Below are 220,820 nucleotides of genomic sequence, written 5' to 3'. Positions count from 1 at the left end.
CTGGTCGCGCGGGCCGTGCATTTCCCGGTCACCCAAGCACTGGCCCGCCGCGACATCGGCCAGATCGAGTCCAGCCTCGCATCGGTGTTCGGCATGAGCGAGGTGTACGGCGCCTATCTGTTCGATGGCGAGGGCAATCGCATCCTCAGCTTCGGCACCGGCCAGCCGACGCGCGCCCAGGCCGGTGATGCGCTCAAGCTCTCGCGCGAAGGGCAGTTCGAGCAGTACGAGACCATTCGCGGCCAGAACGTCTATTCCTTCTTCCTGCCCTTGTTCGACGCCGGAGGTCAGCCCGACGGGCTGCTGCAGGTGACGCGACTGCGCAGCGACATCGAAGCCGAGCTGCGCAAGCTGCACCTGCGAACCTGGGGTGGCTTTGGACTGGCGGCGCTGCTCGTCTTCGGCATGCTCGGCTTCACCCATCGGCGCGCCATTGGCCGGCCGCTCGAAGAGCTGTTGCAGAGCGTGCAGCGCGTCGCCGCCGGTGAGCGCGAACACCGCGTAAGCCCCAGCGGCCCGCTTGAGTTGCGACAGTTGTCGCGGCGCTTCAACGTCATGCTCGACGCCATTGATGATGCCGAGGCGCGCGAGGCGGCCGAGCGCGAGGAACGCAACCGCATCGAGGCGCAGTTGCGGCGCAGTGAGACGCTGGCCGCATTGGGCCAACTCTCGGCCGGCGTGGCCCATGAGTTGGGGGCGCCGCTGTCGGTTGTCGATGGACGCGCGCGACGGTTGCAGCGCGTTGCGCGCAGTGACGAGGATGCGCGCGAACTCGGTGAAATCCGCGATCAGGTCGCACGCATGACCTCCATCGTGCAGCAACTGCTGGCCTACGCGCGTGGCGCCCGCAGCGGGCACGACCGCCTGGCGGTCGCAGAACTGGTCGCGCGCGTGCATGCGCTGGCCGCCAGCGAGGGCGTGACCTCAAGCTTGAGTGAAGCGGAGCCGGCAACCGTGCGCGGTGACGCACTGGGCCTCGAGCTGGCGCTGGTCAATCTCTTGCGCAACGCGCGCCAGGCCTGCCCGGAGGGCGCTGTCGAGCTGGGTTGGCGGGTCGACGACGGACGTGTGGCGATCTACGTGGATGACGCTGGCCCAGGGGTGCCGGAGGCGGAGCGCAGGCGCGTGTTCGAGCCTTTCCACACCACACGCCTGCCGGGCGAAGGCACGGGGCTGGGGCTGGCGATCGTCGAGCGGATTGCACGCGAGCACGGCGGGGAGGCGCGGGTCAGCACTTCGCCACTGGGCGGTGCGCGCTTTGAGCTGGTGTTGAAGATGTTGGAGGACAAGCATGACTGAGCGCGCAAACATCCTGGTGGTCGAGGACGATCCGGCGCTGTCGCGGCTGGTGGTCGATGAACTGGAAGCCTCGGGGCGCCGCGTGGTGGCCTGTGCGACGCTGGCGGAGGCTCGCGCGGCACTGGGCCACAAGCAGCCGGACATGGTGGTAACCGACCTGCGCCTGCCTGACGGCCACGGTATGGAACTGGTGGGCGAACTGGTGGCGCGCGAGGACCGTCCGGCCATCATCGTGGTCACGGCCTTCGGCAGCGTGCGCCAGGCGGTCGAGGCCTTGCAGGCCGGGGCCGACGATTTCCTGACCAAGCCGCTGGACCTGGATCACTTCCTGATCTGCGTCGACCGCGTGCTCGAAACCCGCCAGTTGCGCGACGAGGTGACGCGCTTCCGGCGCATCAGCAGCGCGGGTGAGTCGTTTCATGGTCTGTTCGGGCGCAGCGCCGCCATGCGCGCGCTGTTCGATCAGCTGCGCGTCGTCGCGCGGGCGCAGGGGCCGGTGCTGGTCAATGGCGAGAGCGGCACCGGCAAAGAGCTGGTGGCGCGCGCCATTCACGTCGAGAGCGAGCGCTCCGATGGCCCCTTTTTGGCCGTGAACTGTGCCGGCGTGCCGCAGGAGTTGATGGAGAGCGAGTTCTTCGGCCATGCGGCCGGCGCCTTCACCGGCGCGCGCACCGCCCGGCGGGGCCTGCTGCAGCAGGCTCACGGCGGAACCCTGTTGCTCGACGAAATCGGCGAAATGCCGCTGGCGCTTCAGGCCAAGATGCTGCGCGCGCTGCAGGACGGCTCGATCCGCCCTGTGGGGCAGGACACCGAGGAACAGGTGGATGTACGCATCGTCGCCGCCACCCACCGCGATCTGGCACAGCGCGTGGCCGACGGCGAGTTCCGCGAGGATCTGTACTACCGGTTGGAGACGTTTGCGCTGAGCGTGCCGGCTCTGCGCGAACGCGACGACGACGTCGAACTGCTGGCGCAACGCTTTCTGGCGGGCTTTGCCGCCGCGCAGAGTCGTCCGGCACGCGGCTTTTCGCCGGACGCGCTGGCGGCGCTGCGTGCCTACCCGTTTCCCGGCAACGTGCGCGAATTGCAGAACGCGGTCGAGCGGGCGGTGGCCTTTTGCCCGGCCGAGACAGTGGAACTGGAACACCTGCCTGAGCGCGTGCTCAAGCCGGCAGAGCTGGCCACGCCAAGCGCACCGCGCGGAGACGGCGGCTTGCTCGACGGTTCCGTGTTGCCGACGCTGGATGAAGTGCAGAAGCGCTACGTGCGCCGCGTGCTCGACGAGGTTGGCGGCAACCGCCGCCGCGCCGCCGCGCTGCTGGGCATCGGGCGGCGCACCTTGTATCGCTGGCTCGACGACGAAGCCGCCGCCGACTGAAGCCGCTTACTGCGGCGGCAGCAGCGGGGCGATGCCCTGCAGATAGGCATTGCCGTACTGGATGACCTCGTCGCGGTTCAGGCCTTCGCTGTAGAAGTGCATGGATTCGACATCGCCCTGCAGGTTTTCGATTTCCTTGCGCAGCTTGGCCAGCGACTCTTCCAGCGTGTAGGACAGGCTGTGGATGTCGTGGATGTCGTACTCGCCGACCTCGCCGCCCAGCAATTCGGCGAGTTTGGCGTTGGCTTCGCGCAGGTTGGCCACGGCTTCGGCCAGGCCAGCGGCCTGCTTGCCCTGGTAGTGCGCCACGCGCTCGGGCGCTTTCTCGTCGGCGAAGGCGGTGGTGGAGAAGGTGAGCGCCACGGCGAGGGCGATCAGGCTGAGGGTCTTCTGCATGGAAGGCTCCTTGGTGAGAAATCGGTCAGTAGAGGTCGCGACGGTAGCGGCCGTCGCGAGCGAGTTGGGCGAGGTCTTCATCGCCGAGGATCACGCGCAGCGTGTCATGCACGGCAGGCCCCATGCCCACGGCGTTGCCGCAGACATAGATGGCCGCTCCGTCGCGTACCCACTGGCGCAGGGTGTTGGCGGACTGCGCCAGACGCTGCTGGACATACTCGCCGGGCTCGTCGCGGGAGTACGTACGGTCGCAACGCGCCAGCAGGCGTTGTTGCTTGAGTTGCTCGATCTCGACAGCGTGGAAGGCGTCGTGCGCCGCATTGCGTTCGCCGAACAGCAGCCAGTTGCAGCCCATTCCCTGGCGCGCGCGCCAGCGCAACAGCGCCAGCAGCCCCGCCAGGCCGGTGCCGCTGCCGATCAGGATCAGCGGGCGCGAAGCATTGTCGCCAAGGCGGAAATTGTGATGCGGACGCATGCGCCCGCGCAGCGTGGTGCCGACCGGCGCTTCGCCGCACAGCAGTGCCGACATCAGGCCGGGCAGCCCGTCGGCGTCGAACACCGCGCGTACCAGCAGGTGCACCGCGCCGTCTTCCGGCAGCGACGCCACCGAGTAGGTGCGCGGGCGATGGTCGCCGCCGGGGGGCAGCAGCTGCAACAGGTCGCCGGCTTCCCAGGTGGGTAGCGGCAGCGAAGCCGCGTTTGCCTCGGTTCCGCCGACAGCTTCGAGCTCCACATGAAAAGCCGCGGCGCCTGCACTGCCCGGGTTGAGGTGGCGACGCGCACGGATGCGCCACCAGCCCGTAGCCGCCTCCTCTGCAGGTTCAGCGGCGTTGGCGAATTCGGCCAGGCGGTGACGCCAGGTCTGCAGGCCGGCGGGTTCGGCGCCGTCCAGATCGATGCGCGGGAACAGCGCCTCGGCACCGCAGTCGCCCAGCCAGGCATCGAGCTCGCGGCCGAAGCCGCAGAAGCGCTGGTAATGGCGGTCGCCCAGCGCCAGCACGGCATGGCGTACTCCGCGCAGATCGGGATGGGCGTTCATGACCCGCTCGACGAAAGTGGCGGCGTTGTCGGGCGCATCGCCCTCACGGCAGGTGCTGGCGATGAACACCGCGAGCCCGGCACGCCGCAGGCGCGCTGCGTCGACATCCCCCAACGCCGCGACTTCGCATTCCACCCCGCTCGTACGCAGCGCGAGCGCCGCCTCTTCAGCGAGTTCGTGGGCAAAGCCGGTCTGGCTGGCGAAGGCAATCAGCACCGGCGCGCCCGCAGGGGCGGCGGTGACAGGCCGCGTCACAGGGGCGGTCGCGCGGGCCGCCCACCACGCGCGCAGGCACAGGCCAACCCAGCCGGCGAGCAGGCCGGCGGCGCCGGCCAGACGCGGCAGTTGGTCGGTGATCAAGCGCGCAGCCTCACTGCGGCAGCACTTCCAGCGTGGCGATGTAGGACGCGCGACGTTCGATATTGCCTTCTGCTGCGCCGCTGATCGAGGCGCTGAGGTAGTACATGCCGGCCTGCGGCCACTTCACCGTGATGCGGCCGTCGGCGTCGGCCTCCAGCTTGATCTCGTCGGGTGCGTTGCGATAGCGCATCGCGCCGGGAATGATGTGCACTTCGACGCCGACTGCGGGTTGGCCGTTGTAGTGGAACGCGAAGGTCGCCGCCTCTCCGGCGTAGAGGTCGTTGGGGTGGGTCACCGGCACCAGTTCCAGCCCTTCGCCGGTGAGCTGCGGAGCGGCCGGGCTACCGACCGTGACGAAGGTTTCGACCCGGCTGGCGACTTCACGCACGCTCAGTTCGGCGGCGTCTGCCGGCACCTTGCTTGCCAGTTCGGCACGCGTGCCACGCCAGCGTTTGGTCTCGGCGCCTTCCTTCCAGCTCGCCATGACGCCGGAACTGACCATCGCGATGCTGTAGGTGCCGGCAGCATTCAGGTTCACGTCGAACACCGAGCGCAGCTTGCCGGTCTGCACGTTCTCCGGCGTGACCTGGCTGCCGTCCGGCGTGGTGATCACCAGACTGTCGTTGATCTGCAGCGGACGATGGTTGAAGTAGAAGACTTCGTTCGACGAGGCTGCGTCGACGGTGATGTAACCGGCCTTCGACAGCACGGTGGAGGACGGCAGCAGCCAGCGCTCATGGGCGCCGGCCAGTGGCACGACGAGGGCCGAGGCGAGCGCGGCGAGGGCGATACGGGTGCGGAGTTTCATGGTGGGTGCTCCTTCAGGTTGAATCAGGGGATGAGCTCGATTGCGACGCGGCCGAGCTCGCGCTCGCCTTTGGCCGACTCGCGCTTCTGCGCGGTGGGCGGCCACTGCAGCGGCAGGGTGATGACCTCGCGACCGCCGTGTTCGCGCGAGGCTTCGACGACGAGCTGGTATTCGCCCTTGGCGAGCGTGCCCAACGGGGCCTGCCCGGCGCTGAAGGACAGCGTGTGCACGCCGGCGCCGCGCGTGGCCGAGGTCACACCGTCGATCGGCACCGGTGTGTCGCGGCCGATGCGCCGCCACCACTGGCGCAGATCCTTCAGCCAGGTCTTGCCTTCGTCGTTGCGCATGCGTCCGTCGTACCAGACGGCCAGATTGGCGGCGACGCTGTTGTCGGGGCGCTCCAGCCACACCGCGACATACGGGCGCGGCGACAGATCGGGCAGTTCGACCTCCACACGCAGGTCGGCGGCACTTACCAGACCAGGGACTGCGACGCACAGGGCGCACAGCAGGCTTCGTTTCATCGGGCGATTCCTTTTCAATGGATGAACAGCAGGATGAGCAGGGCGGGCAGCACTGCGCCCAAGGCCACCAGCGGCCACACGCTGGCGCGCTGACGGGCGTGCAGCGCAAGAATGAACAGGCCGGTCAGCGAGAACACCAGACAGGCCGCCGCGAAGATGTCGATGAACCAGCTCCAGACGGTGCCGGTGTTGCGGCCCTTGTGCAGGTCGTTCAGGTAAGCCACGGCGCCTCGGCTGGAGTGCTCGTACTCCACCTCACCGCTGTTGCGGTCGATGGCCAGCCAGGCATCGCCACCGGGGCGCGGCAGTGCCAGATAGACCTCGTCGGACGACCACTCGGCCGGCAGGGCCGGCACGTGGCGACCTAGTTCGGAGCCGAGCCAGCGCCGCACTTCGCGGGGCAATGGTGTTTCGTCGGCGTCGGCGCTTTCGAGCTGCACGAGCAGTTCGGCCGGCAGGGCGCGCGTCACGTTGCTGCGCTGCGGCGCGGATTCCAGACTGCCGGAGTGATTGAGCGTGAAGCCCGTAACGGCGAACAGCACCATGCCGACCAGACAGATGGCCGAGCTGATCCAGTGCCACTGCATGAGGTGGCGCATCCACCAGGCGCGGCGAGCCTGCTGGGACGGCGCGGCAGCGGAGGCACCTTGCATGGTTGTGGCCTGGCGTTTGGTTGTGATCATTCAGAAAACGGGAGCCGCCCGGAGGCGGCTCCCGTGAGGCTTCAGAAGCGGTAGTTGGCGGAAACCCAGAGGTTGCGGCGCGCGTCGACGTTGTTGTAGTCGTACTGCGTGGACCACGTTTCGCCGCCGCAACGGGAGGTGCATGGCACGACCTTGTAAGTCGTGAAATCCTCGTCGAGCAGGTTGTTGATGCGACCACTGAGGGTGAGGTTCTTGGTCAGCTGATAGACCGCACCGAGGTGGAAGATCTCGTAGCTCTTGTAGTACGCCGCCTTGTCGTTGATCTTGCCGCGGTAGCGTTTGGTGCGCGCTTCCATCGTCAGATACACGTTGAGGTCGGTACGCGGCTGCCAGTCGAGCGTGGCGTTGAGCATGTGCTTGGCGGTCTGGGTCAGCGGCATGCCCTTGTCCTCGCCGCTCTTCTGCTTGCTGTCGGTGTAGGTGTAATTGCCGCGCATCGCCCAGCGCTCGGCAATCTGCCAGCGGCCAGCCACTTCGATGCCCTTGATCACCGCCTTGTCGACGTTGATCTTCTGGTCGTAGCTGCTGTACCCCAGGTCGGAATAGTCGCCAAGGTTTACGCACGGGCGCACACCGCCGGTGGCCTCGCAGCTCTGCGTGGCTTCACCGGACATGATCTTGTCCTTGAAGTCGTTGTGGAACAGCGTGATGTTGAAGTTGTGGCGTGCCGGGTGGTCCCAGTACACGGCGACTTCCGTGTTGCGGCTCTTCTCGGGCTTGAGGTCGGGGTTGCCGGCGAAGGGCGAGGTGCCCTGGCCGCCGAAGCCGGTGATGCCGTCGTACAGGTCGGTGGTCTTGGGCGTCTTGTAGCCGGTGCTGATGCCGCCCTTGACCGTCCATTGCGGGTTCACGCGGTAGGTGCCGTAAAGGCGCGGCGAAACGTTGCTGCCGAACAGGTCGTGCTCGTCGTGGCGCACGCCGGCGGTGAGCGTGAAGTTGTCGGTCGGCATCCAGTTGTCTTCGATGAACAGCGACCACATCTTGTGTTCCTGCAGATCGCCGGGCGAGCCATCTTCCATGCCGAACACGTCGTCCTTCAATTCGCCGCGGATGATCTGTCCGCCGACCACCAGCAGGTGATCGCCGGCCAGGCCGCTGAGCGGAATGTCGAGGCGACCATCGAGGGTGTACTGGTTGCTCTGCAGCGTGCGTTTGCCGCGCGGCAGGAAAGTGCTCTCCGCGAGGGCGCGGCGCTCTGCCTCGTCCAGACCGGCATAGGCGCCGGTGCCGTCGTACATCTGCTGCAGCAATTGCCGCTCGGCCACAGTGAACGGCAGGGTGCGGCCCTTGTTGTCGGTCTCAATGTAGGACAGGGCGACGAAGCTGGTGCCGAAATCCCAATCGCCCTCATGGCTGAGCGACCACGCATTGCGCGTGAACTCCTGCTCGTCGGCGTACCCGGCGCGCGGCTGGACGATGCCGCCGGTATCCCGCCAGATGGTATCGATGCTGTCGACCGTGCCAAGCGGGAAGCTGTTGGTGTCGTAGGGCTTGTTGTCGTACTCCTGCTTGGAGGCGTCGTAGTCAAACGTGATGCGCTGGTTGTCGGTGGGCGTCAGGTGCAGGCTGAAGCCCAGCGCCTTGTTGGTGTTGTCGACCGTCCGACCGCCGCCGCCGAAGCCCAGCGAGGGCGAGTAGGGCGTGCCGTCCGGCGCGCGCGTGGCCTTGAGGTCGGGGCTGGAGGCTTCGCGGTCATACAGGCTGCCGCGTACGCTCATGGACAGCAGGCCGGGCTTGATCGGGCCGCGCAGGCTGAAGTCGGTGGTCGTGGCGTCGCCGAAGTCGCTTTCCTGCTGGAAGGTTCGTCCGTAGGTCACGGAGCCGGTCCATTCCTTGGCGTCCTTCTTGGTGATGATGTTGATGACACCGCCCAGCGCGTCAGCGCCGTACAGCGTGGAGCCCGGGCCGCGGATGACCTCGATGCGCTCGATGGCGTCGAGCGGCGGGACGTGGTTGAACTGGTTGCCACCGAAGTTGTTCGGGTAGATGTCGCCGTGGTTGTTCTGACGCTTGCCGTCGATCAGTACCAGCGTGTAGTCCGAACCCATGCCGCGCATGCTGATGGTGCGCTGACCGGTCTTGTCCGTGGTCTCGCCGACGTCCACACCTTCCAGTTCACGTACCGCGTCGACGAGCGAGGTGTAGGGCTTGCGCGCGAGTTCTTCCTTGCTGACGACCGAGATGCTCGCCGGCGCGTCGGTGATCTTCTGCTCGAAGCCGGTGGCGGTGACGACGACGTCGTCCAGGCGGGTGTCGGTGTCTTGCGCAAAGGCCAGCGGCGCCGCGAAGGCCAGGGCGAGCGCGCAGTGCAGAGGGCGCAGGGAAGCGGCGAAGCAAGCGCTCCGCAGGGGACGAGCCATGGTGGAACTCCAGTCAGGGATGGGGCGATGGCTGGCTGACTGGATTGCGCCACGGTGGCACGTACAGGTGGCTGGCTACGAATCACGTAATGATAATGACTCGCATTAAAGTTTGCAACAATTGTGGCGGATTTGACTCACTGAGCGGCGGCGCCCGGGCGCCAGCCGCCGCCCAGCGCCTTGTAAAGATCGGTGGTGGCGGTCAGGCGCGCGAGGCGCTGTTGAGCCAACTGGTCCTGCGCCTGGAATAGCGTGCGCTGGGCGTCGAGTACGGCGGCGAGGTCGTCCGCACCTTCGCGGTAGCGCAACTCGGACAGGCGCAGGCTGCGTTGCGCCTCATCGAGAATGGCGCGCTGCGACTGCTCCAGCTCGTTGGCGCGGGCGACGTTGCCGAGTGCATCCTCGACTTCCTTGAGGGCGGTCAGCACGTTCTCTCGATAGCTTTCGATCAGTTCGCGCTGACGCGAGCGCGCGGTGTCGACCTGTGCGCGCAGACGCCCGCCGTCGAACAAGGTCTGCGCCAGGGCAGCGGCGATGGAGGTGCTGCGTGTGGGATCGGCCAGCGACAGCAGGGCGGCGCTGGCGAGTCCGCCCGAGCCGGTCAGCTGTACGCTCGGCAGCAAAGCCGCGCGCGCTGCCGCGACGTTGGCGTCGGCCGCGGCCAGGCGTGCTTCGGCAGCGGCAATGTCGGGGCGGCGTACCAGCAGATCGGACGGCAGTCCGGCCGCCACGGCCGGTACCGACAGCGCTGCCAGCGCGCCCTCGGGCGATTCGAACTCCTGCGGGAAGCGTCCGGCGAGCAGCGCCAGGGCCGAGCGCGCCTGGCGCAGCTGCACTTCGAGCGGCGTGATGGTGGCACGCTGCGACAGCACCGTGGTGCGCTGGCGCGATACATCCAGCGCCGAGGCCGCGCCGTTGCGGTAGCGCGCCTCGACCAGCGAGAGCAGGCGTTCGGCGATGGCGAGGTTTTCACGCGCAATGGCCAGGCGTTCGGCCAGGGCGAGGGTCTGGAACCACGTGGATGCGACGTTGGCGTCCAGGCTCAGGCGCACGCCGTCGAGGTCGAAGCGGCTCGCCGCGAGGCTGGCCGAGGCCGCATCCACGCCGGCGGCGAGACGCCCCCACAGATCCACTTCCCACGAGATCGACAGGCTGGCCGAGGTGGCCTCGGTGGAGCTTGTAGATGCGCCGTCGGGCCGGCTGCTGCGCTCGCTGGTGTTGGCGCCCAGACTCACGCCGGGCAGGCGCGAGGCGCCGGTTGTGCGCAAGGCCAGCTCGGCCTGCACGACGCGTTCGGTGGCGATCGCGAGGCCCGGATTGTTGCTGCGTGCATCGCGCACCAAAGTATCGAGTGCGGTGGCGTCGAAGGCCTGCCACCACTGGGCGTCGACAGCGGCCATGCTTGGGTCGGCGGCTTCGTTCCAGTTCGTCGGCAGCGCGTAGTCGGGGCGTGACGAAGGTTCGGTGATGGCGCAGCCGGCCAGTACCAGCGCGGCAAGGGTCGGCAGCAGAAGTCGGGCGGATAGGGTGTTTTTCATTCGGAAGCGAGCGCGGTGACAGGGTCCAGGCGCGCGGCCTTGCGCGCCGGCAGGAAGCCGAAGATCAGGCCGGTGGCGAAAGCGCAGCCGAAGGCCAGCACTACCGGGGCGACGGAATACACCACCGGCGTACCGAGCCATTCGATCAGCGCCGTGGTGCCCAGCCCGGCACCGACGCCGATCAGGCCGCCAAGCGCGGACACGGTCAGCGCTTCGATCAGGAACTGCTGGAGGATGTTGCGCGTGCGCGCGCCGGTGGCCATGCGGATGCCGATCTCACGCGTGCGCTCGGTGACCGACACCAGCATGATGTTCATCACGCCGATGCCGCCGACCAGCAGCGAGATGGCGGCAATCGAGCCGAGCAGGATGGTCATGGTGTTCTGCGTGGCCGACACGCTCTCGATGATCGAGGCCATGTTGCGGATGTTGAAGTCTTCCAGGCCGTGGCGTGCCAGTAACTCTTCCTGCACGCGCTGTTGCACGGTGTCGACGTCATGGCCGCTTTCGACGGCGACGGTGATCGAACGCAGATAACGCTGGCCGAACAGGCGCAGGCTGCCGGTGGTCCAGGGTACGAAGATGATGTCGTCCTGGTCGCGGCCCCAGCCGGTCGCCCCCATCGGCGCCATGACGCCGACGATCTGGAACATGACGTTGTTGATCACCACGTATTCGCCGACTGGTGAGCGCGTGCCGAACAGCGCGTTGGCCACGGTCTTTCCCAGCACGGCAACGGTGGCGTAGCGGGCGTCGTCCTCGGCGCTGAAGAAGCTGCCTTCGGCCACCTCCCAGGTGCGCGCGACCACGAAGTCGGCCGAGGTGGCGCTGGCGGTGGTGCGATGGTCGGCATTGCCGTAGCGGATGGTGACGCTGCCTTCTTGCTCTGGAACTGAGGCGAGCACGCCGGGCAGTTCGCCGACGGCGCGCATGTCTTCCAGCGTAAGCGTGGCGGTGACGTCGCGGCCGCGCTGGTTGGGGGTGCCCGGGCGCACCGTGAGCAGGTTCGAGCCCATTGCGCTGATGCGGTCGATGACTTCCTGCTTGGCGCCGTCGCCGATGGCCAGCATGGTGATCACCGAGGCTACGCCGATGACGATGCCGAGCAGCGTCAGGATGGTGCGGAAGACGTTGGCGCGCAGCGCCCGCACGGCGGTCAGTGTGGCTTCAAGCAATTCACCGAGCGGCGAGCTGCGGTCGACATGGGGTTCAAAGGCCACCGGCACGGCAGGCCGCTGCGGGCCCGGATCGGACACGATGCGGCCGTCGCTGATCTCGATGATGCGGTCGGCGTGTGCCGCCACCTCGCGATCGTGCGTGATCAGGATGACCGTGTGACCCTTGGCCGAGAGCTCGCGGATGAGCTGCATCACGTCGGCGCTGCTGCGCGTGTCGAGCGCGCCGGTGGGTTCGTCGGCGAGGATGATGCGGCCGCCGTTCATCAGCGCGCGGGCGATCGACACGCGTTGCTGCTGGCCGCCGGAGAGCTGGCTGGGGCGGTGATGGCTGCGCTCGGCCAGACCGAGGTCGCCCAACAAGGTGGAGGCGCGGGCGTGGCGCTCGGCCGGCGGCGTGCCGGCGTAGATGGCCGGCACTTCGACGTTCTCGGTGGCGGTGGCCGAGCCGATCAGGTTGTAGCTCTGAAACACGAAGCCGAAGTCTTCGCGCCGCAGGCGGGCCAGTTCGTCGCGATCGAGCTGCGATACGTCCTGCCCCATGAAGCGGTATTCGCCGCTGCTCGGGCGATCGAGGCAGCCGAGGATGTTCATCAGCGTCGACTTGCCCGAGCCCGAGGCGCCGATGATGGCGACAAACTCGCCGGCGTGGATGGCCAGATCGATGCCGTGCAGCACGCGCGTCTCGATCTCGCCGTTGTAGTAGGTGCGCGTGATGCCACGCAGGTCGATCAACGGCGTGCCGTCGGTGCCGCTGGCGGCGTGCGTGTCCAGATGGGCTTCGGCCTTCATCGCGGCGGCATGGCGGGGTTGCGCGCGCCGGCGGTGCGGGCGCTGACCACCACGCGTTCGCCGGCTTCAAGGCCGGAGACGATCTGTGCCGCGATGCGGCTGGTGAGGCCGACCTGCACCTCGCGTTCGCTGATCGTGCCGTTGTCGCCGACCACACGTACCGTGGCCTTGCGCGCCGGCGGGCCGCGGCGCTCACCGCCGTCGGCCGGGGCGTCGGCTGTGTGCGCAGGCCGATCAGCACGCGGCGTGCCGTCACCGTTGCCGCGCGCAGGGCGCTGGCCAGTCGGGCGCGAGCTCAGGCCCGAGATGGCGGCGAGAGGCACGCTCAGTGTGTCCTCGGCGCGTGCGACGACGAAGAACACCTGCGCAGTCATTTGCGTCATCAGCCGGCGGTCGGCGTTGGGGACGTCGAACAGCGCGTTGTAGAGCACGACGTTGTTGGTCACCGTCGGCGTCGGGTCGATACGGCGCAGCTTGCCTTCCCAGCGTTGGCCGTTGGCACCCAGCGTGGTGAACCACACGTCCATGCCCAGGCGCAGGCGTCCCACGTCGGCTTCGGAAACCTGCGTCTCGACGGTCATCGTCGACAGGTCGGCGATGCGCAGGATGGTCGGGGCGGACTGGTTGGCGTTGAGCGTCTGCCCCTGGCGTGCGCTGATCGACACGACGGTGCCGTCCATCGGGGCGGCAATGCGGGTGTACTCGAGGTTGGCTTCGTCGGCACGCAGACTGGCCTCGGTCTGGTCGATCTGCGCTTCAAGCGCTTCGATCTGCGCCCGGGCTGCGAGCAGGCCGGCTTCGGCCGTCTGCAGGGCATCGCGTGTGGTGGCGTCCTCGGCCATCAGGTTGCGCTGGCGACGGGTCTGCAATTCGGACAGCTGCAGGTTGGCCTGGCGTTCGAGCAGCTGGGCGCGCTGGCTGCGCAGTTGCGCGCGGGTGGCGTCTACCCGGCTGGCCAGCACGCGCGCGTCGATCTGCGCCAGCAGATCGCCGTCCGAGACTTCACTGCCGACTTCGACGTGGATGTGATTGAGCAGGCCGGAAACCTGCGCGCCGACGTCGACATAGTCGCGTGGCTGCAAGGTGCCGGTGGCGGTGACGATGTCTTCCAGCGTGCCGCGCTGAACGGTTGTCACCACCAGCCCCGGGTTTGCGTCGCCGCTGCTGAAGAGTGCGCCGCGGGCAAACCACAGGCCGGCGGCAAGCGCGATGGCCAGCGTACAGACAGCGGCGATGAGTCGGGGCGAGCGCGAGCGGGGCGGGGTGGCGGTCATGTCGTCGATGCTTGTGAATGGGCGGAGAGGTGGCTACAGAGACAAGCTTACGACGCTGTGCGTTCGCGCTTTGTATCGTAGTGAAGCATGCCGCGTGCAATGCGCTGCGGACGAAAGGAAACGGCGCTCCGATCGGGAGCGCCGTGCTTGCAGTTCGCCATCGTGGAAACGGGCGTGCCTAGCGTTGCGGCACAGTGATGAAGCCCATCTTGGCGATGCCGGCGTTGCGCGCTTCGGCCATGATCGTGGCCAGCACTTCGTAACGCGTGTCGCGGTCGGCACGCAGGTGCAGCTCGGGCTGGGGATCCTGCTTTGCGGCTTCGTCCAGCCGTGCGGGGATCTCGCTGCGCTCCACCGGCTGATCGTTCCAGTACAGCTTGCCGTCGCCGTCCATGGCCAGCGTGACCGTTTCGGGCTTCTGGTTCGTCGCCTGGCTGGACGCCTTCGGCAGGTCGATCTTGACCGAGTGCGTCAGCAGCGGGGCGGTGATCATGAACACGATGAGCAGGACCAGCATCACGTCGATGAGCGGGACCATGTTGATTTCGCTCATCTGCGGCGTGCCGCCCTGCTGATTGAATCCACCGAAAGCCATTACGCCGCTCCCTGATTGGCCGCGCGCAGTTCGGCCGCCGCAGGTTTGCGGGCGCGGGCGTTCTGCGCGCCGCTGGCCAGTCGCGAACCGGTGCAGAACCAGGCGTGCAGGTCGTGCGCGAAAGCGTCGAGCTCGTTCAGCTCAAGCCGGTTGGCGCGGTTGAAGGCGTTGTAGGCGAGCACCGCCGGAATCGCGACGAAGAGGCCGAAGGCGGTCATGATCAGCGCCTCGCCCACCGGGCCGGCAACGGCGTCGAGGGTGGCGACACCGGAAGTGCTGATGCCGATCAGCGCGCCATAAATGCCCCACACCGTGCCGAACAGGCCGACGAAGGGCGCGGTGGAGCCGATCGAGGCCAGCACTGTCAGGCCGGATTCAAGTTTGGCCGTGGAAATGGCGATGGACTTGCGCAGCGCGCGCGTCACGAACTCGTCGGCATCCAGCCGGCCGCCGAGGGTTTCGGAGGCAGAGTGATTGCGCAGATGCTCGGTTGCCGCCATGCCCTGACGGGCCAGCGCCTCGAAGGGCGAATCGGGCGCGGCGTGCGACAGTCGCTCCAGCCCCTCGCCGAGGCTGGCTGCCTTCCAGAACGATTCGACCGCGCCTTCGTGACTGCGCGCCCGCAGCTGGCGCATCGAGCGCAGCACGATGAGATACCAGCTCGCCACCGACATCACGACCAGCGTGAAGGCGACCAGCTTGATGACGATGTCGGACTGCGCCCACAAATGGGCCAGGCCGAAGGTTTCATTCGGGGTCATGAACGTTATCCCTCTAGTTTGAATACGACGGGTACGAGTACCCAGGAAGCGACGTTGCGCTCACCTTGTTTGGCCGGCACGAAGCGCCAGCGTGCCACGGAACTGCTGGCGGCACGATCGAGGCGCGGCGAGCCCGAGCTTTCCGAGATCTCGACCTTGTCTGCCCGCCCATCGGGGCTGACGAAGACGCGCAGCATGACCTTTCCTTCTTCGCGCATGCGCTTGGAAAGCGAGGGGTAGCTTACCTGCGGGTTGTTCAGGTAAGCCGCATCAAAGCGTGGCTCGATAACCGGCTGACTCGAGACCGCCGGCTGGCTGCGCGGCGCGGCGCTGACCGAAGCAACGGGCGCTGGCGGTGCAGGTGGGCTGGCCGGCGGCGGAGGCAGCGGCCGAGCTTCGGGCTTGGCTCGCGGCGCGGGCTCCGGCGGGGGCGGCGGCTTGGGTTTTGGTTCGGGCTTTGGCTCGGGTTTCGGCTCGGGTTTCGGCTCGGGTTTCGGCTCGGGTTTCGGCTCGGGTTTCGGCTCGGGTTTCGGCTCGGGTTTCGGCTCAGGCTTCGGCTCAGGCTTCGGCTCAGGCTTCGGCTCAGGCTTCGGCTCGGGTTCCGGGAGAGGCTCAGGTTCGGGGAGAGGCTCCGGGACCGGCTCAGGTTCCGGTTCCGGCTCAGGTTCCGGTTCGGGGAGAGGGTCTGGGACCGGTTCGGGTTCAGGGGTTGGTTCCGGCGGGGGCGGCTCGGGCACGGGCTCGGGCTCAGGCGGCGGAGGTTCCGGCTGTGGCTGCGGTGCGGGTTGCGGCTCCGGTTGCTGAACGGGTTCAGCCGGAGCGGGCTGGGGCGTCGGCTCGGATTGTTCGACGGTGACGACGTCGTCCACCAGCGATACGACAAACACGGGTTCGGGGAGCAGCTCCGGGCGCTGCTGGACGTGCGTGAGCGCGAACAGCCCGCTGGCGTGAGCAATGATCACGGCAGTCAGCAACACGCGGCGCTCGCCGTTGGAGCCCGCAAAGCGGGAAATCGGCCCCGAGTTCATCGCAGCATCAGATCAAGCAGTACGGCCAGCAGCGCCACGAAGACGAGGGTGCGCAAGGGCGCAAAAGCCCGTCGGCGGACGTTGTGCTGCGGAGGGGAATCCGAGGCCGATGATTGGTACATGTTTCCAGTTCGCGTTGGGGACTCGCTGGCTGGCTCGTTCCGTGCGAGAACTGGCTGGCTGGAGTTTCGGAAGACGGCGCCGCGCCCGGCGCGACGCCGGGGACAGAATCAGCTGCCAGCTTCCATCTGTGATTGCAGGTAGTTCTGCAGGCCGACCTGTTCGACCAGGCTGATCTGCGTTTCGAGGTAGTCGATGTGTTCCTCGGTGTCCTCGAGAATGTGTTCAAACAGTTCCCGCGACACGTAGTCCTTACAGGACTCACAGTAGGCAACGGCGTCGATCAGGTGGGTCCGACCGCCGGTTTCGAGCTTCAGATCGCCGGCCAGACACTCAGGCACATTCTCGCCGATCAGCAGCTTGTCGAGGTTCTGCAGGTTGGGCAGGCCGTCGAGGAACAGGATGCGTTCGATGAGCATGTCGGCATGCTTCATTTCCTCGATGGATTCGTCGTACTCGTGCTTGCCGAGCTTGGCGAGCCCCCAGTTCTTGTACATGCGGGCATGCAGAAAGTACTGGTTGATTGCAGTCAGCTCAATGGTGAGTTGACGGTTCAGATGCTGAATGACTTTCTTGTCGCCTTTCATGATGCCTCCAGGGCAAAAGCGACGCTGCCGGCGCAGGCCGGCACGGGGTTCCATGAGCGGTCTGCGCGATTTTCGAGCGCGGTGGCGAGGCAGCGCCGCGCGGATTCCGCGCAGCATGCACAATCGGCGGCCACCCCAAGCTGTTGACGCAGGTCGCGCATGCGGCAAGCGCCTTGCTCGACTGCGTGCTCAATTTGCTTCTCGGTAACCGCGTTGCAGATGCAAATGTACATCCCGGAGGCTCTCAATGAAACCGCGTGTCCGGCTGGACCCGCTTATTTGGTGAGGATCAGTTTTCCGGCACGCGTCGCGCGCAGGACGTAGCGTGTGCCAAGGTGGTCGATGGCGATGCATGAGCTGCCCTGCAGCAGTGCCGCGCTCGACAGTGCTTCGGCCTGCAGCGCCGCGTCGGTCGGCGGCAGTGCGGCGTGGGCAGTGCGATCAGGGCAGTCGGTGGAGGGGCTGTTATGCATGATGAAACTAACGCAAATGAAAACAATTCGTATTTAACAGCCAAAGCGGGGTTCGGGTCAAGCAGGAATCGTTCGGACAGGTTGGAAACTCAGTGCTTGCGGCGGGTGCTCAGCAGCCAGATGCCGATGGCGATCATGGGAATGCACAACCATTGCGCCGTGGACAGCCCCAACGACAAGGTGCCGAAGATGCCCGGATCGGGCGTGCGGAAGAACTCCGCGAGAAAACGCAGGCTGCCGTAACCGATCAGGAAGACTGCAGACACTGCGCCCAGCGCGCGCGGCTTGGCAGCGTACAGCCACAGCAGGACAAACAGCACTACGCCCTCGCCAGCCGCCTGATACAGCTGAGAGGGGTGACGCGGCAGATCGTCGACCCACGGAAAGATCATCGCCCAAGGCAGATCAGACGAGGCTACGCGGCCCCAAAGCTCGCCGTTGATGAAGTTGCCGATGCGCCCGAGCGCGAGGCCGAGCGGCACCAGTGGGGCGATGAAGTCGGTGACCTGCCAGAAGCCGCGGCCTTGCGCGCGGCCGTACCACCACATCGCCACCAGCACGCCGAGGAAGCCGCCGTGGAAACTCATGCCGCCCTTCCAGATCATGAAGATCTCGAGCGGGTTGGCCAGGTAGTACGCCGGCTGGAAGAACAGCACCTCGCCCAGGCGGCCGCCGGCAATCACGCCGAGCATGCCGTAGAACAGCAGGTCGTCGATCTGCTTGCCATCCCAGCCCAGCTCGGGCCGACGCCGCGCGTGTACCCGCCCCAGCATCATGAACAGCGCAAAGGCCAGCAGATACATCACGCCGTACCAGTGGATGGACAGAGGGCCGAGCGACAGTGCGACGGGGTCGGGCTGAGGATGGACGAGCATCTGGCTGGTTCCGAAAGGCGTGTGGTCGCTCGTGCGGGCGGTCTGCTGCGTCCAACAGGGCGCGCTTCGAGCTCGGCATGTGCGGCGAAGAGACAGCTTGGACGGGCGGCGAGCGGCAATCCATCGGCATTCTTGACCGTGCCGAGGGCGGACACTACCATGCCGCGCATGGATGCCGAAATCGCCCGTCTTGAAGAGCAACTCGACAAGCTCATAACGCTGTACGAAGCGGGGCGTTCGGATCTTCGCACGGAGCGTTCCCGCGGCGTCGAACTGGAAGCCGAGAACAAGGCCTTGCGAGACCGCCTGCGTGGCGCGACGGAGCGGCTGGAAGCCATCCTCGGACGCTTGCCGCAGACGGAGGCCGACGATGCCTGACAACGCCATCGACATCAATCTGAATGGCCGCGAGTACCACGTGGCCTGCCCCCCGGAAGAGCGCCAGGCGCTGATCGATGCTGCTGCTTATCTCGACGAGCAGTTGCGCAAGCTGGCCGCAAAAACCGGAGCCGCGGGTGAAAAGCTGGCGGTCATGACGGCCCTCAATATCACCCACGAATTCCTCGCGTTTCAGCGCTCCGGCGGGTTTGACATGCCCGACTTGAAGCGTAGAATCGGGGCCATCACAGCCCGCCTCGACGAGGCGATCGACAGCCAGGAACGACTGTTCTGACGCACTGTCGAGGCGTGTAACCGGTTCAATCCCCTGCCGTGTTCGTTGAAGTCGTAGTTCCTTGAACCAATGCTTGCGAGCATGGTTGCCGAATACTTAACCGCTGGTGTGCAAGCCCCCTTGAGGGGAAGCCTGATGCGGAAGTCAGGCGACCGCCCTGAACCCCCGGTTCAGGATATCGATGGAGACGGCACAGGCGGGGGGCCAGATGCTTGAAAGGCGCGCAGAATCTGCGCGCCTTTTTGCATTTTGACGCGAGGCTCGGGGCGCTGGAAGGGCGGTGCTTTGCCCCTATAATGGCCGGACAACCTGACGTCACAAGGAAGAGCGCAACGTGAGTGAAAAGTCATCCGCGGCATCGACCGAGCCGCGCATCACCGTACTTGAGGCGCTCAAGTCGCCGGCAACGCTGCTCACCACGCTCAAGTCGTATTTCGGGCTGTCGCGTCGCAGTATCGAGCCGGTGCATGACCGTGCCGCGCTGCAGCGCTTTCTCGAAACCCGCGCCAGCTTTGTTGCCCAGACTTCCCTGTATGGCTACCTGCGGACCCGCGCCGGTACGCGTTACCCCGAGCTTTTCGATGACGATCATTTCGTCATCAGCATCAACGTCGCGAAATGGCAGATCTGGCTGGATTGCCTCGGCGATCTGGCCTGCTTTGCCGGCGGCGCACTCGTGCGAGCGGGGCATGAGCCCGCGCAGGTCGGGGCGTTGATCGAGCAGCTGGTCGGCGAGATCCTCGACTCCACCGGGGTGCCAGCTGATTGCGGTGAAGAGTTCAGCGCGCACGCGCAAGGCGTGCGCGAGCGCCTCGCGGCGTGCGATTGGGCGCAGATGACGGATGACGAAGGCCCGTTCTCGGCGAGCCCCGATTCCCTCGTGAAATGGGCCCCGGTCGTGCAGGAGTTCAAGGATCTCGACGCGGAAATCGTGCAGAACTCGGTGCGTTTCCGCTGGCAGGAAATCCGCCGCGATCTGCGCGCAAACCTCGACCCGGCCGGCGTCATGGCCGGCGCAGTCGAAGCCTGAAACTGGTCTGTACCCACCCGCTATTTGGGCTCAGCCTTTCGGGTGGCCCCGCCGCGTAGCGTCTAGCAGTGCGCGCAGCCACTGACGCCGCCGGCGTCGTGCCGTCACTGCCTGCAGACCCGCGTGAACCGCCAGCGCAAGCGGGCGCACGCCCTAGTTGAAGATCAGGCCGAACAGGTGGTTGATGCCGCGGGCGATTTCGCCCTCAAGCGGGAACGACAGCATGCCCAGCACGGAATAACCGAGCAGCCAGGGCATCACATAGAAACGCGCCATGTAGAAAAACCACGCTACATACAGCGGGATCATGGCCGGCACCAAAAAGCTTGGTGTGATTGGCGCAAAGAGCTTCAGCAGCGGGTCGGTGACCCGGATGAAGAAGCGGCTGAAGAAGAACTTGCTGTCTTCCGGCAGAAACAGACGCATGCCGAAACGGCCGATCAGCGTCCACATGATCATGCCCAGGACGTAGTCCAGGGCGATTGCCCAGCCGGGAATTCCTTCGATCATTCAAGCACTCCGAAACGGGCGCGGTGGCCCATGTTCTTGCGGGGGCAGAGCCCAAACAAAAGCCGGGGCGAGTTACCTCGTCCCGGCTTGATTACATCACCACATACTCATCAGGAGCTGGAGATGATGGTCGCGCCTTTCGGGATGCGAACCTCATCGACCATGCGCTGGATTTCCTCGTCCGGCGCGGGCGTGAGCAAGCTTACCACGACCATTGCGACGAGGCTGGCGCTGATACCGACGATGCCGAAACGCAGGTGGTCGAGGCCGAGCCACGGGTCCATGCCGCTACGTACAGCGATCAGGTACCACCAGCCAGTGCCCAGACCAACGATCATGCCGGCCAGTGCGCCTGCACGGTTGGCACGCTTCCACCACACGCCAAGCACCAGCGGGAAGAACAGACCGGACATCGCGAAGCAGAAGGCCCAGGCCACTGCGCCCAGAATGCCGGTCAGCTTCATCGAGGCCACCAACGCGCCACCTGCACCGATGATCAGCAGCAGGATACGTGCGGTCAGCAGACGCTTCTTGGTCTCCGCCTTCGGGTCGATGATCTTGTAGTACAGGTCATGCGACAGGGCGTTGGCCATGGCCAGCAGCAAGCCGTCAGCGGTGGACATTGCGGCAGCCATACCACCGGCAGCAACGAGGCCCGAGATCACGTACGGCAGGCCGGCGATTTCCGGCGTTGCCAGCACGATGATGTCCGGGTTCAGGAAGAACTCGTTGATCTGCAGGATGCCGTCCATGTTGCTGTCCTTGATCGCGATCATGCCGATCGCGCCCCACTTCTGGATCCATTCCAGCGCCATGACCGATTCGATCCGGTCACCGATGATGGAGGTGGCCAGGTTCGGGTCGATCAGCTGCAGCTTGCTGAAGGTCGCCAGGGCCGGAGCCGAGAAGTACAGCAGGAAGATGAAGAACAGCGACCAGGCCACCGAGTTGCGCGCAGCACGCACCGACGGGGTGGTGAAGTAGCGCATCAGGATGTGCGGCAGCGAAGCGGTACCGATCATCATGCACGCGACCAGGGTCACGAACTTCCATGCGGCCATGCCGCTTTCGGCCGGCGTGGCATGCAGTGCGGTCAGCACCGACAGGCCCGGAACGGCTTCTGCAGCCTTGGTGCCGACGCCGATCATCGGCTCCAGTTCCATGATGCGCTCAACCGCACCACCGTAGGCCAGCTGCGGGAACCAGCCAAAGCCCTGCGCACCGGACATCCAGAAGATCGGGATGAGGTAGGCGAAGATCAGCACGATGTACTGCGCAACCTGGGTCCAGGTCACCGCACGCATGCCACCGAGCATCGAGCACACCAGGATGCCGGCCAGACCGAACCACACACCGGCCTCGAACGGAATCTGGAAGGCGCGTGCTGCGATCGTGCCGGTAGCGGTGATCTGCGCGGTCACGTAGGTGAAGGATGCAACCACCAGTACAACGATGGCCATGAAGCGTGTGGCCTTGCCGCCGTAACGCGTACCGATGAAGTCAGGCACCGTGTAGCAGCCGAACTTGCGCAGGTACGGCGCCATCAGCGTCGCGACGAGGATGTAGCCGCCCGTCCAGCCGACGATGAACGCCATGTAGGCATGGCCGGACATGAAGATGCCGCCCGCCATGGCCACGAAGGACGCGCCGGACATCCAGTCCGCCGCAGTTGCCATGCCGTTGAACACCGGCGGTACGGAGCGGCCGGCGACGTAGTAGGCGCCGACCTCCATCGTTCGTGAAAGGATGCCGATGAAGGCGTAGATCACGATCGTGAAGGCCACGAACAGGATGCCGATGGTGTCGGCACCCACGCCCATGGTCTCCAGCCATGCCATCAGCGCGAAGAATGCGAAGAATCCACCCGTGTAGATACCGTAGATCTTCGGGAGATTATCGATGAAGGACTTTCCTTCCCATTGCATACCCATGATCTGTCCCCCTTATTCTTCTTCGTCCACGCCGAATTCGACGTCGATCGCGTGCTGTTGCTTGTTGAACAGGAACAGCTGCACCACGAACACGATCAACGAGCCCTGCGCGGCGAAGTAGTAGCCGAGCGGCCAACCGAAGAAGTTGATGCTGTTGAGCTGATAGGCAAACAGATGTACGCCGTAGGCGAAGACGAACCAGACACTGAGGTGTCCGATCATCAGGTTTCGCGTGCGCCGCCAGTGCGCAATGCGATTCTCTGCGGTGAGTTCAGTCACGGGTGATCCTCCTTTGGTGGTTTGTTGCGCGCACGTGTATTCCGGCGCTGCTCAAACATCAGCAAGGCGCATGCCAAAACAAGGAAGCTTGCAGGTCTTGGGATGCAGGGCCGTGAGCAGAAAATCGGGCGTTACCTTGGGTAACACCTGTTACCGCGGGTAACGCCCGATTTATGCAATGTAAGAAGTCTGAAAGGCGCAGTCAGCAAGCTGAAAGCCGCCTTGGGCGAGGCTCAGCGCGACTCCGCCCGCGGACGCGGAATGCCCATGCGGGCACGGCGCTCCCACAGCGCCTTGCGGCTGATGCCGAGGCGGCGGGCCAGCTCGGTTTCGGTCAGCGAGCCCTGGTGCTCGATGACAAAGCGCTGAAAGTAATCATCCAGACTCAGCTCGCGCGTCTCGCCGCGTGCGTCGGTGGGCGGCTGCAGCGCCAGCAGCTCGGCCGTGATGCGATCATCGGCCAGAATCACCGCGCGTTCGATGGCGTTGCGCAGCTCGCGTACGTTGCCCGGCCAGGTGTGGCGCTGCAGTGCCTGCATGGCCTCGGGCGTGAAGCGCAGCTTCTGGCGTTTGACGCGGTTGCAGGCCTCGTCGAGCAGGAATTCGGCCAGCAGCGGAATGTCGTCGCCGCGTTCGCGCAATGGCGGCAGGTGAATCTGCACGACCTCCAACCGGTAATACAGGTCTTCCCGGAAGCGGCCGTCGCGCACCATCTGTTCCAGATCGCGGTGGGTCGCCGCGACCAGTCGCACGTCCACGCGTCGGCTGGTGGTGGCGCCGACGCGGCGGATCTCGCCGTCCTGCAGCACGCGCAACAGGCGCGATTGCGCAGCGCTGGTCAGCTCGCCGATTTCGTCCAGAAACAGCGTGCCGCTGTCGGCCGCCTCGATCAGGCCGCGATGGCTGGCGGTGGCGCCGGTAAAGGCGCCTTTCTCATGGCCGAACAGCTCTGATTCGAGCAGGGTTTCGGGGATGCTCGCGCAGTTCACCGACACCAGCGGCACGTCGGCGCGCGGGCTCTTGGCGTGCAGCGCACGCGCCACCAGTTCCTTGCCGGTGCCGGACTCGCCGCGAATGAGCACGGTGGTGTCGGTCGGCGCGACGCGCGCCAGCGTCTCGCACACCTTGGCCATGGCGGACGAGCGCCCGACCATGCCTTCGATGGGATAGACCTGTGCGAGATCCTTGCGCAGATGGGCGTTGTCGCGTTCGAGCACGCGCTGCTTTAGCAGGCGCGCGACGATCACCAGCATTTCGTCGTGATCGAAGGGCTTGGCGATGTAGTCGGCCGCGCCCTGGCGCATGGCCTCTACCGCCGAGCGCACGCTCGCGAAGCTGGTCATGATCAGCACCGGCGTGTCGCTGCAGTCTGGCAGGAGTTCCATGCCGTCGCCGTCGGGCAGGCGCAAGTCGCAGATGACCAGATCGAAGCTGTCGGCAGTGCACATGCTGCGGGCTTCGTCGAGACGCCCGGCCTCGGCCGTGGCATAGCCTTCGCGTTCGAGCAGGCGCCGCAGCGCGCTGCGGATCACGGCCTCGTCATCGACGATGAGAATACGGTTCATGCGGTGGGTTCCTCCCGGTCTTGCGTGGTGCCGGCCGCGACGGGCAGGCTCAGTTCAAAGCGCGTGCCGCGTGTTGGCCGGTTGCTGGCGGTCACCGTGCCGCCATGCTCCTCGATGATGCTGTAGACCACCGACAAGCCAAGGCCGGTGCCCTGGCCGGGTGGCTTGGTGGTGAAGAAGGGCTCGAAGATGCGTTCGAGCAGTGCCGGCGGAATGCCGTGGCCCTCGTCCTCGACCGCAACCTCGATGCAGGCGTTGTTCTGACGCGCGTCGATGCGCACCCGGCTGCCGGCTTCGGACGCCTGAATGGCGTTCGACAGCAGGTTGACGAAGACCTGCAGCAGGCGTTGCGAATTGCCATGTACGGCCAGCCCGGCGGAGACCTCGTTGCAGCATTCAATGCCGCGTCCTTCGCGACCGAGTTGCACGAGGTGGATGGCTTCATCCACGCATTCGCGCAGGTCCACTGCCTGACGCGCAGCCGCAGGGTCGTTGCCGGCGTGGCTGAAGGTGACCAGCGACTGCACGATCTCGTTGATGCGCCGGGTCTGCACCAGGATCTGCCGGATGGCCGTTTCCTGCTCTGTCGGGTCGGTCTCGAAGTGCAGGTTCTGCGCCAGCGACGCGATGCCGGTCAGCGGATTGCCGATTTCGTGGGCCACGCCGGCCGCCAGTCGCCCGATCGAGGCCAGCCGGTCGTTGTGGGTGACTTCGCTTTCGAGCACGTGCAGTTCGGTCAGGTCTTCGACCAGCAGCACCGTGCCATCGGAACTGGCCGCGTCGAATTCGCCCGAGTCGATCGCCGCCTTGTGCAGATTGATCCAGCGGTTCAGCCCGCGCACGCTGCACTGTTGCTTGTACAAGTGGCTGTCCTCGCCGCGCACGAAGGCGCCCAGCACGCCTTCCCACGGCGCGTCGAGCTGATCGATGCGCCGCCCCAGCGCATTCAGCCCGGCGATGCCCGAGATGCGCGCCATGGCGGTGTTCCAGATCAGGATCTCGCCTTCCGGGGTGAGTGAGCACACGCCCAGCGGCAGCTCGTTGAGCACTTCGCGGTGGTAGCGGCGCAACGTATCCAGCTCCGCCGCCAGACCCTGCAGGCGCACGTTGGAGTGCTCCAGTCGTGCCTCGACAAAACGCAGGCTGTCGGCCAGCGCGCGCCGCGCGGGCGGCGCGACTTGCAGGCGGTTGTCCACGATCATGCGCGAGAGCTGGGCGCCGATCAGGCCCGACAGGTTGCGTTCCAGTCGTTCGCGCAGGCGCCCGAGCTCGTCGGGCCGGGAAGCCTCGCGGTCCATGCCCAGATCGAGCAGTGCGCGCTCCATCTCCAGGCGAGCCGTCTGCGGGCCGACGGCCTGTGCCAGACGTGCCTCGAACTCACCCACGCTGCGTGCCTCGGGCACGATCGGTGGCGCATCGCTGATGTTGTCGCGCGGGCGGGCTGCAGCCGCGGCGGCCGTCTCGCGCACCGACGGGCGGGTCAGCAGCGAGGCTGCGACAAACAGCGCGCCGTTGATCGAAAGTGACCAGAAGGTGGCAAAGGTCCAGCGGTCCTGATCACCGGCGCCGACCCAATCCTGCAGGTTGAAACCGGTCACTGGCAGGCCGGACTGGTGCAGCAGCGGGATGATCAGCGACAGGCTCCACACCGCGATGCCGCCGGTCAGGCCGGCGATGAAGCCGATGGTGGTGGCGCGCGGCCACAGCAGCATGCCGGCCAGCCCGGGCAGGAATTGCGTCACCGCCACGAACGAGATCAGCCCGATCTGCACCAACCCCTGGTGCACTTCAAGCAGCCGGTAGAAGCCGTAGCCGAGCGCGATGATCACCACAATGAGCGTGCGCCGGCCCCACAGCAGCCAGTTGTAGAGGTCGTCCTGCGGGAAAGTCTGCTGGCGGAAATGCGCCGGCAGAATGAGGTGGTTCATGACCATGCCGGCCAGCGCCAGCGTGGTCACGATCATCATCGCGCTGGCCGCCGACACCCCGCCGACGAAGGTCGACAGCGTCAGCAGGCGCGATCCGTGCTCGGCCGCCAGGCCCAGCACGTAATAGTCCGGCGGCGTGTCCAGCACGCTGATGGAGCCCGCCCACAAAATCAGCGGAATCGGCAGATTGAGCAGCAACAGAAAGGCCGGAAACGCCCAGGTCGCGGTCTTCAGGGCGCGCGGCTCGATGTTCTCGACAAACAGCATATGGAACTGGCGCGGCAACAGAAAGCCGGCCGCGAAGGCCAGCAGAATGAAGGTGAACCACGGCCCCTCGCGCACCGGCGCATACAGCGCTTCGACCGCCTCCGGGTTGTGTTCCAGCCAACGGCTCAATCCGCCGAAGCCGTCGAACACCCCGAACAGCGCCAGCGCGCCGACGGCCAGCAGCGCCAGCAGCTTGATTACCGATTCAAAGGCAATCGCCACCACCAGCCCCTCGTGTTTCTCGCGCGGCGTGACGTGGCGCGCGCCGAACAGAATCGCGAACAGACTCAGCGTGGCGCAGAAGCCCAGCGCCAGCAGATGCGGCGGCGCCTCCTGCGTGATGATCGCCACCGACTCCGCCACCGCCTTGATTTGCAGCGCGATGTACGGCAGCACGCCGACCAGCATGAACAGCGTCACCAGCGTGCCGGTCCACGGGCTCGGGTAACGGAAGGCAAACAGGTCGGCAATCGACGTGAGCTGGTGCTCCCGCACCAGCCGCAACAACGGCGCCAGCATCAGCGGTGCAAGCACAAAGGCCAGCGTCACACCCAGATAGATGGTCAGGAAGTTGTAGCCCTGCGACTGCGCAAAACCCACGCTGCCGTAGAAGCTCCACGACGTCGCATACACCCCCAGCGCCAGCGCATACACCAGCGGATGCCGCACCAGCTTGTCCGGCAGCCAGCGGTTATCGGTGGCGTGGGCGATGAAAAACAGCAGCGCCAGATACGCCACGCCCACCGCATAGAGCGTGCCGATCTCAGAGATCACGACGCTGCACCACCGCGATCAAGGCGATCACTAGCCCCCACAGCACATAGGGCACGTACCAAGGCAGCGAGCCGGACGCCCACCAATGCACCCAGGGCGACGCAAACAGCAGGGCGCCGAACAGGAACAGGATGACGATCTTGTCCAAGCCGAGGTCTCCGGTGCGGGGTAGAGAGTGTTACGAACTGTAGCACTGGCTGGCGGTTTTGGATCAGGGCTTTTGGAGTGGCTGAGAAGGGCGCGCGGCGCCTCTGCAGCGCTGCTTGCGGGTGAGACAGGGCTTCCGGCGCTCCCGATGCGCTGCGCGTGCGGGAACGCCTGCTTGGCGAATCGGGGCTCAAATCCAGGTTCTGCCCGTTTGCCGGCGCCGCGGCGCCTTGGCTATGCTGGGTTCAGCCGAGTAGACGCCCGTCGGGCGTCTCGAATGGTTTGGAGCGCAAGCAGTAGGAGGCGATGTGACGGTGGGCAAGTAAGTGCTGTGCCGCCGTGATCGGGGCCGCCCCCTCAAGCAGAACCTCAAGGTGTATTCATGCAGGCACTGGATAGGCCTGCTTCAGGAACGCAGTGCTCCAACTTCTCATTCAGCTGGCGCCGTTTCAAGCGTCGCTCCACGCTGCGCGAAACGGCCGCTTGCTGCAATCGCTGACCGTATCAAGGAGCCGCCGAAAATGGATCAGAACAAACAAATGATGGGTACGAGCTGGGTTCGGTTCGCGGCAATGATCGCGACCTCGATCGTCGTCATGTTTTTCCTCATGTACCAGCTCGTCTACTCACTTGACCACGCCCTGTTCAGCTGGAACCGCCTGATCGCCTCGTTGGCGATGGGCTGCGTCATGACCATCGTGATGCTCGGCTCCATGTGGTCGATGTACAAAGGAACCAAAACCAAGATCGCGGTGCTCGCAGCGGCCGCGCTGCTTGGCGTCGCTCTGCTGTCAGCAAACAGAAGCCAGGCCGTGATCAACGACGTCGATTTCATGCAGTCGATGATTCCGCATCACTCCATCGCCATCAACAACGCGCGAAAGGCGAGCATCAGCGACCCGCGGGTCCGGGAACTGGCAGACGAGATCATCGCGGCTCAGGTCCGTGAAATTGAAATGATGAAGCTCCTCATTGAGGACATTTCACGCAACGGCGAGAGGGGGGCGACCGCTCTTCCCCCGCGCACCGCTGAGGTGACCCCGGAGATGGAACCCAAGATCCGGGATGCAGTGAAGTGATGACTGGGAAGCCGCGCTTCGCGGTGATCCGACGACGATGCGTATGAGTTGGGACCGGTTGGTGTAACGCGGGGGTGCGTCAGGTCCTCATGTGCTACTGATCTAAAGCATTGGCGGTCACGAAATGGCTGGCTGGTTTTGGGGGAATGGGCCGCTTTCGCAGCAACTGATCAATTGAAGGGCCGCCGATTTGTGTCGTGTTTGCAAGAGACTGTCGGAGGGATAAGCAGGCAAGGGTGACTGCCTTGCCTATGTCATGCCCTGTTGGTTATGCTGCTTGCAAATATTCACACGCCGCCCGCCGTGCCTGCACGACGGCTTGGTGCGGACAACGGAGTTAGAGCGCCTCATGATCATCGCCCATGCTCCGGCAGGCTATATTTTGGCAACCTCATTGGTCAGGCGCATGGCGAATTCCCCGGTCTCGGCAGGGGCATTGATTGTCGCGGGGATCATCGGTGCTTTGGCGCCGGACTTCGACATGCTGTACTTCCACCTGATCGACAACAGGCAGACGCACCATCACAAGTACCTTTCTCACTGGCCAATCCTCTGGCTGAGCCTGACTGCGCTTTCGGCTATTTGGCTCTGTTGCGCCCGACAATCCAAAGCGGCTGCGCTGTCGCTGGTGTTTTGCCTGGGTGGTGTCTTGCACGTGATGCTCGACTCCTTCGTCGGCGATGTCTGGTGGTTCGCTCCATTCATTGATCAGCCGTACGCCATGTTCACCGTACCGGCCAGATTCAAGCCGTGGTGGCTGAGCTTTATCCTGCACTGGTCGTTCGCTGTGGAGCTCGCCATTTGTGCGTGGGCGATTTTCGTTTATCGGAGCCGCTCAGTGGCTAATCTCCGAGGACGGGCCCCTTGACGGTGTAAGGCTGACTTCAAGCTTCTCCTTCACGCACAAGTTCGCCATGGAACGCCGCCCAAGCGATGCAGTGAGAGTCGAATTGCTGGACGCCGGGTAATTGCGAACATGGGCGTGAGAGAAGCGCCTGGTTCTCGAGTTCTTCGCGCGCTTGTTAATCTCGGTAGGTTTCCATGAAGAAATTTTCAAGATGCTGGTGGTTTTTCGCTTTTGGTATGTCTGCCGGGAGTGCAAGCGCTGACACGTTGGAAACGAGTTTCTTGAATATCACGTATTTCGACGGCGTTGCTGTGATGGCAGAGCAGTGTGAGTCGCGCGGCTTTCCTTCGCGCCCGATTTACGTTCATTGGCTGCGAACCAATCAGCCAATTTACGACGGCATCATTGAAGCGTTGATGCGTGACTTGGCTAAAGATGGTTTGTCGCGGCAGGATGCGGCAGCGCTTCTGGCTTCCGTGCGTGAGCGCAACCGACAGCAGTTCCTCAAAGAGCGGCTGTCCGGCGATGCTTTTTGTCGTAATTTCCGTCGGGCTCTTCGCTCCCTGGATTCACTGCCGAATTCACTCTTCAAAGCTCCGCCATCGGTTTTGCCTCAGTAGGTGCGGCGTGCGTGTGCTGAATTCAGAACTCGCTTGTCTGCAGCAGTGCGTCCGTGATCTGTGGGGTAGGCAACTCCAGCGCGCAGTACTCGAGAAGCCGGTATGAACAGTCGCGTAAGTAATGGCCGCGGCGCACGAACAGCTTGTCACCTATTCCGTTCCATTCCTTGATCCTCTTCGGGTTGCCCTTGCGCACCAGCACCACGGTGGTCGAGGTGTATGGCGAACTGTTGTTGAGCGCGAGCGTTCAGGGGACGTGCCTACGAGCCGGCGCCGCCATGCGACTGGCGGATGGTCGCGTCCTTGCCGTCGTGCGCCCTCCAGGCCTGGAAGGCAGCGTTGTAACCACGGTAGAACTCGCTGGTGGGGTCGTAGGTGAAGATCCCATGGTCTGTGCTGCAGGCGGTGCCGAGCGCGGCGACGGTCAGGGTCGTGGCGGCGACAACTGTCGTTGCGGGCCATTGAGCCCGGAACCGATCAAATTTTGCTTGCTTCGCTGAAAGAACGATTTGCCACTGGGGTGCCGTCAGCATGGGATCATCGCAAGGCTTGTATGGGGTGCAGAAGACGGAGAGGACAGGAATGCGCTACTGGCTGATGAAATCCGAACCCGACGAATGCTCCATCGACATGCTCGCAGAGCTGCCCGGCCAGCGCGTGCCGTGGTTCGGGGTGCGCAACTACCAGGCGCGCAACTTCATGCGCGACGCGATGCAGATCGGCGATCTGGCTTTTTTCTACCATTCGAGCTGCGCCGAGCCGGGGATTGCCGGCATCGTGCGGGTGGCGAGCGGGCCGTATCCGGACGAGACGCAGTTCTATCCGGCGAGTCCGTATTACGATGCGAAGGCGCAGCCTGAAGAGCCGCGCTGGGTGCTGGTCGACGTCGAGTTGGTGACCAAGACGCCGCTGATCGGTCTGCCCGCACTGCGGGCGGCGCCGCAGCTGGAAGACATGCGTGTGCTGGCTCGTGGCAACCGGCTGTCGATCACCCCGGTCGAGCCTGCAGAGTGGCGCTTCATCACGCGCGAGATGATGGGAATGGATGCATGAGCTTCGACGTGTGGTGGATGGCCTATCTGGCGCTCGGTGCGGTGGCAGGGTTTCTGGCCGGGCTGCTGGGGATTGGCGGGGGCGGCATGATGGTGCCGATCCTGACCTCGATCTTCGTCGCGCAGGGGGTGCCGCTGGCCAACGTGGTGCATCTGGCGTTGGGTACTTCGATGGCGGTGATGGTGATTACCGCCATCTCCAGCCTGCGCGCACATCACCGCCTGGGTTCGGTGCGCTGGGATATTTTCCGCAGCATTACGCCGGGCATCATGATTGGGGCGTTCGCCACCACCTTCTTTGCCGCGGCCGTGCCGTCCAAGCCGTTGGCGCTGTTCTTTGCGATCTTCATGGCGTTCATGTCGGCGCAGATGATGATTGACGTCAAACCCAAACCCACGCGCGAACTGCCCGGCAAGTTGGGCGTGTCGGCGGTGGGTTTCGGCATCGGCGGCGTTTCGTCGCTGGTGGCGATTGGCGGCGCAGCGATGTCGATTCCGTTCATGGTGGCGTGCAACGTGCGGCTGCAGCACGCCATCGGCACCTCGTCGGCCATCGGCTGGCCGATTGCGGTGGCCGGTGCCATCGGTTATCTGGTCAATGGGCTGGATACGCCGGGCATGCCGGAATACAGCGCCGGCTTCATCTACCTGCCGGCGCTGGCGACCATCGCGGTGGCCGGCGTGCTGACGGCGCCGTTCGGCGCGAAGCTGGCGCACCGCATGCCCGTGAAGCGGCTGAAGAAGGTGTTTGCGGTGTTCTTCCTGCTGCTGTCGGCGAAGATGGTGCACACCGTCTTCTTCTGAGCAGGCCTACGGCTGGATGCCGGCGAGGATGGTGTCGGCGTTGTGGCGCATCATCGCCAGGTAGCTGGCGGCGGGGCCGGTCGGGCCGGACAGTGCGTCGGAATACAGCGTGCCGCCAACCCGGGCGCCGCCCTCGGCGCCGATGCGCGCGATCAGGCGCGCGTCATTCACGTTTTCGATGAACACCACCGGCACCTTTTCCTTGCGCAACTGGCGAATCAGGCGCGCCATGGCCGCGGCGGAAACCTCGCTGCGGTTGCCGACGCCGGCCGCCGACATGAAGCGTATGCCGTAGGTGGCGCCGAAGTAGGCGAAGGCATCGTGCGAGGTGACCACCTTGCGTGCTTCTTCCGGCAGCGCGGCGAAGCGTTGGCGGATGTCGGCGTCCAGCGCCGCCAGTTCGGCGTCGTAGCGCGCCAGTCGCTGATGGTAATGGGCCGCTCCCGCCGCGTCGGCGGCGATCAGTGCGGTGGCGATGTTGCGGGCGTAGATGCGCGCATTGGCTACGCTCTGCCAGGCATGCGGGTCGATCGGGCCGTGGTCGTGGCCGGCATGGTTATGGTCGTCGTGCTGTTCGAGCGGCTTTACGCCGTCTGCCGCGAGGACCACGCTGCGCTTGCCGGCAGAGGCCGCGAGCCGTTCCATCCAGGTGTCGAAGCCCAGCCCGTTCGCAACCACCACGTCGGCCTCCAGTACCGTGCGCGCGTCGGACGGGCGCGGCTGCCAGGCGTGGGCGTCAGCATCGTGGCCGACCAGTGCGGTGACCTCGACCCGTTCGCCACCGATCTCGCGGGCGAAGTCGGCAAGGATGCTGAAGCTGGTGACGACCTTGAGCGGTGCAGCCGACAGCGTTGAACTCAAGGCAAGCAGGAGGCAGGCAAGAACGTATTTCATGGCATTTACGCTTCGAGGTGGCGGCGACGGTACAGCCGCGGGCCGAAGGCGCCGCCCGGTGCGAGCAGGATGGAGGCAACGTGCGCCAGGCCGGCAGTCAGCACGATGGCCGGGCCGGCCGGCACGTCGAGGTGAAACGACGCCAGCAGCCCGATCACGCCGCTGACAAAGGCCAGCCCTGCAGCGCAGGCCAGCATGGCGGGGAGGGTCTTGGCCCACAGCCGCGCGGCAGCGGCCGGCAGGATCATGATGCCGACCGCCATCAGCGTGCCGAGTGCGTGAAAGCCGCTGACCAGGTTCAGCACCACCAGCGTGAGAAAGCCGTAGTGCGCTATCGGGCTCCAGCGCCCGATGCTGCGCAGGAAGCTGGGGTCGAAACATTCCAGCACCAGCGGACGGTAGAGCAGAGAGAGTGCGAACAGCGTGACGCTGGTGATGGCCGCGATCAGCAGCAGCGAGCCGTCATCAAGCGACAGCACCGAGCCGAACAGCACATGCAGCAGGTCGAGGTTGCGCCCGCGCAGCGAAACGATCAGCACGCCGGCAGCCAGCGACATCAGGTAGAAGGCGGCGAGGCTGGCGTCTTCCTTGAGGATGGACGAGCGCGCCACCAGCCCGGCGGCCAGCACCACCACCAGCCCGGCGACGATGCCGCCGACCGTCATCGCGCCCAGCGACAGGCCGAAGGCCAGGTAGCCCAGTGCCGCACCGGGCAGGATGGCGTGGCTCATCGCGTCGCCCATCAAGCTCATGCGGCGCAGCAACAGAAACACGCCGACCGGTGTGGCGCCCAGGGCGAGCGCCAGGCAGCCGGCCAGCGCGCGGCGCATGAACTCGAAGTCCACAAACGGCGATACGAACAGGTCGATCACTGCGCGGCCTCCGCGTGGCGGTGGCAAACCTGCGCGTCTTCGTCGAAGGATTCGGCCAGCGCGCGTGCACGGCCGAGCAGTTCGGGTGTCAGCACCTCGGCCGTCGGACCGAAGCCGAGTTGCTCGCGGGCGAGCAGCAGGCAGTGCGGGAAGATGCGCCGCACCAACTCGAAATCGTGCAATACCGCGACGATGCTGCGCCCCTCGGCGTGCCATTCCTGAATGATGGCGGCCAGATCTTCGGTGGTGCGGCTGTCGATGGCGTTGAAGGGTTCGTCGAGCAACAGCAGGTCTGCGTTCTGCAGCATCAGGCGGGCGAAGCGCGCGCGCTGCAGCTGGCCGCCCGACAGCGTGCCGATCGGGCGCTGTTCCTGCCCGCTCAGGCCGACGCGCGCCAGCGTGTTGCGCACCTGCTCGGCCTGCGCCGGGCGTAGCCGGCCAAAGGCGCCGATCTCGCGCCACAGGCCCATGGCCACCATGTCGAAAACCGACACGGGGAAGGCCAGATCCAGCTCACCGCTCTGGGGCAGATAGGCAATGCGTCCGCGCGGCACGCCAAGCCGGTAGGCGCCCTCGATCGGAGCGAGTTCGCCGGCAATGGCCTTGAGTAGCGTGGATTTCCCGGCGCCGTTGGGGCCGACGACGGCCACCAGCGTGCCGCGCGGAAAGCAGCAGTCGAGGTGGTGCACGGCCGGATGACGGTCGTAACCCAGCGTCAGGTTGTCGCAGGCGAGTGCGAAGGCTTCCGGCGCGTTCATGCCAGCGCCCACCAGATGGTCAGCCACAGACCCAGACCGGCAATGCCGGCCACGATCAGGCGCAAGGTGATGCCCGACGACAACACCGACAGGGCAGGAGCGGCATGCGCGTGATCGCGGGGGTGTGAATGATCGTGGGGCATGGTCGGCAAGGCTTGTGGCGGAGAATGCAACATTGTAGCATTTTGGCGGTCGCAAGCACGGGTCGGCGTCGCTGCCCGTGAACAACTTCAGGAGATTGCAGTGAAGCTCACCGTTTCTTCCCTTGCCGCCGCATTGGCGCTGGGCTTGGCCTCCGGGGCGTCGGCCCAGCAACATGCCCACGAACACGGCGTTGCGGAATTCAGGGTCGCGCTTGAGGGCTCGACTGTACTCGTCGAGTTCGATTCGCCGCTCGCCAACCTGGTCGGCTTCGAGCATGCTGCGCGTTCCGACGCTGACAAAGCCGCCATGGCCGATCTGGAGAAAGCACTGCGCGCGCCCGACCGTCTGTTCGCTCTGCCGGCTGCCTCGGGCTGCGAGCTCAAGGACGTTGAGCTTGAATTGCCCGGCGTCGATGAGCATGACCACCACGACCACAAACACGACCATGACCATAAGCACGAACACAAGCATGAGCACGCGAGTGAGCATGCGGATGCCTACGCGGCATGGGAGTTCGTCTGCAAGCTCGCGCCGCAGGCGATCGAGGTGACCGTGATGGAGGCCTTCCCGGCGATCCGTGTGCTGCGCAGCGAAACTGCCGGCCCGCGTGGCCAGTCGGCGACGCGCATTGAATCGCCCAAGGCGCAGCTCGCGCTGTGAGCGAGCCCACGACGTCGGCCGCGGCCGTCACGCTCGCCGGCGTCGTGTTCGCCTGGCCCGGTGCGAGCGCGCCTTGCCTCGATATTCCGCAGTTGGCCATCGCGGCCGGCGAGCGCGTGTTCCTGCATGGCCCCAGCGGTAGCGGGAAGTCCACGCTGCTGTCACTGATTGGCGGCGTTGTGTTGCCGCAAGCCGGGCGTGTTGCAGTTCAGGGGCAGGATCTGGCGGCGCTGTCTGCGCCGGCGCGCGACGGCTTTCGCGCGGCACACATCGGTTTCGTGTTCCAGCTCTTCAACCTGCTGCCGTATCTGTCGGCACTCGACAACATCGTGCTGCCCTGCCGTTTCTCACGCGAGCGCGCGGCCCGTGTCGGCGGGTCGCCGGGTGACGAGGCGCGGCGGCTGGCTGCGCGTCTCGACCTTGACCCAGTGTTATTGGCGCGGCCGGCGGCACAGTTGTCAGTGGGGCAGCAACAGCGGGTAGCCGCCGCACGCGCATTGATCGGCCGGCCCGGCCTGATCGTGGCCGACGAGCCGACCTCGGCGCTCGACGCAGATCGGCAGTGCGCCTTTGTCGATCTGCTGCTGACCGAATGCGAGGCTTCCGGCGCGAGCCTGTTGTTCGTCAGCCACGACCTGCGCCTGGCCACCCGCTTTTCGCGCCAGATCGCGCTGGCCGAACTCAACCGGGCCGGCGCCGCGCCGGAGCTCGCATGACCCCGCTGTGGTATCTGACCCGTCGCAGCATCGCCAACCGCGGCTTGACGGTGGTGTTGACCATCGTCTCGGTGGCGCTGTCGGTGGCCTTGCTGCTGGGCGTCGAGCGGCTGCGCTCGGACGCGCGCGAGGGCTTTGCGCAGACCATTTCAGGCACCGATCTGGTGGTCGGAGCGCGCAGCGGCGCGGTGCAGTTGCTGCTGTATTCGGTGTTCCATATCGGAGACGCCACCAATAACGTGTCATGGCAGAGCCTGCAGCGCATCGCCGAACATCCGCAGGTGGAGTGGTTGGTGCCGCTGTCGCTGGGCGATTCGCATCGCGGTTTCCGTGTGGTCGGCACCACGGCGGAATTCTTCGAGCGCTATCGCCACGGTGAGGATCGCGCGCTGCGGCTGGCGGACGGTAAAGCCTTTGACGGCGTGTTCGAGGCGGTGATTGGCGCCGAAGTGGCCGCGCGGCTGGGTTATGCGGTGGGTGAATCCATTGTCGTCGCGCATGGCGCAGGCGACGTGAGCTTCGCGCAGCACGACGACAAACCCTTTACCGTGGTTGGCGTGCTCGCGCGCACCGGCACGCCGGTAGATCGCTCGGTGCTGGTCAGCCTGCAGGGCATCGAAGCCATCCATCTGGACTGGTCCGGCGGCGCGCGCATGCCGGGCCTCAATATTCCCGCCGAACAGGTGCGGCGCTTTGATCTTTCGCCCAAGGAAGTCACAGCGGCGCTGGTCGGGCTCAAGTCGCGCGTGGCAGTGTTTCGCGTGCAACGCTACATCAACACCTTTCCTGACGAGCCGCTCACTGCCGCCTTGCCGGGTGCGACCCTGCAGCAGTTGTGGGGCATCATCGCGATCGCCGAACGCGCCTTGTTGGCGGTTTCGGCGCTGGTCGTGCTGGTCGGCCTGGCGGGGCTGGTGGCGGTGGTTACTGCGAGCCTTGGGGAACGAAGGCGCGAACTGGCGATCCTTCGCTCCATGGGCGCCGGGCCGCGTCATGTGTTTGCGCTGCTGGCGCTGGAGAGCCTGGTGATCGGTCTGGCCGGTTGCCTGCTCGGCGTGCTGACGGTGCAGGCTGCAGCTTTCTTTGTGGGGCCATGGCTGCAGGCGCAGTATGGTTTGCTGCTGTCGGCGCGTTGGCTTTCAGCGACAGAATGGATGTTGCTCGGGGGTGTGCTGGTCGCGACGCTGGTTGCCAGTCTGGTGCCAGGTGTGCGCGGCTATCGCCAGTCGCTGTCGGATGGAATGACGATACGGGTCTGAAGATGAAGAAACTGCTGGCGATACTTTTTGCCCTGAATCTGTTGGCCGCTCCGGTGGCGGCCCAGCAGGGCGATTATCAGGTGGGCGACCGCGTCGGCGCGGCAGCCGGCAAGATGGTCGACGGCTACCTCGAGATCGAGTGGGATGACCTTATTCCGAAGGACTGGATGCCCGAGAAACTGTTCGAGGATCTGTTCAACGACGTGAACCTCGACAAGCTCGACGACACCGACCCGCGTGCCGCCGAACTCATGCAGAAGGTGCGTGAGGCCTGGGACAACGCGCCGCTGGTGTCCGATTTCAATGGCAAGCGTGTGCGCATTCCGGGCTTTGTCGTGCCGCTGGAAGGCGACGCGAAGACCATCCGCGAATTTCTGCTGGTGCCGTATTTTGGCGCCTGCATCCACGTACCGCCGCCGCCGGCCAATCAGCTGATTCTGGTCAAGCCCGACAAGCCGATCAAGGCCGACTGGAACATGGTGCCGGTGTGGGTCAGCGGCGTGATGACGGTGGATCGCAAGACCTCGGAGCTCGGAACCTCGGGCTATCGTATGACCGGCATGCGCGTCGTCGAGTACGAGTGAGCCGAAGCTGCGCGCAGCTCAGTCGACGATCAACGCCGCCAGTTCGCGTTCGAGCAGGGCGGGGTCGCCGAGATTGAGTTCGAGCAGGCGGCGCAGGTGGGTGATGCTGTCGAGGTCGATGTCCTCGCAGTGGATGCCGATGCGTGCGCCTTCGGTGTGTGCGACGTGGCCACGCATGCGCACGACGGCGTCTTCGCCCAGATCGAGTCGCAGTTCGCAGGGTTGGCCGCCGCGATCGACTGCGGCGGGCAATTTCACCAGCGCGCCCTTGAGCGACAGATCAAGCAGCTGACACGGCTGTGTGGTGCCGTTGCAGGTGAAGCTGGCCTCGCACTCAAAGGCAATGCGCGAGAAATGTCGGCGTTGGCTATCCATCGGTATGGGCTCCCTGCAGACGGATGGCCGAGCCGGTCATGCCGTCGAAATCCAGTGTGCGAATGACTTCCAGGTCGTCCTGATGGTCCACGCCTTCGGCAATCACCTGCAGACCGATGGCCCGCGCGAGCTCGCAGATGCGGGCAAGAAAACCCTGCTTGTCCTGATTGGTGGCGATGTTGCGCACCAGGCCGGCGTCGATCTTGACGTAGTCCAGCCCGACATCATGTAGCCCGCCCAGCTGCCCGAATTCGCGCCCGGCGTGTTCGATGCCGAGTCGGCAGCCAAAGGGGCGGGCCACGCGGCACATCGCGCGAAAGGCCGCCAGGTCGGCCACGACGCCTTGTTCCGGCAGTTCGATCCACAGCAGAGACGCGGCTTCCGGGCGTTCCTGCAGCGCATCGCGAAAGGCATCCAGAAAGCCCGGATCACGCAGCGAACTGGCCGAAACGTTGATGCCGACCGGACGACCTTCGGCTGCGATGCGTTCGAGTGCCAGATGCTGCGCGGCGAGGTCGATGCGCGCGGTCAGGCCGAGCCGCTCGGCCCAGGCCAGAAAGGCTTCGGCCGAATACCACAGGTCGTCGACCAGGATGCGTGACGGCGCTTCGTAGTGCAGCAGCGCGCCGCGCTGGTCGAGCACCGGGAATGCGTCGATGCGTACATGGCCATGATCGAGCGCGGATTCAAGCGCTTCACGCCAACCGGCAAGGTCGGTGCGCGCCGGCATCACGGTTTCGGGATCGCCAATGTGCGCCGCGCCGCGGCGGGCGTATTCGGCGGAAGCCAGGGCGCTGTCGAGCCGCGACAGCAGCCGCTCGCGCGGCTCGCCGCCGGCGTAGCCGACCACGCCGATCGGCAAGCGCTTCATCAGCCCCTCGCCATGCATTTTCTCGAGCGGGGTGAGGGCGCTCGACAGTTCGCTGGCCAGCAAAGAGGGGCGTTCGACGTCCGGTGCAATCAGTGCGAAATCACAACCGTTGAGTCGCGCCACGCTGCGGCCCGGGCGAGCCGAGGCGATGGCGCGGAGCCGCGCTGCCACGTCGACCAGCAGCTTGTCGGTGGCGCTGCGGCCGAAGCTGCGGTTGAGCCCGTGCAGATTGGCCACGCGCAGCACGGCCATCGAGCCGCGCAGATCGGGGTTGGCGGTGGCCAGGTCGAGCGTGGTGTCGAGCAGCGCCAGAAAGCGGCTGCGGTTGGGCAGGCCGGTGAGTTCGTCGTGCCCGGCCAGATGGTCGAGTTGGTCGATGCGCACCGAGTGTTCCTCGCTATCGGCCTCCAGTCTGGCGGCCAGGGCGTTGGTGGCGTCTGCAAGCGGACGCAACTCGGTTGCGGTCGGCTCGGCGACGCGGCTGAAACGGCGTTCGGCGAAGCCGCGCGTTTGGGCCTCCAGCGCCGAAAGCGGGGCAAGCAGGCGGCGGATCAGCGCACTCATGGTCACGCCGATCAGGAGCGCGGCCAGTGCCAGCCACAGCATCAACCCCTGCAGCGTGCGCCACAGCGCGGTGTGGGCGTCGGCGCGCGCGCTGGCGACGGTAACGACTGCGATGGGGAGGCCGTCGGCGGCCAGTTCGACACTCGCCGGCACGATCTCCAGCGGGCGCAGCGACGCAAACCAGTACGGCACCTGCGGGGTCGGTTCGGCGGTGCGTTGCACGATGATCTCGCCGCTGGGATGCTCGATGCGCACCAAGGCGTAGTCACCGCTGTCGGATAGCGCCTCGACCAGCGGGGAGAGGGCTTCGCGCTCGGTTCCGGCTTGTGATGCGAGCAGGCCGAGCAGGGTTGCAGCGTCGCGGTCGCGCGCCTGCAGCTGGCGCTCAAGTTCTCCGCCTGCCACCGACAGGCAGATCAGCGCGCCTCCCACGAACACCACAATGGCGCCCAGAGCGGCTCCGAGCCACGCCAACGTATTCAGCGAGACCGCCGCGCCGCGAGGGGCTGGGTCGGCCGTTGGCGCGGCGCCGGGAGGCGCGTTGCGGACCGGATCGGTCAGCGGCGTTTCGTGCTTGTGCGACAGCGTATCGGGCATGCGCGTGTGCTCATCCTGGCGGTCTGTCCGGGCAGCGGCGGGACTGCCGCCCGCCTTTGGTGCAACTTACACCATATCCCTGACAAGCTCTGTCGAAAGGGGGTGTACGGGTGGGCGTCCGCGTGTGGGTTGTTGCGCCTGACGTACAATCTGGGCATGAATTCGATCGCTTCCCACGGTGCAGAAGACTCTCCGCTTGGTCGGCCGGTGGCCTACTGCGACCGCTATGCACCCGAGTTGTTGTTTCCCATCGAGCGCCAGAGCAAGCGTGATGAGCTCGGGGTGCGGGCGGATGCACTGCCCTTTGCCGGCGAGGACGTTTGGAATGCCTACGAAGTGTCGTGGCTCAATCCACGCGGCAAGCCCATTGTGGCGCTCGGACGCTTTACGGTGCCGGCGGCTTCGCCGCGGCTGATCGAATCGAAGTCGCTCAAGCTCTATCTCAACTCCTTCAACCAGACGCACTTCGACTCGCTGGATGCCGTGCGGCAGACGCTCGTGGCGGATCTCTCGGCGGCCGCCGGAGCCGGCGTGGCGGTCGAACTGACGTCGCTGTCGGATGCGCCCGAGCGCCTTTTCGGCGTGCCATCGGGGACGCTCATCGACGACCTGGACGTGGACATCGATGTCTACGCGCCGCAGCCCGGCGTGTTGCGCGTCGAGGCGGGGGACGAAGTCGAAGAAACGCTGTACTCGCACCTGCTCAAGTCCAACTGCCTCGTCACCGGCCAACCCGACTGGGCGACGATTGCCGTGCGCTATGCCGGCCCGCGTATCGATCGCGAATCGCTGCTGCGCTACGTCGTGTCTTTCCGCACGCACAACGAATTTCACGAGCAGTGCGTGGAACGCGTGTTCTGCGATGTGCTGGCGGCCTGCAGCCCACGCCGCTTGGCCGTGTGGGCGCGCTACACACGCCGCGGCGGGCTCGACATCAACCCCTTCCGTGCCACGCCCGGCGAACCTTGCGTCGGCAACCTGTTCGAAGTCAGACAATGAAGTCGTGACGCCTCGGCAGAGGCGCAGCGCTTGAAGCCCTCCTGTTCGATTCCTCGCTCATGACCAATAGACTCGCCTCCGAAACTTCTCCCTATCTGCTCCAGCATGCCGACAACCCGGTCGACTGGTGGCCGTGGTGCGAAGAGGCGCTGGCGCAGGCGCGCGCCCAGGACAAGCCGATTCTGCTGTCGATCGGCTATTCCGCCTGTCACTGGTGTCACGTCATGGCGCACGAGTGCTTCGAGGATGCCGATGTGGCGGCGGTGATGAACCGCGATTTCGTCAACATCAAGGTTGATCGCGAAGAGCGACCTGACCTCGACCACATTTATCAGACGGCCCACCAGTTGCTCAAGGGACGCCCCGGCGGTTGGCCGCTGACCATGTTCCTGACGCCCGACGGGCTGCCGTTTTTCGGCGGCACCTATTTCCCGAAGATGCCGCGCTTCCGCCTGCCCGGCTTCATCGATCTGATGCGCGATGTCGCTCAGGCCTTTGTGACCGAGCGGGCCGAACTGGAGGCTGGAGGTGTGCGCCTGCGCTCTGAGCTGGCCCGGCTCTCAGCACCGACAGCTGTTGCCCACCATTCAGAACTTAACGAACGCCCGTTCGGCATGCTGCGCGACGGCCTGAAGGCCGCTTTCGACCGGCGTCACGGCGGCTTCGGTGAGGCGCCGAAGTTTCCGCGGGCAAGCGATTTGGAATTCCTGCTCCAGCGTGCCGCCACCGAGGGGGACGAAGCCGCCGGAAGCATGGCCCTGACCACCCTTGAGCGCATGGCCGAAGGGGGTCTGTTCGATCATCTGGGCGGAGGCTTCTTCCGCTACAGCACCGACGATAAATGGCGCATTCCGCACTTTGAGAAGATGTTGTGCGACAACGCGGCGTTGCTGCGGCTGTATGCGGACGCCTTCGCGTATGGCGGCACGGCCAGTTTCCGCACGGCGGCCGAGCGCACGGCTGAATGGGTGATGCGTGACATGCAATCGCCCGAGGGCGGCTACTACACTGCGCTGGATGCTGATTCCGAGGGGCGGGAGGGCTGCTTTTACGCGTGGGATCGCAAGCACGCGCAGCGGGTCGTGCCGCCCGAAGCGTGGAAAGCGTTTGAGCGACACTACGGGCTGGACGGCCGTGCCAACTTCGAAGGCGCATGGCATCTGTATGTCGCCGAACCGTTGGAGCGCACTGCCAAAAAAGCCAAGGTGGACGAGGGTGAACTTGCGCGGCTGCTTGAATGTGGTCGCCATGCCTTGTTCGTCGAGCGCGAGAAGCGCATGCGGCCGGGTTGCGACAGCAAACGTCTGGCCGGCTGGAACGGCATGATGATCGGCGGTATGGCCCACGCCGGCAGGGTGTTGGGCCGCAGCGACTGGCAGGCGTCGGCACGCCGCGCGTTCGACTTCGTACGCAGCCAGCTGTGGCGCGATGGCCGACTGCTGGCCACCAGCGATGGTGGACCGGGGCGGCTCAATGCCTATCTGGATGATCACGCGTGGCTGATCGATGGCGCACTTGAGCTGCTCCAGTGTGAGTTCGACGCGGAGGTGCTGACCTTCGCCGAGGACCTCGCCGAGGCCTTGCTCGACGACTTCGAAGACCGCCAGAACGGTGGCTTCCACTTCACCCGACACGACCACGAGGCGCTGATCCTGAGGCCCCGGCCGCTGCACGACAACGCTACCGCGTCTGGCAACGGCGTGGCTGCCCGTGCGTTGGCGCGGCTGGCACAGCTGACCGGCGAGGTGCGCTATCTCGACTCGGCCGAGCGGACGCTGCGCTCGGCGTGGTCGCTGCTGGAACGCAACCCGCAGGGCTGCGCGAGTTTGCTGCTGGCCTTGCAGGATGTGCTGCAGCCGCCGACGCTGGTCGTGATGAGCGGCGAGGCACAAGCACTGGCGCCATTGCGGGACTGCGTCAATGATCGCTATCTGCCGCGAGTAACCGGGGTCGTGGTGCCTGATGATGCGGTGGGAGTGCCGCCGTTGCTGCTCAGACGTGCGCCCGCAGGTGGGGCTGCCGCCTGGGTGTGCAACGGCACAACGTGTCTGCCGCCTGTTTCGGATGTCACGGAACTGTCACGAATGCTGACAATGCAGGGTTTTCCCGGCTAGGCAAGCCGCGCGGGACTCGGGTAGTATCGGACCACCCTGAAAAGGTCTGCTTTTTATATCACTAGAGGGAAGAGGGAAACATGAAGGCAATCCTGTCCATCGTCGCAGCAGCCAGTCTCCTCTGCGCCGCTCCCGCCTTCGCCGATGCGGCTCTGGCGAAGTCCAAGAACTGTATGGCCTGTCATGCCGTCGACAAGAAGCTTGTCGGCCCGGCATACAAGGATGTCGCAGCCAAGTACGCCGGCAACGCTGGTGCGGCGGCGATGCTTGCAGGCAAGATCAAGAACGGTAGTTCCGGCGTGTGGGGCCCGGTCCCGATGCCGCCCAATGCCGTGAGTGAGGATGAAGCCAAGAAACTGGCTACCTGGGTGCTGAGCACCAAGTAAGCTTCTTCCAGACACAAATGAAAAGCCGGCAATGCCGGCTTTTTTGTTGTCTGCGTGCGAACGGCTTCAGTTCGAAACGGCGCGTGGTGGCATCGAGAACAGTGCTTCGGCATCGTCGGCGCGAACCGGACGTGCGAAATAGTAACCCTGCATCACGTCGCAACCGAGCGCGCGCAGCATGGCCGCTTGCTGAGGATGTTCGACACCTTCGGCGATGAGTTCGAGGTCGAAGCCGCGAGCGATGCCGATGATGGCGGAGATGATCGGGTTGGTCATCAGTCCGCCCAGGTCCTTGACGAAGCTGCGGTCGATCTTCAGCGCGCTGATCGGCAGCTTCTGCAGATAAGCCAGCGCAGAGTAGCCGGTGCCGAAGTCGTCGATGGCGATGCCCACGCCGGCTTCGCGCAGGCGACGCACCTTGTCGGTTACGCCGGGCGTGTCCTGCATCATCATGTGTTCGGTGATTTCCAGCGTGACCTGCCCAGGAGGAAGCGCGTGGCGGGTGATGCACTCGGTGACGCTGGTAACGATGTCACCGCGCTCGAAATCCTGAGCGGCGAGGTTGAGCGACATCTTGATGTCTTCGTGACCACGGCTGCGCCAGTGCGCCAATTGGGCGCAGCTATGTTCCAGCACCCACTGGCTGATGTCCCCGATCATGCCCAGCTCTTCGGCCAGCGGTATGAAGGTCGACGGGCTGATCAGACCGTTCTCGGGATGGTTCCAGCGCAGCAGCGCCTCTACGCCAATCACCCTCCGTCGCGACAGGCTGACTTGCGGCTGGAAGTGCAGTTCGAACTGGCTGCGCTCGAGTGCCACGCGCAGATCGTTCTCCAGCGCGAGCCGGCCCTGGTGAGTGGTGTTGAGCTCGGGGGCGAAGAAGCGGAAACCGTTCTTGCCCGAACGCTTGACCTGGGCCATCGCGATGTCGGCGTGTTGCAGCAAGGTCTCGCAGGTTTCTCCGTCGGCCGGATACATGGCGATGCCGATGCTGACCGTTGCGCGAAAGTCGCCATGGTTCAGCGCCAGCGGAGCATCCATCGCGGCCAGGATCTTGTGGGCGATGGCATCGGTGTCCTCGGCGCCGCGGACGTCGGGCAGCAGGATGGTGAATTCGTCGCCGCCTACCCGCGCAAGCGTGTCGCTACGCCGCAGCGCGCCGGACAGGCGGGCCGCCACGCCGCGGATGAGGGCGTCCCCTTCGCTGTGGCCATAGGTGTCGTTAACCAGCTTGAAACGATCGATGTCGACGAACAGCACGGCGAGCGCCCGGCTGTGCCGACGCGCGTGCGTCAGGGCGAGTTCCAGCCGGTTGCGGAACAGGCTGCGATTGGGCAGGCGGGTGAGCTGATCGTGATAGGTCTGGAAGCTGATGATCTCTTCGGCCCGCTTCTGGTCCGAGACGTCTCGCGCAATGCCGTACAGCCCGGCGTAGCCGTTCTCGGCGTTGTCGCCGCGGCCGAGCATCGGAATGCCCTGCAGCACGACGCTGACGTACGGTTCCCCCATGGGATGGGCGCGCCGCAAGCGCAGTTCGAGCGTGAAACTGGCCTCCGGCCGTTGCTGTTGGGCGTCGAGCAGGTCGGCGACGCGGTCGGCGTCTTCATCGACCACCAGTTCGGCGAACGGCGTGTCGAGCAGGTGATTGCGCTGAAACCCGAGCAACTCCTCGATGCGCGGATTGACGAAGCTGAAGCGTCCGTGGGCGTCGAGGGTGAAGATCAGGTCGGGCGAGTGTTCGACCAGAAAGCGGTGAAGACGCTCTGAAGCGCGCAGACGCTCGCTCATCGCGCGGTTGGCGCGTTCGAGTACGGTCTTGTGCAGAGCGTTCTGGACGGCGCGTTGCAATTGCGCCACATGGTAGGGCTTGCGCACGAAGTCATCGGCTCCGCGACGCAATGCGCCGATGACGGCGTCAATGGCGTCTTCGCCGCTGATCATGACAACGGCTTCTTCGCGTTGATGTTCCGACAGCCAGTCGAGCACCATCAGCCCGGTGCCGTCCGGCAGGCGGTAATCGAGCACGACAAGGTCATATTTGCGGGCGCCCAGGAGGGTCAGCGCTTCGCCCACATTGCAGGCCAGTTCAAAGTTGCGGCCCGGATTGGCAAGTATCTGCGGCAGGGTGCGGCGCAGCGACGCGTCGTCGTCGACGATCAGGATGCGCGTAGTGGTCTCGGCGCCGCTTGGGGACTCAGAGAACTGATTCTGGAAGAAAGCGTCACCAGGTATGACCATAAGCCCCGTGCTGCGTTGCGAAATGACGTCTTAATCTATTCGGAAACGACCGGCACAAGCAACTGAAAGCTTGTGCCAACGCCATTCTGACTGCGACACAGGATGCGGGCATGCCAGCGTTCCAGGATGTCACGCGTGATCGAAAGTCCCAGACCCTGATGCTGGCCGCCCTTGCGGCTGGGCTGTGGCGAAAAGAGATCGCCGAGGCGTTCGGGTGGCAGTCCGGGGCCATTGTCGATGACGCGGATCTCGATGCAGCGTCGGCCATCGGCAATCAGTTCGCCCGCCAGGGCGACCGTGCAGCGGCCCCCGGGATGCAGGATGTCGGCTGCATTGTGCAGCAGATTGAGCATCACCTGACGCAGCGCCGAAGCGGGCATCGCCGCTGCAGGCAATGCCGACAGCGGGCGCAGTTCAAGGTGGATGCCGCGGCTGCCGAACAGGGATTCATCGAGCATGGTCTGCATGTCGCGCAACAGCGTGACGACGTCGCAGAACGGAGCCTCGACGGGTTCGTCGGGCGGCAGGGTGGCGGCGTCGATCAAGCTGCCGAGGCGTTCGATCTCGTCGTGCACGATGCGCAGATCGTCGCTCAGCCCGGCTACATCGGCGTGGCGCTGCGGAATCAGGTGAAGGTAGCTGCGAATCACCGACAGCGGGTTGCGCGCTTCATGCGCGATGCGTCGCGCGTGTTCGCGATGGCGCTGCTCGATCTGCGCGCGCAGGCGCTGCTCTAGCGCTTCGCGGGCGTGCTGTTCGACTGCGACGCTGGCGGCAGCCGAGGTCAGCGACACGAGCATGCGCGCCACGTCGGTGGCGGGCAGCGGCGAACGTTCGGGTGCAACCACGATCGCGCCAGGTGTGGCGCCGGCGGTGAAAGGGATGCAGACGAACCCGGTACGCCCGATCCAGCGGGCGAGCTGCCAGTCGCGGACCGAGCGGCCCGGGCCGTCATCGTCGCGATGCCAGGACGTGGGCGTCTGGCTGCGCACGGCCAGTGCCAGAACGCTGGCTTCATCATCGAGCGGGTGTGACGACTCGCGGTACAGTTCCGCCACTGTTTGCTCGCCGGTCAGGGGCAGTACGTTCAGCCGCTCGTCCTGCGCCACAACCACGATGAATGGGTGCTGGTCGCACAGCAGCCGCGCTGCGGCCTCGTAGCGAAGGCGCAACGCGTCGGGTTCGAGTCCGGCAAAGGCCTTGTGAGCGAAGCCGGCCAGTGCAGCCTCGACGAGCCCCGGCGGCGTCGTAGCCAGCGGCGCTGGCAGCGCCAGGTCGGCCTCGGCAGCTTCTTCCGGCGCCGGCAACGGAGCGGCGATCTGACTGGCGACAATGCCCATGAGCTCATCGCGGGGCAGCCCGCTCACGCGCGAGCAGGCGTCGAGCCAGTGGTCGGGATTGGCGGCCAGACGGTTGGCGCACCAGGCAATGACGATCAGCGGGTGCGCCTGGGCGACCTGCTCTTCGGCGCCGTCGGCCAGCATCAGCGCGTCGCAGATGAGCGGAGTGCAGCCGCATTCCTCGGCCAGGCGGGCATTGAGTTGGCGCGAGGGCGCCTGCTGGCCTCCGCCGGGCAGGGGGCCTACGCGCAGCAGCTGGGCCAGCCGGGACCACAGCGCAGCAAGTGCTACATCGTCAGCAAAGTGGTGGCCGGCGGCGTGCGTGATGCTGCGCGCCAGGCTGGCTGCGTGCTGGGACTGACTGCGCAGTGCGATGTCGGTGCGCGAAGCCCGCGTGGGGCCGGAGCGCGACAGCAGCCAGGCGGTAAGCAGATCGGGCCCGAGTTCGCGAATGCGCGTTTCGATCGCGTCGGGCAGGCGGTTGTGCAGGCGCTCGCCGTCAAGCGGCATGGCGCGTAGCAGGGCGTGAAGCAGCACCGGGTCGTCGAGAAAACACTGCGCGACCGAATCGAGGTCAGGCGGGGTCGCGCCGAGCAGGCCGAGCAGCGCATCGCGTTGCGCGGGGGAGGCTGCATCGTGCAGGAGAACCTGCGGATGGAGCATGCTCGATCCCATGGGTGTCATGCCGGGCGGATTTGGAATCCCAGATTGTACCCAAGGGCCGACGGGATCAGCCGGAAAGTTTGGCTGGCGCGCGGATCAGGCCGTGAGATTGTCGGCGAAGCTGAGCGCGGACAGCAGTGCGGCGTTGACCTGTTCCGGGCGCAGTTGCAGCTCTTCGACCTGCTTGGCGAGCGCGGCGCCGTCAAAGCCTTCGGTGAGGTAGGCCAGGCGCAGCAGCGGGGCGTACTCGCCCATGTTGTGCACCAGCGCATCGACGATGCCTTCGGGCAGGGTCATGGCCTCGACGATTTCCTCGATGCTCGACCCGGTCAGCAGCGGCAGCAGCGAGAAGGCGCCGGTGATGAAGAGGTTGTCGTGATGACTGTTGTCGAGCCATGAGGCGCCGAGAATTTCCATGAAGCGGCCGCGCACGATGGCGGTCTGCATCAGCGCCGGGGCGGACGGATCACGGCTGGCGGTGACCAGCAGCAGCGACAGCCATTTGTTGAGCGCGTCGTAGCCGAGGATGCTCACCGCGTGACGGAAGGACTGGATCTCGACCATCAGCCCGAAGCCGGCCGAGTTGATGTAGCGCAGCAGCTTGTACGAGATGGCTACGTCTTGCTTGAGCAGCTGCTCGATCTTGCCGATGTCGGCGTTGTTGCGGACCAGATTGAGCAGCTGGACGATCTGGCCGTGGGCGGGTGCGAGCGCCTTGGGCGCCGGGTGGCCGCGCAGGAAGAACCAGCCGGATGCCCCTTCGTAACCCTGCTGCACGGCGCCTTGAAATGCCGCGAGATCGTTCAGGCCCCACGCCAGCGGCACGCCAGGCGGGCTTCCCGGTGCGGGGTGCTTGCGGGCGTCGGAAATCGCAAAGCGCCAGTCGGTGTTGGGCGGTACGACCGTATCCGGAGCATGCCAGGCCAGACAGGTCTGCACATTGGCCGAGCGCAATTGCTCAAGCAGTTCCAGCGTGCGTGGGTGGTTGATGGCCTGCGCGGGGATCTCGACCATGGCATTGGGCGGAGCCTGCCAGTCCATCAGATCGGGTGTGGGCACCAGCCGCGCCAGCGAGACGAACACTGGGTAATGGCTTGGCCACACGTCCTGCAGCGCGTTGAGCGTCTCGACCACGGACGCGACGTCGGGCCCGTGTGCGATCAATCGGTTGGCTGTGATGGCCCGCTTGCGGTTAACGACGGGCTCACGGGTGAAGATGGTCGTTTGTGGCATGGCTCAGGCGCTGGCGAAGGTGAATGCGTCGGCGAAGAAGGCGTCCGACGGCAGGGCGCAGCGGCTCACCAGATCAGCGCGAGCGGCGTCGATCATCGCGGGAGAGCCACAAGCATAGGCTTCAAAGCTGGAGAGATCGGGCAGGTCGGCCATGACGGCATGATGTACGAGGCCAGTGCGCCCTGTCCAGCCATCTGCGGGCGAAGGCTCCGAGAGCACCGGAACGTAGCGGAAACCGGGCAGTGCTTGTTCCCAGCTGCGGGCTAGCGCGTCCATGTACAGGCCTTCGCGGTTGCGCGAGCCCCAGTACAGCGTGAGCTGGCGTTGCCGGCCGGACGCGATGAGATCCTCGACCATGCTCTTGATCGGTGCGAAGCCGGTGCCGCCGGCGATCAATACCGCGGGGCCGTTGCCCGTGCCGAGGCCAAAACTGCCCAGTGGTCCCTCGAAGCGCAGGATGTCGCGCGGCTTCATATGCTCGAACACGTGGCCGGTGAAGCTGCCGCCTTCGATGCGCCTGATGTGCAATTCCAGTTGATCGCTCACCGCAGGTGCATTGGCGATCGAGAAGCTGCGTCGGCGGCCGCCTTCGAGCACAAAGTCGATGTACTGCCCGGCGCGAAAGCGGAAAGGCTCCGAGGCGGGCAGCTTGACCTTCAGCACCGCCACGTCTGCCGCTGCGAAGTCGATGCCCTGGACGCGGCATGGCAGCTTTTTGATGGGCAGGTCGCCAGCGCGCGTGAGGCTGCGCACGGTGACATCGAGGTCGCTCAACGCGTGCGCCTTGCACAGCAGCGCCATGCCTTCGGCGCGTTCGGACGAAGTCAGAGCAGTGGCCGAAACGGCACCTTGTTCGATCGTGCCGCGGTCAACGCGGGCCTTGCAGGCGCCGCAGGCGCCGTCGCGACAACCGTAAGGGACCACGAAGCCCGCGGCGAGCGCGGCTTCGAGCACGGTCTGGTCGGAAGTGATGGGGAACTGCTGCCCGCCGGGCTGGAGTGAAATCGTGAAGGGCATCGGACGTGGGATAATCCTGCGATGAAAAGAATCCTGATCGTCGGCGCCGGCGACGTGGCCGGTCGCGCGATCCCGTGGCTTGCGCGGCGCTTTCGCGTGTTCGCGCTAACGCGCCGGCCCGAAGGCCGAGAGCGCCTGCGCCGCCTGGGCGCAATACCGCTGCTGGCAGATCTCGACGACCGCGCCAGCCTGACGCGGCTTGCCGGCATCGCCGACGCGGTGTTGCACTTCGCACCGCCGTCGCCCGAGGGGTCGGGAGATGTGCGCACGCAGCGTTTGCTGGCGGCGCTGGCGGGCGGCCGGAGTCTACCACAGCGCCTGATATACATAAGTACGACAGGGGTTTACGGCGATTGCGCCGGCGCTCGCATTGACGAGACGCGGCCGTGCCGGCCGACGACGGCAAGAGCTCGCCGGCGCGTGGACGCCGAGCGCCGGCTGCGTGCTTTCGGAGCTGGCAATGCCGTTGCGGTGTCGATACTGCGTGCGCCGGGCATCTATGCGGCTGACCGCCTGCCGCTCGATCGTCTGCGCCGTGGCGATCCGGTGTTGCAGCCGGACGAAGATGTGTTCACCAATCACATCCACGCCGAAGACCTGGCCCGCATGGCTTGTCTGGCGTTGTTCCGGGGTTGCGCGGGGCGCGTCTACAATGCTGTCGATCAGTCCGACATGAAGATGGGTGAGTACTTCGAGTTGGCGGCAAAAGTGTTCGATGTGTCGCCGCCGCCACGAGTCAGTCGCGCCGAACTGGCGCAGAGGCTGTCGCCGATGGCCTTGTCTTTCATGTCGGAGTCGCGCCGCATCAATGGTTCGCGCGTGCTGCGCGAGTTGCGCATGCGGCTGGTTCATCCCACGGTCGCGGACGGCTTTGCCGCGGCCCTCGCCCAACAAGGAAGCGACGCGTGCTGATCGTAAAATCGCTGCATCTGATATTCGTCATTTCGTGGTTTGCCGGCTTGTTCTATCTGCCGCGCCTGTTCGTCAACCACGCCATGGTCGAGGACGCCGCAACGCGCGAGCGATTGGCGCTGATGGAGTCCAAGCTCTACCGTTTCATGACGCCGCTGGGCACCTTGGCGCTGGGTTTCGGCCTGTGGCTGTGGCAGGGCTACGGTTTTTCCGGCGGCTGGCTGCACGCCAAGATGACGCTGGTGCTCGTGCTGGTGTTCTATCACCTGTATTGCGGCAAGCTGATGCGCGACTTTGCGGCGGGCCGCAACACGCGCAGCCACGTGTGGTATCGCTGGTTCAACGAAGTGCCGGTACTGGTGCTGTTCGCAATCGTATTTCTGACGGTGTTCAAGCCGTTCTGATCCGGAGGGCCTGATGGCCGAAGCGTTTTTCTCCCCCTGTCCACGCGGTCTTGAAGCCGCGCTGGCCGAAGAACTCAAGGCGCTGGGAGCGCAGTCGATCGAGCCGACGCATGGTGGTGTCGGCTTCAAGGGCGACTGGATGACCTGCTATCGCGTGAACCTCGAGTCGCGCATCGCCACGCGGGTGTTGTGGCGCATCACCGAGGGGCGTTATCGCGGCGAGGAGGACATCTACCGTATCGCCTACGCACCGACCTGGGCGCGCTGGTTTACGTCCGACGAGACCATCCGCGTGTATGTCACGGCGCAGCGTTCGCCGCTCAAGAGCCTGGAGTTCGTCACGCTGCGTATCAAGGATGCGGTGTGCGATCACTTCCGAACGGTCTCGGGCAAGCGGCCGAGCGTGGATACGGCCAGCCCCGACGTGCGTATCCACGCCTTCCTGACCAAGGACGCGGTGACGCTGTACATCGACACCTCGGGTGAGCCGCTGTACAAGCGCGGCTTCAAGCGCGCCGCGGTCGAGGCGCCGCTCAAGGAGAACCTCGCCGCCGGCATCCTGCGCCTGACGGGCTGGACGCCGGACGAGACGCTGATTGATCCGATGTGCGGCAGCGGCACCTTCCTCATCGAGGCGGCGCAGATCGCGCTGGATGTGGCGCCGGGCCTGGGCCGCAATTTCGCTTTCGAGAAGATGCGCAATTTCGACCGCGCCGCCTGGGCGGCAATGCGCAAGGCGGCCGAACAGCGCCGCAAACCGGCGCGCCAGCTTGCCCTGTACGGGTCCGATCTGGTGTCCGAGCAGGTGCGGCGCGCTCGCGTGAACCTCGAAGCGGCGGGTGTGGCCGATTGCGTCCGGCTGATGAGCGCGGACATTCTGGAAGTCGATCCGCCGGCCGAGGGCGGTGTGATGGTCACCAACCCGCCGTATGGCGTACGCCTTGGTGAAGAGAGCGAACTGGCAGCGTTCTACCCCGAGATGGGCGACGCATTGAAGGGGCATTGGGCAGGCTGGCGCTGCTACTTCCTGAGTGCCGACCCGGCATTGCCGAAAGGAATGCGGCTTAAGGCCAGCCGCCGCACGCCGTTGTTCAACGGAGCGCTGGAATGCCGGCTGTACGAGTACCGCATGTTCGAAGGCAGTGGCCGAGAGAAGCCTCCGGCCTGAGCAGGTTGACGCCGTTGGCGTAGCCGCCGGCGCAAACGCTTCCTAGACGATGTCCAGGTTCTGCGTGCCGGCGAGGAAATCCTGGTCGCCGTGGCGGCTGTTGAGTTTGATCTGCAGACGCAGGTCGTTGACCGAGTCGGCGTTGCGCAGCGCATCTTCGTAGCTGATGAAATCATCTTCGTACAGATCGAACAGCGCCTGGTCGAAGGTCTGCATGCCGAGCTCACGCGAGCGCTTCATGACCTCCTTGATGCCCGGTACGTCGCCCTTGAAGATCAGGTCGGCGATCAGCGGCGAGTTGAGCATTACCTCGATGGCCGGAACGCGGCCCTTGCGATCCTTGAGCGGCAGCAGGCGCTGAGAGATCAGCGCACGCAGGTTCAGCGAAAGGTCCATCAGCAACTGCTGGCGACGCTCTTCCGGGAAGAAGTTGATGATGCGGTCGAGTGCCTGGTTGGTGCTGTTGGCGTGCAGCGTGGCCATGCACAGGTGGCCGGTCTCGGCGAAGGCCACTGCGTAATCCATGGTTTCGCGGTCGCGGATTTCGCCCATCAGGATTACATCCGGGGCCTGGCGCAGGGTGTTCTTCAGCGCGGACTCCCAGCCATCCGTGTCGATTCCGATCTCGCGCTGCGTGATGATGCAGTTCTTGTGCTGATGCACGAACTCGATCGGGTCTTCGACGGTGATGATATGGCCGTAGGAATGCTCGTTGCGGAAATCCACCATCGAAGCCAATGAGGTGGTCTTGCCGGTACCGGTGCCGCCGACAAAGATCACCAGGCCGCGCTTGGTCATCGCGACTTCCTTGAGGATGGTCGGCAGGCCGAGGTCCTCGAAGGTCGGAATGGTTTGCGAGATGGTGCGCAGTACGAGCCCGACGCGGCTCTGCTGCAGATAGGCATTGGCGCGGAAACGGCCGATGCCCGGCGGCGCAACCGCAAAGTTGCACTCTTTGGTGGCCTCGAACTCGGCGGCCTGACGGTCGTTCATGATCGATCGAGCCAGCTCGGCGGTGTGCTGCGAAGTCAGAACCTGATTGGACTGCGGCAGGATCTTGCCGTCGACCTTGATGGCCGGCGGGAAGCCTGCAGTGATGAAAAGGTCCGAGCCGTTCTTCTGCGCCATCAGCTTGAGCAGATCGTGCATGAATTTGAGGGCCTGATCGCGTTCCATCTACTCGCTCCGTTGGCAGTCTTCGACGGCCTTAGCCGGCGAAGGCATCCTTGTTCTGTGCGCGCGTGCGCGCTTCGCTGACCGACACCACGTTGCGGCGCACCAGCTCCTGCAGACACTGGTCGAGCGTTTGCATGCCCATGGACTGCCCGGTCTGGATGGAGGAGTACATCTGAGCGATCTTGCCTTCGCGGATCAAGTTACGGATCGCGGGTGTGCCGAGCATGATCTCGTGCGCCGCGACTCGGCCACTGCCATCTTTGGTCTTGAGCAGGGTTTGCGAGATGACGGCGCGCAAGGACTCAGACAGCATGGCGCGCACCATTTCTTTCTCTTCGGCCGGAAAGACGTCGATGATACGGTCGATGGTCTTGGCCGCCGATGAGGTGTGCAGCGTGCCGAACACCAGGTGGCCGGTTTCGGCGCCGGTGAGGGCCAGGCGGATGGTCTCGAGGTCGCGCATTTCGCCGACCAGGATCACGTCCGGGTCTTCACGCAGTGCAGAGCGCAGAGCATTGTTGAACGAGAGGGTGTCGCGGTGCACTTCGCGCTGGTTGATCAGGCAGCGCTTCGAGGTATGCACGAATTCGATCGGGTCCTCGATGGTGAGGAGGTGCGAATACTGATTTTCGTTGATGTAATCGACCATCGCCGCCAGCGTGGTCGACTTGCCCGAGCCGGTAGGGCCGGTGACCAGCACGATGCCGCGCGGCTGCTCGGAGATATCCTTGAAGATCTTTGGCGCGTTGAGGTCTTCGAGCGTCAGGACCTTGGACGGAATGGTCCGGAACACGGCTGAGGCGCCGCGGTTCTGGTTGAAGGCGTTGACGCGAAAGCGCGACAGGTTGGGGATCTCGAACGAAAAGTCGCATTCGAGTTCGTCCTCGTATTGCTTGCGCTGCGAGTCGTTCATGATGTCGTACACCATGGCGTGTACGTCTTTGTGCTCCATCGGCGGCAGGTTGATGCGCCGGATGTCACCGTGCACCCGGATCATCGGGGGCAGACCAGCCGACATGTGGAGATCCGAGGCCTTGTTCTTGACCGCAAACGCGAGCAGTTCAGTAATGTCCATGAGTGGTATGGGCTTGGTTGGGTCGGAAGGAGGCCTGAGGCGCGGTGCTATACTCGGCGCCTGCTGGAATGACGGGCCGGACGCAGGTATATGACATCAATCGCTGCCAACTTGCAAGCCGTGCGCGCCCGCATTGCCGCCGCCGCTGCGGCAGCAGGACGCGATCCCGACGGGATAAGGCTGCTCGCGGTCAGCAAGACTTGGCCTGCGGAGTCCGTTCGTGGGGCTTCAGTCGCCGGGCAGACCGCCTTCGGTGAGAACTATGTCCAGGAGGGCGTGGGCAAGCTCGCAGAGCTGTCCGGGTTGGGGCTCGAATGGCACTTCATTGGCCCGCTGCAATCCAATAAGACCCGGCAGGTTGCCGAGACTTTTGACTGGGTCCATTCGATCGAGCGCGAGAAGATCGCTCGTCGCCTTTCCGAGCAGCGCGGCAGCGATCAGCCGCCGCTGCAGGTATGCATCCAGGTCAATGTCAGCGGTGAAGCCAGCAAGAGCGGCGTCGCCCCAGACGAGGTTTCGGCGCTCGCTAAAGTCGTTGCTAATTTGCCACGGCTGACCTTGCGCGGACTGATGTGCATTCCCGAACCGACTGCCGACATGGCCTTGCTGCACGCGAGTTTCGCGCGCCTGCGCGCGTTGCGCGACCAGCTCGCTGCTGAAGGCATCGAGCTCGACACGCTGTCGATGGGCATGTCCGATGACCTGGAGGCCGCCATTGCCGAGGGCAGCACGCTGGTGCGTGTCGGCAGTGCGATCTTCGGCGCGCGCGATTACACACGATCTCCGACGGAGTGAAAGGCAGTATGAAAATCGTATTTCTAGGCGGTGGCAACATGGCGACCGCGCTCATCGGCGGCATGCTGGAGCGCGGCTTTGACGCGCAGGATGTGCTGGTTGTCGAGCTTTCAGAGGAACGACAGCGTTGGCTCGCGCAGTCTTTCGGTATCGGTGTGACTGCCGATGTCAGCGATGCCTCGGGGGCCGACGTGCTCGTGCTGGCGGTCAAGCCCCAACAGATGCGCGAGGCCCTGACGCCACTCACCGGGCACCTCGGCAAGACGCTCGTGATCAGTGTCGCGGCCGGTTTGCGTATTGCGGATCTGTCGCGCTGGCTGGGTGGGCATGAGCGCGTGGCGCGTGCGATGCCCAATACCCCGGCGTTGATCGGGGCAGGGGTTACCGGCATGTATGCGCCAGCGGCCGTCGATGATGCCGGCCGTGAAGTTGCAGAGCGCATTCTGTCGGCGGTCGGCAGTGTGGTGTGGGTCGACGACGAAGCACGCATGGATGCCGTGACGGCAGTGTCGGGCAGTGGTCCGGCCTACGTCTTTCATTTCATCGAGGCACTGGAAGCGGCTGCTGTATCGCGTGGCTTTGACGGTGTCACCGCGCGCCGTCTGGCACTCGACACGGTGTTGGGGGCGGCCAGGCTCGCTGCCGACTCGGGAGATTCTCCGGCGGTGCTGCGCGAAAAGGTAACGTCCAAGGGGGGTACGACTGCAGCCGCGTTGGCCGTATTGGGCGACGGTGGATTCGTCGATCTGGTCGGTCGCGCGGTCGCCGCAGCCGAGGCGCGCGGTCGCCAACTCGGCGACGAACTGGGAGGGCGCTGAGATGCTCGGGCAGATTGTGTTCTTGCTGATCAATTTCGTGTTCGGGGCGTTCACCCTGCTGCTGCTCGCACGCTTCTTCATGCAGTGGCAGCGCGTGCCGTTCCGCAACCAGTTAGGTCAGTTCGTGTTGAAAACCACCGACTGGATCGTGCGCCCGCTGCGGCGTGTGGTGCCAGGGCTGTGGGGGCTGGATATGGCCAGCCTGCTACCAGCCTGGTTGGCCCAGGTCGCGTTTGTTGCGATCGAGCTGGCGCTACGCGGCGTTCCATTCGGCGGCGCCGGGGGCGTTGCGCTGGGGCTGGCCGGCATGGGCCTGATCGAGCTCACGCGGATGGCGGTTTATCTGGTGTTTGCGCTGGTGCTGGTGTCCGCCGTACTGTCGTGGGTGGCGCCGCACGCACCGGCCGCTCCGGTGGTGCGTCACCTTTCCGACCCATTCCTGCGGCCATTTCGTCGCCTCATCCCGTTGGTTGCGGGAGTCGACCTGTCGCCGCTGGTCTTGCTGCTGTTGCTGCAGATTTTGCTGGTCGTGCTGGCCGGTCTGCGGGGCACCTTCATGCCGCTGATCGTTGGCGGTCTTTGAGCCTGCTCAGCCCTCGAACATCACCTGTCCCTCGACCAGGGTATAGCGCACCGCTCCGGGTAGTTCATGGCCGAGGAAGGGCGTGTTCTTGCCTTGGCTGCGCAGACGGTCACGAGTGACGACGTGACGTGCAACGGGGTCAAAGATGCACACGTCGGCGCGTGTGCCCGGCGCCAGATGGCCGGCCTTGGTGATGCCGATCAGCTGTGCGGCATCGCAGGTCACGCGCGAGAGCGCGGTTGGCAGGCTCAGGCCGCAGTCCTCACCCCACTTCAAGGTCAATGACAGCAGCAGTTCCAGGCCAGTGGCGCCGGCTTCGGACTCGCTGAACGGTGCGAGCTTGCCGTCATCGTCCACCGGTGTGTGGTCCGAACACAATGCGTTGATGCAACCGTCGGCGAGGCCGGCGCGCAGTGCGTCGCGGTCTGCCGAGGCGCGCAGCGGCGGCACGAGATGGCAGTTGGCGTCGAAATAGCCGATGTCCTGATCGCACAGGTGCAGGTGGTTGATCGATACGTCGCAAGTGACGTCCATGCCGTCTGCGCGGGCTTGCTCGATCAGTGCCAGCCCTTCGGCGCTCGACAGGCGTGTGATGTGCAGTCGTGCGCCGGTGACGCGGGCCAGCCGCAGATACGTGAACAACGCGACGGTTTCGGCCTCCACAGGAATCCCGGTCAGCCCCAGACGCGCGGCAAACTCACCGTCGTGCGCATAGCCGCCGCGCGACAGGAAAGGCGCGAGCGGCTGCAGCCAGACCCGGAAGCCGAAGGTCGCGGCGTACTGCATGGCGCGCATCAGCACGGAGTTGTCGACGATTGGCACATTGGCCTGGCTGAAGGCAAAGCAGCCGGCTTCGACCAGTTGTGCCATCTCGGACAGGCGCTCACCCTTCAGCCCGATGGTCAGCGAGCCCACCGGATAGACATGGGCGCGGTTCAGCTGCTTGGCGCGGTAGCACAGCATTTCGACCAGACCGGGCTCGTCGAGCGCGGGGTCGGTGTCGGGTGGGATGGCGAGGCTGGTAACGCCGCCGGCCATGGCCGCGTCCATCTCGGATTCGAGCGTGGCGCGGTACTCATAGCCCGGCTCGCGCAGGCGCGCGGCTACGTCGATGAGGCCTGGGCACACCACCAGCCCGTTGGCATCGATGACGCGTTGCGGCTCGAAGCCTTCCGGCGCGTCGCCCAGCGCGACCACGCGGCCGGCGGCGATGTAGAGGTCCTGTACCGCATCGATGCCGTGGGCGGGGTCGATGACGCGGCCGTTGCTGATCTTGATTTTCATGTTTGAGGTGGGCTCCGGTCGGTCAGGCGGCGAGCATGCTCATCACAGCCATGCGCACGGCAATGCCGAAGGTGACCTGGTTGAGGATGACGGCCTGGGCGCCGTCGGCCACGGCGGAGTCAATCTCCACGCCGCGGTTCATCGGCCCAGGGTGCATCACGATGGCGTCGGGTCGCGCGCGCGCGAGTTTCTCGGCAGTCAGTCCCCACACCTTGTAGAACTCCTGCGGCGTTGGCAGCAGCGCGCCGTTCATGCGCTCGTTTTGCAGTCGCAGCATCATCACCACGTCGACGTCCTTGAGGCCTTCGTTCATGTCGTGGAAGACGCGCACGCCCCAGGCTTCGATGCCGGTCGGCAGCAGGGTCTTCGGGCCGATGACGCGGATTTCGGGCACCCCCAGCGTTTTCAACGCGGCAATCTGCGAGCGCGCCACGCGCGAGTGCAGCACGTCGCCAACGATAGCCACCACCAGGCGCGTGAAGTCGCCCTTGAAGTGGCGGATGGTGTACATGTCGAGCAGGCCCTGCGTCGGATGCGCGTGACGCCCGTCGCCGGCGTTGATGACGTGAATGTCGTTGCGACCGTGGGCGATGAGGTGTTGCGCGATCAGGAAGGGCGCGCCGCTGGCGGCGTGACGCACGACGAACATGTCGGCCTGCATGGCGCACAGGTTGTCGACGGTGTCGAGCAGGCTCTCGCCCTTGGTGGTCGAGCTGGTCGATACGTTGAGGTTCACCACGTCGGCCGACAGGCGCTTGGCGGCGATCTCGAAGGTCGTGCGGGTGCGCGTGGAGTTCTCGAAGAACAGGTTGAAGACGCTCTTGCCGCGTAGCACCGGCAGCTTCTTGACCTCGCGCTCCGCTACTTCGGTGAGCGGTGCTGCGGTGTCGAGGATGGCGCCAAGTATCTCGCGCGGCAGGCCGTCGAGCGTGAGCAGGTGACGCAGGCCGCCGTTGGGGTCGAGCTGGGGATTACGCATCGATCAGCCTCAGGGAGAGCATGTTGGCGGCGTCGCGGCTCAGTTCCAGGGTGCGCGAGGCCGGCAGGGGTTCAAACAGCGTGTGGGCGCAGTAGCGCGCGGCGATGGGCAGTTCGCGCTCGCCGCGGTCGACCAGCACGGCCAGCTCGACGCAGCCCGGGCGGCCGTAGTCGAACAACTCGTTGAGTGCGGCGCGAACGGTGCGGCCGGTGTAGAGCACGTCGTCGACGATGACGATATGGGCGCCTTCAACCTCAAAGGGAATGTCGGTGCGTTGCGGATTCGGCGGCAGGCCGCGCGCGCCGAGATCGTCACGGTAGAAAGACACATCAATCGAGCCGATGGGGCCGGTCAGGCCAAGCGCAGCGTGGAGGCGCTCGGCGAGCCAAACACCGCCGGTGCGGATGCCGACCAGCGCGGTGTCGGGTGTGACCTGCGGGCGCATCTGCGCAATCAGCGCATCGAGCAGGGTCTCTGCGTCAGGAAGTTGCATGGGTGGGTCCGTTGAGGAAGTCCTGCAGGATGATCTGTGCGGCGACGGCGTCGAGTTGCGGCTTGCGCGCCTGCCAGCGGGTGGTGCCGGCATCGAAGAGCGCCGCATCTGCGGCGGCCGAGCTGAGGCGCTCGTCAACCTGATGCACCGGCAACGCAAAGCGCCCGTGCAACTGGTTGGCGAAGCGGCGGCAACGCGTGGTCATGTCGTGCTCCGACCCATCGAGGTGACGCGGGATGCCGACCACCATGGCGATCGGGCGCCATTCGGCGATCAGATCGCCGATGGTGCCGAAGCGACGCTCGCGGGATTCCTCAGCGATGGTGGTCAGCGCGTTGGCCTGGCGGGTTTCGAGTTCGCCCACTGCTACGCCGATACGTGCCAGGCCGAAATCGAAGCCGAGTACAGTCCCGCGGGCCGGCAGCGGCGGGGCGGCCGCGCCTGCCTCAGGCATGTCCGGCGACCTCGCTGAGGTTGGCGAAATCCACCCCCAGTTGCTGCAGGGCCGCCGCAAAACGTTCTTCCGGGGGCAGGTCGAAGATGATCGACAACTCGGCCTGAACCGTCAGCCAGGCGTTATCGGCGAGTTCCTGTTCGAGCTGGCCGGCTGACCAGCCTGCATAGCCCAGGGAAACCAGCACTTCGCCGGGTTCGCTGCGCTCACCAAGTGATTGCAGGATGTCGCGCGAACTGGTCAGCCCGACCTCGTCGTTAACCGACAGGGTCGAATGCCATTCGCCGACGGGCCGGTGCAGCACGAAGCCACGGTCGGTCTGCACCGGGCCGCCGAAGTACACCGGTTGGCCGGCGAATTCGGCCGAGTGCAGGGGCAGATCGATGCGTTCGAACAGGGTGGCCAGCGTCATGTCGAGCGGACGGTTGACGATGATGCCGAGCGCGCCCTGCTCGTTGTGTTCAGCGACGTAGGTAAGCGTGCGCGAGAAGTTGGGATCGGCCATGGCAGGCATGGCAATCAGGAAATGATTGGTCAGGTTTGCGATGATGGCGCTCATGCGTGGCATTTTACGCTTTCACGGCGTCAGCGTTGCAGGAACCTGCCCGACCTGTGCTCCTCCAATCCAGCCTGTCCCGATGCGATCCCCGATATGACTTCTTCTGCTCTAGTGTGGTTTCGGCGCGATCTGCGCAGCTTCGATCATGCCGCGCTGCATCACGCCCTGCGGGATTTCAGGCAGGTGTACTGCGTCTTCGTGTTTGACTGCAACATTCTCGAAGCGCTGCCGTCGCGCCGGGATCGCAGGGTGGAGTTCATTCGCGAAAGTCTGGTCGAGCTCGACGCCGGACTGGATCAGCTGTCGCGCGAAGCAGGCGGCTCGGGGGCGGGACTGATCGTGTGCCACGGCGCCGCGACAACGGAGATTCCACGTCTTGCGGCGGAACTGGGTGTGGCGGCGGTCTTTGCCAACCGGGACTATGAGCCGGCCGCGATCAAGCGGGACCGCGAGGTCGCCGACGCACTGGACGAGGCCGGTATCGATTTCGAGGACTTCAAGGATCAGGTGGTATTCGAGCAGTCCGAAGTGCTGACGCAGGATGGCCGGCCATTCAGCGTGTTCACGCCCTATCGGAATGCATGGATGCGGCGCCTCGAAGCGGCCGATCTGAGCGCTTGGTCAACGGCGTCGCATGCGGCGAATCTCGCGCCTCGCTCGGAGCAATGTGGCGTGCCGGCGCTGACGGACATCGGCTTCGAGGCCGGCACGCTGGAAGGCCTGCGCCTGCCGGTCGGCATGAGTGGCGGACATGCGCTGTTCGAGGATTTCGCGGCCCGCATCAATGGCTACCACGAGGCTCGCGACTATCCGGGGCGCAAGGGCGTTTCCTATCTCTCGGTGCATCTGCGTTTCGGCACGGTGTCGATCCGCGAACTGGCACGGTTCGCCTGGAGCCAGGTCGGCGACGGGGCGCGCACCTGGCTCAACGAACTGATCTGGCGGGATTTCTATCACATGATTCTGTGGCACCACCCGCGGGTGGTGCGCGACAACTTCAGGCCGGAATTCGATGTCGTGCGCTGGGATCACGCGCCGGATTTGCTGGCTGCATGGAAAAACGGACGAACCGGATATCCCCTGGTGGACGCCGGCATGCGTCAGCTTGCGCAGAGCGGCTACATGCACAATCGCCTGCGCATGGTCACCGCCGCTTTTCTGACCAAGGATCTGGGTATCGACTGGCGGGAGGGTGAGCAGCACTTTGCCGAACTGCTCAATGACTTCGATCTGGCCGCCAACAACGGCGGCTGGCAGTGGGCTGCGTCTACCGGTTGCGATGCCCAGCCGTGGTTCCGGATATTCAATCCCGTGACGCAATCAGAGCGATTCGATCCGCAGGGAAGTTTCATCCGGCGCTATGTGCCGGAACTTGAACGCGTTCCGGATCGCTACATTCATGCGCCGTGGAAAATGGACGCCTCACTGCAGAAGCAGTGCGGCGTGTCGATTGGTCGGGATTATCCGGGCCCGGTGGTTGACCACGCAGCAGCTCGCGCGCGCACGCTGGCGCGCTTCGAGGTGACGAAGAGCGCACGCACCGAGCGCTGAGGCTCAGTGCGTGGCCGTGGTCGGGATGTACTGCTGCAGCAGGCGCAGCAACTCATCTTCGTCGTAGGGCTTGCCGAGGTACTCGTTGGCGCCGAGTTTCTGGGCATATTCGCGGTGCTTGTCGGCCAGGCGCGAGGTGATCATGATTACCGGCACATCCTTCAGGCGCTCGTCGGCACGCAGGTTGCGCACGAACTCGAAGCCGTCCATGCGCGGCATTTCGATGTCCGACAGGATGACGTCGGGCAACGACTCTTCGAGCTGGTCGAGCGCATCTGCGCCGTCCTTGGCGGTGATCACGCGGTAGCCTTCGCGCTCGAGCAGGCGGCCGGTGATCTTGCGCACGGTCAGCGAGTCGTCAACGACCATGACGGTCGGCAGCTTGACGCTGTCCGCGAGTGCCGCGCTTGCGGCTACGTCGTCGGCTGACGCCGGTGCGGTCAGCGTCTCCGGTGCGGCGAAGCGGCTGGCGAGTGCGATGGGGTTCAGAATCAGCATGATCTCGCCGTCGCCGAGCACCGTTGCCCCCGATACGCCGACGATACGCAGCAACTGCGGCCCGGCCGACTTCACGACGATTTCATGGTTGCCGCGCAGCGAATCAACGTGAACGGCGAGGCTTTCACCGCCGGCACGCAGCAGCAGCACCCAGTTGAAGCGATGAATCTCGGGGCGGGTGCGACGGTCGCCCAGCAGCTCCGGAAGATAACGGTAGTTGTAGCGCTGGCCCTGCCACTCCACGAAGCCGTCGGCGCGTACGCGTTCGATGGCGTCGGCGCGCAGTTCCATGGCCTGCGCGATCATGCTCGACGGAATGGCGTAGCTTGCCGTGCCGGCGCGCACCAACAGGGCTTGCGTGACGGCCAGCGTCAGCGGCAGGTAGATACGGAAGCGCGTGCCCTGACCCTTGCTGGCGTGGACGTCGATGCGTCCGCCCAGCGCAGCGGCTTCGGCCCGCACGACGTCCATGCCGACACCGCGGCCCGCGATGGTCGAGACGGCTTCGGCGGTACTGAAGCCGGACGTGAAGATCAGGTTGGTGAGCTTGCGCTCGTCGGCTTCTTCGTCGGGCTGGAGCAGGCCGCGCTCGATGCCACGAGTCCGGATGGCGTCGTAATCAAGGCCGCGTCCGTCGTCGGAAAGGTCGATCGCGATTTCGTTACCGATCTGCAGCACCGTCAGCGAGATCTGGCCGATTTCGTCCTTGCCGGTGGCGCGGCGTTCCTCGACCGATTCGATGCCGTGGGCGACCGCGTTGCGGAGCATGTGTTCGACCGCGATGGTCATGCGTTCGAGCACGCTGCGATCGATCTCGATACGGCCGCCACGGATGTCGAGGTTGACCCGCTTGCTCTGATCTTTCGCGCTTTGGCGCACGACGCGGTGCAGACGGTCGGCGAGGCTGTCGAACGGCACCATGCGCACCTGCATCAGCGCTTGCTGCAGGTCACGTGCGAAGCGCGCCTGGCTGTGCAGCGCCAGTTCGGCGCCGTCGAGGTTGCGCAGCAACTGCTGCTGAACCGTGGTCACGTCGCCGACGCTCTCCGCCATCATGCGGGTGAGTTCCTGCAGACGGGTGTAGCGGTCCATCTCGAGCGGATCGAACTCGCCGTGCGCAGAATCGGCCTGGGCGATACGCGACTGCATCTGCGTTTCGGCCTGCAGTTCGACTTCGCGCAGCTGGTTGCGCAGGCGGATGACGTTTTCGGTGAGGTCCAGCAACGAACGGCGCAGCACGCGCAACTCGCCTTCGATGCGCGTGCGCGCAATGCCGATCTCACCAGCAGTATTGATGAAGCCGCCGAGCGTTTCGGCGCGTACGCGCAAGGTGCCGCCGGTGTGCGCCGGGTCGGCTGCGGTTTCGCCGGTATCGATCGCGATGGCGGCCGTGAGCGAGTCCGATGTCTGCGCGGCGGCAGTGTCCGCCGACGAGGCTTCAGCGGATGCTTCGCCGCTGAGAGCGGCAATCAGCTGCGCGGCCTGGTCGAGGCCGCCGGTCAGTTCGTCAATCAGCCGCGGGGTGTCGTGCTGACGCGCAAGACCGCTTTCAAGACGGGATTCGATGCGGTGCACGTGCTCGCCCAGTTGCATGGCGCCGGCCATCCGCGCGCTGCCCTTGAGGGTGTGCAGCTGTCGCGCGGCGAGGCGGGCATGCTCGGGGTTTGCATTGTCGGCCTGCCACAGTCGCAGACGCTCGCTGAGTCCCGACATGAGTTCTTCTGCCTCTTCCAGGAAGATCGGCAGGAGTTGCTCGTCGAGGTCATCGTGGACGGTCACGCCTGATGCGTCATCGTCCGCGGGTGACTCTGCGAGTGCGGCGGGGCGTCGTGTCTCGGTTGGCGCAGCGGTGGCGACGTCGGCGTCGGCTGAGGTGTCCGGAGCGTCGATTTCGGCTTCGGCGACCGGCTCTCCGGTGACCGGCGGACGACCCACGGCATCGAGCTGGTGCTCGAGTTCCGGGACTTCGAGCGGCAGTTGTTCGCGGGTGACCTCAGCGAGCATGGCCTGCAGCGTGTCGACAGTCGTGGCCAGCAGGTCGATCTGTTCGACAGTTGGAGTCTGCTCGGTCTGACGCAAGCGGTCGAATGAAAACTCAAGGGCCCGAGCGAGGTTCTGCAGCGCCGGGATGTGAGCTGTTCCGGAGATGCCGGACAGCGTGTGCGCCGTGCGCTGAAGCTTGTCCGACGGCTTTCCGGGATTGCGGCGCAAGGGCTTGAGTTCGCTGCCGAGCACATCGAGGTGCTCACGCGCCTCGTTCAGATAGAGGTCATAGAGCTGGCGTGAAAGCTCGTAGCCCCCGATGCTAATGGTCGGACTGTTGCTCGATTCCGAGGCGCCTACTGCGTCGGCCGGCTCAGCTTCGGCTTCGGACTCTTGCGGGGCATCGAGATCCAAGGCGACGAATTCTTCGGGTTCCTCGGCGATGTCTTGGACGATAACCTTATCGAATGCATCATCTGCAAGCTCGGGCGGCGCGATCTCGCCGGCTGAAACCGACGTTTCGGCTGCCGCAGGAGGTTCATCGAAGTCGAGTGAAGGTAGGTCACCGAAGTCGAAGTTCGGCAGTTCCGGTGCCTCGAAGCTATCGGCTGCGGCTTCAACCAATTGCGCCTCGTCGAGCTGCGGCGCAGCTTCGGTGGTGTCGGCTTCGGCCTTGCCCTCGCTCTCTTCGGCCGGGACCAGCGGCGCAGGTGACTTTGTCGTCGCCGTTGTGTCCGTGCTTCCGGCGGCCAGTTCGGAACAGCGCAGGCGCTCTGCCTCCTGGGCGTGAGCGCTGAAATCAAAGGCGTGGCTGCCACCGCTTTCGATCTGTTCTACCCAGATATCGAAGGTCTGATGCGCCGATCCGATCAGCGCGTGCAGCTCTTCGGTGACTGGCAGTTCGAGTTGAAGCCAGCGGTTGAGCGTCTCTTCGATGGCCCACGCGGCTTCGCCGAAGTCGGCCAGGCCAACCATGCGGCCGCTGCCCTTGAGTGTGTGAAAGCCGCGCCGGATGTCGACCAGTGCATCCTGATTGCCATGTGGCATGACGGTCTTGAGTCCGTCGCTGATGTTCCCCAAAACGTCATGCGCCTCTTCGATGAAGATCGCCAGCAACTCGGCGTCCACATCGGCGTCCGTTTCTGGCGCGGGCGCAGTCATGGCGGGGGCGGCTACGCGTTGCGGCGCCTCCGGAACATCCTCTTCCGGCACAAGGTCGGTGGCCTCTACCGTTTCGTCGAAATCTAGCTCGAACGCCGGGTCGAACTCGGCGGCTTGCTTGCGCTGGTCCGGCGGCAGGAAGTCGTTGAGATCGGCCTGCCCGTGCTGCAGGGCGCTGACAAAAAATCCGAGGGTCGACAGTTGGTCGGCGAGGCGGTTGAGCTGCTCGTCGTCGGGCTCGAGTTCGCTGTTGGCAAGATCGTTGATGCGCTTGATGGCTTCGCGCACCAGCGGAATGGCCTGCTCGCCTTCGATGACGGCCAGTGCCCCTTCAATCTGGCGCATCGGCGCCGCCAACTGCGCCAGTGGGCCGCGCTTGGCGTGATTGCGGAAGAAGTCGTCGAGCGTTTGTTCGATGTGTCCCAGGTTGGATGCGATCTCCCGGGCAACCTGTTGTCGCGCGTCCCACTCGTGGGTGCTGCGGGTGCCATCAAGCGACTTGTCTGTACTCGCCGGCGGTTCTTCGCCGGCCATGATTGCGTCCAGGCGGGCCAGGCAGGATCTGCCCTGGGTGGCCAGTTCGTTGTCGGCGATGCCACCTTCAATGCTGAGTTCGGCCAGCAGCAGCGCCGTGGCAACCTCGACCGCCAGCGTTTCGTCCCCGTTCATCGCCGGATCGGAACGCAACCATTGCGAAACCCTGGCCGTGCCGGACAGCAGTTCTAGCAGCGCGGGTCGCCCGAGGCGGGCGGCTTCGGCGGTGATGGCCTGAATGCGGGTGTCGAAATCCTGCAGGGCCGACGCCTGGCCGCTGCCGAAAAGATCCCAATCGTTCTTGGCGGCGGAAAGCTCGCCGCGCAGCTTGCGCAGCAGAGGCCCCAGCGGGACCTCGGTGACGACTTCGCCCGGATCGGCCCACCATGCGTCGAGGTTCCATGCCTGACGCACCTGACGCTGCGCCGGGGTGCGAACCGGGGCCTGCCCGATTTCGAAGAGGATGTCGCGCAACAGACGTTCGGGAATGCGGTGCGAGGTGCTGGCCTGATGACGTACTTCCTTGACCATGCCGGTGCACAGCTGCTTGATGCGCATCTCGGAGGCAGGCAAGTCCTGGTGCGACAGGGCGTCAAAGAAAGCCTGGGCGACACGCCACAATGTGTAGAAGGCCGGGCTCGACTGCAGTGCCTCGAGAGCAATGGCTGCGTCGCGCATGCCGTTGGGGCCGGCTGGATCAGCGGGGGCTTTGAGCCATTGCAGCAGGCCACGTTCGAGCGCGGCGCGGGCGCCGCGCATGCGTTCATCGCCGCCCGGTGTGCCGGGGCGGGGCGCGTTTCGCAGCTTGCGCCGCGGCAGGCGGCGGCTCAGGTCGGGGTAGAACAGTTCGGCCGGGCTGACTTCGTCGCGGCCGGTGGACGTGGCGATTTCCCGATACAGCGCAAACAAGCGCAGAGGCTGATCGCCGGAGCCATTGACCAGATCACCGAGGTAATTGGCGACGGCGGAGCAGCCGCGGCGGGCGAGCCCGGTATGGGCGTCGTCGGGCGGAATGCTGCCGTCTGCCATGCCGGCAAGCAGCTTATCCAGCGTGTCAGCGAAATGACACAGGCCGTCGAGGCCTACAACAGACAGCGCGCCGCGGGCCTGATGTAGATGGTTCCGGGCAAACTGGATCTGGTCAGCCGGGTCGGAGTCGCCGATCTGGCCGACGGCCTCGGCAGCGAGTGTGAGTGCTTGATCGATCTCACCACGAACCCAACTCAGCGGGCCGATGTCCAGTTCCTGCGATTGCGTCATGAGCTTGCCTCGTTCAGACCTTGAAGCCGGACACGGAACCCTTCAGTTCGACAGCGAGGTCGGCCAGTTCGCCAACCGACACGGCGGTCTGCTGCGTGCCGCGCGTGGTCTGGTCGGTAATCGCGAGAATGTCCTTCATGGTGCCGGCAACACGGCCGGCGGTGGCCGCCTGTTCCTGGATGTCGCCCGAGATCTGTTCGATCAGCTCGGCCGTTTCGGTCGAAACACGTTCGATCTCCGACAGCACCTGACCTGCGGCGTCTGACAGCTGGGCACCCTCGACCACGTCGCGAGTGGCGGTTTCCATTGCCGCCACGGCGTCCTTGGTGTCGGTCTGAATCGACTTCACGATCGACGCGATCTGCTTCGTTGCCTCGGCGGAACGCTCCGCCAGGCGCTGCACCTCTTCCGCAACCACGGTGAAGCCGCGGCCTGCTTCGCCGGCCGAAGCGGCCTGAATGGCGGCGTTGAGCGCGAGCACGTTGGTCTGTTCGGTAATGTCCGAGATCAGTTCCACGATCTCGCCGATCTCCTGCGAGGACTCACCCAGGCGCTTGATCCGCTTGGAGGTTTCCTGAATCTGCTCGCGGATGTCGTTCATGCCGCGAATCGTGTCTTCCACCGCGGTCGTGCCCTTCTGGGCGGCGTCGCGGGACTGGCGCGCAACCTGGGCTGACTGCAGGGCGCGCTCGGAAGAGTCGGTCATCGATGCGGCCATGCGTTCGACGGTCGAGCCGACCTCTTCGATCTCCTGCGACTGGCGCTCGGTCGCGTCGAGCAGTTCGCCCGAAATCTTCTGGGCGGACTCCGTTGCGGCGGTCACGCGCGTGGCCGCGTCGTTGATCCGGCGTACCAGAACCGAGAGTTCTTCAATGGTGTAGTTCACCGAGTCGGCAATGGCGCCTGTGATGTCTTCCGACACCGTGGCGCGAATCGTGAGGTCACCGTCGGCCAAGTCGCCCATCTCGTTCATCAGGCGAAGAATGGCCTGCTGAGCCAGGTTACGTTCGTCCTGGGCTTCCTGGCGCTGATGTTCGGCTTCCGCGCGGCGACGCATAAGGTCGGCGTTGTAGGCCTTGACGATGAGTGCGATCACCGCGAGGGCGGCAAGGCTGGCGGCGATGATGCCGGCGATCAGCGGGTCAAACCCGCGGTAGTGGCTGTCGAACGCGCCCGAGACGTTGCGCGTGCCTTCAAGCAGGCCGGGCGAGGCGCGGAACATCCGCACGCCGGTCTGTTTGGACTGCGCAAGGTTCTGGATGTTGTCGTTGATGCGCCCCACCGCCGCGAGGGTTTCTTCGGCGTACCACTCGATGTCGACCAGCCGTTGCTGGGAAGCCGGTTCGTTGGCGGACAGGCGCATCAGCTCGGCCAGCGTCGTGTTGAAGTTCTCCGGGTCCTGGCTCATCTGGAACGCAGCTTCCGGATCAATTGTCTCGCCGGCGAGCAGGGCGTTGGCGTTCTTGGCGATGCGCTGCGTGATCAGCACGGCATTGTTCGACAGGGCAATCTCGCGGATCGACGAGTCACCCTCGGTCTTCAGGCGGGCGATGGCTTGCGTGAGGTCGAACAGCAGCGGGTTGAAGGCGTTGATCATGGCCACCGAGCGATCGAGCGTGGCGATACTGTTTTCGCCCTCAAGCAGCCATTGCACGTCCTGCTCGATCGGAACCCAGCGTTCGGTCAGCTCGGCGAGCGCTGGCTGAACCGATTGCGGGCTGGGCGGAACCGTACGGTCCTGCAGCTGACCACCGGATTTGAGCGTCTGGAGTACGGTGGTGAAGCGCTGGCTGGCCGTGCGCAGTTCGGTGAAGGCTTCACGATCGCCCTGAATGCCGCGCTGAGCGGCCTTGGCGATCTGCTGCGAGAGCATCTGCAATTCACCGGATGCCGCCACGTAGAGCGTGGCAAACGTGGATTGGCGGTTCTGCAGGGTGAGCAGCACCGCGGCAGCGATGACCAGCGCGCCGAAGAGGATGAAGTGTTTCTTCATCCGTTCCGATACCGGGCGCTCGTCTTGCGCGCCGGCAGCGCCGGGCTTGACTCCGGTTTCAGCGCCGGTATCGAGAATGGTCTCGTCAGACGAATCGGCGTCCTTGCCTTTCTTCGCGCCGCCCAAGGAGAGTGCCGAAAGATTGAATCCCATTTTTATGCTCCGCAGCGAGAAAGTTAACCGGTGGTGCCGGTTTCCTCAGACTTCAATGACGCCGGCCTCAAGGAAGGCCGGGGTGCGTACAAGGGCGGCGATGTCCAGTTTCAGCCAGCGATGGCCCTGGACGTCGCTGAGAATTGATCCAACCCACGGTCTGGGATCCGAGGCGTCCTCAGGGGTGAATTCTTCCGGGCTGCGCAGCCCGGTGGTGCGCGAAAAAAGCAGCGCCGTGCCGCTGCCGTGCCGTGCGCCAATAAGCAGGACGCGCGCGCTTCCGCCGATCGGGATGGCTTCACCCGAATGGAACAGCGAGAAGTCGACGACGCCGCACAGGCTGCCGCGCACATTGATTAGGCCGCGGTACCAGAGTTGGGTCATCGGCACATCGGCCAGCGGCGGGACGGGCAGGACCTCGCCGGTGTCGGCAAGATCGACCAGCCAGTTCTCGGTCGGGGTCTGCAGGCCGAGCAGCGTACGGTGCTCGCCTTCGCGGGATTCCGCTAGGCGCCGGGCGAGGCTCTCCTGGAACTCGCGCAGGCTGACGCGACGTGCCATGCGATCAGCCCAATCCCTTGATGCGGGCAAGGAGCTCAGCGTGGTCGAGCGGCTTCACGAGATAGTCGTGAGCGCCCTGACGCATGCCCCAGATCCGGTCGGTTTCCTGGCCCTTGGTGGTGCAGATGATGATGGGAATGGCGCGTGTGGCTTCGTCGCGCGAGATGGTGCGAGTGGCCTGATAGCCGTTCATGCCGGGCATGACCACGTCCATCAGGATCAGGTCAGGCATTTCTGCCTTGCTTTTCACAATGGCTTCTTCGCCATTCTCGGCGATGACTACTTGATAGCCGTTGGCGGTGAGCACTTCATTCAGCGCGAAGCGTTCGGTCGGGGAGTCGTCGACGACGAGGATTTTCTTGATCGGCATTATCTGGGTCCCACTGCTGGCGTTCAATCGGTTTGTTTCTGGCCGGCGTGCTGAGCGACGGTCTTCAGCAGGCTGTCCTTCGTAAAGGGTTTGGTGAGGTATTCGTCGGAGCCGGCCATGCGACCACGGGCGCGGTCAAACAGACCGTCTTTCGACGAAAGCATGATCACGGGCGTCGAGGCGAAGCGGCTGTTGCGTTTGATCAGGGCGCAGGTCTGATACCCGTCGAGGCGGGGCATCATGATGTCCATGAAAATGACGTCCGGGTGGTGGTCGGCGATCTTGGCCAGCGCGTCGAAGCCGTCTTCTGCCAGCACTACCTCGCAGCCGGCCTGCCCAAGAAAGATCTCCGCGCTGCGGCGGATGGTGTTGCTGTCATCAATGACCATCACCCGCAAGCCGGTCAAATCCATGAACAGTTCCTCGTTGCTGATGGCCCGCTGGCGGGCCAGATCGGCCTGCGCGTGCGGGAGTTTGTCGCGACTATGCTGCAGAAATGCCTCAGCCGCAATGCCCCTTCAGGCGCTGCGGCTTATTCGCAACGCGTATTGCTTCACGTTGCGTTCAGATCTCGACCATCTCGAAGTCTTCCTTGCGCGCCTGACATTCCGGACAGGTCCAGTTGGGGGGGACGTCCTCCCAGCGCGTACCAGGCGCGATCCCTTCGTCGGGGATTCCGGCGGCTTCGTCGTAGATGAAGCCACAGATCAGGCACATGTATTTCTTGTACTCGGGGTTGCTCATCAGTCGAAGTGCTCCGTATGGTTTGACGGTAGAATCCGGGCCATCTTACCGTATTTTCCTGCCCTCACCCGCGAGCCCGCTTTCCCGGAAATGCGCCATTTTTCGCGGGGTTAGTGGAGTTTCCTTATGACCGAAAAGCTTTCCCGGGGTCTCTATCTCGTGACCCCTGACTGCCGTGACACGGGCGAACTGCTGGCCTGCCTGCACGATGCCCTGGGCGGACACCCTGCCATCGTCCAGTACCGCAACAAACTGGCCACTGATGACGCGCGGCGCGAGCAGGCTGCTGCGGCCGCGGCGCTTGCGCACGCAGCCGGAGCCCTGTTCATCGTCAATGACAACGTCGAGCTGGCCCTGGATGTCGGAGCCGACGGGGTGCACATCGGCCGCGAAGATGGCGACATTGCTGCGGTGCGCGCTGCCATTGGTCCCGGGCGCATCCTGGGCGTGTCGTGTTACGACGAGTGGGCGCGCGCCGGGCAGGCGGTGGCGGACGGGGCGGACTACGTCGCATTCGGTGCGATGTTTGCGTCGTCGGTCAAGCCCGAGGCGGTGCAGGCGCCGCTTGAGCTGGTGCGCCGCGCCAAGGCTGAGCTTGCGGTGCCGGTGTGCTGCATCGGTGGCATCACGCTCGACAACGCGCCATTGCTGGTCGAGGCGGGTGCCGACATGCTGGCCGTGATTTCCGACGTCTTCAAGGCGACCGATCCGGCTGCCCGCGCGGCTGCCTTCCAGGCCCTTTACGACTGAAGCGAGACTTATGAGCCATCACAACGAATCCCTGTTCGAGCGCGCCCAGCGCACCATTCCCGGCGGCGTGAATTCGCCCGTGCGAGCCTTCCGTTCGGTCGGCGGTACACCGCGCTTCATCGAACGGGCGCAGGGCGCGCGGGTGTGGGATGCCGACGGCAAGGAATATCTCGACTATGTCGGTTCCTGGGGGCCGGCGATTGCAGGGCACGCCCATCCGGCGATCGTCGAGGCGGTGCGTGAGGCTGCGTTGCGCGGTCTGTCTTTCGGAGCGCCGACCGAGGGCGAGATCGAGATGGCTGAAGCCATCTGCGCGCGCCTGCCGTCAGTGGAGATGGTGCGTCTGGTCAGTTCGGGCACCGAGGCCACGATGAGCGCCATCCGCCTGGCGCGCGGCTTCACCGGGCGCGATGCCATCATCAAGTTTGAAGGTTGCTACCACGGTCACGCCGACAGCCTGCTGGTGAAGGCGGGCTCCGGCCTGCTGACCTTCGGCAACCCGTCTTCCGGCGGTGTGCCGGCCGATTTTGCAAAGCACACCGTCGTGCTGGACTTCAACGATCTCGATCAGGTCGCCGAGGTGTTCAAGGCGCGTGGTGACGAGATCGCAGCGATCATTGTCGAGCCGGTGGCCGGCAACATGAACCTGATCAAGCCGCGCGCCGGTTTCCTCGAAGGCCTGCGCGAGCTGTGCACCAAGCACGGCGCTGTGCTGATCTTTGACGAGGTCATGACCGGTTTCCGTGTCGGCCCGCAGGGCGTGCAAGGCCTCGCTGGCGTCACGCCGGATCTGACCACGCTGGGCAAGGTGATCGGCGGCGGCATGCCGGTCGGCGCCTTCGGCGGGCGACGCGACATCATGCAGTGCATCGCGCCGCTCGGCAGTGTGTATCAGGCCGGTACGCTGTCGGGCAGCCCGGTGGCGGTGGCGGCGGGGTTGGCTTCGCTGAAGATTCTCGGCGAGCCGGGCTTCTACGAGCGGCTTCAGGTCGGTACGCAGCGTCTCGCGGCTGGCCTCCAGGCGGCGGCAGACGCGGCGGGCGTGCGCTTCAAGGCTGATTCGGTGGGCGGCATGTTCGGCCTGTATTTCGCCGATGCAGTGCCGGCTTCGTTTGCCGAGGTCATGAGCTGCGACAAGGAGGCCTTCAACCGCTTCTTCCACGCCATGCTCGACGCCGGCCACTACTTCGCGCCGTCGGCCTTCGAGGCCGGCTTCGTGTCGATCGCCCACAGCGATGCGGATATCGACGCAACGGTGGCGCAGGCCGCGAAGGTGTTTGCCGACATGGCCGGCTGAACACCCGGCCGGCGACGGTCACAGCAGGAAGATCGTCGCCAGCCCGAGGAAGATGAAGAAGCCGCCCGAGTCGGTCAGGCCGGTGATCATCACCGAGCCACCCAGCGCCGGGTCCTTGCCCATGCGCATGCGCAACATCGGGATCACCACGCCGGCGCCGGCGGCGAGCAGCAGGTTGAGCATCATGGCGCTGGTCATCACGGCGCCGAGTTGCCAGCTGCCGTAGAGCCACCACGCCATCACGCCGAGCAGACCGCCCCACACCACGCCATTGAACAGCGCCACGCCGACCTCCTTGCGCAGCAGTCGGCGCATGGCGCTCTGTTCGACCTGACCCATGGCGATGGCGCGCACGATCATGGTGATGGTCTGGTTGCCCGAGTTGCCGCCGATGCCGGCAATGATCGGCATCAGCGCCGCCAGCGCCACGAGTTTTTCGATCGAGCCCTCGAACAGGCCGATCACGCGCGAGGCGAGGATGGCCGTGGCCATGTTGATGGCCAGCCAGGCCCAGCGGTTTTTCACGGAATCCCACACCGAGGCGAAGATGTCTTCCTCTTCGCGCAGACCGGCGTTGCTGAGGATTTCCTGCTCGGATTCTTCGCGGATGTAGTCCACCACGTCGGCCACCGTGAGCCGGCCGATGACGCGCCGCTCGGAGTCGACGACCGGTGCCGAGACGAGGTCGTAGCGCTCGAAGGCCTGGGCCGCGTCGCTGGCGTCGTCTTCGGGCATGAAACTGATCACCGGCTCGGTGCCCATGACCTCGGATACTTCCATCTCCGGGTCGTGGATGAGCAGGTTCTCTAACGTCAGGATGCCGCGCAGGTGGTCGTCGCGGTCGACCACCAGAAGCTTGTCGGTGTGGTCCGGCAGTTCCTCGAAGCGGCGCAGGTAGCGCAGCACGACTTCGAGCGAGACATCTTCGCGCACCGTCACCATGTCGAAGTCCATCAGCGCGCCGACGGTGTCTTCGGGGTAGGACATGGCCGCGCGCAGCTGTTCGCGCCCCTCGGTGTCGAGCGACTGGTAGACGTCCTGGATGATCTCGGGCGGCAGGTCGGGCGCAAGGTCGGCCAATTCGTCGGCGTCGAGGCTCTCGGCGGCAGCCTTGAGCTCCTCCGAGTCCATGGTTTCGATCAGGGACTCGCGCACCGCGTCGGAGACTTCGAGCAGGATTTCGCCGTCGCGCTCGGCCTTGACCAGGTTCCAGACGAACAGGCGGTCTTCGAGCGGCACCGCTTCGAGCACGAAGGCGATGTCGGCCGGGTGCATGCCTTCGAGCAGGTCCTGCAGCTCGCCCAGATGCTGGCGATGGATCAGCCCCTCGACGATGTCCTGACGGGCCATGTCCTGCCGATGCACTAGCCCCTCGACCAGCCGATGGCGCGCGAGCAGTTCCTGCACTGCGCGCAGGTGCTGCTGGACGTCGTCAGGCGGGTGCTGCTGCTCTTCAGCGGACATGGGCTATCTCGGCGCGGGGCTGGATGTGCGAGGAAGGTGCTTGCGCGCAGATTTTACGGGCTTGTGCGCTGCGACGCGACCGCAGTTTGCGCGCGCCCGACCTTGCTTCAGTCGGGGATGCGGGTGTACCGCATGCGCGCGCGCACGCTCTCGGCAATGGCCGACAGGCGCGGACCGAAGACTTCTCCGTAGTGCCGCGGGTTGGGCAGCATGACCGCCATCTGGGTCGCTTCCACCGGCCCCAGCCGGCTTGCTGCAATGCCGTAATGGTGGCGTGCTGCGGCTTCTGCACCGAACACACCGTCGCCCCATTCCACGACGTTCAGATACACCTCGAGGATGCGGCGCTTGCTCCAGGTGGTCTCGATCATCACCGCGATGACGGCCTCCTGCGCCTTGCGCACATAACTGCGGCTGGGCGACAGGAACAGGTTCTTGGCGAGCTGCTGGGTGATGGTCGAGCCGCCCGAGGCGCGCTCGCCGCGCGTGCGGTTGCGCTCGATGGCGCGCTGGATGCCGGTCCAGTCGAAGCCATAGTGGTCCATGAAGGCGTCGTCCTCGGCGGCCACCACGGCGCGTTTGAGGTGCGTAGAGATGCTTTGGTACGGCACCCAGCGATGCATGAGCTTGGCTTGCGGGTCGCTCTCGCGCAGCTCACTCAGCCGGATCTGCATGAAGCTGGTCATGGCTGGATCGTGACTGCGCCACCACAGCACGTGCGCCAGAAACCAGCCTTGCACCAGCGCAAAGGCCAGCAAGACGGCGCCCAGGGCGAGTGCCACGCGGCGCATCGTGCGTTTCATGCGGGGGCGATCTGCGCGCGCAAGGCATTCAGCACGGGCGCGGTTGCGGGGCGCACGCCGCGCCACAGCAGAAAGCTCTCGGCGGCCTGCTCGACGAGCATGCCCAGCCCGTCGGCCAGTCGCGCTGCGCCATCCGTGCGCGCGGCGGCAAGAAAGGGCGTGTCGCCGCGTCCGTACATCATGTCGTAGGCCAACGACTGCGCTGCGTAAAGGCCTGCCGGAAGCGGTGGTACCTCGTCGGACAGGCTGGCGGCGGTGGCGTTGATGACGAGATCGAAGCTGTGTCCGGCGAGTGCGTCAAAGCCGCAAGCGGCCACTTGCGTCCCGACCGCGCCCGGCGCGAAGCGCGCGACCAGTTCTTCGGCGCGCGCCACCGTGCGGTTGGCAATCGTCAGGCCGGCCGGCCGTTCTTCGAGCAGCGGCAGGATGGCGCCGCGCGCCGCGCCGCCCGCGCCAAGCAGCAGCACGCGGGCGCCGTCCACCGGCTGGCCGAGGTTGTGCACCAGGTCGCGCACCAGTCCGGCGCCGTCAGTGTTGTCGCCAAAAATTCCAGCGGCGTCGAAACGCAGGGTGTTGACCGCGCCGGCAGCCTCGGCGCGCGCAGACAATGTGTCGGCCAGCGCGTGCGCCTCGAGCTTGAACGGCACGGTGACGTTGAGACCGCGCCCGCCGTCGCGGCGAAAGCGCGCAACTGCGTCGCGAAAACCGTCGAGTGGCGCGAGCAGTGCGCCGTACGTTATCGGCTGGCCGGCCTGGGCGGCGAAGGCAGCGTGGATCTGCGGCGACTTGCTGTGGGCAATCGGGTTTCCGATGACGGCGTACTGATCCATGTTCAGCGGGTTCTCAACTGGTCGGAGTTGGTGAACGACCACGTGCGGGTGATCTCGATGAGGTCGGTGTCTGCGCGGATATCCGGCGGGAACGGGGCATAGGGTGCGGCCATCCGCACGATCTCGATGGCGGCCTTGTCGAGCACGTCGTGGCCGGATGAGCGGTCGACGTCGATGCGCTCGACCGTGCCGTCGGCGCGGATCGATACCGTCAGCACCAGATTGCCGTAGACCTTGCCGCGCGCCGCCTCGGGGTAGTTCAGCGTGCCGATGCGCTCAACCTTCTGGCGCCAGTCCTCGGCGTACTGGGCGAAGCGGTGTTCGCGTGCGCGGGTGCCGATCTGGACCTTGCGCGGCCGTTTGGAGAATTCGTCCAGGCGCCGGTCGATCTGGGCCTCCAGGCGTGCAATGGCCGCAACCGAATCCATCAGGTCCAGGCCCGACAACGCCGGACGCGCCGGGGCGGCAGGGGGAGGGGGCGGCTCGGGGGCTGGCTTTGGCGCCGGTGCCGGCGGTTCTGGTGCGGGCTGCGGCGCAGGCGCAGGCGCAGGCGCGGGTTCGGGAGCCGGTTCGGGCTTGGGCGCCGGGGGGGCGGGCGCAGCAGGGGCCGGCGACTTTGCCGGCGCAGGTTCGGTGACCGGCGGTGCGCTGGCGACTGGCGCCGCATCGTTGCGAGTCGGCGGGAGTTGCGGACGCGGCGGTGGCGCGGTGATGACCGGCGTTTCGATGGCTGTCAGGACCGGCGGGGGCGGTGGCGGGGGTGCTTCGGCACGCGCCGGTTCGGGCGTATCGAAGCTGAACTGCTGACGGACCGGCTCCTTGGCAGGGGCTGGGGTGGGCGCCGGGGCCGGAGCCGGAGCCGGAGCCGGAGCCGGAGCCGGAGCCGGAGCCGGAGCCGGAAGGGGCTCGGGCGTGGTGATGACTGGTGGCGTCGGCGTCGGCGCGGGTGTCGGTTCTGGTTTGGGCTCGGGCGCAGGAGCAGGTGTGGGCGCAGGTGTGGGTTGCGGGGCGGGCGGCTCCGCAGCAGGCAGGGGGGGCGAAGGCGCTGGCGGCGGCGTTGCGCGTCGCGCGTCAGCCAAGGCATCGCCACGGATGTCTTGCTGGCGCGGCGGGGTCGGAGTGCTGGGGCGTGCGTCCTCGCGCTCGGTCGTGCCGCCTCCGTCGAGGTTGGCCTGGGCCAATACATCGGGCTTGTCGGGCGCGCGCTCACGCTTGGCGTTAACCATCACCACGTCGAGTTGATGAACCTGCTGACGTGCTGGCGGAGGCGCCTGCGAAAAGGTGATGGCCAGCACCACGGCGTGCAGCACCAACGATGCGACGACCGCAAACGGCAGCGGCAGGCTCGTTGCGTGTGAGCGGGCGCCGTCGCGAGCGCGCGAGAGCAACGGGGCGCGTGCCGGGAGCGTCATCGCGTGGGCTCAGCTGCCTTCGAAGAGCGCCTCACCGGTTTCCTCGGGGTCGGGCTCGGACAGGGTTGCAAGGTGGCGCGCGCTCAGGTCGAGATCGACGAGGTCGGTGCCTTCCAGGGCCAGACGCACTTGCGCGCCGGGCAGTTGCAGCGGCATGGACGGGACTTTGACGACCATCGGCGTGCGGTCGATACGCACCACGTTGTCGCGCAGCACGCGGGCAGTGATCTCCGGCTCACCGCGCTGGCGCAACCAGCGCAGGCACCAGTAGCGCTCCATCATGCGCTGGAATTCGGCATAGGCCGAGTAGGTCAGTTCGAAGTCACGCATGGCGGCCATCAGCTCGGTCGAGCGCGGCGCGAAAGCCGGTGTCTCGCCGCGCACGACGGCCACGATCTGCCACTGGTTGACGAGGTCGACATAGCGGCGCAGCGGCGAGCTCGACCAGGCGTAGCAATCGACGCCGAGCGCGTCGTGCGGCTCGGCGTGGGTGCTCATGCGCACCTTGCCGCCGTTCTGCACGCGGTACAGGCCGGGCACGCCGGCCTGGTCGAGCATCTTGCCCCAGGTGGCGTTGGCGTGAATCATCAGCTCGGCCACGAGCTTGTCCATCGGCGAGCCGCGCTTGCGGTCGCTGATGGTGACCTGGCCGGGGCCGTCGGAAGTATCGATGGTCCAGTCTACGAAGAAGCTGTAGTCGACCTGATCCGAGTTGGCGCTGGGCTTGCCGCGCCCCGCTTCGAGCACGGTGGCGAGTTCCCACAGCAGCACGAGTTCGCGCTTCCACGGAAAGTCGGGCACGTTCTCCTGGCTCAGCGTGGTCTCGTTGAAGAAGGGTTCGATGTCGTGGTGGCGCAGGTTGGCGGCCACCGGGATGCGTTCGACCTTGCTCTCGAAACCGCTGATCGCCAGCGCCGGGCTGACGTCCAGATACAGCGAAACGGCCGGGCATTCGCGCCCTGCGGCAAGCGTGAAGCGCTCGACCACTTCGTCCGGCAGCATGGTGATCTTGTTGCCCGGCATGTACACCGTCGACAGCCGGCGTCGTGCGATGGCATCGAGCGAAGAGCCGCGCGCGAATCCCAGCCCCGGCGCGGCAATGTGGATGCCGATACGCCAGCCGCCGCCGTCGCGCGGCGTGACCGAGAAGGCATCGTCAATCTCGGTGGTGGTGGCGTCGTCGATCGAGAAGGCGGCGACCTGCGCCAGCGGCAGTTCGGCAAAGTCCGCATCCGGCAGTTCGAAGGCCGGAAAGGCTGCGCCATCCGGGAACTGCTCGAACAGGAAGCGGTTGTAGTGGAAGTCGTAGCTCGAACGCAGCGCGCCGCACTTGAGCAGCAGACGCGGGGCCGACAGCCCGGCGTCGACGCAGGCCGCCTCCAGCGCCTTGACCTCGGGGCGGTTGCGGTCGGGGCGGTACAGCACCTGTTCGATCATGCCGTTGAGTTCGGCCGGCAGGTGGCCGTCGACCAGCTCGGCGCGCATGCGCTCGATGGCCTCGGTCTGCAGACGTTTTTTCTCCAGCCCGGCCAGCGCCGCCTGCAGGATCTCCGGCGGCGCCTTGCGGAAACGCCCGCGGCCCTTGCGGTGGAAGTGGATCGGGGCAGAGTGCAGGCGCAGCAGCACGGCGGCAGATTCGAGCGCGCTCGGGGTGTGGCCCTGGTATTCGGCAGCGAACTCCTCGAAGGCGAACTCTTCGTCGCCGCAGACCTCCCACAGGAAATCGGTGTCCAGCGCCTCGGCCTCGCGCTCGGCGCGCTCCAGCAGCTCGGCCGGCGCCGGTTCGCGGAAACGCATCAGCACGTGCGAGGACTTGAGCTTGAGCCGCTTGCCGTGGGTGGTTTCGATCTGCAGGGTGGCGTCGTTGTCGGTCAGGATCGTGCCTGCCTTGAACGCGCCACTGTCTTCGAAGAGAACAAACATCCGGGGTCGCCGTGAGGAAATGAGCGTGCTAGTTTAGCAGGGTCGTCGCCGTCCGCCGGGCGCGGCAGCGCAGGTCTCGGGACGTATACTTCAGCTTTCGGCCATGGCGCGAAGCCCGGTCCGGAAACACCGCCGATTTCCTCAGGAGAACTCCATGATCGCCAGCCGCTTCGCTCCGTTCGCCGGGCGTCCCGTTGCCTTTGTGCTTGCTGCGCTGCTGTTCGCGCTGGCCTTCGTGGCGACCCCGGTGCGGGCCGAGGATGAACCCAAGGTGGTGTATCACGCGGACTTCTCCGATCCGCGCCGCTTCAGCGCCATGCTGACCAGCATCAACAACATGGTCACGCACTACCAGAATGAGCTCATCGACTACGACGTGCGCATCGTCTTCGTGGCCCACGGCATCCGTTTCGTTACCGATGACAAGCTCACCGGCACGCCCTTCGAGGAAGACGCCGAGATGGCCGAGCGGCGCGAGAACAACGCCAGCCGGCTGCGCGCGCTGAACGAAGTGCAGGGTGTGAAGCTCGAATTGTGCGATATCACGCGCTCGCAGATCGGACTGGCCGAAGACAAGCTGTATGACGGCGTCACGATGGTGAAGTCGGGCGTGGTGCGGATTGCCGAGCTGCAGCAGAGCGAAGGCTTCGCCTACATCAAGATCGAGTAAGGCGTCGCGCAGCACAATTTTTTCCAAATCAGTGAGGTAGAAGCATGTCTGGACAAGCCTTGTGGGCCTTTGTGATCGTTCTGGTGCTGGCCGCAGCGGGGCTGGGGTTCTTCTTCGGCCGCGTCAGCAACAGCGGCATGAAGGAGCGTGTGCGGGAGGCTGAGGAAGCCGTTGGTCGCAAGGATTCCGAACTGGCCGCCTATCGCCGCGAAGTCGATGCCCATTTCGACAAGAGCGCGACGCTGTTCGTGTCCATGGCCGGGTCCTACAAGGCGCTGTTCGAGCACCTTTCGAGTGGCTACGAGAAGCTGTCCGACGGCTCCGGTCGCGACCTGTTCCGGGAGCACGTCGCAACGCTGCTGATTGACGCTCCGCAGCAGCAGACTGAAGTGACGCCGGCTGAGAGCGTGGCCACCGAAGAGGCTTTGTCGACACCGGACGCGCGTTCGGACGAGGCTGAAGAACTGCTCAACGGCGTGCATCCCGAGGCGCCCTCGCCGGCCGAAATGGCTGAAGCAGAGGAGCGCGAAGCGCAGCGCGTCGACCCGGTGCAGGCCGACGCCGAGGCCGCTCAGGCCATGGGCGAGGAGCGCCGTGAGCCGATCGAAGTGCCGTCAGAGCTTGCGCCCGCCGAAGCGCAGACGGCCCGCCGCGACTGAGCGCGCTCAGCCCAGGCCGGCGAAGTCGATGATGTCGTCGAGGTAGTCGTTCCAGCGTGAGAAACCGTGGTCCCCGCCATCCAGAACGGTCTGGCGGGCGCCGCGGTATTTTTCGAGCGCGTGGCGATAATCCAGCACCTCGTCTCCCTTCTCGGCCAGCAGCCAGTAGCGTGACGGGTCGCCCAGCGGGCCGGTGTCCAGCGCGCGCAGCTGGTCGATGTGCTCCAGCGTGAAGTCGAAGGATTCATTGGTGTACAGATTGGTCTGGGTGCCGATCCACGGCGCGAGATCGATTGGCGCGACCACGGCCGGATTGACCACGGCGGCCCGTAGCGAATGCCGCTCGGCCAGAAAAGTCGCGTAGTAGCCCCCCAGCGAACTGCCGACCAGCGTTGGTGGGCGATCCGGACTGCGCTCGTACGCCTCCAGAATGGCGTGCTCGATGAGCGCGAGCGCATGCGCCGGAACATGCGGCAATTGTTCGCACCAGAAGGCATCGGCGAGGTTGCGCTGTTGCATGCGTTGCTGGAGTGTTCGCGCCTTGTTCGAGGCCGGGGCCGAGCGAAAACCGTGCAGGTAGATGATCATTGCGGAGTGGTGTCGAGTTCGAGACGGGTGAGCCAGTTCAGCGCGTAGCTGCGTTCTGCGCCGCACATTTCATCGGACGGAGTAAGCCCGCTGCAGCAGGCCGGGCGTTCGGGCTGGCCGAAGATGCGGCAGCGCAGCTCTTCGTCCAGCTGGATGCACGGCACGCCTGCCGGCTTGCCCTTTGGCATGCCGGGAATGGCGCTGGAAATCGAGGGGGCGATGCAGCACGCGCCACAGCTTGAACGGCAGTCCATACCGGGTCAGCCCGCGCAGACGCGCAGACACCAGGCCAGAATGGCCTCGCGCTCGGGCGGCAGCAGTTCGCCGTAGCCGCCGGAAAACTCCTGCCATTCCGGCTGGAAGCGCTTGCCGACGGCGGTGAGCAACGGAATGCCGGCCGCCACGACCAGACCGATTTCCTCGCGCAGCCCGCTGCCCAACGCTTCCTGGGCGCCGAACTTGTTCACGCAGATCAGTTGTGCGCCGTCGGTGACCGCGCGGCGAATGGCTACCGCGGCGTGTGCCAGCGACGCCGGGTCGAGCCGGCAGGCTTCCGAACCGCGGCCGAGCTCTTGTGACAGTGAGAAGCGCTCGCCGCTGGCAAGGTTCTCCAGCTCCATCGCACAGGGGTCTTCAATTTCCATGCCGATGTCGTGCTGCAGCACACCGCCCAGCTTCAGGCCGCGCTGAGCGAGCAGGTGAGCCACCTCGAGCATCAAGTCTTCGACCGGATCGTCCGGGGTGTACAGGATCGCGGCAAGCGGGGCGGGGGCGTCGTCGGTCATGGTGCAAGTGTGCATGTGATGGCGCGATTGTCGCATCCGCAGGCGTCGGCTGCGACGCCCGTCGGCATATGCTCAAAAACATATAAAAACTGAATATCAAATTCTTTTGAGCTTGCAGGGCATGCGGCTAATGTGCGAGGCCTGTCCATCCCCCGCGCAAGGGCGCTCCATGGTTCCGGAATCACTGCACGCTGCCATCGTAGGCCTGACGCTGGTCATGCTGTTCGCCGCTTTCGTGCGCGAATGGTTCAAGCCCGAGGTTGCGGTAATGTGCGCGGTCGCCCTGCTGCTGGCGCTCGGGCTGCTCAAGCCGGGGCAGGTGCTGGGCGTCTTCGGCAACAGTGCGCCGGTCACCATCGCCTGCCTGTTCATCATCAGCGGCGCATTGGCCCGCACCGGTTGCGTGGACCGTCTCGGCGAGTGGCTGGCGGCGCTGGCCGGCAACAGCGAGCGGCGTCTGCTGCTGGCCATGCTTGGCGTGGGCGTGGTGGTGTCGCCCTTCATCAACAACACGCCGGTGGTGATGGTGATGATTCCGGCGGTGATCGCGATTACCGCGCGCCACAACATCGCGCCGTCGCGCCTGCTGATTCCGCTGTCCTACGCGACCATTCTGGGCGGGCTGATCACAATGGTCGGCACCTCGACCAACATCCTGGTCGATGGCGTGGCGCGCAACATGGGGCTGGAGCCCTTCCGCATGTTCGAGATCAGCGCTCCGGCCATTGTGCTGGCGCTGGTCGGCTGCGCCTTCATGTACTTCTTTGCGCCGCGTTGGCTGCCCAGCCGCGAGACGCTGACGCAGCAATTCACCGGCAGTGGCGATCGTCTGTTCATGACCGAGCTGTTCGTGCCCGAAGGTTCGCGCCTGGCCGGCCGCACCTTGAAGGAGGCGCGCCTGTCGAACGGGGTGATCAAGGTGTTGACGCTGTTCCGTGGAGACGACGAGATCTCGTCGCCGTCGCCCGGCACCCTGCTGGTGGTCGGCGACCGCTTGGTCGTGCACAGCCGCAGCAAGGGCATGATGGATCTGCGCAGCAGCGATCTGGTGGGGCTGAAGATGCCCGGCGGCGAGCACGATCTGGAAACCTTGCGTCGGCGCGGCGTGGTGATGGTCGAGGCGATTGTCGGCTCGACCTCGCGCTATGTGCAGCGGCCGATCCGCGACCTCGATCTGGCGGCGCGCTACGGCATCCACCTGATCGCGGTGCATCGCAAGAACGCATCGATCGAGGACATCGGCGACGACTTCCAACTGCAGTTCGGCGACGTGTTGCTGGTCGAAGGTACGCCCGGCCAGATCAAGCGCTTCTGCGAGAACGGCGACCTGTTCGCCATCACCGACGGCAAGGCGCCCGCCAACCGCCCGAAGAAAGCGCCGATCGCGCTCGCCACCATCGTCGGCGTGATGCTGCTGGCGGCCTTTAACGTCATGCCCATCGAAGGGCTGGCGATGATCGGTGCGGCGGTGGTCATTGCCACCGGCTGCATCCGCTCGGACGAGGCCTGGAAATCCATCGATTGGCCAATCATCGTGCTGATCTTCGGCATGCTCGCGCTGTCGATCGCGATGCGCGATTCCGGCTTGGCCGACCTGCTGGCGCGCGGTCTGGTGGTGGCCGGCGACGGACTCAGCCCGTGGATGATGCTTGCGCTGGTGATTCTGCTGACCTCGATCACCACCGAGTTCGTCAGCAACAACGCCGTGGCGGTGTTGTTTACGCCGGTGGTGATCGGCGTGGCGCAGCAGTTGGGTGTCGACCCGCGGCCCTTCGTGGTCGGCGTGATGTTTGCCGCCAGCGCGAGCTTTGCGACCCCCATCGGCTACCAGACCAACACCTTGGTGTACAACGCCGGCAACTACCGTTTTGCCGACTTCGCGCGGCTGGGCGTGCCGATGAATCTCATCGTGTGGGTGTTGGCGAGCGTGATGATTCCGTTCTTCTGGCCGCTCGTGCCGGCCTGATCAGGCGCCCGGCCGACCGTCCAGCCATGCGCGGGCGGCAGTCGGGCGGCCGTAATAGAAACCCTGATGCACGATGGTCGCGCGGCTGGCGAGGAAGTCGGCCTGCTCGCGCGTTTCGATGCCCTCGGCCACCACGTCGAGCTGCAGGTGGCCGGCCACCGACAGGATGGTTTCGACCAGCGCCGCGTCGTTGGGGTCTTGCGGGGCGTCCTGGATGAAGCTCTGGTCGATCTTCAGTTCGTGGATCGGCAAGCGCTTGAGATAGGACAGCGACGAGTAGCCGGTGCCGAAATCGTCGATCGAGAAGCGTACGCCGAGGGTGGCCAGTTCGTTCATGCGCTGGGCGATCTCGGTGATGTTGTGGATGAACAGCCCCTCGGTGATTTCCAGCGTCAGGTGCCGCGGGTTGGCGCCGGTATCGTTCAGCACGGCCTTGAGCCACACCACGAAGTCGCGCTGGCGGAAGTGGCGCGGGCTGACGTTGACCGATAGTCGTAGCGTGCGTCCGGCGCGCGCTTCGAGCGCCATCAGCGAACAGGCCTCGGTCATCACCCAGGCGCCGAGCGGCACGATCAAGCCGGATTCCTCGGCCATCGGGATGAACTCTGCCGGGCTGAGCAGGCCGCGCTGCGGGTGCTGCCAGCGCACCAGCACCTCGGCGCCGACCACGCCGCGTTCGGCATGCACCTGCGATTGCAGGAACAGGCGCAACTGCCCGTCGGCCAGCGCCTGACGCAGATCGCGTTCGACGCGGAAGCTCTGGGCGGCTGATTCACCCATGACGATATCGAAGAAGGCCGTCTGCTCCGCGCCCGCGGCCTTGGCCCGATGCAGCGCCGTGTCGGCACGACGCAGGATGGTTTCCGGCGACTCTTCCGGCCCGCTTTCGGGAAACAGCGTGATGCCGATGCTGACCGTCAGCGCGAACTCCTCGCCATCAATGGCCAGCGACTCGCGCAATCCGGAGTGAATTTTCTCGGCCACGCTCAAGGCGCGGCGGCTCGCGCGGTCGGGATTGCCCGAGGTGTCCGGCAGCAAGATCGCGAACTCGTCACCGGTCATGCGTGCCAGCGTGTCGCCGCCGTGCAGCAGGCCTTCCAGGCGTGCGCTGAAGGCGGCCAGCAAGGCGTCGCCGACGCGGTAGCCGCGCGCGTCGTTGATGATCTTGAAGCGATTGATGTTGAGCAGCATCAAGGCTTCGATCTGATTGCTGCGCAGGTGAGCGGTGAGACCCTGCGTCAGACGGTCCATCAGCAGGCTGCGGTTGGGCAGGCCGGTGAGCGTGTCGTAATAAGCCAGGCGATGGATGCGCTCTTCGGTCTGCTTGCGGTCGGTCACGTCCACCACTGCGCACTGCAGGCCCTCGATAGTGCCGTCGGCGCCGCGAATCGGCGCCTTGACGATTTCCACGTGCACGATTTCGCCAGTGCGGCCCGACGGGTGGGTGGCGGTGAGTGAAACCGATTCTCCCGAACTGATCACTTCGGCGTCGATCGAGCGGTAGTGCTGGGCCAGCTCCGGCGGGGCCAGGGCATAGACGCTCATGCCGATCAGCTCTTGCTCGCTTTTGCCGATCGTTTCCTGGAACACCTTGTTGGCGAAGGTGATGCGCCCTTCGAGGTCGTAGCGGAAGATGTTCTGCGGCAGGCTGTCGACCAATGACCGGTACAAGGCCTCGTTCTTCTCGAGCTCATGCTCGCTGCGGTCGCGGCGCAGGCGGTTGGCCAGCAGCATGCCCAGCGCGGCGGTGGCTGCCGGGTGCACGATCATCACCGGCAGGCCGATGGCAGCAATCACGGCCGGGCCGGCGCCGCCCGGCAGCGTCATCATCAGCGCGATCATGGCTGCGTGCACGACGATGCCCAGCGCATACAGCTCGCGCCCGCGCATGTCTTCCAGCGGACCGCGCATGCGTGCGCGCCACAATATGCCGATTAGCGAGGCGGCAAGGATGGTGAGGATGCCGGTGAGGGCGCCGCCACCACCCAGGCTGTAGCGGTAGGCGCCGGCAATCACTGCGGCCACGGCCGTCGGCAACGCGCCGAAGAACAGCCCCGACATGCCGAAAATGACGGTACGCGTATCGAAGACCACGCCCTCGGTCAGCACCAAAGGGGCTTTCATCACGCCGATTGCGATCAGGCCCAGCACGCCGCCGATCAGCAACTGCGTGCGGCGGCTGCGGTCGAGCCGGAAGCGCCCGGTGGCCAGCTCGAACACGAGCACCATCGCCAGCAGCAGGGCAGCGTTGTAGAGCAGCGCGGCGAGCACCGGCGACCACATGGGTCAGTACATCCGTTTTGGATTGGTGGGGAGGTGGTGCTGGGAGTGCATCAATCAAGTTCCGGCTGGGGCGGCAACCGAGTCTATCGGAATCCGTTGTAGGGACAAGTACGGATTGCGTTGGCTGCGCGCAGGTGTGGTTTATAGGTATCCCCGGCTAATTTCGGGGCGTTTCAAGCCGGTCTGTTCGGGCGGCCATGATGAAGTCGTTCTCGTGCAGGCCCTTGATCTTCTTGGTCTGCCACGACACCGTCGCCCAGCCCCAGCCAAAGGAAATGTCAGGGTGATGGCCCTGCCGGTCGGACAGCTCGCCCAGGCGCGTGACGAAATCCAGCGCCTCGCGGAAGTTGCTGAAGGTATAGCGCTTCTCCAGCCGGCGTACTTCGTCGAGCAGGCTCCAGCCGGGGGTTGAGGCGAGCAGTTCCTTCGCGCGGCTCGGTCCGAGTGGCGGAATGCCACCCTGGCACGGGGTGCAGCTGCGAGTGCTGAGTTCGTTGTCCATGTTTCTGTCCTCCAGATGGAAACGGGCCGCTCACGGCGGCCCATTGATTACCGATGAAAAAGCCGCGTCAGATGTTGTGATAGACCCTGGCGCCGGTCTTCACGAACTCGATGGACTTCTCCTGCATGCCCTTGTTCAGCGCCGCCTGCTCGTCGACTCCCTGTTGAGCGGCGTATTCGCGCACATCCTGAGTGATCTTCATCGAGCAGAAGTGCGGGCCGCACATGGAGCAGAAGTGGGCGACCTTGGCCGAGTCCTTGGGTAGCGTCTCATCGTGGAAGCTGCGCGCGCGGTCCGGGTCGAGGCCGAGGTTGAACTGGTCTTCCCAGCGGAATTCGAAGCGCGCTTTGGACAGTGCGTTGTCGCGGATCTGCGCGCCCGGGTGCCCCTTGGCCAGGTCGGCGGCGTGGGCGGCGAGCTTGTAGGTGATGATGCCGTCCTTCACGTCGTCCTTGTTCGGCAGGCCGAGGTGCTCCTTGGGCGTTACGTAGCAAAGCATGGCCGTGCCGTACCAGCCGATCTGCGCGGCGCCGATGCCCGAGGTGATGTGGTCATAGCCCGGCGCGATGTCGGTGGTCAGCGGTCCCAGCGTGTAGAACGGCGCTTCCTTGCACCAGTCGAGCTGCAGATCCATGTTCTCCTTGATGAGCTGCATCGGCACGTGGCCCGGCCCTTCGATCATGACCTGGCAGTCGTGCTTCCACGCCACCTGGGTCAGCTCGCCCAGCGTCTTTAGCTCACCCAGTTGCGCTTCGTCATTGGCGTCATAGATCGAGCCGGGGCGCAGGCCGTCGCCGAGCGAGAAGCTCACGTCGTAGGCCTTCATGATTTCGCAGATTTCCTCGAAGTGCGTGTAGAGGAAGCTTTCCTTGTGGTGCGCCAGACACCACTTGGCCATGATCGAGCCGCCGCGCGACACGATGCCGGTGAGGCGGTTGGCGGTCATCGGCACGTAGCGCAGCAGCACGCCGGCGTGGATGGTGAAGTAGTCCACGCCCTGTTCGGCCTGCTCGATCAGCGTGTCCTTGAAGATTTCCCAGGTCAGCTCTTCGGCTTTTCCGTCGACCTTCTCCAGCGCCTGATAGATCGGCACCGTGCCGATCGGCACCGGGCTGTTGCGGATGATCCACTCGCGCGTCTCGTGGATGTTCTTGCCGGTGGACAGATCCATGACCGTGTCCGAGCCCCAGCGGATGCCCCAGGTCATCTTGTCGACTTCCTCGGAGATCGATGAGCTCACGGCCGAATTGCCGATGTTGCCGTTGATCTTCACGAGGAAGTTGCGGCCGATGATCATCGGCTCGGATTCGGGGTGGTTGATGTTGGCCGGGATGATGGCGCGTCCGCGCGCGACCTCGTCACGCACGAATTCCGGCGTGATGGTCTGCGGCAGGCTGGCGCCGTAGCTCTGGCCGGGGTGCTGGCGCAGCATCATCGCGGCCATCTTCTCGCCCTTGGGGCCGGCCGCGCGCAGCGACTCGATGTACTGCTCGCGGTTCAGGTTCTCGCGGATGGCGATGAACTCCATCTCCGGCGTGATGATGCCCTGGCGCGCGTAGTGCATCTGCGTGACATTTGCGCCGGCCCTGGCGCGCAGCGGCTGGCGGTGCAGGTCCGGGAAGCGCAACTCATCCAGCGACTTGTCGGCAGCGCGCAGGCGGCCGAACTCGGAACTGAGGTCGGCCAGTTGCTCGGTATCACCGCGCTCCGCTATCCAGGCCTGACGCAGTGCAGGCAGGCCCGAGCGAACGTCGATGCGGGCATTCGGGTCGGTGTAGGGCCCCGAACAGTCATACACATAGACCGGCGGGTTGTGCTCGAAACCCATGGATTCCGAGGTGTCGCTCTGCGTGATCTCGCGCATTGGCACGCGGATGTCGGAGCGCGAACCCTGGACGTAGACCTTGCGTGAATTGGGTAGCGGCGCGACTGCGGCCGCGTCCACGTGGGCGTTGGCGGCGATGAATTTCTCATTGGCGTTCATGAACGTCTCCTGCAGCGTTGTATGCCATGTGAATGGCGACGAGGAGCCGGGCGGAATGCGCACGCGTACGCGCATGTGCTTGTGTTGTGCATCAGTACACCCGGACGAGCGGCCAGGGCGGCCGCGAACCAGCAATCAGCGGCGCGTCAGCGCCACAGAGCGTGGAAGTGGTGTACCGGGCCGTGGCCGCTGCCGACCGAGAGCTGGCCGGATGCGGCAATGGCGCGCAGCAGATAGTCGCGTGCGCTGCGTACCGCGGTTTCGACCGGGGCGAGGCCCCCGGCGGACTGAGGCAGCAGGGCTGCGATGGCGGAGGACAGGGTGCAGCCCGTGCCGTGGGTGTTCTTGGTTTCGATGCGCTGTGCCGGCAGTTCGATCATGCGATCGCCGTCGAACAGCAGGTCCATCAGCTCGCCGCCGGGCAGGTGGCCGCCCTTGAGCAGCACCCAGCGCTGGGACGTGGTCGGCAGCAGTTCGCGCAGGCGTTCGGCGGCGCGATACATGGCCTTGACCGAGTCGGGCTCGCTGCATTCGAGCAGCACGCCGGCTTCGGGCAGGTTCGGGGTGATCATGAAGCTTTGCGGCAGCAGTGCCTCACGCAGCATGGCCACGGCTTCGCGTGCCAGCAGGTGATCGCCGCTCTTGGCCACCATCACCGGGTCGCACACCACGAACGATGCCTTGAAGTGCTCGAGACGGTCGGCCACGGTGCGCACGATGTCGGCGGTGCCGAGCATGCCCAGCTTGACGGCGTGGATTTCGACATCCGCAAACAGGGTGTCGATCTGCAGACGCAGGAAGTCGATCGGCGGCGTGTGTACACCGGTGACGGCTTGGGTGTTCTGGGCGGTGAGTGCGGCAATGACGCCGCAGCCATAGGCGCCCAGCGCCGAAAAGGCCTTGAGATCAGCCAGGACCCCGGCGCCACCGCTGGGGTCTACGCCAGCGATGCTGACAACGTTCGGAATGCTGCGGGTCATTGCTGGCCCCCTGTCGAACGAGGGGGCTGGGCGGGCAGGCCGCGGAGCGGAGTAGAGCAGGCGTTCATTGCGCGTTTTCCTACGCCGGTGCTAACCGGTTCAGGTTCCAAGGGTATTTTCTCAGCCCGCTCAAGCGATTGCGGGCACCCCCAACGAAGGTGCGAAGACTATCTCAGCACGCCGGGTGCTGACAACCACACAGATCAAGATTTTGCCGTCAAAACGTCGTTCGGGCGGCGTTTCAGCCCTGCCAGGCCCCGCTCAGGGCGACGACGCCGAGCACCGCAAACAGCGCAGCAGCGATTGCGTGGATCAGCCGGATGGGCATGCGGTGCGCCAGACGGTCGCCGACCAGTACCGCCGGCACGTTGGCGATCATCATGCCCAGCGTGGTGCCGAGCACGACGGCCACGAAGGCCTCGTACTGCGCGGCCAGCGCAACCGTGGCGACCTGGGTCTTGTCGCCCATCTCGGCAAGGAAGAAGGCGATAAGTGTTGTCGTGAACACGCCCATGCCGCTCTTGAGTTGCACATCGTCGGCATCGAGCTTGTCTGGAATCAGGGTCCACACCGCCATCGCCAGAAAGCCGATGCCAAGCACCCAGCGCAGCACGTCGGGCCCCAGCAACTGCGTGAGCCAGGTGCCGACCGCACCGGCAAACGCGTGGTTGGCGATCGTCGCCACGAAGATGCCGAGCACGATGGGGCCGGCGCGGCGATAGCGCGCGGCCAGCATGAAAGCCAGCAGTTGGGTTTTGTCGCCGATTTCGGCGAGCGCGACGATGCCGGTCGAAACCAGGAATGCGTCGAAGGGCTGTGCGGTGAAATTCATGAGGTCCTCCGGGCCGTGGTGTGAACCGATGACCGACGCACTCCCGGCCCGAACAGCGGAGTGCGTACGGCCAGCGGTCTTGCCAGGCTGGAGGGTCGGCGCGCGAAGCTAGGACGTGCGCGAGCGACGCCTCGGGCTGAATGCGCCATGTCCGATGGACAAGCATGTTGACGCATTCCTTCCGCCGGAGCGGAAGCGGCTACTCCCCGATGACGGAGCGGATTCTACTTGATTCGCTGTCGGCGCTAAAGAAATCCGCCGCGCGAGCCGTTGTAGGACTTGGAAGCCCGCTCACTCCTTCACGACGGATCGACATGCCCTCCTGTCTTGGCCGCACGCTTGCGGCGTTCGCCCTTGCTCTGCCGCTGACGGTGTTTGCCGTTGACGACTGGGTGACGGTGTCGCGTGACGGCAGTCGCGAGATCCAGATTGACCCCGGCAGCGTGATCCTGTCGGACGCCGGCACCAAGGTGGGTTGGGCGCGCCTGGTGCTGTCCCCTGAAGAGGCTGCACGTGCGGGCTATTCGTCGGTGATGGCGCTCAACCGCTACGACTGCCTGAACCGCGGCTTCACCACCATCCGTCGCCGCTATGTGGATCAGCGCAGCATCGTGGTGCGCGAGGACGAGGTGCGCGATCAGGTGATGCGTCCGGTGGCTCCGGGAGGTGTCGATGATCGTCTTTGGCGCGAGATCTGCCGTCCGCCAAGCACTGGCGACCTGACCTCACTGGCCGACGAGGCCGATCGCCTGGCGGCTGCGCTGCAGAGCCTGCCGCCTGCGGCCGTGCCGTCGGCCTCTGCACCGGCAAGCCCGCCGCCAGCGTCAGCGGGCGCTGCGTCCTCCGCGCCGGCTGCGCTGCCACGCGCAGAGTCCGCGCCTGCCCGCCCGCCCGCGCCGCCAGCCAAGCCCGCCCCCGCATCGCGCCACCCCCTGGCCGAATGGAGCTACAACGAGACCAATGGCCCGCCGATGTGGGGCAAGCTGCGTCCGGAATGGGTTGCCTGCGCGACCGGTCGGCGCCAGTCGCCGCTTGATCTGCAGTCGGGTCTGGTGGTGAATCTGGAGCCGGTCGAATTCGACTATCGTCCGACCTTCTTCAGCGTGGTCGATACCGGCCGCCTGCTGCGCATCCAGACCGGTGAGGGCCTGAGCGCGCGCATTCGCGGCGAGCGCTTCGAGCTCATCTATATCGAGCTGCACCGTCCCGGCGAGGCGCGAGTAGACGGCGTCATTCATGACCTGTCGGTCGACCTGCATCATCGTGCCGCCGACGGGCGTCTGGCGGTGGTGTCGGTGCAGTTTCGCGTGGGCACCACGCCCAATCCGGTGCTCAATACCTGGCTGTCCAGCCTGCCGCTGGAACGCGGCGGGCAATACGCGCCCGAGTTCGGCGTAGACCTGCGTCCGCTGTTGCCGGCCGACCCGGCCCACTTTCTCTATGTGGGCTCGCTGACTTCACCACCATGCACCGAGGGCGTGCTGCGCGTGGTCATGAAACAGCCCATGAACGTATCGTGGGAGCAGCTTGGCATCATCGCCCAGCTGCATCCGCCGAGTGCGCGCCCGCTGCAGGACGGTTTCGATCGTCGCGTGCTGGAGTCGCGCTAGACGCGCGTGCTCTGTTGCGGGCGCCGCGTCGCCACGATGTAAGCCACGCCCGCCGCCAGCATCAACGCCACGAACAGCAGCGCCATGCGGCCGTAGGCCTCGTTGGCGCCGATCAGCAAGGCCACCGCCAGCGGCGCGACGGCCTTGGCGAAGAACGCCGGCTGGGCCAGACGGCCCATCAAACTCCCGTAGGCTTCGCGCCCGAACAACTCGGCTGGCACCGTGCCACGCACGATGCTCAATATCCCGTTGGCCAGCCCGTAGATGCACGCGCAGGCAAAGGCCAGCCACGGCGCGACGCCTGCCACGCCCAGCAGCAACATGGCCAGCCCCATCGTCACCAGCGAGGCCAGGCCCACGCGCACGGCCGGCAGATTGCGTGCAAAGACAAACTCCAGAATCCGTCCGAGCACCTGCATCGGCCCGATCAGCGAGGCCGCGGCAATGGCCGTGGCGGCTTCCAGGCCGCTGGCGCGCAGCGCGCCAACCACATGCGCGGCCATGCCCGACACCACAAAGGCCGCCAGCGTGAAGGCGCTGGCCAGCCACAGGAGTTGCCTGCGCTGGGCGGCGCCGGCTTCGGGAGAGGGCTGAACCGGAGGCGCTGCTTTTTCGGCCTTTGGTTTGCGGCGAAGTCTGGGCAGCAACAGATGCAACGGCAGGCACAGCAGCAGATGCAGCGCGGCAAACACCCAGAAGGCCGTTCGCCAGCCGGCGAACTCGTCGATCCACCACGCCAGCGGCCAGAACACCGTGCTGGCCAGCCCGCCCATCAACGTCAGCACGGTCAGCGCCTGGCGGTAGCGCGAGCCGGCGAACTGGCTCAATGCGGCAAAGGCCGCGTCGTACAGATTGGCCGCCATCGCCAGGCCGGCAATGATCCAGCTGAGGAAGAACAGCATCGGCCCGTCCGACAGCGCGACCATGGCCATGGCAAGCGCTGCGAGCAGCGAGCCACCGGCCATCACCTTGCCGCCACCGATGCGGTCGATGGCGCGGCCAACGGCTGGCGCGGCCAGCCCCGAGAAGCCTAGTCCGAGCGAGAAGGCGCCGAACACCATGCTGGTGCTCATGCCCAGCTCGGCCGAGATGGACGGGGCCAGCACGGCAATGCCGTAGGTGAGCGTGCCCCATGCAATGACCTGCGTAATGCCGAGCATCACGACGTGGCGCCACAGCGGTGGTGTGGCTGGGGGTGGGCAGGAGGCGGTCATGCGGCAGTCCTCGGGGCGTGCCGCATCTTAGCCCGCCGCACTCGATATACGGCGGGTCGAGTCGCAGTGCAAATAAGAATGAGTCGCAATACTGTGTTATTCTCGCGACCTCCTGCCGTCCCTGTCGACGCACCCATTGCGTCGCTGCCTAGGAGAGTTCCTGACCATGTTCGTCCGTTCCGCCCGAGGCCTGCTGGCCGCCGCAGTGTTTTCCGTCGCCGCGCCCGTGCTGGCGGTTGAGCGTGCCGCAGTCGTCACCCACTACGCCGATCTCGCTCAAGCCATGTACGCCGATTCGTTGAGCGCCGCGCGCGAGCTGCAGGGCGCTGTGCGGGCGCTGGTCGAAACGCCGTCGCAGGACAGTTTGCAGACGGCCCGAAGCGCCTGGCTGGCGGCCCGCGTGCCGTATCAGCAGACCGAGGTCTATCGCTTCGGCAACCCGGTGGTCGATGCCTGGGAAGGCAAGGTTAACGCCTGGCCGCTCGACGAGGGCCTGATCGACTACGTGGATGCTTCCTACGGCACGGCTTCGGACGAGAACCCGCTGTACGCCGCCAACGTCATCGGTAACACCGAGATCCGTTTCGGCGCTGATGTGGTCGACACCGGCGAGATCACCAAGGAGCTGCTCACCGAGCGGCTGCACGAGATGGGCGGGGTTGAGGCCAACGTCGCGACCGGCTATCACGCCATCGAATTCCTGCTGTGGGGTCAGGACCTCAACGGTAACGGGCCGGGGGCCGGCAAGCGTCCGTGGACCGACTACGCGCAGGGTGCGCAGTGCACCGGCGGCAACTGCGAGCGCCGCGCACGCTATCTGGAAGTGGCCACCGAACTGCTGATCGACGATCTGGAATGGATCGTGGCGCAATGGGGTGCCGACGGCGAGGCCCGCCAGGCCGTCACGGCGGACCCGGCGCGCGGTCTGTCGATGGCGCTGACCGGCCTGGGCAGCCTGTCCTACGGCGAACTGGCCGGCGAGCGCATGAAGCTCGGCCTGATCCTCGGCGATCCGGAAGAGGAGCACGACTGCTTCTCCGACAATACCCACAACTCGCACTACTACGACGTCGTCGGCATGCGCGCGGTGTATCTCGGCGAATACCAGCGCCGGGATGGTACGCAGCTGCAGGGGCCGAGCCTGTCGGCACTGGCTGCCGCAGCCGATGTCACGCTCGACGCCGAGATGCGCAGCCGGCTCAACGCCAGCCTCGCGGCACTGGCTGCCATCAAGGCGCGCGCCGAGGCGGGCGAGGCTTACGATCAGCTCATCGCCGCCGGCAACACCGCCGGCCACGCCTTGATCCAGGCCGCCATCGACGCGCTGACGGTGCAGACGCGCAGCATCGAGCGTGTGGTCACCGCGCTGGCGCTGCAGCCCATCCAGATCGAAGGCTCGGACAGCCTCGACAACCCGGAAGCGGTGTTCCAGTAATTCTCGTGCGGGGCCAGCTTGGCCCCGCATCGGCAGGAGTCCCATGAAACGCAGTCTTGTCGCCGCGGCCACCCTTGCCGCGGCCTGTACGCTGACCGCCGCGCCGGCCGGCGTGCCCGCCGACGAGGCGGCGCGCATTGCGCGCGTCACCGCGCCGACCACGCAGTTCGAACGCGCAGAGCCCTTCGAGTCCAATCCCGCGGGCGCCGGCACGGTCACCAAGTTCGTCAACAGCAGCAGCTTCTCGCACCCGTCGGCCAACATGAGCTTCGAGCGCCAGCTCGATTTCCGCGTGGGCGACGGCATCTTCCGCAAGCTGTGGGTCTCGGCGCCCAGCTCCACCGAGTCGTCCAACGGCCTTGGCCCGCTGTTCAACGCGCGCTCCTGCCAGTCGTGCCACCTCAAGGACGGCCGCGGTGCGCCGCCGGTGGGTGACGAGGAAGCGGTGTCGATGTTCCTGCGCCTGTCCATCCCGCCGCAGACCGATGCGGATCGCGCGGCGCTGGCCGCGCGCATCAAGAGCGTGATTGCCGAGCCGACCTACGGCACCCAGCTGCAGAACTTTTCGGTGCAGGGCGTGGCGGCCGAAGGGCGCATGAAGATCGAGTACACGGAAGAGGCGGTGACGCTGGCCGACGGTGAAGTGGTGCAGCTGCGCCGCCCGAGCTATCGCGTCGAAGACCTCAACTACGGGCCGCTGCATCCGCAGGCCATGCTGTCGCCGCGGGTGGCGCCGACCATGCTCGGCATGGGCCTGCTGGAAGCCATTCCCGAAGCCGCCATCCTCGCCCACGCCGACCCCGAGGACGCCGACGGCGACGGTATTTCAGGCCGTCCCAACCGCGTCTGGAGTGACGAGACGCAGCGTGTCGAGCTTGGCCGTTTCGGCTGGAAGGCAGGCAAGGCCGGCGTTACCGACCAGAGCGTGCATGCCTTTGCCGGCGACATCGGCATTTCTTCGTATCTGATCGACTCGCCGTGGGGTGACTGCACCTTGGCGCAGGCAGGGTGCCGCGAAGCGCCACACGGCCGCCACGCCGAAGAGGGCGTCGAGGCTACGCGTCAGATGCTCGACCTCGTGGTGTTCTACTCGCGCAACCTCGCCGTGCCGGCGCGGCGCGACGTCGATGCGCCGCAGGTGCTGGCCGGCAAGCAGGTGTTCTATGAGTCGGGCTGCGCGACCTGCCACGTGCCGAAATTCGTCACGCGGCGTGATGCGGTCGAGCCCGAGCAATCCTTCCAGCTGATCTGGCCGTATTCCGACCTCTTGTTGCACGACATGGGCGAGGGCCTGGCCGACCACCGCCCCGAAGGCGACGCCGACGGGCGCGAATGGCGCACCGCGCCGCTGTGGGGGATCGGCCTGACCGAGGCGGTTAGCGCTCACAGCTTCTTCCTGCACGACGGGCGGGCGCGCAATCTGCTCGAAGCCATCCTGTGGCACGGCGGCGAGGCACAGGCATCGCGCGACCGCGTGGTGGCGCTGCAGCGCGAGCAACGCGAGGCGTTGCTGACCTTCCTGAATTCACTGTGAGGACTGTTCCGATGATGCGCACCTTCATGATGGCGCTGGTCGCGCTGCTGCCGCTGAGCGCTGCGGCGGCCACGCCTGAGGCCGCGGATTACCGCCGGCTCAACCTCGAACTGGTCGACGCCGTGGTGCTGCCGGCCTACACCCGTCTGGCCGAGCGTGGTGCCGCGCTGGACGCCGAGGCCGGCCGCCTGTGCGCTGGCAATGGTTCGCTGGAGGAGACACGCGCCGCCTGGGGCGAAGCCTTCGACGCCTGGCAGGGCGTGCAGCACCTGCGCTTCGGGCCGGTGGAACTGTTCATGCGCGGCATGCGCATGCAGTTCTGGCCCGATCCGCGCAACAGTGTCGGGCGCGAGATCGAAGGCCTGCTGGCCAAGGGAGCGCCCGTGCCGGCCTTTGACGAACTCACCGTGCCGGCGCAGGGTTTTCCGGCCATCGAAGCGCTGCTGTACGGCGAGCCGCCCGCGCCCGGCACGCCGGCCTGCGCGCTGTTGACGACGATCTCCGGCGGTGTGGCGAGCATGGCCGCCGACACATTGCAAGGCTGGCGCGGCGGCGAGCGCCCCTATCGTGAAGTGGTCGCCCAGGCCGCCGCCGGCGCCTCGCATTACCAGAGCGATCAGGAAGTCACGCAAGACTTCTTCAAAGCCGCGCACGCCGCGCTCGAACTGATTGCCGATCACAAGCTGGCGCGCGCGCTGGGGGCTTCCGTTGAAACGGCCAAGCCCCAACTCGCAGAGTCCGCCCGCAGCGCTCGCTCCGTGGCCAACATCCGCGCCAATCTGGCAGCCGCCGAAGCGCTGTATCTGGGCGATGGCGACAACGGCGGTTTCTCGCGCATCGTGCGCGAGGTGGCCGGCGATGCGGCGCTCGACAAGCTGCTGCGCCGCGCCTTCCGGCAGACCCGCGGCACGGCCGACTCGATCACGCTGCCGCTCGCACAGGCTGTGGTGGATCCGGCCGAACGCGCCAAAGTGCAGAAGCTCGCACGCGAGGCGGGCGCGCTCAAGGCGCTGTTCGCGCAGCGCCTGGCACCCGCGCTGGGCATTGCGCTGGGCTTCAATTCGCTGGACGGCGACTGATGCGCCGGCGCGACTTCCTGTCAGCCTCGCTCGCGGCGCTGGCGGCCGGGGTTGCGCCACACGCGCTGGCGAAGCAAGCCACGCATGGCTGGCTCGGCGCGCATGTAGATGCCGAGGGGCGGGCGCATGCCGTGCGTTTTGACGCCGACGGCAGCCTGCGCTTCGAGCGGGCGCTGCCGGCACGTGCGCATGGCGCGGCTTTCTCTGCCGCGCGCGGCGAAATCATCGTGGTGTCACGCCGGCCCGGTGACTACCTGCTGGTGCTCGACGCCGCCAGCGGTGCGTTGCGTCACCAGGTGGCCGCCGCCCCGCAGCGCTATTTCAACGGCCACGCCGTGTTTGCGCGCGGCCTGCTGTTCGCTACCGAAACCCTGGTTGCGGACGAACCGCCGGAGATCGGCAACGGCCTGATCGGCGTCTACGACCCGGCACGCGCGTATCAACGCGTCGGCGAGTTCCCCAGCGGCGGACACGACCCGCACCAGTTGCTGGCGCTCGGCGACACCGTGGCGGTGGCTAACGGCGGTCTGCTGACGCATGTCGACGCGCCCGGCGTGGTGCTCAACCCGGATTCGATGAATTCCTCGCTGGCGCTGATCGACGCGCGCGACGGCCGCATCGAGGCTTTGCACCGTTTGCCGCACGAGCTGCGCCGGCTCGGCCTGCGTCACATGGCGGCGCGCGCCGACGGCACCATCGCGGTCGGCATGCAATACGAAGGCGCGCGTGTCGATGACGTGCCGCTGGTGGCGGTGCTGCGCCCCGGCCAGGCGCTGCGCCCGCTGGAGCTGGCCCTGCAGTCGCGGCTGTCCAACTACGTCGGCAGTGTCGATTTCGACGCCAGCGGCCGCATCCTCGGCCTGACCAGCCCGCGCGGCGGCGTGGCCCTGTTTCACGACCTCGACGCCGACAAGCCGGTGGCCTTGGTCGAAGTGCCGGACGGTTGCGCGCTAGGGGCCGACGGGGCGGGCCGCTTCGTGGTCGGCAGCGGTCTGGGCGGCATGCGCCGGGTCGATGCCCGCGATGCCACACGCATGGCGTTGGACGCGCAGATCAACACCGCACGCTGGGACAACCACCTGCTCGATCTGCCCGCCTGAGCTGTCGCTGCGGGTAAGATGCGCCGCTTACCGGCATCGAGTGTGCAGTCGCCCATGTCCCGCCCGCCGTCTCCGTCCACTGTCGAGCATTCACCGCCGCGCAGCTATGTGCTGGCGGCGCTTGTGGTGGTGCTGGTGGCGGCGCTCGGGGCCCCGCTGCTCGGACATCTCGACCTCGCCAACATCGCCATGCTGTTCCCGCTTGCCGTGCTGTTCGCGGCGATCCGCCTCGGGCGCGGCCCGGCGGTGCTGGCGGCGCTGCTGTCGGTGCTGTTGTTCGACGTGCTCTTCGTGCCGCCGCGCTTCACGCTCGGCGTGAATGACCTGCAGTACCTGCTGACCTTTGTGGTGTTGCTGGTGGTGGCCTTGATCACCGCCGAGCTGGCTGCGCGGTTGCGCCGCGAACGCGACGTGGCCGAGGTGCGCGGGCGTCAGAACGAGGCCTTGTATGCGATCGCGCGCGACCTGTCGGCAGCGCTGACGGTGGAGCAGATTTCCGAAGTGGCCACCCACTGCGCGCGCGATCTGCTCGGCGCCGCGGGACGGCTGTGGGCGGCCGACGACGAGGCCAGGCTGCAGCCGGCGGACGCAGTGCCCGCAGCCGTGGCAACGGCCTTTGCCGAGGGGCGGACGGTGCTTGGCGACGATGGTGCGCGTTGTGTTCCGCTGCTCGGCCCGATGCGCGTGCGCGGCGTGCTCGAACTGGCGCCGGAGCAGCCTGGCATAGAGCCGCCCGACGCGCTGCTGACGGCTCTTGCCAGCCTGCTCGGCATCGCGCTGGAACGCATTCATTTCGTCAGCGTCGCGCAGCGTAGCGGTATCGAGATCGAGTCCGAGCGCCTGCGCAATGCGCTGCTCTCGGCGCTGTCGCATGACCTGCGTACGCCGCTCACGGCGATTGCCGGGCTGGCCGACACGGTGGCGTTGAAGCCCCCGGCGTTGTCGCCGGAGCAGGCCGAAATGGTCGGCGCAATCCGCATCGAGGCGCTGCGCACCGGCGCGCTGGTGCACAACCTGCTCGACATGGCACGCTTCGAGGCGGGCGGCGTGCGCCTGCGGCGCGAATGGCAGCCGCTGGAGGAAATCGTCGGCGCGGCGTTGCAGTCGGTTTCGTCCCTGCTCGGCGCACACCACCTTGAACTGGATCTGCCTGCCGAGCTTCCGATGGTCGAGGTTGACGCCGTGCTGATGGAGCGCGCGCTCGGAAATCTCGTCGAGAACGCGGCCAAATACACACCTGCCGGTTCGACCATCGCAATCTCCGCGCGCGTCTCCGGCGAGCACATGGAAGTGAGCGTCTGCGACGACGGCCCCGGCCTGCCCGAAGGCCCGGTCGAGGATCTGTTCGCCCGTTTCGTGCGCGGTCGCGCGGTCTCCGGCGTGTCCGGCACCGGCCTCGGACTGGCCATCGTCGACGCGGTGGTGCGTGCCCACGGAGGCCGATTGCGCGCGGCCAACCGCGCACCGGCCGGCGCCTGCTTCACGCTGGAACTGCCGCTGGGCACGCCGCCGCTGTTGGAGGAACCTGTCACATGAGTCGTTCGCCCGATCCGGTGGTGGTCGTCGTCGAGGATGAACAGCAGATCCGCCGCTTCATCTGCAGTGCGCTGCAAGCCGGCGACTGCCACGCGGTTGAGGCTGAAACCGCTGCGCGTGGCCTGATCGAGACCCAGTCGCGCAAGCCCGACCTGCTGATCCTCGACCTCGGTCTGCCGGACGGGGACGGGCTGGAGGTGATTCGAAGCGTGCGTGAGTGGTCGGCGCTGCCGATCCTGGTGCTGTCGGCGCGCGCTGGTGAGGGCGACAAGGTTGCCGCGCTGGATGCCGGCGCTGACGACTACCTGACCAAACCCTTCGGTGTTGCCGAACTGATGGCACGGGTGCGTGCGCTGCTACGCCGCACCGCGCTGGCGCGCGGCGCCGATTCGGCACTGGTGCGCTTCGGCACGGTGGAGGTCGATCTGGCTGGCCGCAACGTCACGCGCGACGGCGAAACGGTGCATTTGACGCCGATCGAATACAAGCTGCTCGCCCACCTCGTGGCCAACGCCGGCCGGGTCATGACGCACCGTCGTTTGCTTGCCGAGATATGGGGGCCGAATCACGTCGAGCACGTGCATTACCTGCGGGTGCACATGACCAGCCTGCGCCGCAAGCTGGAGGTGACACCGGCGTTTCCTGCGCATATCCGGACGGAGACGGGGGTGGGGTACAGGCTGGTGCTGTAGTCGTTGGGCCTCTGGCCGAAGTGCTCATCGGCTGTTGTTGGGGGAGTCGGCGTTTCAAGCCTCGACCGGCCGGGATTTCGCCCCGGCGGGCGACTTCCTTTCTTGGCGCACGCCAAGAAAGGAAGCAAAGAAACGTGCCCCGCCGTCTCGCCGGCTTCGCCGGTTCCCTCGCTCCGGGCGGTTTCACCGGCCGGTCCTGAACTCGCTGGCGCTCAGACAGCAGGACCGGACTACCCCGGCGAAACCACCCTGCACTCGGCGAGCCAGAGGGGATGAGGGCGCCCGCTCGACCGTAGGGCGCAATAACCGCAGGGCATTGCGCCGGACGTGCTGTGCGTTTGAGAGGTGTCGAGGCCGACGTCGGGTGCGCGCCTGCGGCGCTTACCTGACCTTCGAGGGCATGGTGCTGCGGATGGTTTTCCATCCCTTCTGAGCCGCTGAGCGAAGAGTGCTCACGGCGGGGCCTTCCGGCCTTGCTGTCTGAGCGCAGCGAGTTCGCTAGGCCGGCCGCCGGGAGTGCGCGTAGCGAAGGGACCCCGAAGGGGCGGTGAGGAGGGTGCACTTCTTTGCCTTCTTTCTTGTTGCACCACAAGAAAGAAGGTCGCCCGCCGGGGCGAAATCCCGGCCGGTCGAGGGCTGAGTCGCCGACTCCCATGATTTCGGCATCACCGCCGCTAGCATCACCGCCGCTAGCATCACCGCCGCTAGCATCACCGCCGCTAGCATCACCGCCGCTAGCATCACCGCCGCTAGCATCACCGCCGCCAGAATCCCGGCGTAAACAACACCAGCACCGACAACACCTCCAGTCGCCCGGTCAGCATCGTGGCCACGCATACCCATTTCTGGAAGTCGGTCAGGCCGGCGTAATTGGACGCCACGTCGCCCAGGCCCGGGCCCATGTTGTTGATGCAGGCCACGGTCGCGGTGAGGGCGGTGATGAAGTCCAGCCCTGAGGCCATCAGCAGGAAGCTTGAAGCGACCACCGTCATGAAGTACAGGAAAATGAAACCCAGCATCGCCTGGATCACGCTCACCGGCAGCTGCAGGCCGCCGATGCGCATCGGATTGACGATGGCGGGGTGGATCATGCGCATCAGTTCGCGGTGGCCCTGCTTGGCGAGGGTGAGCGTGCGGATCATCTTGATGCCGCCGCCGGTCGAGCCGGAGCTGGCGGTGACGCACGACAGATAGAACATCCAGAAGGTCGCGAACGGTGGCCAGGCGCTGAAATCCTGGCTGGCGTAGCCGGAGTCGGTGGCGAGCGAGACCAGATTGAAGCTGGCGTGGCGCAACGCGGTCAGGTAGTCGGGGTAGACGCCGGTGGCGAGCAGATACCAGGCCACGCCGAGCGAGGACAGCGCGAGTACGGCGATGACGCTGCGTGCCTCCATGTCACGCCACAGCGGACGCAGGCTGCGCCCGTGAATGGCGGCGAAGTGCGATGCGAAGTTCAGCGCTGCAGCGACCATGAAGGCGATCAGAATGGCCTCGATGAGCGGGTCGTTCCAGGCGCCGACGCTGGCGTCGCGCGTCGAGAAGCCGCCGAGGCTGAGCGCCGAGAACGCGTGGCAGATGGCGTCGAGCCACTCCATGCCGGCCAGCCGCAGCGCCAGCGCGCAGGCGACGGTGAAGGCGCAGTAGATCAGCCACAGCGCCTTGGCGGTATCGGCGATGCGGGCGGTCAGGCGCGCGTCTTTCATCGGGCCGGGGACTTCGGCCTTGTAGAGTTCGCGCCCGCCCACGCCGAGCAGCGGCAATACCGCCACGGCCAGCACGATGATGCCCATGCCGCCCAGCCATTGCAGCGCATGGCGCCACAGGTTGATCGACGGCGGGGCGTCGTCGAGGCCGGTCATCACCGTCGCGCCAGTTGTGGTCAGCGCCGACATGGTCTCGAAGAAGGCGTCGGTGAAGCTCATGTCCTGATACACGAGCAGCAACGGAATGGTGGCGATGGCGGCCATCTGTACCCATGCTGCGACCACCAGCACGAAGCCGTCGCGGGCGCGCAGTTCGCGGTAGTGGCGATGCGTGACGAGGACCATCGTCAGGCCGATGCCGACGGTCAGCGCCATGGCGTAGACGTAGTCGATGACCAGATCGTCGGCGAAGGCCAGTGAACCGGCGATGGGAATAACGTACACCACGCCGAAGAAGGCCATCAGCCGGCCCAGCACGTTGAGGACGGACAGCAGGCCGTTCATCCGAGGAACCCCGGCGTGACCTGGAACAGCTTCTCGACCTGACGCACGAGCTTCTTGTGCGTGCAGAAGACGATGACGTGGTCGTCCTGTTCGATCACGGTGTCGTGGTGCGGCATGATGACTTCGCGGCGGATCACGCGCTCGTCGCGGACCTCATTGCGCACGAGGGCGCCGATGGTGACCCCGCGCGGCAGCGCGATCTCGTCGATGCGGCGATCGACCACACGCGAATGCCGTCGGTCACCGCGCGCGACGATCTCCAGAGCCTCGGCCGCACCGCGGCGCAGGCTGTGCACTGCCACCACGTCGCCGCGCCGCACGTGTGCGAGCAGCGTGCCGATGGAAATCTGTGCCGGCGAGAGGGCGATGTCGATGGGGCCGCCCTGCACCAGATCGACGTAGCTCTTGCGGTTGATCAGCGCCAGCGTGCGCCGTGCGCCCATGCGCTTGGCGAGCGAGGCCGACATGATGTTGTCTTCGTCGTCGTTGGTCAGCGCGGCGAAGAGGTCCATGCCGTCGATGTTCTCGTTCTCCAGCAGGCCCTCGTCGGTGGCGTCGCTGCGCAGCACCAGCGTGTGGTCGAGACTGCCGGCGAGGAACTGCGCGCGTCGCTTGTCGAGTTCGAGCAGCTTGACGTTGCAGTCACGCTCGATGGAGCGCGCCAGACGGAAACCGATGTTGCCGCCGCCGGCGATCATGATGCGGCGCATCGGCTGATCGCTGCGCCGCAGTTCGCGCATGACCTGGCGGATGTGCACCGTGGCGGCCAGGCAGAACACTTCGTCGCCCGGCATGACGATGGTGTCGCCCTCGGGAATCAGCGCCTCCCCGTTGCGGTAGATCGCCGCGATGCGCGCGTCGATGTTGGGCAGGTGGTAGCGCAGGGCCTTGAGCGGGTGCCCCACCAGCGGACCGCCTTCGAATGCCTGTACGCCGATCAGGCTGACGGCGCCGTCGGCGAATTCCAGCACCTGCAGGGCTTCGGGAAACGAGATCAGGTGCCGGATGTAGTCGGTGACGATCTGCTCCGGGCAGATCGAGAAGTCGACGGCGAAATTGTCGGCGGCGAGCAGTTCAGGGTGGTCGACGAACTCGCCCGAGCGCAAGCGGGCGATGCGTGTCGGTATGTTGTACACCGTCTTCGCGACGCGGCACGCGCACAGGTTGATCTGGTCGGACTGCGTCACCGCGACGAGCAGATCGGCATCCTGCGCGCCGGCTTCGTGCAGCACCGACGGCGAGGCGCCGTTGCCGCAGATGGTGCGCACCTCGAAGCGGTCGCGCAAGCTGTCGAGCAACTCGGCGCTGATGTCGACGAGGGTGATGTCGTTGGCTTCGGAAACCAGGTTTTCGGCCACCGAGGTGCCGACCTGACCGGCGCCGAGAATGATGATCTTCACTGCAGGCGTCCTGTTGAACCCTTAGGGGATGGACGAATGCTAGGAAGACGGGAATCAAGATGGTGTTAATTTTGTGCAGTGCAGCGTGTCAGTTCGGGTCTGACAGGGGCGTGCGCTTGCGGCTGGCTTTTGCGCGGTACAAGCGATTGTCGGAGTGGTGCAGCAGGGCGTCGACGGTGGTGCCGTCGCGCGGCGCGAGTGCGATGCCGATGCTGACGCCGATGTGGCAGCTGGTCTTGCCGCCTGGCAGGGATAGTTCGAAGGGTTGGCCGATGGCGGTGACGAGTTTTGCGGCGATGGTGTCGACGTCGGCCGGAGCGGTGATGCCGTCGAGCAGCACGACAAATTCGTCGCCGCCGATGCGCGCAACGGTGTCCGTGTCGCGCACCTGTTCGCGCAGGCGTTGTGCGCTCATGCGCAGCAGCTGGTCGCCGGCCAGGTGGCCGTGTTGATCGTTGACCAGTTTGAAGTCATCGAGGTCGACATACAGCACGGCGAGCTGTGAGCCCTGGCGGCGCAGCCGGCCCAGAGCCTGCTCCAGACGCTCGATCAGCAGCAGGCGGTTGGGCACCCCGGTCAGCGCGTCGTGCAGGGCCTGATGGCGGATCGCGCTCTCGTTGATCTTGCGTTCATTGATGTCGAATAGCGTGCCGATGGCGCCGCGTGCGCGCCCGCCTTGCTCGTCGCTGAGCGTCATTAGATAGACGTTCACCCACAGCGGCACGCTGCCTGGCCCGGCCAGCCGCGCGTCACGCTGAACATGCTTTGTGCGGCCGGTCATCAGGTCAACGAACGCAGCGTGCAGGGCGTCCCGGTCTTCCGGGTGGATCAGGCTGATCCAGGGCTGCCCGATGCTCTGTTCGGCGAGCTCGCCCGAGAGCTTTTCCCAGGCCGGATTGATGAAGCCAATGCGGCCGCTCAGGTCGGTCTCGAACACCACTTGCTGCACGGCGGCGCTGAGTTGTCGGTAACGGTCGTGCGAGCTTCTGAGTGCCAGCTCTGCCATGCGCGCTTCGGTGATGTTGTCGTAAATCCACAGCGTGGCGCCGGGCTCGGCGTGTTCTTCCTGCAGCGGCGCGATGGCAGCGCGGAACCACTGCGTCTGCTCGGGCCAGTCTGCGGCTGCGAAGGGGCGGGCTTCGGTGGGCGTAATGTCGAATTCCAGGGTTTGAAGGGCATCTTCCTGCAGGGCGCGGTCGCGTGCGGCGAGCAGTTTGCGCGCCTTCCCCGGCGGCAGAATTTCATCGATACGGCGTCCGACGATGCGCTGTTCGTCGATGTGGAAGTGCCGGGTGCCGCGGCCGCCGAACAGGCCGGAGCAGCGCCCGTCGCGCTCTACGATGGACACCAGGTTGGGCATGGCCGCCAGCAACGTGGACAAGCGTTCGCCGGTCGAGCGCATGCGCGCCTCCGAGATGCGCAGGCGTCCGGCCTGTGCTGTCACGCTCCAGGTGGTGGCGAATACCCCGAGCAGCATCAGCAGCGACAGCGGGGCGACGAAGGCCGGTACAGGCTCGACGGCGCTCCAGCCTTCGTGCGGGATGGCGGCCAGCTCCAGCGTCAGACCAGGGAGCTCGATCTCAGTGAGGATGGGCCCCTGCTTGAAGACTCCCTCACGACCGAACACGATATGGGTGTTGTTGATGCGGATGGCCAGCTCGACGATTTCGGCGAAGCGGTAGATCTCGGCGCGACGGTAGATCTGCTCCAAGTCGAGTGAGGCATCGACCTCACCTGTGACCTCCGGCGCGCCCTTGCCGTTGCCGGGGTGTTTGAGCAAGGGGATCTGTACCACCAGTTCGCGCGCGCCTGGAACGGGTTCGAAGGGGCCGGCGATGCGCGGAACGCGGTCCCGGCGCAGCGCGGCCACCTCCGGCGCAAGCAGGGAGTCGCGCGACAACACCCGCCCGACGTTCAGCCGGTTGCCCGAGCGGGGGTGGATGAAGCGCACCACATGGTCCGGGGCGTAAGCGAGGTAACGCACGGCGTGTTGTCCGGAAGACAGCAGCCCCTGCGCAAACTCGGTGAACTCGGCTTCGCTCAGCTCAGGCTGGCCGTCGACGAAGGCCGCCATGCGGGTGCCCAGATGCAGGTTGCCGTACAGCTCGGCTTCGACCTGGGCGCGCAACTCGGACAGAGACCGCTGCACGCGGTTTTCCCACTGCGCCAGCGACTGGCGTTGCCACAGCTCAAATGCACCGGCGAACAGCGCGGCGGCGGCCGTGCTCGCGACGACCCCGGCCAGTACGGGCCACCAGCGACTGGCGGAAACGGAGGTCGAGACCATATGGTGGCCCGCAGCGGTGAAGGCCTACCCCAGCCGCAGCTCATCGTCGAAGCGCACTTCAAGTGCGAGGCCTTCGATGTGCAGCGTCATCGACGCCGGCAAGGTTCCGCCCTTCAGTCGGCCGGCTTCAGCGGCTTCGCGAACGGCTTTCTCGATGGCGATCTGGGAATGCACGCCGACCGTCTTCAGAAACTTCCGGATGCTCATGTTGAGAACTTCGTCGTCCATGTGTGTGTCCCTCTGTCTCGTCGCGCAAAGCGCGACATGCTCTGAATATCACCATTCAAGCATAGACGAGTGGACTGCCCTGACATGGCAGATTCCGCGGAACATGAATGTGACTGTGGAGAAATACATGAAGAGCTTGCTGATCAAGACCGCACTGGCCACCGTGCTTGCAGGCGCCGCTGCCAGCGCCTGGGCTGACGACATCGAAGGTGCGATCGATAAGATCGACACGGCCGGCCGAACGCTGACCGTTCAGGGCATCACGTTTCACACCACGGCTTCGACCGACTACGACGACGGTTTGAAGCGTTTCGAGGATCTGCGCACGGGCCAGCGGGTCGAGATTGATTTCGACTACCGCGACGGGCGCCATGTCGCGACCGAGATCGAACTCGAAGACTGAACGTCGATCACCGCCGTCGAGACGGGCGCTCAGCCTTCCAGCGTGGACGGCGTTGCGCCCGCTGCCGCGAGGAATTCCCGCAACAGGCGGATCTCGCTCTTGGAGCAGGTCGAGCCGTGATGCGGGTGATGCAGGAAGCCTTCGCGGCCGTTGAGCAGGATGCGGAAACGCGCGCCGTGCGAGGGTTCGATGTCGGCGCCGAGGTGGCGCAGCAGGGATTCGATTTCGCGCCAGTGAACGTTGGCGGGGGCCGGTTCCTGGAAGATGCTGCGCAGCAGGTTGATGTGTTTGTGGCTCATGGTCGCGCTCCGGGTAAGAGGCAGGTGCGGTGACCGAGCCGTCCGCCAGGCACGAGCGCGCCCTAGGGGGCGGCTGCGATGCGCTTGAGCGCGGCCCGTCCGCTCAGGATGTGATCGTGCATCAGCCGACCGGCGGCTTCTGCGTCGCCGGCAAGCAGCGCTGCGATGATGGCGCGGTGTTCTTCCAGTGACTGCTCGAGCCGCCCGTCGCCGAACAGCGAGTGGTGGCGCGAGAGTTTGATCATCTTGCGCAGGTCGTCGACCACATGCGTCAGCCAACCGTTGCCGGCAACGTCCTGCACTTTGCGGTGAAAGGCTTGGTTGGCCTCGAAGAAGCGGTCAATGTCGCGCGCTTGTGCAGCCGCCTCCAGCCTGGTGTGAATGGCTTCCAGCGCCGTCAGATCGGTTTTGCCGGCCTTGGTGGCGGCGAGTCGCGCGGCTTCGGATTCGAGCAGCGACATGACGCCGAAGATCTCGTCCAGATCGCCTTCCGAGACCTGATTGACATAGCAGCCGCGGCGCGGCTTGAGCGTGACCAGCCCTTCGGCGGCGAGCACCTTGAGCGCTTCGCGCAGCGGCGTGCGCGAGATGCCGTATTCCTCGGCCAGCGACTGCTCGTCCACCCAGGTGCCGGGCTTGAGCTCGTGCGCGAAGATGCGCTGGCGCAGGCGTTCGGCCACTTCCTGGTACAGCGCGAGCGGGGCGATGGGATTGGGCGCGTTCATCGGTAGCTATCTGGGTGGGCGCAGAGTTACAGAGAAACCTGCGCCGCTTGTATCCATAATTATGGATGCAGTATTCTTCCGGCACGCCCGCAAGTCAAGCCCGCGCGCCGTCGCCGCTGGAGCTGTCTGCCGCAATCGCCACACGAGGTTCACGATGTCGCAATCCGCCTTTCCGCCCGTGCCGCCGTCCGACGTGGACGCCTGGCGCAAGGCCGCTTCCCGCCACGCGCCCGAGGGCGACGTGAGCCGCCTCGACTGGGTCACGCCCGAGGGTATCCGCGTCAAGCCGCTGTACACCGCGGCGGATCTGCACGGCCTGCCGTTCGCCGACACGCTGCCGGGTTTTGAGCCCTTCGTGCGCGGGCCGCAGCCCACGATGTACGCGGTGCGGCCGTGGACCATCCGCCAGTACGCCGGCTTCTCCACGGCCGAAGCGTCCAATGCCTTCTACCGCAAGGCGCTGGCCGCCGGCGGGCAGGGCGTGTCGGTGGCGTTCGATCTGGCCACGCACCGTGGCTACGACTCCGACAATCCGCGTGTGGTCGGGGACGTCGGCAAGGCCGGCGTGGCCATCGATTCGGTCGAGGACATGAAGATCCTGTTCGACGGCATCCCGCTCGACAAGGTGTCGGTGTCGATGACCATGAACGGGGGCGTGTTGCCGGTGCTGGCGGGCTACATCGTCGCGGCCGAGGAGCAGGGCGTCGCGCAGGACCAGCTTTCGGGGACCATTCAGAACGACATCCTCAAGGAGTTCATGGTCCGCAACACCTACATCTACCCGCCCGCGCCGTCGATGAAGATCATCGCCGACATCATCGGCTACACCGCGCGCAACATGCCGAAGTTCAACTCGATCTCGATCTCCGGCTATCACATGCAGGAAGCGGGCGCGAACCAGGCCATCGAACTGGCCTTCACGCTGGCAGACGGACGCGAGTACGTGCGCACCGCGCTGGAAAGCGGCCTGGACGTGGATCACTTCGCCGGGCGGCTGTCGTTCTTCTTCGCCATCGGCATGAACTTCTATCTGGAAGTGGCCAAGCTGCGCGCCGCGCGCCTGCTGTGGTGGCGGATCATGAAGGAGTTCAATCCGAAGAGCCCGCGCTCGCTGATGCTGCGCACGCACTGCCAGACCTCGGGCTGGTCGCTGACCGAGCAGGACCCGTACAACAACGTCGTGCGCACCACCATCGAGGCCATGGCGGCGGTGTTCGGCGGCACGCAAAGTCTGCACACCAACGCACTCGATGAAGCCATCGCGCTGCCGACGGACTTTTCGGCGCGCATCGCGCGCAACACCCAGTTGGTGATCCAGGAAGAGACGCATATCACCAACGTCGTCGACCCGTGGGCCGGTTCCTACATGATGGAAAAGCTCACGCAGGATCTGGCCGACAAGGCCTGGGAGATCATCGAGGAAGTCGAGGCCATGGGCGGCATGACGAAAGCCGTCGAGTCCGGCTGGGCCAAGCTCAAGATCGAGGAATGCGCGGCCGAGAAGCAGGCGCGCATCGATTCGGGCAAGGACGTCATCGTCGGCGTGAACAAGTACAAGCTCGAGAGCGAAGATTCGATCGACTTCCTCGACATCGACAACCACGCCGTGCGTGAATCACAGGTCGCGCGGTTGGCGAAGATTCGCGCGGCACGCGATGCAGCGGCCGTTGAAAAGGCGCTCGCCACGCTGACTGAATGCGCCAAAGGCGGCGCCGGAAACCTGCTGGAATTGTCAATTGCCGCCGTGCGGGCGCGCGCCACGGTTGGCGAGATTTCCGATGCGCTGGAAGCCGTATGGGGCCGCTACCGCGCCGACACGCAGACCGTGTCCGGCGTATATGGCAAGGTCGTCGAGAACGAGGAGGGCTGGCAGGTGCTGCAGAAAGACATCGACGCCTTCGTGGCCGACTTCGGCCGCCGGCCGCGCATCATGATCGCCAAGCTCGGCCAGGACGGCCACGACCGTGGCGCCAAGGTGGTGGCTTCGGCCTTTGCAGACCTCGGCTTCGACGTCGACATCGGCCCGCTCTTCCAGACGCCGGAAGAAGCCGCGCGCCACGCCGTCGAGAACGACGTGCACGCCGTCGGCATCTCCACGCTGGCCGCCGCGCACCGCACGCTGGTGCCGGAACTGGTCAAGGCGCTGCGCGCGGAAGAGGCCGACGACATCATCGTCTTCGTCGGAGGGGTGATCCCGCAGCAGGACTACCAGATGCTGTATGACGCCGGCGCCAGCGGCATCTTCGGGCCGGGCACGCCGATTCCGGACGCCGCGCGCGAAGTGCTCAAACAGATTCGCAAGGCCCTGGCCAAGGGCTGAGCGTGACTTCACCCATGGACGCCATCCGCGAGCTTGCCGACGACGTGCGCGCCGGCAAGCGCCGCGCGCTAGCGAAAGCCATCACGCTGGTCGAATCCACGCGCCAGGATCATCGCGAGCAGGCGCATGCGCTGATCGAAGCGCTGCTGCCGGCCACCGGCGGCGCGCTGCGCGTCGGCCTCTCCGGCGTGCCGGGCGTGGGCAAATCCACCTTCGTCGAGGCGCTCGGGCTGTATCTCATCGAGCAGGGACATCGCGTTGCGGTGCTGGCGGTCGATCCCTCTTCGTCCGTGCATGGCGGCTCGATTCTCGGCGACAAGACGCGCATGGAATTGCTGTCGCGCCGCACGGAAGCCTTCATTCGCCCCAGCCCCGCGGCCGGTGCGCTCGGCGGCGTGGCGCAGCGCACGCGCGAAGCCATATTGGTGTGCGAAGCGGCGGGGTTTGACGTCGTACTGGTCGAGACCGTCGGCGTCGGCCAGAGCGAGATCGCCGTGGCCGGCATGACCGACATCTTCTGTCTGCTGCAACTGCCCAACGCCGGCGACGACCTACAGGGCATGAAGAAGGGCATTGTCGAGATCGCGGACCTGGTGGCAATCAACAAGGCCGACATCGACAAGGCCGCCACGCACCGCGCGCAGGCGCAGATGCAGGGGGCGATTTCGATGGTGCGCCACGCCCATCCCGACTGGACGCCGCCGGTGATTCCGGTGTCGGCGCTGAAGGCCGAGGGCATCGCTGCCTTCTGGAGCACGGTGCTGAGATTCCGCGAAACCATGGTCGCCAACGGCGCGTTCGAGGCGCGCCGTCGTCGTCAGGCCGGCGCGTGGATGTGGGAACTGATCGATCACGACTTGCGCGCGCGCTTCCGTGCGAATGCGCGCGTCGCGGAAGAACTGCCCGGCCTGCAGGCCGAGGTGGAGCGGGGACAGGTCACACCGGCTGCCGCGGCGGCACGATTGCTCGGGCACCTCGACAACATCTGATCCGGGGGAGAGAGACGATGCAGGACATCATTCGGCAACTCGAGGACAAGCGCGAGCAGGCGCGTCTTGGCGGCGGCGCCAAACGCATCGCCGCGCAGCACGCCAAGGGCAAGCTCACCGCGCGCGAGCGGATCGAACTGCTGCTCGACGACGGCAGCTTCGAAGAGTGGGACATGTTCAAGGAGCACCGTTGCACCGACTTTGGCATGGCCGGGCAGACCATCCCCGGCGACGGCGTGGTGACCGGTTACGGCACGGTCAACGGACGCCTGGTGTTCGTGTTCTCGCAGGATTTCACGGTGTTCGGCGGCTCGCTGTCGGAGACCCACGCCGAGAAGATCTGCAAGCTGATGGACCACGCCATGAAGGTCGGCGCGCCGGTGATCGGGCTCAACGACTCTGGCGGTGCGCGCATCCAGGAAGGCGTGGATTCGCTCGGTGGCTACGCCGACGTGTTCCAGCGCAACGTGCTGGCCTCCGGCGTGATCCCGCAGATCTCGCTGATCATGGGGCCGTGCGCGGGCGGAGCGGTGTACAGCCCGGCGATGACCGATTTCATCTTCATGGTGCGGGATTCGTCCTACATGTTCGTGACCGGGCCGGAGGTGGTGCGCACCGTCACGCACGAGGAAGTCACGGCCGAGGAACTGGGCGGCGCCGGCACCCACACCACGAAATCCGGCGTGGCGGACCTGGCCTTCGACAACGACGTCGAGGCGCTGTTGATGACGCGCCGGCTGATCGACTTCCTGCCTGCGAGCAATCGCGAGGCGCCGCCGCAGATGCCCGACGGCGACCCGGCGGATCGCCCCGACATGTCGCTCGACACGCTCGTGCCGGCGAATGCGAACCAGCCCTACGACATGAAGGAGCTGATCACCAAGATCGTCGATGACGGCGACTTCTTCGAACTGCAGCCGGACTACGCCAAGAACATCGTGATCGGCCTCGCCCGCATGGGCGGCTCGACGGTCGGCATCGTCGCCAACCAGCCGCTGGTGCTGGCGGGCTGTCTGGACATCAAGAGTTCGATCAAGGCCGCGCGCTTCGTGCGCTTCTGCGACGCCTTCAACATCCCGGTGGTGACCTTCGTCGATGTGCCCGGCTTCATGCCCGGCACCGCGCAGGAATACGGCGGCATCATCAAGCACGGCGCCAAGCTGTTGTATGCCTACGCCGAATGCACGGTGCCCAAGGTCACGGTCATCACGCGCAAGGCCTACGGCGGCGCCTATGACGTGATGAGCTCCAAGCATTTGCGCGGCGATGTGAACATCGCCTGGCCGACGGCCGAGATCGCGGTCATGGGGCCGAAAGGTGCGGTCGAGATCATCTTCCGCGGTGAGAAGGACGACGCGGCGAAAATCGCTACGCGCGAGGCCGAATACAAGGCGCGCTTCGCCAACCCCTTCGTGGCCGGCGCGCGTGGTTTCATCGACGACGTGATCATGCCCCACGAGACGCGCAAGCGCGTGTGCCGGTCGCTGGCGATGCTGAAGAACAAGCAGCTGAATAATCCGTGGCGCAAGCACGGCAACATGCCTTTGTGAATATCGGAGGATGCATGGTTACCAAAGAAACGCTGCAAATTTGGGTGATTGAGGCTTTGAAGAGGCAAGGGGGATCAGCGCATCTTGTTGATGTTGCCAAAGATATTTGGGTTAACCATCAGTCAGAGCTGAAAGCTGCTGGCGACTTGTTCTTTACGTGGCAGTACGACATGCGTTGGGCGTGCACCGTGCTGCGGAAGAAAGGTCGGGTGCGGCCGCACTCCGAGAAAGGCGTGTGGCAGTTGGCCTGACTTCTGAGAGGGCGCTATGTTCAAGAAAATCCTGATCGCCAACCGCGGCGAAATCGCTTGTCGCGTCATCAAGACCGCCCGCCGCATGGGTATCGCCACGGTCGCGGTGTATTCCGAAGCCGACGTCGGCGCGCTGCATGTCGAGCTGGCCGACGAGGCGGTGTGCATCGGCCCGGCGCCCTCCAAACAGTCGTATCTGGCGATGGACAACATCATCGCGGCCTGTCGCGAGACCGGCGCCGAAGCCGTGCACCCGGGCTACGGCTTTCTGTCCGAGAACGAGGAATTCGCCCGTCGGCTGGAAGAGGCCGGCATCGTCTTCATCGGGCCAAAGCACGCGGCGATCGCGGCGATGGGCGACAAGATCGCCTCCAAGAAGCTCGCCGCACAGGCCGGCGTTAACACCATCCCGGGCTGGAACGAAGCTATCGAATCGCCCGAGCGTGCAGTCGAGATCGCGCGCGACATCGGCTATCCGGTGATGATCAAGGCTTCGGCCGGCGGTGGTGGCAAGGGCCTGCGAGTGGCCTTCAACGACGAGGAAGCGTTTGAGGGGTTCGCGGCGTGCCGCTCGGAAGCGGCCAACGCCTTCGGCGACGATCGCGTGTTCATCGAGAAATTCGTCGTCGAGCCGCGCCACATCGAGATCCAGGTGCTGGGCGATGCGCACGGCAACGTGGTGTATCTGAACGAGCGCGAATGTTCGATCCAGCGCCGTCATCAGAAAGTCATCGAAGAGGCGCCGAGCCTGTTCCTGGACGCCGCCACCCGCCGCGCCATGGGCGAGCAGGCGGTGGCGCTCGCCAAGGCCGTGGACTACCAGTCGGCTGGCACGGTGGAGTTTGTCGTCGGGGCGGACAAGTCTTTCTACTTCCTCGAGATGAACACGCGCCTTCAGGTCGAGCACCCGGTCACTGAACTCACCACCGGCCTGGATCTGGTCGAGCAGATGATCCGCGTCGCGGCCGGCGAGAAGCTGGCCTTCACGCAGCAAGATGTGCGGCTCGACGGCTGGGCGATCGAGTGCCGCATCAACGCCGAAGACCCGTTCCGCGGCTTTCTGCCCTCGACCGGGCGGCTGGTGAAGTTTCGTCCGCCTACCGAGGTGCCGGGCGCGGTGCGCGTCGACACCGGCGTGTACGAGGGCGGCGAGATACCGATGTTCTACGACTCGATGATCGCCAAGCTGATCGTGCATGGGCGCGACCGCGCCGAGGCGATTGCGCGCATGCGCGACGCGCTCAACGCTTTCGTGATTCGCGGCGTCAGTTCCAACATTCCGTTCCAGGCTGCGCTGCTGCAGCATCCGCGCTTCTGCTCAGGCAATTTCAACACCGGCTTCATTGCTGAGGAGTACGGCAGCGGATTCGACGCGTCCAAGGTGCCGCACGATGATCCGTTGCTGCTCGCAGCGGTGGCGATGTTCGCGCACTGGCGCCGCGTGCAGCGCGATGCGGCGATCAGCGGGCAGATGGACGGCGCGGCGTACAACCCGCCGCGTCAGTGGACGGTGGTGGTGGGGACGCACGACTACTGCCTCGTTGTCGAGCCGTGCGATGGTGCGCTGATGGTGCGCGAGGGCGAACGCAGCCTGCGTGTCGAATCCGTCTGGGGATTCAACGATTTGATGTTCCGCGGCCGTATCGAGGGGCGGGACGTGTGCATGCAGGTCGAGCGACGTGGCCTGCGTTACGTCATCACGCATTTCGGACTGCAGGTCGAAGCCATGGTGATGAGCGCACGCGCTGCCGCGATGCTCGCGCGCATGCCGCAGAAGCTGCCGCCGGATATGTCCGGCTTGGTGCTCTCGCCGATGCCCGGCCTGTTGCGCGAGGTGGCGGTGAGTGAGGGGCAGGAGGTCAAGAGCGGCGAAAAAGTGGCCGTGATCGAAGCCATGAAGATGGAGAATGTGCTGCGCGCCGAGCGCGATGGACGTGTGAAGCGCGTTCATGCGCAAGCCGGGGCAAGTCTTGCCGTGGATGATCTGATCCTCGAATTCGACTGAAGTACGCCGTACCGTCCAGCAATGAAAAGGCCTTGCCCGAATGGCATCGGACAAGGCCTTTTCATTGCTGGGCGTACGATTTGCGCAAACATTATTCATCGCATACTATCCGTCTCCCGTTGATGCGTTCCGGCACTTTTGCCGGCTTCACGCAGTGCCGGCGCCCGTCTCTGTAGCAGGGTCGCCATCCAGTGCCGGCCGCCGTTCGTCCCGTTAGCAAGAGTTCATCCCTGCCGCTGCCGCAGTGGTGAGGCTCAGGGACGGCGCAATGCCAGGAGGATTGTCCATGACCGCAGTGGTCTCGCCCTTGGTGCGACGTGTCGCGCCGCCGCCCAGCAGTTTTCAGGAAACCGTAGCCTTCAAGGTCTACACCCAGCGTGATCTGGACCGCATTGCGCCGTTGCAAAGCCTGACGGAGGCACAGCGTTTCGAGATGAAGGTGGTGTCGTCGGTGCTGCCGTTCCGCGTGAACCAGTACGTCATCGATGAGCTGATCGACTGGAGCAACATCCCGGCCGACCCCATTTTTCAGCTCGTCTTCCCGCAGCGCGGCATGTTGTCGCAGGCGCACTACGAGCGCATCGCCGGCTTGCTGCGCGCTGGCGCCGACAAGGCCGAACTCGAAGCCGCCGTCGACGCCGTCCGTGCCGACCTGAACCCGCACCCGGCCGACCAGATGGCCATGAACATGCCGCTCGACGAAGCCGGCAACCGCCTCGACGGCCTGCAGCACAAGTATCGCGAGACGGTGCTGTTCTTCCCCAGTCAGGGGCAGACCTGCCACAGCTACTGCAGCTTCTGCTTCCGCTGGGCCCAGTTTGTCGGCGACAAGGAGCTGCGTATTGCCAGCTCCGAAGCCTCACAGCTGCATGACTACCTGCGCGTGCACCCGGAGGTGACCGATGTGCTGATCACCGGCGGCGATCCGATGGTGATGAAGACCTCGCACCTGGCCGGCTATCTCGAGCCGCTGCTGGCGCCGGAGTTCGACCATATCCAGACCATTCGCATCGGCACCAAGGCGCTGAGCTTCTGGCCGCACCGTTTCCTCGGTGCGCCGGATGCGGACGACCTGATCCGTCTGCTCGAACGTCTGGTCGAAGCCGGCAAGCAGGTCGCCATCATGGCGCACTACAACCACTGGAAGGAGCTGGAGCCGGAGGCTGCACAGGCGGCCATTCGCCGCATCCGCTCGACCGGCGCGGTGATCCGCGCCCAGGGGCCGCTGATTGCGCACATCAATGACGATCCGGCGGTGTGGGCGCGCATGTGGAAGACCCAGGTCAAGCTCGGCATCGTGCCGTACTACCTGTTCGTCGAGCGCGACACCGGCGCCAGCGCCTACTTCGAGGTGCCGCTGCTGCGCGCCTGGGAGATCTACCGCGAGGCCATGCAGCACGTGTCGGGCGTGTCGCGCACTGCGCGCGGACCGAGCATGAGCGCCAGCCCCGGCAAGGTCGAGGTGCAGGGCGTGGCCGAGATTGCCGGCGAGAAGGTGTTCGTGCTGCGCTTCATCCAGGCGCGCAACCCGGACTGGGTGCAGCGCCCGTTCTTCGCGAAGTATGACGAACACGCCACCTGGCTCGATGGCCTGCAGCCGGCCTTCGAAGAGAAGTGGTTCTGGCAGGACGAATACGCTTCGATGCGTGAGCACAAGCTCGCGGCGGCGAGCTGACCGATCCGGCCCAAGAAAAAGCCCGCCATCGGCGGGCTTTCTCTTGGTGCGCGGGCGATTACAGCGTCTCGCCCAGCGGGCGCGAATGCGCGGCCAGCGTGGCGAAGGCCTCGATGACTTCCGGCGGCGCCTGCACCAGCTCGATCAGCACGCCTTCGCCGCCGATCGGGAACTCGTCGCTGGCCTTGGGGTGCACGAACACGATGTCATGACCGGCGGCACCCGGCCGGATGCCGCCGGGAGCGAAGCGCAATCCTTGTGTCGTGAGCCAGTCGACGGCCGCACGCAGATCGTCCACCCACAGGCCGACATGGTTGAGCGGCGTGGCGTGCACGGCCGGCTTCTTGTCGGGGTCGAGCGGCTGCATCAGGTCGACTTCGACACGCAGCGGGCCGCTGCCGATGGCACAGATGTCTTCGTCCACATTCTCGCGTTCGCTGGTGAACGTGCCGGTGCGTTCCAGGCCGAACAGATCGACCCACAGCTTCGCCAGACGCTGTTTGTCTGGGCCGCCGATGGCGATCTGCTGGATGCCGAGGATGCGGAAGGGGCGTGCGCTCATGACGGTGTGCTCGGGCGGGAGAAGGGCGCATTGTCACGTCTTGCCGCCTTGTGGTCGAGCCCGCTTTGGGAGGGCGTCGCGACAGGCTATCCTTGCGCCCCATGCAAAGCCTGCTGACGCTCCTTCCCGACTTCTCCCTGATCCTGCTCGGCGTGTTGCTGCGCCGCTGGATGCTCACCGACATCGGCTTCTGGACCGGCGTCGAGCGGCTGGTGTATTTCGTGTTGTTCCCGGCCATGCTGTTCCGCGCGCTGACGTCGGTCAGCATCGATCTGGACAACACCCTGCCACTGGTCGCCACGGGGCTGGCGGTGATGTTCATCGGCTTCGTGCTGGGCCTGGCCGGGCGGCCGTTGATGGGGCTGTCGGGCATCAGCTTCGCCTCGCGTCTGCAGTGTTCCTACCGCTTCAATACCTACATCGCGATTGCCGTCGCCGGTCAGTTGCACGGTGCGCAGGGCGTGGCATTGATGGGCGCGCTGTGCGGCATGATGGTGCCGTTCGCCAACATCATGGCAGTGGGCATGCTGGCGCGTCACGGTCAGGGCGGTTTGGTGCGCGAGCTGGTGCGCAATCCACTGGTACTGGCCACATTGGCCGGCATGGCCTTCAATCTGTCCGGCGGCGAACTGCCGCAGCCGGCCAACGCTTTCCTGACGCGGCTCGGTGATGCCGCGGTGGCGCTGGGCCTGCTGACGGTGGGGGCTGCGCTGCGCTGGGGTTCGGCCGGCGGCAATGTGCTGGGCTCGTCGTGGATCGTCACCGTCAAGCTTGCGCTGCTGCCGGCGATCGCCTGGGGGCTGGGGCGCATGGTGGGGCTGGAAGGCATCGCCTTTGATCTGCTGGTGCTGTACGCCGCCATGCCCACCGCCAGTTCAGCCTACATTCTTGCGATGCGCATGGGCGGTGACGGTGCTGGCGTGGCTTGGCTGATTTCGGCCACGACGATTCTGGCCATGCCTACACTGACCCTCTGGCTGGCGCTGCTCTAGGGCTTTTTCTTTGGCGCCTCGGGTGGCGGCTTCGCCGCGTCCGGCGCGGCCATGTTCCACGGCCACATCTGTGCGAATGGGTTGGGTGGGGCTTCACCGCTCGCCGGCTTGCCAGAGGCGGCCTGCTCACTCATGGCTTTGAGCGCAGCGATCGTCGAGCGCTGCACTTCCAGCCCCTGAACGGTGGCCTGCAGCATGTTGAGGTTCATCGACAGCCAGTTCTCTACGGTGCGCAGATCCTTGATGCGTTTGTCGAGGTCATCGACATCCAGCGTGGGCGCCATCATGCCGGGCAGCGGTATGCCCGCGGCGCTCCACATCTGACGAAGTGCTTCGAGCGGGTCAGGCCCGCCGGTGCTTTTGTCGCTCATGGTGATCTCCCTCCGCGTCAGTCGCAGTGTGCCGCGAATCGGTTGAGCAGTGCACGCAGTCGCGCCGGTCGCAGCGGTTTGTGCAGTACAGGATAGCCTTCTCGTTCGGCCATGCTCAGCGCGTCGGGGCCGGTGTCGCCGGTGACCAGGGCCGCCGGCAGATCGTCTCCGAAGCGCTGGCGCAGTGCGCGAATGACCTCGGTGCCGGTGGTGCCGCGCGCAAGCCGATGGTCGCTGATGATGGCCTGCGGGGCCCTTCCGAGGGCGTCGAAACGCTCCAGCGCGCCGTGCAGGTCGGCGGCCGCGATGACATCGCATCCCCATGAACCGAGCAGGCTCTCCATGGCGGTGAGGACCAGCGGGTCATCGTCGATGATAGCAATGCACAGGCCGCCGAGATCGCCGGGTTCCCGGGCTTCTTCTTCGCTGGTATCGATGTCTTCGACCTTGCCGGCGGGCACGGTGACGGCGAAGGCCGAGCCTTGTCCCGGAGCAGAGCGCAGTTCCAGCGGGTGGCCGAGCATGTCCGTGAGGCGCCGCACGATGGCCAGCCCGAGCCCCAGGCCCTTGTCGCGTGCGCGCTCTGGATTCTGAAGCTGGACGAACTCCTGGAAGATGCTCTCCTGCGCCTGTTGCGGGATGCCGATGCCGTTGTCGCGCACCTCGATGCGCCAGCGCTCGCCGCGTTGCCGACACGTCACCAGCACCCGGCCGCCTGGCGAATAGCGCACGGCATTGCTGACGAGGTTGCCCAGCACGCGTTCAAACAACACCGGGTCGCTGATGCCCCAGGCCCAGGTCGGCCGGATACGCAGATGAACCCTGTTCTCGATCGCTGCGCCGCGCTGCGTCGCGGCAATGCGCTCGAGGATGGGCTGCAGCGGGAAGGCGCGCACATTGGGCTCAAGCACGCCGGCGTCGAGCCGCGAGATGTCGAGCAGGCTGTCGAGCAGATCCTCCATGGCCTCGGCCGATGCCGCGACTTTGGACAGCAGGCGTCTTGCCGGGGCATCGAGTCGGCACTGCGACAGTTCGGAAATGAACAGCCCAAGCGCGTGCATCGGTTGGCGCAGGTCGTGACTGGCGGCCGCCAGAAAGCGTGATTTGGCCGTGTTGGCGCTCTCGGCCTCTTCCTTGCGCGTACGCAGCTCGGCGGTGGCTTCGTCGATGCGTGCGCTCATCTGCGCGTGCATGCTGGCCAGCTCCGCGCCCATCTGGTTGAGGCCTTCGGCCAGCATGCGCAGGCTGCCACCGCCGACCAGCGGCACGCGTTCGTCGAACTGCCCCTTGCCGATGCGTGATACTGCTGCGGCGATGCGGCGGATCGGGCCGGATACGCCGCGGCTCATGGAAGTGGCCAGCACCAGCGTGCCGAGCAGGGCGGCGAACACCGTGAGCATGCCGGTGCGCAGCAGGTCGCGTCGCTTGGCTTCGACGGCGTCGCGGCCGAGGTCGACGATGACATTGCCCAGAATCGGGGTGACGACGGCCGATCCTGAGCGAAAGACTTCGTCGTTGAAGTCGATGCCCAGCGAGGCCTGGCTGGCGTAGATCGGCTCGATGATGCGCATCGTCAACGTGTTGCCGAGGTAGGCGGAGTCGGAGCGCAGTTCCTGCTCGGCCGGCAAGGTCGCGTCCAGACGCCCGCTGCGTGCCAGTGTCTCGCCGAACAGGTCGATGATCATCACGCCGGTCATGCCTTCTTCGGCCAGACTGGCTTCGGTGAGCTTCTGCAGCGCGTCGTGGTTGCCCGAGAACACGGCGTACTCGCTGGCGGCAACGAGCTGGCGGGCGTAAGCCTTGCCGCGGGCGATGTGGGCTTCTTCAATGTCGGCCAGCCGCGAGCTGGTGTAGAACACCGTGAGAAGCAGTGCGACCACCAGCATCGGCAGTACCGCCACGAGCATTACGCGCGCTCGCACGCCCCAGTTGAACGTCATGTCCCGATCTCCGCTGCGGCGCCGTGTCCGCTTCACCCGCGGATTGTGCAATGTTTCGGCGCAGGCTGCGACGCGTGTGCAGACGCAGGGTGCTATGCTTGCCACATTTTGGTGCAGCTCAAACGGCAGGAGAGTCAGCAAGGTGACCAGGGTTCTGATCGTCGAGGATCACGCGCTCGTCAGGGAGGCCATGGCACAGACGCTCAATCGTCTGGAGGTCGGCCTGCTGTGCGTCGAAGCGCGTGGCTCGGAAGAGGCGCTGGAACTGCTCGCCGCAAGCAGCGACTGGGATCTGGCGGTGATCGATCTGATGCTGCCGGATATGTCGGGCTTTTCCCTGCTCGGCGTACTCGCCAAGCGCTATCCCGACATGCCGACCATCGTCGTGTCGGCGCTCGACGATGCGGCAACGCTGCGCAGGGCGATGAAGGTCGGTGCTTCGGGTTTCGTGTCGAAGAGCAGCTCGGGTGACGAATTGCGCCTGGCCGTGCGTACGGTGCTGGATGGCGGCGTGTTCTTCATGCCGCAGGACGCGCCGGACGAGGGGCGCCGTGGCAACCGCTCGCTGGAGCAGCGCTACCGCCTCACCACGGCGCAGACACGTGTTGCCGAGCTGCTCGGTCAGGGCAAGACCAACCGCGAGATCGCCGATTTGCTGGGTCTTTCGGAAGGCACCGTGAAAGTGCACATGTCAGCCATCTTCCGCGCCATGAACGTCCGCAACCGCGCGCAGGCGCTGGTGGCCTTGTCGCGCTCCACCGCACGGGCGTGATTAGCGTCGGTTGCCTATGCGCAGTGGCATCTCGTCGGCGGCAATGCGGTCTCGCTCGCTGACGGCGGCCAGCTGCGAGCCAGCACTATCCGGTACGTCGATTTCCAGGACTTCCAGCACCTGACGCGCAAGCGCTCGGCAGGCGTTTGCCAGCGGCGTCGGAAACTGTTCCGGAATGTCCTTCTGCAGCAACAATTTGCTTGCTGACAGGGCATTGACCGGGTTCAGGAGGCGGTGACGGTAGGGGCGCATCATGGTGCGCACGTTGCGGTCTGCCGTTTCGCGCTGCCAGGCATTGGTTGGCCACTGAGATGGCACGGCATAGGCGCGTGGAAACATCTCCAGGTCGCGCACGACAGTGCGAATGTCTTCGTGTGATTCGCGGAACGGCAGCAGCACGATGTCCGACATTGCGTAAAGCTTGCGGTCCATCTCGGTGCGGTTGCCACCGCCGTCTATGACGCCGATCCAGTTCTCGAGCGTGCGCAGCTTGTCGACGACCTTGGTCAGCGATTCGCGAGTGCGTGCATCGGCGGTGACGTAGCGTCGTCGGGCCGGGTTGAGCGGTTCGCGTGAGGTGTCCGTCAGCACGCAGGCAGCGCGCTGGTCCAGCAAGCCCAAGCCCTGGCACAGCATGTGCGAGATCGAAGTCTTGCCTGTGCCGCCCTTGTTGCCGATGACGCAGATGATTTCAGCCATGCTGCCCCTTTGTCTGCATGCAGTTCTCCATGCAGCGCATTATCCCGGTCGCGATGTCGCCTGATTTCCGGAAAAACGGTGGAATTGCCCCGTTAATCCGTGCTGTCCGTCCGCGCCCCGGGCCGATAGCAGTACAGCGTGGCGCCGGATGGCAGTTGCAGCGTCCGCTCGGCGCTCAACTCCGGCGCAGCGAAGTCCTTGCTGATCAGCAAGGACTTCGGCCCGAGTTCAGCGCGGGCCTTGTCGCCGACCTGGTTCATCGGATGCGTAGACAGGAATGCGTACACCACATCGTAGGCGCTCCAGTCGTGTGCGAAAAAGTTGCCGCGTGCGATATGCAGGTTCGTGCAGCGCCGTGCCGCGATGCGCGCAATCAGCCACGGCAGCGGAGCGGATTCGATGCCGGTGAAGCGATGTTCGGGATGGCGCTGTGCGAGCGGGATGAGCATTGCGCCGGTGCCGCAGCCGAGGTCCAGCACGCGAAGCTGGCGATCGGCTGGCAGTAATGCGTCGACCGCATCGACGGCATCGCTGCCGGAGAGATACAGCGGAACCCGCGTACCCAACGTCCCCCAGAACACCAGCAGCAGCAGCACGAAAACCGCCAGCGCCCAAAGTGGATTGACGTCGAGCGAGTGCGCGGCGAGCAATAGCGGCATGAAGCAGAGGTGAATGACGACCCACCAGCGCTCGCGCCGCATCAGCACGGAAAGCAGCGCGGCACACAGCGCCTGCGTGATGATCAGCGGCAGCAATGAGCTCAGGATGCCCGTACGTGCCAGTGCGAAGGCGAGCAGCGTGCCGCCAATCTGGGCGAATAGTGCGGCCAGCCAGCTGGGAAATGGCCGGCGATCGGGCAGCGGTGAGGTCATCGAAGAGGCTTGTGCGGGCGAAGCTTCAAACCTTAGCAGAACGGTGTCTGGCGCGGCCAAAGCTTATGTCGGATCAGGTTTGACATTGGTTCTGAGAGGCACTATAGTGCGCGGCTTGTCGCCCGGAGGGGTACCCAAGCGGTCAACGGGATCAGACTGTAAATCTGACGGCTCAGCCTTCGAAGGTTCGAATCCTTCCCCCTCCACCAGATTCGGCGCTGCCGGCAGTGATGCTTTCGGCGCAATGTGATGCGGATAGTCCGCGTCGTGTGCGGGTGTAGCTCAATGGTAGAGCAGAAGCCTTCCAAGCTTACGACGAGGGTTCGATTCCCTTCACCCGCTCCAAACGGGCGTTATTGATTTAAGTAGTAAGAGCCCTTGTAGCTCAGTGGTAGAGCACTCCCTTGGTAAGGGAGAGGCCACGTGTTCAATCCACGTCAAGGGCACCAGGTTTTACCGATCCGGTCGGATCGCCACGGCGTTGGTCCGCTAATTCTGAATTTTGTACATGAGGTGTTGACATGGCTAAGGGCAAGTTTGAACGTACGAAGCCGCACGTGAACGTAGGCACGATTGGCCACGTTGACCATGGCAAGACGACGCTGACGGCTGCGATCACGACGATTCTGTCGAAGAAGTTCGGCGGCGAAGCGAAAGATTACGCGTCGATCGACAGCGCGCCGGAAGAGAAGGCACGCGGCATCACGATCAACACCGCACACGTCGAGTACGAGACCGAGGCGCGTCACTATGCCCACGTCGACTGCCCGGGCCACGCCGACTACGTCAAGAACATGATTACCGGTGCTGCGCAGATGGATGGCGCGATTCTGGTGTGCTCGGCCGCTGACGGCCCGATGCCGCAGACGCGTGAGCACATCCTGCTGGCTCGCCAGGTTGGCGTGCCGTACATCATCGTGTTCCTGAACAAGTGCGACATGGTCGACGACGAAGAGCTGCTCGAACTCGTCGAGATGGAAGTTCGCGAACTGCTGTCCAAGTACGATTTCCCGGGTGACGACATCCCCATCGTCAAGGGTTCGGCTCTGAAGGCCCTCGAAGGTGACCAGTCGCCGATCGGCGAACCGGCCATTTTCGAACTGGCTGCAGCACTCGACAGCTACATCCCGACCCCGGAGCGCGCGATTGACAAGCCGTTCCTGCTGCCGATCGAAGACGTGTTCTCCATCTCCGGTCGTGGCACCGTCGTGACCGGTCGTGTCGAGCGTGGCATCGTCAAAGTCGGTGAAGAGATCGAGATCGTCGGCATCAAGGCGACCGTCAAGACCATCTGCACGGGCGTGGAAATGTTCCGCAAGCTGCTCGACCAGGGTCAGGCTGGCGACAACGTCGGCGTGCTGCTGCGCGGCACCAAGCGTGAAGACGTCGAGCGTGGTCAAGTGCTGTGCAAGCCGGGTTCCATCACCCCGCACACGCACTTCACGGGCGAGATCTACGTGCTGAGCAAAGAAGAGGGTGGTCGTCACACCCCGTTCTTCGCCAACTACCGCCCGCAGTTCTACTTCCGTACGACGGACGTGACCGGCGCGATCACGCTGCCCGAAGGCACCGAGATGGTGATGCCGGGTGACAACGTGTCGATCACGGTGAAGCTGATTGCTCCGATCGCCATGGAAGAAGGTCTGCGCTTCGCGATCCGCGAAGGCGGCCGTACCGTTGGTGCCGGTGTCGTGGCGAAAGTCATCGAATAATCGTTCGGGTAACCGATCGATCAAGAGCGCTCCCGCGAGGGAGCGCTTTGTAGTCTCTGTCGCAGGGGTATAGCTCAACTGGCAGAGCGTCGGTCTCCAAAACCGAAGGTTGGGGGTTCGATTCCCTCTGCCCCTGCCAATGCTTTTCCGTAATACGAGATCCTGATGGCCGATAAGATCAAGCTCCTGCTGGCACTGGCCCTGGTTGCGGCCGGTATTGCCGGCTTCTACGCCTTTGCGGAGCAGGCCCTCGTTGTCCGTGTGCTATGCGTTTTCGGTGGCGTCATCGCTGCCGTGGCCGTGGCATGGACTTCGGCTCCTGGTCGTCGGTTCTTCGGTTTTGTGCGTGAGTCGATCAACGAGGCCCGCAAGGTCGTCTGGCCGACTCGCAAGGAAACCGTGCAGTCGACCGGCATGGTGTTCGCCTTCGTGGTGGTGGTGGCGATCTTCCTGTGGCTGACGGACAAGGGCCTGGAGTGGGTCATGTACGATCTCGTTCTGGGATGGAAGTGAATATGACCAAGCGCTGGTATGTCGTGCATGCGTATTCGGGTTTTGAAAACTCGGTGCAGCAGGCACTGATCGAGCGGATCAATCGCACCGGCATGCAAGAGCATTTCGGCCAGATTCTGGTGCCGGTTGAAGAAGTCGTCGAAATGAAAGGCGGCCAGAAGAGCATTTCCAAGCGCAAGTTCTTTCCCGGCTACGTGCTGGTTGAAATGGACATGAACGATGACTCCTGGCATCTGGTCAAATCCACGCCGAAAGTGACCGGTTTCATTGGCGGTACTGCCAACAAGCCGAGTCCGATCTCCGAGAAGGAGGTCGAAAAGATCATGACCCAGATGCAGGAAGGGGTCGACAAGCCGCGTCCCAAGGTGCTGTGGGAGACCGGCGAGGTGGTTCGGGTCAAGGATGGTCCGTTCACCGACTTCCACGGCAACGTGGAAGACGTCAATTACGAGAAGAGCAAGCTGCGTGTGTCGGTGACCATTTTCGGTCGTGCGACCCCGGTGGAACTAGATTTCGCCCAGGTCGAGAAGACCTGAGCGAGCGGGCGCCCGTGAGGGCGCCCATTGCCCGTTTTCGGGCAGACGAGGAGCGCCGGCTGCGGCTGGTGCGCTAGTACTCAAACAAGGAGATTGCCACCATGGCAAAGAAAATCATTGGCTACATCAAGCTGCAGGTGCCGGCCGGCAAGGCCAACCCCAGCCCCCCGATCGGTCCTGCGCTGGGTCAGCGCGGTCTGAACATCATGGAGTTCTGCAAGGCGTTCAACGCGCAGACTCAAGGCCTTGAGCCCGGCCTGCCGATCCCGGTGGTCATCACCGCGTTCGCCGACAAGAGCTTCACCTTCATCATGAAGACGCCGCCGGCGTCGGTCCTGATCAAGAAGGCTGCCAAAGTCGCCAAGGGCTCGCCGCGCCCGCACACCGACAAGATCGGTTCGCTGACGCGCGCTCAGGTCGAAGAAATTGCCACGACCAAGATGAAGGATCTGACCGCTGCCGATATGGACGCCGCCGTGCGTACGATCGCTGGTTCCGCCCGCAGCATGGGCATCACGGTTGAGGGTCTCTGATCATGGCAAAGCTTTCCAAACGCGTTCAGGCGCTGCGCGCCAAGGTTGACCGCAACCGCAGCTACGCCGTGAGCGATGCTCTCGGTCTGGTCAAAGGTTGCGCGACCGCCAAGTTTGACGAGTCGATCGATATCTCGATCAACCTCGGCATCGATGCCCGTAAATCCGACCAGCTGGTGCGTGGTTCGGTCGTGCTGCCGGCCGGTACCGGCAAGAGCGTGCGCGTGGCCGTGTTCGCCCAGGGCGACAAGGCCGAGGCCGCCAAGGCCGCTGGCGCTGACGTCGTCGGTTTCGACGATCTGGCTGCTGCAGTCAAGGCCGGCAATATCGACTTCGATCTGTGTATCGCTACCCCGGACGCCATGCGCGTCGTCGGTCAGCTCGGTCAGGTGCTCGGCCCGCGTGGCCTGATGCCGAACCCGAAGGTCGGCACCGTCACCATGGACGTCGAGACCGCGGTCAAGAACGCCAAGGCCGGTCAGGTTCAGTACCGTACCGATAAGGCTGGCATCGTGCATGCCACCGTTGGTCGTGCCTCGTTCTCGGTTGAGGCGCTGCAACAAAACGTCGGCGCTCTGGTCGATGCACTGGTGAAGGCCAAGCCGGCCGCCTCCAAGGGCATCTATCTGCGCAAGATTGCAGTGTCGAGCACCATGGGTGCTGGTGTGAAAGTCGATCCGTCGACGATCAACGCCGCTTGAGTTTGTACCCGGACGGCTCCGGCCGTCCGATGACTTTGGGCTGTTGCCTTCGGGCAACAGGTTGTCAAAGACCGTTGGGGGCAAGGTGTCCGGCAGCTTTGGAGCTTTGTCTTAATCCGCGAGGTTTCCTCGGGCCCAACGCAGATGGCGTATCCCGAAGCAGGATTCCGGTTGTGCCGCCGCGAGGCGGCAGACCAGTCTTCTGAATACGGTCGCCGTGGTTGTCCGTGCCGGTTTTTCGGCGCGGACGGATGTTTCAAAAGGGAGATGGCCTTGGGTCTCAATCTTGATGACAAGAAGGCAGTTGTAGCCGAGGTGTCCGCAGAAGTTGCGAACGCTCAGGCCGTGATTGTCGCTGAGTACCGTGGTCTCGAAGTCGGGCAGATCACCGCCTTGCGTGCCAAAGCGCGCGAGTCGGGCGTCTACCTGCGCGTCCTGAAAAACACGCTTGTGCGCCGTGCCGTTGATGGCACGCCGTTCGAAGGTCTGACCTCGCAGCTGGTTGGTCCGCTGATCTACGGTATCTCCGCAGATCCGGTGGCCCCCGCCAAAGTCCTGCAAGAGTTCGCCAAGACCAACGACAAGCTGGTGATCAAGGGCGGCGCGATGCCGAACTACGTCATGGACGCCGATGGCGTCAAGGCGCTGGCGTCGATGCCGAGCCGCGAGGAGCTTCTTGCGAAGCTGCTCGGGACGATGCAGGCCCCGGTGGTGAAGTTTGTTCAGACCCTCAACGAGGTTCCGGGCAAGTTCGTGCGCACCGTGGCTGCCCTGCGCGATTCGAAAGAGACTGCGTAATTTCCACGTAATCGCCCTGTAACGGGGCAAACGACTGATTCAGGAGTAGAAAAATGGCTGTGTCCAAAGACGATATTTTGGAAGTGATTGGCAACATGTCCGTTCTTGAGCTGTCCCAGCTCATCAAGGATATGGAAGAGAAGTTCGGCGTGTCGGCTGCTGCCGCTGTTGCCGTTGCTGGCCCGGCTGCTGCTGGCGGCGAGGCTGCTGCTGCTGTCGAAGAGAAGACCGAGTTTGACGTCGTTCTCGTGGCTGCTGGCGAAAAGAAAGTTGAGGCCATCAAGGTCGTGCGCGCTGCTACCGGCCTGGGCCTGAAAGAAGCCAAGGACCTGGTTGACGGTGCTCCGAAGGCCGTCAAAGAAGGCGTGTCGAAGGCTGATGCCGAAGCGCTGAAGAAGCAACTCGAAGAAGCTGGCGCCAAGGTCGAGATCAAGTAATCTCTCGCCTTTTCGCAGGGCTGGCGACCTTTCAAGGGCGCCAGCCCTTTCGTGCTTTCTGCTTGCCAGATGGCACAACAAAGCGTGCGATGCGGTTTGGCTGTGCATGCCGACGCTTTGTTCTGCTGTTTGACGTCTGATCTCTACCCGGAGCCCCCATGGCGTATTCCTATACCGAAAAGAAGCGCATCCGCAAAAGTTTTGCAAAGCGCACTTCCGAGCGGGACGTCCCGTTTCTGCTGGCCACGCAGATCGACTCCTTCGTGTCCTTCCTTCAGGCCGAGATTCCGGTCGACCGTCGTATCAACGACGGCCTGCAGGCGGCCTTCACGTCGATCTTTCCGATCTCCAGCCACAGCGGCAACGCCCGACTGGAATTCGTCCAGTACAACCTCGGCGAGCCGCCGTTTGACGTCAAGGAATGCCAGCAGCGTGGCTTGACGTTTGCTGCGCCGCTGCGCGCTCGTGTGCGTCTGGTCATCATGGACCGCGACGCGCCGAAGGAAACCATCAAGGAAGTGAAAGAGCAGGAAGTGTACATGGGCGAGATTCCGCTCATGACCACCACCGGCTCGTTTGTCATCAACGGTACCGAGCGCGTCATCGTGTCGCAGCTGCACCGTTCGCCGGGCGTGTTCTTTGACCACGACCGTGGCAAAACGCACTCTTCCGGCAAACTGCTGTTCTCGGCTCGCGTGATTCCCTACCGCGGCTCTTGGCTGGACTTCGAGTTCGACCCGAAGGACGCCCTGTTCTTCCGGGTTGACCGCCGCCGCAAGATGCCGGTGTCGATCCTGCTGCGTTCGATCGGCATGAGCACCGAGGAAATCCTCGCCTCGTTCCACGATTTTGACGATTTCCGCATCGAAGCGGATGGCGTGCGTTTCACGCTGGTGCCCGAGCGCCTGCGTGGCGAAGTCGCGCGTTTCGACATCACCGCGCCGGACGGCACGGTGATCGTAGAGCGCGAGAAGCGCATCACCGCTCGCCATATCCGCGAGCTCGAGAAGGCCGGCGTCAAGACGATGCTGGTGCCCGACGAGTTCCTGCTGGGCCGCATCCTGGCGACCAACCTCGCTGACAAGGAAACCGGCGAAGTCCTGGCCAAGGCCAACGACGAGATCACCGAAGAGCTGGTCGAGAAGATTCGTGCAGGCGGCATTACCGAACTGCAGACGCTGTACGTGAATGACCTCGATCGCGGCGGCTACATTTCCTCGACGCTGCGTATCGATGACACCAACGACCAGTGGGCCGCGCGCGTTGCGATCTATCGCATGATGCGTCCGGGCGAGCCGCCGACGGAAGATGCCGTCGAAGCGCTGTTCCACGGTCTGTTCTTCAACGAAGAACGCTACGACCTGTCGTCCGTAGGCCGCATGAAGTTCAACCGCCGCGCCTACCCGGAAGCGATCGACGATCGCGCTCCGGCTTGGGTAAAGCGTTTCTACGAGCGCATCGGCAAGCAGGAAGAAGTCGGTCCGGGCGTGCTGTCGAACCAGGACATCCTGGCCGTCATCGGCATCCTGCTTGAGCTGCGCAACGGTCGCGGCGAAATCGACGACATCGATCACCTCGGCAACCGCCGTGTGCGTTCGGTCGGCGAACTGGCCGAGAACCAGTTCCGCGCCGGTCTGGTGCGCGTCGAGCGCGCCGTCAAGGAGCGCCTCGGCCAGGCCGAGAGCGATAACCTGATGCCGCACGACCTGATCAACGCCAAGCCGATCTCGGCCGCGATCAAGGAGTTCTTCGGTTCGTCCCAGCTGTCGCAGTTCATGGACCAGACCAACCCGCTGTCCGAGATCACGCACAAGCGTCGTGTCTCGGCCCTCGGCCCGGGCGGTCTGACGCGTGAGCGCGCCGGTTTTGAAGTGCGCGACGTGCACCCGACCCACTACGGCCGCGTGTGCCCGATCGAAACGCCGGAAGGCCCGAACATCGGTCTGATCAACTCGCTGGCCGTGTACGCACGCACCAACCGCTATGGCTTCCTTGAGACGCCGTATCGCAAGGTTACTGACGGCAAAGTGACCGATCAGGTTGATTACCTGTCGGCTATTGAAGAAGGCCACTACGTCATCGCCCAGGCCAACGCTGAGGTGAGCGACAAGGGCGAACTGACCGGCGATCTGGTGTCGTGCCGCCATAAGGGCGAGTTCACGCTGTCGAACGTCGAGCAGGTTCAGTACATGGACATCGCACCGGGCCAGATCGTGTCGGTGGCTGCGTCGCTGATTCCGTTCCTTGAGCACGATGACGCGAACCGCGCGCTGATGGGCGCGAACATGCAGCGTCAGGCCGTGCCTTGCCTGCGTCCCGAGAAGTGCCTGGTCGGTACCGGCATGGAGCGCACGGTTGCAGTCGACTCCGGTACGGCCGTGCAGGCCCTGCGTGGCGGCGTGGTCGACTATGTCGATGCCAACCGTATCGTGGTGCGCGTGCACGACAAGGAAACGCTGGCCGGTGAAGTCGGCGTGGATATCTACAACCTGATCAAGTACACGCGTTCGAACCAGAACACCAACATCAACCAGCGCCCGATCGTGAGGGTTGGTGACGTGCTGGCCAAGGGCGACGTGATCGCTGACGGTGCCTCGACGGACCTCGGCGAACTTGCTCTCGGCCAGAACATGCTGGTCGCGTTCATGCCGTGGAACGGCTACAACTTCGAAGACTCGATCCTGATCTCCGAGCGTGTGGTCGCCGACGACCGTTTCACTTCGGTTCATATCGAGGAGCTGACGGTCGTTGCTCGCGATACCAAGCTTGGACCTGAAGAGATCACGCGCGACATCGCTTCGCTGGGCGAAGCGCAGATGGGCCGTCTCGACGAGTCGGGCATTGTGTACATCGGCGCCGAAGTCGAAGCCGGTGACGTGCTGGTCGGCAAGGTCACGCCCAAGGGCGAGACCCAGCTGACGCCGGAAGAGAAGCTGCTGCGCGCGATCTTCGGCGAGAAGGCTTCCGACGTGAAGGACACCTCGCTGCGCGTGCCGTCCGGCATGGTCGGTACCGTCATCGACGTGCAGATCTTCACGCGTGAAGGCATCGAGCGCGACAAGCGTGCCCAGTCGATCATCGACGACATGCTGCGTGGCTTCAAGACCGACCTCGCCGACCAGATGCGTATCGTCGAGCGTGATGCGTTTGCACGTATCCGCCGCATGATCGTGGGTCAGAAAGTCAATGGCGGCCCGAAAAAGCTGGCCAAGGGCGCTGCGGTTACCGAGGTCTATCTCGACGATATCGAGCCGTACAACTGGTTCGACATCCGCATGGCGGACGAAGAGCTGGCAACCCAACTCGAAGCCGTGCGTGATGGTCTGGAGAAGACGCGCAAGGACTTCGATGCCGCTTTTGAACTGAAGAAGAAGAAACTCACGCAGGGCGACGAACTGCCGCCGGGCGTGCAGAAGATGGTCAAGGTTCACCTTGCGGTGAAGCGCCGTCTGCAGCCGGGCGACAAGATGGCCGGCCGTCACGGTAACAAGGGTGTGGTTTCGCGCATCGTGCCGGTGGAAGACATGCCGTACATGGATGACGGCACGCCGGTCGACATCGCGCTGAACCCGCTGGGCGTGCCGTCGCGGATGAACATCGGTCAGATCCTCGAAACCCACCTGGGCCGTGCTGCCAAGGCGCTGGGTCAGAAGATCGACGGAATGTTGCAGGCGAATGCCAAGGTCAAGGAAATCCGTGGGCTGCTCCACGAGATCTACAACACCACCGGCAGCAGCGAAGACCTGAAGTCCTTTGATGACGGCGAGATCATCGAGCTGGCGTCCAACCTGCGCAAAGGCGTGCCGTTTGCCACGCCGGTGTTCGACGGCGCCAAGGAAATGGAGCTCGAGAAGATGTTCGAGCTTGCCGGACTTGATTCCAGTGGCCAGGTCACGCTGTATGACGGCCGCACCGGCGATGCGTTTGACCGCAAGGTAACGGTTGGCTACAAGCACGTGCTGAAGCTTCACCACTTGGTCGACGACAAGATGCACGCGCGTTCGACCGGCCCGTACTCGCTTGTTACCCAGCAGCCGCTGGGCGGCAAGGCACAGTTCGGTGGCCAGCGTTTCGGTGAGATGGAAGTCTGGGCGCTGGAAGCCTACGGTGCTGCCTATACGCTGCAGGAAATGCTGACCGTGAAGTCCGATGACGTGACAGGCCGTACCAAGGTCTACGAGAACATCGTGAAGGGTGAGCACAAGATCGATGCAGGTATGCCGGAGTCCTTCAACGTGTTGGTGAAGGAAATCCGCTCCCTTGCGATCGATATCGATCTGGATACGTACTGAACCGGGTGAAAGCCCACTGCCAACCCGGATGGAGTGAATAATGAAAGGCATGCTCGCTGATCTGTTCAAGCAAACCCTGCCGCAAGAGGAAGAGTTCGACGCGATTACCGTCGGCCTCGCCTCGCCCGACAAGATCCGCTCGTGGTCCTACGGCGAAGTAAAGAAGCCGGAGACCATCAACTACCGTACCTTCAAGCCGGAGCGCGACGGTCTGTTCTGCGCCAAGATCTTCGGCCCGGTGAAGGACTACGAATGCCTGTGCGGCAAGTACAAGCGCCTCAAGCACCGTGGTGTCATCTGCGAAAAATGCGGCGTCGAAGTGACGCTGTCGAAAGTGCGCCGCGAGCGCATGGGCCACATCGAGCTGGCCAGCCCGGTCGCGCACATCTGGTTCCTGAAGAGCCTGCCGAGCCGTCTCGGCATGGTGCTCGACATGACCCTGCGCGACATCGAACGTGTGCTGTATTTCGAAGCCTTTGTGGTGGTCGAGCCGGGCCTGACCCCGCTGCTGCGCGGTCAGTTGCTGACCGAGGACGACTACCTGGCCAAGGTCGAGGAGTTCGGTGACGACTTCGACGCCCTGATGGGCGCCGAGGCCGTGCGCGAACTGCTGCGCACGCTCGATCTCAACCACGAAGTCGAGAAGCTGCGTGGCGAACTCGAGTCCACCGGCTCGGAAGCCAAGGTCAAGAAGTTCTCCAAGCGCCTCAAGGTGCTTGAAGCCTTCCAGACCTCCGGCATCAAGCCCGAGTGGATGATCCTCGAAGTGCTGCCGGTGCTGCCGCCGGACCTGCGTCCGCTGGTGCCGCTGGATGGTGGCCGCTTTGCGACCTCGGATCTGAACGATCTGTATCGCCGCGTCATCAACCGCAACAACCGCCTCAAGCGTCTGCTCGAACTGAAGGCGCCGGACATCATCGTGCGCAACGAAAAGCGCATGCTGCAGGAATCGGTCGACTCGCTGCTCGACAACGGTCGTCGCGGCAAGGCCATGACGGGCGCCAACAAGCGTCCGCTCAAGTCGCTGGCCGACATGATCAAGGGCAAGGGCGGTCGTTTCCGTCAGAACTTGCTGGGCAAGCGCGTCGACTACTCGGGCCGTTCGGTTATCGTGGTCGGCCCGCAGCTCAAGCTGCACCAGTGCGGCCTGCCGAAGCTGATGGCGCTTGAGCTGTTCAAGCCCTTCATTTTCAACAAGCTCGAACTGCGCGGTCTGGCCACCACCATCAAGCAAGCCAAGAAGATGGTCGAGAGCCACGAGCCGGTGGTGTGGGACATCCTCGAAGAGGTGATCAGCGAGCACCCGGTGATGCTAAACCGCGCGCCGACGCTGCACCGTCTGGGTATCCAGGCCTTCGAGCCGGTACTGATCGAAGGCAAGGCCATCCAGCTGCATCCGCTGGTTTGCGTTGCGTTCAACGCCGACTTTGACGGTGACCAGATGGCCGTCCACGTTCCGCTGTCGCTTGAAGCGCAGATGGAAGCGCGCACGCTGATGCTGGCTTCGAATAACGTGCTGTCGCCCGCCAACGGCGAGCCGATCATCGTGCCGTCGCAAGATATCGTGCTGGGCCTGTACTACGCCACGCGTGAAGGTGTGAACGAGCTCGGCGAAGGCATGAAGTTCGCAGACGTGGCCGAGGCCCGTCGCGCATACGAGTCTGGCAATGCTTCCCTGCATGCCAAGGTTTCGGTGCGTCTGAACACGATCGAGTTCGGTGCCGAAGGCGAGCGCATTCCGGTGACACGTCGTTATGAAACGACCGTTGGCCGTGCGCTCATGTCGGAGATCCTTCCGGCTGGTCTGCCGTTCAGCGTGATCGACAAGGCGCTGAAGAAGAAAGAGATTTCCCGCCTGATCAACGCGGCCTTCCGTCGCTGCGGTCTGAAGGAATCCGTCGTCTTTGCCGACAAGCTGATGCAGTACGGCTTTACGCTGGCGACCCGCGCCGGTATCTCGATCTCGATCAAGGACATGCTGGTGCCGGGCGAGAAGGATCGCCTGATCGCCGCCTCCGAGGCTGAGGTCAAGGACATTGCCGACCAGTACACTTCGGGTCTGGTGACCGATGGCGAGCGTTACAACAAGGTCGTCGATATCTGGGGTCGTTGTGGTGACCAGGTCGCGAAGGCGATGATGGACCAGCTCGGCCAGGAAGAAGTGGTCGATCGCGACGGCAACACGGTCAAGCAGGAGTCGTTCAACTCCATCTACATGATGGCCGACTCCGGCGCGCGTGGTTCTGCTGCGCAGATCCGCCAGTTGGCTGGTATGCGTGGTCTGATGGCCAAGCCGGACGGCTCGATCATCGAGACCCCGATCACGACCAACTTCCGTGAAGGTCTGAACGTTCTGCAGTACTTCATCTCCACGCACGGCGCCCGTAAGGGTCTGGCAGATACGGCGCTGAAGACTGCGAACTCGGGTTACCTCACCCGTCGTCTGGTCGACGTGACGCAGGATCTGGTCGTGACCGAAGATGATTGCGGTACGCGTGAAGGCTTCGTCATGAAGGCCCTGATCGAGGGCGGCGAAGTTGTCGAGCCGCTGCGCGAGCGCATCCTGGGTCGTGTTGCAGCGGAAGATCTGGTGAATCCGGATACGCAGGAAACCGTGATCGAGGCCAGCACGCTGCTGACCGAAGACATGGTTGAGCTGATCGACAGCCTCGGTATCGACGAGGTCAAGGTCCGCACGGCGCTGACCTGCGAAACGCGCTTTGGTATCTGCGGCAAGTGTTATGGCCGCGATCTGGGCCGTGGTTCCGACGTCAACGTCGGCGAGGCAGTTGGCGTCATCGCTGCCCAGTCGATCGGTGAGCCGGGTACCCAGCTTACGATGCGTACCTTCCACGTCGGTGGTGCTGCGTCGCGTGCTGCCGTTGCAAGCGGTGTCGAGGCCAAGTCGGCCGGTACCATCCGTTTCGCCGGCAACATGCGCTACGTCACCAACGTCAAGGGCGAGAAGGTCGTCATTGCCCGTTCGGCCGAACTGGTCGTGGCAGATGACATGGGCCGCGAGCGCGAGCGTCACAAGCTGCCGTACGGCGCGATGCTGTTCGTTGATGACGGCATGACCGTCAAGGCCGGCGGGCAGCTCGCAACGTGGGACCCGCACACCCGTCCGATCATCACCGAGTACTCCGGTACGGTGAGGTTCGAGAACGTGGAAGAGGGCTCCACGGTTGCCAAGCAGATCGACGAAGTCACTGGTCTGTCGACGCTGGTCGTGATCGATGCCAAGCGTCGTGGTTCGGGGTCGACCGTCAAGGCGTCGCGTCCGCAGGTCAAGCTGATCGATGATCAGGGCCAGGAAGTGCGCATCGCAGGCTCCGAGCATGCGGTCGCCATCACCTTCCAGGTGGGCTCGATCATCACCGTCAAGGACGGTCAGCAGGTCGGTGTGGGTGACGTGCTTGCACGTATTCCCCAGGAATCGGCCAAGACCCGTGACATCACCGGTGGTCTGCCGCGTGTGGCCGAGCTGTTTGAGGCGCGTGCGCCGAAGGATGCTGGCGTGCTGGCCGAGTTCACCGGCACTGTGTCGTTCGGCAAGGACACCAAGGGCAAGCAACGCCTGGTGATCACCGAGCCGGATGGCACGTCGCACGACTTCCTGATCCCGAAAGACAAGCACCTGATGGTTCACGATGGTCAGGTGGTGAACAAGGGCGAACTGATTGTCGATGGTCCGGCCGATCCGCACGACATCCTGCGTCTGCAGGGTATCCCGGCTCTGGCGCGTTACATCATCGACGAAGTGCAGGACGTCTATCGTCTGCAGGGCGTGAAGATCAACGACAAGCATATCGAAGTCATCGTGCGTCAGATGCTGCGTCGGGTGGTCATCACCGATCCGGGCGACACGCGCTTCATCCGTGAAGAGCAGGTCGAGCGTTCTGACGTGTACGAAGAGAACGACAAGATGGTCGCCGAAGGCAAGTTGCCGTCGAACTACGACAACGTTCTGCTCGGCATCACGAAGGCCTCGCTGTCGACCGATTCGTTCATCTCCGCAGCTTCCTTCCAGGAAACCACGCGGGTGCTGACCGAAGCCGCAATCATGGGCAAGCGCGACGAACTCCGTGGTCTGAAGGAGAACGTCATCGTTGGTCGTCTGATCCCGGCCGGTACCGGTATGGCCTACCACCGCAACCGTCGTGTGCAGAAGGCGGGTGGCGATCTCGGTGGCGATCATGCCTGGCCTGGCTTCGACGAAGCGGTTGCGGAGAACGCCGCCGCAAGCGCTGCAGCCGAGGGCGAAGCGTCGCAGGATGTTCAGGCCGGTTGACGCAGGGCTTGTGCCGGAATAGAATCCGGCCTCTTTGTGCGGAATGGCCCATATTGCCTGTTCCGCCGCGGAACAATCCGTCCGAGGTGGCGTGCGCGCCGCCTCGGACCATTTGAAAGACTGACTACTATGCCTACTATCAATCAGCTCGTCCGCAAGCCGCGGGAAAAGGTTGTCGTCAAGAGCAAGGTGCCGGCCCTTGAGGCTTGCCCGCAGAAGCGCGGCGTGTGCACGCGCGTCTATACGACGACTCCGAAGAAGCCGAACTCCGCGCTGCGTAAGGTTGCGAAGGTGCGTCTGACGAACGGCTTTGAGGTCATTTCGTATATCGGTGGTGAAGGCCACAACCTGCAGGAGCACTCGGTTGTGCTGATCCGTGGCGGCCGCGTCAAGGATTTGCCGGGTGTCCGTTACCACATCGTTCGCGGTTCGCTTGACCTCCAGGGTGTCAAGGATCGCAAGCAGTCCCGCTCCAAGTACGGCGCCAAGCGCCCGAAGCAGGCCTGATCCACGCTTACAGACATTAGTCAGAGGTCGTTATGCCCCGTCGTCGCGAAGTACCGAAGCGCGAAATCCTGCCGGACCCGAAGTTCGCTTCCCAGGATGTCTCCAAGTTCATCAACGTGATCATGCAATCCGGCAAGAAGTCGGTTGCCGAGCGCATCGTCTACGGTGCTTTTGATCACATCTCCGGCAAGGCTGGCAAGGATCCGCTGGAGGTGTTTGCGGCTGCGGTCACCAACGTCAAGCCGGTGGTTGAGGTCAAGAGTCGTCGCGTCGGTGGCGCAAACTACCAAGTGCCGGTTGAAGTGCGTCCGTCCCGCCGTATGGCGCTGTCGATGCGCTGGCTGCGTGAGGCGGCTCGCAAGCGTGCCGAGAAGTCGATGGCCCAGCGTCTGGCCGGTGAACTGCTCGAGGCTGCCGAAGGCCGCGGTTCCGCGATGAAGCGTCGCGAAGAAGTGCACCGTATGGCGGAAGCAAACAAGGCATTCTCGCACTACCGTTTCTGATTCTTTGAAACGGTAGTGACTCGGGCCCGACAAGGGCTCGATTGCTTTGTACGGCAGGAATTTCACGCGCCCACGAGGCGCATAGACAGAAGGCAGGATTATCGTGGCTCGCAAGACTCCCATTGAGCGCTATCGCAACATCGGCATCTCCGCGCACATCGACGCCGGCAAGACGACGACGACCGAACGCATCCTTTTCTATACCGGCGTGAGCCACAAGATTGGCGAAGTGCACGACGGCGCTGCGACCATGGACTGGATGGAGCAGGAGCAGGAGCGCGGTATCACCATTACCTCGGCTGCCACGACCTGCTTCTGGAAAGGTATGGATCAGCAGTACCCCGAGCATCGTTTCAACATCATCGATACCCCGGGGCACGTGGACTTCACCATCGAAGTTGAGCGCTCCATGCGTGTGCTCGATGGTGCGTGCATGGTTTATTGCGCCGTCGGTGGTGTTCAGCCGCAGTCCGAGACTGTCTGGCGTCAGGCCACCAAGTACAAGGTTCCGCGCCTTGCCTTCGTCAACAAGATGGACCGTCAGGGCGCCAACTTCTTCAAGGTCGTCGAGCAGATGAAGCTCCGCCTGAAGGCGAGTCCGGTTCCGATCGTGATTCCTATCGGTGCCGAAGAGGGTTTCCGGGGTGTTGTCGACCTGCTGAAGATGAAGTCGGTGATCTGGGATGAGGCCAGCCAGGGCATGAAGTTCGAGTATCAGCCGATTCCGGCTGAGCTGCAGGCTGAAGCCGAGAAGTGGCGCGAGCAGATGGTCGAGGCTGCTGCCGAGGCATCCGAAGACCTGATGAACGAGTACCTCGAGAACGGCGAGTTGTCCGAGGAGAAGATCGTTCTGGGTCTGCGTACCCGTACCATCGCCTGCGAAATCCAGCCGATGCTGTGTGGCACTGCGTTCAAGAACAAAGGCGTGCAGCGCATGCTCGACGCCGTGATCGAACTGCTGCCTTCGCCGATCGATATCCCGCCTGTTACCGGTGTGGATGACGACGAGAAGCCGGTTACCCGCAAGGCGGACGACTCCGAAAAGTTCTCTGCACTGGCATTCAAGCTGATGAGTGACCCGTTCGTCGGTCAGTTGACCTTCGTGCGTGTGTACTCCGGCGTTCTCGAGTCCGGCGCGACGGTGCTGAACTCGATCAAGAACAAGAAGGAGCGCATCGGCCGAATTCTGCAGATGCACGCCAACGAGCGCGCCGAGATCAAAGAAGTTGTGGCCGGTGACATCGCCGCCTGCGTGGGTCTCAAGGAAGTGACGACGGGTGAGACGCTGTGCGATCCGTCTGCGCCGATCATCCTTGAGCGCATGATTTTCCCGGATCCGGTGATTCACATTGCCGTCGAGCCGAAGACCAAGAGCGACCAGGAAAAAATGGGTATCGCGCTCGGTCGTCTGGCTCAGGAAGATCCGTCTTTCCGCGTGCGCACCGACGAAGAGTCCGGTCAGACCATCATTTCCGGTATGGGCGAGTTGCACCTTGAGATTCTGGTTGACCGCATGAAGCGCGAATTCAACGTTGAAGCCAACGTTGGTGCGCCGCAGGTTGCCTATCGCGAAGCGATTCGCAAGCCGGTCGAGCAGGAAGGCAAGTTCGTCAAGCAGTCCGGTGGTCGCGGTCAGTACGGCCACGTGTGGATCAAGCTCGAGCCGAACGAAGCCGGCAAGGGTTACGAGTTCGTGGATGCGATCAAGGGTGGTGTGGTTCCGCGCGAATACATCCCGGCGGTCGACAAAGGTCTGCAGGATACGCTGCCGAATGGCGTGCTGGCCGGCTTCCCGGTGGTTGATGTCAAGGTCACGCTGTTCGACGGTTCCTACCACGACGTTGACTCGAACGAAAACGCGTTCCGCATGGCTGCATCGATGGCGTTCAAGGACGCCATGCGCAAGGCCAGCCCGGTTCTGCTTGAGCCCATGATGGCCGTGGTTGTCGAAACCCCGGAAGAGTACATGGGTAACGTCATGGGTGACCTTTCCGGTCGTCGTGGCATCGTGCAGGGCATGGACGACATTCCGGGCGGAATGAAGGAAATCAAGGCCGAGGTTCCGCTGGCCGAGATGTTCGGCTACGCGACGCAGATGCGCTCGTTGTCGCAGGGCCGTGCCACGTATTCCATGGAATTCAAACACTACTCCGAGGCGCCGAAGAACGTCGCCGAGGCAGTGATCAACAATCGCACTAAGTAAGCTCAGAGATCGAGAGAGGACTGAATAATGGCTAAGGGCAAGTTTGAACGTACGAAGCCGCACGTGAACGTAGGCACGATTGGCCACGTTGACCATGGCAAGACGACGCTGACGGCTGCGATCACGACGATTCTGTCGAAGAAGTTCGGCGGCGAAGCGAAAGATTACGCGTCGATCGACAGCGCGCCGGAAGAGAAGGCACGCGGCATCACGATCAACACCGCGCACGTCGAGTACGAGACCGAGGCGCGTCACTACGCCCACGTCGACTGCCCGGGCCACGCCGACTACGTCAAGAACATGATTACCGGTGCTGCGCAGATGGACGGCGCGATTCTGGTGTGCTCGGCCGCTGACGGCCCGATGCCGCAGACGCGTGAGCACATTCTGCTGGCTCGCCAGGTTGGCGTGCCGTACATCATCGTGTTCCTGAACAAATGCGACATGGTCGACGACGAAGAGCTGCTCGAACTCGTCGAGATGGAAGTTCGCGAGCTGCTCTCGAAGTACGACTTCCCGGGTGACGACATCCCCATCATCAAGGGTTCGGCTCTGAAGGCCCTCGAAGGTGACCAGTCGCCGATCGGCGAGCCGGCCATTTTCGAACTGGCTGCAGCGCTCGACAGCTACATCCCGACCCCGGAGCGCGCGATTGACAAGCCGTTCCTGCTGCCGATCGAAGACGTGTTCTCCATCTCCGGTCGTGGCACCGTCGTGACCGGTCGTGTCGAGCGTGGCATCGTCAAAGTCGGTGAAGAGATCGAGATCGTCGGCATCAAGGCCACCGTCAAGACCATCTGCACGGGCGTGGAAATGTTCCGCAAGCTGCTCGACCAGGGTCAGGCTGGCGACAACGTCGGCGTGCTGCTGCGCGGCACCAAGCGTGAAGACGTCGAGCGTGGTCAAGTGCTGTGCAAGCCGGGTTCCATCACCCCGCACACGCACTTCACGGGCGAGATCTACGTGCTGAGCAAAGAAGAGGGTGGTCGTCACACTCCGTTCTTCGCCAACTACCGCCCGCAGTTCTACTTCCGTACGACGGACGTGACTGGTGCGATCACGCTGCCTGAAGGCACCGAGATGGTGATGCCGGGTGACAACGTGTCGATCACGGTGAAGCTGATTGCTCCGATCGCCATGGAAGAAGGTCTGCGCTTCGCGATCCGCGAAGGCGGCCGTACCGTTGGCGCCGGCGTCGTGGCGAAAGTCATCGAGTAATACCAATACTGCCCGGCGTCGCGAGGCGTCGGGCGCTTTGCTCTTTTTGCTCTTTAGGAACAAACATGCAGAACCAGAAAATCCGCATCCGCCTCAAGGCTTTTGACTATCGTCTGATCGATCAGTCCGCCCTGGAAATCGTCGAGACCGCCAAGCGCACCGGCGCCGTCGTTCGTGGCCCCGTGCCGCTGCCGACCCGCAAAGAGCGTTTTGACGTGCTGCGCTCGCCGCACGTAAACAAGGCTTCGCGCGATCAGTTCGAGATCCGTACCCACCAGCGTTTGATGGATATCATTGACCCGACGGAAAAGACGGTTGATGCGCTGATGAAGCTGGATCTTCCGGCTGGTGTGGATGTGGAGATCAAGCTCCAGTAAGAATGTTCGCATGCTTGCATGCGAGATCGAAAGGCCGGTATAATCCGGCCTTTGCGCTTTTCGGCGCAATTTGGTAGTCCCTAAACGGTCCTGGTCAATCGAAACCGGGGTTCAGGAGAAAAAAATGAGTCTAGGCCTTGTTGGTCGCAAGGTCGGCATGACTCGCATCTTTGCTGAGGATGGTCGTTCCATCCCGGTGACGGTGCTTGACGTGTCGAACAACCGTGTGACCCAGATCAAGACGCCCGAAACCGACGGTTATGCCGCGGTTCAGGTTGCGTTTGGTTCGCGTCGCGCAAGCCGCGTGAGCAAGTCGCTTGCCGGTCACTACGCCAAAGCTGGTGTAGAGGCAGGTAGCGTTCTGAAAGAATTCACCGTCGAAACCGACAAGCTCGCCGCGCTCAAGCCCGGCGATGTTGTTGCTGCCGACATCTTTGCCGTTGGTCAGATGGTTGACGTCACCGGCACTTCTATCGGCAAGGGGTTTGCGGGCGCCATCAAGCGTCACAACTTCTCGTCGAACCGCGCCTCGCACGGTAACTCCATCTCCCACAATGCGCCGGGTTCCATCGGTATGGCGCAGGATCCGGGTCGTGTATTCCCGGGTAAGCGGATGGCGGGTCATCTGGGTGCGGTCACATGCACGACGCAAAGCCTTGAGGTTGTGCGCGTGGATGTCGAGCGTCAGTTGCTCCTGGTCAAAGGGGCTGTGCCGGGATCGAAGGGTGGCGACGTGATCGTCCATCCGGCGGTCAAGGCCAATAGCTGAGCGGGGGTGAAATGGAACTGAAGCTCCTGAACGAACAGGGCCAAGAGGCTTCGATGCTGCAAGTGTCGGATTCGCTGTTCGGACGTGATTACAACGAAGCGTTGGTGCACCAGATCGTGGTGGCCTATATGGCCAATGCGCGCTCGGGTAACCGACAGCAGAAAGGCCGCGACGACGTCAAGCACTCGACGCGCAAACCGTGGCGTCAGAAGGGTACGGGTCGTGCTCGCGCCGGTATGTCGTCGAGCCCGATCTGGCGTGGAGGTGGTCGTGCCTTCCCGAATTCGCCGGACGAGAACTTCACGCATAAGGTCAACCGCAAGATGTATCGCGCCGGCGTTGCGACGATTCTGTCGCAGCTCGCCCGTGAAGATCGTCTTGCCGTCATCGACAGTCTCGAGCTCGAGGCGCCGAAGACCAAGCTGCTGACGCAGAAACTGAAGGGCATGGGTCTCGACTCGGTGCTCGTCATCACCGATCAGTTCGACGAGAACCTGTTCCTGTCTTCGCGCAACCTGCACAACGTGCTCGTGCTCGAGGTGTCTGAGGCGGATCCGGTTTCGCTGGTCAATTTCGCCAAGGTGCTGGTCACCAAGGGTGCGCTGGCCAAGATGGAGGAGGTCTGGCAATGAGTGGATTTAGCCAAGAGCGTCTGATGTTGGTGCTGCTCGCGCCCCAGATCTCCGAGAAGGCGACCCAGCTCGCCGACCAGAACGGGCAGGTAGTGTTCAAGGTTCATTCTTCGGCCACCAAGCCGGAAGTGAAGGCCGCTGTCGAGCTGTTGTTCAAGGTCGAGGTTAGCGCGGTGAACATTGCCAACGTCAAGGGCAAGGAAAAGCGTTTCGGTCGCACGATCGGTCGCCGCAAGGGCTGGAAGAAGGCCTTCGTGAGCCTCAAGTCGGGCCAAGAAATCAACTTCGCGGCCGGGGAGTAAAGACATGGCAATCGTTAAAGTCAAACCTACTTCTGCTGGTCGCCGCGCGGTCGTCAAGGTCGTCAACCCCGATCTGCACAAAGGTCGTCCGTTTGCGGCCCTGGTCGAGAAGCAGACCAAGAATGCAGGCCGTAACAACAACGGTCGCATCACGGTGCGTCACCAGGGTGGCGGTCACAAGCAGCACTATCGTGTCGTCGATTTCCGTCGCAACCGCGATGGCATCGTTGCCAAGGTCGAGCGTCTTGAGTATGACCCGAACCGTTCGGCCAACATCGCGCTGATCTGCTACGCCGATGGTCAGCGTGCCTACATCATCGCGCCGAAAGGGCTCGAAGTTGGCCAGCAGGTCGTGAGCGGCTCAGAGGCGCCGATCAAGCCGGGTAACACGCTGCCGATTCGCAATATTCCGGTCGGTACGACGATTCATTGCATCGAGTTGCAGCCGGGCAAAGGTGCTCAGATGGCGCGTGCCGCCGGAGCGTCTGTCCAGTTGCTCGCACGGGAAGGCTCTTACGCTCAGGTTCGCCTGCGTTCGGGTGAGGTCCGTCGGGTGCACGTTGAATGCCGCGCCACCATTGGTGAGGTCGGCAATTCCGAGCACTCCTTGCGCAAGATCGGCAAGGCCGGTGCCAACCGCTGGCGTGGCATCCGCCCGACGGTGCGAGGTGTCGCGATGAACCCGGTCGATCACCCGCACGGCGGTGGTGAAGGCCGTACGGGCGAAGGCGGTGTTCCGCGCAGTCCGTGGGGTCAGCCGGCCAAGGGATACCGTACGCGGAGCAACAAGCGCACGGACAAGATGATCGTGCAGCGCCGCTACAAGCGATAAGAGGTAAAAGATGGCACGTTCCGTAAAAAAGGGACCGTTTGTTGACGGTCACCTGCTGAAAAAGGTGGATGCGGCGCGCACGTCCAACGACAAGCGCCCCATCAAGACCTGGTCCCGCCGTTCGACGGTCCTGCCCGACTTCGTCGGTCTGACGATCGCGGTGCATAACGGTCGCCAGCACGTTCCGGTATTCATTTCCGAGAACATGGTCGGCCACAAGCTCGGCGAGTTCGCGCTCACGCGTACCTTCAAAGGTCACGCTGCGAGCAAGAAGGCGAAGAGGTAAGGGGAAAACATGGAAACCAAAGCGATTCTCCGCGGTGTCCGCCTGTCTGCCCAAAAAGGCCGACTGGTTGCTGACATGGTGCGAGGCAAGCCGGTTGATCAGGCGCTGAGCATTCTCGCCTTCTCACCGAAGAAAGGTGCCGAGATCATCCGCAAGGTGGTCGAGTCCGCGATTGCCAATGCCGAGCACAACGACGGTGCCGATATCGATACCCTGAAAGTCACGACGATCATGGTCGAGGAAGGCACTTCGCTGAAGCGCTTCACTGCGCGTGCGAAAGGTCGGGGCAACCGCATTCTCAAGCCCACCTGCCATATCTACGTGTCGGTCGGGGAGTAAGGAGCAACTATGGGTCAGAAAATTCATCCGACCGGGTTCCGTCTCGCGGTTACGCGCGACTGGTCCTCGCGCTGGTTCGCTCCGACGGGCGATTACGCAAAGATGCTTGGTGAAGACATCAAGGTTCGCGACTTCCTCAAGAAGCGTCTTGCGCATGCCTCCGTCGGTCGCGTCATCATCGAGCGCCCGGCCAAGAACGCACGCATTACGCTGTTCAGTGCTCGTCCTGGTGTGATCATCGGCAAGAAGGGTGAGGACATCGAGACGCTCAAGCGCGAACTGCAGGGCATCATGGGTGTTCCGGTTCACGTGAACATCGAGGAAGTCCGCAAGCCCGAGGTTGATGCTCAGCTGATCGCTGACTCGATTGCTCAGCAGCTCGAGAAGCGGATCATGTTCCGTCGCGCCATGAAGCGCGCGATGCAGAACGCCACGCGTCTCGGCGCGCAGGGTATCAAGATCATGAGTTCCGGCCGCCTTAACGGCGCGGAGATTGCCCGTACCGAGTGGTATCGCGAAGGTCGCGTGCCGCTGCACACACTGCGTGCGGACATCGATTACGGCTTCTCCGAGGCAAAGACCACCTACGGCATCATCGGCATCAAGGTGTGGGTGTACAAGGGTGAGATGCTCGGTCGCAATGAAAAGCCTGCTGCGGTAGAGGGTGAAGGCGAGGTTCGCAAGGCGCGTCGCGCGCCGCGTTCCGATGCACCTGATGGTCGCGCTCCCAAGCGCGCCGGCCGTCGAGCAGATCAACCGGATGCCGACAAGAGCGGCGCACGTACGAAGAAATCGGGAGTAGACGATGCTGCAGCCGTCGAGAAGGAAGTATCGTAAGGAACAGAAGGGCCGTAACACCGGCGTCGCCACTCGTGGTGCGAAGGTCAGTTTCGGTGAGTTCGGCCTTAAGGCGGTTGGTCGTGGTCGTCTGACTGCTCGTCAGATCGAGTCCGCCCGTCGTGCGATGACCCGTCACATCAAACGTGGCGGTCGTATCTGGATCCGCGTGTTCCCGGACAAGCCGATCTCCAGCAAACCTGCCGAAGTCCGTATGGGTAACGGTAAGGGTAACCCGGAGTACTGGGTTGCTGAGATTCAGCCGGGCAAGGTGTTGTACGAAATGGATGGCGTCAGCGAAGAACTCGCCCGCGAAGCGTTCCGGCTTGCTGCCGCGAAACTTCCGCTTGCGACGGTTTTCGTGCATCGCCACTTGGGGTGATCTGATGAAAGCAAGTGAACTTCGCGCCAAAGGCGTAGAGGAATTGGACAAGGAGTTGCTCGAGTTGCTGAAGGCGCAGTTCTCTCTGCGTATGCAACACGCGACTCAGCAACTTGGCGATACGACCCAGCTGCGCAAAGTGCGTCGCGATGTGGCCCGTGTCCGTACCCTGTTGCGTGAAAAGGCGGTGCAGAAATGACCGAACAGACTCAAAGCGTACGTCGCACCCTGGTGGGGCGCGTCGTGAGTGACAAGATGCAGAAGACCGTGACCGTGCTCGTCGAGCGTCGTGTGAAGCACGAGCTTTACGGCAAGATCATGACGAAGACTGCGAAGTACCATGCACATGACAGCGAAGAGCTGGCTGGCGCTGGAGATCTTGTCGAGATTGAAGAGTGCCGTCCGATTGCCAAGACTGTTGCTTGGCGTGTTGCGAAGGTGTTGGAGAAGGCGCGCGTCATCTGATCGCCTTTTTTACTGCCGAGCAGTTTAATGGCTTGCGGATTTGATATTCCGCCATTATACTGCTCGGTCTTCGCTTCTGTAATTCCGCCCCTGGCAGGGCATCCCACCCGAACGGGTTCCAAGACTGACCGCTCCGGCGGGAAAAGTTGGAGATAAATTCATGATTCAAATGCAGTCCATGCTGGATGTGGCCGATAACTCTGGCGCGCGTTCGGTGATGTGTATCAAGGTTCTTGGTGGTTCCAAGCGTCGCTATGCCGGCATTGGGGACATCATCAAGGTCAGCATCAAGGATGCTGCTCCGCGTGGTCGCGTGAAGAAGGGTGATGTCTATAGTGCGGTGGTTGTGCGTACCGCCAAGGGCGTTCGTCGCCCGGATGGCTCGCTCGTCAAGTTCGACGGCAACGCCGCAGTCCTGCTTAACAACAAGCTCGAGCCGATTGGTACCCGTATCTTCGGACCGGTCACCCGTGAGCTGCGTACCGAGAAGTTCATGAAGATCGTCTCGCTCGCGCCCGAAGTGCTCTGAGAGGTTTTGCGATGAACAAGATCCGTAAAGGTGATGAAGTAGTGGTCCTGGCCGGTAAGGACAAGGGCCGTCGTGGCGCCGTGCTGCGTCGCGTCGATGATGAGCGCGTGCTCGTCGAAGGCGTGAATCGCGTTAAAAAGCACGTGCGTCCGAATCCGATGAAGGGCGAAACGGGTGGCATCATCGAGAAAGAGATGCCGATCCAGGTTTCCAACGTTGCCCTGTTCAACCCGGCCGCTCAAAAGGCCGATCGGGTTGGCTTCAAGGTGCTTGAAGATGGTCGTAAAGTCCGCTTCTTCAAGTCGAACGGCGAACTGGTTGACGCCTAAGGGAGTGACGATGGCGCGCTTGAAAGAGTTTTATAAAGACACGGTTGTTTCGGAGCTGACTTCGCGCTTCGAGTACAAGTCGGTCATGGAGGTGCCCCGCATCACCAAGATCACCCTGAACATGGGTGTTGGTGAGGCGGTTGGCGACAAGAAGATTCTCGAGAATGCGGTGGCTGACATGGCCAAGATCGCCGGTCAGAAGCCGGTGGTGACCAAGGCTCGGAAGTCCATCGCGGGTTTCAAGATCCGTGACGGTTATCCGATCGGTTGCATGGTCACGCTGCGCGGTCCGCAAATGTTCGAGTTTCTGGATCGTCTGGTCGCTGTGGCAATCCCGCGTATCCGCGACTTCCGCGGTATTTCCGGGAAAGGCTTCGATGGTCGTGGCAACTACAACATGGGCGTCAAAGAGCAGATTATTTTCCCGGAGATCGAGTACGACAAGATCGATGCTCTCCGCGGGATGAACATCAGCATCACGACGACCGCGAAATCCGACGAGGAAGCGAAGGCGCTGCTCGCGGCGTTCAAGTTCCCGTTCAAGAATTGAGGCTGTTATGGCGAAATTGGCTCTGATCAATCGTGAGGAAAAGCGTAGCAAGCTGGTGGCAAAGTATGCCGCTAAGCGCGCCGCGCTGATCGCCCAGATCAAGGACAGCAAGCTGTCCGAAGAGGAGCGCATGGTTGCGCGCTTGAAGCTGCAGCAGCTTCCGCGCAATGCGAGCCCGGTCCGCGGTCGCAATCGTTGCACGCTCACCGGTCGCCCGCGTGGTGTGTTCCGCAAGTTCGGTCTGTGTCGCAACAAGCTGCGTGAACTCGCGTTCCGCGGCGAAGTGCCCGGCGTGACCAAGGCGAGCTGGTAAGGGGGGTATGAAATGAGTATGTCCGATCCGATCGCCGACATGCTGACACGCATCCGTAATGGACAGCAGGCTCAGAAAGTCACGGTCACGATGCCGAGCTCGAAACTGAAGATCGCAATTGCGAAGGTTCTTCAGGACGAGGGCTACATCGATTCCTATTCGGTGCGGGAGAACGGCGGCAAGCCGGAACTTGACATCGGTTTGAAGTATTACGCCGGCCGTCCGGTCATCGAGCGCATTGAGCGCGTGAGCCGCCCAGGTCTTCGTATCTACAAGGGTAGCGACAAGCTTCCGCGCGTCATGAACGGACTGGGTGTGGCCATCGTGTCGACTCCCCGGGGCGTCATGACCGACCGTGCGGCCCGTGCCGGCCGCGTCGGTGGCGAAGTCATCTGCTACGTCGCCTAAGGAGTAAGCATGTCTCGTGTAGCGAAGAATCCGGTCGCGCTCCCGAAGGGTGTGGAAGCGACGATCAGCGCGGGTCAGGTCACCGTAAAGGGGCCTCTCGGCGTGCTGACCCAGCAGTTCAGCAATAACATCACGATCGAACGTGATGGTGAAGCCTTGGTGTTCGCGCCGCGTGAAGGCGCAGCGAATGGCCACGCCATGTCGGGTACCGCTCGTGCAGTGGTGAACAATATGGTGCTTGGCGTCAGCAAGGGCTTTGAAAAGAAGCTCACGCTGGTCGGTGTCGGTTATCGCGCCCAAGCCCAAGGCGACAAGCTGAATCTGTCGCTGGGTTTCTCTCACCCCGTCGTGCATCAGATGCCGGCTGGTGTGAAAGTGGAGACGCCAACCCAGACCGAGGTCCTCATCAAGGGGATCGACAAGCAGCAAGTCGGCCAAGTTGCGGCTGAAGTGCGGGCATATCGCCAGCCTGAACCCTATAAGGGTAAGGGCGTCCGTTACGCGGACGAGGTGATCGTGCTCAAGGAAACCAAGAAGAAGTAAGGGCGGTTTTCATGAACAAAAAACTAGGTCGTCTGCGTCGTGCCCGCAAAACCCGGGCCAAGCTCGCGGAACTGAAAGCAGTGCGTCTCACGGTGTTCCGGACGAACGCGCACATTTATGCGCAAATCATCTCGGGCTGCCGTTCGAAGGTGCTCGCCTCTGCTTCCACGGTGGAAAAAGATGTCCGCGCCCAGCTCAAGTCCGGTGCGAACAAGGAAGCCGCCACGGTGGTCGGCAAGCTCATCGCCGAACGCGCCAAGGCTGCCGGCATCGAGCAGGTCGCGTTCGATCGTTCCGGTTTTCTTTATCACGGTCGCGTCAAAGCGCTGGCCGATGCAGCCCGCGAAGGCGGACTGAAGTTCTAAGCGAGGATTCGTATGGCCAAGCAACAAAGCAAACGAGCGCCTGGAGCTGAAGAGCGCGACGACAACATGCGCGAGAAGATGGTTGCCATCAATCGCGTGACGAAAGTCGTCAAGGGTGGTCGCATCCTCGGTTTCGCAGCGCTGACCGTGGTCGGTGACGGTGATGGCGGTATCGGCATGGGTAAGGGCAAGTCCCGCGAAGTGCCGGTCGCTGTGCAAAAGGCAATGGACGAGGCTCGCCGCAAGATGGCGAAAGTTGCCCTGCGCAATGGCACCCTGCAGCACACCGTGATCGGCCACCATGGCGCCGCTCGCGTGCTGATGCAGCCTGCTCCTAACGGCACCGGCATTATTGCGGGTGGTCCGATGCGCGCGGTGTTCGAGGTGATGGGCGTGACCGATGTGATCTGCAAGTGCATCGGTTCGACCAACCCTTACAACGTCGTGCGTGCAACGATCAGCGGCCTGCTCGCAATCAGCACGCCGGCGGAAATTGCTGCCAAGCGCGGCAAATCCGTCGAAGAGATTCTGGGGTAAGCGATGTCCGACAAGAAGATCAAGGTCACGCTCGTTAAAAGCGTGATCGGTACCAAGCAATCGCACCGCGCGACGGTTCGTGGCCTGGGCCTGCGTCGACTGAACCACTCGGTCGAACTGCAGGACACGCCCGAAGTGCGCGGCATGATCAACAAGGTTTCGTACCTTGTGAAGTCCGAGGGTTGATATGCGACTGAATTCCATTAAGCCCGGTGAGGGCTCCAAGAAGGCCGTACGTCGCGTTGGACGCGGCATCGGTTCTGGTTTGGGCAAGACTTGCGGTCGTGGCCACAAGGGTCAGAAGTCCCGTACGGGCGGTTTCCACAAGGTCGGCTTTGAAGGCGGTCAAATGCCGCTGCAGCGCCGTCTGCCCAAGCGTGGTTTCGTGTCGCTGACGCGTGCTCGCAATGCGGAAGTGCGTCTGTCCGAGATCGACAAGCTGCCGATCGACGAAATCGATCTGCTGGTGTTGAAGCAGGCTGGCGTGATTCCGGCGGATTCTCTTTCGGCCAAAGTCATCCTGTCGGGTGAGATCGGTCGCAAAGTAACCCTGCGTGGTGTTGGTGCCACCAAGGGTGCGCTCGCGGCGATCGAAGCCGCCGGCGGCTCCGTCTCGGCCGAATAAGGCAAGGAAAGCACAGTGGCAAACACCGCAGGCACCTTGGGTAGCACCGGGCGTTTCGGAGATCTCAAGCGTCGCTTGTTCTTCGTGCTCGGTGCGCTCATCGTCTATCGTCTTGGTGCGCACATTCCAGTGCCCGGCATCGACCCGGAGCGGCTCGCAGAGCTGTTCCAGTCGCAAGCTGGTGGCATCCTGGGGGTGTTCAACCTCTTTTCGGGCGGTGCGCTGTCGCGTTTCACGATTTTCGCGCTGGGCATCATGCCGTACATTTCGGCGTCCATCATCATGCAGCTTCTGACGGTGGCAGTTCCGTCGCTGGAGCAGCTGAAGAAGGACGGCGAAGCTGGCCGACGCAAGATCACGCAATACACGCGGTACGGGACGTTGGTGCTGGCTCTGGCTCAAGCGATCGGAATTTCGATTGCACTTGAGACGCAGGCTGGGCTGGTGCTCGATCCGGGCTTGATGTTCCGCTTTGTGACCGTGGCAACGCTGGTGACCGGCACCATGTTTCTGATGTGGCTGGGTGAGCAGATCACCGAGCGCGGTATCGGAAACGGGATTTCGCTGATCATTTTCGCCGGCATCGTGGCGGGGTTGCCCAGCGCTATCGCTGGTCTGTTCGAGCTGGTACGTACCGGTGCAATGCATCCCTTCACGGCGCTCGTGATCTGCGTGCTGGTGGTGGTGGTTACTGGCTTCGTGGTGTTTGTTGAACGCGGTCAGCGCAAGATCCTGGTGAACTACGCCAAGCGTCAGGTCGGCAACAAGGTGTATGGCGGGCAGAGCTCGCATCTGCCTTTGAAGCTGAACATGGCTGGTGTGATTCCGCCGATCTTTGCGTCGAGCATCATCCTGTTCCCGGCAACGCTCGGTCAGTGGTTCGGAGCTTCTGAGGGCATGACTTGGCTGCGCGACATTTCGTCGACGCTGGCTCCGGGGCAACCGATTTACGTAATGCTGTACGCGCTGGCGATCATCTTCTTCTGCTTCTTTTACACGGCATTGGTGTTCAACCCCCGTGAGACTGCAGACAACCTGAAGAAGAGCGGTGCGTTCGTGCCGGGTATTCGTCCGGGTGACCAGACGGCTCGCTACATCGAGAAGATCCTGACGCGCCTCACCATGGTCGGCGCGATCTACATCACTCTCGTGTGCCTGTTGCCGGAGTTTCTGATCCTGCGCTGGAATGTGCCGTTCTATTTCGGTGGCACCTCACTGCTGATCATCGTGGTGGTGACGATGGATTTCATGAACCAGGTGCAGTCGCATGTGATGTCGCACCAGTATGAAAGCCTGTTGAAGAAAGCGAACTTCAAAGGCGCCGGTTTGCCCTCCAGGTGAGCAAATGGCGAAGGAAGACGTAATCGAGATGCAGGGGGAGGTACTTGAAAACCTCCCGAACGCGACGTTCCGCGTGAAGCTTGAAAACGGACACGTTGTACTCGGATACATCTCCGGGAAGATGCGCATGCACTACATCCGGATTCTTCCGGGCGACAAGGTAACGGTTCAACTTACGCCGTATGACCTGAGCAAAGCCCGGATCGTGTTCCGGACGAAGTAATTCAAGATATTAGGAGCAATAAAATGAGAGTCCAAGCTTCTGTCAAGCGGCTGTGCCGCAACTGCAAGGTCGTTCGTCGCAAAGGCGTGGTTCGCGTCATCTGCACGGATCCGCGTCACAAGCAGCGTCAGGGTTGATCTCCGCGCTGCCTAAGATTACAATTTAACGTTTCGCTTTTTGGGGTATAGCCGAATGGCACGTATCGCTGGGGTCAACATTCCCAACCATAAGCACGTCGAGATCGCGCTGACTGCCATTTTTGGCATTGGCCGCACCCGTGCCCAGAAAATTTGCGACGAGTCCGCTATTGCCCGTTCGGTCAAGGTCAAGGATCTGACCGAGTCGGACATGGACCGTCTCCGTGATGGCGTTGCGAAGTTCGTCGTAGAAGGCGATCTTCGTCGTGAAGTCACGATGAACATCAAGCGTTTGATGGACCTCGGTTGCTACCGTGGTTTCCGCCACCGCCGTGGTCTGCCGATGCGTGGTCAGCGTACTCGCACGAATGCTCGTACTCGCAAGGGTCCGCGCAAGTCCATCGCCGGCAAGAAGAAGTGATCAGGGGTTAATAAATGGCTAAGACTGCTGCGAAGGTTCGCAAGAAGGTCAAGAAGAACGTTGCCGAGGGTATCGCCCACGTTCACGCGAGCTTCAACAACACCATCATCACGATTACCGACCGCCAGGGCAATGCCCTGTCGTGGGCGACCTCGGGTGGTGCCGGTTTCAAGGGCTCGCGCAAGAGCACTCCGTTTGCGGCGCAGGTCGCTGCGGAGGCCGCCGGCAAGGCTGCCCAGGAATGCGGCATCAAGAACCTCGAGGTTCGTATCAAGGGCCCCGGCCCGGGTCGTGAATCGGCCGTGCGTGCGCTCAACTCGATCGGCATCAAGATTTCCAGCATCACGGATGTCACGCCGGTTCCGCACAACGGTTGCCGTCCGCCCAAGAAGCGTCGTATCTGACGAAGGAGTAGAAAGTGGCTCGTAATCTGGATCCCAAGTGCCGTCAGTGCCGCCGCGAAGGCGAGAAGCTGTTCCTCAAGGCCGAAAAGTGTTTTACCGATAAGTGTTCGATCGAGCGTCGTTCCTACGCGCCGGGTCAGCACGGTCAGCGTTCCGGCCAGCGTATGTCCGGCTACGGTGTTCAGCTTCGTGAGAAGCAGAAGATCCGTCGTCTGTATGGCGTGCTCGAAGGCCAGTTCCGCCGAGTGTTTGCCGAGGCAGATCGTCGCCGCGGCCAAACCGGTGAGAACCTGCTTCAGCTGCTGGAAGGCCGTCTGGACTCCGTCGTGTATCGCATGGGTTTTGGTGGCTCGCGTGCCGAGTCGCGTCAGCTGGTTCGTCACAACGCGATCCTGATCAACGGCAAGCGGGTGAACATTCCCTCGTATGTCGTGAAGCCGGGTGATGTGGTTGAGCTGACCGAAGCTGCGCGTGGCCAACTGCGTGTAAAGGCTGCCCTCGAGGCCGCGAACTCGCGTGGTTTCCCCGAGTGGCTCGACGTTGACGCTAAAGCTGGCAAAGGTACCTTCAAGGCCTACCCGCAACGTGCCGAACTGCCCCCGACGATCAACGAGAATCTGGTCGTCGAACTCTATTCGCGCTAACTCCGGTTAGCCCCAGGACATAAGGCCCGAGGAACTGCTGATGCAAAGCAATGCACTGCTGAAACCGCGCATCATCGACGTGCAGAACATCTCGCCGGTGCAGGCGCGAGTCACGATGGAGCCGTTCGAGCGTGGGTTTGGTCATACGCTTGGCAACGCGCTTCGTCGCATCCTGCTGTCGTCGCTGCCCGGCAGCGCCCCGACGGAAGTTACGATCGAAGGGGTGCTGCACGAGTACTCCACTCTCGACGGTGTGCGCGAAGACATCGTCGACGTGCTGCTCAACCTGAAGGGCGTCGTGCTGAAGCTGCACAACCGCCCCGATGCGACCCTGCGTCTTTCGAAAAGCGGCGAAGGTGTGGTCACTGCCGCGGATCTTGAGATCGGTCATGATGTCGAGATCATCAACCCGGATCACGTGATTGCGCATATCGCGCCGGGCGGCAAGCTGGACATGGAGATTCGTGTTCAGCAGGGCCGTGGCTATGAGCCGGCGAATGTGCGTCCGGAGAATGCCGAGAGCAAGGCGATCGGCCGCATCATGATTGATGCGTCGTTCAGCCCGGTTCGTCGCGTGAGTTACATGGTCGAAAGCGCCCGTGTCGAACAGCGTACCGACCTTGATCGTTTGGTTATCGACATCGAGACCAATGGCGCCGTCGATCCTGAAGAGGCAATCCGCTATTCGGCCCGCGTGCTGATGGATCAGCTGTCGGTGTTCGCTGAGCTGGAAGGTACGGAACCGGTTGAGGAGCGCGTTGAGAGCGTGACGATCGACCCGGTGCTGCTGCGCCCGGTTGACGACCTTGAGCTGACGGTGCGCTCGGCCAATTGCTTGAAGGCCGAGAACATCTACTACATCGGTGATCTGATCCAGCGCACCGAGACTGAGCTGCTGAAGACCCCGAACCTGGGTCGCAAGTCGCTCAACGAGATCAAAGAAGTGTTGGCCACCCGTGGTCTTACGCTTGGCATGAAACTTGAAAACTGGCCGCCGGCCGGGCTTGAAAAGCTCGGTTGATGCGGGTCGAATGAGGTAATAGAAAATGCGTCACCGCAACGGTCTTCGCAAGCTGAACCGGACCAGCAGCCACCGCCAGGCGATGTTCCGCAACATGGCCAACTCGCTGCTGCAGCATGAGGTCATCAAGACGACTCTGCCTAAGGCAAAAGAGCTGCGCCGCGTCGTCGAGCCGCTGATCACCCTTGGCAAGAAGCCGACGGTGGCAAATCGCCGCCTCGCATTCAACCGCATGCGCGACCGCGATATGGTCGTCAAGCTCTTCAATGAGCTTGGCCCGCGTTTTGCTGAGCGTAACGGCGGTTATCTGCGCATCCTCAAGTACGGCTTCCGCGATGGCGACAATGCGCCGATGGCGTTGGTCGAATTGGTGGATCGTCCGGAGACGGACGAAGCGTCTGCCGATCAGGTCAAAGAAGCGGCCTGAGCATTCAGCGCCGTTGATCTCAAAAAGGGGCCCTTGGGCCCCTTTTTGTATTGCAGCTCAATGATTTCCATCGCGCCAGCGCTCAAGGGACCGACGATCGCGCTTGGTTGGCCGGCCGGCGGTGGTCTCGTGCGTTGGCTCCAGTTTGCGTAGTGCCTCGGCTTCGACTTTTCTGCTCAGACTCTCTTCAGTCTCGGCATACAAAGTCTGGGCGGTAGTGGCTGGGCCGCGCTGTGTACTTAGCGCGAGAACGACCAGTTCGCGATCCAGTGAGTCCTTCAGCAGCCTGAGCACGTCGCCGACGCGTACGTTGCGGGCGGGTTTGCAGCGCAGGCCATCGACGCGCACGTGTCCGGCGTCGATCGCTGCTGCGGCGATGCTGCGTGTCTTGTAGAAGCGCGCAGCCCACAGCCACTTGTCGATGCGTACGCCTTCGTTACCAGGTGTTGTGTCGTGGGTATTGTTGCGTGGCATGACTGGTATCCTTGGCGGCTCAAACGGAGGTGTATGTACGCCTCTCACCAATTCTACGGAGACGGCGATGGCTTGTGTGCTCGTGACCGGTGGGGCTGGCTATATCGGCTCGCATACTTGCGTTGCGTTGCTCGCCGCGGGATACGACGTCGTGGTGGTGGATAGTCTGGTCAATGCTCACCCGCAAGCACTTGAGCGTGTCGAGCGAATTGCGGGTAAGCGACTCGCGGCGTTCTATGCCATAGACGTGCGTTCGGCCCCCGCGCTTGCGGACGTGTTTGAGCGACACTCGATCGATGCAGTGATTCATTTTGCTGCACTCAAGGCTGTCGGCGAGTCGGTGGCCGAACCTCTCAAGTACTACGACAACAACGTCGGCGGCACCATCGCTGTGGTGAGCGCAATGCGCAATGCGGGGGTGTGCCGTCTCGTGTTCAGCTCGTCTGCCACGGTGTACGGGGATCCAGTGGCGGTGCCGGTCCGTGAGGATTTTCCGACCGCTCCGACCAACCCTTACGGCTGGAGCAAATGGATGATGGAGCACGTGCTCAGCGAGGTGGCTCAGGCCGAGCCAGGCTGGTCGGTTGCCGTGCTGCGCTACTTCAATCCGGTCGGAGCTCATGCCAGTGGGCTGATCGGCGAGGATCCAGAGGGTTTGCCTAACAATTTGATGCCGTATATCAGCCAGGTGGCTGTCGGACGCTTGCCGGAACTAAAGGTGTTCGGTGATGACTACCCGACAATCGATGGTACCGGAGTGCGCGACTATATCCACGTTGAGGACCTGGCTCGGGGGCACCTCCATGCGCTGGAGCGCATCGACAGTCTTCCCGGTATCCACTGCATCAACCTTGGGACGGGACGCGGCTACAGTGTGCTGGAAGTCTTGCGTGCCTTCGAGGTTGCGAGTGGGAGGCAGATTCCCTTCAAGGTAATGCCGCGCCGCGCTGGTGATATCGCGGAGTGCTGGGCCGATCCGTCATTGGCGCAGCGAGTGTTGGATTGGCGCGCCGAGCGCGATCTGACGGCGATGTGCACCGATGCCTGGCGTTGGCAATCAGAAAACCCGCGCGGATATTCAAGCGAAACGACAAAGTGAAGTGGAAGGAGGCGCCGTGAGCGATACGCAGATTGAGGAACAGCTCAATGTCCTGGGCGGGCCACTGCTGGCCTGCAGTTACGCGCCGTTGACCGGATTCTTCCGGACCGGCTGCTGCGAGACCAGTGGCGAGGATGTCGGACGTCATGTGGTGTGCGTGAAGGTGACGCGTGAATTTCTCGAGTTCTCTCGGTCTACCGGGAACGATCTGAGCACGCCGCGGCCCGAATTCCGGTTTGCAGGCCTTCAGCCAGGAGATCGCTGGTGCCTGTGTGCAGCGCGTTGGCTGGAGGCTCATCGAGCGGGAGCTGCGCCCGGCGTGGTTTTGGCGGCCACGCATCGTGCCGCGCTGGAGATCATTCCACTGGAGCTGTTGCGGGAGTGCGCGCTCGAGTCCTGATGCCTGACTGCGTCTGCGGCAGTCGCTACAAGGATCAGAGGCAGAGTGCTTACCAGTGCTTGCGTACGCGGTTTCGGTACTGCACGTCGTTGGGGAGCACCTTCTGCATGGCTTCGAGGTGGCTCGTGAACATTTGAGTCGCCTTCTGCATGGTTTCCGGGCGGATGTACGGTAATTCCTTCTGCCGGGCGGTCATGCGCACGATCAGCTCGATGGCGCGTTTGCGCAACTGCTCGTCTGGCGGAAGATACATGCCGAGCTCGGCGCTCAGCAGCGTCTTGAGGAACTCGACCCGTCGGTCGATGCGCTCCATGAACCGTGTCTCCGCTTCGTTCAGCTGTTCGCTCATCGCTTGCTCCCTGAACCGTCGTTCAATCCGTTTCGGCTGAGGCCGTTGCAGTTTCGTGTATCTGCAGCGTGCGCGACAGGTAGCGCCCGGTGTGGCTGCCGGCATGCTGCGCAATGCTTTCCGGCGGGCCGCTGCATACGATCATGCCGCCGCCATCGCCCCCTTCGGGACCGAGGTCAATCACCCAGTCGGCGGTCTTGATTACATCAAGGTTGTGCTCAATGATGACGACGGTGTTGCCGTGGTCGCGCAGACGCTGCACGACACCAAGCAGCAATTCTATGTCATGAAAGTGCAGGCCGGTGGTCGGCTCATCCAGAATGTAGAGCGTGCGGCCCGTGTCGCGTTTGGACAGTTCCAGCGCCAGCTTGACGCGCTGGGCCTCGCCGCCGGACAAGGTCGTGGCGCTCTGGCCGAGGCGGATGTAGCCAAGGCCGACGTCCATCATGGTGTCGAGCTTGCGCGCGATGCTCGGCACCGCCGCAAAGAAATCCAGAGCCTGTTCTACCGTCATCTCCAGAACTTCCTGGATGTTCTTGCCGCGGTAGCGGATCTCCAGCGTCTCGCGGTTATAGCGTTTGCCATGGCACACGTCGCACGGGACGTACATGTCGGGCAGAAAGTGCATTTCCACCTTGATCATGCCGTCGCCTTGGCAGGCCTCGCAGCGGCCGCCCTTGACGTTGAAAGAGAAACGTCCCGGGCCGTAGCCGCGCGCGCGCGAATCCGGCACCCCTGAAAACAGGTCGCGGATCGGCGTGAACAAGCCCGTGTAGGTGGCCGGGTTGGAGCGTGGCGTGCGGCCGATCGGTGACTGGTCGACGTTGATGACCTTGTCGAAGTGGTCCAGGCCCTCAATGGCGTCGAACGGTGCCGGCTCGGTGTTGCTGCCATACAGATGCCGCGCGGCGATGGCATACAGGGTGTCGTTGATGAGCGTCGATTTGCCCGAGCCCGATACCCCGGTGACGCAGGTGAGCAGGCCGCAGGGGATTTCCAGATCGACGTTCTTCAGGTTGTTGCCGAGGCAGCCGGTCAGGCGCAGCGTGCGCTGTGGGTCCGGCGAGAGCCGGTGGGCTGGCATCGGGATGCTGCGGCGTCCAGACAGGTAGGCGCCGGTCATCGAGTCGGGGTGAGCGATCACCTCATCCGGCGTGCCGGACGCGATCACGCGCCCGCCATGCTCGCCGGCGCCAGGCCCCATGTCGACAACGTAGTCGGCGGCACGGATCGCATCCTCGTCGTGTTCGACGACGATCACTGTGTTGCCCAGGTCGCGCAGCTTGCGCAGCGTGTCGAGCAGACGGTCGTTGTCGCGCTGGTGCAGGCCGATCGACGGTTCGTCGAGCACGTACATCACGCCGGTCAGGCCCGAGCCGATCTGGCTTGCCAGTCGGATGCGTTGGGCTTCGCCGCCGGATAGCGTGTCGGCAGAGCGGTCGAGTGACAGGTATCCCAGTCCGACGTCGATCAGAAAGCCGAGCCGGTTGCCGATTTCACGCACGATCTTGTCGGCAACCGCCGCCCGTTGGCCGGTCAGTTGCAGGTTGTCGAAGAAGGCGCGGGTTTCCGACAGCGGCATGTTGGCGACGCGGTTGATCGGCAGATCTCCGATCAGCACATGGCGCGCCTCGGCGCGCAGGCGTGAGCCGCCGCAGGCCGGGCACGCGCGGGTCGCGCGATACTTGGCCAACTCCTCGCGGACCGTGACCGAATCGGTCTCGCGGAAACGTCGTTCGAGGTTGGGGATGATGCCCTCGAAGGGGTGCTCCTTCGCGACCAGTCGCCCGCTGTCGGAGAAGTAGCGGAAAGTGATTTTCTGGCTGCCCGAGCCGTGCAGGACGATGTCGCGGATGTCCTCGGGGAGCTCGCCAAAGTGCGTGTCGACGTCGAAGTCGTAATGGACCGCAAGCCCGGTCAGCATCTGAAAGTAGAACTGGTTGCGTCGATCCCAGCCGCGAATCGCCCCGGAAGCCAGCGACAGCTCCGGGTGAGCGACAACGCGCGCCGGGTCGAAGAACTCGACATGTCCGAGGCCGTCACAGGTCGGACAGGCGCCGGCCGGGTTGTTGAACGAAAACAGGCGCGGTTCCAGCTCCGCCAGGGCGTAGCTGCAGATCGGGCAGGCAAAGCGCGCGGAAAACAGATGTTCGTGCCCGCTGTCGAGTTCCACGGCAATTGCCCGGCCCTCGGCATGCAGCAGCGCTGTCTCGAATGATTCGGCAATGCGCCCGCGCTGGTCGGCGCGCACCTTGAGGCGGTCGATGACCACCTCTACGGTGTGGCGGCGACCCTTTTCCAGCGCAGGCAGCGAATCGAGGTCGTGCACCTCACCATCAACGCGAACGCGCACGAAGCCCTGAGCGCGCAGTTCTGCAAACAGATCACTCTGCTCACCCTTGCGGCCGGAGACCACCGGCGCGACGATCATCAGCCGCGTGTCTTCGGGCAGCGAGAGCACGTGGTCCACCATTTGCGAAATGGTCTGCGCCGCTAGTTGCTGCTCTGGATGGTCCGGGCAATGGGGCGTGCCGGCGCGGGAGTACAGCAAACGCAGGTAGTCGTGGATCTCGGTGACAGTGCCGACGGTCGAGCGCGGGTTGTGGCTGGTGGCCTTTTGCTCGATCGAGATCGCCGGCGACAGGCCTTCGATCAGATCGACATCGGGCTTCTCCATCACCTGCAGAAACTGACGCGCGTAGGCCGACAGCGATTCGACGTAGCGGCGCTGTCCCTCGGCGTAGAGCGTATCGAACGCGAGCGACGATTTGCCGGAGCCGGACAGGCCGGTGATCACGGTCAGTCGGTTGCGCGGCAGGTCGAGGCTGACGTTGCGAAGGTTGTGCGTGCGGGCACCGCGGATGCGGATTTCTTCCATGGCGTCGGCTGGATGTGGGTAACACGCCACTATACGAGAGAAGGCCGGCCCCGCACAAACCGGGGTGCCGGCTGCAACTTGACGACGTGGAGGCAGCGCTGCCGCGAACGGACGCGCGGCTGATAGAATCGCCCCTTCGTCCGAAACGTCCTGACCTTCTGCATGAGTCTCCCCGCGCACGACAAGATGAGCTCCGCCGAGCGGCGCGCCGGCGCAAGCCTGGCCGCGATCTTCGGCCTGCGCATGCTCGGGCTGTTCCTGATCCTGCCGGTGTTTGCCGTGCATGCCCACCAGATCCCGGGGGGCGACGACCTGACGCTGGTGGGGCTGGCGATCGGCGCCTACGGTCTGACCCAGGCTTTCCTGCAGATCGCCTTCGGCGCCGCATCGGATCGATTCGGGCGCAAGCCGGTCATCGTGTTCGGTCTGGTGCTGTTCATTCTCGGCAGCGCCGTTGCCGCGCTGGCGCCCAATATCTATGTGGTCATCGCCGGCCGTGTGCTGCAAGGGGCGGGGGCTATTTCTGCGGCCGTCACCGCGCTGGCCGCCGACCTCACGCGCGATCAGCATCGCACCAAGATCATGGCCATGATCGGAGCCAGCATCGGGCTGGTGTTTGCGTTCTCGATGGTCGCCGCGCCGCTGCTGTATGCCGTGATCGGCATGAGCGGCATTTTCTGGCTGACCGCGCTGCTCGCCTGCGGCGCCATCTTCCTAGTGCTCAAGGTCGTGCCAAATGCTCCGCCCGTGCCGCGCCCGACAGCCGGCAGCTTTGGGGAAGTGCTGAGAAACGGACAGCTCATGCGGCTGAACTTTGGCGTGTTCGCGCTGCATCTGATCCAGACCACCATGTGGGTGTTGGTGCCGGCCTCGCTGGTCGCAACCGGCGGGCTGCCGCTGATCGAGCACTGGAAGGTCTACCTGCCTGCCGTGCTGGTGTCCTTCATATTCATGATCCCGGCCATCATTCTGGCCGAGCGACACGGGCGCTTGAAACTCGTATTTAATGCATCCATCATGCTGCTGGTGGTCGTGCAGCTGGGGCTGCTGTTTGCCGGCTCCAGCGTGTGGACCATCGCGCTGTGGCTGACCGGATTTTTCATTGCCTTCAATGTGCTGGAGGCGACGCAGCCGTCCTGGATTTCGCGCATTGCGCCGCCGGAAGCCAAAGGCACTGCCCTCGGCGTGTACAATACCTTGCAGTCGGCCGGCCTGTTTCTCGGCGGCATGCTGGGTGGTTTTCTGGGCCAGTATTTCGGCGCCGGAGCGGTCAATCTGTTCTGCGCAGCGATCGCACTGATCTGGCTGGCACTAGCTTTCACCATGACACCGCCACCCCGCAGGGTAGAAGCTGCGGCGCCGGCGGGTTGAATCGACGAACCAGGAGGACGGGATGGCATCCCTCAACAAAGTAATTCTGATCGGCAACCTCGGCGCCGATCCCGAAACCCGTTATGCACCGTCCGGCGACGCGATCTGCAATCTGCGCATCGCGACCACCGACACCTGGAAGGACAAGACCTCCGGCGAAAAGCGCGAAGCCACCGAATGGCACCGCGTCGCGATGTTCGGCCGACTGGCCGAGATTGCCGCCCAATACCTGCGCAAGGGTAGCCAGGTGTACATCGAAGGGCGCCTGCAGACGCGCAAGTGGCAGGACAAGGATGGCCAGGATCGTTACACCACCGAGATCCGCGCCGACGAAATGAAAATGCTCGGCGGGCGTTCGGGTGGCGGCGGCGGTGGTGACGCGCCGATGGGACGTCAGGATTCCGGCGGCTACGATGAGGCCCCGGCCCCGCAGCGCCAGCAGCGCCCGGCGGCCCCGCAGCAATCCGCTGCCAAGCCTGCCGAGAGCGGCGGCTTTGGCAACTTCGACGACGATATTCCGTTCTGAATCTGTATTGCCGATGCATGCAGCCAGTCGGGACCAGTGATGCTGGTCCCGATTTTTTTCGGATGTGCATTCGGTCGCGTCAGTGACGTAACGGACTATCGTTTTGCTTTATGGATGCGGTATTCTGCGCGGCTGATTTGATGCCGCTCAGCGGGCCCGGGTATTCAGGCGGCATGTCCGTCCGCCGCCTCGGCAATTGAATCGCCCGGCAGGTTGCGCAGGCAGCTTGCGTGACTGGTTGAAGCTTGATGAGTTTCGAATTCTCGATCAGAGCCTGGAGTGCTTATGCCGACGGCCTTGGCGCGCAGGCGGCCTGGCGGGCGTGGGCCGAACGGCCGGCCTTGCCGATGGGTGAGCAGCCGCCGGAGCTGATCGAACTTCCGGTTCCGGCGCGTCGTCGTCTGGGCCTGCTTGGCCGCATGGTTGCGCAGGTCGGTTTCTGGTGTCAGGAAGCCGCGGGCGGGATGCCGGTGGTGTTGGCCTCGCGTTACGGCGATGCCGGGCGTTCGTTGGATTTGCTGCGCGAACAGGCCGTCGGCAATCCGCTGTCGCCGACGGCATTCGGCTTGGCGGTGCACAATGCCATCGGAGCGCAATATTCAATTGCGCGCGCCGATCGAGGGAATTACGTCGCTGTGGCCAGCGGCGCCGGCAGTGTGGTCGGTGGCATGATCGAGGCTCTGGGCCTGCTGGCCGACGGTGCTGATGCGGTGATGCTGGTTTGTTACGACGCGCCTCTGCCCGGCGAGTACGCGCCGTTCGCCGATGAGCCGGCGTGCCACTATGCATGGGCGTGGGTGCTGGGTAGGCCGACGCCATCCGATACGGTCCGTTTCAGCCTGCGTCCGCTGGCGCTGGAGTGTTCGGCGGACGACGCGATGGCAACGCTGCCATACGGCCTGGACGTGTTGCGTTTCATGCTGTCGGGAGACGCACGCATGCGGCGCATGATTGATGGCGGTGCATGGGAATGGCAGCGCCATGCTTGAGCGGCTGAACAGGTGGTACCGCATTGTTGCGACCGGATTCTGTTTTGCCATGTTCGGCCTCGGGGGCGTGCTGATCGGCGTGCTGGCCTACCCCGCGATCTGCTTGCTGGCGCGCGAGCGAACGCGCCGTGCGCTGTACGCCAGGAAAGTCGTGCACGAGTCCTTCCGATGGTTTGTCGGGCTGATGGCGGCCGTGGGGGTGATCAGCTATGAGGTGCGTGGGCGCGACAGGCTTGCCCGGACCGGCTTGCTGGTAGTGGCCAATCACCCGTCCCTGATTGACGTCGTTTTTCTCGTGTCGTTGATCGACCGCGCGGATTGCATCGTCAGAGCTGGCTTGGCGCGTAACCCGTTCACGCGGGGTCCGATCGCGGCGGCCGGCTATGTCAGCAACGAATCGGGCCCTGGAATGGTGGACGAATGCATCGCGTCGATCCGTTCCGGCAACAATCTGGTGATTTTCCCTGAGGGGACGCGCACGCCGCTGCAAGGCGGAGCCCGCTTCCAGCGTGGCGCGGCGAACATCGCCGTGCGTGGCGGGATAAACGTGACGCCGGTGCGGATCACCAGTGATCCGCCGATGCTGAGAAAGGGCGTGCCGTGGTACCGCGTTCCGGCTCGGCGGGCTCATTTCGTGATCGAGGTGTGTGAAGACATCCCGGTGCGGGATTTCTCCGCCAACAATCAGAGTGAAGCGCTCGCTGCCCGGCAGCTCACCGAATTCCTCACCCAATATTTCTCGCGGGAGATCAGTCGTGCCCAGTCTTGAACAGGAAATCAAGGAACTCATCATCGCGGCGCTGGCGCTCGAGGACGTACGTCCGGAAGACATCGACGAGCAGGAGCCGCTGTTTGTAGACGGTCTTGGGCTCGATTCGATCGATGCGCTCGAACTGGGGCTCGCCTTGCAGAAAAAGTACGGCGTCAGCATTTCGGCCAACTCCGACGAAACCCGTCGCCATTTCAGCAGCGTGCGTGCACTTGCCGCTTTCGTCGGCGAGCGCCGCGCGGCGTAAGTCCCTGTGACTGCACACTTCATAGGTATTCCCATGACCAAGGACGACATCCTCCGACGCATCACCGAGATTCTCACGGACACCTTCGATATCGAGGGCGACCGAATCGTTCCCGATGCGCGCCTCTACGAAGACCTCGACATCGACAGCATCGACGCCGTCGACATGATCGTGCAGCTCAAGGGGCTGGTCGGTCGGCGCCTTCAGCCCGAAGCCTTTAAGTCCGTGCGCACCATCCAGGATGTGGTCGATGCCATTCACGGCCTCGTCCACGAAAACGTCCAGGCCTGAGGCTTCCTCCTTGCGCAAGTGCGTCACGCCGCTGCTGGCTGTCCTCACGGTGCTGTATCCCGGTGCGGTCTATTTCGCGCTCGACCGGTTCGCGCCGGTGTGGATTGCCCTGTTGCTGTTGGCGCTGGCGCTGGCACGCGCTTGGGCTTCGCGCTCGCGCCGCTGGTTGCTGGCTGCTGCAGCCGCAGCGGTGATTGCCGCAATCTGCCTGCTCACGGATGACGTGCTGGCCCTGCAGTTCTACCCGGTACTCGTGAACCTGGCCTTTCTTGCCGTGTTCGCATTCAGCCTGTGGCGCCCGCCTACCGTCGTCGAGCGTCTGGCGCGTCTGCGCGATCCTGTGTTGCCGCCCGATGCGGTGGTCTACACGCGTCGCGTGACCCAGGTGTGGTGCGCGTTCTTCGTTTTCAACGGCGGCATGGCCCTGATCACCGCCCTGTGGGCGAGCCCGGCCCAGTGGGCGCTTTACAACGGCTTTGTTGCCTATGTGCTGATGGGTAGCCTGTTCGCCGGAGAATGGCTGGTGCGCAGGCGGGTGCAGGCGCGTATCGCCGCGCGGGAGGGCGCACGTGGCTGACGGGGTCGAGCTTGCGAACATTGCGGCGCGGCCCGCGGTCGATCACTGCGTTGCAGTGCGCGGGCAGGAGCGCATCCTGCATACGCGTTTCGTGCTTGATGTCGCTGCGTGGCAGCAGTGTTTCGGAGCGCATGCGGGCGACCGCGTGGCACTGTACTTCAGCGATAGCTACGACTTCGCCACGGCCCTGTTCGGCGCCTGGCATGCTGGCAAGACTGTGGTTCTGCCCGGCGACGCCCAGCCCGAAACCATCGACCGTCTCGCCGCGCATGTTGATCTCTCGGCTGGCGAACTGCCCGGTGCGGTGATGCCGCAGGGTGCTCTCGCGGCAACTGCGCCGCTTGAGCCGCTGGGCATCGAAGCGACTCGTCTGGTGCTGTTCACGTCCGGCTCCAGCGGCGCGCCGGTCGCTATCGACAAGTGCCTCGCACAGCTCGCTGCCGAAGTTCGCGCGCTGCAGCAGCAGTTCGGTGCAGGGCTGGAGGGGGCAACGACCTACGCCACCGTTTCGCACCAGCACATCTACGGACTGCTGTTCGTCGTGCTGTGGCCGCTCGCGGCGGGACGCCCCTTTGCCGCGCAACGCCTGTCCTATCCCGAAGAAATGGCGCAGTGCCTGGGCCCGGCGCCGAGCGTGCTCGTGTCCAGCCCGGCTCATCTCAAGCGTCTGCCCGATACGCTCGACTGGCGCTACGCATGCACGGGCTTGCGGGCCGTTTTTTCGTCTGGAGGTGTGCTGCCGGTCGAGGCCGCAGCGAATTGCTCCAGGCTGCTGCAGGCTTCGCCCATCGAAGTGTTCGGCAGCTCTGAAACCGGCGGCATCGCCTGGCGGCAGCAGGCTTCACATGGCGAGTGCTGGCAGCCTTTGCCCGGCGTGACCTGGCGTTGCGAGGGCGAGATGTTGCAGGTGCGTTCGGCGCATGTTGGTCAGGATGACTGGTTCGCGACCTCTGATCGCGCCGAGGCCTCCGCGGATGGCACTGGATTCATCCTGCGCGGACGGGCTGACCGCATCGCCAAGATCGAGGAAAAGCGCGTGTCGCTGAGCGCCATCGAGCGCGCCTTGTGTGAATTGCCCGATGTCGAAGACGCCAAGGCGGTGGTGCTGGGCGAGCCCGGTGCGGAGAAGCTGGCAGCCGTCGTGGCGCTGAGCACCGAGGGTTGGGAGAAGCTGCGCAGCCAGGGTCGGCGGGCTTTCAACGAGGCGTTGCGCACGCGGCTTCTGCACAGCGTCGAGCGGGTGGTGTTGCCGCGCAGTTGGCGCCACGTGGTGTCGCTGCCGGTCAACGCCCAAGGCAAGACCACCGCGGCGCAACTGGCAACGCTGTTCCGCCCCTATCTGCCGACGGTCGAGTGGTTGCAGCGCGAGCCCGAGGCGGCGCGCGCCATGCTCGACGTCACGCCCGAGCTGGTCGTCTTCGATGGCCACTTCACCGACGCCCCGCTGGTTCCGGGCGTCGCGCAGCTCGACTGGGCGGTCGAGTTTGCACGCAGCTGTTTTGCCCTGGAGGGCGACTTTCAGCGTTGCGAAGTGCTGAAATTCCAGCTGCCGGTTTTGCCCGGCACGGCGCTGCAGCTTGATTTGCAGTGGAACGCGCAGAGCGGTGCGCTGGGCTTCCGTTACTCGTCGGTGCACGGCGCGCATGCCAGCGGCCGCATCGTCTTCGCGGAGGCGGCATGAGTTTTCGCCCGGTTGTTGTCATTCCGGTCTACAACCATCCGGCCACCATCGGCGGCATGGTCGCTGCGGTGCAGGCGCACGGCCTGCATTGCGTGCTGGTGGACGACGGCAGTGAGGCCGACTGCGCCCGCGTGCTCGACGAACTGGCCGCGGCTCACCCAGAGGGCGTGCATCTGCTGCGGCTCGCACAGAACAGCGGCAAGGGCGGGGCGATGATGGCGGGCCTGCGCGAGGCGCAGCGGCTGGGCCACACCCACGCATTGCAGATCGACGCCGACGGCCAGCACGACGCAGGCGACATCCCGCGCTTTCTCGAACTCGCCGCGCAACACCCGCAGGCCGTGATCTGCGGCTGTCCGATCTACGATGATTCGGTGCCGCGCAGTCGCCTGTATGCGCGCTACGCCACCCACGTATGGGTGTGGATCAACACCTTGTCGCTGACCATCCGCGATTCAATGTGTGGCTTCCGCGTCTATCCGCTGGGCAGCACGGTGGCGCTGATCGATCAAGTGCGCATCGGCCGGCGCATGGATTTTGACGTCGACATCATCGTGCGCCTGTTCTGGCGCGGCGTGCCGGTCGTGAATCAGCCGACGCGCGTGCACTACCCCGAGGACGGCGTTTCGCATTTCCGGCTGTGGCGCGACAACTGCCTGATTTCGCGCATGCATGCGCGGCTGTTCTTCGGCATGTTGCTGCGCCTGCCGCGACTTCTGTGGCGCAAGGCGGTGAGCGCGTGAGCAGCCGCGCGGCACCGCACTGGGCCAGCATCGGCGAAAGCTCCTGCGTCATCGGGACGTGGTTTCTGTACCACCTGCATCGTTTGTGCGGGCGCTGGCCGTTTCGCCTGTGTCTGTATCCGGTGGTGAGCTATTACTGGGCTACGCGTCCGCTGGCGCGGCGTGCTTCGCGCGAGTATCTGCAGCGCATTGAGGCTGCATACGGCGCGATCGGCGAGCCGCCCGGCCCGCGTCACGAACTGCGTCATTTCTTTTCGTTTGCCGAGGCGCTGCTCGACAAGATGTTGGCGCTGAGCGGGCGCTACCAGTTTGACCGCGTGCACTTCCACGGCCAGCAGCCGGTGCTCGACCTGATCGCGGCCGGCCGCGGCGGCGTGTTCATCACTGCCCACATGGGCTGCCTTGAACTGTGCCAGGCCTCGGCCGACCGTCAGCCGGGCCTCAGGCTCACGGTGCTGGTGCATACGCGCCACGCCGAGCGCTGGAATCAGATGCTCGAGCGCCTCAACCCGGACAACGGCGTGCGCCTGATGCAGGTCACCGAGGTCGATGTGGCCACCGCCGTGATGTTGCAGGAGCGCGTCGCGCAGGGCGAATTCGTCGCCATCGCGGGAGACCGCGTGCCGGTGACCGTAAGCAAAACCGTGCGTGTGCCGTTTCTCGGCCACGATGCGGAGTTCCCGGTGGGCCCGTATGTGTTGGCCTCCCTGCTGAAGTGCCCGGTGTTCCTGCTCGCCTGCGTACGCGAGGGTGATGGCCACGGCGTGCATTTCGAGCAGCTGGCCGAGCGCATCGAGCTGCCGCGTGCGTCGCGCGAGGCAGCCGTGCGCGAACATGCTGAACGGTTCGTGGCACGTGTCGAAGCCAGACTGCGCACCGCGCCCTACGAGTGGTTCAACTTCTTTCCGTTCTGGGACCAGTCGTCCCGACCTATCGAGCACCATGACAAATCAAGCCATTGAACTGCCGCGCGTCTGCGTCGACGGCTCGCGCCTGGGTATCGAGCACATCGTCGCGCTGGCCGAGCGTACTGCCGTGGTCGAATTGTCGGCCGACACGGCCTTCCGAGCGCGCATCCAGCGCGGCGCGGATTTTCTCGACCGTCTGCTGCGCGAGGACGGCGTGGTGTATGGCGTAACCACCGGTTACGGTGACTCTTGCACCGTGGCCATCCCGCCCGCGCTGGTCGCCGAATTGCCGCATCACCTCTACACCTATCACGGCTGCGGGGCCGGGCGCATGCTCACGCCGGAAGAGACGCGTGCCGTGCTGGCGGTGCGGATGGTGTCGCTGGCGCAGGGGTTCTCGGGCGTCAGCCCCGGCCTGCTGGAGCAGATCGAGAAGCTGCTCGCGCATGACGTGCTGCCGTTGATTCCGGCTGAGGGTTCGGTTGGCGCCAGCGGCGACCTCACGCCGCTGTCGTATCTGGCGGCCGTGCTGTGTGGCGAGCGCGAGGTGTGGTTCCGCGGTGAGCGCCGCGCCGCCGCCGAAGTGCTGGCTGCCCTCGGCATCACGCCGCTGCGCCTGCGCCCCAAGGAAGGCCTGGCGATCATGAACGGTACGGCAGTCATGACAGCACTGGCCTGCCTGGCTTGGCAGCGTGCCGAATACCTGTCGCGCCTGGCCACCCGCATCACCGCCTGCAGCGTGCTGGCCAGTGCCGGCAACGCCCATCATTTCGACGAGGTGCTGTTCTCGGTCAAGCCGCATGCCGGTCAGCAGCGCATTGCCGCGCGCCTGCGCAGTGATCTGGCGGCCGACCGCCCGCCGCGCAACGAACAGCGCCTGCAGGATCGCTATTCGCTGCGCTGCGCGCCGCACGTCATCGGCGTGCTGGAAGACGGCCTGGGTTTCTTCCGCGAATTGATCGAGAACGAACTCAACAGCGCCAACGACAATCCGTTGATCGACGGCGAGCGCGAGCAGGTGCTGCACGGCGGTCATTTCTACGGTGGCCACATCGCCTTTGCGATGGATGGGCTGAAGGCCGCGGTGGCCAACGTTGCCGACCTGCTCGACCGCCAGCTCGCGCTGCTGGTCGATGCGCGCTACAGCCATGGCCTGCCGGCCAACCTGTCGGGCGCCACTGGCCCGCGCGCGGCCATCAACCACGGCCTTAAGGCGCTGCAGATCAGCGTGTCGGCGTGGACCGCCGAAGCGCTCAAGCTGACCATGCCGGCCTCGGTATTCTCGCGCTCGACCGAATGCCACAACCAGGACAAGGTCAGCATGGGTACCATCGCCGCGCGCGACGCCTTGCGCGTGCTGGAGCTGAGCGAGCAGGTGGTGGCGGCGATGTTGATCGCCTCGCGTCAGGGCGTGGCGCTGCGCCGTTCGCTTGATGACACGGTGCAACTCAGCCCCGAACTGCAAGCCTTCCAGGCCGACCTCGAAGAACGCATCGAGCCAGTGGTCGAAGACCGCGCGCTCGACGGCGAACTCCAGCAACTGTTGGGCGCGATCCGCTCGCGCGCATGGAGCCTGCATGACGATGTCTGATGACGCCTCTGTGACGACGGAACCCCCGCTGAGCATCGAGATCGACGTTCTGCCCGCGTTCTGCGACATCGACGCGATGGAGATCGTCTACCACGGCAACTACGTGCGCTATCTCGAAGTGGCGCGCTCGGCGCTGCTCGCCAAGTACGACTACGACTACCCGCGCATGCGCGAATCGGGCTATGGCTGGCCCATCGTCGATATGCGCCTGAAGTACGTGCGGCCGGTCGTGTATGGCCAGGCCTTGAAGGTGCGCGCGACCATCGTCGAGTGGGAATTCCGCCTGCGCATCGAATACGAGATTCGCGACGCGCAGACCGGCGAGAAACTCAATTCCGCCTCGACCATCCAGGTGGCGGTGGATATGAGCACGCGCGAGATGTGCTACGTCTGCCCGCCCGTGCTGTGGCAAAAACTCGGAGTCGAGCCGTGATCGCGCGGCGTCTCTTTCTGCTGATCGCGCTGACGTGGCTCATGCCGGCCGCAGCGGCCGAGGAAGCCCTGATTGCCGGGCTGCGCGAGCGACTCGCCGACGCGCCGGTGCTGCGCGGCGAGTTCGAGCAGCACAAGAGCGTTAACGGCTTCCGCAAGCCCCTGGTGTCGCGCGGTGACTTCCTCGTCGCGCGCGAGCGCGGCGTGCTGTGGAACACGCGCTCGCCGTTCGCCTCGTCGCTGGTCGTGACGCGCGAGCGCCTGCTCTCGCGGCGCGCCGACGGTGAAGTCGATACCGTGATCGAGACCGGCAAGGAGCCGGGCCTGCGCGCCATCAACGAAATTCTGTTCGCCGTCATGGCGGCTGACCTCGACGTGCTGCAGACGCGCTTCACCGTGAACGGCGAACTGGTCGGCAATGACGCCTGGCGTCTGGTGCTGCTGCCGCCCGACGCCATGGCTGCACGCTGGCTGTCGCGCGTTGAACTCGACGGCAACCGCCATGTGCAGCGTGTGCGCTTCGAGGACGCGCAAGGCGACGTCACCGAGATCCGCTTCCGCGCCCAGAACGAAGCGCAGACGCTGAATCCCGCAGAGGCGGCCGCTCTTGAGTGATGTCCCGGTTTCCACGGCCGCGCCTGCGAACCGCCTGTGGCGCGTCGCCGCGCTGCTGTGGCTGCTCGCGGTGTGTGGCGTGGCGGCGCATCAATGGCAGTTCTGGCAGCAGGGGCGCTTTGAGTCCGATGTGATGGCGTTGCTGCCGGTGGACGAGCGGGAGCCGGCCGTGACGCTGGCCGTGCGTCAGCTGGCCGACGCCGCCACGCGCGAAATCGTGATCATGCTCGGCACGCCGGATTGGACGCGGACGCAGCAGGCCGTTGCGCGCTGGCGCGACGCACTGAAAGACGCGCCGCTGTCTGAGCGCCCGGTGCCCGACGCCGCGCAGATGTCGCAGGCGCTGGATTTCTATCTGCCCTGGCGCGACCGCCTGCTGACCGCCGCCCAACGCGAAATGCTGCAGCGCGAACCGACCGACCGTCTGGCCGAGGCGGCGCTGGCGGCTTTGTATCAACCGGCGGTACGTGTGCGCCTGTCGGACTGGGCGGCTGACCCGCTGGGCCTGTGGCCGCAGTGGTGGAGCGGGCGCGCCGCCGAAAGCGCGGCCCGCCCGCGCGACGGCCTGCTGGCGGTCGAAGCCGACGGCCAGCATTGGGCCGTGTTGCGCTACGAGATTGCCGGTAGCGGCTTCAGCCTGACCGGTGAGGCAACCTACGGTGACGCGCTGCAATCCGCCAGCGCTGCAGCCACTGCGGCGGTGCCGGGGCTGCGCGTGATGCAGGCCGGTGTGCCGCTGCATGCCGAGGCTGCAGCCGTGCAGGCCGGGCGCGAGATCCGCACCATCGGCTGGGGTTCGCTCACCGCGGTGCTATTGCTGGTGTGGCTGACCTTTCGCGCGCCGCGGCCCATCGTGCTGGTCGGGTTGTCGCTGCTGGTCGGTTGCGCCACCGCCCTGTCTGTGACGGCCTGGGTCTTCCATGAGGTGCATCTGATGACGCTGGTGTTCGGCGCCTGCCTGGTGGGCGTGGCGCAGGACTACGGCTTCCATTATTTCGCCAGCCGGCAGGGGCACCCCGGCGTGGCGCCGCGCAATCTGATGTCGAAGCTGCTCCCCGCGCTGCTGCTGGCCATGCTGACCAGCGTGGTGGCCTACCTCGCGTTGGGCGTGGCGGCCTTTCCGGGGCTTCGCCAGATGGCGCTGTTCTCGGCGGTTGGTCTGGTTGCCACGCTGTTGTGCGTGGTGCTGTGGTTCCCGCTGATCGACCGGGGTGAGGTGCGCCGCAGTCGTTTCGCCGACTGGCTCGGCGGCAGTCTGGCGCGCTTTCCTCGCCTGTCGCGGGCACCGGCTGCGTTTGTGGCTTGGCTTGTGGTGGCGGTGCTGTGCGGTCTTGGCTTGTTCCAGCTCGGCGCACGCGATGACGTGCGGCAACTGCAGAATTCCCCGGCCGATCTGATCGCGCAGCAGCGCGAGGTCGGTCGTCTGCTCGGGCTGCCCAGCCCGGCACAGTTCTTCCTGGTGCGTGGTGACAGTGCAGATCAGGTGCTGGAACGCGAAGAGGCTCTGAGGCAGCGCCTCGACGTGCTGGTCGCCGACGGCGCCTTTGCCGGTTATGGCGCGGTGTCCGACTGGGTGCCATCGGCGGCGCGTCAGCAAGCCGATGCCGAACGTACGGCGCAGGTCGAGCAGGCCGTACTCGATGGCATCAATCAGGCGCTGGGTGAGGAAATCGAACGGCCGGCCTTTGCCGCTACCGCGCTGACGTTGGAGGCGTGGCTTGCGCATCCGGTGTCTCAACAGATGCGTCCCCTGTGGCTGGGGCAACTGGCCGATGGCAGCCATGCCAGCGTGATCCTGCTGCGCGGCTTGAATGAAGTGTCGCGCCTGCCCGAATTGCAGCGCGCGGCCGAAGGGCTGGTGGGCGTGCGCTGGGTCGACAAGCCCACCGAGATCTCCGATTTTCTGGCCCGCTACCGCCTCAACATGAGTGCCTTGCTGCTGGTTGGCCACCTCGCGGTGCTGGCGGTGTTGCTGGTGCGCTACCGCCAACAGGCTTGGCGCGTGTGGCTGCCGGTGGCGCTGGCCACCGTGCTGACGCTGGGCGTGTTGGGCCTGCTTGGTCAGCCGCTGCAGCTTTTCAACGTGCTGGCCTTCACGCTGCTGCTCGGCGTCGGCATCGACTACGGCATCTTCCTGCTCGAACATCGTGGCGACGGCGCGGCCTGGGTCGCGGTGTTGCTGGGTGCGGCCAGCACCGGGCTGGCCTTCGGTCTGCTCGCGCTGTCGGGCACGCCTGCATTGCACGCCTTCGGGCTGACGCTGATCGTCGGTCTGGCTTGCGTGGCATTTCTGGCGCCGCTGTTTCGCGCGGCTGCGGCGCCGGTGGTTTCTCCTTCCGTGTGATGACTCGTTATCAGGACATGCAGAGCATGAAGCTCAACGCAAAACGGGAGTCTGTTCCGTGCAGACCGACCCAGTGATCCAGACTGAAATCCTCATCATCGGTGCCGGTCCGGCCGGTGCCGTGGCGGCCGGCATGCTGCGCCAGCAGGGGCGGCAGGTGCTGATTCTCGAGCGCGAGGTCTTCCCGCGCTTTTCCATCGGCGAGAGCCTGCTGCCGCAGAGCATGGCCTACATCGAGGCGGCCGGCATGTTGCGCCCGGTGATTGAGGCCGGCTTCCAGTTCAAGAACGGCGCGGCCTTTGCGCGCGGCGACAAATACACCGCATTCGATTTCCGCGACAAGTTCTCCTGCGGCTGGGGCACCACCTTCCAGGTCGAGCGTGCGCGTTTCGACAAGGTGCTGGCGGATGCGGCGGCTGCGGCCGGTGCCGAGATCCGCTATCGCCACGAAGTCATCGCGGTGGACGTCGAAGGCGAGCGTCCGCGCGTGGTGGTGCGTTCGCCTGACGGCGAGACCTTCACCGTCGAGGCGCGTTTCCTGCTCGACGCCAGTGGCTTCGGTCGCGTGCTGCCGCGGTTGCTGAACCTTGAAACCCCGTCGGGTTTCCCGGCGCGCGGCGCGATCTTCACGCACCTGCAGGACAATGTTCCGCCGGGCGGCTTTGACCGCAACAAGATCCTGATCTCGGTGCATCCCGAGCATCAGGACGTGTGGTACTGGACGATTCCGTTCTCTGACGGTCGCTGCTCGCAGGGCGTGGTCGCCGAGGCGGCCTTTCTGGCGCGCTTCGAGGGCACGCCCGCCGAACGTCTGCAGCGCATCGTCGGCGAGGAGCCGCGGCTGGCGGGTCTGCTGGCCAACGCCGTGTGGGACACACCGGCGCGCGAGATCACCGGCTATTCGGCCAACGTCAAAGCGCTGTGGGGCAAGGGTTACGCGCTGCTCGGCAATGCCGGTGAGTTTCTCGATCCGGTGTTTTCCAGCGGCGTGACGATTGCCTTCAAGTCGGCCAGCCTCGCCAGCGAGTGCATCGCCCGCAGATTTGCCGGCGAGAGCGTGGACTGGCAGAAGGACTACGCCGCGCCGCTCAAGGCCGGCGTCGACACCTTCCGCGCTTTCGTCGAGGCCTGGTATTCCGGGGGCTTCCAGAAGATCATTTTCCACGAGGGACATTCGCCCGAAATCCGCCGCATGATCGCGTCCATCCTGGCCGGCTACGCCTGGGACCGCAGCAACCCCTATGTCGCCGAGTCGGTACGCCGCCTGGGTGTGCTGCAAGAGCTGTGTTCGGCGTGATGCGTCGGCTCGCTTTCTTCCTGTCGGTGTGTGCGGCGCTGTGGCTGTCGGCCTGCGCCAGCGTGCCGCGCGAGGCGGTGCGCCATGGCGACGCAGTGCCGCTGCTGCGCTTGGCGCCGGATGCGCTCGGGCACGAGCTGTTTGTGCAGCAACGCCTGAGCGTGCACGCCGGCGAGAAGGTGAAGACACTCGACGTGATGCTGGAGGTCGATGCAGCCAGCGTGCGTCTGGCCGTACTCGGCTTCGGTCAGACCGCGGCCCGGCTGGAGTGGGACGGCGTGGAAATGCGCGAATCGCATGCCGACTGGTGGCCTGCGGCGGTGCGCGGCGAGCGCATCCTGAATGACCTGCAACTCGTGCTGTGGCCGGTCGAGGCCATCCGCGGCGCCTTGCCCCAAGGGTGGACGCTGGACGCCACGGTGAATGGACGCGTGCTGCGTCAGGCCGGCGAGGCGGTGGTCCGCGTGGTGTATGTTTCGCCCTCGCATGCCGAACTGATGCACGAGCGGGATCGCTATCGCATCGTGATCGAGTCGGCGCAGGCAGGAGGGGCGTCTTGAGCGCGGTATTCATGAATGCGATGGGGGTGTTGTGCGCACTGGGCCGTTCGGCCGAGGAAGTGCGTGCGAACCTCTTCCGTGCCGATGCGCCGGGCGGGGTGGCCGAGACCGAACGCTACGCCGGCGGCCGCGTTCTGCCGCTGGGTTGCCTGCCGGACGGCCCCTTGCCGTCGCTGGAGCACCTGCCCGTGCGCCTGCGTAGTCGCAACAACGCCATGGCGGCGGCTGCGCTGGCGCAGATCCGTGCGCAGGTCGATGCGGCCATTGCGTGCTTCGGTCCGTCGCGCGTGGCCATCGTGCTCGGCACCAGCACCTCGGGTGCGGAAGAGGGCGAGCGCGCCGCGCGTGCGCTGAGCGAGAAGGGCGTCTTCCCCGCCGATTACGAATACGCCCAGCAGGAAATGGGCAGCGTCGCGCTGTTCATTGCCCGCGAACTGGGCGTGAGCGGGCCGGCCTATGTGATCTCGACGGCCTGTTCGTCCGGCGCCAAGGCGCTGGCTTCAGCCGCGCGCCTGCTGCGTGCAGGCATGGTCGATGCGGTGGTGGCCGGCGGCGTGGATGCCTTGTGCGCTTTTACCGTTGCCGGTTTCTCGGCGCTCGAATCGGTTTCGGCCAAACGCTGCAACCCGCTCTCGGCGAATCGCGACGGCATCAACATCGGTGAGGGCGCGGCGCTGTTCCTGCTCAGCCGTGACGAAGGTCCGCTGCGGTTGGCCGGCTGGGGCGAGAGTTCGGACGCGCACCACATGTCCGCCCCCGACCCCAGCGGTATCGGCGCGATGACGGCCATGCGCGGCGCGCTTGAGCGCGCCGGCCTGGCACCGGGCGACATCGATTACGTGAATCTGCATGGCACTGCCACGCGGCACAACGACGCGATGGAAAGCCTTGCCGTGGCCGAGGTGCTTGGCGCGAGCAGGCCCTGCAGCTCGACCAAGCCTCTGACCGGGCACACGCTGGCCGCCGCTGGCACCATCGAGGCGGCGATTGCGTGGATGACGCTGGTCGACAACCCCGAAGGGCGCCTGCCGCCGCATTGGTGGGACGGCGTGGTCGACCCCGACATCGCCGCCATCCGTCTGGTCGCTCCCGGCGAGGCGCTGGGCCGGCCGCTGCGTCACGTCCTCAGCAACTCCTTTGCCTTCGGCGGCAGCAATGCCAGCCTGGTGTTCTCTGCGGCCTGAATGCTCATGACCCATTCATCCAACCTTCCGCTCGAATCCTTTGTGCCGCATCGCGGCAGCATGCTGCTGCTCGACCGCATCGTGTCGGTGGACGAGGAGCGCGCGGTGGCCGAGGTCGAGCTGCGTCCGGACGGCCTGTTCGTGCGCGGCGATGCCGTGCCGGCCTGGGTCGGGGTGGAATACATGGCGCAGACCGTGGCAGCCTGGGCCGGAGGCCGCGCACAGCGTGCGGGCGAGCCGCCCAAGGTCGGCTTCCTGCTCGGCAGTCGTCGCTACGAATCCTCGGTGCCGGCTTTTCCCGTGGGCGCCTGCCTGCGCATCGAGGCCGAGTGCGAACTGGTCGGCGAGAACGGCCTCGGCATGTTTTCGTGCCGCATCCTGATCAACGGCGAGCCGGTGGCCAGCGCCAAGGTTTCCGTCTTCGAGCCGCCCGACGGCGCGGCCTTTCTCGATAATCCAGCCAAGAGCAGTTCCAATGTCTGATCAATCCTGCAGTTCCGGCACGGTGCTGGTCACCGGTTCGAGTCGTGGTATCGGCCGGGCGATTGCCCTGCGCCTTGCGCGCGAGGGCTACGACGTGGTGGTGCACTGCCGCTCCGGCGTGCAGCAGGCGGAGGAGGTCATTGCCGCCATCCGCGCGATGGGCCGTGAAGCGCGCCTGCTGCAGTTCGATGTGGCGGATCGTGCGGCCGCCGCCGCTGCGCTGGAGGCCGATGTCGAGGCGCATGGCGCGTACTACGGTGTGGTGTGCAACGCCGGCATCGCCTGCGACACGGCCTTCCCGGCGATGACCGGCGAGGAATGGGACAGCGTCATCCACACCAACCTCGACGCCTTCTACAACGTGCTGCACCCGCTGGTGATGCCGATGGTGCGTCGGCGCAAGCCGGGGCGCATCGTCACGCTGGCCTCGGTGTCGGGGCTGATGGGCAATCGCGGGCAGACCAATTACAGCGCGGCCAAGGCCGGCGTGATCGGCGCCACCAAGGCGCTGGCGGTCGAGCTGGCCAAGCGCGACATCACCGTCAACTGCGTTGCGCCGGGACTGATCGACACCGAAATGGTGTCGCCCGAGGTGCTCGAAGAAGCCATGAAGATAATCCCCGTGCGACGCATGGGGCGACCGGAGGAGGTGGCTGCTGCCGTCTCCTTCCTGCTGAGTGAAGATGCCGCCTACATCACGCGTCAGGTGATCTCGGTGAACGGAGGAATGATCGGATGAAGCGTGTCGTCGTAACCGGATTCGGCGCCATCAGCCCGCTGGGCCACGACTGGCCGACTGCGCGCGAGGCGCTGCGCGCTGCGCGCAACGTCGTGCAGGTGATGGAAGAATGGAAAGCCTATGAAGGGCTCAATACCCTGCTCGGCGTCACCGTGAAGCCTTTCGAGCTGCCTGCGCATTACACGCGCAAGACCATGCGCAGCATGGGCAAGGTGGCGCTGATGGGCACGCGTGCAAGCGAACTGGCGCTGATCGATGCCGGCTTGCTGGGCGCCGATATCGTGCGCGATGGCCGCATGGGCATCGCCTACGGTTCGTCGGCCGGTACGCCGGCGGCAGTCGGTGATTTCGCCTGCATGATCCGCGAGAAGAACACCGACGGCATCAACGCCAACACCTACATCAAGATGATGTCGCACACGGCGGCGGTGAACATCGGCGTGTTCTTCGGCATCACCGGCCGCATCGTCACTACGTCGAGCGCGTGCACGTCCGGTAGTCAGGGCATCGGCTACGCCTTCGAGGCCATCCAGGCCGGCAAGCAGGTGGCGATGCTGGCGGGCGGGGCGGACGAGCTGGATGCCACCGAAGCGGCCGTGTTCGACACCCTGTTTGCGACCAGCGTGAACAACGACCACCCGCAGGACAGCCCGCGCCCCTTCGATGCCGGGCGCGACGGTCTGGTGCTGGGCGAGGGTGCGGGCACGCTGGTGCTCGAAGAGCTCGAACACGCGCTGGCGCGCGGTGCGCGCATCCATGCCGAAGTGCTCGGCTACGGCACCAACAGCGACGGCGTGCACGTCACTCACCCCAGCCCAGCGACCATGGCACGGGCGATGGAGCTGGCGCTGGCGGATGCCGGCGTGACGCCGGACGACATCGGCTACATCTGCGCGCACGGCACGGCCACCGATCAGGGCGACATCGCGGAATCGACCGCAACCTTGCAGGTCATGGGCGGCGACATTCCGATCTCGTCGCTGAAGAGCTACATGGGCCATACCCTGGGTGCCTGCGGTGCGCTGGAGGCCTGGCTGTCGATCGAGATGATGCGCGAAGGCTGGTTTGCGCCCAACGTCAATCTGGTCGAGGTTGATCCGCGCTGTGCGCGGCTCGACTACATCACCGGCAGCGGACGCGAGTTGCAGACCGACATCGTCATGAGCAACAACTTCGCGTTCGGCGGCATCAATACGTCGCTGATCTTCCGGCGCTGGCCCCAGGCCTGATGCCATGCGGTTGCAAAGCCGTCGTGCCTGTCATATAAGGTCGGCAGCCGTTTTGGGTGCGCTGTGCTTGGCTCTCACGGCCCCTTCCCGATGAATCGAAGCCTTGCGAGGTATTGCCCGATGAAGCGCAATTTGATGGTCCTTTCCGCCTGCGGACTCCTGTCGACGCCCGTGTTGGCAGCGGACGTTCCCAATTACTTTCCGCTCGCCGCGGTGGTTGAAATGGGCATTGCCCAGGGCAAGCTCGACGGCAGCGTGTCCTTCTATCTGGAAGGTCAGCCCACGCCCAAGGTCCTCTCGCGCATGGGCGAGAACGTGTCGAACAAGAAGACCAACTCGTTTGGCAAGGACGCCATGACGGCCTGCAACTGGGCGGCTTTGTCCGCACTGATGGCGTTCGAGAACTCGGCCAAGCAGATGGGCGCCAACGCGGTGGTCGGCATGTACAGCTGGTACAAGCAGAAGGTGTTCAAGGACCCGGAGAACTATGAGTGTGCCGAGGGCGCCATCATGGCCGGCGTGACGCTCAAGGGTACCTACGCCAAGATCGCCAAGTAAGTTGGTGACACCCGCTGTCACGCTCGGGCTGAGTCGTATTTCGAGCGTGGCGGCGGAGGCCGAGGCGGCTGTGCCCGGCTGGCTTTCGGTGTCCGAACTCGGGCGTCTGGCGCAGATGCGCTCGGAGCGCCGCCGCGGCGAATTTCTGGCCGCGCGCCTCGCGCTACGCAGTCTTCTCGCCGCCGTGCATGGCGGCGATCCCTTGCGGGACTGGCCCTTGAATGCGCCGGTGAACGCGCCGCCGGAGCTGCTTTCTCCGCGCTCCAACTCCCCGATTCTTCTTGGTCTGAGCCACAGCGGTGATTGGCTGCTGTGTGCGATGGCGACAATCCCGGTCGGCGTAGATGTCGAGCGGGTCGGCCCGCTGCGCGATCACGCTGGTCTGAGCGGCATGGTGTGTTCGCCGGCCGAGCAGAGCCGTCTCGCGGCTTGCAGCCCGCACGATTTGCCTCGCCAGTTCACCACCTGTTGGGCACTCAAGGAAGCCTGGCTCAAATCGCGAGGAGAGGGCATTGCGTCGCGCCCGCTGCGGGACATTGAAACCGAGCCGCAGGCCACTGCAGCGAATGCGTGGCTGTGGCACCTCGACGAGGCGGTGCTGGCGCTGTGTCTGCCATCGGGTGTGCAGGCTGACATTTCGTGGACGCTCAGCGGCGAGGTGCCGCCCGAAGCGCCGGAGTGCTGGCGCGTAGCGGCGTCATGACCGTTTCAGCGCGTCTGCAGGGCTGAATGCATGCGGCGCAGCGCTTCGATCAGCGTGGCGCGCGGGCAGCCGAAGTTCAACCGCAGGAAGCCGGGCATGCCGAAAGGCGCGCCATCCGACAGGCCGACACCGGCGGCTTCGAAGAAGGCGGCGGGGTCGGCAAGGCCGGACTCGCGGCAGTCGATCCACGCCAGGTAGGTGGCTTCCGGGCGCGTTGTGCGCAGGCCGGGCATGCGGGCAATTTCGTTCATCACGAGATCGCAGTTTCCGCGCAGGGTGGCGAGCAGGGATTGACGCCAGGCGTCGCCATCGCGGTAGGCGGCTTCGGTGGCGACCAGGCCCAGCACGTTGGGCGTCGGCACGATGCCGCGCATGGCGCGCTCGAAGCGGCTGCGCAAGGCGGTGTCCGGGATGACTGCGAAAGAGCAGTACAGGCCCGGAATGTTCCAGGTCTTGGACGGCGCCATCAACGTGATGGTGCGGCGTGCGGCCTGCGCCGAGAGCGCGGCCAGCGGGCGGTGCGGGCGAGTCTGGTCGAGCACCAGGCCGCAGTGGATCTCGTCGGAGCAGATCACGAAGTCGTGGCGTTCGGCCAGCGCCACGATCCAAGCCAGTTCGTCGGCGTCGAAGACGCGGCCGGTCGGGTTGTGCGGGCTGCACAGCAGGAACAGCCGGGTGGCGTCGTCGAGTGCGGCTTCGGTTCCGGCTCGGTTCCACTCCCAGCGGCCGTTGCGTTCTTCCAGCGGCACGCTGACCAGCTCGCAGTCGTTGTTGGCGGGTGTGGCCAGGAAGGGCGGGTACACCGGCGTTGCGGTGAACACCTTCGAGCCGGCCGGCGCGACGGCGCGGCAGGCCAGATTCAGGCCGGTGACGACGCCGGGCAGCCACACCAGCCAGTCGGGCTCGATGTGCCAGTCGTGATCGCGCGCGAGGCCGTCGACCACGGCTTGGTGCAGTGACGGCCACGGGTGCGTGTAGCCGAACACGCCGTGGTCGATGCGGGCGCGCAATGCAGCGAGAACTTCCGGCGGGGCGGCGAAGTCCATGTCTGCGACCCACAGGGGAAGTATGTCGCGGCCGGCGTAGCGGCCCCATTTGTCACCAGGGACGCTGCGGCGGTCGATGATGTCGTCGAAATCGGTTGGCATGAACTGGATCAAGGTATTGCGGTTGAAAGGTTTTGGCTGCGGCCCATATACAATACCGCGGTTCATCGGCGCCCCGCGCCTGGAGGAAGCAAGTGCAGTTCGTGACCGCGCACCCCGACGGGGTTCTAGCGATCGATGCCGGCTACGGCCGGGAAGGTCTGGCAGCAATCCATCTCGTGATCCACCGCGGCCGCGCAGCCATTGTCGACGCCGGTACGACAACGTCGGTGCCGCGCGTGCTCGCGGCGTTGCAGGCCGCCGCGATCGATCCGGCCTGTGTCGACTGGTTGGTGTTGACGCACATCCATCTCGACCACGCGGCGGGTGCCGGCCTGTTGATGCAGTCGCTGCCGAACGCGAAGGTGCTGGTGCATCCGCGCGGCGTGCGTCATCTCGCAGATCCGACCCGCCTGTGGAGCGCGAATGCCGAGGTGTATGGCTCGGAGCGCGTGCTCGAACTGTACGGTGAGCCGGTGCCGATTCCCGTCGAGCGCATCGTTCCTGCCGAAGAGGGGCTGCGCATTGAGCTTGGCGAGCGCGTTTTCCGCGTGCTCGACACCCCTGGGCATACCCGCCACCACATCGCCTTGTGGGACGAGCAGGCGCACTCATGTTTCGTCGGGGATACCTTCGGCGTGTCGTATCGCCAGCTCGACCGCGATGGTCGCTGCTTCGTGTTCCCGTCCACCATGCCTTCGGAGTTCGACCCCGACGCTTTGCATGAATCCATCGACCGCATCGTCGCGATGCGCCCGGAAGCCATTTACCTCGGCCACTACAGCCGCGTGACCGGCGTTGAGCGGATTGCCGCCGATCTGCATCGGCTGATCGATGCCCAGGTGGCGGTGGCGCGCGCTGCGCGCGGCTACGGTATCAAGCGCCACGTCGAGATCCTTTCCGGCCTGGAGCAGATCGTGCGTGACGAGGTCGAGCGCCAGGGCGCGCCGATCGCCGATGACGAGGTGCTTGAGTTGCTGCGCACCGATCTCGACATGAATGCGCAGGGCCTGGGTATGTGGCTCGACAAGTGTTCCGAGCCGGCCGCCGCGTGAGCCGTCCGCAAACCCTTTCTGCAGACGTCGACCGCGCTCGCCGCTTCGGCGGAATCGCGCGCCTGTATGGTGAGCCTGTGCTCGATGCGCTCAAGCGCTCGCGTGCCTGTGTCATCGGAGTGGGCGGCGTCGGCTCATGGGCGGCGGAAGCGCTGGCGCGCAGCGGCGTTGGCCGCTTGCGGCTGGTTGATCTTGACCACGTTGCGGAATCCAACATCAACCGTCAGATCCATGCGCTGGAGCCCACGCTCGGTCAGGCCAAGGTGCTGGCGATGCGAGAGCGCATCCAGGCCATTGATGCCGGTGTCGAGATCGAAGCCGTGGAAGATTTCCTGACCGCAGAGAACGCCGTCGGACTGGTGGCGGGTTGCGATGTGGTGATTGACGCCATCGACAACGTGCGCGCCAAGGCGGCTCTGATTCTGGCCTGCCGCGATGCGGGTATTGCACTGGTGGTGTGCGGCGGCGCCGGCGGCAAGACCGATCCGGCGCGCATCCGCGTTGATGACCTGTCGCGTACCGAGCAGGACGCGCTGCTGGCCAAGTTGCGCAAGCGCTTGCGTACCGAGCACGGTTTTCCGCGCGATCCTCGGCGGCGCTTCGGCGTACTGGCGGTGTATTCCGACGAGCCCCCGCACATGCCGGACGCGGTGTGCGACGCCGGTCCGCAGGGGCTGGCCTGTGCCGGCTACGGTTCGAGCATGGCCGTGACCGCCAGCGTCGGGCTTTTTGCGGCGGCGCGCGCGCTTGACGCGCTCGTCAGCAAGGCAAGCCAATCTACGGAGGTGGGGCAATGAGCAAGTCGGCAATCATCCTGTTCGGCCACGGTGCGCGCGATCCCGAGTGGGCACGCCCGATGGAGCGAGTGCGCGACGCAGTGCGCGCCGCCGCCAGCGGCGTCGAAGTGGAGGTGGCGTTCCTTGAGTTCATGCAGCCGACCCTGGTCGATGCCATCGATTGCGTTGCGCGCGGAGGTGCCACGCAGGTCACTGTCGTGCCGATGTTTCTCGCCCAGGGTGGGCATGTGAAGAAGGACTTGCCGGTACTGCTCGATGAGGCGCGGGCGCTGCATCCGCACTGCAAGCTCGACTTGCTGGCGGCGGTCGGCGAGGCCGAACCGGTGGTCGCCGCAATGGCGGCCTACGCCCTGCAGGGCGCCCGGCAAACGGACTGAAGTGCGGGCCGCCGACGCGCCGCATTGCCGGCTAGAATGGCGGGCAACACGTTTTGTGACACTTCGATGACCAGTGCGCCCCCACCCGTTGAACGCCGAGCCAGCCGTCGCCTGACCATGGGGTCGGCGGCCCGTTTGATTGGCGAAGACGGGGTCGCCATTGATGTTGAATGCGTGGACATCTCGGTGGGTGGCATGACCCTGCGCGGCGACTATGTTCCGGGCGAGGGCGAGGTGGTGACGGTCGAGATTCCGACGCCGACCACCGGTTTGCCGCGTCCGCCGCTGGTTGCACGGGTGGAGGTCAAGCGCTGTCACCAGATCAGCGAAAAGCTGTACGAGATCGGTGGCGCGATTGTTGAAATCATCGGCTGAGGGCGGCTTCTCGCTGCGTCCGTCAGCGCGCGCAGCGAAGCCCGGCCGAAGTCTAGATACGTACATCCCACAGCGATGACCGCTTCTTGCGGCCGCCGCGCAGCATCATCCAGACCGCCAGCAGCGCGATCAGCGTGAAGCAGATCAGCGACCAGTTGGCGATCGTCAGGCCGAGAAAAGTCCAGTCGATCGCAGCGCAATCGCCCGCGCCGCGGAACATCATCGGCAGGGCTTCGCCCAGACCGAAGTTCTCCACCATGTATTCGAAACCCGGACCGCATTCGGCCAGCGAAGGCGGCTCACGCTGCAGTTTCGACTGCTGTGCCGCCACCACGCCGCCGGCGACCGCCGCGGACAGCAGCAAGCCGCCATACACCACGCTGCCTGCGCGGCCGGGGCCGTGCACGGTGCCGATCAGTGCGATGGCCGCGATGGCGACAAACGCATAGCGTTGCAGGATGCACATCGGGCAAGGCTCGAGGCCGACGACGTGTTGCAGATACAGGCCGTAGGCGAGCAGCGCGATGCAGGCCAGAAGCAGCAGGGCAAGAAGCTGGCGTGGCGTGAAGCGGGACATGGCGGCGGTTCCGTTGAAGTGTCGGGATTGTAGGGCATTGCCGCCCCGCGGGGTTTCAGCTGCCGTGGCTTTTATCTGCATTGGGCAATTCGTCGAGCAAATCGAGAAAGGCACGCGTGCGCGCTGGCATCAGGCGGCGCCCCGGAAAAACTGCCCATCCCCTGCCGCCCGGCGACGACCACTGCGGCAACACGCGCGTCAGGCGCCCTGCCTGCAGCGCCTCGTTTGCATAGTGCGCCGGCACCAGCGCGATGCCGCAGCCGGCACCGGCCAGGCCGAGCAGCATGTCGGGCGAATTGGCGGTGACGCGCGCGCGCGGCGCGACTTCGACGCGGCGCTTGCCGTCACACAGGTCCCACAGCCGTGGCTGGCCGTCTCGGCCCACCAGGCACAAGGCGTGATGGGCGGCGAGGTCTTCCGGTACCGCGGGGTGGCCGTGGCGAATCAGATAGTCGGGGGATGCGAACAGGGTCTGATCGAACACGCCCAGTGGCCGCGCGGCTAGCGTCGCGTCATCGGGCAGCTCGCTGAAACGCAACGCGAGATCGAAGTTCTCGCCGATCAGGTCAACGCGCCGTGGCGACAGGTCGAGATCCAGCGTGACTTCAGGGTAGAGCGCGATATAACGCGCCAGCACGTCGCGCAGGATCGAGTTGGCGTAGTCCGCCGGCATCGAGATGCGCAGCCGACCGGTCGGGCGTGCCCGGCGGTACTCGGCGAGATCATTGGCGGCGTCGACCTCGGCGGATACCTGACGGGCGTGGCCGATGATGCTGTGACCGAAGTCGGTGAGCGTCAGTTTGCGGGTGGTACGTTGCAGCAGGCGTTCGCCCAGCCGTTCTTCCAGATGGGTGAGGCGGCGTGACACCGTGGACTTGGGCAGGCCAAGGTGCTCGGCGGCACGCGTGAAGCTGCCCGTTTCGACGATTTGCGCGAAAACGAGCAGGTCATTCGGATCAATGGGGGGCGTTTGTTCCATGGGCGGAACAATCATATCCAGAATGGCGGCTTAATGCATTGATTGATCGTCAATACCATGAGTTCCGTAGCCCCATCCCCCACGGAGACGACCATGAACATCCTGCAGATCAACGCCAGCGCCCGTAGCGAAGGCTCCCAGTCCGCCCGCCTCGCCAGCCGCATCGTCGAGCGTCTGCTCGAGCGCCACCCGCAAGCCGCAGTTGCCGTGCGCGATCTGGCCGTCACCCCGCACCCGACCCTCGACGAACCGGCGCTGCAGGCACTCTTCACGCCGGCCGAACAACGCACGCCCGAGCAGGCTGCGCGTGTCGCGCTGGATGATCATCTGATTGCCGAGGTGCAGGCCGCCGACGTGCTGGTGATTGGCGTGCCGATGTACAACTTCTCGATTACCTCGCAGCTGAAGAACTGGGTGGACGCCGTCGCGCGTGCCAAGGTGACCTTCCAGTACACCGCCAACGGCCCCGAGGGTTTGCTCAAGGGCAAGACTGTGCATGTCGCGCTGACACGTGGAGGTTTTTACCGCGACACCGCGGCCGATACCCAGGTGCCCTACCTCAAGATGGTGCTGGGCTTCCTCGGCATGACCGACGTACGATTCATCTACGCCGAAGGCCTCGGCATGGGGCCGGAAGCGGTCGAAAAGGCATTTGCGGACGCCGAACAACAGGTGGAGGCCGCGCTCGCCTGAGCGCGGAACTGAGATGAGCACGAGCACCAAGAGTTTTACCGGCACCTTCAAACGTCTGATGTTCGGGCGCAGCGAAGCCGAACTGCACGCCGAGATCGACGCCATCGTGCCGAACCGCGAGGCGCTGGTCGAGGAGCGCGTCGAGCGGCCGCGCGGCGTCGAACGGCTGGTCACCGGCATGGCCACTTCCGATGGTGTTGGCGTCAAGCTCACACGCGTGCTCACTGACGACCTGCAGCAGCGCCTCGACCCTTTCCTGATGCTCGATGCCTTCCGCAGCGACAACCCGGACGACTACATCGGCGGCTTCCCGGACCACCCGCACCGCGGTTTCGAGACCGTCACCTACATGATCGCCGGCCGTCTGCGTCACCGCGACAGCGGCGGCAATGAAGGCCTGCTGGAGAACGGCGGCGTGCAGTGGATGACGGCCGGTAGCGGCCTGATCCACTCCGAACTGCCGGAGCAGCAGGACGGGCTGATGGAAGGTTTCCAGTTGTGGCTGAACCTGCCGTCGCGCGACAAGATGTGTGCACCCGGCTACCGCGATCTGAAGTCGGACGACATTCCGGCCTTCACGACCGCGGCGGGTGCGGCGGTGAAACTGGTGGCCGGCCACAGCCATGGCGTTGAAGGTGCCGTAGCGCGCGAGGTCACCGCTCCGCTGTATGCCGACATCGCGTTGCCGGCCGGTGCTCGCTTCGAGCAGGCACTGCCCGCGGAGCACAACGCCTTTTTCTATGTGTATCGGGGCGAGGTGACGGTGGGCGGCAAACGTGTGACATCCGGCCGCATGGCCATTCTCGACAACGCCGAAGCGGCGGACGGCGTGCGCATCGAAGCGGGCGAGAAGCCTGCCCGGGTGCTGCTGATCGCCGGCCGGCCACTCGGCGAGCCGATCGTGCAGCACGGGCCGTTCGTCATGAACACCGTCGACGAGATCCACCAGGCCGTCGAGGATTTTCGCGCCGGCCGCATGCGCTGAAGTCGTCCGGCTGCATCGGTTCCTTTCTCTTGAAATCGGACGTTACGTCCCGAGGTTCACAAACTGCGAGCGTCCCGTCAGGATGTTTGCAAGACCTTCAAGGTATGTGAACCGAGAATTTCATGAGGAGGATTTCATGACGGATCTGTATCCATCCCGTTGTGGCACCGAACCGGGCGTATTGACGCGCCAGGATCCGGTGGCCTGGCAGCCGTGGCAGCCCGGTTGCGGGCTGAGCGAAGCGCAGTACGCATCCTGGTGCCGCGACGGATTCCTGGTGCTCGACGGGCTCTTTGACGAAGCCGAGGTGGTCGGGCTGCAACACGAGCTCGAACGCCTGCGCCGCCGCGCCGACCTGGCAGGGCGGCCCGAATGTGTGGTCGAGCGTGACTCGCGGGCCCTGCGTTCGCTGTTCGCCGCGCATCGCCACAGCGCGCTGTACGCGCAGCTGATGCGCGACGAGCGCCTGCTCGGCATCGCCGAATTCCTGCTTGCCAGCCCGCTCTATGTCCACCAGTCGCGCGTCAACTTCAAGCCGGGTCTGGGGGGAGGCGGCTTCTACTGGCACTCCGATTTCGAGACCTGGCATACCGAGGACGGGCTGCCGCGCATGCGCACGCTGTCGGTCAGCGTGTCGCTGACCGAGAACACGACCTTCAACGGGCCGCTGATGCTGATTCCCGGATCGCACACCGAGTACATCCAGTGCGTAGGCGAAACCCCCGGCCATCACTACCGCCGCTCCCTGCAGCGTCAGGAAGCGGGGCTGCCCGATGCCGCGAGCATCGAGCGCATGGCCAAGCGCGGCATTCATGCCGCCACCGGGCGCCCCGGAACGGTCACGATTTTCGACTGCAATACCTTGCACGGCTCGGCGGGCAATCTGTCGCCGTGGCCGCGCTCGAATGTCTTCTTCGTCTACAACAGCGTCGAGAACCGGCCCGCGGCGCCGTTTGCCGCGGATGAGCCGCGCCCCTGGTACATCTGCGAACGAGAGGACTTCACGCCGCTGCAGGCCACGCGGCCGGACTATCGGCGTGCCGACGAGAGCCAGGCGGCCTGAGCAGACTCAGGCCCGCGCCAGCGCGATCAGACATTCGGCCTGCTCGCGCACCGGTTGAGGTATCGCGACGCGGCCGTCGAGCATGTCGCGGATCAAGGCCGCGTTCTCCGCTACGCCGGGCACATCCGGCAGTCCCGCCAGCGGCGGAGCGCCGCCTTCTTCGGCCGGCCAGCCTTCGCTGGCGACGCCATCCACGAACACTTCCATGCGCGGGCGCCGACGAGGGTTGGCGAAGGCTTCGCCCTCGGTGCCGCGCAGCAGCATGGCGATACCGCCATCGGCCCGCAGGAAGTCGTTCATGCGCTCCAGATACTCCGGATGCGTCACCGCCACCACGCGCACGCTGCGCCCCGGGCAGGGGTCGAGCAGCTTGGCCATGGTGTGGCCGCTGCCGCGCACGCCAAAGCGCAGGCGCAGCGACAGCAGCGTGGCCAGACCGGGCAGCAAGTCTTCGAGTCGCAGGCAACTGATGCGCGAAGTGGCCAGTTGCGTGGTGGCCTCCTTCGCGCTGGCGGCCGGCTGGATGTCGAGCGCCGCGAGCAGCTCGAAGGGGCTGACGCGGCTGTCGAAATCGTGCCGGCCCTGGATCAGCACCGGCACGCCTTCACGCGCAATCAGGTGCGCCAGCAGCGGCATCAGGTTGGCCTGGCGGCGCGCGCCGTTGTAGGTCGGCAGCACCACGCAGCGCGGGCCGTCGGGCACCTCGACGTGGGTGCAGCGCGCATCCATGGCGTGCTTGAAGCCGATGAGTTCGTCCAGCGATTCGCTCTTTACGCGCAGCGCGATCACGATGGCGCCGAGTTCGAGGTCGGGCACGGTGCCATCGAGCATGCCGCCGAACAGCCTTTCGGCGTCTTCGGCCGTGAGGGAACGCGCGCCCTTGGCGCCTCGTCCGATTTCCTTGATCATTGCGGGCAGGTTCATGGCGCAATTATCGGTTGTCGCCGTGGCGCTGCATAGCCATTGCTGCCCGTTGCGGGCGCAGGAATTCTGAGGGGTTTTCAATGAATGTCGGATTCATCGGCCTGGGCCTGATGGGGCGCCCGATGGCGCTCAACCTGATGCGCGCGGGGCATGCCCTGCGTGTGTGGGCGCGCCGGCCCGAGGCCATGCAGCCGCTACTCGACGCCGGCGCGACTGCCGGCACCAGTGCAGCCGACGTGGCGGCCGCTGTGGACGTGGTGATTACGGTGGTTGGCGACGGGCCGGATGTCGAGCGCGTCGCGCTCGGGCCGGACGGCATTGCCGACGGCGCGCGTCCGGGCCTCATCCACATTGACATGAGCACCATCTCGCCGGAGCTTACGCAGTCCATCGCCCAGCGCCTGCACGAGCGCGGCGTGAGCATGCTCGATGCGCCGGTGTCCGGCGGCGAGCCGGGCGCGATCAACGCCACGCTGACCATCATGGTTGGCGGCGAGGCCTCGGCCTTCGAATGCGTCAGACCGCTGTTCGCAGCCATGGGCAAGACCATTTCGCTGATCGGTGGCAATGGCGCCGGCCAGGTCGCCAAGGCCTGCAACCAGATCGTGACTGGCGTGGGTGTGGCGGCAGTGGCCGAGGCGCTGAACTTCGCGCGCAAGAGCGGCGTGGATGCCGGCGCAGTGCGCGAGGTGCTGATGGGCGGTTTCGCCGCCTCGCGCATTCTCGACGCGCACGGCGGCCGCATGGTCAAGCGCGACTTCCAGCCCGGCTTCAAGTCGTGGATGCACCAGAAGGACATGCGCATCGTGCTCGACGAGGCGCACCGCCTCGGCCTGCAATTGCCCACCGCGGCGGCGGCAGCGCAGCTCTACAACGCCATGGTCGGCAGTGGCCTGGGTGAAGAGGATTCGGTGGCGATGTTGAAGCTGTTTGAACGCATGAGCGGGGGAGAAGGGTGATGCGCGTCGGATTCATCGGACTGGGCGTGATGGGGCGCCCGATGGCGGAGCACGTGATGCACGCTGGCCACTCCCTGAACGTATGGGCGCGGCGGCCGGAGTCGCTTGACCCGCTCGTACAGCAGGGCGCCACCGCCTACGACACGCCGGCAGCGCTGGCGGCGGCGTGTGATGTGGTCATCACCATCATCACCAACAGCAAGGACGTCGAAGATGTGGCCTTCGGCGAGCGCGGGCTGGCGGCCGGTTTTGTGCGCGGTGCCGTGCACGTGGACATGAGCACGATTGCGCCGGATGCAGCGCGCGACTTTGCGCGACGTTATGCCGAACGGGGTGTCGATTGGGTCGATGCGCCAGTGTCCGGCGGCGAGCAGGCCGCGGTGCTTGGCACACTGGCGATCATGGCCGGGGCCAGCGAGGCGGCGTTCGAGCGTGTCCGCCCGCTGTTTGAATGCATGGGCAAGACCATCGTGCGCATCGGCGAGCCCGGTGCCGGGCAGGTCGCCAAGGCCTGCAATCAGATGGTCATGGTGTGCGCGCTGCAGGCCTGCGCCGAAGCCATGCATCTGGCACGCGCCCACAACGTCGATCTGGCTGCGGTGCGCACTGCGCTGCTGGGCGGCTCGGCGGCCTCGCGGGTGATGGAGGTGATGGGCGAGCGCATGGTCCAGCGCGACTTCTCGGCCGGCATCCAGGCGCGGCTGCACCACAAGGACTTCGGCATCCTGCTCAACGAGGCGGTGAAGATCGGCGCACCGCTGCCGATCGCGGCGCAGACCTGGCAGCAACTCAATGCGCTGATGAACCAGGGCTGGGGCTACGACGATACGTCGAGTCTGCTGAAGGTGCTGGAAGCGGCTACCGGGTCGGAAGCCTAACGCCTGAATTAAGCAGCATGCGACGCTGCTTCCAGTACTTCTAGCTTAACGTCCGCCAGGACATTGACCCATTGAGTCTCTGGGCCAAGAAGCAAACAGGTCCCCTGTGCTGTAGCAGCAGCTTGGACCTGCTGAAACCAGCGACCATAACTCCACTCCCGAGGTGGTGGAGTGCTGAGTGCGTGTTTGTCCGGGTCCCAGGCAATTTCCATTGCCTCACGATAGATAAACGGGAATTGCTGGGCGGTCGGTGTGATGTGCAAGCGGCCATGCTCATCGATCTCAATGGTGGCAACGAGATCGCTTTTCATGCTGCCTACCGCCGTTTTGACGCCGGCTCGGTGAAGCCCAGCGCACGAGAGATTTCCTGCGCCGTGCTGCGCACCAGCGGCGCCCAGTCACGCTTGAAGCGCTCCGACGGCGTGGACAGCGACAGGCCGGCGACCAGATCGCCGCTGTCGTCGCGGATGCCGGCGGCGATGCAGCGCACGCCCAGTTCTACTTCATCGAGGTCGAAAGCCACGTCGTGGCGGCGGGCTTCGGCGAGTTCGCGTTCGAGCTTGTCGAGATCGGTGATGGAGGCTGGCGTGCTGCCCGGCAGGCCGGTGCGCTTGGCGTAGTCGCGCACCTTGTCGCGCCCGTCCTCGACCAAAAAGAGTTTGCCCGAGGCGGTGGTGTGCAGCGGCGCACGCGCGCCGACGATGTGCACCACGCGCACCGACGAGCGGCCGCTGGAGGTGCGTTCGACGTACACCATGGCGTCGCCGTCGCGCATGCCGAGGTTCACGCTCTCGCCGGTTTCGTTGTGCAGTTTGAGCATGAACGGCATGGCCGTGTCGCGCAGCGAGATGCGTGATTTGACGATGTTGCCGAGTTCGAGCAGGCGGATGCCGAGGCGATAGGTGCCGCCATCGCCACGTTCGACGAAGCCGCTTTGTCCCATGGCGCCGAGGATGCGGTGGGCGGTCGAGGGGTGCAGGCCGCTTTCGAGCGCGATCTGTTTGAGCGGCACGGGGTCGGGGTGCGCAGCGAGTACGTCGAGCAGCGTCATCATGCGCTCGACAACCTGAATCGGGTTCTTGTTTTCCGCAGCTTGGATCACAGCAATACCGTGGGGATAAGCGTGTCCCGAGTGTAACCAAGGCATCTCGTTTCGCCTAGTGAAACAGGTTGCGCTTTACGGGTTATTGCGAGGTGTCGCGGCCAGGCCGCGCAGCTACCATGGCCGGCGACTTGCTGCTCGAAGCGCTTGCGCGCAGAGCACGATCCTTCCGGAGACGAGACATGAGCATCCGTATCGTGAACCTCGAGGGTGAATCCGTCGCCTCGAGCTTTCGCACGCCGTCGATCCCGCATGAGTGGATCGAGTATCCGCTGACCTCGCCGGAGCGGGTGGTCGAGCGCCTGCGTGACGCGCAGGTGGCGATCATCAACAAGGTGCGCCTGACGGCCGAACATCTGAAGCAGTTGCCTGGCCTGAAGCTGGTGGCGATTTCGGCCACCGGCACCGACAACATCGATCTTGCAGCGTGCCGCGAACGCGGCGTGGTGGTATCGAACGTGCGCGGCTATGCCGTCAACACCGTGCCCGAGCACGCCATTCTGTTGATGCTGGCGCTGCGCCGCAGTCTGCGGGCCTACAGCGACGACGTGAAGAACGGCCTGTGGGCCAGGAGCGAGAACTTCTGCCTGTTCGGGCATCCGGTGGGCGACCTGCACGGCGCCACGCTGGGCATCTTCGGGCGCGGCAGTCTCGGGCAGGGCGTAGCGCGGCTGGCCGAGGCTTTCGGCATGCGCATCCTGTGGGGCGAGCACCGCGGCGCGACGGCGCTGCGCGAGGGCTACACGGATTTCGTTACGGTACTGCGCGAGGCCGACGTGATTTCGCTGCATTGCCCCCTCAACGAGGCCACGCGTGGCATGATCGGCGCGGATGAACTGGCGATCATGAAACCCACCGCAGTGCTGGTGAACACCTCGCGCGGCGGGCTGGTCGACGAGCAGGCGCTGGCCGATGCGCTGCGCGCCGGGCTGATCGCGGGAGCCGGTTTCGATGTGTTGTCCAAGGAGCCGCCGCGCGACGGCAACCCCTTGCTTGAGCCGGGGATTCCGAACCTGATCGTGACGCCCCACATGGCGTGGGCCTCGGGCGCCGCGATGCAGGCCATGACCGATCAGGTGATCGACAACATCGAGGCTTTCGCGGCGGGTGAGCCGCGCAACCGGGTGATTTGATGCGCGCGGACCGTGAGATTGCGCGGGAATTGACCGGGGTCATCAGTCGCGTTCGACCGACTTGACCCGGCAGGGTGGAGTTGGGGTATTTTAACGGCCGGTCGAATCCATGTAAGTGAAAACCCGTACAGCCCTGCGCCGGCTTGGTGCCGGAACAGGGTTTTTTTCAGCCTGGCTTCGGCGCTGGATTACCCCGCAGTGTCGCGCGGCGAGCTCTCTGGAGGAGGGTGGCTGGCCGCGTGAAGTAGTCAAGCGCGCCCGGAATGATCCGGGCCGTGCGGTGGAAGAGGACGACAGGAAACCATAACAATGAGTCTTGCCCTGATCGTGATGCTGCCCTTTCTCGGGGCGGTATTGCCGGCACTGATGATTCGTGCCGGTCGCAATGCCTGTGCGCTTGCGACCGGGTCGGTCACGCTGCTGGCGTTTGCGTTGCTGTTGACCCACGCGCCCGCGGTGTTCCGTGGCGAGGTGATCCAGGCCGGCTGGAGCTGGTTGCCGGAGCTGGGTCTCAACGTCAATTTCTTTCTGGATGGGCTCGGCCTGCTGTTTGCCGGGCTGATCCTCGGCATCGGCCTGCTGATCATCACCTACGCGCGGTTCTACCTCGCGAAGGAAGACCCGATGGGTAATTTCTATACCTATCTGCTGCTCTTCCAGGGGGCCATGGTCGGCATTGTGCTGTCCGACAACATCCTGCTGCTGCTGATTTTCTGGGAGTTGACGAGTCTCGCGTCCTTCCTGCTGATCGGTTACTGGAAGCATCTTCCGGAAGGCCGGCAGGGCGCGCGCATGGCGCTGGCCATCACCGGTGGCGGTGGTCTGGCGATGATTGCCGGCATGCTGATCCTCGGCGACATCGTCGGTTCCTACGACCTGAGCATCATCCTCAATCATGGCGAGGCCATCCAGGCATCGCCGATGTACGTGCCGGCGCTGATCCTGATCTTGATCGGCTGTTTCACCAAGAGCGCTCAGTTCCCGTTCCACTTCTGGCTGCCGCACGCCATGGCCGCGCCCACGCCGGTGTCGGCCTACCTGCACTCGGCCACCATGGTGAAGGCCGGCATCTTCCTGCTGGCGCGCATGTGGCCGGCGCTGTCGGGCACCGACTGGTGGTTCTATCTGGTAGCGACGACGGGTCTGGCGACCATGGTGATTGCCGCCTGCATCGCGTTGTTCAAGGATGACCTGAAAGGCCTGCTGGCCTTTTCGACGGTCAGCCACCTCGGGCTGGTGACCTTCCTGTTTGGCCTGGCTACGCCGATGGCCGCGGTGGCCGGGGTGTTCCACATCCTCAACCACGCCACCTTCAAGGCGGCGCTGTTCATGAACGCCGGCATCATCGACCACGAAGCCGGCACGCGCGACATCAAACGTCTGGGCGGCCTGATGTTTCTGATGCCGCTGTCCGGCACGCTGGCGATGATCGCCGCGGCCTCGATGGCCGGCATGCCCTTGTTCAACGGTTTCCTGTCCAAGGAAATGATGCTCGACGAGGCCTGGAAAGCGAGCTGGCTGGGTCAGGGCTGGGTGATTCCGCTGTTTGCCACGCTCGGCGCGGTGTTCTCGGTGGCGTATTCCTTCCGCTACATCGTGCACGTCTATTTCGGCCCCAAGCGCACGGACTACCCGAGCAAGCCGCATGACCCGCCGATGGGCATGTCGCTGCCGCCGATGTTGTTGGTGGTGTTGGTGGTGCTGATCGGTCTGTTCCCCGAGACCATTGCCGGCCCGCTGGTGCGTGTGACCGCGGGCGCCGTGATCGGCGGCGCGGTGCCGGACTTCTATCTGTCGATCTGGCACGGTTTCACGCCGGCCTTGTTCATGTCCATGGCGGCGGTCGCCATCGGTCTGTTCGCGCTGTGGCGCTACACCAACGTTCGCGCGATCTGGCAGGCCGGGCCGCATCCGGACGCCAAGGCCATGTTCTTCTGCGCCATCAATGCGATGGTGCGGCTGAGCCAGAAAACGGTGCTCAGCCTGCACAACGGCTCGCTGCAGCGCTACATGGCGTTCATGATTGGCGGCACCGTGATCATCGGCTTCGTGACCTTCCTGACGCACGAACACGGTGCAGGTACTCGCGAATCCATCGCCATCACGCCAGTGGCTGCGGTCGGCTGGCTGTTGCTGGTGGGCTGCTGCGTGGCCTCGGTGTGCATGCACCGCAGCCGTCTGCTGGCCTTGCTGTCGGTGGGCGTCGTGGGCCTGATCGTGTCGGTCGGCTTCCTGTACTTCTCGGCGCCCGATCTGGCGCTGACGCAGATTTCGGTCGAAGTCGTTACGGTCATCCTGATCCTGCTGGCCTTGTATTTCATGCCCAAAGAGACGCCGCGCGAGAGCAGCGGCGGCCGCAAGCTGCGTGACGGCGCGATTGCCTCGCTGGCTGGCGTAGGCGTTGCCGGGCTGGCCTGGGCTGTGCTTTCACGCGACTACGAGAGCCTGTCGGCCTACTACCTGAACCAGTCGGTGCCGGGCGGTGGTGGCACCAACGTGGTCAACGTCATCCTGGTGGACTTCCGCGGCTTCGATACCTTCGGCGAAATCATCGTGCTCGGCATCGCAGGGCTGGCGATCTTCGCCTTGCTCGACGGCCTGATGCGCGGCGACCTCGGCGGCAAGCTCAGTTCGTGGGCGCCGGACATGCCGTTGTCGGCTGATCGCCATCCGCTGATCATGGTGGTGGCCACCCGCATCATGTTGCCGCTGGCCATGATGGTTGCCGCCTACATCTTCCTGCGCGGTCACAACTCGCCGGGCGGCGGCTTCATCGCCGGTCTGGTAGCGTCCATCGCCTTGCTGCTGCAATACATGGCCAGCGGTTACGCCTGGGCGGCACAGCGCATGCGCATCGACTATCACGCCATGATCGGCGCCGGTGTGCTGATCGCGGCCGCTACCGGCATTGCCGCGATGGTGATGGACTACCCGTTCCTGACCAGCGCCTTCACGTATCTGAACTGGCCGGTGGTCGGCAAGTTCGAGATCGCCAGCGCGATTGCCTTCGACGTGGGCGTGTTCCTGACGGTGGTTGGCGCCGTGATGCTGATGCTCGCCAACCTGTCGCGCCTGGGACGCCGGGTCGGCAAGCAGCCCGTGAATACCGAGCCGATGGACATCAACCCATCGCGCCTTGCCGCGCCCGCCGCGGGGGAGAACTGACATGGAATTCATGGTCGCCTCTGCGATCGGCGTTATGACGGCTGCAGGCATCTATCTGGTGTTGCGGGCACGAACCTATCCGGTCGTGCTCGGGCTTGCGCTGCTCAGCTACGCGGTCAACGTCTTCCTGTTCGCAATGGGACGTCTGACCATCAACAAACCTCCGGTGATCAGTGATCTGGCCACCGGCTATACCGATCCGCTGCCGCAGGCGCTGGTGCTGACGGCCATCGTGATTTCATTCGGCATGACCGCGGTGATCGTGGTGATGGCGCTGCGCGCCTACATCGAGAGCGACACCGATCATGTCGACGTGGCGCAGCCCGGCGAGACGCAAGGGAAGGGCGAGCGATGAATCACTGGGTCATTCTCCCGATCCTCCTGCCGGCGCTGGTGGCACCGGTAATCGCCTTGGCGATGCGCTTCGACATCGTGCTGGCGCGCATCTTCTCGGTCGCCTCGGCCGCCTTGCTGGTGGTTCTGGCCTGCATCCTGATGGGCATGGTGGTCGACGGCACGGTGCTCAGCTATGCGCTGGGGAACTGGGTCGCGCCCTTCGGCATCGTGCTGGTGCTCGACCGCTTGTCGGCCGCGATGCTGTTGCTGACTTCGGTCATCGGGCTGTTCGTGCTGCTGTACACGCTTAATGGCTGGGACAAGCGCGGCCAGCATTTCCATGCGCTGTTCCAGTTCCAGCTGATGGGCATCAACGGTGCCTTCCTGACCGGCGACCTGTTCAACCTCTTCGTGTTCTTTGAAGTGCTGCTGATCGCGTCCTACGGCCTGATGGTGCACGGCGGTGGCGCCTTGCGCGTGAAGGCCGGCGTCCAGTATGTCGTGATCAACCTGATCGGCTCGACGCTGTTCCTGTTTGCCGTCGGTCTGATCTACGCCGTTACGGGCACGCTGAACATGGCGGATCTGGCCGTGGGTGTGCGCGAGGTCGTGGCCGAAGATCAGGCCTTGCTGCACACCGGCGCCATTCTGCTGCTGGTCGTTTTTGCGGTGAAGGCCGCGTTGGTGCCGGTGCAGTTCTGGCTGCCGGGAACCTACGCCAATGCGCCGGCTCCGGTAGCGGCGCTGTTCGCGATCATGACCAAGGTCGGCGCCTACTCGATCATCCGGGTGTACACGCTGGTTTTTGGCGGCACGTCGGACGAGGTGGCCTGGATTGCCGAGCCCTGGCTGATGCCGGCGGCGATGATCACGCTGGTCGTCGGGGCTTGTGGGGTGGTGGCCGCGCGCAGTCTGGGGCAGATGGTCAGCTTCGCCGTGATCGCCTCGATGGGTACGCTGTTGATGACGGTCGGCGTGTTCACGCCGGAATCGATGGCGGCAGCGCTGTACTACATGGTGCATTCCACGCTGGCCGCCGCGGCGCTGTTCCTGGTGGTCGATCTGGTTACCGAGCGCCGCGCCGGTCATGCCGACCTGCTCAATGTGGCGCCGCGTTTTGTCCAGCTTGGTCTGGTGTCGGCATTCTTCTTCGTTGCCGCCATCGCCATGGCCGGCTTGCCGCCGCTGTCGGGCTTCCTCGGCAAGCTGCTGATTCTCGACGCCGTGCGCGAGGCGCCGCAGGCCGTCTGGCTGTGGGGCCTGATTCTGGTCACGTCACTGCTGATCATCATCGGCTTCGGGCGCGCCGGCAGCACGCTGTTCTGGAAGAGCACGGCGCAGGAGGGCGAGATCCGCGCCCGCGTGCGTGCGCGTGCATTGCCGTATTTCGCGCTCGGTGCCTTGCTGGCGCTGACCGTGGCGATGACGGTGTTCGCCGGGCCGGTGATGCTGTTCTTCGAGGACACCGCCGACCAGCTATTCAATCCGGGTGACTATCAATCTGCCGTGCTGTTTGGCGGACTTGCGGGAGGTCGCTGATGCACGCCAAACACGACGAACGGACCTTGCTGCAGCGCTGGCTGCCGCACCCGCTGCTGACCGCAGCGCTGGTGCTGCTGTGGATGCTGCTGCTCAATGATTTCAGCGCTGGCGGCCTGATTGTCGGCCTCATCCTGGGCATGTCGATCTCGATCCTGACCAGCCAGTTCTGGCCGGATCGGCCGATCGTGCGCTCGTGGAGCAAGGCCTTCGAGTTCATGCTGCTGGTCGCGTGGGACGTGATCGTCGCCAACGTGATCGTTGCCAAGCTGATCCTGTTCTGCCCGGTGAAGGAGCTCAACACGCGCTGGGTGACGGTGCCGATCGAGCTGAAGACGCCCGAGGCCATCGCCATTCTGGCGGGCACCATCACGATGACGCCGGGCACTGTCAGCAGCGACATTTCGGCCGACGGCCGCAGCCTGCTCGTGCATTGCCTGGATGCGCCGGACGCCGAGACTGCGGTGCGCGAGATGAAGGCGCGCTACGAGGCCCGCCTGATGGAGATTTTCGGATGATTGCCTACGCTCTCATGTTCGGCTTTGCGACCGTCTCGATCGCGCTGCTGCTCAACCTGTGGCGGCTCGCCAAAGGGCCGACCGTGATGGATCGCGTGATCGCGGTCGACACCATGGTCATCAACGCCATCGCGCTGATCATCTACTACGGCATCTTCCACGGCACGACGGTGTACTTCGAAGCCGCGCTGCTGTTTGCGATGTTCGGTTTCATTTCCACCGTCGCCTACTGCCGCTTCATCCTGCGCGGCGACGTGATCGAGTGAGGGCAAGGAAATGAACCTGTTCTTCGAATTCATCGTCTCCGCGCTGATCGTCATCGGTGGCGTGTTCCTGCTGGTCGGTTCCATCGGCATGATCAAGCTGCCCGAGCTGATGGCCCGCCTGCATGCGCCGACCAAGGCCACCACGCTGGGTATCGGCAGTGCGCTGTTCGCTTCGGTAGTGTTTTTTGCGGCGGGCGGGGATTTCTCGATCCATGAAGTGCTGATCGTGTTCTTCCTGTTCCTGACCGCGCCGATCACCGCGCACTTCGTCGCCAAGGCTCACCTGCACCAGCAGCGCGAAAAGTCCCTCAAGGAACTGCCTCCGACCGGCACCAACTGCGGCTGGGCGACCTTTGACGCTCCGCCGGGGCATGCCGAACCCGAGCCCGAGGCGCAGGACCCGGCCGACGAACGTGGCTGAGTTGCCGCGCCGCCGACGCGTCGCGCGAGCCTCCGTTCCGGTTGCTGCCGGAGACAAGCCCAAGCCGGCGGCCAACAAGCCGCGCTCCGCACCGCGTGTCCGCCCCGGCCCGCCGCCATCGCCCAGGCCCAAGCCGGCCCGGAAGGAAGAGCGTCCGCCGGCAGAGCGTCCGCCGATCGACCAGGAAAAGCCGCCTCAAGCGGCAAAGCCAAGCCCGGACGGCCTGCCGACCGAGGGCGTGCGCCTTTCCAAGATCATGGCCGAGCGTGGCATCTGTTCGCGCCGCGAGGCCGATGCCTACATCGAACGCGGTTGGGTATTCGTCAACGGTGAGCGGGTCAGCGAACTCGGCACGCGCATTCACCCGGATGCCGAAATCCATCTCGCCGGTGAAGCCAAGCAGCGCCAGTCGGACCGCGTCACCATCCTGCTGCACAAACCCATTGGCTATGTCTCGGCGCAGGCCGAGGATGGCCACACGCCGGCGGTTTCGCTGGTCGTGCCGGAAACCCAGCACGATCAGATCGGCGGCGTTTTCCGCGCGTCGCATCTGCGCGGTCTGGCGCCGGCCGGGCGGCTCGACATCGATTCCACCGGCCTGCTGGTGCTGACGCAGGATGGCCGCATCGCGCGCCAGCTCATCGGTGACGATTCCGAAGTCGAGAAGGAATATGTGGTGCGCGTGAAGGGCCAGCTCATCGACGGCGGGCTGGACCTGCTCAATCACGGGCTGGAGCTTGATGGCCGAAAGCTGCGCCGCGCGCAAGTCGAATGGCTGCGCGAGGACACCCTGCGCTTCCGGCTGCGAGAAGGGCGCAAGCGCCAGATCCGGCGCATGTGCGACCTCGTCGGACTGAAGGTCGTGGCGCTCAAGCGCATCCGCATCGGGGGCGTCGTGCTGGGTGATCTGCCGCCCGGGAAATGGCGTTTCCTGCGTCCGGAAGAGTCCTTCTGACGCGCTCTGGTGGCGCGTTTCACGCGATTCACTGAACAAAATACAGACTGCTGTTGTCCCTTCGTCGGACGGGCCATCATGGTTTACCCTGATGGCGTGACCTCAGCCTTGGCGTTTGATCCGAGGCGGGGTTGCCGCGGCGCCGAAGAACGCGCCGTGCCAGACCAGAAGAACAAGGCCCGCCTTGCAGGCGGACCGAAGTGGGAGGGACGGGCATGCATTCAGGTGTTCCCTGCAAGGGGGCGTCATGCTGAGCGCGGTCGCGGCAATTGCGTTCTCTGCGCTGCTGGGGCCGCTGTTCGCGAGCCGACTGGGTGAGCGGGCCGGCTGGTTGCTGGCGGTTGCGCCATTCGGCGCGTTTCTGTGGTTTGTCTCGTGTATCCCGACGGTGGCGGCTGGCCATGCCATCGTCGAATCCATGCAGTGGGTGCCGGCGCTCGATACCGCGCTGACGCTGCGGCTGGACGGGCTGTCACTGCTGTTTGCATTGCTGGTTACCGGCATTGGCACGCTGATCGTGCTGTATGCCGGCGCCTATCTGCACGACCACCGCCATCTGGGGCGTTTCTACGCCTATCTGCTGCTGTTCATGATGGCCATGCTCGGCCTGGTGCTGGCCGACGATCTCATCGTGATGTTCGTGTTCTGGGAGTTGACCAGCGTCACCTCCTTCCTGCTGATCGCCTTCCAGCATGAGAGCGCGGTATCGCGCCGCGCGGCGCTGCAGGCGCTGCTGATCACCGGTGGGGGCGGGCTGGCGCTGCTGGCGGGTTTGCTGCTGCTGGGCGCGGCCGGCAACGGCTGGACCTTCTCCGGGCTGGATATCGCCGCCATCGAAGCGCATCCGGCCTTCTACGCCATCATGGTGTTGGTGCTGCTGGGCTGCTTCACCAAGTCCGCCCAGGTGCCGTTCCACCTGTGGCTGCCCAATGCCATGAACGCACCGACGCCGGTATCGGCGTACCTGCACTCGGCGACCATGGTGAAGGCCGGTGTGTATCTGATGGCACGTCTGAACCCGGTGATGGGTGGCGACGGCGGCTGGAGCATGATCCTGGTCGCCTTCGGCGCGGTCACCGCCATCGTCGGTGCGGTGCTGGCCATCCGCCAGACCGACCTCAAGCGCCTGCTGGCCTACACCACGGTGACCGTGCTGGGTCAGCTGACCATGCTGATCGGCACCAACACCACCTACGGCCTGCAGGCCTTCGTGCTGTATCTGCTGGCGCACTCGCTGTACAAGGGCGCGCTGTTCATGGCGGTGGGCGCCGTCGATCACTCCACCGGTACGCGCGAGCTGTCCAAGCTCGGCGGGCTGATCCGCTACATGCCGCTGACCGGCGCAGCGGTGGCGCTGGCGGCCTTCTCCAATGCCGGCTTGCCACCGTTCTTCGGCTTCATTGCCAAGGAATTCAAGTATGCCGGCCTGATCGAGATGGGCATGGTCGGCTGGGTCGTGACGCTGGCGATGATCCTGACCAATGCCTTGTTGCTGGCGGCGGCGGGGCTGGTGTTCATCCGTACCTTCCTCGGCAAGGAAGGGCCGTACCCCAACCCTCATCCGCACGAGGTCTCGCTGCCGATGTGGCTCGGCCCCGTGCTGCTGGCCGTTGGCGGCTTCGTACTCGGCGCGTGGAATGACTGGCCGGAAACCTGGATCGTGAATGCCGCCGTGCAGTCGGTGGCGCGCGGCGAAGTGGACGTCAAGCTCTACCTGTGGGGCGGCATCACGCCGGCGGTGCTGGCGAGCGTGGTGACCGTTGCGCTGGGCGCGCTGTTCTACGGCTATCGGCATCTCGTGCGGAGACACATCGCGCGCTGGCGGGTGCTGTGGAACGTCAGTGGCGACATGCTGTGGGACCGGCTGCTCAAGCGCGTGTTCGCCTTCGCCGGCAGCATCGCAGCCAATTTCCAGCACGGTTCGCTGCGCCTGCACATGACGATGATGTGCCTGGTTTTCAGCGCCGTGGTGCTGGTGGCGCTGATCGTCAGCGACGAGAACCTGCTGTCGGGCGGCGTGTATTCCGAGATCACGCTGCCAGGCCTGGCGGGCTGTCTGCTGGCGCTGGCGGGCGCGGCCGCGGCGGCCGTGATGCGCGGACGGCTGGCGCTGGTCACCGCGCTGGGTGCCAGCGGCCTTGGCCTGGCGCTGATCTTCCTTTCGGCCAACGCGCCGGATGTGGCGATTACGCAGTTGATGGTCGAGACGCTGAGCGTGGTGTTCCTGGCCTTTGTGTTCCGCAGCATGCCGCGCGTGCCGCGCATCGGCGCGCGCCACGCCTCGGTGCGCGTGTTCCACGCCGTGATTTCGGTGCTGTTCGGGCTGGCCGTGGCCGGCGCGCTGATCGCTGCGGTGGATCATCCGCTGCCGGGCAACATCGCCGAGTGGTTCCTCGCCAACAGCTATCCCGGTGGTCACGGCAGCAATGTGGTGAACGTCATCCTGGTGGACTTCCGCGCTTTCGACACGCTGGGCGAGATCCTCGTGGTGGCCTTGGCCGCGCTGGCCGCGGCGACGCTGTTGAGTGGCGGCAAGCCTGCAGACCTGCACGAACGCCCCGAGCCGGAGTTCGCTTCGCCGCTGTTGCGGCAGGGCCTGCGGCCGTTTGCGGCGGTGCTGATGCTGGTGTCGCTGATCCTGTTGTGGCGCGGGCATCACCTGCCGGGCGGCGGTTTCATCGGCGGGCTGGTCGGCGCCATTGGTTTCATCCTGCTGGTGCTGTCGTTTGGCAACCGCGTTGCGCGCGAGCTCATGTGGACCTCGCCGCCGCGGCTGATCGGCGCCGGGCTGGGGATTGCCTTGCTGGCGGGTTTGCTCGGTCTGGTTGCCGGCCAGCCGTTTCTGACCGGGCTGTGGTTTGCGCCGGCGGGGCTCAAGCTGGGCACGCCGCTGCTGTTTGACGTAGGGGTGTTCCTGACCGTCTTCGGATCGGTCATGCACATGGTGCAACGTCTTGCCGGGAGGGCCAACTGATGGAAATCATCGCTGCATTGACGGTGGGCGGCCTGTCCGGAATTGGTATGTGGATGCTGCTTGACCGCAACCTGGTGCGCGTCGTGCTGGGCGTGGCCATCATCGGCAATGCCATCAACCTCGGCGTGCTGACCTCGGGACGCTATTTCGGCGAATCGGCCGCCTTCGTGTCGGCCACCGGCGTGCCGCCGGATCCGGCCAACCCGTTGCCGCAGGCGCTGGTGCTGACCGCCATCGTGATCGGCTTCGGCCTGTTCGTGTTTGCGCTGGCCGTGCTCAAGAGCGTGCGCGAGACACACGGCATGACCACGACCGACTTCGTAACCGCGGCCACCGAGGAACCGGCGCCGGACGGGCGTGACGACGAGAGCACCCAGGATGAGAGCGGCAAAGACGCGGAGGCGCGCGCATGAGCGATTTCCTTCTCGTGGCGCCGATGGCGGTGCCCCTCGCCACGCTCGTGCTGTGTCTGCTGCTGCGCCCGCGTCACGATCTGGTGCGTATCGTCAGCGTGCTGGGCGCCGCCGCGTTGCTGGTGGTCGGGCTGGCGCTGGTCGGCATTGCTGCGTCGGACGTGGTGCTGGCCGGTCAGCTTGGCGACTGGAAGGCGCCCTATGGCATCTCGGCGGTGATCGACCGGTTATCCGCAGCGATGATCGCAATTACCGGTGCAATCGGTCTGGCGACCGTGGTGTACGGCATCCGCCGCGAAGGTGAGGCCGAGGTCGCACGCGACTTCCACCTCTTCGTGCACGGCTTGTTGTGCGGCGTGTGTGGCGCTTTCATCACGGCCGACGTGTTCAACCTTTACGTGTGGTTCGAGGTGCTGCTGATCGGCTCGTTCGCGCTGATCTCGCTGGGCGGTGGGCGCCGCCGGCTGGCTGGCACCATGACCTACGTGGTGCTCAACCTCGTTGCGACGCTGATCTTTCTGCTCTCGGCCGGCATGATCTACAGCGCCACCGGCACGCTCAACATGGGCGAGCTGGCCATCATCTTCCGCTCCGGCGAGATACCGCCCGGCTCGACCATGGCGGTCGTGCTGATGCTGCTGTCGTTCTCGATCAAGGCCGCGCTGTTCCCGGTGTTCGGCTGGCTGCCGGCGTCCTACCACGTGGCGTGGACGCCGGCCTCTGCGCTGTTCGCCGGCCTGCTGACCAAGGTCGGCGTGTATGCGCTGATCCGGCTGGTGACGCTGATGTGGCCGGAGTTCGGCGACGCCCATGTGGTGCTGCTGTGGATCGCCTGCGCGACGATGCTGATCGGCGTGCTGGGCGCGGCGGCGCAGAACGAGGTGCGGCGCATTCTGTCCTTCCACATCGTCAGTCAGGTCGGCTACATGATCCTCGGCCTCGCGCTGGCCACGCCGCTGGCGCTTGCGGGGGCGGTGTTCTACCTGATTCATCACATTGTGGTGAAAGCCAACCTGTTCTTCGTCGGCGGCATTGCCGCGCGCCTGACCGGCTCGGAGCGGCTCGCGGCAATGGGCGGGCTTTACGCCAAGTGGCCGATGCTGGCGATCCTGTTCGCGATTCCGGCACTGTCGCTGGCGGGCATCCCGCCGCTGTCCGGCTTCTGGGCCAAGCTGGTGCTGGTCAAGGCCAGTCTGGAGGGCGGCTTCTGGTGGGCTGCGGCGATCGCGCTGATCACCGGCATCCTGACACTGTTGTCGATGAGCAAGATCTGGAACGAGGCCTTTCTCAAGGCGCATCCGCAGGGCGAGGCTGCCATTCGGCCGGTGCCGGGCATGCGCGGCGCATGGTGGGCGGTGAGCGCGCTGGCGGCGCTTACGGTGGTGATCGGCCTCGGCGCCGGCCCGGTCATGAACTACGCCATCGCTGCGGCCGCACAGCTCGCCGAGCCGACGGCGTATCTGCAGCGCATGGCGCACGCGGGAGGGGACTAGGCATGCTTGGAATCCATCTTCTGCTGGCCGCCGTGCTGGCTGCCTTTTCCAACGCGCTGACGCTCACCGGGGTGACGGTGTCGGCCCTGCTGGTCTATCTGGTACTCAAGCTGGGCGCTGGCCTGATGGGTATCCGGCCATATGTGCGCCGCCTTGAGCTGGGTACCGGCTTCGTGTTCTGGTTTGCGTGGGAAGTGGTGCGCGCGAGTGTGGACGTGGCGCGCGTGGTGTTCGGTCTGAATGGCCGGCCGCAGCCGGCGATTGTGGCGATCCGACTGTTGCGGCCGGACGAGCGCATTGCGACGCTGGTCGGCTGCCTGCTGACGCTGACACCGGGGACCATGGCAATGGACTACGACCCTGAATCCGGGGTGATGTACGTACACGCACTCGACGCCGCTGCGACGGATGAAATCGAGCGTGGAGTGCGCGAGATCGAAGCGCGATTGCTGGCGTGGATCGACGCCGGCGATTCGCCGGCTACTGCACGGGAGAAATTCGATGACGGTTGAACTTGCCGGAGCCTTCTGGGTGCTGCCGCTGGTTGTGGTGCTGCTCGGAGTGAGCGGTGCGCTGGTGTTGCTGCGCCTGTTGCGCGGCCCGACCGGGGCTGACCGCGTGGTGGCCATTGATGCACTGACTTTGCTCGGCGTGGCCGCGATTGCCACCGTGGCGGCGCTGACGACCCAATCGGTGTTCCTCGATGTCGCGGTGGTGCTGGCGCTGGTGTCGTTCCTCGGTACGGTCGGATTTACGCTGCTGTTCCGCAAGGATACCGAGGTGGACGACACGGGCATGACGTCCGGGGAGGAGCACAAATGAGTGCTTCACTGATGCCCTGGATTGCCTCGGCGCTGTTCGTTCTGGGAGGGCTGTTCAGCCTGCTCGGAGCGATCGGGGTGAGCCGCCTGCCTGACTGCTACAGCCGCATGCACGCCGCGAGCAAGGCCGGTGCGCTCGGAGCCATGCTGATTCTGGGGGGCGTGGCGGCCGCGTCGAACGGCGAAGCCGCGCTGGAAGCCCTGCTCGCCATCGTCGTACTGCTTGCCACGGCACCGCTGGCCGCACACGCGGTATCGCGTGCGGCCTATCGCGCCGGCTTCAAGCCGGTGCTGGGGCCGCTCGGCGACGCGCTGGCGGAGCGGGAGAGGCGGGCGGCTGAAGCCGGCAAGCCGGATCAGGCCGCCGACTGAACCCGTCGGCTTACTGGCCTGCGGCCTTCGCCCAGGAATCCTTCAGCGTTGCCGTGCGGTTGAACACCGGCGCGCCGTCCTGCGAATCAACGCGGTCGGCCACGAAGTAGCCGTGGCGTTCGAACTGGAAGCGCTCCTCCGGCCGTGCGCGGCGCAGCGAGGGCTCCAGCCAGGCGGTGATGAGGTTCTTCGAGTCCGGATTGAGGTCATCGACGAAGCTGCGTTCCAGCTCCGGGGCGTCGCCTTCGCGTCGCGCGCCCGGATTCGGATAGGCGAACAGCCGGTCGTACAGCCGAACCTCGGCTTGGTAGCCGTGCGCAGCCGACACCCAGTGCAGGTTGCCCTTGACCTTGTAGTTGTCCGCGCCCGGCGTGCCGCTCTTGGAGTCCGGCATGTATTCGGCCAGCACCGCGGTAACGTTGCCAGAGGCGTCTTTCTCGCAGCCGGTGCATTTCACGACGTAGCCGTAGCGCAGGCGCACCAGGTTGTCCGGGAACAGGCGACGGAAGCCCTTTACCGGCTCTTCCATGAAGTCTTCGCGCTCGATCCACAACTCGCGGCTGAACGGCATCTCGCGCTTGCCCAGTTCCGGCTTGAGCGGGTGGTTGGGCGCCTCGCATAGCTCCTCACCGCCCTGCGGATAGTTGGTGATGATCAGCTTGAGCGGGTCGAGCACCGCAACGCGGCGCTCGGCGGCTTCGTTGAGATGCTCGCGCATGCACTCCTCGAGCACGCTCATGTCGATCCACGAGTCGGATTTGGACACGCCGATGCGTTCGGCAAACATGCGGAAGCCCTCCGGCGTGAAGCCGCGGCGGCGTGCCCCGACCAGCGTCGGCAGGCGCGGGTCGTCCCAGCCGTTTACATGGCCTTCTTCGACGAGCTGAATCAGCTTGCGTTTGGACAGCACCATGTAATTGAGGTTGAGGCGGGCGAACTCGATCTGCTGCGGCATCGGGCGTTCGAACATGCCGGTTTCGGCCAGCGTTTCGAGCAGCCAGTCGTAGAACGGGCGCTGATCTTCGAACTCGAGCGTGCACAGCGAGTGCGTGATGTTCTCGATGGCGTCCTCGATAGGGTGCGCGAAGGTGTACAGCGGGTACACGCACCAGCGGTCGCCGGTGCGGTGGTGGGCGGCGCGGCGGATGCGGTAGATCACCGGGTCGCGCAGATTGATGTTGGGGCTGGCCATGTCGATCTTGGCGCGCAGCGCATGCGTGCCATCGGCGAACTCGCCGTCGCGCATGCGGCGGAACAGATCAAGGTTCTCTTCGACCGTGCGCGTGCGGAAGGGGCTGTCGCGGCCGGGCTCGGTCAGCGTGCCGCGCAGTGCGCGCATCTCGTCCGCAGGCAGTGAGTCGACGTAGGCACGGCCGGCCTTGATCAGGTTCACGGCGCACTGATACATGGTCTCGAAATAATCCGACGCGAAGTACAGGTGCTTGCCCCAGTCGTAGCCGAGCCAACTCACCGCGTCGATGATGGCGTCGACGTACTCCTGGTCTTCCTTCTCCGGGTTGGTGTCGTCAAAGCGCAGATGGCATTCGCCACCGTAGTACTCGGCCAGCCCGAAATTCAGGCAGATCGACTTGGCATGGCCGTAGTGCAGGTAGCCGTTGGGCTCCGGCGGGAAGCGGGTTTCGACACGGCCGCCCCACTTGCTGCTGCGGTTATCGTCTTCGATGATGCTGCGGATGAAGTTTCCGGGCGTGGCAGGAGCGGCGTCGCTGGCGCGGGGATCAGACACGGGAATAGGCCTCGGTGGTCGGTGATGCAGGCGGAATCGCAAGGCGCGATTCTAGCGCGGATGACCGGCCCCGGCGCGGGGCTGCGGGGGAGTGCGTTAAACTCCAGGGTTTCCGACGCAGGAGAGCAGGCTGATGGAGTGGCAGCAGATCACCGACCGACTGATGCAGTGGCTGACCAGCGAGAACAGCGGCTGGCCCTTGATTCTGCAGGTGTTCGTGGTGGTGCTGCTGGTGGTCGTGGCCAACTTCCTCATCCGGCGCAGCCTCGAGCGGCTCGAACGGCGTGCCGGCCCGGAGACGCCGTGGCGTCATGCGCTGGTCTCGGCCATACGCAAGCCGGCCGCGCTGCTGGCGTGGGTCGTCGGCCTGACGTTTGCGGCACGCATCATCTATACCGCCACCGAAGCGCCGCTGCTGGAGTTCTTCGAGCCCCTGCGCACCGTCGGCGTGATCTTCTGCTTTACCTGGTTCCTCTACGGCTTTCTGGTCAACGCCGAGGAGGCGGTGGTCGCCCATCAGCTCGCACGTGAGCGGCCCATCGACCGCACCACGGTGGATGCGGTGGGCAAGCTGTTGCGCATCTCGGTCATCATCACCGCCACGCTGGTGGTGCTGCAGAGCCTGGGCTTCTCGGTATCGGGCGTGCTGGCCTTCGGCGGCATCGGCGGTATCGCCATCGGTTTTGCCGCGCGCGATCTGCTCGCCAACTTCTTCGGTGGCCTGATGGTGTATCTCGACCGGCCCTTCGCCATCGGCGACTGGGTGCGCTCGCCCGACCGTGACATCGAGGGCACGGTCGAGCGCATCGGCTGGCGCGTGACCCGCATCCGCACTTTCGACAAGCGCCCGATCTACGTGCCCAACATGGTGTTCACGCAGATCACCGTCGAGAACCCCTCGCGCATGACCAACCGCCGCATCTACGAGACCATTGGCGTACGCTACGACGACTTCCACGTGGTTGCGCCCATCGTCGACGGCATCCGCGAAATGCTGCGCGGTCACGACGAGATCGACACCAATCAGACGCTGATCGTGAACTTCAACCAGTACAACAACTCCTCGCTCGACATCATGGTGTACACCTTCACGCGCACGACGCAGTGGGTGCGCTACCACGAGGTCAAGCAGGACGTGCTGCTCAAGATCGGCGAGATCATCGAGGGCCACGGCGCCGAGATTGCCTTCCCGACCCGCACGCTGCATCTGCCCGAAGGCATACGCATGGAGGCCGCCGCAGAAGCGCCACCGGCCGAGCCGGGCGCCGCCTGACGGAATGCGCCAATGAGCCCGGCCAGCCTTCCCGCCTTTCTCGCCGTCGGAATCGGCGCCGCCCTGGGGGCCTGGCTGCGCTGGGGGCTGGGCTTGCTGATGAACCCGTGGTTCGCGCCGCTGCCGCTCGGCACGCTGGTGGCCAACCTGATTGGCGGCGGTTTGATGGGCGCGGTGTTGGCCTTGATCCAGACGCTGCCGACGCTGTCGGTGGCGGCCAAGCTGTTCCTCACCACCGGTCTGCTCGGTGGCCTGACCACCTTCTCGACCTTCTCCGCCGAAGGCCTGCACCTGATGCAGCGTGGCGAGTGGGGCTGGCTCGCGGCGCATATGGCCGCGCACGTGGCCGGCTCGCTGGCGATGGCCTGGGCCGGCTACACGCTGGTCATGTCGCTGCGCGCTTGAGCCAGCGCAGAGCCCCTTCACCCGCGCGGCGCCCGGTGGCAAAGCAGGCAGTGAGCAGATAGCCGCCGGTTGGCGCTTCCCAGTCGAGCATCTCGCCGCAACAGAAGGTGCCCGGCATCGCTTTGAGCATCAGATCGTCATCCAGCGCATCAAGGCGCACGCCGCCGGCGCTGCTGATGGCCTCGTCCAGCGGGCGCGGGCGCAGCAGCCGGACCGGCAGGTGCTTGATGGCGGCGGCCAGTTGCGCGGGGTCGTCCATGACCTCGCGCGGCGTGCATTCGCGCAGCAAACCGGCCTTCACGCCGTCGATGCCGGCCTTGCCGTGCAGATGACTGGCCAGTGAGCGACGACCGCGCGGCCGCGCCAGATCCTCGCGCAGCCGTTCCAGGCTGCGGTTCGGCGCCAGGTCGACATGCAGGGTGGCCTCGCCCCGCGTTTCGAGGGCGTCGCGCAGCGCGGCCGACAGCGCGTAGATCAGTCCGCCTTCGATGCCGCTGGCGGTGATCACGCATTCGCCAGCGCGCTGATGCTCGTGCCCAAGCGGGTCGTTGAAGTGGGCGGCAATGTTCTTCAGCGGTTGCCCGGCAAAGCGCTCGCGGAAATGCTCGCTCCAGTCCACATCGAAGCCGCAGTTGGCGGGCCGCAGCGGGGCGGTGTCCACGCCATGCGCAGCCAGCCACGGCATCCAGGCGCCATCCGAACCCAGCCGCGCCCAACTGCCGCCGCCCAGTGCCAGCACGACGGCGTGCGCGGCCACAGCGATCTCGCCGTCGGGCGTGGTGAATCGCAGGTGCTCGCCGTCCCAGCCTTGCCAGCGGTGACGCACATTGAGCCGCACACCGGCCTCGCGCAGCCGGTGCAGCCAGGCGCGCAGCAAGGGCGCGGCCTTCATTTGCGTCGGGAAGACGCGTCCCGAGCTGCCGACGAAGGTGTCGATGCCCAGTTCGGCAGCCCAACTGCGCAGCGCGTTGGCGCCGAAAGCGTCAAGCAGGGGGGCGAGTTGTGCGGCGCCTTCGGCATAGCGCGCAACGAAATCGGGGGATGGTTCGGAGTGTGTGAGGTTCAACCCGCCGATGCCGGCGAGGAGAAACTTGCGGCCCGGCGACGGCATGGCGTCGAAGACCTCGACCGGATGGCCTGCGGCCGAGATCACTTCCGCCGCCGCAAGCCCTGCCGGACCGCCGCCGATGACGGCGACTTCGATATGACGGACGCTCATCGCAGGATGGCCGCCCACGCGGCGCACTTGTCTGCCAGCGATACGCCAGCGTTGGCAGGGCTGGTGGAAGGCAGGCGGGTGAGCTGCAGGCGCGCAGCCTGCTCGCCGAGTGTTGCCACGACACGGCGTCGAAACAGCGTGGCGGCGAACGTTCCGTTGAAGAACACCCGGTCGATGCGCGGGTGGCTGGCGAGAAAATTCGCAAAGTCGTTGATTTCGAGCGAGTCGGCCTCGATCGCACTATCCAGGCTGCCGGCGCGACGACAGCCGCTGAGCACGTCCCACAATGCGTAGCCGCGGGCGCTGAGCGCTTCGATGCGCGACGCGTAGGGCGCGCTCGCGTCGAAGCCGAGCAGTTCTCCGACGATGGGCCAGAACAGGTTGCGCGGATGGGCGTAGTACTGCCCGGCCGTCAGCGACGCCGTGCCCGGCATGCTGCCGAGGATCAGCGTGTGCGCATCGTCGTGTGCAACGGGGGGGAAGGCCTGTAGTCGGGTCATCGGCGTGTTCGGGGCACGGGCCGACATTGTGCCGTGAAGTCGTGCGAATCGCCTCCTATACTGAATTCCGGGTGGCGTTCCGGCTCACATTTGGAGGGGCAGTCATGGATACGCACAATTTCCAGAAGATGGTCTATTCGTATTCCGAAGGTTGGCACGAGCTGATGCGCATGCATCCGGGCGTCAATCGGCTGATGTGGATGTACGTGGCGCCGATGTCGCTGGTGCCGGCGGTGATGTTCATGTACGCCATGGCCATCACGCCGGGCTCGGTGCTGCCGGCGGTGGTGCCGCAGATCTCGACGGCCGAGGCGGTGGGCGTGGGGGTGGTGTTCTTCGTCATCGAGCTCGGCATGGTTGCGCTGATGGCATCGATGATCCAGCAGATGGGCGACGTGGTCGACGCGACGCCAAGCTACGAGGAAGCCTTCATGCTGGCGGCGATTGCGCCGACGCCGCTATGGATCGGATCGCTGGCGCTGCTGGTGCCCTCGGTGTGGTTCAACATGGTCGTGATGCTCACGGCCTGGGTGGCCTCGGCGGCGCTGATCTACCACGGCGTGTACCCCTTGTTCCGCCTCGACAGCCACAGTCGGGCGCGGGTGATGGGCACCTTCGTGCTGATGGCAGGCGTCATCGCCTGGGCGGCGCTGATGGTGATCCTGTCGCTGATCCTGAGCATGGTCGTGGGCTTGCGCTGACCGCAACGCGGGCGGGCGCGGGGGTTGGGTCTGGCATAATCGCCGGCCTGTACTTACCCCGACCTCGCTTTCGCCCGCGCTTTGAGTTCCGCCACCGACTCCCCCCGTGAAATCCGTTTTGCCGATTGCCTGAGCGCAGACCGGCCGCGTCTGCATGCGCTCGAGCGGCGTATGGCGCGCGAGAAGGGCGACCGTCCACAGAAGCTGCAGGCGGATTTCGACGCGTTGCAGCAGCGCTCGCGCGGCCTGCTGGCTGAGCGCACGGCGAAACTGCCGAAGCCCGATTTCCCGCCCGAACTGCCGGTCACGCAGAAGCGCGACGAGATCGCCGCCGCCATTCGCGACCATCAGGTGGTCATCGTGAGCGGCGAGACCGGCTCGGGCAAGACCACGCAGTTGCCGAAGATCTGCCTGGAACTGGGCCGCGGCGCCTCCGGCCTGATCGGCCACACCCAGCCGCGACGCATTGCTGCGCGCGCCACTGCCACGCGCATTGCGCAAGAGCTCAAAAGCGAGCTGGGCGAGGCAGTCGGCTACAAGATCCGCTTTACCGACCGGCTCAAACCCACCAGCTATATCAAGCTGATGACCGACGGCATCCTGCTCGCCGAGACGCAGGGTGATCCGTCGTTGTCGGCCTACGACACGATCATCATCGACGAGGCGCACGAGCGTAGCCTCAACATCGACTTTCTGCTCGGCTACCTGCGCACGCTGCTGCCGCGCCGGCCGGATCTGAAGATCATCGTCACCTCGGCCACGCTTGACGCCGAGCGTTTTGCGCGCCATTTCGCCGTGGGCGGCAAGCCGCCGCCGGTGATCGAGGTGTCGGGCCGGCTGTATCCGATCGAGATGCGCTATCGCCCGGTCGAGGACGATAGCAAGGCCCGCCGCGACAAGGGGCGCGACCTGCCCGAAGCCATCGCAGACGCGGTGGAAGAGGCGCAGCGCATCGGCCCCGGCGACGTGCTGGTGTTCCTGCCCGGCGAGCGCGAGATCCGCGAGGCGGCCGAGGCGCTGCGCAAATCGCCGCATTCGGCGGCGATGGAAATCCTGTCGTTGTTCGCGCGCCAGTCGGCGCAGGAGCAGGCGCGCGTTTTCTCGGGCGGGCGCGGCCGGCGCGTAGTGCTGGCAACCAACGTGGCAGAGACTTCGCTCACCGTGCCGGGCATCCGCTACGTCGTCGACACGGGTCTGGCGCGCGTCAAACGCTATTCCTACCGCAATAAGGTCGAGCAGCTGCAGGTCGAGCCCATTGCCCAGTCGGCCGCCAAGCAGCGGGCGGGGCGCTGCGGCCGCGTCATGGACGGCGTGTGCATCCGTCTCTACGCCGAGGACGATTTCAACGCGCGGCCCGAGCATACCGACCCGGAAATCCTGCGTTCTTCGCTGGCGGGCGTGATCCTGCGCATGAAGTCGCTGCGCCTTGGCGCGGTTGAAGACTTCCCGTTCCTCGATGCGCCACAGTCGCGGATGATCGCCGACGGCTACCAGTTGCTGGCCGAACTCGGCGCGGTCACCGACGACGATGCGCGCGAACTCACGCCGATCGGCGAAGAGCTGGCGCGTTTGCCGCTCGATCCGCGCATCGGGCGCATGATTCTGGCCGCGCGAGATCGCGGCTGCCTGGCCGAGATGCTGGTGATTGCCTCGGCGCTGGCGGTGCAGGATCCGCGCGAGCGCCCGCAGGAATCGCCGGGCGCGGCCGATCAGGCGCACGCCAGGTTCCGCGGCGGCGAGCAGGATCAGCGCTCGGAATTTCTGTGGTATCGCAATGCCTGGAAGGCCTGGGACGAGGTCGTGCGCCACGAGTCGGGCAGCCGCCTCAAAGCCTGGTGCAAGCAGCATTTCCTGAGCCATTTGCGCATGCGCGAGTGGCGCGACGTTCATGCCCAGCTGACGACGCTGTGCGGCGAGCACGGCTGGAAAGAGAACCAGCTGCCGGCCGGCTACGAGGCGATTCACAAGGCGCTGCTGGCGGGCTTGCTCGGCAACATCGGCGTCCGTGCCGAGGACGCCAGTGGGCCGCAGGCCGGCAGCTATGTCGGCCCCCGCGGCATCCGCTTCTGGCCGCACCCGGGCTCGGCGCTGGCGAAGAAGGCCGGCAAGTGGACGATGTGCGCCGAACTGGTCGAAACCTCGCGCCTGTTCGGGCGCTGTATCGCGCGCATCGAGCCGGAGTGGGTCGAGGAGGTCGGTGCGCATCTGATCAAGCGCCAGGTGTCCGAACCTCATTGGTCCAAGAGCGCCGGCGCCGTGCGCGCCTGGGAGCGCGGCACGCTGCACGGGCTGAGTCTGTATGTGCAGCGCGGCGTCGGCTACCGCGACATCGACCCCGCGCTGTGCCGTGAGCTGCTGATCCGCGAAGGGCTGGTGCAGGGCGAGATCGCCGACGGGCCGGCGCGCGGCATGGCCTTTCTGCAGCACAACCTGAAGCTGGTCGCCGAGATCGAGCGGCTGGAGCACAAGTCGCGCCGCCCGGATGTGCTGGTGGATGAGGCGCTGATCGAGGCTTTCTACGACGACCGCATTCCGGCCGAGGTCGTGGATGTGCCCAGTTTCGAGGCCTGGCGCAAGGCGGCCGAAAAGGCTGAGCCCAAGCTGCTGCATCTGACGCGGGATCAGCTCATGCGCCACGAGGCGTCCGGCATCACGACTGAGCGCTTTCCGGCTCAGTTCGAGGTGCTCGGGCAGAAGCTAAAGCTGTCGTATTTGCACGAGCCCGGCGCGGCCGACGATGGCGTGACGCTGACCGTGCCGCTGGCCATGCTGAACCAGATTCCCGCGGCGCGCTGCGAGTGGCTGGTGCCCGGCCTGCTCGAAGAGAAGGTGCTGGCGCTGCTCAAGACCGTGCCGCAGAAGCACCGCCACCGCCTTCAGCCCTTGTCCGAAAGCGCTGCGGTGTTTGTTGCGACAGCGGAGGCGGGTGACTTCGAGCGCGATGAACCCTTGCTGCGCGCGCTGCAGACATTCGTCGAGGAGCGCGTGTCGCTGAAGCTGCCGCTGGAGTCCTTCCGCGCGGAGAACCTGCGGGCCCACAGCCAGATGAACTTCCGCGTCATCGATGAGCACGGGCGTGTGCTCGGGCAGTCGCGCAATCTGGCGGAGCTGCGCGCGCGTTTCGGCCGTGAAGTGGCCGAGCGTTTTCGCAAGGCGCAGGTCGAGCTTGAGGTGTCAGCAGAGTCGGCGCCGACAACGCCTGCAGCCAAGGCCGCAGGCGCCAGCAGCCAGTCCGGTCTGACGACATGGAGCTTCGGCGAACTGCCCGAACTGCTCGAAGTGCGGGTGGCCGGTCGCGACGTGATCGGCTTCCCGGCGCTGCACGACGATGGCGACAGCGTTTCCTTGCGCCCCTTCGATACGCCGGAAGAGGCCGCGCGGGTGCATCGCAAAGGTCTGGCGCGGCTGTTCGCGCTGAATCTGAAGGACCAGGTGCGCGCCATCGAACGCTTGCCCGGGCTGCGCGAGCTGGCGCTGGCTTTCCTGCCGTTCGGCAGCGAGGCTGATTTGAAGGCGCAATTGGTGGCGGCGACCCTTGAGCGCGTGTGCCTGCTCGACCCGCTGCCGCAGGGCGCCGAGGCCTTTGCCAAGCGCTGCGGCGAGGCCAAGCCGCGCATGAGCCTGGTGGCGCAGGAATTCATGCGCATGACGCAGCAGGTGCTGGCCGAGCGAGCGGTGCTGGAGAAGCGCCTGTCTGCCCTGAAAGGTTTCCCGGACGTCGCCGAAGACATTCGCGCGCAGCTGACGGCGATGCTCGCGAAAGATTTCATGCTCGTGAATCGGTGGGAGCGTCTGGCCCATTTCCCACGTTATCTCAAGGCCGCGACGCTGCGCCTGGACAAGCTGCGCGCCAATCCGGCGCGCGACGCGCAATTGATGGCCGAGTGGCGTGCGCTGGCGCAGCCCTTCGAGCGTGAGCGAATGACGCGGTTGCGTGCCGGCGTTGTCGAGCCGGCGTTGGAGGAATTCCGCTGGCTGCTGGAAGAATTGCGTGTGGGGCTGTTCGCGCAAGAGCTGAAGACGCCGATGCCGGTCAGTGTGAAGCGCCTGCAGAAGATCTGGGATGCGCGCCCGCGCTGAAACACTGCGCGCAAGTCTTTCATTTGTCGCCGCTTCGTGCTAAATTCGCGCGCTTTCCCTTGCTCCACCGGACTTCGCATGCCGGGGGGCTGTCCTAAACCACAAGGAGTACGCATGCGACACTACGAAATCGTGTTCATCGTCCACCCGGACCAGTCCGAACAGGTCCCGGCGATGATCGAGCGCTACCAAGCGCTTGTTACCGGCAGCGGTGGTCAGATCCACCGTCTGGAAGACTGGGGTCGTCGTCAGATGGCTTACCCGATCCAGAAAATGCACAAGGCCCACTACGTTCTGATGAACATCGAGTGCGGCAATGAAACGCTCGCCGAACTTGAGCATGCCTTCAAGTTCAACGACGCCGTGCTGCGCCACCTCGTCACCCAGCGTAAGGATGCGGTTACCGCAGCTTCGCCGATGATGAAGGAAGAGAAGTCGCGTTCGCTGACCCCGGTCGCCACCGAAGGTGACGACGACAGCGCGAGCAGCGACGAGGCCTGAGCGGCACGAGGTGACGGATACGGGGCTCAATCGGCTCTGCCTTGAGGCGGAACTGGTCGAGTTGCAGCCGATGCGCCTGACGCCGGCCGGTATTCCGGTCAGCGGATGCGGTCTGAAGCACACGTCGAAGCAGGTCGAGGCTGGAATGTCTCGTCAGGTTTCGATGGAACTGCAGGCGGTGGCGATCGGCGAGCTGGCCAAGGTGCTGGCGGCAGCAAGCCCCGGAATGTCAATGCGGGTGAGTGGATTCCTCGCGGCGCGCAGCCAGCGCAGCCGGAGTCTGGTTCTTCACCTGGACAAGATCGAATTTCTGGAAGGAACGAAAAATGGCTTTCAAGTCGAAGTCCAAGTTCAAGAAAAAGGATGATCGCCGTGGTGGCGGTCTGTTCAAGCGTCGCAAGTTCTGCCGCTTCACGGCTGAGAAGATCGAAGAGATCGACTACAAGGATGTCGATCTGCTGAAGGACTTCATCACCGAAACCGGCAAGATCATGCCGGCACGTATCACCGGCACCAAGGCCGGCTACCAGCGCCAACTGTCGGCCGCGATCAAGCGCGCCCGCTTCCTGGCCCTGCTGCCCTACACCGATCTGCACCAGTAAGGAGAACCGGACATGCAAATCATTCTCCTCGAGAAGGTCGTCAATCTCGGTGGTCTCGGCGATATCGTCAAGGTCAAGGACGGCTACGCCCGTAACTTCCTGATTCCGCAAGGCAAGGCCAAGCGTGCGACCGAAGCCAACAAGGCCGAATTCGAAGCTCGCCGCGCCGAGCTCGAGCGCGTGCAGGCTGAAAAGCTTGCCGCCGCTCAAGCGGTTGCCACCAAGCTGGAAGGCATGATCGTTCAGATCGTGCGCAAGGCCGGCATGGACGGCCGTCTGTTCGGCTCGGTCGGCAACGCTGACATCGCTGAAGCATTGCAGGGTCAGGGTTTTGATATCGACCGCAGCGCGCTGCGCCTGCCGGACGGCCCACTCAAGCAGGTTGGCGACGTGCAGGTTGACGTGGCGCTGCACTCCGACGTGATCGCTCCGATCACCGTGTCGGTGCTGGGCGACCAGCAGTAAGCTTCTGCCGCAAGGCAAGCGCAACGGGGCTGCTTCGGCAGCCCCGTTTCATTTGTGGCGCGCGAAATGCATCCGCAGGCATGGCATGCCTCATCCGGGCTAGAATCGACCTCCGAATTCCAGTCCGGCGTTGCAAGATGGCTCTGTCCCGTTCCGATTACTCCGAAGACCCGCAGATCGCATCGATCCGCCTCCCGCCGCACTCGATCGAGGCGGAGCAGGCGCTGATCGGCGGCATCCTGCTCGACAACGCCGCGTGGGAGCGCATTGCCGATCTGGTGTCGGCGTCCGATTTCTATCGTGACGATCACCGCCGCATCTATTCGCACATCGCCAAGCTGGTCGATCTCGGCAAGCCGGCCGACGTCGTCACCGTGTTCGAGTCGCTCGAGAAGTCCAATGAGTCCGAGCAGGCCGGCGGTCTCGCCTATATCGCCGAGATTGCCAACAGCACGCCGTCCGCGGCCAACATCCGGCGTTACGCCGAGATCGTTCGCGAGCGCTCCATCCTGCGCAAGATGGTGGCGGTTGGGGACTCGATTGCCGCGAGTGCGCTGAACCCCTCCGGGCGTGACGCCAAATCCTTGCTCGACGAGGCCGAGGCCAAGGTTTTCGAGATCGCCGAAGCGGGTGCGCGTGACATGAGCGGTTTCGTGTCCATCCAGCCGTTGCTGCAGAAGGTCGCTGACCGTGTGCAGGAGCTCTACGACCGCGACAACCCCAACGAGGTCACTGGCGTGCCGACGGGCCTTGCCGACCTGGATGAGAAGACCTCCGGCCTGCATCCTTCCGACATGATCGTGGTCGCGGGGCGTCCTGCCATGGGCAAGACCACGCTGGCGCTCAATATTGCTGAGCACGTCGCTGTCGACTGCAAGCTGCCGGTGGCGATTTTCTCGATGGAGATGCCCGGAACACAGCTGGCGATGCGTTTCATCTCCTCGATCGGCCGGATTGATCAGACCAAGCTACGTACCGGCCGGCTTACCGACGACGACTGGCAGCGCCTCACTTCCGCAATGGGGCGCTTGTACGACGCGCCGATCTTCATCGACGAGACGCCGGGACTGAATCCGATCGATCTGCGCGCCCGTTGTCGGCGCCTTGCGCGCCAGTGCGGCACGCTGGGTTTGATCGTCATCGACTACCTGCAGTTGATGACGGGGGTGCGCGATAGCGACAACCGCGCGTCAGAGCTTTCCGATATCTCCCGCTCGGTGAAGTCGTTGGCCAAAGAGCTCAATGTTCCGATCATCGCGCTGTCGCAGCTCAACCGCAGCCTGGAGCAGCGCCCCAACAAGCGGCCGGTGATGTCCGATTTGCGCGAATCCGGCGCCATCGAGCAGGACGCGGACATCATCATGTTCATCTACCGGGATGAGGTCTACAACCCGGATTCGGCCGAAAAGGGCTCGGCTGAGCTCATCATCGGCAAGCACCGAAACGGCCCGACCGGCATGGTGAGGCTGACTTTCCGTGGCGAATGCACGCGCTTCGAAAATTTCGCTTCAGGCGTAAGCTACTGATCCATATCGGCCCGGGCGATGCTGTTCGGGTCGTCCGCGAGAAAGTTGCGTTTGACCGCTTGACGCCCCGTTTCTGCTCTATATACTGCGCCCCTCTTCGCCGCTGAAAGTGTTGTGTTTAGCGGAGTTGAGAGGTTTGAGGGGTTCTTCAGCGGGTTGTAGAAATTGTGCTGAGGGGCTTGACGAGGAGGTGGGTGTTGTACATAATCTCGCTTCTTCGCTGCCGGGTGGCAGCGGTTCTTTAAAAATTTGGACAATCGATAAGTGTGGGTGCTTGGTTGATTGTGGATCCACGGGGCCTTCGGGCT

The 220,820-nt window shown here is 64.8% G+C and carries 228 protein-coding genes, 4 tRNA genes, 1 other RNA gene and 2 riboswitches (1 of these 235 running past the window's edge); of the genes, 148 read left to right on the top strand and 85 right to left on the bottom strand.

Going from position 1 to position 220,820, the window contains the following annotated elements; genetic code table 11:
* A protein-coding gene (locus tag AC6H0N_RS14435; RefSeq protein WP_497574823.1) for a sensor histidine kinase crosses the window boundary here: on the top strand, positions 1-1,299 show its 3' portion. 150 nt of this gene lie to the left of the window's left edge; only the last 1,299 of its 1,449 coding nucleotides appear in the window; its start codon lies off the left edge, out of view; the stop codon is at positions 1,297-1,299.
* Positions 1,292-2,677 carry a sigma-54-dependent transcriptional regulator gene (locus AC6H0N_RS14430; protein ID WP_497574822.1) on the top strand — a complete coding sequence of 462 codons (1,386 nt, stop codon included), beginning with the start codon at positions 1,292-1,294 and terminating at the stop codon, positions 2,675-2,677. Before AC6H0N_RS14435 ends, AC6H0N_RS14430 begins: the two co-directional genes overlap by 8 nt.
* A 6-nt stretch (positions 2,678-2,683) precedes the next feature.
* On the opposite strand, the gene AC6H0N_RS14425 is transcribed toward AC6H0N_RS14430, so the two are convergent.
* The 17 genes from AC6H0N_RS14425 to lgt all read right to left on the bottom strand — a co-directional run bounded on the left by AC6H0N_RS14425 (position 2,684) and on the right by lgt (position 18,086).
* Positions 2,684-3,073 carry a DUF6746 family protein gene (locus AC6H0N_RS14425; RefSeq protein ID WP_497574821.1) on the bottom strand — a complete coding sequence of 130 codons (390 nt, stop codon included), beginning with the start codon at positions 3,071-3,073 and terminating at the stop codon, positions 2,684-2,686.
* A gap of 25 nt (positions 3,074-3,098) precedes the next feature.
* Positions 3,099-4,472: an NADPH cytochrome P450 oxidoreductase family protein gene (locus AC6H0N_RS14420; protein ID WP_497574820.1), complete on the bottom strand. Its 1,374-nt coding sequence runs from the start codon at positions 4,470-4,472 to the stop codon at positions 3,099-3,101.
* 10 nt (positions 4,473-4,482) lie between these two features.
* Positions 4,483-5,280 carry a DUF4198 domain-containing protein gene (locus tag AC6H0N_RS14415; RefSeq protein ID WP_497574819.1) on the bottom strand — a complete coding sequence of 266 codons (798 nt, stop codon included), beginning with the start codon at positions 5,278-5,280 and terminating at the stop codon, positions 4,483-4,485.
* A gap of 23 nt (positions 5,281-5,303) precedes the next feature.
* A complete protein-coding gene (locus AC6H0N_RS14410) occupies positions 5,304-5,804 on the bottom strand; it encodes a DUF2271 domain-containing protein (RefSeq protein WP_497574818.1) in 501 nt (166 codons plus the stop codon).
* 14 nt (positions 5,805-5,818) lie between these two features.
* On the bottom strand, positions 5,819-6,487 hold the full coding sequence (locus AC6H0N_RS14405; protein ID WP_497574817.1) for a PepSY-associated TM helix domain-containing protein: 669 nt from the start codon (positions 6,485-6,487) through the stop codon (positions 5,819-5,821).
* 41 nt (positions 6,488-6,528) lie between these two features.
* Positions 6,529-8,868: a TonB-dependent receptor domain-containing protein gene (locus AC6H0N_RS14400; RefSeq protein ID WP_497574816.1), complete on the bottom strand. Its 2,340-nt coding sequence runs from the start codon at positions 8,866-8,868 to the stop codon at positions 6,529-6,531.
* A gap of 137 nt (positions 8,869-9,005) precedes the next feature.
* Complete coding sequence (locus AC6H0N_RS14395) at positions 9,006-10,406, bottom strand: efflux transporter outer membrane subunit (protein ID WP_497574815.1); 1,401 nt, start codon at positions 10,404-10,406, stop codon at positions 9,006-9,008.
* The gene (locus AC6H0N_RS14390) at positions 10,403-12,373 is read right to left on the bottom strand and encodes a MacB family efflux pump subunit (RefSeq protein ID WP_497574814.1); all 1,971 of its coding nucleotides are present in this window, start codon (positions 12,371-12,373) and stop codon (positions 10,403-10,405) included. The genes AC6H0N_RS14395 and AC6H0N_RS14390 overlap by 4 nt, the downstream gene beginning before the upstream one ends.
* Complete coding sequence (locus tag AC6H0N_RS14385; protein WP_497574813.1) at positions 12,370-13,647, bottom strand: efflux RND transporter periplasmic adaptor subunit; 1,278 nt, start codon at positions 13,645-13,647, stop codon at positions 12,370-12,372. Before AC6H0N_RS14385 ends, AC6H0N_RS14390 begins: the two co-directional genes overlap by 4 nt.
* Before the next feature lie 178 nt (positions 13,648-13,825).
* The gene (locus tag AC6H0N_RS14380; RefSeq protein WP_497574812.1) at positions 13,826-14,242 is read right to left on the bottom strand and encodes an ExbD/TolR family protein; all 417 of its coding nucleotides are present in this window, start codon (positions 14,240-14,242) and stop codon (positions 13,826-13,828) included.
* Positions 14,242-15,003 (bottom strand): MotA/TolQ/ExbB proton channel family protein, encoded by a 762-nt coding sequence (locus AC6H0N_RS14375; RefSeq protein WP_497574811.1) that lies wholly within the window; start codon positions 15,001-15,003, stop codon positions 14,242-14,244. Before AC6H0N_RS14375 ends, AC6H0N_RS14380 begins: the two co-directional genes overlap by 1 nt.
* Before the next feature lie 5 nt (positions 15,004-15,008).
* A complete protein-coding gene (locus tag AC6H0N_RS14370; RefSeq protein WP_497574810.1) occupies positions 15,009-16,031 on the bottom strand; it encodes an energy transducer TonB in 1,023 nt (340 codons plus the stop codon).
* Positions 16,028-16,153: a hypothetical protein gene (locus AC6H0N_RS14365; RefSeq protein ID WP_497574809.1), complete on the bottom strand. Its 126-nt coding sequence runs from the start codon at positions 16,151-16,153 to the stop codon at positions 16,028-16,030. The genes AC6H0N_RS14370 and AC6H0N_RS14365 overlap by 4 nt, the downstream gene beginning before the upstream one ends.
* Before the next feature lie 108 nt (positions 16,154-16,261).
* Positions 16,262-16,738, bottom strand: coding sequence for a bacterioferritin (gene bfr / locus AC6H0N_RS14360; RefSeq protein WP_497574808.1), 477 nt, complete (start codon positions 16,736-16,738; stop codon positions 16,262-16,264).
* Positions 16,735-16,971 (bottom strand): (2Fe-2S)-binding protein, encoded by a 237-nt coding sequence (locus tag AC6H0N_RS14355; protein WP_497574807.1) that lies wholly within the window; start codon positions 16,969-16,971, stop codon positions 16,735-16,737. The genes bfr and AC6H0N_RS14355 overlap by 4 nt, the downstream gene beginning before the upstream one ends.
* A gap of 42 nt (positions 16,972-17,013) precedes the next feature.
* A complete protein-coding gene (locus AC6H0N_RS14350) occupies positions 17,014-17,211 on the bottom strand; it encodes a hemin uptake protein HemP (RefSeq protein WP_497574806.1) in 198 nt (65 codons plus the stop codon).
* A gap of 89 nt (positions 17,212-17,300) precedes the next feature.
* On the bottom strand, positions 17,301-18,086 hold the full coding sequence (lgt, locus tag AC6H0N_RS14345) for a prolipoprotein diacylglyceryl transferase (protein ID WP_497574805.1): 786 nt from the start codon (positions 18,084-18,086) through the stop codon (positions 17,301-17,303).
* 159 nt (positions 18,087-18,245) lie between these two features.
* Between lgt and AC6H0N_RS14340 the strand changes: the two genes are divergently transcribed.
* From AC6H0N_RS14340 to AC6H0N_RS14325, 4 genes are all read left to right on the top strand, one after another.
* Positions 18,246-18,464 carry a hypothetical protein gene (locus AC6H0N_RS14340; protein WP_497574804.1) on the top strand — a complete coding sequence of 73 codons (219 nt, stop codon included), beginning with the start codon at positions 18,246-18,248 and terminating at the stop codon, positions 18,462-18,464.
* Positions 18,457-18,759 carry a cell division protein ZapA gene (locus AC6H0N_RS14335; protein WP_497574803.1) on the top strand — a complete coding sequence of 101 codons (303 nt, stop codon included), beginning with the start codon at positions 18,457-18,459 and terminating at the stop codon, positions 18,757-18,759. The genes AC6H0N_RS14340 and AC6H0N_RS14335 overlap by 8 nt, the downstream gene beginning before the upstream one ends.
* A 27-nt stretch (positions 18,760-18,786) precedes the next feature.
* A non-coding RNA gene (gene ssrS / locus AC6H0N_RS14330) (6S RNA) lies at positions 18,787-18,966 on the top strand.
* A gap of 127 nt (positions 18,967-19,093) precedes the next feature.
* A complete protein-coding gene (locus tag AC6H0N_RS14325; RefSeq protein ID WP_497574802.1) occupies positions 19,094-19,789 on the top strand; it encodes a hypothetical protein in 696 nt (231 codons plus the stop codon).
* A 153-nt stretch (positions 19,790-19,942) separates the two neighbouring features.
* On the opposite strand, the gene AC6H0N_RS14320 is transcribed toward AC6H0N_RS14325, so the two are convergent.
* The 6 genes from AC6H0N_RS14320 to AC6H0N_RS14295 form a co-directional block, all read right to left on the bottom strand.
* Positions 19,943-20,299 (bottom strand): hypothetical protein, encoded by a 357-nt coding sequence (locus AC6H0N_RS14320; protein ID WP_497574801.1) that lies wholly within the window; start codon positions 20,297-20,299, stop codon positions 19,943-19,945.
* A gap of 110 nt (positions 20,300-20,409) precedes the next feature.
* On the bottom strand, positions 20,410-22,224 hold the full coding sequence (locus AC6H0N_RS14315; RefSeq protein WP_497574800.1) for a sodium:solute symporter family protein: 1,815 nt from the start codon (positions 22,222-22,224) through the stop codon (positions 20,410-20,412).
* A gap of 18 nt (positions 22,225-22,242) precedes the next feature.
* Positions 22,243-22,509, bottom strand: coding sequence for a DUF4212 domain-containing protein (locus AC6H0N_RS14310; protein ID WP_497574799.1), 267 nt, complete (start codon positions 22,507-22,509; stop codon positions 22,243-22,245).
* A 233-nt stretch (positions 22,510-22,742) separates the two neighbouring features.
* The gene (locus AC6H0N_RS14305) at positions 22,743-24,074 is read right to left on the bottom strand and encodes a sigma-54-dependent transcriptional regulator (RefSeq protein ID WP_497574798.1); all 1,332 of its coding nucleotides are present in this window, start codon (positions 24,072-24,074) and stop codon (positions 22,743-22,745) included.
* Entirely contained in the window at positions 24,071-27,043 is a 2,973-nt protein-coding gene (locus AC6H0N_RS14300) for an ATP-binding protein (RefSeq protein ID WP_497574797.1), read from the bottom strand. Before AC6H0N_RS14300 ends, AC6H0N_RS14305 begins: the two co-directional genes overlap by 4 nt.
* A complete protein-coding gene (locus AC6H0N_RS14295; RefSeq protein WP_497574796.1) occupies positions 27,033-27,191 on the bottom strand; it encodes a hypothetical protein in 159 nt (52 codons plus the stop codon). Before AC6H0N_RS14295 ends, AC6H0N_RS14300 begins: the two co-directional genes overlap by 11 nt.
* Positions 27,192-27,711: 520 nt before the next feature.
* Here AC6H0N_RS14295 and AC6H0N_RS14290 point away from each other — a divergent pair.
* The 3 genes from AC6H0N_RS14290 (at position 27,712) to AC6H0N_RS14280 (ending at position 29,736) form a co-directional block, all read left to right on the top strand.
* Positions 27,712-28,269: a DUF305 domain-containing protein gene (locus AC6H0N_RS14290; RefSeq protein WP_497574795.1), complete on the top strand. Its 558-nt coding sequence runs from the start codon at positions 27,712-27,714 to the stop codon at positions 28,267-28,269.
* Between the two features lie 349 nt (positions 28,270-28,618).
* Complete coding sequence (locus AC6H0N_RS14285) at positions 28,619-29,137, top strand: metal-dependent hydrolase (protein ID WP_497574794.1); 519 nt, start codon at positions 28,619-28,621, stop codon at positions 29,135-29,137.
* Between the two features lie 173 nt (positions 29,138-29,310).
* On the top strand, positions 29,311-29,736 hold the full coding sequence (locus AC6H0N_RS14280; RefSeq protein ID WP_497574793.1) for a hypothetical protein: 426 nt from the start codon (positions 29,311-29,313) through the stop codon (positions 29,734-29,736).
* 260 nt (positions 29,737-29,996) lie between these two features.
* Here AC6H0N_RS14280 and AC6H0N_RS14275 read toward each other — a convergent pair whose 3' ends face one another.
* Positions 29,997-30,269 (bottom strand): hypothetical protein, encoded by a 273-nt coding sequence (locus AC6H0N_RS14275; RefSeq protein WP_497574792.1) that lies wholly within the window; start codon positions 30,267-30,269, stop codon positions 29,997-29,999.
* A 64-nt stretch (positions 30,270-30,333) separates the two neighbouring features.
* Between AC6H0N_RS14275 and AC6H0N_RS14270 the strand changes: the two genes are divergently transcribed.
* Positions 30,334-30,789, top strand: coding sequence for an EVE domain-containing protein (locus AC6H0N_RS14270; RefSeq protein WP_497574791.1), 456 nt, complete (start codon positions 30,334-30,336; stop codon positions 30,787-30,789).
* The gene (locus tag AC6H0N_RS14265; protein ID WP_497574790.1) at positions 30,786-31,592 is read left to right on the top strand and encodes a sulfite exporter TauE/SafE family protein; all 807 of its coding nucleotides are present in this window, start codon (positions 30,786-30,788) and stop codon (positions 31,590-31,592) included. The genes AC6H0N_RS14270 and AC6H0N_RS14265 overlap by 4 nt, the downstream gene beginning before the upstream one ends.
* Positions 31,593-31,598: 6 nt before the next feature.
* On the opposite strand, the gene AC6H0N_RS14260 is transcribed toward AC6H0N_RS14265, so the two are convergent.
* Genes AC6H0N_RS14260 through AC6H0N_RS14245 form a run of 4 tightly spaced genes read right to left on the bottom strand, consistent with a single transcriptional unit; the run spans position 31,599 to position 34,259 of the window.
* Complete coding sequence (locus tag AC6H0N_RS14260) at positions 31,599-32,486, bottom strand: metal ABC transporter solute-binding protein, Zn/Mn family (RefSeq protein WP_497574789.1); 888 nt, start codon at positions 32,484-32,486, stop codon at positions 31,599-31,601.
* Positions 32,487-32,491: 5 nt separating this feature from the next.
* Positions 32,492-33,316, bottom strand: a complete 825-nt coding sequence (locus tag AC6H0N_RS14255) for a metal ABC transporter permease (protein ID WP_497575031.1) — start codon at positions 33,314-33,316, stop codon at positions 32,492-32,494.
* Between the two features lie 38 nt (positions 33,317-33,354).
* Complete coding sequence (locus AC6H0N_RS14250; protein ID WP_497574788.1) at positions 33,355-34,116, bottom strand: metal ABC transporter ATP-binding protein; 762 nt, start codon at positions 34,114-34,116, stop codon at positions 33,355-33,357.
* Positions 34,113-34,259 carry a hypothetical protein gene (locus tag AC6H0N_RS14245; RefSeq protein WP_497574787.1) on the bottom strand — a complete coding sequence of 49 codons (147 nt, stop codon included), beginning with the start codon at positions 34,257-34,259 and terminating at the stop codon, positions 34,113-34,115. Before AC6H0N_RS14245 ends, AC6H0N_RS14250 begins: the two co-directional genes overlap by 4 nt.
* 100 nt (positions 34,260-34,359) lie before the next feature.
* On the opposite strand from AC6H0N_RS14245, the gene AC6H0N_RS14240 reads away from it, so the two are divergent.
* The 4 genes from AC6H0N_RS14240 to AC6H0N_RS14225 are packed head-to-tail and all read left to right on the top strand — an operon-like array spanning position 34,360 to position 37,479.
* Positions 34,360-34,920: a ZrgA family zinc uptake protein gene (locus AC6H0N_RS14240; protein WP_497574786.1), complete on the top strand. Its 561-nt coding sequence runs from the start codon at positions 34,360-34,362 to the stop codon at positions 34,918-34,920.
* Positions 34,917-35,636 (top strand): ABC transporter ATP-binding protein, encoded by a 720-nt coding sequence (locus AC6H0N_RS14235; RefSeq protein ID WP_497574785.1) that lies wholly within the window; start codon positions 34,917-34,919, stop codon positions 35,634-35,636. Before AC6H0N_RS14240 ends, AC6H0N_RS14235 begins: the two co-directional genes overlap by 4 nt.
* Positions 35,633-36,895 carry an ABC transporter permease gene (locus tag AC6H0N_RS14230; RefSeq protein WP_497574784.1) on the top strand — a complete coding sequence of 421 codons (1,263 nt, stop codon included), beginning with the start codon at positions 35,633-35,635 and terminating at the stop codon, positions 36,893-36,895. The genes AC6H0N_RS14235 and AC6H0N_RS14230 overlap by 4 nt, the downstream gene beginning before the upstream one ends.
* Positions 36,896-36,897: 2 nt before the next feature.
* Entirely contained in the window at positions 36,898-37,479 is a 582-nt protein-coding gene (locus AC6H0N_RS14225; protein WP_497574783.1) for a DUF3299 domain-containing protein, read from the top strand.
* 18 nt (positions 37,480-37,497) lie between these two features.
* Here the strand turns inward: AC6H0N_RS14225 and AC6H0N_RS14220 are convergent, their stop codons facing one another.
* The gene (locus AC6H0N_RS14220) at positions 37,498-37,854 is read right to left on the bottom strand and encodes a PilZ domain-containing protein (protein WP_497574782.1); all 357 of its coding nucleotides are present in this window, start codon (positions 37,852-37,854) and stop codon (positions 37,498-37,500) included.
* Positions 37,847-39,886, bottom strand: coding sequence for an EAL domain-containing protein (locus tag AC6H0N_RS14215; RefSeq protein WP_497574781.1), 2,040 nt, complete (start codon positions 39,884-39,886; stop codon positions 37,847-37,849). The genes AC6H0N_RS14220 and AC6H0N_RS14215 overlap by 8 nt, the downstream gene beginning before the upstream one ends.
* A 156-nt stretch (positions 39,887-40,042) precedes the next feature.
* Between AC6H0N_RS14215 and queF the strand changes: the two genes are divergently transcribed.
* The 3 genes from queF (at position 40,043) to AC6H0N_RS14200 (ending at position 43,385) form a co-directional block, all read left to right on the top strand.
* Positions 40,043-40,885, top strand: coding sequence for an NADPH-dependent 7-cyano-7-deazaguanine reductase QueF (queF, locus tag AC6H0N_RS14210; RefSeq protein WP_497574780.1), 843 nt, complete (start codon positions 40,043-40,045; stop codon positions 40,883-40,885).
* A gap of 59 nt (positions 40,886-40,944) precedes the next feature.
* Positions 40,945-42,999 (top strand): thioredoxin domain-containing protein, encoded by a 2,055-nt coding sequence (locus tag AC6H0N_RS14205; protein WP_497574779.1) that lies wholly within the window; start codon positions 40,945-40,947, stop codon positions 42,997-42,999.
* 80 nt (positions 43,000-43,079) lie between these two features.
* Positions 43,080-43,385 (top strand): c-type cytochrome, encoded by a 306-nt coding sequence (locus AC6H0N_RS14200; RefSeq protein WP_497574778.1) that lies wholly within the window; start codon positions 43,080-43,082, stop codon positions 43,383-43,385.
* Between the two features lie 66 nt (positions 43,386-43,451).
* Here the strand turns inward: AC6H0N_RS14200 and AC6H0N_RS14195 are convergent, their stop codons facing one another.
* The 4 genes from AC6H0N_RS14195 to AC6H0N_RS14180 all read right to left on the bottom strand — a co-directional run bounded on the left by AC6H0N_RS14195 (position 43,452) and on the right by AC6H0N_RS14180 (position 49,876).
* Positions 43,452-45,623, bottom strand: coding sequence for an EAL domain-containing response regulator (locus AC6H0N_RS14195; RefSeq protein WP_497574777.1), 2,172 nt, complete (start codon positions 45,621-45,623; stop codon positions 43,452-43,454).
* Positions 45,624-45,658: 35 nt separating this feature from the next.
* Positions 45,659-47,626 carry a sensor histidine kinase gene (locus tag AC6H0N_RS14190; RefSeq protein WP_497574776.1) on the bottom strand — a complete coding sequence of 656 codons (1,968 nt, stop codon included), beginning with the start codon at positions 47,624-47,626 and terminating at the stop codon, positions 45,659-45,661.
* Between the two features lie 96 nt (positions 47,627-47,722).
* Positions 47,723-48,859 (bottom strand): EAL and HDOD domain-containing protein, encoded by a 1,137-nt coding sequence (locus tag AC6H0N_RS14185; RefSeq protein WP_497574775.1) that lies wholly within the window; start codon positions 48,857-48,859, stop codon positions 47,723-47,725.
* Between the two features lie 3 nt (positions 48,860-48,862).
* The gene (locus AC6H0N_RS14180; RefSeq protein ID WP_497574774.1) at positions 48,863-49,876 is read right to left on the bottom strand and encodes a CDP-6-deoxy-delta-3,4-glucoseen reductase; all 1,014 of its coding nucleotides are present in this window, start codon (positions 49,874-49,876) and stop codon (positions 48,863-48,865) included.
* Positions 49,877-49,897: 21 nt separating this feature from the next.
* Between AC6H0N_RS14180 and AC6H0N_RS14175 the strand changes: the two genes are divergently transcribed.
* Genes AC6H0N_RS14175 through AC6H0N_RS14165 form a run of 3 tightly spaced genes read left to right on the top strand, consistent with a single transcriptional unit; the run spans position 49,898 to position 52,360 of the window.
* Complete coding sequence (locus tag AC6H0N_RS14175) at positions 49,898-50,788, top strand: NAD-dependent epimerase/dehydratase family protein (protein WP_497574773.1); 891 nt, start codon at positions 49,898-49,900, stop codon at positions 50,786-50,788.
* The gene (locus AC6H0N_RS14170; protein ID WP_497574772.1) at positions 50,782-51,192 is read left to right on the top strand and encodes a CopD family protein; all 411 of its coding nucleotides are present in this window, start codon (positions 50,782-50,784) and stop codon (positions 51,190-51,192) included. The genes AC6H0N_RS14175 and AC6H0N_RS14170 overlap by 7 nt, the downstream gene beginning before the upstream one ends.
* A 13-nt stretch (positions 51,193-51,205) precedes the next feature.
* Positions 51,206-52,360, top strand: coding sequence for a THUMP domain-containing class I SAM-dependent RNA methyltransferase (locus tag AC6H0N_RS14165; RefSeq protein WP_497574771.1), 1,155 nt, complete (start codon positions 51,206-51,208; stop codon positions 52,358-52,360).
* A gap of 42 nt (positions 52,361-52,402) precedes the next feature.
* Here AC6H0N_RS14165 and AC6H0N_RS14160 read toward each other — a convergent pair whose 3' ends face one another.
* Both AC6H0N_RS14160 and AC6H0N_RS14155 read right to left on the bottom strand, forming a co-directional pair.
* A complete protein-coding gene (locus AC6H0N_RS14160; RefSeq protein ID WP_497574770.1) occupies positions 52,403-53,536 on the bottom strand; it encodes a PilT/PilU family type 4a pilus ATPase in 1,134 nt (377 codons plus the stop codon).
* A 31-nt stretch (positions 53,537-53,567) separates the two neighbouring features.
* The gene (locus AC6H0N_RS14155; protein ID WP_497574769.1) at positions 53,568-54,611 is read right to left on the bottom strand and encodes a type IV pilus twitching motility protein PilT; all 1,044 of its coding nucleotides are present in this window, start codon (positions 54,609-54,611) and stop codon (positions 53,568-53,570) included.
* A gap of 90 nt (positions 54,612-54,701) precedes the next feature.
* On the opposite strand from AC6H0N_RS14155, the gene AC6H0N_RS14150 reads away from it, so the two are divergent.
* Genes AC6H0N_RS14150 through AC6H0N_RS14140 form a run of 3 tightly spaced genes read left to right on the top strand, consistent with a single transcriptional unit; the run spans position 54,702 to position 56,807 of the window.
* Positions 54,702-55,406, top strand: coding sequence for a YggS family pyridoxal phosphate-dependent enzyme (locus tag AC6H0N_RS14150; protein WP_497574768.1), 705 nt, complete (start codon positions 54,702-54,704; stop codon positions 55,404-55,406).
* Between the two features lie 8 nt (positions 55,407-55,414).
* Positions 55,415-56,224: a pyrroline-5-carboxylate reductase gene (gene proC, locus AC6H0N_RS14145; protein ID WP_497574767.1), complete on the top strand. Its 810-nt coding sequence runs from the start codon at positions 55,415-55,417 to the stop codon at positions 56,222-56,224.
* A 1-nt stretch (position 56,225) separates the two neighbouring features.
* Positions 56,226-56,807, top strand: a complete 582-nt coding sequence (locus tag AC6H0N_RS14140) for a YggT family protein (RefSeq protein WP_497574766.1) — start codon at positions 56,226-56,228, stop codon at positions 56,805-56,807.
* 6 nt (positions 56,808-56,813) lie between these two features.
* On the opposite strand, the gene AC6H0N_RS14135 is transcribed toward AC6H0N_RS14140, so the two are convergent.
* From AC6H0N_RS14135 to AC6H0N_RS14115, 5 genes are read right to left on the bottom strand one after another with little or no spacing between them, the layout of a single operon-like run.
* Entirely contained in the window at positions 56,814-58,091 is a 1,278-nt protein-coding gene (locus AC6H0N_RS14135; protein ID WP_497574765.1) for a dihydroorotase, read from the bottom strand.
* Between the two features lie 22 nt (positions 58,092-58,113).
* Positions 58,114-59,070, bottom strand: a complete 957-nt coding sequence (locus AC6H0N_RS14130; RefSeq protein ID WP_497574764.1) for an aspartate carbamoyltransferase catalytic subunit — start codon at positions 59,068-59,070, stop codon at positions 58,114-58,116.
* Entirely contained in the window at positions 59,063-59,563 is a 501-nt protein-coding gene (pyrR, locus tag AC6H0N_RS14125; RefSeq protein WP_497574763.1) for a bifunctional pyr operon transcriptional regulator/uracil phosphoribosyltransferase PyrR, read from the bottom strand. Before pyrR ends, AC6H0N_RS14130 begins: the two co-directional genes overlap by 8 nt.
* The gene (gene ruvX / locus AC6H0N_RS14120; RefSeq protein ID WP_497574762.1) at positions 59,550-60,017 is read right to left on the bottom strand and encodes a Holliday junction resolvase RuvX; all 468 of its coding nucleotides are present in this window, start codon (positions 60,015-60,017) and stop codon (positions 59,550-59,552) included. The genes pyrR and ruvX overlap by 14 nt, the downstream gene beginning before the upstream one ends.
* Positions 60,010-60,576 carry a YqgE/AlgH family protein gene (locus AC6H0N_RS14115; protein WP_497574761.1) on the bottom strand — a complete coding sequence of 189 codons (567 nt, stop codon included), beginning with the start codon at positions 60,574-60,576 and terminating at the stop codon, positions 60,010-60,012. The genes ruvX and AC6H0N_RS14115 overlap by 8 nt, the downstream gene beginning before the upstream one ends.
* A 93-nt stretch (positions 60,577-60,669) precedes the next feature.
* Here AC6H0N_RS14115 and AC6H0N_RS14110 point away from each other — a divergent pair, with 93 nt between their 5' ends.
* A complete protein-coding gene (locus tag AC6H0N_RS14110; protein WP_497574760.1) occupies positions 60,670-62,127 on the top strand; it encodes a cryptochrome/photolyase family protein in 1,458 nt (485 codons plus the stop codon).
* Between the two features lie 3 nt (positions 62,128-62,130).
* Here the strand turns inward: AC6H0N_RS14110 and AC6H0N_RS14105 are convergent, their stop codons facing one another.
* From AC6H0N_RS14105 to AC6H0N_RS14080, 6 genes are all read right to left on the bottom strand, one after another.
* Positions 62,131-67,563: a hybrid sensor histidine kinase/response regulator gene (locus AC6H0N_RS14105; protein ID WP_497574759.1), complete on the bottom strand. Its 5,433-nt coding sequence runs from the start codon at positions 67,561-67,563 to the stop codon at positions 62,131-62,133.
* A gap of 13 nt (positions 67,564-67,576) precedes the next feature.
* Positions 67,577-69,709, bottom strand: coding sequence for a methyl-accepting chemotaxis protein (locus AC6H0N_RS14100; protein ID WP_497574758.1), 2,133 nt, complete (start codon positions 69,707-69,709; stop codon positions 67,577-67,579).
* 45 nt (positions 69,710-69,754) lie between these two features.
* Positions 69,755-70,270 carry a chemotaxis protein CheW gene (locus tag AC6H0N_RS14095; protein WP_497574757.1) on the bottom strand — a complete coding sequence of 172 codons (516 nt, stop codon included), beginning with the start codon at positions 70,268-70,270 and terminating at the stop codon, positions 69,755-69,757.
* Between the two features lie 4 nt (positions 70,271-70,274).
* Complete coding sequence (locus tag AC6H0N_RS14090; RefSeq protein ID WP_497574756.1) at positions 70,275-70,640, bottom strand: response regulator; 366 nt, start codon at positions 70,638-70,640, stop codon at positions 70,275-70,277.
* Between the two features lie 23 nt (positions 70,641-70,663).
* A complete protein-coding gene (locus AC6H0N_RS14085; protein WP_497574755.1) occupies positions 70,664-71,053 on the bottom strand; it encodes a response regulator in 390 nt (129 codons plus the stop codon).
* A gap of 151 nt (positions 71,054-71,204) precedes the next feature.
* A complete protein-coding gene (locus AC6H0N_RS14080) occupies positions 71,205-71,357 on the bottom strand; it encodes a rubredoxin (protein WP_497575030.1) in 153 nt (50 codons plus the stop codon).
* Positions 71,358-71,510: 153 nt separating this feature from the next.
* Here AC6H0N_RS14080 and thiE point away from each other — a divergent pair, with 153 nt between their 5' ends.
* Both thiE and hemL read left to right on the top strand, forming a co-directional pair.
* Entirely contained in the window at positions 71,511-72,134 is a 624-nt protein-coding gene (gene thiE, locus AC6H0N_RS14075; protein ID WP_497574754.1) for a thiamine phosphate synthase, read from the top strand.
* A 10-nt stretch (positions 72,135-72,144) separates the two neighbouring features.
* Positions 72,145-73,431 (top strand): glutamate-1-semialdehyde 2,1-aminomutase, encoded by a 1,287-nt coding sequence (gene hemL / locus AC6H0N_RS14070; RefSeq protein WP_497574753.1) that lies wholly within the window; start codon positions 72,145-72,147, stop codon positions 73,429-73,431.
* Between the two features lie 18 nt (positions 73,432-73,449).
* On the opposite strand, the gene mgtE is transcribed toward hemL, so the two are convergent.
* The 5 genes from mgtE to AC6H0N_RS14045 form a co-directional block, all read right to left on the bottom strand.
* Positions 73,450-74,895, bottom strand: a complete 1,446-nt coding sequence (mgtE, locus tag AC6H0N_RS14065) for a magnesium transporter (RefSeq protein WP_497574752.1) — start codon at positions 74,893-74,895, stop codon at positions 73,450-73,452.
* Between the two features lie 107 nt (positions 74,896-75,002).
* Positions 75,003-75,698 (bottom strand): monofunctional biosynthetic peptidoglycan transglycosylase, encoded by a 696-nt coding sequence (mtgA, locus tag AC6H0N_RS14060; RefSeq protein ID WP_497574751.1) that lies wholly within the window; start codon positions 75,696-75,698, stop codon positions 75,003-75,005.
* The gene (gene aroE / locus AC6H0N_RS14055) at positions 75,695-76,528 is read right to left on the bottom strand and encodes a shikimate dehydrogenase (protein WP_497574750.1); all 834 of its coding nucleotides are present in this window, start codon (positions 76,526-76,528) and stop codon (positions 75,695-75,697) included. The genes mtgA and aroE overlap by 4 nt, the downstream gene beginning before the upstream one ends.
* Before the next feature lie 2 nt (positions 76,529-76,530).
* Positions 76,531-77,448: an energy transducer TonB gene (locus AC6H0N_RS14050; protein WP_497575029.1), complete on the bottom strand. Its 918-nt coding sequence runs from the start codon at positions 77,446-77,448 to the stop codon at positions 76,531-76,533.
* A gap of 501 nt (positions 77,449-77,949) precedes the next feature.
* Complete coding sequence (locus AC6H0N_RS14045) at positions 77,950-79,863, bottom strand: ribonuclease catalytic domain-containing protein (protein ID WP_497574749.1); 1,914 nt, start codon at positions 79,861-79,863, stop codon at positions 77,950-77,952.
* A 154-nt stretch (positions 79,864-80,017) separates the two neighbouring features.
* On the opposite strand from AC6H0N_RS14045, the gene AC6H0N_RS14040 reads away from it, so the two are divergent.
* The gene (locus AC6H0N_RS14040; RefSeq protein WP_497574748.1) at positions 80,018-80,533 is read left to right on the top strand and encodes a DsrE family protein; all 516 of its coding nucleotides are present in this window, start codon (positions 80,018-80,020) and stop codon (positions 80,531-80,533) included.
* A gap of 44 nt (positions 80,534-80,577) precedes the next feature.
* Positions 80,578-81,192, top strand: coding sequence for a Z-ring associated ZapG family protein (locus AC6H0N_RS14035; RefSeq protein ID WP_497574747.1), 615 nt, complete (start codon positions 80,578-80,580; stop codon positions 81,190-81,192).
* A 6-nt stretch (positions 81,193-81,198) separates the two neighbouring features.
* On the opposite strand, the gene AC6H0N_RS14030 is transcribed toward AC6H0N_RS14035, so the two are convergent.
* The 3 genes from AC6H0N_RS14030 to AC6H0N_RS14020 are packed head-to-tail and all read right to left on the bottom strand — an operon-like array spanning position 81,199 to position 82,565.
* Entirely contained in the window at positions 81,199-81,780 is a 582-nt protein-coding gene (locus AC6H0N_RS14030) for a YqiA/YcfP family alpha/beta fold hydrolase (protein WP_497574746.1), read from the bottom strand.
* Complete coding sequence (locus tag AC6H0N_RS14025) at positions 81,777-82,034, bottom strand: YkgJ family cysteine cluster protein (protein ID WP_497574745.1); 258 nt, start codon at positions 82,032-82,034, stop codon at positions 81,777-81,779. Before AC6H0N_RS14025 ends, AC6H0N_RS14030 begins: the two co-directional genes overlap by 4 nt.
* Before the next feature lie 6 nt (positions 82,035-82,040).
* Entirely contained in the window at positions 82,041-82,565 is a 525-nt protein-coding gene (locus AC6H0N_RS14020) for a DUF2478 domain-containing protein (protein ID WP_497574744.1), read from the bottom strand.
* Between the two features lie 169 nt (positions 82,566-82,734).
* On the opposite strand from AC6H0N_RS14020, the gene AC6H0N_RS14015 reads away from it, so the two are divergent.
* Entirely contained in the window at positions 82,735-84,531 is a 1,797-nt protein-coding gene (locus AC6H0N_RS14015; RefSeq protein ID WP_497574743.1) for an SLC13 family permease, read from the top strand.
* Here AC6H0N_RS14015 and AC6H0N_RS14010 read toward each other — a convergent pair whose 3' ends face one another.
* The 5 genes from AC6H0N_RS14010 to AC6H0N_RS13990 form a co-directional block, all read right to left on the bottom strand.
* A complete protein-coding gene (locus tag AC6H0N_RS14010) occupies positions 84,532-86,814 on the bottom strand; it encodes a putative bifunctional diguanylate cyclase/phosphodiesterase (RefSeq protein WP_497574742.1) in 2,283 nt (760 codons plus the stop codon). It lies immediately after the preceding gene.
* 157 nt (positions 86,815-86,971) lie between these two features.
* Complete coding sequence (locus AC6H0N_RS14005) at positions 86,972-87,316, bottom strand: 4a-hydroxytetrahydrobiopterin dehydratase (protein ID WP_497574741.1); 345 nt, start codon at positions 87,314-87,316, stop codon at positions 86,972-86,974.
* Between the two features lie 67 nt (positions 87,317-87,383).
* Positions 87,384-89,300 carry a phosphomethylpyrimidine synthase ThiC gene (gene thiC / locus AC6H0N_RS14000; protein WP_497574740.1) on the bottom strand — a complete coding sequence of 639 codons (1,917 nt, stop codon included), beginning with the start codon at positions 89,298-89,300 and terminating at the stop codon, positions 87,384-87,386.
* Between the two features lie 146 nt (positions 89,301-89,446).
* Positions 89,447-90,280, bottom strand: coding sequence for a bifunctional hydroxymethylpyrimidine kinase/phosphomethylpyrimidine kinase (thiD, locus tag AC6H0N_RS13995; protein ID WP_497574739.1), 834 nt, complete (start codon positions 90,278-90,280; stop codon positions 89,447-89,449).
* A 59-nt stretch (positions 90,281-90,339) separates the two neighbouring features.
* Positions 90,340-90,441: riboswitch (TPP riboswitch) on the bottom strand.
* A gap of 80 nt (positions 90,442-90,521) precedes the next feature.
* Complete coding sequence (locus AC6H0N_RS13990) at positions 90,522-91,112, bottom strand: TMEM165/GDT1 family protein (protein ID WP_497574738.1); 591 nt, start codon at positions 91,110-91,112, stop codon at positions 90,522-90,524.
* A gap of 90 nt (positions 91,113-91,202) precedes the next feature.
* Positions 91,203-91,333: riboswitch (yybP-ykoY riboswitch) on the bottom strand.
* A 93-nt stretch (positions 91,334-91,426) separates the two neighbouring features.
* Here AC6H0N_RS13990 and AC6H0N_RS13985 point away from each other — a divergent pair.
* The gene (locus AC6H0N_RS13985) at positions 91,427-92,722 is read left to right on the top strand and encodes a carbonic anhydrase (protein ID WP_497574737.1); all 1,296 of its coding nucleotides are present in this window, start codon (positions 91,427-91,429) and stop codon (positions 92,720-92,722) included.
* On the opposite strand, the gene AC6H0N_RS13980 is transcribed toward AC6H0N_RS13985, so the two are convergent.
* Positions 92,719-93,936, bottom strand: coding sequence for an MFS transporter (locus tag AC6H0N_RS13980; RefSeq protein ID WP_497574736.1), 1,218 nt, complete (start codon positions 93,934-93,936; stop codon positions 92,719-92,721). The genes AC6H0N_RS13985 and AC6H0N_RS13980 overlap by 4 nt on opposite strands.
* 166 nt (positions 93,937-94,102) lie before the next feature.
* Between AC6H0N_RS13980 and AC6H0N_RS13975 the strand changes: the two genes are divergently transcribed.
* Genes AC6H0N_RS13975 through AC6H0N_RS13950 form a run of 6 tightly spaced genes read left to right on the top strand, consistent with a single transcriptional unit; the run spans position 94,103 to position 101,312 of the window.
* Complete coding sequence (locus AC6H0N_RS13975) at positions 94,103-95,371, top strand: imelysin family protein (protein ID WP_497574735.1); 1,269 nt, start codon at positions 94,103-94,105, stop codon at positions 95,369-95,371.
* A gap of 43 nt (positions 95,372-95,414) precedes the next feature.
* A complete protein-coding gene (locus tag AC6H0N_RS13970; protein WP_497574734.1) occupies positions 95,415-96,905 on the top strand; it encodes a di-heme oxidoreductase family protein in 1,491 nt (496 codons plus the stop codon).
* An 11-nt stretch (positions 96,906-96,916) separates the two neighbouring features.
* Positions 96,917-97,984, top strand: coding sequence for an imelysin family protein (locus AC6H0N_RS13965; RefSeq protein WP_497574733.1), 1,068 nt, complete (start codon positions 96,917-96,919; stop codon positions 97,982-97,984).
* A complete protein-coding gene (locus tag AC6H0N_RS13960) occupies positions 97,984-99,084 on the top strand; it encodes a DUF1513 domain-containing protein (protein WP_497574732.1) in 1,101 nt (366 codons plus the stop codon). The genes AC6H0N_RS13965 and AC6H0N_RS13960 overlap by 1 nt, the downstream gene beginning before the upstream one ends.
* Positions 99,085-99,138: 54 nt before the next feature.
* Complete coding sequence (locus AC6H0N_RS13955) at positions 99,139-100,620, top strand: DUF4118 domain-containing protein (protein ID WP_497574731.1); 1,482 nt, start codon at positions 99,139-99,141, stop codon at positions 100,618-100,620.
* A complete protein-coding gene (locus AC6H0N_RS13950) occupies positions 100,617-101,312 on the top strand; it encodes a response regulator (RefSeq protein ID WP_497574730.1) in 696 nt (231 codons plus the stop codon). The genes AC6H0N_RS13955 and AC6H0N_RS13950 overlap by 4 nt, the downstream gene beginning before the upstream one ends.
* Before the next feature lie 755 nt (positions 101,313-102,067).
* Here the strand turns inward: AC6H0N_RS13950 and AC6H0N_RS13945 are convergent.
* The 4 genes from AC6H0N_RS13945 to AC6H0N_RS13930 form a co-directional block, all read right to left on the bottom strand.
* Entirely contained in the window at positions 102,068-103,519 is a 1,452-nt protein-coding gene (locus AC6H0N_RS13945) for a TrkH family potassium uptake protein (RefSeq protein WP_497574729.1), read from the bottom strand.
* Positions 103,516-104,919, bottom strand: coding sequence for a Trk system potassium transporter TrkA (trkA, locus tag AC6H0N_RS13940; protein WP_497574728.1), 1,404 nt, complete (start codon positions 104,917-104,919; stop codon positions 103,516-103,518). The genes AC6H0N_RS13945 and trkA overlap by 4 nt, the downstream gene beginning before the upstream one ends.
* Positions 104,920-105,007: 88 nt before the next feature.
* Positions 105,008-107,206 (bottom strand): sensor domain-containing diguanylate cyclase, encoded by a 2,199-nt coding sequence (locus AC6H0N_RS13935; protein WP_497574727.1) that lies wholly within the window; start codon positions 107,204-107,206, stop codon positions 105,008-105,010.
* A gap of 24 nt (positions 107,207-107,230) precedes the next feature.
* Complete coding sequence (locus tag AC6H0N_RS13930; RefSeq protein ID WP_497574726.1) at positions 107,231-107,434, bottom strand: DUF6494 family protein; 204 nt, start codon at positions 107,432-107,434, stop codon at positions 107,231-107,233.
* Positions 107,435-107,561: 127 nt separating this feature from the next.
* Between AC6H0N_RS13930 and AC6H0N_RS13925 the strand changes: the two genes are divergently transcribed.
* A complete protein-coding gene (locus AC6H0N_RS13925; RefSeq protein WP_497574725.1) occupies positions 107,562-107,837 on the top strand; it encodes a DUF5666 domain-containing protein in 276 nt (91 codons plus the stop codon).
* Positions 107,838-107,866: 29 nt separating this feature from the next.
* On the opposite strand, the gene AC6H0N_RS13920 is transcribed toward AC6H0N_RS13925, so the two are convergent.
* Both AC6H0N_RS13920 and AC6H0N_RS13915 read right to left on the bottom strand, forming a co-directional pair.
* Positions 107,867-108,136, bottom strand: a complete 270-nt coding sequence (locus tag AC6H0N_RS13920; RefSeq protein WP_497574724.1) for a type II toxin-antitoxin system HicA family toxin — start codon at positions 108,134-108,136, stop codon at positions 107,867-107,869.
* A 62-nt stretch (positions 108,137-108,198) separates the two neighbouring features.
* Positions 108,199-108,861, bottom strand: coding sequence for a GntR family transcriptional regulator (locus AC6H0N_RS13915; RefSeq protein WP_497574723.1), 663 nt, complete (start codon positions 108,859-108,861; stop codon positions 108,199-108,201).
* 154 nt (positions 108,862-109,015) lie between these two features.
* Here AC6H0N_RS13915 and scpA point away from each other — a divergent pair, with 154 nt between their 5' ends.
* The 6 genes from scpA (at position 109,016) to AC6H0N_RS13885 (ending at position 117,651) form a co-directional block, all read left to right on the top strand.
* The gene (gene scpA / locus AC6H0N_RS13910; RefSeq protein ID WP_497574722.1) at positions 109,016-111,181 is read left to right on the top strand and encodes a methylmalonyl-CoA mutase; all 2,166 of its coding nucleotides are present in this window, start codon (positions 109,016-109,018) and stop codon (positions 111,179-111,181) included.
* A gap of 14 nt (positions 111,182-111,195) precedes the next feature.
* Positions 111,196-112,170 carry a methylmalonyl Co-A mutase-associated GTPase MeaB gene (gene meaB, locus AC6H0N_RS13905; protein ID WP_497574721.1) on the top strand — a complete coding sequence of 325 codons (975 nt, stop codon included), beginning with the start codon at positions 111,196-111,198 and terminating at the stop codon, positions 112,168-112,170.
* Between the two features lie 17 nt (positions 112,171-112,187).
* On the top strand, positions 112,188-113,720 hold the full coding sequence (locus tag AC6H0N_RS13900; RefSeq protein WP_497574720.1) for an acyl-CoA carboxylase subunit beta: 1,533 nt from the start codon (positions 112,188-112,190) through the stop codon (positions 113,718-113,720).
* Between the two features lie 14 nt (positions 113,721-113,734).
* Positions 113,735-113,971: a hypothetical protein gene (locus tag AC6H0N_RS13895; protein ID WP_497574719.1), complete on the top strand. Its 237-nt coding sequence runs from the start codon at positions 113,735-113,737 to the stop codon at positions 113,969-113,971.
* A gap of 16 nt (positions 113,972-113,987) precedes the next feature.
* The gene (accC, locus tag AC6H0N_RS13890; protein ID WP_497574718.1) at positions 113,988-115,976 is read left to right on the top strand and encodes an acetyl-CoA carboxylase biotin carboxylase subunit; all 1,989 of its coding nucleotides are present in this window, start codon (positions 113,988-113,990) and stop codon (positions 115,974-115,976) included.
* A 286-nt stretch (positions 115,977-116,262) separates the two neighbouring features.
* Positions 116,263-117,651 carry a KamA family radical SAM protein gene (locus AC6H0N_RS13885; protein WP_497574717.1) on the top strand — a complete coding sequence of 463 codons (1,389 nt, stop codon included), beginning with the start codon at positions 116,263-116,265 and terminating at the stop codon, positions 117,649-117,651.
* A gap of 58 nt (positions 117,652-117,709) precedes the next feature.
* Here the strand turns inward: AC6H0N_RS13885 and AC6H0N_RS13880 are convergent, their stop codons facing one another.
* Positions 117,710-118,213: a VOC family protein gene (locus tag AC6H0N_RS13880; protein ID WP_497574716.1), complete on the bottom strand. Its 504-nt coding sequence runs from the start codon at positions 118,211-118,213 to the stop codon at positions 117,710-117,712.
* 101 nt (positions 118,214-118,314) lie between these two features.
* Here AC6H0N_RS13880 and AC6H0N_RS13875 point away from each other — a divergent pair, with 101 nt between their 5' ends.
* Positions 118,315-119,205 (top strand): AEC family transporter, encoded by an 891-nt coding sequence (locus tag AC6H0N_RS13875; protein WP_497574715.1) that lies wholly within the window; start codon positions 118,315-118,317, stop codon positions 119,203-119,205.
* Here AC6H0N_RS13875 and AC6H0N_RS13870 read toward each other — a convergent pair.
* Both AC6H0N_RS13870 and AC6H0N_RS13865 read right to left on the bottom strand, forming a co-directional pair.
* Positions 119,202-119,576 (bottom strand): PhaM family polyhydroxyalkanoate granule multifunctional regulatory protein, encoded by a 375-nt coding sequence (locus AC6H0N_RS13870; RefSeq protein ID WP_497574714.1) that lies wholly within the window; start codon positions 119,574-119,576, stop codon positions 119,202-119,204. The genes AC6H0N_RS13875 and AC6H0N_RS13870 overlap by 4 nt on opposite strands.
* A 17-nt stretch (positions 119,577-119,593) precedes the next feature.
* Positions 119,594-121,516 carry an ATP-binding protein gene (locus AC6H0N_RS13865; RefSeq protein WP_497574713.1) on the bottom strand — a complete coding sequence of 641 codons (1,923 nt, stop codon included), beginning with the start codon at positions 121,514-121,516 and terminating at the stop codon, positions 119,594-119,596.
* A 142-nt stretch (positions 121,517-121,658) separates the two neighbouring features.
* Between AC6H0N_RS13865 and AC6H0N_RS13860 the strand changes: the two genes are divergently transcribed.
* Positions 121,659-122,288, top strand: coding sequence for a response regulator transcription factor (locus AC6H0N_RS13860; RefSeq protein ID WP_497574712.1), 630 nt, complete (start codon positions 121,659-121,661; stop codon positions 122,286-122,288).
* Here AC6H0N_RS13860 and AC6H0N_RS13855 read toward each other — a convergent pair whose 3' ends face one another.
* Positions 122,289-122,987, bottom strand: coding sequence for a hypothetical protein (locus AC6H0N_RS13855; protein WP_497574711.1), 699 nt, complete (start codon positions 122,985-122,987; stop codon positions 122,289-122,291). It lies immediately after the preceding gene.
* Positions 122,988-123,079: 92 nt separating this feature from the next.
* Positions 123,080-123,859: a class I SAM-dependent methyltransferase gene (locus tag AC6H0N_RS13850; protein ID WP_497574710.1), complete on the bottom strand. Its 780-nt coding sequence runs from the start codon at positions 123,857-123,859 to the stop codon at positions 123,080-123,082.
* Between the two features lie 124 nt (positions 123,860-123,983).
* Here AC6H0N_RS13850 and AC6H0N_RS13845 point away from each other — a divergent pair.
* The 46 genes from AC6H0N_RS13845 to rplQ all read left to right on the top strand — a co-directional run bounded on the left by AC6H0N_RS13845 (position 123,984) and on the right by rplQ (position 156,141).
* Positions 123,984-124,068 (top strand) — tRNA-Tyr (locus AC6H0N_RS13845).
* A gap of 62 nt (positions 124,069-124,130) precedes the next feature.
* Positions 124,131-124,204 (top strand) — tRNA-Gly (locus AC6H0N_RS13840).
* 29 nt (positions 124,205-124,233) lie between these two features.
* Positions 124,234-124,308 (top strand) — tRNA-Thr (locus tag AC6H0N_RS13835).
* A gap of 72 nt (positions 124,309-124,380) precedes the next feature.
* Entirely contained in the window at positions 124,381-125,571 is a 1,191-nt protein-coding gene (tuf, locus tag AC6H0N_RS13830) for an elongation factor Tu (RefSeq protein ID WP_497574709.1), read from the top strand.
* A gap of 63 nt (positions 125,572-125,634) precedes the next feature.
* Positions 125,635-125,710 (top strand) — tRNA-Trp (locus tag AC6H0N_RS13825).
* A gap of 26 nt (positions 125,711-125,736) precedes the next feature.
* Positions 125,737-126,084, top strand: coding sequence for a preprotein translocase subunit SecE (secE, locus tag AC6H0N_RS13820; RefSeq protein ID WP_497574708.1), 348 nt, complete (start codon positions 125,737-125,739; stop codon positions 126,082-126,084).
* A gap of 2 nt (positions 126,085-126,086) precedes the next feature.
* Complete coding sequence (nusG, locus tag AC6H0N_RS13815; RefSeq protein ID WP_497574707.1) at positions 126,087-126,620, top strand: transcription termination/antitermination protein NusG; 534 nt, start codon at positions 126,087-126,089, stop codon at positions 126,618-126,620.
* A gap of 101 nt (positions 126,621-126,721) precedes the next feature.
* Complete coding sequence (rplK, locus tag AC6H0N_RS13810; protein ID WP_497574706.1) at positions 126,722-127,153, top strand: 50S ribosomal protein L11; 432 nt, start codon at positions 126,722-126,724, stop codon at positions 127,151-127,153.
* Between the two features lie 2 nt (positions 127,154-127,155).
* Positions 127,156-127,854 carry a 50S ribosomal protein L1 gene (gene rplA / locus AC6H0N_RS13805; protein ID WP_497574705.1) on the top strand — a complete coding sequence of 233 codons (699 nt, stop codon included), beginning with the start codon at positions 127,156-127,158 and terminating at the stop codon, positions 127,852-127,854.
* A gap of 273 nt (positions 127,855-128,127) precedes the next feature.
* A complete protein-coding gene (gene rplJ, locus AC6H0N_RS13800; RefSeq protein WP_497575028.1) occupies positions 128,128-128,652 on the top strand; it encodes a 50S ribosomal protein L10 in 525 nt (174 codons plus the stop codon).
* A 53-nt stretch (positions 128,653-128,705) separates the two neighbouring features.
* Entirely contained in the window at positions 128,706-129,089 is a 384-nt protein-coding gene (gene rplL / locus AC6H0N_RS13795; protein WP_497574704.1) for a 50S ribosomal protein L7/L12, read from the top strand.
* Positions 129,090-129,247: 158 nt separating this feature from the next.
* Entirely contained in the window at positions 129,248-133,381 is a 4,134-nt protein-coding gene (rpoB, locus tag AC6H0N_RS13790; RefSeq protein ID WP_497574703.1) for a DNA-directed RNA polymerase subunit beta, read from the top strand.
* A 40-nt stretch (positions 133,382-133,421) separates the two neighbouring features.
* Positions 133,422-137,672, top strand: a complete 4,251-nt coding sequence (gene rpoC / locus AC6H0N_RS13785) for a DNA-directed RNA polymerase subunit beta' (protein ID WP_497574702.1) — start codon at positions 133,422-133,424, stop codon at positions 137,670-137,672.
* A 129-nt stretch (positions 137,673-137,801) separates the two neighbouring features.
* On the top strand, positions 137,802-138,179 hold the full coding sequence (gene rpsL, locus AC6H0N_RS13780) for a 30S ribosomal protein S12 (RefSeq protein WP_497574701.1): 378 nt from the start codon (positions 137,802-137,804) through the stop codon (positions 138,177-138,179).
* A gap of 32 nt (positions 138,180-138,211) precedes the next feature.
* Positions 138,212-138,682, top strand: coding sequence for a 30S ribosomal protein S7 (rpsG, locus tag AC6H0N_RS13775; RefSeq protein WP_497574700.1), 471 nt, complete (start codon positions 138,212-138,214; stop codon positions 138,680-138,682).
* A gap of 103 nt (positions 138,683-138,785) precedes the next feature.
* Positions 138,786-140,885 (top strand): elongation factor G, encoded by a 2,100-nt coding sequence (gene fusA / locus AC6H0N_RS13770; RefSeq protein WP_497574699.1) that lies wholly within the window; start codon positions 138,786-138,788, stop codon positions 140,883-140,885.
* A 27-nt stretch (positions 140,886-140,912) separates the two neighbouring features.
* On the top strand, positions 140,913-142,103 hold the full coding sequence (gene tuf / locus AC6H0N_RS13765) for an elongation factor Tu (RefSeq protein WP_497574698.1): 1,191 nt from the start codon (positions 140,913-140,915) through the stop codon (positions 142,101-142,103).
* 65 nt (positions 142,104-142,168) lie between these two features.
* The gene (gene rpsJ, locus AC6H0N_RS13760; protein ID WP_102246069.1) at positions 142,169-142,480 is read left to right on the top strand and encodes a 30S ribosomal protein S10; all 312 of its coding nucleotides are present in this window, start codon (positions 142,169-142,171) and stop codon (positions 142,478-142,480) included.
* Positions 142,481-142,604: 124 nt separating this feature from the next.
* Complete coding sequence (rplC, locus tag AC6H0N_RS13755; RefSeq protein WP_497574697.1) at positions 142,605-143,249, top strand: 50S ribosomal protein L3; 645 nt, start codon at positions 142,605-142,607, stop codon at positions 143,247-143,249.
* Positions 143,250-143,260: 11 nt separating this feature from the next.
* Positions 143,261-143,881 carry a 50S ribosomal protein L4 gene (gene rplD, locus AC6H0N_RS13750; RefSeq protein ID WP_497574696.1) on the top strand — a complete coding sequence of 207 codons (621 nt, stop codon included), beginning with the start codon at positions 143,261-143,263 and terminating at the stop codon, positions 143,879-143,881.
* Positions 143,878-144,183 (top strand): 50S ribosomal protein L23, encoded by a 306-nt coding sequence (gene rplW, locus AC6H0N_RS13745; protein WP_497574695.1) that lies wholly within the window; start codon positions 143,878-143,880, stop codon positions 144,181-144,183. The genes rplD and rplW overlap by 4 nt, the downstream gene beginning before the upstream one ends.
* Positions 144,184-144,187: 4 nt before the next feature.
* Positions 144,188-145,015: a 50S ribosomal protein L2 gene (rplB, locus tag AC6H0N_RS13740; protein ID WP_497574694.1), complete on the top strand. Its 828-nt coding sequence runs from the start codon at positions 144,188-144,190 to the stop codon at positions 145,013-145,015.
* Between the two features lie 10 nt (positions 145,016-145,025).
* Entirely contained in the window at positions 145,026-145,301 is a 276-nt protein-coding gene (gene rpsS, locus AC6H0N_RS13735; protein WP_497574693.1) for a 30S ribosomal protein S19, read from the top strand.
* Between the two features lie 9 nt (positions 145,302-145,310).
* Positions 145,311-145,640 (top strand): 50S ribosomal protein L22, encoded by a 330-nt coding sequence (gene rplV / locus AC6H0N_RS13730; RefSeq protein WP_497574692.1) that lies wholly within the window; start codon positions 145,311-145,313, stop codon positions 145,638-145,640.
* A gap of 9 nt (positions 145,641-145,649) precedes the next feature.
* The gene (gene rpsC, locus AC6H0N_RS13725) at positions 145,650-146,477 is read left to right on the top strand and encodes a 30S ribosomal protein S3 (RefSeq protein ID WP_497574691.1); all 828 of its coding nucleotides are present in this window, start codon (positions 145,650-145,652) and stop codon (positions 146,475-146,477) included.
* The gene (rplP, locus tag AC6H0N_RS13720) at positions 146,446-146,859 is read left to right on the top strand and encodes a 50S ribosomal protein L16 (protein ID WP_497574690.1); all 414 of its coding nucleotides are present in this window, start codon (positions 146,446-146,448) and stop codon (positions 146,857-146,859) included. The genes rpsC and rplP overlap by 32 nt, the downstream gene beginning before the upstream one ends.
* Positions 146,860-146,863: 4 nt before the next feature.
* Positions 146,864-147,058 carry a 50S ribosomal protein L29 gene (gene rpmC, locus AC6H0N_RS13715; RefSeq protein ID WP_497574689.1) on the top strand — a complete coding sequence of 65 codons (195 nt, stop codon included), beginning with the start codon at positions 146,864-146,866 and terminating at the stop codon, positions 147,056-147,058.
* A complete protein-coding gene (gene rpsQ / locus AC6H0N_RS13710; protein WP_497574688.1) occupies positions 147,055-147,324 on the top strand; it encodes a 30S ribosomal protein S17 in 270 nt (89 codons plus the stop codon). Before rpmC ends, rpsQ begins: the two co-directional genes overlap by 4 nt.
* Before the next feature lie 160 nt (positions 147,325-147,484).
* Entirely contained in the window at positions 147,485-147,853 is a 369-nt protein-coding gene (gene rplN / locus AC6H0N_RS13705) for a 50S ribosomal protein L14 (protein ID WP_497574687.1), read from the top strand.
* 11 nt (positions 147,854-147,864) lie between these two features.
* Positions 147,865-148,182 (top strand): 50S ribosomal protein L24, encoded by a 318-nt coding sequence (gene rplX, locus AC6H0N_RS13700; protein WP_497574686.1) that lies wholly within the window; start codon positions 147,865-147,867, stop codon positions 148,180-148,182.
* 10 nt (positions 148,183-148,192) lie between these two features.
* Entirely contained in the window at positions 148,193-148,732 is a 540-nt protein-coding gene (gene rplE, locus AC6H0N_RS13695; RefSeq protein ID WP_497574685.1) for a 50S ribosomal protein L5, read from the top strand.
* Between the two features lie 7 nt (positions 148,733-148,739).
* The gene (gene rpsN, locus AC6H0N_RS13690) at positions 148,740-149,045 is read left to right on the top strand and encodes a 30S ribosomal protein S14 (protein WP_497574684.1); all 306 of its coding nucleotides are present in this window, start codon (positions 148,740-148,742) and stop codon (positions 149,043-149,045) included.
* A gap of 12 nt (positions 149,046-149,057) precedes the next feature.
* Positions 149,058-149,453, top strand: coding sequence for a 30S ribosomal protein S8 (gene rpsH / locus AC6H0N_RS13685; protein ID WP_497574683.1), 396 nt, complete (start codon positions 149,058-149,060; stop codon positions 149,451-149,453).
* Positions 149,454-149,462: 9 nt separating this feature from the next.
* On the top strand, positions 149,463-149,996 hold the full coding sequence (rplF, locus tag AC6H0N_RS13680) for a 50S ribosomal protein L6 (RefSeq protein ID WP_497574682.1): 534 nt from the start codon (positions 149,463-149,465) through the stop codon (positions 149,994-149,996).
* A gap of 11 nt (positions 149,997-150,007) precedes the next feature.
* Positions 150,008-150,361 (top strand): 50S ribosomal protein L18, encoded by a 354-nt coding sequence (gene rplR / locus AC6H0N_RS13675; protein ID WP_497574681.1) that lies wholly within the window; start codon positions 150,008-150,010, stop codon positions 150,359-150,361.
* Between the two features lie 12 nt (positions 150,362-150,373).
* A complete protein-coding gene (gene rpsE / locus AC6H0N_RS13670; RefSeq protein ID WP_497574680.1) occupies positions 150,374-150,898 on the top strand; it encodes a 30S ribosomal protein S5 in 525 nt (174 codons plus the stop codon).
* A gap of 3 nt (positions 150,899-150,901) precedes the next feature.
* On the top strand, positions 150,902-151,084 hold the full coding sequence (rpmD, locus tag AC6H0N_RS13665; protein ID WP_497574679.1) for a 50S ribosomal protein L30: 183 nt from the start codon (positions 150,902-150,904) through the stop codon (positions 151,082-151,084).
* Between the two features lies 1 nt (position 151,085).
* On the top strand, positions 151,086-151,523 hold the full coding sequence (gene rplO, locus AC6H0N_RS13660) for a 50S ribosomal protein L15 (protein ID WP_497574678.1): 438 nt from the start codon (positions 151,086-151,088) through the stop codon (positions 151,521-151,523).
* A gap of 15 nt (positions 151,524-151,538) precedes the next feature.
* Positions 151,539-152,864, top strand: coding sequence for a preprotein translocase subunit SecY (gene secY, locus AC6H0N_RS13655; RefSeq protein WP_497574677.1), 1,326 nt, complete (start codon positions 151,539-151,541; stop codon positions 152,862-152,864).
* A gap of 4 nt (positions 152,865-152,868) precedes the next feature.
* Positions 152,869-153,087, top strand: coding sequence for a translation initiation factor IF-1 (gene infA / locus AC6H0N_RS13650; RefSeq protein WP_497574676.1), 219 nt, complete (start codon positions 152,869-152,871; stop codon positions 153,085-153,087).
* A gap of 23 nt (positions 153,088-153,110) precedes the next feature.
* Complete coding sequence (gene rpmJ, locus AC6H0N_RS13645) at positions 153,111-153,224, top strand: 50S ribosomal protein L36 (protein WP_497574675.1); 114 nt, start codon at positions 153,111-153,113, stop codon at positions 153,222-153,224.
* A gap of 55 nt (positions 153,225-153,279) precedes the next feature.
* The gene (gene rpsM / locus AC6H0N_RS13640) at positions 153,280-153,645 is read left to right on the top strand and encodes a 30S ribosomal protein S13 (RefSeq protein ID WP_497574674.1); all 366 of its coding nucleotides are present in this window, start codon (positions 153,280-153,282) and stop codon (positions 153,643-153,645) included.
* A gap of 14 nt (positions 153,646-153,659) precedes the next feature.
* Positions 153,660-154,049 (top strand): 30S ribosomal protein S11, encoded by a 390-nt coding sequence (gene rpsK / locus AC6H0N_RS13635; RefSeq protein ID WP_497574673.1) that lies wholly within the window; start codon positions 153,660-153,662, stop codon positions 154,047-154,049.
* 14 nt (positions 154,050-154,063) lie between these two features.
* Entirely contained in the window at positions 154,064-154,693 is a 630-nt protein-coding gene (gene rpsD, locus AC6H0N_RS13630) for a 30S ribosomal protein S4 (protein WP_497574672.1), read from the top strand.
* 40 nt (positions 154,694-154,733) lie between these two features.
* On the top strand, positions 154,734-155,714 hold the full coding sequence (locus AC6H0N_RS13625) for a DNA-directed RNA polymerase subunit alpha (protein WP_497574671.1): 981 nt from the start codon (positions 154,734-154,736) through the stop codon (positions 155,712-155,714).
* Between the two features lie 25 nt (positions 155,715-155,739).
* Entirely contained in the window at positions 155,740-156,141 is a 402-nt protein-coding gene (gene rplQ, locus AC6H0N_RS13620; RefSeq protein WP_497574670.1) for a 50S ribosomal protein L17, read from the top strand.
* A 57-nt stretch (positions 156,142-156,198) separates the two neighbouring features.
* Here the strand turns inward: rplQ and AC6H0N_RS13615 are convergent, their stop codons facing one another.
* Positions 156,199-156,615, bottom strand: coding sequence for an RNA-binding S4 domain-containing protein (locus AC6H0N_RS13615; protein ID WP_497574669.1), 417 nt, complete (start codon positions 156,613-156,615; stop codon positions 156,199-156,201).
* A gap of 67 nt (positions 156,616-156,682) precedes the next feature.
* On the opposite strand from AC6H0N_RS13615, the gene galE reads away from it, so the two are divergent.
* Both galE and AC6H0N_RS13605 read left to right on the top strand, forming a co-directional pair.
* Positions 156,683-157,714, top strand: coding sequence for a UDP-glucose 4-epimerase GalE (gene galE, locus AC6H0N_RS13610; protein WP_497574668.1), 1,032 nt, complete (start codon positions 156,683-156,685; stop codon positions 157,712-157,714).
* Between the two features lie 16 nt (positions 157,715-157,730).
* Positions 157,731-158,114, top strand: a complete 384-nt coding sequence (locus tag AC6H0N_RS13605) for a DUF2237 family protein (protein WP_497574667.1) — start codon at positions 157,731-157,733, stop codon at positions 158,112-158,114.
* Between the two features lie 49 nt (positions 158,115-158,163).
* Here AC6H0N_RS13605 and AC6H0N_RS13600 read toward each other — a convergent pair whose 3' ends face one another.
* Positions 158,164-158,463, bottom strand: coding sequence for a hypothetical protein (locus AC6H0N_RS13600; RefSeq protein ID WP_497574666.1), 300 nt, complete (start codon positions 158,461-158,463; stop codon positions 158,164-158,166).
* A 22-nt stretch (positions 158,464-158,485) separates the two neighbouring features.
* The gene (gene uvrA, locus AC6H0N_RS13595) at positions 158,486-161,341 is read right to left on the bottom strand and encodes an excinuclease ABC subunit UvrA (protein WP_497574665.1); all 2,856 of its coding nucleotides are present in this window, start codon (positions 161,339-161,341) and stop codon (positions 158,486-158,488) included.
* A gap of 162 nt (positions 161,342-161,503) precedes the next feature.
* On the opposite strand from uvrA, the gene AC6H0N_RS13590 reads away from it, so the two are divergent.
* The 22 genes from AC6H0N_RS13590 (at position 161,504) to AC6H0N_RS13485 (ending at position 181,178) form a co-directional block, all read left to right on the top strand.
* Positions 161,504-162,712 (top strand): MFS transporter, encoded by a 1,209-nt coding sequence (locus AC6H0N_RS13590; RefSeq protein ID WP_497574664.1) that lies wholly within the window; start codon positions 161,504-161,506, stop codon positions 162,710-162,712.
* A gap of 22 nt (positions 162,713-162,734) precedes the next feature.
* On the top strand, positions 162,735-163,238 hold the full coding sequence (gene ssb, locus AC6H0N_RS13585) for a single-stranded DNA-binding protein (protein ID WP_497574663.1): 504 nt from the start codon (positions 162,735-162,737) through the stop codon (positions 163,236-163,238).
* A 248-nt stretch (positions 163,239-163,486) separates the two neighbouring features.
* Positions 163,487-164,227 carry a beta-ketoacyl synthase chain length factor gene (locus tag AC6H0N_RS13580; RefSeq protein ID WP_497574662.1) on the top strand — a complete coding sequence of 247 codons (741 nt, stop codon included), beginning with the start codon at positions 163,487-163,489 and terminating at the stop codon, positions 164,225-164,227.
* Positions 164,220-164,996 (top strand): lysophospholipid acyltransferase family protein, encoded by a 777-nt coding sequence (locus AC6H0N_RS13575; RefSeq protein WP_497574661.1) that lies wholly within the window; start codon positions 164,220-164,222, stop codon positions 164,994-164,996. The genes AC6H0N_RS13580 and AC6H0N_RS13575 overlap by 8 nt, the downstream gene beginning before the upstream one ends.
* Positions 164,983-165,243 carry a phosphopantetheine-binding protein gene (locus AC6H0N_RS13570; RefSeq protein WP_497574660.1) on the top strand — a complete coding sequence of 87 codons (261 nt, stop codon included), beginning with the start codon at positions 164,983-164,985 and terminating at the stop codon, positions 165,241-165,243. The genes AC6H0N_RS13575 and AC6H0N_RS13570 overlap by 14 nt, the downstream gene beginning before the upstream one ends.
* Positions 165,244-165,276: 33 nt before the next feature.
* Positions 165,277-165,534 (top strand): acyl carrier protein, encoded by a 258-nt coding sequence (locus AC6H0N_RS13565; RefSeq protein WP_497574659.1) that lies wholly within the window; start codon positions 165,277-165,279, stop codon positions 165,532-165,534.
* Positions 165,535-165,544: 10 nt separating this feature from the next.
* A complete protein-coding gene (locus tag AC6H0N_RS13560) occupies positions 165,545-166,111 on the top strand; it encodes a COG4648 family protein (protein WP_497574658.1) in 567 nt (188 codons plus the stop codon).
* Positions 166,104-167,792 carry an ApeI family dehydratase gene (locus AC6H0N_RS13555; protein WP_497574657.1) on the top strand — a complete coding sequence of 563 codons (1,689 nt, stop codon included), beginning with the start codon at positions 166,104-166,106 and terminating at the stop codon, positions 167,790-167,792. Before AC6H0N_RS13560 ends, AC6H0N_RS13555 begins: the two co-directional genes overlap by 8 nt.
* Positions 167,789-168,535, top strand: a complete 747-nt coding sequence (locus AC6H0N_RS13550) for a glycosyltransferase family 2 protein (protein WP_497574656.1) — start codon at positions 167,789-167,791, stop codon at positions 168,533-168,535. Before AC6H0N_RS13555 ends, AC6H0N_RS13550 begins: the two co-directional genes overlap by 4 nt.
* Positions 168,532-169,497, top strand: coding sequence for a lysophospholipid acyltransferase family protein (locus AC6H0N_RS13545; protein ID WP_497574655.1), 966 nt, complete (start codon positions 168,532-168,534; stop codon positions 169,495-169,497). Before AC6H0N_RS13550 ends, AC6H0N_RS13545 begins: the two co-directional genes overlap by 4 nt.
* Positions 169,478-171,034 (top strand): HAL/PAL/TAL family ammonia-lyase, encoded by a 1,557-nt coding sequence (locus AC6H0N_RS13540; protein ID WP_497574654.1) that lies wholly within the window; start codon positions 169,478-169,480, stop codon positions 171,032-171,034. Before AC6H0N_RS13545 ends, AC6H0N_RS13540 begins: the two co-directional genes overlap by 20 nt.
* On the top strand, positions 171,021-171,467 hold the full coding sequence (locus AC6H0N_RS13535; RefSeq protein ID WP_497574653.1) for an acyl-CoA thioesterase: 447 nt from the start codon (positions 171,021-171,023) through the stop codon (positions 171,465-171,467). Before AC6H0N_RS13540 ends, AC6H0N_RS13535 begins: the two co-directional genes overlap by 14 nt.
* Complete coding sequence (locus tag AC6H0N_RS13530; protein WP_497574652.1) at positions 171,464-172,081, top strand: LolA family protein; 618 nt, start codon at positions 171,464-171,466, stop codon at positions 172,079-172,081. The genes AC6H0N_RS13535 and AC6H0N_RS13530 overlap by 4 nt, the downstream gene beginning before the upstream one ends.
* Positions 172,074-174,425, top strand: a complete 2,352-nt coding sequence (locus AC6H0N_RS13525) for an MMPL family transporter (RefSeq protein ID WP_497574651.1) — start codon at positions 172,074-172,076, stop codon at positions 174,423-174,425. Before AC6H0N_RS13530 ends, AC6H0N_RS13525 begins: the two co-directional genes overlap by 8 nt.
* A 58-nt stretch (positions 174,426-174,483) precedes the next feature.
* A complete protein-coding gene (locus tag AC6H0N_RS13520; RefSeq protein WP_497574650.1) occupies positions 174,484-175,722 on the top strand; it encodes an NAD(P)/FAD-dependent oxidoreductase in 1,239 nt (412 codons plus the stop codon).
* Entirely contained in the window at positions 175,722-176,282 is a 561-nt protein-coding gene (locus tag AC6H0N_RS13515) for a DUF3261 domain-containing protein (protein WP_497575027.1), read from the top strand. The genes AC6H0N_RS13520 and AC6H0N_RS13515 overlap by 1 nt, the downstream gene beginning before the upstream one ends.
* The gene (locus tag AC6H0N_RS13510; protein ID WP_497574649.1) at positions 176,279-177,466 is read left to right on the top strand and encodes a beta-ketoacyl-ACP synthase; all 1,188 of its coding nucleotides are present in this window, start codon (positions 176,279-176,281) and stop codon (positions 177,464-177,466) included. The genes AC6H0N_RS13515 and AC6H0N_RS13510 overlap by 4 nt, the downstream gene beginning before the upstream one ends.
* Positions 177,467-177,472: 6 nt before the next feature.
* A complete protein-coding gene (locus AC6H0N_RS13505) occupies positions 177,473-177,949 on the top strand; it encodes a hotdog family protein (protein WP_497574648.1) in 477 nt (158 codons plus the stop codon).
* Positions 177,942-178,688: a 3-oxoacyl-ACP reductase FabG gene (gene fabG, locus AC6H0N_RS13500; protein ID WP_497574647.1), complete on the top strand. Its 747-nt coding sequence runs from the start codon at positions 177,942-177,944 to the stop codon at positions 178,686-178,688. The genes AC6H0N_RS13505 and fabG overlap by 8 nt, the downstream gene beginning before the upstream one ends.
* Positions 178,685-179,917 carry a beta-ketoacyl-ACP synthase gene (locus tag AC6H0N_RS13495; protein ID WP_497574646.1) on the top strand — a complete coding sequence of 411 codons (1,233 nt, stop codon included), beginning with the start codon at positions 178,685-178,687 and terminating at the stop codon, positions 179,915-179,917. The genes fabG and AC6H0N_RS13495 overlap by 4 nt, the downstream gene beginning before the upstream one ends.
* Before the next feature lie 120 nt (positions 179,918-180,037).
* Positions 180,038-180,475: a hypothetical protein gene (locus AC6H0N_RS13490; protein WP_497574645.1), complete on the top strand. Its 438-nt coding sequence runs from the start codon at positions 180,038-180,040 to the stop codon at positions 180,473-180,475.
* 4 nt (positions 180,476-180,479) lie between these two features.
* Entirely contained in the window at positions 180,480-181,178 is a 699-nt protein-coding gene (locus AC6H0N_RS13485) for a 4'-phosphopantetheinyl transferase family protein (RefSeq protein WP_497574644.1), read from the top strand.
* A gap of 5 nt (positions 181,179-181,183) precedes the next feature.
* On the opposite strand, the gene AC6H0N_RS13480 is transcribed toward AC6H0N_RS13485, so the two are convergent.
* Positions 181,184-182,326 (bottom strand): MalY/PatB family protein, encoded by a 1,143-nt coding sequence (locus AC6H0N_RS13480; RefSeq protein ID WP_497575026.1) that lies wholly within the window; start codon positions 182,324-182,326, stop codon positions 181,184-181,186.
* Positions 182,327-182,418: 92 nt separating this feature from the next.
* Here AC6H0N_RS13480 and AC6H0N_RS13475 point away from each other — a divergent pair, with 92 nt between their 5' ends.
* The 4 genes from AC6H0N_RS13475 to AC6H0N_RS13460 all read left to right on the top strand — a co-directional run bounded on the left by AC6H0N_RS13475 (position 182,419) and on the right by AC6H0N_RS13460 (position 184,927).
* Complete coding sequence (locus tag AC6H0N_RS13475; RefSeq protein ID WP_497574643.1) at positions 182,419-183,378, top strand: MBL fold metallo-hydrolase; 960 nt, start codon at positions 182,419-182,421, stop codon at positions 183,376-183,378.
* The gene (locus AC6H0N_RS13470; RefSeq protein WP_497574642.1) at positions 183,375-184,175 is read left to right on the top strand and encodes a tRNA threonylcarbamoyladenosine dehydratase; all 801 of its coding nucleotides are present in this window, start codon (positions 183,375-183,377) and stop codon (positions 184,173-184,175) included. The genes AC6H0N_RS13475 and AC6H0N_RS13470 overlap by 4 nt, the downstream gene beginning before the upstream one ends.
* Entirely contained in the window at positions 184,172-184,552 is a 381-nt protein-coding gene (locus AC6H0N_RS13465) for a sirohydrochlorin chelatase (protein WP_497574641.1), read from the top strand. The genes AC6H0N_RS13470 and AC6H0N_RS13465 overlap by 4 nt, the downstream gene beginning before the upstream one ends.
* Positions 184,553-184,618: 66 nt before the next feature.
* Positions 184,619-184,927 carry a PilZ domain-containing protein gene (locus AC6H0N_RS13460; protein ID WP_497574640.1) on the top strand — a complete coding sequence of 103 codons (309 nt, stop codon included), beginning with the start codon at positions 184,619-184,621 and terminating at the stop codon, positions 184,925-184,927.
* A gap of 52 nt (positions 184,928-184,979) precedes the next feature.
* Here the strand turns inward: AC6H0N_RS13460 and AC6H0N_RS13455 are convergent, their stop codons facing one another.
* Positions 184,980-185,504: a disulfide bond formation protein B gene (locus AC6H0N_RS13455; RefSeq protein ID WP_497574639.1), complete on the bottom strand. Its 525-nt coding sequence runs from the start codon at positions 185,502-185,504 to the stop codon at positions 184,980-184,982.
* 55 nt (positions 185,505-185,559) lie between these two features.
* A complete protein-coding gene (locus AC6H0N_RS13450) occupies positions 185,560-186,483 on the bottom strand; it encodes a LysR family transcriptional regulator (protein WP_497574638.1) in 924 nt (307 codons plus the stop codon).
* A 93-nt stretch (positions 186,484-186,576) separates the two neighbouring features.
* On the opposite strand from AC6H0N_RS13450, the gene AC6H0N_RS13445 reads away from it, so the two are divergent.
* The 3 genes from AC6H0N_RS13445 (at position 186,577) to thpD (ending at position 189,224) form a co-directional block, all read left to right on the top strand.
* Positions 186,577-187,176 carry an FMN-dependent NADH-azoreductase gene (locus AC6H0N_RS13445; RefSeq protein WP_497574637.1) on the top strand — a complete coding sequence of 200 codons (600 nt, stop codon included), beginning with the start codon at positions 186,577-186,579 and terminating at the stop codon, positions 187,174-187,176.
* A gap of 178 nt (positions 187,177-187,354) precedes the next feature.
* Positions 187,355-188,161, top strand: a complete 807-nt coding sequence (locus tag AC6H0N_RS13440; protein WP_497575025.1) for a pirin family protein — start codon at positions 187,355-187,357, stop codon at positions 188,159-188,161.
* 136 nt (positions 188,162-188,297) lie between these two features.
* On the top strand, positions 188,298-189,224 hold the full coding sequence (gene thpD / locus AC6H0N_RS13435; RefSeq protein WP_497574636.1) for an ectoine hydroxylase: 927 nt from the start codon (positions 188,298-188,300) through the stop codon (positions 189,222-189,224).
* 6 nt (positions 189,225-189,230) lie between these two features.
* Here the strand turns inward: thpD and ybiB are convergent, their stop codons facing one another.
* Positions 189,231-190,148: a DNA-binding protein YbiB gene (ybiB, locus tag AC6H0N_RS13430; protein WP_497574635.1), complete on the bottom strand. Its 918-nt coding sequence runs from the start codon at positions 190,146-190,148 to the stop codon at positions 189,231-189,233.
* A gap of 80 nt (positions 190,149-190,228) precedes the next feature.
* Here ybiB and AC6H0N_RS13425 point away from each other — a divergent pair, with 80 nt between their 5' ends.
* Together AC6H0N_RS13425 and AC6H0N_RS13420 are read left to right on the top strand one after the other, a co-directional pair.
* On the top strand, positions 190,229-191,107 hold the full coding sequence (locus AC6H0N_RS13425; protein WP_497574634.1) for a 2-hydroxy-3-oxopropionate reductase: 879 nt from the start codon (positions 190,229-190,231) through the stop codon (positions 191,105-191,107).
* Positions 191,107-191,985: an NAD(P)-dependent oxidoreductase gene (locus tag AC6H0N_RS13420; protein WP_497574633.1), complete on the top strand. Its 879-nt coding sequence runs from the start codon at positions 191,107-191,109 to the stop codon at positions 191,983-191,985. The genes AC6H0N_RS13425 and AC6H0N_RS13420 overlap by 1 nt, the downstream gene beginning before the upstream one ends.
* An 8-nt stretch (positions 191,986-191,993) precedes the next feature.
* On the opposite strand, the gene AC6H0N_RS13415 is transcribed toward AC6H0N_RS13420, so the two are convergent.
* Together AC6H0N_RS13415 and AC6H0N_RS13410 are read right to left on the bottom strand one after the other, a co-directional pair.
* A complete protein-coding gene (locus tag AC6H0N_RS13415; RefSeq protein WP_497574632.1) occupies positions 191,994-192,296 on the bottom strand; it encodes a hypothetical protein in 303 nt (100 codons plus the stop codon).
* Positions 192,297-192,301: 5 nt separating this feature from the next.
* Positions 192,302-193,039, bottom strand: coding sequence for an IclR family transcriptional regulator (locus tag AC6H0N_RS13410; protein ID WP_497575024.1), 738 nt, complete (start codon positions 193,037-193,039; stop codon positions 192,302-192,304).
* A gap of 230 nt (positions 193,040-193,269) precedes the next feature.
* Between AC6H0N_RS13410 and AC6H0N_RS13405 the strand changes: the two genes are divergently transcribed.
* The 14 genes from AC6H0N_RS13405 (at position 193,270) to mnhG (ending at position 207,493) form a co-directional block, all read left to right on the top strand.
* Positions 193,270-194,220, top strand: a complete 951-nt coding sequence (locus AC6H0N_RS13405; RefSeq protein ID WP_497574631.1) for a D-2-hydroxyacid dehydrogenase — start codon at positions 193,270-193,272, stop codon at positions 194,218-194,220.
* Between the two features lie 309 nt (positions 194,221-194,529).
* A complete protein-coding gene (locus tag AC6H0N_RS13400) occupies positions 194,530-197,385 on the top strand; it encodes a monovalent cation/H+ antiporter subunit A (protein WP_497574630.1) in 2,856 nt (951 codons plus the stop codon).
* Between the two features lies 1 nt (position 197,386).
* Positions 197,387-197,740 carry a Na+/H+ antiporter subunit C gene (locus AC6H0N_RS13395; protein WP_497574629.1) on the top strand — a complete coding sequence of 118 codons (354 nt, stop codon included), beginning with the start codon at positions 197,387-197,389 and terminating at the stop codon, positions 197,738-197,740.
* On the top strand, positions 197,737-199,260 hold the full coding sequence (locus AC6H0N_RS13390; RefSeq protein WP_497574628.1) for a monovalent cation/H+ antiporter subunit D: 1,524 nt from the start codon (positions 197,737-197,739) through the stop codon (positions 199,258-199,260). The genes AC6H0N_RS13395 and AC6H0N_RS13390 overlap by 4 nt, the downstream gene beginning before the upstream one ends.
* On the top strand, positions 199,260-199,778 hold the full coding sequence (locus tag AC6H0N_RS13385; protein WP_497574627.1) for a Na+/H+ antiporter subunit E: 519 nt from the start codon (positions 199,260-199,262) through the stop codon (positions 199,776-199,778). Before AC6H0N_RS13390 ends, AC6H0N_RS13385 begins: the two co-directional genes overlap by 1 nt.
* Positions 199,775-200,044 carry a K+/H+ antiporter subunit F gene (locus AC6H0N_RS13380; RefSeq protein ID WP_497574626.1) on the top strand — a complete coding sequence of 90 codons (270 nt, stop codon included), beginning with the start codon at positions 199,775-199,777 and terminating at the stop codon, positions 200,042-200,044. The genes AC6H0N_RS13385 and AC6H0N_RS13380 overlap by 4 nt, the downstream gene beginning before the upstream one ends.
* Before the next feature lie 10 nt (positions 200,045-200,054).
* Positions 200,055-200,465, top strand: coding sequence for a Na+/H+ antiporter subunit G (locus AC6H0N_RS13375; protein ID WP_497574625.1), 411 nt, complete (start codon positions 200,055-200,057; stop codon positions 200,463-200,465).
* A complete protein-coding gene (locus AC6H0N_RS13370; RefSeq protein ID WP_497574624.1) occupies positions 200,458-201,420 on the top strand; it encodes a pseudouridine synthase in 963 nt (320 codons plus the stop codon). The genes AC6H0N_RS13375 and AC6H0N_RS13370 overlap by 8 nt, the downstream gene beginning before the upstream one ends.
* 247 nt (positions 201,421-201,667) lie before the next feature.
* Complete coding sequence (gene mbhE, locus AC6H0N_RS13365) at positions 201,668-204,394, top strand: hydrogen gas-evolving membrane-bound hydrogenase subunit E (RefSeq protein ID WP_497574623.1); 2,727 nt, start codon at positions 201,668-201,670, stop codon at positions 204,392-204,394.
* Positions 204,394-204,807 carry a sodium:proton antiporter gene (locus AC6H0N_RS13360; RefSeq protein ID WP_497574622.1) on the top strand — a complete coding sequence of 138 codons (414 nt, stop codon included), beginning with the start codon at positions 204,394-204,396 and terminating at the stop codon, positions 204,805-204,807. The genes mbhE and AC6H0N_RS13360 overlap by 1 nt, the downstream gene beginning before the upstream one ends.
* Entirely contained in the window at positions 204,804-206,300 is a 1,497-nt protein-coding gene (locus AC6H0N_RS13355) for a proton-conducting transporter transmembrane domain-containing protein (RefSeq protein WP_497574621.1), read from the top strand. Before AC6H0N_RS13360 ends, AC6H0N_RS13355 begins: the two co-directional genes overlap by 4 nt.
* A 2-nt stretch (positions 206,301-206,302) precedes the next feature.
* Positions 206,303-206,812, top strand: a complete 510-nt coding sequence (locus AC6H0N_RS13350; protein ID WP_497574620.1) for a Na+/H+ antiporter subunit E — start codon at positions 206,303-206,305, stop codon at positions 206,810-206,812.
* Positions 206,802-207,122, top strand: a complete 321-nt coding sequence (locus tag AC6H0N_RS13345; protein ID WP_497574619.1) for an MrpF/PhaF family protein — start codon at positions 206,802-206,804, stop codon at positions 207,120-207,122. The genes AC6H0N_RS13350 and AC6H0N_RS13345 overlap by 11 nt, the downstream gene beginning before the upstream one ends.
* The gene (gene mnhG / locus AC6H0N_RS13340) at positions 207,119-207,493 is read left to right on the top strand and encodes a monovalent cation/H(+) antiporter subunit G (RefSeq protein ID WP_497574618.1); all 375 of its coding nucleotides are present in this window, start codon (positions 207,119-207,121) and stop codon (positions 207,491-207,493) included. The genes AC6H0N_RS13345 and mnhG overlap by 4 nt, the downstream gene beginning before the upstream one ends.
* A 10-nt stretch (positions 207,494-207,503) precedes the next feature.
* On the opposite strand, the gene AC6H0N_RS13335 is transcribed toward mnhG, so the two are convergent.
* Positions 207,504-209,240: a glutamine--tRNA ligase/YqeY domain fusion protein gene (locus AC6H0N_RS13335; RefSeq protein WP_497574617.1), complete on the bottom strand. Its 1,737-nt coding sequence runs from the start codon at positions 209,238-209,240 to the stop codon at positions 207,504-207,506.
* A 133-nt stretch (positions 209,241-209,373) separates the two neighbouring features.
* Between AC6H0N_RS13335 and AC6H0N_RS13330 the strand changes: the two genes are divergently transcribed.
* Together AC6H0N_RS13330 and crcB are read left to right on the top strand one after the other, a co-directional pair.
* Positions 209,374-210,513, top strand: coding sequence for a mechanosensitive ion channel family protein (locus AC6H0N_RS13330; RefSeq protein WP_497574616.1), 1,140 nt, complete (start codon positions 209,374-209,376; stop codon positions 210,511-210,513).
* Positions 210,514-210,525: 12 nt separating this feature from the next.
* On the top strand, positions 210,526-210,918 hold the full coding sequence (crcB, locus tag AC6H0N_RS13325; protein WP_497574615.1) for a fluoride efflux transporter CrcB: 393 nt from the start codon (positions 210,526-210,528) through the stop codon (positions 210,916-210,918).
* Here crcB and AC6H0N_RS13320 read toward each other — a convergent pair.
* Positions 210,899-212,137, bottom strand: coding sequence for a TIGR03862 family flavoprotein (locus AC6H0N_RS13320; protein WP_497574614.1), 1,239 nt, complete (start codon positions 212,135-212,137; stop codon positions 210,899-210,901). The genes crcB and AC6H0N_RS13320 overlap by 20 nt on opposite strands.
* Positions 212,134-212,637: a DNA-deoxyinosine glycosylase gene (locus tag AC6H0N_RS13315; protein WP_497574613.1), complete on the bottom strand. Its 504-nt coding sequence runs from the start codon at positions 212,635-212,637 to the stop codon at positions 212,134-212,136. The genes AC6H0N_RS13320 and AC6H0N_RS13315 overlap by 4 nt, the downstream gene beginning before the upstream one ends.
* 104 nt (positions 212,638-212,741) lie before the next feature.
* Here AC6H0N_RS13315 and AC6H0N_RS13310 point away from each other — a divergent pair, with 104 nt between their 5' ends.
* The 7 genes from AC6H0N_RS13310 (at position 212,742) to dnaB (ending at position 220,512) form a co-directional block, all read left to right on the top strand.
* Complete coding sequence (locus AC6H0N_RS13310) at positions 212,742-213,338, top strand: Yip1 family protein (RefSeq protein WP_497574612.1); 597 nt, start codon at positions 212,742-212,744, stop codon at positions 213,336-213,338.
* Between the two features lie 171 nt (positions 213,339-213,509).
* Positions 213,510-217,418 (top strand): ATP-dependent RNA helicase HrpA, encoded by a 3,909-nt coding sequence (hrpA, locus tag AC6H0N_RS13305; RefSeq protein WP_497574611.1) that lies wholly within the window; start codon positions 213,510-213,512, stop codon positions 217,416-217,418.
* Positions 217,419-217,532: 114 nt separating this feature from the next.
* Entirely contained in the window at positions 217,533-217,919 is a 387-nt protein-coding gene (rpsF, locus tag AC6H0N_RS13300) for a 30S ribosomal protein S6 (protein ID WP_497574610.1), read from the top strand.
* Positions 217,920-217,929: 10 nt separating this feature from the next.
* The gene (priB, locus tag AC6H0N_RS13295) at positions 217,930-218,286 is read left to right on the top strand and encodes a primosomal replication protein N (RefSeq protein WP_497574609.1); all 357 of its coding nucleotides are present in this window, start codon (positions 217,930-217,932) and stop codon (positions 218,284-218,286) included.
* Positions 218,246-218,521 carry a 30S ribosomal protein S18 gene (rpsR, locus tag AC6H0N_RS13290; RefSeq protein WP_497574608.1) on the top strand — a complete coding sequence of 92 codons (276 nt, stop codon included), beginning with the start codon at positions 218,246-218,248 and terminating at the stop codon, positions 218,519-218,521. The genes priB and rpsR overlap by 41 nt, the downstream gene beginning before the upstream one ends.
* A 12-nt stretch (positions 218,522-218,533) precedes the next feature.
* Positions 218,534-218,986 (top strand): 50S ribosomal protein L9, encoded by a 453-nt coding sequence (gene rplI / locus AC6H0N_RS13285; protein ID WP_497574607.1) that lies wholly within the window; start codon positions 218,534-218,536, stop codon positions 218,984-218,986.
* A 137-nt stretch (positions 218,987-219,123) separates the two neighbouring features.
* Complete coding sequence (gene dnaB / locus AC6H0N_RS13280) at positions 219,124-220,512, top strand: replicative DNA helicase (RefSeq protein ID WP_497574606.1); 1,389 nt, start codon at positions 219,124-219,126, stop codon at positions 220,510-220,512.
* Here the strand turns inward: dnaB and AC6H0N_RS13275 are convergent.
* Positions 220,506-220,820: hypothetical protein (locus AC6H0N_RS13275; RefSeq protein ID WP_497574605.1), on the bottom strand; the 315-nt coding region annotated here is incomplete at its 5' end. The two genes, dnaB and AC6H0N_RS13275, sit on opposite strands and share 7 nt — an antisense overlap.

The sequence above is a fragment of the Pseudazoarcus sp. NS34 genome, assembly GCF_059703725.1.
The sequence above is the reverse complement of the archived record's forward strand: the minus strand, read 5'-3'. Positions and strand labels throughout refer to the sequence as shown.

Coding starts and splice junctions, on each gene's coding strand:
- rplB (WP_497574694.1), top strand. CDS start 144,188: ATGGCAATCGTTAAAGTCAAACCTACTTCTGCTGGTCGCCGCGCGGTC.
- AC6H0N_RS14320 (WP_497574801.1), bottom strand. CDS start 20,299: ATGATCGAAGGAATTCCCGGCTGGGCAATCGCCCTGGACTACGTCCTG.
- AC6H0N_RS13900 (WP_497574720.1), top strand. CDS start 112,188: ATGCAGGACATCATTCGGCAACTCGAGGACAAGCGCGAGCAGGCGCGT.
- AC6H0N_RS14430 (WP_497574822.1), top strand. CDS start 1,292: ATGACTGAGCGCGCAAACATCCTGGTGGTCGAGGACGATCCGGCGCTG.
- AC6H0N_RS14025 (WP_497574745.1), bottom strand. CDS start 82,034: ATGGACTGCCGTTCAAGCTGTGGCGCGTGCTGCATCGCCCCCTCGATT.
- scpA (WP_497574722.1), top strand. CDS start 109,016: ATGTCGCAATCCGCCTTTCCGCCCGTGCCGCCGTCCGACGTGGACGCC.
- AC6H0N_RS13615 (WP_497574669.1), bottom strand. CDS start 156,615: ATGCCACGCAACAATACCCACGACACAACACCTGGTAACGAAGGCGTA.
- AC6H0N_RS14305 (WP_497574798.1), bottom strand. CDS start 24,074: ATGAACCGTATTCTCATCGTCGATGACGAGGCCGTGATCCGCAGCGCG.
- AC6H0N_RS14205 (WP_497574779.1), top strand. CDS start 40,945: ATGACCAATAGACTCGCCTCCGAAACTTCTCCCTATCTGCTCCAGCAT.
- mgtE (WP_497574752.1), bottom strand. CDS start 74,895: ATGTCCGCTGAAGAGCAGCAGCACCCGCCTGACGACGTCCAGCAGCAC.
- rpoB (WP_497574703.1), top strand. CDS start 129,248: ATGGCGTATTCCTATACCGAAAAGAAGCGCATCCGCAAAAGTTTTGCA.
- AC6H0N_RS13865 (WP_497574713.1), bottom strand. CDS start 121,516: ATGACGTTCAACTGGGGCGTGCGAGCGCGCGTAATGCTCGTGGCGGTA.
- AC6H0N_RS13385 (WP_497574627.1), top strand. CDS start 199,260: ATGCACGCCAAACACGACGAACGGACCTTGCTGCAGCGCTGGCTGCCG.
- AC6H0N_RS13540 (WP_497574654.1), top strand. CDS start 169,478: ATGACAAATCAAGCCATTGAACTGCCGCGCGTCTGCGTCGACGGCTCG.
- rpsK (WP_497574673.1), top strand. CDS start 153,660: ATGGCTAAGACTGCTGCGAAGGTTCGCAAGAAGGTCAAGAAGAACGTT.
- rpsR (WP_497574608.1), top strand. CDS start 218,246: ATGGCTTTCAAGTCGAAGTCCAAGTTCAAGAAAAAGGATGATCGCCGT.
- AC6H0N_RS13930 (WP_497574726.1), bottom strand. CDS start 107,434: ATGGACGACGAAGTTCTCAACATGAGCATCCGGAAGTTTCTGAAGACG.
- galE (WP_497574668.1), top strand. CDS start 156,683: ATGGCTTGTGTGCTCGTGACCGGTGGGGCTGGCTATATCGGCTCGCAT.
- AC6H0N_RS14405 (WP_497574817.1), bottom strand. CDS start 6,487: ATGATCACAACCAAACGCCAGGCCACAACCATGCAAGGTGCCTCCGCT.
- AC6H0N_RS14035 (WP_497574747.1), top strand. CDS start 80,578: ATGTCTGGACAAGCCTTGTGGGCCTTTGTGATCGTTCTGGTGCTGGCC.
- AC6H0N_RS14175 (WP_497574773.1), top strand. CDS start 49,898: ATGAAAAGAATCCTGATCGTCGGCGCCGGCGACGTGGCCGGTCGCGCG.
- AC6H0N_RS13855 (WP_497574711.1), bottom strand. CDS start 122,987: ATGGCTGAAATCATCTGCGTCATCGGCAACAAGGGCGGCACAGGCAAG.
- AC6H0N_RS13915 (WP_497574723.1), bottom strand. CDS start 108,861: ATGAACGCGCCCAATCCCATCGCCCCGCTCGCGCTGTACCAGGAAGTG.
- AC6H0N_RS14230 (WP_497574784.1), top strand. CDS start 35,633: ATGACCCCGCTGTGGTATCTGACCCGTCGCAGCATCGCCAACCGCGGC.
- hemL (WP_497574753.1), top strand. CDS start 72,145: ATGAGCCATCACAACGAATCCCTGTTCGAGCGCGCCCAGCGCACCATT.
- tuf (WP_497574698.1), top strand. CDS start 140,913: ATGGCTAAGGGCAAGTTTGAACGTACGAAGCCGCACGTGAACGTAGGC.
- AC6H0N_RS13965 (WP_497574733.1), top strand. CDS start 96,917: ATGATGCGCACCTTCATGATGGCGCTGGTCGCGCTGCTGCCGCTGAGC.
- rpmJ (WP_497574675.1), top strand. CDS start 153,111: ATGAGAGTCCAAGCTTCTGTCAAGCGGCTGTGCCGCAACTGCAAGGTC.
- AC6H0N_RS14380 (WP_497574812.1), bottom strand. CDS start 14,242: ATGGCTTTCGGTGGATTCAATCAGCAGGGCGGCACGCCGCAGATGAGC.
- AC6H0N_RS14115 (WP_497574761.1), bottom strand. CDS start 60,576: ATGAGCGCCATCATCGCAAACCTGACCAATCATTTCCTGATTGCCATG.
- mtgA (WP_497574751.1), bottom strand. CDS start 75,698: ATGAAACGCACGATGCGCCGCGTGGCACTCGCCCTGGGCGCCGTCTTG.
- rpsH (WP_497574683.1), top strand. CDS start 149,058: ATGAGTATGTCCGATCCGATCGCCGACATGCTGACACGCATCCGTAAT.
- AC6H0N_RS13465 (WP_497574641.1), top strand. CDS start 184,172: ATGAGCAAGTCGGCAATCATCCTGTTCGGCCACGGTGCGCGCGATCCC.
- AC6H0N_RS14365 (WP_497574809.1), bottom strand. CDS start 16,153: ATGTACCAATCATCGGCCTCGGATTCCCCTCCGCAGCACAACGTCCGC.
- AC6H0N_RS13575 (WP_497574661.1), top strand. CDS start 164,220: ATGCTTGAGCGGCTGAACAGGTGGTACCGCATTGTTGCGACCGGATTC.
- AC6H0N_RS13880 (WP_497574716.1), bottom strand. CDS start 118,213: ATGAGCGCACGCCCCTTCCGCATCCTCGGCATCCAGCAGATCGCCATC.
- AC6H0N_RS14285 (WP_497574794.1), top strand. CDS start 28,619: ATGATCATCGCCCATGCTCCGGCAGGCTATATTTTGGCAACCTCATTG.
- ybiB (WP_497574635.1), bottom strand. CDS start 190,148: ATGAACCTGCCCGCAATGATCAAGGAAATCGGACGAGGCGCCAAGGGC.
- AC6H0N_RS13970 (WP_497574734.1), top strand. CDS start 95,415: ATGAAACGCAGTCTTGTCGCCGCGGCCACCCTTGCCGCGGCCTGTACG.
- AC6H0N_RS14040 (WP_497574748.1), top strand. CDS start 80,018: ATGATCGCCAGCCGCTTCGCTCCGTTCGCCGGGCGTCCCGTTGCCTTT.
- queF (WP_497574780.1), top strand. CDS start 40,043: ATGAATTCGATCGCTTCCCACGGTGCAGAAGACTCTCCGCTTGGTCGG.
- AC6H0N_RS13460 (WP_497574640.1), top strand. CDS start 184,619: ATGACCAGTGCGCCCCCACCCGTTGAACGCCGAGCCAGCCGTCGCCTG.
- AC6H0N_RS13925 (WP_497574725.1), top strand. CDS start 107,562: ATGAAGAGCTTGCTGATCAAGACCGCACTGGCCACCGTGCTTGCAGGC.
- AC6H0N_RS13310 (WP_497574612.1), top strand. CDS start 212,742: ATGGATACGCACAATTTCCAGAAGATGGTCTATTCGTATTCCGAAGGT.
- rpsE (WP_497574680.1), top strand. CDS start 150,374: ATGGCCAAGCAACAAAGCAAACGAGCGCCTGGAGCTGAAGAGCGCGAC.
- rplN (WP_497574687.1), top strand. CDS start 147,485: ATGATTCAAATGCAGTCCATGCTGGATGTGGCCGATAACTCTGGCGCG.
- rpmD (WP_497574679.1), top strand. CDS start 150,902: ATGTCCGACAAGAAGATCAAGGTCACGCTCGTTAAAAGCGTGATCGGT.
- AC6H0N_RS14185 (WP_497574775.1), bottom strand. CDS start 48,859: ATGCCACAAACGACCATCTTCACCCGTGAGCCCGTCGTTAACCGCAAG.
- rplW (WP_497574695.1), top strand. CDS start 143,878: ATGAGTGGATTTAGCCAAGAGCGTCTGATGTTGGTGCTGCTCGCGCCC.
- AC6H0N_RS13445 (WP_497574637.1), top strand. CDS start 186,577: ATGAACATCCTGCAGATCAACGCCAGCGCCCGTAGCGAAGGCTCCCAG.
- AC6H0N_RS13895 (WP_497574719.1), top strand. CDS start 113,735: ATGGTTACCAAAGAAACGCTGCAAATTTGGGTGATTGAGGCTTTGAAG.
- AC6H0N_RS13400 (WP_497574630.1), top strand. CDS start 194,530: ATGAGTCTTGCCCTGATCGTGATGCTGCCCTTTCTCGGGGCGGTATTG.
- AC6H0N_RS13985 (WP_497574737.1), top strand. CDS start 91,427: ATGCCCTCCTGTCTTGGCCGCACGCTTGCGGCGTTCGCCCTTGCTCTG.
- AC6H0N_RS14255 (WP_497575031.1), bottom strand. CDS start 33,316: ATGCGCCGCGCGCTGGCCGGCTGCCTGGCGCTCGCCCTGGGCGCCACA.
- rplC (WP_497574697.1), top strand. CDS start 142,605: ATGAGTCTAGGCCTTGTTGGTCGCAAGGTCGGCATGACTCGCATCTTT.
- AC6H0N_RS14200 (WP_497574778.1), top strand. CDS start 43,080: ATGAAGGCAATCCTGTCCATCGTCGCAGCAGCCAGTCTCCTCTGCGCC.
- rplD (WP_497574696.1), top strand. CDS start 143,261: ATGGAACTGAAGCTCCTGAACGAACAGGGCCAAGAGGCTTCGATGCTG.
- AC6H0N_RS14415 (WP_497574819.1), bottom strand. CDS start 5,280: ATGAAACTCCGCACCCGTATCGCCCTCGCCGCGCTCGCCTCGGCCCTC.
- crcB (WP_497574615.1), top strand. CDS start 210,526: ATGAGCCCGGCCAGCCTTCCCGCCTTTCTCGCCGTCGGAATCGGCGCC.
- rplE (WP_497574685.1), top strand. CDS start 148,193: ATGGCGCGCTTGAAAGAGTTTTATAAAGACACGGTTGTTTCGGAGCTG.
- AC6H0N_RS14160 (WP_497574770.1), bottom strand. CDS start 53,536: ATGGAACGCGATCAGGCCCTCAAATTCATGCACGATCTGCTCAAGCTG.
- thpD (WP_497574636.1), top strand. CDS start 188,298: ATGACGGATCTGTATCCATCCCGTTGTGGCACCGAACCGGGCGTATTG.
- AC6H0N_RS14110 (WP_497574760.1), top strand. CDS start 60,670: ATGACTTCTTCTGCTCTAGTGTGGTTTCGGCGCGATCTGCGCAGCTTC.
- AC6H0N_RS14080 (WP_497575030.1), bottom strand. CDS start 71,357: ATGTGCCTGATCTGTGGCTTCATCTACGACGAAGCCGCCGGAATCCCC.
- aroE (WP_497574750.1), bottom strand. CDS start 76,528: ATGGATCAGTACGCCGTCATCGGAAACCCGATTGCCCACAGCAAGTCG.
- AC6H0N_RS13440 (WP_497575025.1), top strand. CDS start 187,355: ATGGCCACTTCCGATGGTGTTGGCGTCAAGCTCACACGCGTGCTCACT.
- rplF (WP_497574682.1), top strand. CDS start 149,463: ATGTCTCGTGTAGCGAAGAATCCGGTCGCGCTCCCGAAGGGTGTGGAA.
- AC6H0N_RS13355 (WP_497574621.1), top strand. CDS start 204,804: ATGAGCGATTTCCTTCTCGTGGCGCCGATGGCGGTGCCCCTCGCCACG.
- AC6H0N_RS13405 (WP_497574631.1), top strand. CDS start 193,270: ATGAGCATCCGTATCGTGAACCTCGAGGGTGAATCCGTCGCCTCGAGC.
- AC6H0N_RS13375 (WP_497574625.1), top strand. CDS start 200,055: ATGAACCTGTTCTTCGAATTCATCGTCTCCGCGCTGATCGTCATCGGT.
- AC6H0N_RS14165 (WP_497574771.1), top strand. CDS start 51,206: ATGGCCGAAGCGTTTTTCTCCCCCTGTCCACGCGGTCTTGAAGCCGCG.
- AC6H0N_RS13455 (WP_497574639.1), bottom strand. CDS start 185,504: ATGTCCCGCTTCACGCCACGCCAGCTTCTTGCCCTGCTGCTTCTGGCC.
- hrpA (WP_497574611.1), top strand. CDS start 213,510: ATGGCGCGCGAGAAGGGCGACCGTCCACAGAAGCTGCAGGCGGATTTC.
- AC6H0N_RS14355 (WP_497574807.1), bottom strand. CDS start 16,971: ATGTACATTTGCATCTGCAACGCGGTTACCGAGAAGCAAATTGAGCAC.
- pyrR (WP_497574763.1), bottom strand. CDS start 59,563: ATGCAACTTCCTGACGCAGAGACCCTGCTCGATGCGCTGATTGCGCAG.
- AC6H0N_RS14215 (WP_497574781.1), bottom strand. CDS start 39,886: ATGCCCGATACGCTGTCGCACAAGCACGAAACGCCGCTGACCGATCCG.
- rpsF (WP_497574610.1), top strand. CDS start 217,533: ATGCGACACTACGAAATCGTGTTCATCGTCCACCCGGACCAGTCCGAA.
- AC6H0N_RS13415 (WP_497574632.1), bottom strand. CDS start 192,296: ATGAAAAGCGATCTCGTTGCCACCATTGAGATCGATGAGCATGGCCGC.
- rplP (WP_497574690.1), top strand. CDS start 146,446: ATGCTGCAGCCGTCGAGAAGGAAGTATCGTAAGGAACAGAAGGGCCGT.
- AC6H0N_RS13565 (WP_497574659.1), top strand. CDS start 165,277: ATGACCAAGGACGACATCCTCCGACGCATCACCGAGATTCTCACGGAC.
- AC6H0N_RS14335 (WP_497574803.1), top strand. CDS start 18,457: ATGCCTGACAACGCCATCGACATCAATCTGAATGGCCGCGAGTACCAC.
- AC6H0N_RS14410 (WP_497574818.1), bottom strand. CDS start 5,804: ATGAAACGAAGCCTGCTGTGCGCCCTGTGCGTCGCAGTCCCTGGTCTG.
- AC6H0N_RS13390 (WP_497574628.1), top strand. CDS start 197,737: ATGAATCACTGGGTCATTCTCCCGATCCTCCTGCCGGCGCTGGTGGCA.
- AC6H0N_RS14390 (WP_497574814.1), bottom strand. CDS start 12,373: ATGAAGGCCGAAGCCCATCTGGACACGCACGCCGCCAGCGGCACCGAC.
- AC6H0N_RS13580 (WP_497574662.1), top strand. CDS start 163,487: ATGAGTTTCGAATTCTCGATCAGAGCCTGGAGTGCTTATGCCGACGGC.
- AC6H0N_RS14265 (WP_497574790.1), top strand. CDS start 30,786: ATGAGCTTCGACGTGTGGTGGATGGCCTATCTGGCGCTCGGTGCGGTG.
- AC6H0N_RS14375 (WP_497574811.1), bottom strand. CDS start 15,003: ATGACCCCGAATGAAACCTTCGGCCTGGCCCATTTGTGGGCGCAGTCC.
- AC6H0N_RS13850 (WP_497574710.1), bottom strand. CDS start 123,859: ATGACCTCACCGCTGCCCGATCGCCGGCCATTTCCCAGCTGGCTGGCC.
- AC6H0N_RS13490 (WP_497574645.1), top strand. CDS start 180,038: ATGAAGCGCAATTTGATGGTCCTTTCCGCCTGCGGACTCCTGTCGACG.
- AC6H0N_RS13360 (WP_497574622.1), top strand. CDS start 204,394: ATGGAAATCATCGCTGCATTGACGGTGGGCGGCCTGTCCGGAATTGGT.
- AC6H0N_RS13960 (WP_497574732.1), top strand. CDS start 97,984: ATGCGCCGGCGCGACTTCCTGTCAGCCTCGCTCGCGGCGCTGGCGGCC.
- fabG (WP_497574647.1), top strand. CDS start 177,942: ATGTCTGATCAATCCTGCAGTTCCGGCACGGTGCTGGTCACCGGTTCG.
- AC6H0N_RS14370 (WP_497574810.1), bottom strand. CDS start 16,031: ATGAACTCGGGGCCGATTTCCCGCTTTGCGGGCTCCAACGGCGAGCGC.
- AC6H0N_RS13885 (WP_497574717.1), top strand. CDS start 116,263: ATGACCGCAGTGGTCTCGCCCTTGGTGCGACGTGTCGCGCCGCCGCCC.
- AC6H0N_RS14350 (WP_497574806.1), bottom strand. CDS start 17,211: ATGCATAACAGCCCCTCCACCGACTGCCCTGATCGCACTGCCCACGCC.
- AC6H0N_RS13515 (WP_497575027.1), top strand. CDS start 175,722: ATGCGTCGGCTCGCTTTCTTCCTGTCGGTGTGTGCGGCGCTGTGGCTG.
- AC6H0N_RS14225 (WP_497574783.1), top strand. CDS start 36,898: ATGAAGAAACTGCTGGCGATACTTTTTGCCCTGAATCTGTTGGCCGCT.
- meaB (WP_497574721.1), top strand. CDS start 111,196: ATGGACGCCATCCGCGAGCTTGCCGACGACGTGCGCGCCGGCAAGCGC.
- lgt (WP_497574805.1), bottom strand. CDS start 18,086: ATGCTCGTCCATCCTCAGCCCGACCCCGTCGCACTGTCGCTCGGCCCT.
- AC6H0N_RS13590 (WP_497574664.1), top strand. CDS start 161,504: ATGAGTCTCCCCGCGCACGACAAGATGAGCTCCGCCGAGCGGCGCGCC.
- rplX (WP_497574686.1), top strand. CDS start 147,865: ATGAACAAGATCCGTAAAGGTGATGAAGTAGTGGTCCTGGCCGGTAAG.
- rpsL (WP_497574701.1), top strand. CDS start 137,802: ATGCCTACTATCAATCAGCTCGTCCGCAAGCCGCGGGAAAAGGTTGTC.
- rplL (WP_497574704.1), top strand. CDS start 128,706: ATGGCTGTGTCCAAAGACGATATTTTGGAAGTGATTGGCAACATGTCC.
- AC6H0N_RS14020 (WP_497574744.1), bottom strand. CDS start 82,565: ATGACCGACGACGCCCCCGCCCCGCTTGCCGCGATCCTGTACACCCCG.
- accC (WP_497574718.1), top strand. CDS start 113,988: ATGTTCAAGAAAATCCTGATCGCCAACCGCGGCGAAATCGCTTGTCGC.
- AC6H0N_RS13345 (WP_497574619.1), top strand. CDS start 206,802: ATGACGGTTGAACTTGCCGGAGCCTTCTGGGTGCTGCCGCTGGTTGTG.
- AC6H0N_RS13550 (WP_497574656.1), top strand. CDS start 167,789: ATGAGTTTTCGCCCGGTTGTTGTCATTCCGGTCTACAACCATCCGGCC.
- AC6H0N_RS14155 (WP_497574769.1), bottom strand. CDS start 54,611: ATGGACATTACTGAACTGCTCGCGTTTGCGGTCAAGAACAAGGCCTCG.
- AC6H0N_RS13480 (WP_497575026.1), bottom strand. CDS start 182,326: ATGCCAACCGATTTCGACGACATCATCGACCGCCGCAGCGTCCCTGGT.
- AC6H0N_RS14045 (WP_497574749.1), bottom strand. CDS start 79,863: ATGTTTGTTCTCTTCGAAGACAGTGGCGCGTTCAAGGCAGGCACGATC.
- ruvX (WP_497574762.1), bottom strand. CDS start 60,017: ATGCCTGAGGCAGGCGCGGCCGCCCCGCCGCTGCCGGCCCGCGGGACT.
- AC6H0N_RS14400 (WP_497574816.1), bottom strand. CDS start 8,868: ATGGCTCGTCCCCTGCGGAGCGCTTGCTTCGCCGCTTCCCTGCGCCCT.
- rplA (WP_497574705.1), top strand. CDS start 127,156: ATGGCAAAGCTTTCCAAACGCGTTCAGGCGCTGCGCGCCAAGGTTGAC.
- ssb (WP_497574663.1), top strand. CDS start 162,735: ATGGCATCCCTCAACAAAGTAATTCTGATCGGCAACCTCGGCGCCGAT.
- rplQ (WP_497574670.1), top strand. CDS start 155,740: ATGCGTCACCGCAACGGTCTTCGCAAGCTGAACCGGACCAGCAGCCAC.
- AC6H0N_RS13945 (WP_497574729.1), bottom strand. CDS start 103,519: ATGAACGGCCTGCTGTCCGTCCTCAACGTGCTGGGCCGGCTGATGGCC.
- AC6H0N_RS14290 (WP_497574795.1), top strand. CDS start 27,712: ATGGATCAGAACAAACAAATGATGGGTACGAGCTGGGTTCGGTTCGCG.
- AC6H0N_RS14270 (WP_497574791.1), top strand. CDS start 30,334: ATGAAATCCGAACCCGACGAATGCTCCATCGACATGCTCGCAGAGCTG.
- AC6H0N_RS13505 (WP_497574648.1), top strand. CDS start 177,473: ATGACCCATTCATCCAACCTTCCGCTCGAATCCTTTGTGCCGCATCGC.
- AC6H0N_RS14260 (WP_497574789.1), bottom strand. CDS start 32,486: ATGAAATACGTTCTTGCCTGCCTCCTGCTTGCCTTGAGTTCAACGCTG.
- rpsC (WP_497574691.1), top strand. CDS start 145,650: ATGGGTCAGAAAATTCATCCGACCGGGTTCCGTCTCGCGGTTACGCGC.
- AC6H0N_RS13870 (WP_497574714.1), bottom strand. CDS start 119,576: ATGAGCGACAAAAGCACCGGCGGGCCTGACCCGCTCGAAGCACTTCGT.
- mnhG (WP_497574618.1), top strand. CDS start 207,119: ATGAGTGCTTCACTGATGCCCTGGATTGCCTCGGCGCTGTTCGTTCTG.
- AC6H0N_RS13955 (WP_497574731.1), top strand. CDS start 99,139: ATGTCCCGCCCGCCGTCTCCGTCCACTGTCGAGCATTCACCGCCGCGC.
- rpsG (WP_497574700.1), top strand. CDS start 138,212: ATGCCCCGTCGTCGCGAAGTACCGAAGCGCGAAATCCTGCCGGACCCG.
- tuf (WP_497574709.1), top strand. CDS start 124,381: ATGGCTAAGGGCAAGTTTGAACGTACGAAGCCGCACGTGAACGTAGGC.
- AC6H0N_RS13410 (WP_497575024.1), bottom strand. CDS start 193,039: ATGATGACGCTGCTCGACGTACTCGCTGCGCACCCCGACCCCGTGCCG.
- AC6H0N_RS13350 (WP_497574620.1), top strand. CDS start 206,303: ATGCTTGGAATCCATCTTCTGCTGGCCGCCGTGCTGGCTGCCTTTTCC.
- AC6H0N_RS14275 (WP_497574792.1), bottom strand. CDS start 30,269: ATGCTGACGGCACCCCAGTGGCAAATCGTTCTTTCAGCGAAGCAAGCA.
- AC6H0N_RS14195 (WP_497574777.1), bottom strand. CDS start 45,623: ATGGTCATACCTGGTGACGCTTTCTTCCAGAATCAGTTCTCTGAGTCC.
- AC6H0N_RS13980 (WP_497574736.1), bottom strand. CDS start 93,936: ATGACCGCCTCCTGCCCACCCCCAGCCACACCACCGCTGTGGCGCCAC.
- AC6H0N_RS14015 (WP_497574743.1), top strand. CDS start 82,735: ATGGTTCCGGAATCACTGCACGCTGCCATCGTAGGCCTGACGCTGGTC.
- rplR (WP_497574681.1), top strand. CDS start 150,008: ATGAACAAAAAACTAGGTCGTCTGCGTCGTGCCCGCAAAACCCGGGCC.
- nusG (WP_497574707.1), top strand. CDS start 126,087: ATGACCAAGCGCTGGTATGTCGTGCATGCGTATTCGGGTTTTGAAAAC.
- AC6H0N_RS13535 (WP_497574653.1), top strand. CDS start 171,021: ATGACGATGTCTGATGACGCCTCTGTGACGACGGAACCCCCGCTGAGC.
- rpsQ (WP_497574688.1), top strand. CDS start 147,055: ATGACCGAACAGACTCAAAGCGTACGTCGCACCCTGGTGGGGCGCGTC.
- AC6H0N_RS14340 (WP_497574804.1), top strand. CDS start 18,246: ATGCCGCGCATGGATGCCGAAATCGCCCGTCTTGAAGAGCAACTCGAC.
- AC6H0N_RS14250 (WP_497574788.1), bottom strand. CDS start 34,116: ATGAACGCGCCGGAAGCCTTCGCACTCGCCTGCGACAACCTGACGCTG.
- AC6H0N_RS13330 (WP_497574616.1), top strand. CDS start 209,374: ATGGAGTGGCAGCAGATCACCGACCGACTGATGCAGTGGCTGACCAGC.
- AC6H0N_RS13600 (WP_497574666.1), bottom strand. CDS start 158,463: ATGAGCGAACAGCTGAACGAAGCGGAGACACGGTTCATGGAGCGCATC.
- mbhE (WP_497574623.1), top strand. CDS start 201,668: ATGCTGAGCGCGGTCGCGGCAATTGCGTTCTCTGCGCTGCTGGGGCCG.
- AC6H0N_RS14150 (WP_497574768.1), top strand. CDS start 54,702: ATGACATCAATCGCTGCCAACTTGCAAGCCGTGCGCGCCCGCATTGCC.
- AC6H0N_RS14395 (WP_497574815.1), bottom strand. CDS start 10,406: ATGAAAAACACCCTATCCGCCCGACTTCTGCTGCCGACCCTTGCCGCG.
- AC6H0N_RS14280 (WP_497574793.1), top strand. CDS start 29,311: ATGAAGAAATTTTCAAGATGCTGGTGGTTTTTCGCTTTTGGTATGTCT.
- thiD (WP_497574739.1), bottom strand. CDS start 90,280: ATGACCCGCAGCATTCCGAACGTTGTCAGCATCGCTGGCGTAGACCCC.
- AC6H0N_RS14100 (WP_497574758.1), bottom strand. CDS start 69,709: ATGGGATTCAATCTTTCGGCACTCTCCTTGGGCGGCGCGAAGAAAGGC.
- AC6H0N_RS13990 (WP_497574738.1), bottom strand. CDS start 91,112: ATGAATTTCACCGCACAGCCCTTCGACGCATTCCTGGTTTCGACCGGC.
- AC6H0N_RS13380 (WP_497574626.1), top strand. CDS start 199,775: ATGATTGCCTACGCTCTCATGTTCGGCTTTGCGACCGTCTCGATCGCG.
- dnaB (WP_497574606.1), top strand. CDS start 219,124: ATGGCTCTGTCCCGTTCCGATTACTCCGAAGACCCGCAGATCGCATCG.
- AC6H0N_RS14030 (WP_497574746.1), bottom strand. CDS start 81,780: ATGATCATCTACCTGCACGGTTTTCGCTCGGCCCCGGCCTCGAACAAG.
- AC6H0N_RS14005 (WP_497574741.1), bottom strand. CDS start 87,316: ATGGACAACGAACTCAGCACTCGCAGCTGCACCCCGTGCCAGGGTGGC.
- uvrA (WP_497574665.1), bottom strand. CDS start 161,341: ATGGAAGAAATCCGCATCCGCGGTGCCCGCACGCACAACCTTCGCAAC.
- AC6H0N_RS13625 (WP_497574671.1), top strand. CDS start 154,734: ATGCAAAGCAATGCACTGCTGAAACCGCGCATCATCGACGTGCAGAAC.
- AC6H0N_RS14135 (WP_497574765.1), bottom strand. CDS start 58,091: ATGAAAATCAAGATCAGCAACGGCCGCGTCATCGACCCCGCCCACGGC.
- AC6H0N_RS14425 (WP_497574821.1), bottom strand. CDS start 3,073: ATGCAGAAGACCCTCAGCCTGATCGCCCTCGCCGTGGCGCTCACCTTC.
- thiE (WP_497574754.1), top strand. CDS start 71,511: ATGACCGAAAAGCTTTCCCGGGGTCTCTATCTCGTGACCCCTGACTGC.
- rpsJ (WP_102246069.1), top strand. CDS start 142,169: ATGCAGAACCAGAAAATCCGCATCCGCCTCAAGGCTTTTGACTATCGT.
- AC6H0N_RS13975 (WP_497574735.1), top strand. CDS start 94,103: ATGTTCGTCCGTTCCGCCCGAGGCCTGCTGGCCGCCGCAGTGTTTTCC.
- bfr (WP_497574808.1), bottom strand. CDS start 16,738: ATGAAAGGCGACAAGAAAGTCATTCAGCATCTGAACCGTCAACTCACC.
- rpsM (WP_497574674.1), top strand. CDS start 153,280: ATGGCACGTATCGCTGGGGTCAACATTCCCAACCATAAGCACGTCGAG.
- secE (WP_497574708.1), top strand. CDS start 125,737: ATGGCCGATAAGATCAAGCTCCTGCTGGCACTGGCCCTGGTTGCGGCC.
- proC (WP_497574767.1), top strand. CDS start 55,415: ATGAAAATCGTATTTCTAGGCGGTGGCAACATGGCGACCGCGCTCATC.
- AC6H0N_RS13395 (WP_497574629.1), top strand. CDS start 197,387: ATGGAATTCATGGTCGCCTCTGCGATCGGCGTTATGACGGCTGCAGGC.
- AC6H0N_RS14245 (WP_497574787.1), bottom strand. CDS start 34,259: ATGCCCCACGATCATTCACACCCCCGCGATCACGCGCATGCCGCTCCT.
- AC6H0N_RS13425 (WP_497574634.1), top strand. CDS start 190,229: ATGAATGTCGGATTCATCGGCCTGGGCCTGATGGGGCGCCCGATGGCG.
- infA (WP_497574676.1), top strand. CDS start 152,869: ATGGCGAAGGAAGACGTAATCGAGATGCAGGGGGAGGTACTTGAAAAC.
- AC6H0N_RS14140 (WP_497574766.1), top strand. CDS start 56,226: ATGCTCGGGCAGATTGTGTTCTTGCTGATCAATTTCGTGTTCGGGGCG.
- rpsS (WP_497574693.1), top strand. CDS start 145,026: ATGGCACGTTCCGTAAAAAAGGGACCGTTTGTTGACGGTCACCTGCTG.
- AC6H0N_RS14385 (WP_497574813.1), bottom strand. CDS start 13,647: ATGACCGCCACCCCGCCCCGCTCGCGCTCGCCCCGACTCATCGCCGCT.
- rplV (WP_497574692.1), top strand. CDS start 145,311: ATGGAAACCAAAGCGATTCTCCGCGGTGTCCGCCTGTCTGCCCAAAAA.
- AC6H0N_RS13935 (WP_497574727.1), bottom strand. CDS start 107,206: ATGGTCTCGACCTCCGTTTCCGCCAGTCGCTGGTGGCCCGTACTGGCC.
- rplO (WP_497574678.1), top strand. CDS start 151,086: ATGCGACTGAATTCCATTAAGCCCGGTGAGGGCTCCAAGAAGGCCGTA.
- AC6H0N_RS14105 (WP_497574759.1), bottom strand. CDS start 67,563: ATGACGCAATCGCAGGAACTGGACATCGGCCCGCTGAGTTGGGTTCGT.
- AC6H0N_RS13450 (WP_497574638.1), bottom strand. CDS start 186,483: ATGGAACAAACGCCCCCCATTGATCCGAATGACCTGCTCGTTTTCGCG.
- AC6H0N_RS13420 (WP_497574633.1), top strand. CDS start 191,107: ATGCGCGTCGGATTCATCGGACTGGGCGTGATGGGGCGCCCGATGGCG.
- AC6H0N_RS14090 (WP_497574756.1), bottom strand. CDS start 70,640: ATGCCGATCAAGAAAATCCTCGTCGTCGACGACTCCCCGACCGAACGC.
- AC6H0N_RS13315 (WP_497574613.1), bottom strand. CDS start 212,637: ATGACCCGACTACAGGCCTTCCCCCCCGTTGCACACGACGATGCGCAC.
- rplI (WP_497574607.1), top strand. CDS start 218,534: ATGCAAATCATTCTCCTCGAGAAGGTCGTCAATCTCGGTGGTCTCGGC.
- rpoC (WP_497574702.1), top strand. CDS start 133,422: ATGAAAGGCATGCTCGCTGATCTGTTCAAGCAAACCCTGCCGCAAGAG.
- rplK (WP_497574706.1), top strand. CDS start 126,722: ATGGCAAAGAAAATCATTGGCTACATCAAGCTGCAGGTGCCGGCCGGC.
- thiC (WP_497574740.1), bottom strand. CDS start 89,300: ATGAACGCCAATGAGAAATTCATCGCCGCCAACGCCCACGTGGACGCG.
- AC6H0N_RS14095 (WP_497574757.1), bottom strand. CDS start 70,270: ATGGCACGTCGCGTCAGCCTGCGCGAGTTCCAGGAGAGCCTCGCCCGG.
- AC6H0N_RS13875 (WP_497574715.1), top strand. CDS start 118,315: ATGCAAAGCCTGCTGACGCTCCTTCCCGACTTCTCCCTGATCCTGCTC.
- AC6H0N_RS13320 (WP_497574614.1), bottom strand. CDS start 212,137: ATGAGCGTCCGTCATATCGAAGTCGCCGTCATCGGCGGCGGTCCGGCA.
- AC6H0N_RS14315 (WP_497574800.1), bottom strand. CDS start 22,224: ATGCAATGGGAAGGAAAGTCCTTCATCGATAATCTCCCGAAGATCTAC.
- AC6H0N_RS14130 (WP_497574764.1), bottom strand. CDS start 59,070: ATGCGTAATCCCCAGCTCGACCCCAACGGCGGCCTGCGTCACCTGCTC.
- rpmC (WP_497574689.1), top strand. CDS start 146,864: ATGAAAGCAAGTGAACTTCGCGCCAAAGGCGTAGAGGAATTGGACAAG.
- rpsN (WP_497574684.1), top strand. CDS start 148,740: ATGGCGAAATTGGCTCTGATCAATCGTGAGGAAAAGCGTAGCAAGCTG.
- AC6H0N_RS14180 (WP_497574774.1), bottom strand. CDS start 49,876: ATGCCCTTCACGATTTCACTCCAGCCCGGCGGGCAGCAGTTCCCCATC.
- AC6H0N_RS14010 (WP_497574742.1), bottom strand. CDS start 86,814: ATGTGGTCGCCGGTGCTCGCCGCGCTGCTCTACAACGCTGCCCTGCTG.
- AC6H0N_RS14085 (WP_497574755.1), bottom strand. CDS start 71,053: ATGGATTTGACCGGCTTGCGGGTGATGGTCATTGATGACAGCAACACC.
- AC6H0N_RS14190 (WP_497574776.1), bottom strand. CDS start 47,626: ATGCTCCATCCGCAGGTTCTCCTGCACGATGCAGCCTCCCCCGCGCAA.
- AC6H0N_RS14220 (WP_497574782.1), bottom strand. CDS start 37,854: ATGGATAGCCAACGCCGACATTTCTCGCGCATTGCCTTTGAGTGCGAG.
- AC6H0N_RS13950 (WP_497574730.1), top strand. CDS start 100,617: ATGAGTCGTTCGCCCGATCCGGTGGTGGTCGTCGTCGAGGATGAACAG.
- AC6H0N_RS13495 (WP_497574646.1), top strand. CDS start 178,685: ATGAAGCGTGTCGTCGTAACCGGATTCGGCGCCATCAGCCCGCTGGGC.
- AC6H0N_RS13920 (WP_497574724.1), bottom strand. CDS start 108,136: ATGAGCCACAAACACATCAACCTGCTGCGCAGCATCTTCCAGGAACCG.